We start from the raw sequence: 230,686 nt of genomic DNA on the forward strand, positions 1-230,686 counted from the left end.
AATTTGAGTGGCGCTTTTTTATCTAGAGAAACGAGAAACGAGAAACGAGAAACGAGAAACGAGAAACGAAATAGAAGATAGAAGAGGGAGGTTATTTCACTCGCATCAAGCGATGTTTGACTGCACCTAAATCAAACTCAATGATTTGCGAACGCTTCATTGATTCAACTTTGGTAAGCATCGCCTCTTTATACCCTTTCTTTTTCATCCATTGTAATGGCTCAGAAAAACTGTCTTCATTGACCACATAAGACTCGCCTTTATGTTCACCCGCATAGACGTTGACAACCCACACTCGGGCCTGAAAATCCAACACTTCACCAATAGATTGCTTGAGCTTGTTTAAAATGTTCTTCATAACTTAGGCTTTTCTAACTCATTAATAGCCATACACCCACACCCATCATCAAGGTGCCAGCGATTCGGTTCATTAAGCGTACGTTTTTTGATTGCCCCAGTAAACGCTTCAATCCTTTGCCGCCTGTTGCGTAAAGAGACATACAAATGAACTCGAACATCAAAATAATAGAAACCAGTATGACAAGCTGAGGTGCAAGAGCAGCACTCTGATCGATAAAAGGAGGCAGAAGAGAAATCATAAACGCCCAGCCCTTCGGGTTCGCGATAGCGGTAACAAAGCCCTGCAAGACCAAATCCCAGTTGCCGCTGGTAGGGACATCAACGTTCTCAACATTGATCGCGAGTTTGCCTCTTGAGCGCCACATTTCGATACCCAAGTAGAGTAGGTAACCACCACCAATCAATTTAAGTGCGGTAAATAACCAAGGGTAGTTAAGCATAATGGCTGCGATACCGAGTACTGCTGCGACAGAAACGAGAGCAACACCAACTAATTCGCCTGCCATCATCCATAGGGTTCGTCGATATCCGACACTCATCCCTAGTGTTAGAGCAAGCGTCATGCACATCCCAGGCGTAATAGAGACAAAAAAGAAGGTGGGGATGAACATGGTTAACAAGGCTGTATTCATGAATATTGATGATTGTATAAGTAAACAACTAGGCCACAAAGATAGTGCAAAAGGAGAAGAGATGCCACCTCTAAACAATCTTGAATGCGCCAGTATAGAGTTAACATTCAATTATTTAATAAAACTTAAATAGTAATTAAATGCATGCGACATATTAGTGCGACATTGCACCAAAGAATGACATTTATAAATAAATGTGGCTGATTGGAATTAAGCTTAAAAGAATGTTTACTTGATATTTAATATTTTTCCAATAAACAAATTTATCACCAAGTGAGGTTTGTTTTAATAAATTAAATACTCAATAAAATGCTAACCAAATGATATATTTCATATTTATTAGTAAGTCGGTTAGAAGTATTGCTCCAATGATTTAATCGCAATTTATTACTTGATTGAAGAAGGATGATCTTAAACTCTTAGTCAATGTAACGCACATAAAAATGCGTTCAACTTACTGAATAAGCAGCGTTTTTTAAATTTAATAATGATATTGTAGTTAAGGTTTTTTCTTTTAAAACATGACCTTATGTTAAGTTAACGTTTTTATAACATTTCATTGCGAGTGAGATCTAAATCAATCTTATGCAAATGAATGAGTTTTTTATTTGAAATGTAATATTTCTAGGTTAACTTAAAATAAAAGGCAGCAGAGGATTTGTTGCCACAAGAATAAATTAACACGTCAGTTGGCGATACATTTCGCCAGTGTCTTAATTCGCTTTTTTAATGCCGTTAAGAATGGAGTCTTCAATGAAGAAAGTCGCTTTGATCACTGGATCAAAAGGCGGAATTGGTTCTGCTATTTCCTCTCAATTAGTGAATGATGGTTATCGAGTAATAGCTACTTATTATACTGGTAATTATGAATGTGCTTTGGAATGGTTTAATGAAAAAGGGTTTACGAAAGATCAGGTACGCCTTTTTGAATTGGATGTAACCAATACAGCGCAATGTGCTGAAAAATTAGCACTTTTGCTTGAGGAAGAAGGAACCGTTGATGTCGTGATCAACAATGCAGGTATCACACGTGATGGCGTGTTTAAAAAGATGACTGCACAAGCTTGGAACGATGTAATCAACACCAACCTCAACAGCTTATTCAATGTCACACAGCCTTTATTCGCAACGATGTGCGAAAAGGGTGGTGGTCGTATCATTAACATCTCTTCTGTAAATGGCCTTAAAGGTCAGTTCGGTCAAGCAAACTACTCAGCGGCTAAGGCTGGCATGATTGGTTTCTCTAAAGCATTGGCATACGAAGGTGCTCGTTCTGGTGTAACCGTGAACGTGATTGCTCCGGGATACACAGGCACGCCAATGGTTGAACAGATGAAGCCGGAAGTGCTTGAGTCTATTACCAACCAAATTCCAATGAAGCGTTTAGCTACGCCTGAAGAAATTGCAGCATCAGTAAGCTTCTTAGTGAGTGATGCCGGCGCGTACATCACTGGCGAGACATTGTCAGTGAATGGCGGCCTATACATGAGCTAAGGAGTGGGATGATGGAAAAAGTATTTATCGTTGCAGCGAAACGCACACCTATTGGTGCGTTTGGCGGAAGCTTAAAAAACACATCAGCAGGCGATCTAGCTGCGGTTGCGATCAAAGGTGCTCTTGAGGCCGCATCACTATCTGGCGAGAAAGTTGATGAGGTTATCGTTGGTAACGTGATTGCTGCAGGGCAAGGCATGGGGGTTGGGCGTCAAGCGGCATTGTTTGCTGGCATTCCAGAGTCTGTCCCTGCATACGGCGTCAACATGGTTTGCGGCAGTGGTATGAAAACCGTCATGGATGGCGTTTCTCATATTCGCAGTGGCGACGCAGAAATCGTTGTGGCCGCTGGTGTAGAAGTGATGTCACAAATCCCGTTCATTGTGCCTAGCGTTGTACGTGATGGTAATAAGATGGGCAACATGGAGTTGAAAGATCTCCTCATAGCTGACGGTTTGACGGACGTTTACAACCAATACCACATGGGCGTAACCGCAGAAAATGTGGCTAAGGAAGTGGGCTTATCGCGTCAACAACAAGACGAATATGCACTTTCAAGCCAGCAGAAAGCCGTGGCTGCGATTGAAGCGGGCAAGTTCAAAGATGAAATTGTCCCAGTAGAAGTCAAGCAGCGCCGCGAAACTGTGGTATTTGATACAGATGAATACCCAAAAGCGAACGCAACGTTAGAAGGTTTGAGCAAGCTACGTTCTGCGTTTGACCGTGAAGGTACAGTAACCGCAGGTAACGCTTCAGGTATCAACGACGGTGCAAGTGCCATCATTTTAGCTTCAGAAAGCGCGGTTCAAGCGCATGGTCTGACGCCAATTGCTGAAGTGGTGAGTTACGCTCAATCCGGTTTGGATCCTAAGATTATGGGTCTTGGTCCTGTGGAATCAGTGAACAAGGCGCTGCAAAAAGCCGAGCTGAAAACCAGCGACATTGATGTTTATGAACTGAATGAAGCCTTTGCTGCGCAAGCACTAGGTGTGATTCATAAACTGGCAGAAACCAACCAAGTACCAGTGAGCTCAATTCAAGATAAAGCCAACTTTAATGGTGGTGCTATCGCATTGGGCCACCCACTCGGTGCATCGGGTAACCGCATTCTGGTTACGCTAGTACACGAACTTCACAAACAAGACGGTCAGTACGGTGTTGCTTCACTTTGTGTAGGCGGCGGTATGGGCACGGCTGTGGTTGTAAAAGCAGTTAAGTAGTTATTTAAACGGACATTTTTAATTCTTTCTCTAGGAGATAAACCATGTACACTGATTTCTTCAAAACTTTTAGCGATCAAACTGAAAAGAATCTAGAACCATACTTGAAGTTCAACAAGCTAGTGACAAAGAACGTGGAAGTTCTTACAGAGCTTCAACTGAACGCAATCCGCACTTACAGTGAAGTTGGCCTAAACCAAATGAAAGCAGCGTCTGAAATCAAAGACGTGACTTCTCTAACCGCTTTCAACAGCCAACAGCTGGCTGTTCTTACTAAGCTTTCTCAGCAAATGATGGACGACAGCAACAAGCTGCAATCTATCGCGAAAGAATTCAAAGAAGACGTTGAGCAAATGACTTCGGAAAACCTAAAGACTGTTACTCCTGCGTAATACGTCCGCTTATCGCCGCCCGAGATCTTGGGCGGCGTTGTTTTTTCCGAATACAGGAGTAAGACTATGTTTCAACACTTCTTTTCGGACTATCTTGTAAAGCTTCAGGAAACCAATCATCAGTGGTGGCATGATTTCGAAGTGAACAAGGCAGTCGTGAATTCTCCTTTGAATAAGGCCATGCAAGAAGTGAACTTCGAAGATACTGCCAAACTGTTCGAGCAAGCGGCAAACCAGCCAGCGGCGATTTTAAAGTTACAAGCCGAATGGTGGGAGCAACAGCTTCAAATATGGCAGAACGTGGCACTGGCGGGCAACCAAACACAAATCATCGAAGCAGAGAAGGGCGACAAGCGTTTCTCAAACGATGCTTGGCAACAAGAAGCCATGTACAGCTTCATCAAACAATCCTACTTATTGTTCAGCAAGACATACCTCGACACGCTTGATTCTATCGAAGGTCTTGATGAGAAGACGAAAGAGCGTATTACCTTCTTTTCTCGCCAAGCTATCAATGCACTCTCTCCATCTAACTTCATTGCGACTAACCCAGAACTGTTTAAACTCACTCTTGAGCAAAATGGTGAAAACCTGCTGACGGGGCTGGAAAAGCTTAAGGAAGATGTTGAGTCGAGTGCCGATATTCTCAAAGTGCGCATGACCAACAATAATGCCTTCCGTGTGGGGGATGATGTTGCGACAACGCCGGGTGACGTGGTTTTCCAAAACGAACTGTTTGAGTTGATTCAATATCGTCCTTTGACAGAAAAAGTGAATGCAACACCACTGCTGATCGTCCCGCCGTTTATCAATAAATACTACATCCTTGACCTAACGGCGAAGAACTCTATGGTTCGCTGGTTGCTAGAGCAAGGTCACAGCGTATTTATGATGTCTTGGCGCAATCCGGGTAAAGAGCAGGCTCACGTTGAGTTTGGCGATTACGTAACGGAAGGCGTAGCGAAAGCGGTCACGGCGATTGAGGACATCACGGGCCAAGAGCAGATCAACGCAGCGGGTTATTGCATCGGTGGTACGGTTCTGGCGAGCACGGTCGCTTACTATGCGGCGAAGCGTATGAAGAAGCGCATTAAGTCGGCAACCTTCTTTACCACGCTACTAGACTTCTCTCAGCCGGGTGAAGTAGGGGCGTACATCAACGATACCATCATCAGTGCAATTGAAACGCAAAACAACGCGAAAGGTTACATGGATGGTCGCTCTCTTAGCGTGACGTTCAGTTTGCTGCGTGAGAACAGCTTGTATTGGAACTACTACGTTGATAACTACCTCAAAGGCAACAGTCCTGTAGACTTCGACCTTCTTTACTGGAATAGCGATAGCACCAATGTGAGTGCAGCTTCCCACAACTTCTTATTGCGTGAACTCTATCTAGAGAACAAGCTTGTTCAAGACAAGGGCGTGAAGATCGGTGGCGTGTGGATCGACCTGAATAAGATTAAGATCCCAAGCTATTTTGTATCGACCAAAGAAGACCATATCGCATTGTGGCAAGGAACCTATCGTGGTGCACTCAATACTGGCGGCAACAAGACCTTTGTGTTGGGCGAGTCTGGTCATATCGCGGGCATTGTTAACCATCCTGCTAAAAACAAGTATGGCTACTGGTTGAACGACAACCTTGATGACTCTGCTGATGAATGGTTTAACAATGCCAACCATCAGGAAGGCTCTTGGTGGACGCATTGGCATCAATGGCTGTTACAATTCAACCCAGAAGAGCAAGTTGAGCCGTTCCCTGTGGGTTCAGAGCAGAATCCTGTGATTGAAGACGCTCCGGGTCAGTACGTAAGACAAGTATTGCCAATCAAAGAGTCCTAAGCTGCTCCTCACAGCAGTCTCATTTGGCGGCCTACCATGGTCGCCTTTTTTGTTTCTGGCGTACCTTAAGGAAGCTGAAGAGGCTTAGTGAAGGAGTGAAGCACGGAAGCTTGAGTTGTGGTAATGAGAGCTTGAGTCGGTGGGGGATTGAAAACAGAACTTCTTAGCTCGTTTTCAGCGCAATTGAATTGTCAGAACCACAAAGAAAAAACGCCAAGCAATTGCTTGGCGTTTTCCGTCAACAAAATAGGCAAAAATGTCGACTGCTTCGAGGCAGATTAAACCTCTTTATCCTTACCTAGTGAGAGTAGCCATAGAGAGACTGCTGCTACTCCGACAAAGCCGGAAAGAATAATGACTGGCATTGCACTGTACCCAAGGAAATGCCAGATAAAGGATTCAAGATTACTCATTGTCTTTGTTTCTCCTTATTGCCAGCCTTCAACGCCGTGCATGTCAGGCAGTTTGTGTGCGATACCTTTGTGACAGTCTACACACGTTTTCTCGCCTGAAGCCAGAGCGGTTGAGTGTTGTTCAGCGGCACGTTTACCCTGTTGAGAGTAATCCATGAAGTCGAACTCGTGACAGTTACGACACTCAAGTGAGTCGTTTTTCTTCATTCGTGCCCATTCGCGTTCTGCTAAGTGCTCACGACGTGCTTGGAACTTCTCCGGTGTGTCGATCGTCTTCGTTACGAAGTGCGCAAATAGCTCTTTAGATGCCTGAACTTTACGAACGATTTTATCTGTCCATTCGTGTGGTACGTGACAGTCTGAACAGATTGCACGAACACCAGAGCGGTTCGAGTAGTGAATCGTTTCTTGAATTTCAGCAACGATTGGAGCGTGACAGCCAGAACAGAACTCTTCTGTGTTGGTCGCTTCCATACCCGTGTTGAACGCGCCCCAAAATAGAAGACCACCAGTAAAGCCTAAGAATAAAACGATACCAGCGGCAGCTTTACTCGGGCTCGACAGTCTCTTCCAAAACGCTTTAAGTATTTTCATAAGTAACCTCTTAGTACTCGCGTTTCAATTACTGAAGCGAATCGACTGCCTTAAACTCGTTTTCCACTAGTGGAGTAGCACTTGTTTGTGGAACGTGACATTGCAAACAGAAGTAACGACGTGGCGACATATCTGCCAGTACCGCGTCTTCACGGTTAACGTAGTGCGTTACACTGATTTTGGTAGCGCCTGCGTCTTTAGCATTTTTCCAGCTGTGACATGCTAGACATTTGTTTGCGTTCAAAGACACTTCGTAGTTACGGATGCTATGTGGGATCAGTGGCGGCTGATATACAAAGCTGTCTGCAACGATTTGGTCTTTTGGAAAGTCTTTGAAATCATCTGCAGGACGCGTGTCTTCAAGTTGTGCAGTACCACGTAGCGAGTCTAGACCGCCTGTGCCACCTGGATTGTCCAGCTCAGCTTGTGCAACGCCTGTCAACAAAGCACCTACAGATAAAAGTGCGATAAGGTATTTTTTCATCATTTCATCTCCGCCTTATGGCTTAAATTCTTTTTAGGCCGCCGAGTTGACGGCCCTTGCATTCGTTATTTGACGGTTAAGCGACTTTGGTGATTTTGACTGGACACTTCTTAAAGTCTGTCTGTTTTGACAGTGGGTCAGTCGCATCAAGGATCAACTTGTTAATCAAAATACGGGCATCAAAGAACGGTACGAATACCAAGCCTTCAGGTGGACGGTTACGGCCGCGAGTTTCAACGCGAACGCGTACTTCACCACGTTTGTTTGCAATTAGAACTTCTTCACCGCGACGAACGTTACGTTTCTTCGCATCCGCAGGGTGCATGTAAACCACTGCGTCAGGAACCGCTTTGTAAAGCTCTGGTACACGACGAGTCATAGTACCTGTGTGCCAGTGCTCAAGAACACGGCCAGTACATAGCCATAGGTCAAACTCTTCGTTTGGCACTTCTGGTGGCGCTTCGTATGGTGCAGAGATGATTTTCGCTTTACCATCAGCATTGCCGTAGAAGTCCCAACCTGAACCAGCTTTCGCGTACGGGTCAGAGCCTTCTTTAAAGCGCCATTGTGTTTCTTTGCCATCAACAACCGGCCAACGTAGACCACGTACTGTGTGGTAAACATCGTATGGTGCTAAGTCGTGACCGTGACCACGACCAAACGTCGCGTACTCTTCGAACAAACCTTTCTGTACGTAGTAGCCGAAGTGGTGAGCGTCATCGTTCATCTCACGCGCTTCTTCGATAGGGAACTTGTCGACTTGACCGTTCTTGAACAGCATGTCGTACATTGTCTTACCGCGGTATTCTGGTGCTTTTGCAAGTAGCTCTTCTGGCCACACTTCTTCCATCTTGAAGCGTTTTGCAAATTCCATTACCTGCCATAGGTCAGACTTCGCATCGCCAATAGTCTCAACTTGTTGGTACCAAGCCTGAGTACGACGCTCTGCGTTACCGTAAGCACCTTCTTTCTCGATCCACATTGCTGTAGGAAGGATAAGGTCAGCTGCCTGTGCTGTTGCTGTTGGGTATGGGTCAGATACAACGATGAAGTTTTCTGGGTTACGGTAACCAGGAAGACGTTCAGTGTTGATGTTCGGACCTGCTTGCATGTTGTTGTTACATTGAACCCAGTAACAGTTCAGAACGCCGTCATGCAACATACGGTCTTGTAGTACTGCGTGGAAGCCAGGTTTTGGTGGAATAGTACCTTCTGGTAGTTTCCAGATGTCTTCTGCGATCTTACGGTGTTTAGGGTTAGCAACCACCATGTCTGCTGGTAGACGGTGAGCAAACGTACCAACCTCACGAGCCGTACCACACGCTGATGGCTGACCTGTTAGTGAGAACGGGCTGTTACCCGGAGTTGCAATCTTACCGGTTAGTAGGTGGATGTTGTAAACCAAGTTGTTCATCCATACACCGCGAGTATGTTGGTTCATACCCATCGTCCATAGAGACATTACTTTCGTGTTTGGATCCGCGTATTGCTTCGCAAGCTCAATCAGTTTTTCTTTCTCTACACCAGAGATTTCAGATGCTTTCTCTACTGTGTATGGTGCAACTGACTTCTTGTACTCTTCGAAAGAGATAGAAGTTAGCTTGCCAGAGTTCGGGTTCTTCGCTGCTTTTTGTAGTGGATCATCGTCACGTAGACCGTAACCGATGTCAGTGTCTGCTTGAGTGAAGTTCGTGTGCTTGTTCACGAAGTCCCAGTTTACTGCATCGTTTTCGATGATGTAGTTTGCGATGAAGTTAGCAATCGCAAGGTCAGACTGAGGATTGAAAATGTAGCCGTGGTCTGCCAACTCAAATGAACGGTGGTAGTAAGTAGAAAGCACGTTCACTTTAACGTGAGGGTGGCTTAGGCGACGGTCAGTAATACGAGTCCAAAGAACTGGGTGCATTTCTGCCATGTTTGAACCCCAAAGAACGAAGGCATCTGCGTTCTCGAAGTCATCGTAACAACCCATTGGCTCATCGATACCAAATGCACGCATGAAGCCGACTACTGCAGACGCCATACAGTGACGTGCGTTCGGGTCGATGTTGTTAGAACGGAAACCCGCCTTCATCATTTTAGCGGCAGCGTAACCTTCCATTACGGTCCATTGACCAGAACCAAACATACCGATGCTTGTTGGGCCTTTCTTCTCTAGAGACGCTTTCCATTTTTCAGCCATGATGTCGAAAGCTGCGTCCCAAGATACAGGAGTGAAGTCGCCGTCTTTGTTGTACTTGCCATCTTTCATTCGAAGAAGCGGCTGAGTCAGACGGTCTTGACCGTACATGATCTTAGAAAGGAAGTAACCTTTGATACAGTTTAGGCCTTTGTTTACTGGTGCTTCAGGGTCACCCTGAGTTGCTACCACTTTGCCGTTTTGTGTACCAACAAGAACAGAACAGCCTGTACCACAGAAACGACAAGGCGCTTTGTCCCATGTGATTTTAGTTTGATCAGAGCTTGCAATCAGATTGGTTGCAGAAGCCGGTAGTGTAATACCTGCGACAGCAGCAGCTGATGCAGCCGCGTTTGCTTTCACAAACGCACGTCTTGTCATTTTCATACTTCACCCTCGATTTGGGAATGTTGTGTTCCAGTGTCTTTTTCTTCCGTTTCTTCAAGCCCAGTTTCGATTTGGTGATAAACCAGTACTGTGCTCAAGACATTCGGTAAATTATTAATCGCATCGATAGTGTCGGTGATGAAACCTTGGTTCTCAGTTTCTAGCACCACCACGATTTTGCCTTCTGGGCTGTCACCGTAGATTTCCGCGTTTTCGTACGCTTCAATCTGGGTTTTGACCTCAGCCAGATGTTCAGGCAGAACATGGACTACCAGACTCGAAATGTGCACTTCGTTTAGTGACATACATCTCTCTCGTTTTATCGCCTTTCGCGCCGACCACTAACGGCTAGGCTGTTATATTGCTCACATTGATGGATGAAGTAGGGCACACTGAAACACAGGCGCCGCAGCCGTTACACTCATCAAGGTCTAAATTTGGTTGTGCTACTTTGCCAAGTTCTAACTTGAACTGGATTGCCATCGGGTCGCACATGTCCCCACAGCTTCGGCATTCGACATTTTGTTTTGCTAAACAGCTTTCGTTGATGCTTGCTTTTGCGTGCCATGGTTGTTCAGCTTCTGCTAAGAATAGCGGCTCTGGACAAGCTTCAGCGCACTGGTAACAAAACGTGCATTCATCAATCGAAAAATCGACCGCAGGAAATCCGCCGTCGCTTTTAGTTATAATCTTAGTTTCACAAGCCTCGATGCATTTACCGCAGCGAGTGCAATCGTCTGTGAATTGAGTCGGCTTAGCTAACCAAGGAAGACGTACCGAATTATCTGGCTGCGCTTTACGTGCAAAAAGTCTTCTTCTAGAAAGGTCTACCACTTAGTCACCTCGGAAATTGAAACCCAAACTAAGCATAGTCCACAATTTCATTAATAAACTGTCATTTAAGTACACGAAATTGTAGTTTTTGACATATATCTATAAATACCTCTTAGGGGGTAATTAGGACGCAATATTGTTTTGGATCAATAAATTCCGTCGCAGGTGATCACATATTGATAAAGTTGAAAGATAATACGTGTTGTATAAAGACAAACATGGTTATCAAATGAGCGGAGTTCAGAGTTGTTTAAAAATGTGAAAAAGTCAGTAACGCGCACGATTGCGTCTGCCATGATGTTGATTTTGCTTCTTTCTGTCGCAACCACTGGCTTTGCTATTTTCACTCTCGCGTCGAGCTTAAATGATGCAGAGGCCGTCAACGTTTCTGGCTCTATGCGAATGCAGAGCTATCGCTTAGCTCATGATATTCAAAGCGAATCTGTCGATTATTCTTCACATATTGATTTATTTGAGCAGTCCATTTATTCCCACTCGATGCTCGCACTGCAACATTGGTCGGTCCCAGAAGATATTACAAAAGATTACTATCGATTGATTCTTCGCTGGCACGAGCTGAAAACCGTATTAAAGAGCCAAGACAGAGATCAGTATTTGGTGTTAGTGGCTGGTTTTGTTCAACAAATTGACGGTTTCGTGTTTAAGCTACAGAACTATTCTGAACAAAAACTGATTAACTTAGCGTGGATTGGTGGATTAGGGCTCGGCGGGATCTTGTGCGTGAGCATGTTTGTTGTGCACTTTGTGAGGCTAGAAGTCGTAAGACCATTACGCGCACTAGTGTTTGCCAGTGAGCAGATCCAGAACCGTTCTTTTGACGTTTCGCTGAATGTGTCGAGTGACAATGAAATGGGCATTTTAACTCGAACTTTCAATCGGATGGCGACTGATTTAGGGAAGCTATATCGAGGGCTGGAGTTGGCGGTGGATGAGAAAACTCGCAAGCTTCAACATGCAAACCAAACACTCCAAGTGCTGTATGATTCATCAAAAGAGTTGACCGCTTCTCGTATTCATCAAGAAAATTTCCAAGCGATTTTACAACATATTGCAAGTTTGGAAGGAATTCGTGCTGTTAAGCTCGAAATTGATCAAATTGGGGAACCAAATTGGATTCTTACTGAAGGGGAAGAGTGTCGTCATGAGTGCGACAGTGAATGCCACAGTAAGCCACTCACTTTAGATGGCGAGCATCTTGGCTACTTGCACTGGAAAGTAGGGCTACCGTGTCCAAATGAATCTCTTATTGATAACTTTGTTCAAATCTTATCTCGTGCGGTATATTACAACCGAGCGCAACGACAAGCCGAACAATTATTGCTGATGGAAGAGCGTGCCACCATTGCTCGCGAGCTTCATGATTCATTGGCTCAAGCCTTGTCTTATCTGAAGATTCAAGTGTCGCTCTTAAAACGCAGTGTGAAGAACATTCCTGATGAGAAAGCGATCGCGCAAACTAATCAAGTGATTGCTGAATTAGATACCGGGCTTTCAGCGGCCTACACCCAGTTACGTGAATTGCTGACTACATTCCGTCTAACGATAAAAGAGGGCAGTTTTGGTCAGGCACTTCAAGAGATGGTTTCGACGCTAGACGATCAAACCGCGGCTGAAATCTCTCTCAATAACAAGCTCTCTTCAACAGAATTAGATGCGCACCAACAGGTACATCTACTACAGTTGATCAGAGAAGCGACAATTAATGCGATCAAGCACGCTCAAGCTAAAAATATTGATATTCAATGTCTTGATTCTGAAGGGACAGTCACAGTGACGGTCACCGATGATGGTATAGGCTTTGAGCAACAAGATGAAAAATTAAATCATTACGGTATGAGCATCATGCAAGAGCGTGCGGCAAGGTTGCACGCCGACCTCAGAATAGAGGCAGCGAAGAATAGTGGCTGTATCGTAAGACTAGAATTCCAACATAGTAAGGAAGTAAACATTGACAGTGTGTAAAGTAATGCTGGTGGATGATCACCCACTCATGAGACGTGGTATTCATCAGCTTCTCAGTTTCGAGCCAGAGTTTGAAGTGGTTGCAGAGGCGAGCAGCGGCGCAGATGCGGTTGCTAAAGCTCACGAACTAGAACTGGATTTGGTACTTCTTGATCTGAACATGAAGGGTATGTCGGGCTTAGATACATTGAAAGCGCTGCGCGCAGACGGTTGTGAAGCTCGTATCGTTATCCTAACGGTATCGGATAGCCCTGCGGACATCGAAGCGATCGTGCGAAGTGGTGCAGATGGTTACTTGTTGAAAGATACCGAGCCAGATGAGTTGGTTGAGTTGCTAAAACAAGCACACGAGGGTGACAAGGCATACAGCCAAGCCGTGGCTAAGTACCTGAACGAACGTGAAGGGCAAGAAGACGTGTTTGACACGCTTACTGACCGAGAAACGCAGATCTTGCAAGAGGTCGCACGTGGCTTCCGTAATAAGCAAATTGCAGATCGTTTGTTTATCTCTGAGTCAACGGTGAAAGTGCACATGAAGAGCCTGTTGAAAAAGCTCAAAGTGCCTTCTCGTACCGCCGCGACTGTGCTTTACCTAGAGCGTTTTGGCGAAATCAAATAACCGCTCAAAGCTAAACGCATCTTAAGCACAAAAAAACCGCCAATCACTGGCGGTTTTTTTATTTGTCTGGGCGAATCGAATACAAATCACTGTTATGCTTGCCGCACTCCAAGTAGTAATGATGTGCCGCGTTTTTATCTTCCGCGACGACTCTCATACTGTGCATTTTCCCCTGTTCAAAGTAACGAATCTCGTACTCTACACTCGTATCAAGTTGCTCAGCAGCAGCCATGCTACGCCTCCATAAACTATCCTGATGTTATTGATGCAAATTATATGCCATATAAGGAACGCCGTTTCGTTCAAGTTTTGGTCGATAATTGCGCACTAACTCACTTTTTTGCGAATAGTTGTGATAAAAAAGTTAATTTCAAACTCTATATACTACATGAGTGGCAATGTCACTTTGCCATACTGACGAAAGTTTGCCGCAATAATAAGTGATTAAGATTGAGTATAGAACTTAATCAATGGAAAAGGGAATATGGATCGGTGATGAAATTAAAAAGTTTATCTAATAACGCGGTTCGATACGGATGTATTTTGATATCTATTCTGGTACTCGCTGGCTGCGCGAAAAAGTTCTTATACAGCAATATTGATTGGGTCGTGATTGAATATTTGGATGACTACGTCTCATTAGATGGTGAGCAAGAAGCTCTGTTGGAAGAACGTATCTTATTATTGGCGGATTGGCATAAAGAAGAGGAATTACCCTTATATATCGATCACTTAAAACAATTAGAGTCACTGAATAAAGACAGTGTGACACTTGAGTCATTGCAAGCTAACCGAGATCAAATGCGAGACCATTATCAACGTCTTGTCTCGAAAGCCGCGCCAGACCTGTTTTCATTGAGTATGCAGTTAGACAGTAAGCAAGAATCGGAGTTCGTCGATAGCGTAAAAGAGCGTTACAAAGAACGAGATGAAAAATATGCAGGGAAAACGGAACAAGAGCTGAGAGAAATTGTCTTAGAGAATACAGAAGAGTGGATGGAAGAATGGTTAGGTAAATTATCTAACAAGCAAAAAGCACGTGCCAAACAGCTTTCTCAAGATGTGATAATTAATAGCCCACTATGGCGTGATTATCGTTCCTCTATAATTCAGGAATTAGAGTATCTTTTCGAAAATAAAAACAATAGCGTGGTTTACCAGCAGGTATTCATGAAGCTCCTGTTTGAGCCGGAAAGTTATTATAGTGATCAACTGACCAAGAATATTGATCATAATATCGCTCTGACGGATCAATTCACCCTAGATATTTCACAAACAATGAGTGATAAACAGTGGCGACATTTCCACGGAAAAATCCGCGAATGGCGTGAACTTGCTGAAGACTTATTGAATTAATTCTCGATAAAACAATCCCTTAATGTGAGTGCTGATGTGGCGTGTCAGCACTTTCTGATGAAAAACTGATTCAAAGCAAATTCTTATTGTGGCATGAGCGTAACATGGCTTGTCGAACCATGTTGGATAGGATCCTCGTACACCTTGCATCCCTGTGCGTGGCATCCTTCGCTCAAAACAATGAGAATAATTATGAAGCATTTAGTTGAAAGATTTCTTCGCTACGTCACGTTCGATACTCAATCTAATCCCCACGAATCAGCTTGCCCAAGCAGCGGCGGGCAACTTGTATTTGCTCAGCAGCTTAAAAAAGAAATGATTGAACTTGGTTTAAGCAATGTGACCTTGAGTGACAATGGCTACCTAATGGCTAAACTGCCATCTAACGTTGATTATGATGTACCGGCGATTGGTTTTATCGCACACATGGACACGGCTCCTGATGCTTCAGGTAAGAACGTAAAACCACAATTTATTGAAGATTACCAAGGTGGCGATATCGCACTTGGCCTTGGTGATGAAGTGCTTTCTCCAGTGCAGTATCCAGATTTGCACGAGCTTCATGGCCACAACCTGATTACCACAGATGGCACAACGCTTCTTGGTGCGGACAACAAAGCGGGTATTGCAGAGATTCTTTCTGCGGTCGCGATGTTGATTGAAAACCCAGAAATCCCACATGGTGACATCTGTATTGGTTTTACTCCTGACGAAGAAATTGGCCGCGGTGCTGACTTGTTTGATGTTGAGAAGTTTGGTGCTGAGTGGGCTTACACCATTGATGGTGGCCCGCAAGGTGAGTTGGAATACGAAAACTTCAACGCAACCAGTGCAGACGTTATTTTCCATGGCGTGAGCGTTCACCCAGGCACAGCAAAAGGGAAATTGGTTAATGCAATGAACTTGGCGGCTAAATTCCAAGTGCAGATGCCAGAAGATCAAACGCCAGAAACCACAGAAGGCTATGAAGGCTTCTTCCACCTAAAATCTGGTGAGCTTGGTGTCGCTCGCAGTGAGCTAGGTTACATCATCCGTGACTTCGACCGTGAAGGTCTGGAAAACCGTAAAGCCTTTATGCAGAAGCTCGTTGATGACATGAACGCAGGCTTGAAACACGGTTCGGTTGAGTTGAAGTTAACTGACAGCTATTACAACATGCGTGAAATGGTTGAGCCATACCCTCACATCATCGACTTAGCGAAGCAAGCGATGGAAGCGTGCGATGTTGAACCTCTGATTAAGCCAATTCGCGGTGGTACAGATGGCGCGCGTTTATCGTTCATGGGCTTGCCTTGTCCAAACATCTTCACTGGAGGTTACAACTTCCATGGTATCCATGAGTTTATCTCTGTGGAGATGATGGAGAAGTCGGTACAAGTGATCGTCAAGATTGCAGAACTAACGGCGAAGAAACACGGTTAATCTTACAGCTGGTTAACCTCACCATTTAGATAAACAAAAGCCCAGACGAGTGTCTGGGCTTTTTCATTTGTCTTTCGAGCTATGGTTGCCTGAGTGCTCAAACAAAAGCTCAGTGATAACTTAGCGAACGCTTTTCTCTTCGATTTCGCTGATTGGTAGCCAGTTTACTTCCACACCTGCTTGGTCGAACATGTCTTGGCTCACTTGGATCTTGTCGCCCCAGCGAGATAAGAAATCTTCAGATTGTTCAGGGCAACTTACGCGTGCAATACCTGTTTGAATGATTTTCGCAGCGCAGTTCGGGCAAGGGAAGTGGGTAACCCAAATATCACAACCGTCTAAATCGCGTTTAGAGAACAAAATCGCGTTCTCTTCAGCGTGCAACGTTTTTAGATACTTCAGTTCACGTTCATCTGTATCCACACTGTCGGAAACACCGTGTGGGTAGCCGTTAAAGCCAACAGAGACAATGCGGTTGTTTTTAGTGATTACCGCGCCAACTTGTGTTGATGGATCTTTACTCCAAGACGCCACAAGCTCAGCCATTTGGTAAAAACGTTTCTCCCATTTAGAAATCATAGTAATCCTCTCGGTCGAAAGCTTTGAATTACTTGCATGATAACGCATTTTGTTTAAAAAAATAGTCAAATCATACGCTGCGCTTACGAAGTTTTCGTTTTACTAGGTTATCGGCCTATCATTGTGCAAATAATCTCCGTTCTCTGACCCACAACATTTACACGACTTTCATTGCGATTCGAGCACAGGATCGCAACAAATATAGCCTGCTAATTACGATGTTTGCGAGTCGTTTCATTGGCTTACACTTTGATACACTTTCCCCGGTTTCCTTTAAAGTTTTCGGACAAAGCACCCTGTAAGGTTAGGGTATTGTCAAACGAATCCTGTTCTATAAAGACGGTATATACATGCAAAAGAAACCACTCGTCGCATTAATGGCGGCAACAGCTATCCTCGCAGGATGCGGAGAAGCAAACAATGCCCAGAAGGGGGGCCAAGCTCCTCTTGTTGTGACTCAAGATGTCACAATTATCGACTACCAGCCGAGCAAATCTTACATCGGCCGCATTGAAGCAGTAGAAGATACAAATATCACGGCACAAGTCTCTGGCTATCTTGAAGCTCGCCATTTTGATGAAGGTCAAATGGTCGAGAAAGGACAACTGCTTTACTCCATCGAGCCTTCTTCTTTTGAAGCGCAAGTGGCGAGTGCAAAAGCGGCCTTGGCTCAAGCTAAAGCTGCTTTGAAGAAAGCGGAACTTGACCACGAACGAGGTAAGAACTTGTTGCCACGTGGCAGTATTTCTCAATCTGAATTTGATGCGCTAACGGCAACTCTTCTTGGCGCGCGTGCTGAGCTAGAAGCAGCAAACGCTCAGCTCAAGCTTGCAGAAGTAAACCTTTCTTACACGCAAATTCGTGCGCCATTTAGCGGCCGCATCAGCGACAGTAAAGTAAGTACGGGTGACCTGCTTTCTCCTTCTTCTGGCATTCTGACAACGCTTGTTAGCTTAGACCCAGTACATACTTCATTTAGCGTTAGTGAACGTGAGCGTTTAACGCTTGGTATGGACCGCATCAAGGGTGACGGCAGTGATGAGTCGAGTGGTGTAGAAGTTCAACTTGAACTGGAAAACGGTGAGTACTTTGAGCACCTAGGTCAGTTAGACTTCTTGGGCAACCGTATCAACACCCAAACCGGTACGATTGCGATGCGCGCATTGGTACCAAACCCAGAACAACAACTGCTTCCTGGTCAGCACATTAAAGTGAATCTCCGTGATAAAAACGCGAAAGACGTTATCGTGATTCCTCGTCGTGCGGTACAAACTGACCTAGAGGGCGATTTCGCAATGGTGATGACTGAAGGCAATGTTGCAGAGCGTCGCAACGTAAAACTTGGTCCTCAAGTAGAGCAGGGCATCATCATTAGTGAAGGTTTGGAACAAGACGACACTGTGATTACACAGGGTCTGCAACGTGTACGTAACGGTGTAGAAGTGCGCATTCAATCTCCTGCTGAAGACAAGCAGTAGGAGGCGCAATGTTAAGTCGTTTCTTTATTCAAAGACCAAAATTCGCACTGGTTATTTCGATCATATTGACGTTGGCAGGTGCCATCTCTTTAGCGATCTTGCCAGTTGCTGAATATCCAAAAATCAGCCCGCCATCGGTGAGCGTGACTGCATTCTACACGGGAGCAAGTGCAGAGGTTGTGGAACAGGCAATAGCCGACCCGATAGAAACCTCCGTAAACGGTGTAGAAGACATGATTTACATGTCGTCTAAGAGTGCGAACGATGGCTCTTATAGCCTAAACGTCACCTTCGATGTGGGCACTGACCCAGACATGGCGCAGGTTAACGTGCAAAACCGTGTATCACAGATTGAGTCCAAACTGCCTCAAGAAGTGCGCATGGTAGGCGTAACGGTGAAAAAGCGTTCTCCTGACTTGTTGATGGTTTTGAACTTCTACTCACCTGACGGTAAGTACGATGACAAGTTCCTTATCAACTACATCAACCTGAACGTAAAAGACCAGCTGGCGCGTGTTAAAGGCATCAGTGAAGTTAACGTTATCGGTGGTGGTGAATACGCGATGCGTGTTTGGTTAGACCCAGAAAAGATGGCTAACCTGAACCTCACGACAACTGACGTTTACTCGGCATTGGCAGAACAGAACGTTCAGGTAGCGGCAGGTCGTATCGGTGCAGCGCCGTACAATAACCCTCAAGAAGTTCAGTTCAACTTAGTGACCAAAGGTCGTCTTGAGAGCGTGAGCGAGTTTGAGGATGTAGTACTTCGCGCAAACCCAGATGGCTCTACGGTATACCTAAAAGACGTAGCTCGTGTTGAGCTTGGTAAGAAGTTCTACGATGGTAACGGTAAGTTCCGTGGTCAAGACGCGTCGATTGTTGCTCTGTCACTGCAGTCAGACGCAAACGCACTGGAAAGTGGCCAAGCGGTTATGGACTTGCTTGAGCGCTTAAGCACGAACTTCCCTGAAGGCATGGCTTACGAGACCAGTTACGATACGACTGTATTCGTTGCTGAGTCGATCAAGGGCGTAGTGAAAACGCTGATTGAAGCTATCTTGCTGGTAATCGCAGTAACCTACCTGTTCCTTGGTAGTGCGCGTGCAACCTTGATTCCGGTTGTAGCGATTCCTGTATCCCTTATCGGTACATTCGCCATCATGCAGGCGACGGGCTTTACCATCAATACGGTAACCCTATTCGGTTTGATCCTCGCCATCGGTATCGTGGTAGATGACGCGATTCTGGTTATCGAAAACGTGGATACCACCATGGCGAAAGACCCAACTATTTCACCGCGTAAAGCAACGTTGCTGGCGATGAAAGAAGTTACGGGTCCAATCATTACCTCGACCTTGGTTCTATTGGCGGTATTCCTACCAGTAGCCATGCTTCCGGGTATTACTGGCATCATGTATCGTCAGTTCGCATTGACGATCTGTATCTCGGTAGTGATCTCGTCTATTAACGCACTAACGCTGTCTCCAGCATTATGTTCGTTGGTACTGAAGCAGGGTGGTGGCAACACAGCAAACTGGTTCCAAGCGTTCAACCGTGGTCTAGAGCGTGTAACAGCGCGTTACGGTCAAATTGCGGGCTTCTTGGTTAAGAAGTCTATGTTGCTGATTGCTTTCTTCTTCGTGGCGGTTGCGGCAGTAACGTTCTTCGCGAAAACAACCTCAACGGCGTTTGTTCCTCAAGAAGACAAAGGCATCTTGTTGGTGAACGTTCAGCTTCCGGATTCGGCGTCGCTTTCTCGTACCGAGGAAGTAACTAATGAATTGATGAAGATGGTTGAGCAAGAGCCGGGTGTAGATGGCGTAACCGTTGCGAATGGTTACTCATTCATGACGGGTGCAGCAGCATCAAACGGTGCGTCTCTGTTTATCAAACTGCATGATTGGGACACGCGAAACTCGCTTGACGGTGAACACGCTGCTAACGCAATTGCAAACCGCATCAACGGCCGTGCTGCGATGGAACTTCCTCAAGCGGTGGTATTCGCAATGGGGCCTCCTGCAGTACCGGGTATGGGCGCAGCGTCTGGCTTCGAGTTTGTACTGGAAGACACGCTAGGTCGTAGCCGTACTGATTTGTCGATGGTAATGGGTGAGATGATTCAGGCGGCTAACCAAGCACCAGAAATCGCTTATACCTTTAGTACTTTCCGTGCGAACGTACCGCATTACTATGTGGATATTGACCGTGAAAAAGCACAGCAGTTGGGTATTCCACTATCGTCAATTTTCCAAACACTGCAAGGTAACCTTGGTTCGTTGTACGTGAATGACTTCACCATGTTTGGTAAGAACTTCCGCGTAACCATGCAAGCAGACAGTGAGCATCGTAGCAGCATGGACGATCTGGAGCGTTTCCACGTTCGTTCTTCAAGTGGCGATATGGTGCCGCTGAGCACGCTAGTAAGTTACGAGCAGGTGTTTGAGCCAGATGTTGCATGGCGTTACAACATGTACCGTAGTGCGATCATTCAAGGCCAACCAGCACCGGGCTATTCAAGTGGTGATGCGATCGCAGCGATGGAGCGTGTCGCAGCTGAAGTGCTGCCACAAGGTTACACTTATGAATGGACGGGTATGGCTTACCAAGAAGTATTGGCAGGCAACCAAGCAATCTACGCGTTTGCGTTGGCATTGATCTTTATCTACTTGTTCATGGTAGCTCAGTACGAGAGTTGGAGTATCCCTCTGGCGATCATCCTTGTGGTACCTGTGGCAACGTTAGGTTCGTTCCTCGCATTGAACCTAACCGGAACGCCACTCAACTTGTACGCTCAGATAGGTCTCGTCTTGCTCATAGCGCTCGCGGCGAAGAACGCAATCCTGATTGTGGAATTCGCCAAGCAAGAGCGTGAAGAGAAAGACGTGGATCTTGATAATGCGGCAGTAGAAGGTGGTAAGCTTCGTTTCCGTGCGGTGAACATGACATCTTGGTCGTTCATCTTGGGTATCTTCCCACTGATCTTCGCAGCAGGTGCGGGTCACGTGAGCCAAAACTCGTTGGGTATTTCCCTAATCGGTGGTCTGTTGTGTGTACTTCTAGCTGGTACCTTCCTGATCCCAGGCTTCTACGCTCTGGTACAGAGAAAGCGTGAGAAGATCCACGGTGGTAGCACTAAGCTTGTTCCTCTTGATGACGAATAAGCACTGAGTTTCCTCAGATAGAAAAAGCCCGAAGCATGAGCGTGCTTCGGGCTTTTTGTTTATCTGGCAATAATGATTGCGAGGGAAGGTAGATTACACGCTGCGTGTTTTGAATTCAGCGACAGCATCATCCATTTCATGGGCCTGAGCCGAAACAGAGTTCACCTCATGCAAACATTCTTGCGCTGATTGCATGTTGTTCTCTGAAATCACGTTTAGCTCAGTAATCGAATCGCTCACCTGATTCATCACGATGCCTTGCTCTTCAATGGCTGATGCAATGCGCTCGGAGTTGCCTTGAATTGCATGCATGTCAGCGATGATTTGTTGCAGACTTGAATCGAGCTTCTCTGAAGCTTGCAGCGTTTGCTGGCCTTGGTCGTTACACTGGTCGATATCGGATACCACCATCGACATTTGTGATTGGATGTCTGACACCACGCGGGTGATTTCTTCTGTCGATTGATGAGTACGACTTGCCAGTGCACGTACTTCATCCGCCACAACAGCAAAGCCGCGACCTTGCTCGCCGGCACGTGCAGCTTCAATCGCTGCGTTAAGTGCGAGTAGGTTAGTTTGTTCAGCGATATCTTGGATGATATTTACTGCGCCGCCAATCTTCGCCACGTGCTCGTTGAGAGAGCCAATGGACTGCTGACTGTTTGAAAGAATACCGGTCAACTGGCCTACGTTTGATACTGTCGTCTCGACAACAGTGCGGCCTTGTTCAGCATTGTTTGCTGCTTGGTGAACGCCTTCAACTGCCACAGAGGTGCTTTCAGAGATTTCACCAATGGTTGCGACCATTTGCTGAACGGCTGTTGCCATCGACGAAGTATGATCGGCTTGGGCATGAAATTGTTCCATTACGCCTTCCAGCTCACGGTGCATGTTGTCTGTACTTGCCGATAGCTGCGCTGACTTCTCTTGTGTCCCGTGGATAAGATGTTCAAGTTTGTCTAACAGGTCGTTTAAGTGATGGCTGATGTTCGCCAGTTCATCTTTCCCCGCAAGTTCAGAGCGTAGACCCATATTATTGCTTTCACTGATGTTTTTAATAGTGGTAAGCAAGCTGCTAACGCGAGTATTGATCGAACGTGAGATTTGGAAGATCAAGGCAAAGATGATGACGAGCACAACCGCTGTGATGACTTGTTTCATCAAGTTGTTTTGGCTATCACGAGCTTGTGCTGCGTCGCTCAGGGCCGATGAAAAGGTTTTGAACTGCTGTTCTACCGCGTGTGATAGAGCACGAGTATCACCCAATAAACCTTTATTGTAAGCCACGCCGATAGTTTGCTTTTGCGCAGCAAGCTGACGTGCACTTTCAATCAAAGCAGGTACGTATAGGCCTTGTAGAAGGCTTTTGTCCATTTCACCGGCTTTAACAAGTGCTGAGAATTTAGTCAGAGCCATGATTTGTTGATGATCAGCATTTTGCTCTGCAGCAGAAAGCTCTCGCTCAAAACTTGCCCATAAACCGCTTTCCGCATCTAGACCGTAGCGTCCGTAAGCAGAAACTAAAGTCTGGAAACCTTTTTGATAGGCTAATAAGTCTTGTTTGAATTGGTGGCTAGAAGGGAGGTCATAACGGTTAAGGATGCCAGCCAATTCTTGTTCAATCACCAAGAACTTATCGACGTTACCATCGAACTTATCAAGGTACTTGATGTTACTACGCAGCAAGAAGTCTTTTTCATTACGGCGTAAGTTAAGGAGACGAATCTCTAAATCACCAACGAGCTTAACAGCATGGCCGAGCTCTTGGCTTTGGTTAGCGAAGTGTGACGAGGTACCCAGCAGGGTCATAATGCCCAGAATGGCGATCACTCCTAAGGAGTAGAGCTTGTGCCTAATAGTCATAAAGTTTGTCCTGAATAGTTGACTAAAGTAAGGAGCCCAAAAAGGTTCCCAATGGCTAGCTCTGACGTTTGTTAGTACAGCACTCTTTGGCGTTGCTGTTTTTTTGTCGCTTGCTTGTTTTTGCTATCAAGTCTACGACGTTGCGAAGCGCGAGTTGGTTTGGTTTTAAGACGCTTCTTTTCTTGTCGGCTTGCAGATTGTATTAACGCTTGTAATCGATTTAGTGCGTCTTCTTTGTTCTGCTCTTGCGTCCGAAACTGTTGTGCTTTGATGATGATGACGCCATCTTTGGATATTCGGCTGTCAGAAAGGGCAAGTAATCGCTCTTTATAGAATTCCGGCAGCGTGGAATGACGTACGTCAAAGCGCAAATGTATCGCGGACGATACCTTATTAACGTTTTGCCCACCACTTCCTTGAGCCCTGATGGGAGATAATTGGATTTCCCAATCTTGAATTGTGACGGAGTTCGAAATTTTGAGCATGTTTACTAAATGCCAATAAGGAATGTTGTAATGGCTGATAAATTACCATCAGAGATGTACAAATAGAAGAATTGACATGAATACGATAGATTTAAGCCCCTATAAAGGGTTGATTTTCGATATGGACGGCACCTTAATCGACACAATGCCTGCGCATCTAGCGGCGTGGCAAGCGACGGCAGACCGTTTCGATTTCCCTTTCAACCAAGATTGGTTGCATAGTTTAGGTGGCATGCCAAGCTTCAAAATCGTTGGTGAAGTGAACCGTCAACACGGTTTGTCTCTCGACCCTAAAACCGTATCTCGATTCAAAATGGACACGTTCGCAGAGATGGAACAACACGGAGAAATCATCTCGTGTACCAACATCGTATTGGATGAACATCTAGGCAATAAGAAAATCGCAGTTGGAACCGGTAGCCAACGAGACAGTGCACTGCGTCTATTGGCGAAAGCAGGCATCTTGAAGAAGCTCAATGCAGTGGTCACAGCGACGGACGTCGAAAACCACAAACCCTTCCCAGATACATTCCTTATGGCCGCAGAACAGCTTGGCTTAAACGCACAAGACTGTGTGGTGTTTGAAGATACCGAGTTAGGCAAGAAAGCCGCTCACGCAGCAGGTATGGATTGTGTAATGGTGGAAGGGGATAAGTTAGTCTTTTATCCAAAAGCTTAATTCGCCATTGCTCAGAAGAGCTCATTCAATAAAAAACGCCGCAATTGATGCGGCGTTTTTTGTTCTTCCTGAGGATTATTGGATGTCCAATAGCTCCACATCAAAGATCAGTACACTTGCTGGTGGGATAGGACCCGTACCGCTTTTACCGTAACCAAGTGTGCTTGGTACGAACAGGCGGATTTTCTCACCCACAACCATGTATTGCAGACCTTCTTGCCAGCCTTTAATCACTTGGTTTAGGCCGAATGTGATTGGCTCGCCGCGCTCTACAGAGCTATCGAAAACCGTGCCGTCGATCAGTGTGCCGTGGTAGTGCACCTTCACTTTGCTAGTCGCAGTTGGGTGAACGTCACCAGTACCTTTTTCAAGTACTAGGTATTGCAGGCCACTCTCTGTGGTAATTACACCTTCTTTCTTGCTGTTCTCAAGCAGGAATTCTTGGCCTTTAGCAAAGTTCTCGTCAGCCACTTTGTGGTTGGTCCAAGTGCGGTAGATAAAGAATGCCGCTAGGACGAAAATAATAAGAGGAAACAGAAATTTAGACACAGTAGCTCCTTGTCTTATTTTGGTTGTTTTAGCAGATAGTTGATAGTGTCAGCCATGGCTTCAACGGTTTCGTGACCGCCAGTGATCACTTGGTATTTACCGTTTACGATAAACGCTGGAACTGAGTTAATTTGACCACGAGTTGTGATCTCTTCTGCTTTGGTGATGTATTCAAACAGTTTTGCTTGTTGCGCGTCGTCTAGTTGGTATGGGCTTACTAGGTTGCGAGACTCAAAAGCTTTCTCAACTGCTGCTTGGCGCTCATCCGCTGTTGCATCTGCACCCATTTGAACTGCCGCAAACAGCTCTTCCATAAATGCTTTGTCTGGTGTGCCGTTAACTTGCATTGCTGCTGTGTAGAAGATGATCGCGCTGATCTGTGCACTCTCGTTAAAGGTAACGTGCATCTTCTCAACTTTTTGTTCTGTCAACGATTCAATCTGAGGAACGAACTGTTCCATCGTACGACAGTGGCCGCAAGTTAGAGAGAAAACTTCAGTAACTGGCGCTAGGTTGTATTCAGCAAGAGAAACAGGTAGCTCTTCGTACTGCTTGCCTTGTTGTGGCTGACTATTGCCGTTATCACAAGCTGTAAGGGCAAATACTGCCGCAAAAAGTGCAGCGCCTTTAGAAATAGTTTTAAACATGGGTCAGGCTCTAAATAGTAAAATTGTTGCTAGTTTATCGGTTAACGGTATCGACGAAAACCATTAATACGGCTTGTTACACTAAAGTGAGACAATCGGAGAAAGTTTAGACAAAACATGGCTATGACGAGCCAATTAACGGCTTCAATGCTTGAAAAATCGAAGATTTCAACCGTTACAAAGATCGCTCTTGATAAGTGCAACATTGGTATTCTGCCAATCATCATTGATGACGTTAGACAAATGAGAAGTGAAGTCATAACGTTGGCACGATAGGTGCTTGGTAAATGGGATGAAATGGTAAAAAGCACTAAAGTTTGGACGATTTGAGCCGACACAGTGAACAGGAATTCATTCTACGTTGGTAACGGTATGAAGCATTGGTTTTTAGTGGCATGCGGCCTTTTAGCTGGATGTGGCAGCATTAATTCAGATATGGTTCCGGGCGGTAATATGTTGGATACCGCTCCTCGAACTAACTCAGAACTTAGACACCCAGAGTGGGGTTATGCGAAGTCTTACGCATCAACACCTCGCTATGTGGCTCAAGCACCGAGCACAATGGGAAAAAAGTCACAGGGCGTGACGTCACTGGAGATGTTTTTAAATAGGCATCAAATCGCCCACGAAACCATCAGTGGCGACCACCTTATGGTGCGTTTGAAAGAACAGGTACACTTCCAGACGGGCTCTGCGAGATTATCATCGCAGTCAGAAGACTGGCTACGTAATCTAGGGCATTATCTTGCCGGACGAACAGACGTTGATGTGGTCATTGATGGCCATGCGGACAGCACAGGCGCAGCTACCTTTAATGATTCACTGTCAGAGAAACGCGCTCGTGAAGTTGAAAAGCAATTGTTAGCCACAAGCTTGCCGCGCCAACGAGTCTTCTCACGTGGTTTTGGTGAGTATGTACCCCAGTGCAGCAATGCAACGGCAAGTGGTAAGGCGTGTAACCGCCGCGTGGAATTGATGTTGATTGTCGATCAGTAAATTCCCAATCTATTGAATTGAAATAAAAGAAAAGAGGCACCGTATGGTGCCTCTTTTGCATCCGCCAATGTTCTTAGGGGGAACTAGGCAAATTCTTTTTCAATGTAAGCGACGATGTCAGAAGATTCGTAAAGCCACTGCGTTTCGCCATCTTTTTCAATGCGAAGACAAGGTACTTTCACGCGACCGCCACCTTGCTCAAGTGCTTCACGATGTACTGGGTCGTTTTTCGCATCACGTAATTCAATGTTTACGGATTGACGCTTCATGGCACGGCGAACTTTTACACAGAAAGGACAAGCTTCAAATTGGTATAGCGCGTAGTTCTTCGCTTTGTCATCAACGCTTTTTTGTGCCTCTGCTGAGCGTCTAACGCCACGAGGGGAGAATACAGCGTTGAGAAGTAAGATGATTTTTCCCAAAATCCAACGGATAAACTTCATAATGATCCCTTGATGTTCAGTGGATGAGTGTCCTTGAATGTCATGCAACGAGCTATAAATAACAGGCCATGTGTAACAAACAGCCAAAGCAAGCCGTTGCATGAAAGGAAGTAGTCTATCAGGTGTTTGGTTTTGACAAAACCATGTTTTTTATGAGGAAAATAGGCGCTTTATCCAGCTAATTAGCCCGCTAGCTTTTGCTGGGTTTGCTTCTTTACCGAGGTAAAAACTCTGCATTAAGTCGGTACGGAAAGCATCGAGATCCATACGTTTGATCACTAACTCGTGTTGCAGAATGTTTTGCGTTTGCTCAGCATGGTCGTGCGCAAGGCTAAAGTCCATGTTGAGATAACCTTGAGTATACAACCACAAATGTGTCACTAGAACGAGGTCTTCAGCGGACTGATTAGTGAACTTTTCTGCGTGCTCATCACCTAGCGTGTCACTCAAGACTTGCTGCATGTGATGAGTCGACGTGGCGTGCTGCTCATAGAGGGCACTGGCTTCGATGTGAGATTTGGTTAAAAGCCCAAGTAGATGCAGCGCAGGGGCTGTCTCAGGCTTATTTTCACATACTCTAATGAACAATGGGGCTTGTTCCTTTGTCCAACGTCGCCTTGCTGCTTTGTGCTCGTTAACGAAGGGAATGTTTGTGAACCCCATTTGTTGGATCAGTTCATTAAGAGGCGTCATTACTTTGCAATTCCTTCACCGTCACTTCGACGTGTTGTTCGTTAATATCAACGAAAATAGAGGTGCCGGTAATCATAACAGATAGACTAGTGCCGCGGTCAAGGTGCTGTGAAATCAAGTCGATAGCGTCGTAATCTAGACTTGCCACATCCACTGGAAGCATGCCAAATTTACCTGCCATTTTATCCCACCAAACCGATGCTTTCGTGTTGTACGTGTACACCTTCACATGCTTAGCAAGGCGTGATGCTTTCTTGATGCGGTCTGGTTCTGGCTCACCGATTTCAATCCAATGTGTAATGGATTGGTCATCTTCAACGCGCCACAAGTCCGGTTCTTCTGTCGTAGAAAGGCCCTTAGTAAACTCAAGTTCTTTTTGGGCATTCAAACAGTAAGCCAAAATGCGCGCTAACATGCGCTGTGGTTTTTCTGAAGGGTGTAGGGCAATGGTCAGGTTTTTTGAATCGTAGTAATCGTTGTTCATATCGGAGATCGCGATACGAAACTTGTATATCGTCGGTTTAAGAGCCATAAGAGTGATCAATAATTTGAGGGCAAAAAAATAGCCAGCTAAAAAGCTGGCTACCATATCAAAATCTTAAAAGGATTAAACTAGAGTGATTTTCTCAGCTTGTGGACCTTTTTGACCTTGAGTGATTTCGAATTCTACTTTCTGGCCTTCAACAAGAGTACGGAAGCCGTCACCTTGGATTGCAGAGAAGTGTGCGAAAACGTCAGGACCGTTTTCTTGTTGGATGAAGCCGAAGCCTTTAGTTTCGTTGAACCACTTAACTGTACCAGTAGCTTTGTTAGACATGTTTATTTCCTAAATATCTAATTTTATGTAAATCTTCGCCTAATCGGCGCTTATAGCGTGGAAAAATAAATTGCTATTGCGTACCACAGGACGGGGGAATTACGAGTAATCCAACGAAATGTGAAAACAAAGAACTTTCTTTCTAGCCGTGTTCGAGTCTAGGTTAATTACGGGTATAGTCAACATTTATTGCTCTATCAAAGGCAAATATTTGTATCTAGTCACTTTTTATACAGTGTTTTTTTGATGAAATTTCAAATAAATGACGTTGATGTGAAGTTTTTGAAGAATAAAATGAAAATAATTCTACAAATTTGACTATTTTATCTAATTATTGTCCAATCTGGTTCGACCATTACGGAGGATCTATGGGAAAGAAAAAACTTAATCCTCAGCCAAATGAATTGAATCAAGATACCGAGTTTGGCCGAGGGGAAATCAAAGACAACGCACTTAAAGCGGTCGTCACTAGTCAATTGTTTAGAACGCGAGTTGTGAAAGCCAAAAAAGGCAAAGGCAGCTTCAATCGGAAAGCGAAGCATAGAGGCAAAGAGCCCTATTCAAAGTTCTCACTAACGTGGATTTTGAATAGGGCTTTTTTCTTGTCTGAAGGTAATGGTGAAGCGGTGTTCTAGCGTTCTATTTTTGGCGAGTAAATCGAGTAGGCTGTAATTTGCCCAGCAACGATGGCAGAAAACATAAACAGTGCTGAGAGACCAATACTCGGAATCGGAAGGATCGATTGCTCAAATACCGACTGACTCGCACTGACCAAGACGCGACTGCCCGGAACCAGAATAATGATGCCTTGAACAATGTAGATGGAACCGGTCAGCTCCATCTTTTTTGCAATCCATGTGCCGTAAAGTGTAATCAGAACAGTCGTTACCCAAGTTCCAACCACCCAGCCACTTTCGAAGCCGAGATAGAATGGCCCCCACATCCCCAGCATCGCGACAGGAAGTCCAAGCAGTATATCGATAGGGCGGGCGTTAAAAATCACACCAAGACATGCTGAAATTAAGAACAAGCCACTAATGTGCATCCAAATCGGAATTTCATTGGTGTAAGCAATAGACTGAGCTTGTCCCCAAATCGCTTCGCCAATGTTCAGCCCCATGGTGATACCAACAAACAGTTTGATCAGCGTGAGAGCGCATTGCCCCAATAAGCTAGTGCCCGAAACCAAATCATTAAACGCCAAACATTCGAGTGAGTTAGCGATGGAGAGGCCGGGCACGAATAAGACAATCGTCGCGATACATAGCGCCCAAACAGGGATCGGAAATCCAGTGCTAGATAGATAAGCGACGATAATGCCAGTGAACAACGCAGCGATAAACTCAACCGCAATTGCACGTCTCGCTCGGCAAACTTGCTGGCATCCCCAGACCATAAAACCGAGAATAAAAGCAAAGCCGACCGCCTCTAAGGTGCTGCCAACCAACATCAAGTACGCGGGTGGAATGCCCATGTTTGCCAATGCGATTACCCAAGAAGGATAACCAGCAGGTTCTGGAACGGGTTCGCTACTCGGTTGGTTGATACGGATGATGGTATTCGCGAGCAAGCTGAGGTTAATTGATGCCGGTTTGAGGCGCTTGAGCACGACAGCGTTGTTGTCATCAGGAAACTGATAGTTGATCGCGGTAGGTGTAGCTTGAATCATCACATCCACGCCATGTTTTTGCGCGTAGTGTTGAGTGTATTTCTCTACTTTGTAAGGCGCACAGCCACTACGATGCAGCGTATCGCCAATTTCGACGATTTTGTTAATTCTATATTGAGAGGGCATGGCGAAAGCGAAAATTTCGGGTCACAAAAAAATTGCGCGTAAGTTAACAAAGTGATTCTTATCGAGCGAATAATCATTACTTTTTTTATGTGATTTTGTGGGCTGTGTCAGGTGTTTTTACGCGCAATGATAAAACCTAAGAAAGCAGAATGTATTTATCGCACTTTTATCCATATAAATTTCATAATAATTCACGATGGATTAATAAAATATTATGGTAATAAAGTACCGTTTTGCAGCACAAAGGTACTAATTTAGATTCATATCAATAAGAGTCACTTCCCATCATTAAAAGCTCTGCTATACCTTTAGTTCGAATTAAGTCTTAGATAATACTTTCGGATAGGTTGGCGAGAAGTAGGTATGGCTCTCATACGTTATAGTACTTATGGTTGGAAAAGCGCAACATTTGGCATCGCTCTGATGATCGTGAGTGTGTTTTACAGCGCCGCATCCCAAAGTCATGAGACCAAACAAGGTACCTTGATTGTTGCCAATTCCAAAGCCTGGAAACCATTCTCTTATCTTACTCCAGACGGCGAGCCACAGGGCATTTTGATTGATTTTTGGCGTGAGTACTCTGTTCGTAATGATGTTCACGTTAAATTCCTTCTGCTTGATTGGGAAGAGTCTTTACTCGCAGTGAAGGAGGGGCGTGCAGACGTTCATGCGGGGCTAATATATTCCGAAGCACGAAGCCAGTACTTGAATTTTGGTACGGTGATCATGCCCATTGATACACAGCTTTACGTGAATAAAGATGTGTTCGGTTTGGACATCAACTCAGTGCTTGAAGGCGAATCTGCGATGGAAATTGGCGTAGTTCGTGGTGGATTTGAAGAGCATTTTATTCGAAAACGTTACCCAAACGCGGCGGTAAAGCTCTATTCGAATAATGATGCAATGTTAGATGCGGTGGCAAAAAAGAAAGTCTTCCTCTTTGTTGCTGACACTCAAGTGTCGAACTTTTACATGGCCACGACACCCGAGCCTGTGGCTTTTTTACCTGCCGTTCACCTTTACAGCAAAAACTTACGAATTGCCTCGGGAGAGGGTAGCCCTAAATCGATTGATGAGATCTCCAGAAACTTCGAGAGAGTGATGGAAGCGGATAAAGATCGCATACTCAGTCGTTGGATTCATATCAAAACCGTTTATCCGGCCTATCTGGCGCCCTTGGCCGTGTTCGCTTTGATTATTGCCGCCATGTTCCATATCTTTTCACTCAAAAGAACAGTGGCGTTGCGAACTCGACAGTTAACACTGGCCAACCAACAGTTGTTTGAGTTGACCCTTACAGACCCACTTACCAAGCTTTATAACCGACGTCATTTGATTGAACAGTTAGCGACGTTAAGCACAGTAAAAAGAGACCTGACGGTGATGGTGTTTGATATTGATGACTTCAAATCCATCAATGATCAGTTTGGTCATTTGGCTGGAGATCAAGCCATCGTTGCTGTTGCGAATGCCGCGAAATCGGTGACCGATGAAAAGGTGACATTAGCTCGAGTTGGCGGCGAGGAATTTGCGTTGGTGAGTGTGTCACTATCGGCAGAAGAGGCCCAAACGCTGGCGTGTGAAATCTGTACTCACGTTAATCAAATGCCAATCCCATTAGATGGTCAGAACATTCATGTGAGCATCAGTCTTGGTTGCGCGTATTATCCTAAGTTTGATGAGACGCCAAGCCTGCAAGATGCTGATCAACTTATGTATCGTGGGAAAGCCAGCGGCAAGAACCGTGCGGTGTTCCAAATCATCAACAGAAACAGAGTAGAACCATTACTTCGTAAAGCTCAGTAAAACTTTGAGCGAGCTCTCGCTGACCTTCATCCTCTCCTTGCTATACTGATTTGAACTCTCTGTTTTTATTGTCATTTCTGACGCGAATAGTGTTGGACTTCAGTGTCGAGGACGGTTATGCGTACTGCTTTGTTATCTCTATTGTGTTGGTCCATTTCATTTACTGCTGTGGCTGAAAGCGCTTTTGATATCGTGCAAAAGTCAGATCAAGCAATGCGCGGTGATTCCAGTTATACCGAATCTACAATGGAGATCATTCGTCCTGATTGGACTCGGTCGATGACCATGAAGAGTTGGACAAAAGGGACGGATTTGTCTTTGGTGTTGGTTACGGCGCCAGCCAAAGATAAGGGCAGCGCTTCTCTAAAACGACAGAGAGAAATGTGGAATTGGGTGCCGAGTATTGAACGCGTCATCAAAATTGCGCCATCTATGTTGAGCCAATCGTGGATGGGCTCTGACTTCACCAATGATGACTTGATAAACCAGTCCTCTATCGTGGTCGATTATCAACATGAATTGAAAGGCGAAGATGTGTTTGATGGCGACAAGGTTTGGGTGATAGACGCCGTTGCTAAGCCCGATGCTCCTGTGGTTTGGAGCAAAGTAACGTTGTGGATTTCCAAATCGACCTACCTACAGCGTAAAGTAGAATTCTACGATGAGTTTGATGAGCGAGTGAACGTGATGACGACTTATGACGTGGAAGAACTCGGTGGGAGGAAATTAGCGACCAGAATGGAAATGCAGCCGCTTGATAAGCCAGAGAACAAAACCGTACTCATCACCCACCAAGCACAGTTTGATTTCGATCTCGATGACAGTTTTTTCTCTCAGCAACAGATGAAATCGCTACGCGACTAAGTTTGGGTAAATGAACGGCTAAAAGAAGAAACGGATAATCACACATCAACGGAAGGAAGCGAATCAATGCTTGTGAAACTGGCTTGGCGAAACCTCTGGCGACAAAAGCGCAGGACACTACTGACGGCGTCTGCGTTGGCATTAGTGCTGTTTCTTTCGCTTATTACGCGAGCGTTTCAAGAAGGGAGTTATACGTCCAATATCAAAAATGCCGCCAAGTTTTATACCGGGTTGATTCAACTGCAAAACCCCGAGTTTGGTGATTCTTCCAGCATTGATGATGTCTTGCCACAAACCGCTTCTTTCATTTCCGCGGCGAAAAACAATCCCAATATTGATGTCGTATTACCTCGGGTGGAATCTTTTGCTTTAGCCGCAAAAGATGAACGCTCAAAAGGCGTTATGGTACTAAGCGTTGAGCCTGAAGCTGAAGATCAGTACTCCAATATCAGCGACAAATTGATTGAGGGAAGCTACATCCAATCAGGGCAAAAATCAGTGCTAGTTGGTGGTGGTTTGGCGAATTATTTGCAACTCAAGGTTGGCGATGAATTGGTGCTTTACGGTGTCGGTTATAGGGGACAGACTGCGGCAGGTTTGTATCAAATCTCGGGCATTCTTCATTTTCCTTTGCAGCAGCTTGATTCTCAGCTGGTTTACATGCCGCTCGATACTGCGCAAAGCCTGTATTCATTGGATGACCAAGTCACCGCATGGGTTTTAAATACGGAGAGTTTAAGAGCCTTACCTAATACCGTTGAACGGCTTAAAGCCGAGTATGGCAAAAATGTCGCCGTGAAAGATTGGAAGGAGCTGTCGCCAGAGATGGCACAACAAATCGCCTTGGATAAAGCGGGCGGTATTTTCTTGATTTACATTCTCTACGGTATTGTTGGTTTTGGCTTGTTCGCGACAATCTTGATGACGACATTGGAACGCCAGCGCGAGTTCGCCGTCATGCTGGCAACCGGAATGCTGCGCTCCAAGCTTGTCCTTCTGCTCACGATAGAGTCTCTGTTTATGTCCGTCATTGGCATCATTATTGGGCTTATCGTGAGTGCCCCTGTGTTGGGGTATTTCTACTTTAATCCAATCGAAATTACCGGCGATGCTGCCAAGCTCATGCGCGAAAGTGGTTTTGAACCTATTGTGCCTGTTTCGCTCGACCCACACTTACTGCTCAATCAAATCGCCGTCGTGCTGTTTATTCTTTTGTTGTGTTTGCTTTACCCAATGGTTCGCATGCTTCGAATGCCCATTGCGGCTGGGTTAAAAGGAGGTGCTCATGCTGGTTAAGTTCGCGTGGCGTAACTTGTGGCGCAACAAGCTGAGAACCTCAATCATGCTCGGTGCCATGGTATTTGGTTTGATGGGCGTAGTTGCCATGATGGGATTCATGAATGGCTTGGTTGATAGCATGATTAAGAACGCCATCTCTTGGCAAACCAGTCACTTTCAGATCCAGCAAAAGTCCTACTTAGTCAATCCAGAGCTAAAAGATGTGATTCCCGATGCGGAAAAGATAAGCAAAGTGTTGGCGAGTAACCGAGAAGTGAAAGCCATTTCTGAGCGATTTCTAGCAGATGGCATGATAGCGTCGGCGCGCAGCACTCGTGGTATTCGCATCAACGGCGTTAATATCGATCAAGAGCAAAACATCACGCCACTCTCGAAACATATTGTCGACGGAGAATGGCTGAGCGAAGAAGGCAGAAATCCGATTCTAGTATCGAGCAAGATAGCTGAGCGATTAAAGCTGCGTGTCGGCTCCAAAGTGGTACTCACTCTGTCTGATGTCAATGGGGAGGTCGCCGGTGCAGCATTTCGTGTTCGAGGTATATTCAAAACACCATCGACAGGGTTTGATGACGGTAATGTTTACGTCCGAAAAGTGGATCTTGAAAAGGTAGCGGGGCTGAGTGGCACGCACGAAATCGCGATACTCCTTACTTCTAATAACGATGCTGAGCTCAAGCAGTTACTGGCGTTCACTCACTCTATTTTGCCGCCGGAAAGTCAAGATTTGCTTAGTGTGAGACCTTGGCAGGAGATCCAACCTTTGCTCTCGACCATGATGAGCACAATGGATGTTTCCAACCAGGTGATGCTGGTGGTGTTTGTGCTGGCGATGACCCTTGGCATCATCAATATCATGCTGATGTCGGTGTTTGAACGCACACGAGAGTTCGGTGTGTTAATGGCTGTCGGCATGCAAAAACACAAGATACGCTTGTTGATTGTTTTTGAAACCTTGTTCCTCGGATTAAGCGGTTGTGCGCTTGGGTTGCTCGGGAGTGCAATTATGCTCAAGGTGCTGAGTATTACCGGATTGTCGCTGGCTGGCATGGCAGAAGGGCTAGGGGCTTATGGCGTGGATACCTTGCTTTATCCACGGGTATCGATAGCGGAATATCAAATGATCATTGTCGCGATTTTTGTTGCCAGCTTTATCGCAGCCCTGTATCCCGCACGACAAATTTTGAAGCATCGACCTGTGGATGCCATGGCGGAGAAAAGCTAATGACCATCAAACTACAAAACCTAACTAAGATTTACAACGCCGATGGTGATTACCCTGTGCACGCAGTGCAGTCGGTAGACTTGGAGATTAAGCAGGGTGAATTTGTTGCGATCATGGGACCATCTGGTTCGGGAAAAACGACGTTGCTGAACATGATTGGCGGTATTGATGCCCCAAGCTCTGGCAAGGTGGAAATCGATGGTTGCATGATTTCATCGATGTCAGAAAAAGAACTGATTGCCTATCGTCGCGATAATATAGGCTTCATCTTCCAAGACTATAGTTTGTTACCTGTGTTAACCGCGCTTGAGAATGTGGAATTCGTCATGCAGCTGCAAGGTAAAACCGAGCGAGAGTGTCGTGAACGTGCGACGTCCTTACTTGAGCAAGTGGGATTGGCGGAACAGATGAATAAGGTGCCAGGTAAGATGTCCGGCGGGCAGCAGCAGCGTGTTGCGGTTGCTCGTGCTTTAGCGCCAAAGCCTCGTTTTGTCATGGCGGACGAACCTACTGCCAATCTAGACGCCAAAAGCACCGCGGAGTTGCTCGACATTATGGAGCAACTTAGCGAACAAGAGGGGACGACGTTTATCTTCTCGACCCACGATCCGCGAGTGATAAAACGTGCTCACCGAATTATCGTGTTTGAAGACGGTCGTTTGGCGCGTGATTTCAGCAATATTGATAATCGCGCAGAGAGGTCGCATGCATAGAGCTGTTTCCCATTTGTCTGCGACTTGCACTAAAGCTATCCGATTGAATACTTACTTGCCCAGAACAAAAGTAAATGCAATGTTTATTAAGGCGTTAAGCCTTTCATTGCTTAGTCTTCAGGCTGGTTCTGCCTTGTCTGCTGTTCCCGGATTAGAGCCTCAAAAGTCATGGGATTTGGATGGTTACATCAAATACATGGCAACCTACAGTATTCCTGATGGCACTGATAATACGTTCGATAACCTGATACACAATCGACTTAACTTTGAATACCGTTTTTCCTCTAGCTGGCGTGTGAATGTTGGGCTACGAAATCGAGCACTTTGGGGTGATTCTACCGACTTTCCTAGCTATGCCGATTTGGTTGCGTTGGATTCTGGTTACATGGATTTAAGCAAAAACTGGCATGAAGATGATGTGGTCATTAACAGTCAGCTTGATCGTCTATATCTCACTTGGCAGCAAGATGACTGGGGAGCGCAACTAGGGCGCTTTCGTATCAATTGGTCGATGAATACGATATGGAATCCAAACGATATCTACAATGCGTATTCGATTTACGATTTTGACTATGAAGAGCGGGCAGGCACGGATGCGGTCATGTTGAGCAGAAAATTAGGTTTTGCCGATGGGGTAGATTTGGTGTTTTCACCAGCTCGTCAGTCAGGACAAGACAGTGCCTCACTGCGTTATTTCGCCAATCAATCGGGATGGGATTATCAGTTTATTGCAGGACGAGCTCGGATGGATTACGTACTCGGCGCTGGTTTTGCAACGGATGTGTTTGATGCGGGTTTTCGTGGAGAGCTCACGTGGTTTGATCCCATTGATCCAGAATTTGAGGGTGAGCCGACCAAAAAGACCACGGTTGCCAGTATTGAATCGGATTACAGCTTTGGCGGCAAACGCAGCTGGATGGGGCGTGCAGCGTGGTTATTTATCTCTGAACCTCAAGACGCATCAAGCGCATTGGCGTATTTGAATCTTCCTCTCGATGCAAAAACGTTGAGCTTTACACGAAATACATGGTACGCCGATGTGAGCTTTGACTTAACGCCTTTAAATCGCGTCACACTCTCAAGCAGTTACTACGACGATCATTCCTATTTCCTTGGGATATCGAGTAACTACTCCCTCGCTAATGACTGGCAATTGCTCACGGTAATCCAAAGCTTTAACGGTAGCAGTGGCAGCTTGTTTGGCGCAGTACCTGCGACTTTGTTGTTTGCTAATGTAAAGTACAGTTTTTAAATATATGTTTTAAAAGTGAATTTATTTAACTGTTAGTAAGTGAAACTCTTCTATCAACTCTGATGTAAATACGATACTGAATGTTGCTCCATAAATCCCAACCCGCTCACGCTTTGACAGTTGAGTGCAGGGTTGATATGAAATTAAATGCAATTTCTTGGTAAAGCTAAAAAGCCTTGTCTACACTCAACGTAAAACGAATGTTATTCGTTGGGTGGCATATTAATTGAGCCACGGAGAAAAGTAGCCAAAGAGCTACACCAGTAAAGTTGGCTGATAAGGACGGGGAAATGAACAACGAGTGTTTTGCTAGGTCCCGAGGTGTCACGGATGAGATGCCAATGAAAGAAACGTTTTCTGCAGGTAAAGATCCTTATGCACATTACCTAAAAGACATCGTGGGGATTGATTTACTCTCTCGAGAAGATGAACTGCATTATGCCAAACTCAATCTAGCGGGGGATAAAGAAGCGCGCGAGGTGATGATCGAATCTAATTTGCGTTTAGTGGTGAAGATTGCCAAAAGCTACTTAAAACGTACTGGTAATAACTTCACGCTGCTTGATTTGATTGAAGAAGGTAACATCGGCTTGATCAAAGCCATCGACAAGTATGATCCTGAGCCGGGTTATCGCTTTTCAACTTACGCGGTGTGGTGGATTCGCGAAAACATTGAAGCGGCATTAATGAACAACGGACGCACGGTACGTTTACCTGCTCACGTATGTAAAGAGATAAATAGCCTTGCGTCGAAAAAGCATGATGCGAGCAAAACCATGAGCAAAGACATTTCGATTTCAGAGTTGTCCCATTGTTCAGGCGTAAAAGTAGAGCGTGTTGATGAGTTAGTCGCGTTGAGCGGCTTTATCGATGTTTCAACGACTGTTGACCTTAATCATGCACCATTTGTGCTCGAACAGTGTGAAAGCGAATACACAACAGATCCACAGCAAGATTGCGAAGACCATTGCTTTACTCAAGCACTGGAACACGTCGTTAACACATTGCCTGTGAAGTTGCAGCAAGTGCTCATTCATCGCTTCGGCTTATTTGAACATAACGTGAAAACATTAGCTGAAGTTGGGGACTTACTAAATATCTCTAACGAACGCGTGAGACAAATGCAGAAAGAGGCAGTAGAGCGAATACAGAAACGTCTTCAGTTTGATGGATGGGTTTGATACCGATAAATAGCTTCTAAAAAGCCAGCGTCATTGCTGGCTTTTTTCTATCTGCGTGTTGCTCAGTTGGTCTTTGCTTGTTCTTCGGCAAAAAGCAGTAACTCAAGTTGTGCTTTTGCGGAGGGTTCGAGTGTCCAGACACTCAACATGCGGTTAAGGGCAGCTCGATACACTCTGCTCTTGAGTAAGAAAGCCAGAGTGCTCGTGTAGTTGTTCACCACTTGAGTTTGTGTTGCCACTAACTCCGCTTTGTTTGCGATGTCGATTTGTTCGAGATTGAAATCAGGCAAAAATGCACATTCGTACCACACCTCGACAATCTCGCGGATTTCGAGTTCTTCTTCAGGCACATCAAAGTCCTGCAATGCGTGGTTTTCCGGTATCGCTGATAAATAAACCACATCCAATTTGTCAGCAACAAATGTATACATCTGAATCCTAAATACCTCTAAATCTCGGTCGAATCATCTCTCTGGTTTATATCTTTGTCAATTGTATCTGTCTGATTAAAGAGTTAATTGTGAATAAGCGCCACAGTATTAACTTAAGCTGTTTAAGTATTTGTCTGTTAAGCCAAAATATTTCAAGTTGCCGTCCGGCTCTAATACCAAACTCATGTTCGAAGTGGCGATCAAGCCCGGATCATTGGTAGAGAACACCACGGTTTTGTTTAGCAATTTATCGGTGAACAAGCGGTTAAAGTACTGGGCATTTTCTTGCTCAGCGCCATTAAATGGCTCATCAATGATGATCAGTGATTGTTCACAGCTTCCAAGCCCCAGCGCGAGGCGCAATTTCTGTTGAATACCGTTAGGTAAATTCTTGCATTTATCTACGCTTAGCTGAGTGTCCAATCCTTCTGGCAACCACGCATCGAGTTCGAAAAAGCTCACCATCTGTTGCATCTTTTCTGTAGGGATGAGTCCATTATGCAAGATGAAGTTAGTCTCTAGAGAGCCCTCAAAAATATGCAAATTAAACGGGATGTAGTTAATCGAGGTTCGGTAGCGATAGCTGTTGAACTGTTTGATGTTGTAGCCGTCTACCGACACTGCGCCTTGGTATCTATCTTCTAAACCCGCAAGAATGGAAATTAGCGTGGTTTTGCCGCAACCTGTCGGTCCACAAATCACCACCTTCGCCCCTGGGGCAATTTTAAATCCGAGATTGGTTAAGCCCGTTGCTGCGCCAGTGTAGCGATGGCTCACACCGCTGCCGACAATGCTGCCTTGGAAGAGGCGAATAGGGGGGCTTTTCTCCAACGTTAGCTTGTCGTCATTCATCGCCATAAGGTTGTTGATTTGCGCAGAAGACGCCTTAATCGATTGGAATTTAGATATGGAATTGTAGATACCCATTATCGGACCTAACGCCTTCCAGACTAAAATCACGGTTGCAAGCATGGCGCCGGCGTCAGACGTTCCATCCATTACACCAATAACCGCGGTCACGATACTTGCGGTACCAATCACCTGAATCAAACTGCCACCTGCGGCTTGGACCTTGCTGTTGGTGACGGCTACGTTCTCTGCATCGTTGGTGCTTTGCATGTGTGAAGCGCTGAAGCGAGATTGAATAACGCGCAACAGTGGTAAGCCTTGGATGGTTTTTATGCCGCGAAGAATCTCATTCCATTGGTAAGAAACCATGGCGTTCGCGCGAGAGCTCTTAGACGTGGCTTGTGAATAGATGTAACGAGAATAAACACAGAACACCAACATCAGAATCAAACCCGCCATGACGACCAATGCAGCGGTTCCTGACATGATGGCAATCGCGACAATGAACACGATAACAAACGGCATGTCGAAGTAGCTCAAGGTTGACTCGGCCGTTACCAATCGGCGGAAGGTGTCGATGTCTTTTAAACGCGCCAACTGAGAAGACACGCCAGCGGTGGATGTCATCGCATAAGGGAGCCACAACAGCTTGGATATAACCGCTTGAGAAATGTGCACCGCCAAATCCTTACCTGACGTGGCAATGATGTTGACCCGCATTTTCTTAAAAAAGTATTCCGAGAACCCCACAATCACGGCAAACAACGTGAGCCAATAGAGCGTGGCTTGGGAGCTAGACGTCAAGGCGAAGTTGTACACGCTCATAATAAAGAAGGGTTGGAGCGCGCCCAAGATACTGATGACAAAGCTCAGAATAATCAAGCTTTTGAGTTCATTGTTGTAGCGATAAAACGCGTATTTAATCCAGTTACTGCGGTCTTGAGATTCTGGTGGCGGCTCTCGGAACAAGCGTGAGTATTCGCTGATCGAGACCAACAAACATGGCTTTTTGCAGAGCGGGTATTCAATGGTGTTGTTATTGGTGTAATCAAACAGAATCAGTTTGCCGTCTTTGGTACCTAAGAAAATCGCAGTGAGGTTTTCTATCTCGATAAAACAAGGGTGAGGGTGTCCCTCGATGTGCTCCAGTGTTTTTAATTTGGTGACGTCGCAACGGTAACCAAGGCGTTCAATGGTGGCGATAAAACTGTCGCTGTCTTTTGGTTTAGGGATAAAAGCGTCACTAAGGATAGAAGGTGTGCCTTCCCATTCAAGCGCAATGAGGGTGTAAGCTAAACCACGAATCAAAGGTGACTGATTGTATCGCTCGTCATAGCTGCGAGCCTCAAAGTCCAACAAGCGCTGAGGGACATTATTAAAATCAACCAGAATACTCATTGGTCACCTCCGGTAAGTTTGACGCGTTTGAGGCGATGATTGAGTTTGTCCATCTTATTGCTGACGATGATGAGGATTTTGTCGTTGGCACGATAGGCGGTACTGGTCAAAACCAATCGAGCAAAGTCGTCGTCATAAACACAGTCGATGTCATCGAAGATCAACACACGTTTGTTTGCAAGCAAGGCACGCACCAGCAGCAAGGCATAAGCAACTTGGCGCGAGAATGGGTTGCGTAAATGTCCTTTTAGCTCGGTGTAAAAACCTGCGGGAAGGGCATCAATTTGTGCTTTGATGTTCATGGTTTCGCAAAGCGCAAATGCGGTGTTGTTTAAGCTCGGGCGGAAACAAGTCAAGTTGTCGATGATGGTCCCTTCGACGAACGAGCTGGTTTTGTCGACCATCAGCACGCTATTACGCCAGACGTTGTAGTTGATGTCATCCAGTGGTGTCTCGTTGATTTGGATATCGAGCTTGATGTCGGTGTTTTGCCGCGTAATGCAATTGGCGAGGTGGGTTTTGCCCGCTCCGCTTTTCCCCGTCAGCAAGTAAGCCTGACCGCGTTCAAACTCGATGCGTTGTTTTTCCGAATACTTCACCGAGATGCGCTCGACTTCTGTCGTGTCATTTTGTTGTTCTACAGATGCAGCAAGCTCCAGCAGCTCGGCGATTCGTTGAATATGAAGCTTGTTCAACTCCCAGCGGCTCACCGTGCGCATCACTTGCTGGTATGGGGCGAAGTAGCGGTTGGTAAGCATGATGATGGCTGCCATGATGCCTTGGCTCGATTGCATGTTGATAACGGCAGTTGCCAAAACTACCACCACACAAGCGATGGAGAGCTGTTGTATGAGCGACAAGATAAGGCTGAAGTTTGATTCGATCTGCTCGTATTTGATGTTCTCGACTTCACGCTCTTCCACCATTTGTGTCATCAAGCTCTCAACGCGATATTCCATATTGCGCGCTTTGATATCGAGTGGGCTAGAGATGATCTCGATGATTTTTGAGGTGGTTAAGCCCTCGATGTCGGATTTGTTTTCTAGGCTGTTGATTTTTTGCTTAGACAGGCTCAGTGCGAACACCGCCAAAATGATGGAGGCGAGCAAGATAGTCACTCCCGCCCAAATGTTGATCAGACCGATAATCAAAATGGTCAGTATGCTGACGGCAAGGTTGATCAATGCCCGTACAGATTCTCCGCCAAAGAAGGATTTAATCTCTGGAATGGTGGCAATACGCTCTAAGTATTCACCGGGTTCTAGGCGACGAAACTTCGATATCTCAGCCAAACAGATGGATTGAAACACCTTGTTGGTTAGGTTGGTTTCAAACTGCTTCATGATCACCGACGAAATCTTCTCTTCCTGATTTTTTAAGTGATAGTCGAGGAAGATGGTGATCAAGATAATGGCAAACAGAAGAAACAGTGTGTCTTTGGCTTGGTTAGGTAAAACTCGGTCAAAGATAATCAGAATCGAAAAGGGCAGTACCAAACCAAACAGCGTTGAGATGACCGTTGAGAAAGTCAGGTAACACTTGTCAGCAAAGTTAATCTTCTGGGAAAAATGCTCAGTTTGCATTGCGACCTCCTTTCTTAATCGATGGTTTGGAGAGAAGGTGTTTTGGAACTAAGTCTTGATTGCTTCTGCCTTCGATATCGCTCATCAATTGCATGATGCTTTCGATGGATTGCACCGACAACATACCTTTGATTTGCTCAAGATTGATCGATTCAATGATGTAGTCATAACGCGCGCTCTCGTAATCACGTAGCGCGCTAAACAGTTTACTTTCTGCTGCCAGTAAGTCGGTAATGGTTCGCGTACCAAGCTGGTAAGCGCGTTGAATGCCTCTATAGGAAGCGTAGTTGGCTCGGATAATATTCTCGTAGCTGCTAATCGCTCGGGAGAAGTCATTAATGTTGAGTACCGAGGTGTTAACGCTATTGCGCGTCGTGAACAACGAATCTTGGTACAGTAGCTCCGTTCGCTCGATGGCAGTCGACGATTTTTGATAACCGTAGTAATCCGAACCGCCGGAGAAAATCGGCACATTCAAGTTCAAACCGACGCTGGTGGAGTTACTGTCCCCTGTTGCGGTTGGGTCGGTTCGGTCATAGTTGTTCGCATCGTCATAACGGTAACTGGCAGAGAGCGATACAGTCGGCACAAAGTTTGAACCGCTTTCTTTCAAGCCTCTTCGGCTGCGTTCTACGGTTTTCTTCGCAACCAATAAATCGTTATTGAGCTTCAAAGCTTGTTCAAGAATCGCACGTTGTTCGGACTCGCTGATTTCTGCCAAGGGCACGCTTTCGTAGATGTCCTGCGATGGGGTGACCGGGTATTGAACTTGAATCTCTAAACCATTCAAAATCACACGTCGGTCTTTCTCTAAGGTTCTTAAGCGATTGGCAATGCCTTCTTTCTGAGCAATCACCTCATACAACTCGCTCGCCGCAGTGTTGCCAAGCTCCACGTTGCGACGCATTTGGCGCTCACGTGTTTCAGAAGATTTAAGCTCGACTTTGGTGGCTTTGATTTGCGCGTTGTTTTTCAGGTACTCGAAATATTGCGTCGCGATTTCAGAAATGGTGCTCTGGATTTTGTTCTCGTGTTTGATTTCTTCAATGTTGAAATCAAGTTTCGCGGTGCCGTATTTGAAGATGTCGTCAAGGTTAAACACTGATTGAGATAAAGACACGCTGTAGCTGTTTGAGTTGTAGCTAGAACGCGTATCCGGTGTTCCCGTTAATATGGTCTCGTTTTCATTCCATGTGGTATCAGCAGCACCGTTTAAAGAGGGTAGGAACTTAGAGCGGCTAATGTCGATGTTGTATTCGTTTTCTTCCACGCCTTTGTCACTAGCGCGCAGAGATAAGTTGTTTTCCAAGCCGAGTTTGACCGCCTCAAGCAAGGTGGTCGCCATTGCCGAAGGAGCATTGCTCAATGTAAGCGCTGCCAAGACGCAGCTAGTTAAGTTTCTGTACCGCCACATACTTGTTGATCACCTTGATGATTTCGTCGTTTTTATAAGGTTTGCTGATCACGTAATCCATTCCAGCTTCGATACAAGCTTGGTGTTCATTACTGCTGGTCAATGCTGTCGCACCTATGATAGTGCAAGGGTTTTGTCCGCTTTCTTGTTCGTATTGTCGAATGCGTTTGGTTGCTTCAATACCGCCCATGCCTGGCATGATGCAGTCCATAAAAATGATATCCGAGCGCTGGTTCATGAAGTGCTGAACGGCGTCTGCGCCATCGCCAACGGTATCGGCTTCGTATTCTTGCTTGCTCAAAATACGTTTGAGTAGAATCTGTTGAACACGGTCATCTTCCACAATCAGGAATGAGCTGTTCTCCATCTGATCTTCTGAGGCTTCCGCTTCCATGATTGCCAATAGGTTAGGGATGAACTCATACGGAATCGCAGGGGAGTTCAGAATCTTGTCGACAAAGGTATGGCTCTCTTGTGCTTGCTGAGTGCTAGTGACTGAGAGCAACAACTTGGTGTTCGGGTGATTGCGCAGTTGCGATTTCACCGTTTTGCTCAGTGAGGGCAGCTTGTTTGGCTCGAACGTGTCAGTCAGCATGATGGCGTCGTATTCGCCAAAGGTTTTTGCAGCAGAGAAGAGCTCATTCGGCGTTCGAATTGGCGTGATCTCTAAGCCCAAGTTGACCAACATTTTGTTCATTACATCAATGCGCAGCTGAGAGTTGGCACATAGCAACAAACGTTTATTGTCGAAGCGAGTTTTCTCGGTGTGGAAGCTTTTGGCTTTCAAATCGAGCTGAATTTGAAAACGTTCCTGGTTGCCCGATTGATACCAATGGCTCTCGTAATAGCCATAATCTTTCAACACGCTTTTCGCCAAATCGTCTTTGGTTGCGGTGTGCTGTTTATGGTCGCTCCAGTGTAGGGTATTGAGCTTGGCAAACGGCACATCCAGTGTGGTTAAGAAGTTTAGATTGATGGTCAAGCGGGTGTTTTCAATGTCTGACGCTGCGCCTGACTCAATGGTGACAAACAGTTTCTTATCGGCTTTGAGTTGGATGGCATTCGATAGCTGTAGGAACAACACCCAGAATAAGCTGGTGGATTGCCCTTCAACACGGTTTGGTAGGTTATCCGAGATAAAGCAGTCTAGCTCACCTTCATTTCGCTGCACTTTGGAACTGATGTGAATCATCAATTCAGACAGCACATTAAGCAGTGAAAACTCTTTCGATTTGCTCTCAGTTCCTTGTGAAATGAGTCGGTTGTAGTTCTCTGCCAATTCAGACAGGGTATTGGCAGCCGAGGTTATATCTTGCGCCATCAACACGCCGCTCTCATCGGTCTCTTGTACGAGATATTGCACTCCACCGTTAATGGTGTTGGTGATGCCACGAATCTCGTAACCAATCAGAGCATAGAGCTGTTTGTAGAGATCGTTATTGCGTTTTTGCTCTTCGAGTTTGCTGAAAATCAGTTTTAGGTGAGAGTAGATCTGACGCTGCTTCGGATTGATGCTCACTTCGTTCAGCAACTCTTCCAGCCTTTGTAAATCCAGTTGTTTGAGCTCTTGATAAAGCCCATCGAACTCTTGGTCAATGTCTCGCTCATTCGAACTGGATTTTTTCAGTTTTAGGATTGCCACTAAATTCGATAGAACGGCGATACCAACCAGCACGACAACAACCATAAACAACCATATGAAGAACTCGTTTTTCTCCATCATTAGGTCGCTCGCATGGTTGTTAAACATAGTGCGATAGTTGTCATCCATTTGTAGGTAGTTATTGGTGAGCGAGAGATACAGTGCCAACACATCGTCACGTGTTTTTGAGCTGTCCGAGAAGCGATTAATCGCCAATTCAAGTTGCGTATATTCGGTCGCGCCCACCAAGCTAAACTCGGTTTTGTTGAGTGACGCGAGAGATTTAAACTGGTCAATTTCGTTCTTCAGAACCTCAAAATCGAGCTCTGTTGTACTGCAATAACGTGCGGCTAAACAGCGTTGAAGCGTTTGGATATCAAGTTCGATGGTTTGGTTGAGTTGTTGAGCTTGAACCAATAGAGGCGCGTTTTGCACTTGCTCCACTGAATCCACTTTTTCCCAAGAAACATACAAATAAAAGGCGAGGGCAGCCAGCACCAAGCTGAAAGCAATACTTAGGCGCATAACAGGAACGGAGATATTGTAGGAAGGTTTGTTACTCATCCATTACCTCTCATCGAACGCGTCTTCGATAGCCGACATAACCGGCTTCGCAGCGTATTCGATAACCCGACGTGACCCTGTTTTCACGTCGGCGGTAAACTCCATGTAAGGGGACAGTCTGTATTGTGTGCCTCCACGTTCTAGATAGTTTTGGCTGATTTGGATTTCAGCGAGGTAGAATTCTGCGTCCTCTTCTTCATAAGACGAACGGCTGATCGACGCGATTCGACCTTCCAAAAATCCGTATTTGGCAAAGTTGTAGGTGTCCATCTTCACTTTGACTGCCTGTCCGATTTCAACAAAGCCCATGTCTTTACGTGGAATCTTCGCTTCGCCATGAAGGGAGTTATTAATCGGCGCAATGTCCGCGATACTTTCCCCCGGCGGTATCACGGCAGAGCGGAAGTTGAAGTGCACTTTATCCACCACGCCATCAATAGGAGCGTAGACCACGAGGCGATCCACTTTGTCAGAGTGTTGAGGACGAAGAATGCGTTTTAGCTTAAGATCTTTCTTCGCTTGAATGATTTGCGCTTGGTATTCGGAGTTGCGATTTTCTACCAAGTCACGGTACTGTTTCTCTAGCTTGTCGAGTTGGAAACGTTCATTCATGACCGACTCATCGAGGTTTTCAATCTCACGTACCATGTTTGACTCTTGAACCTGCATATTCAGAACATCGACATAAGACGCCATTTCTTCTTTGTACAAGGTGTTCTTGATATTGAGCTGCTTGCGAATCAAAGAAAGCTGGTTCTCGGAGCTTTTGCGGCGCTTAAGCATAGAATCAATCAACGAGTTCTTGTGATTGATGTCGTGGGTGATCAACTCTTCATTCGAGCGGTTTTTGGAAAACTCTTGCTGCCAGGTATTCATATTTACCTGAACCAATTCTGGGTATTTTTCGATGTAGGCAGAGAAATCGGGCTCCACCATATCGCGCAAGCTTTCATAACGGAGTTTGTCTAACTCGAGCTGAATGATTTCTGTGTTTACCGTATCGAGTTGAGTGTTTCTATCCAAAGAGCGAATGCGCGCAATGGGTTGACCTTCGTATACCACTTCGCCTTTGCGCACTAACATTTCTTCGAGAATACCGCCTTCAAGGTGTTGCACTTTTTCTACGTCAGATTCCAGCAATAGCTCACCGCGCACCGACACCACAATGTCGATACGAGCTTGAGACGCCACGGCGATCGCCACCATTGAAAGCAAAAAGATAACCAGCAATGTTTTGTGTACGCTGGTCATTGCACTGGCTAGCACGATCGTATCGTCTGCAGTCACCTTCGAAGACTCGTTGTTGGAAACGAGTGCCTTTCTGAGGTGGTGTTCGATCTGCTTGTTACTCATGATCCACCTCGGTTATTCATCATCAGTGTTGTCATCGATAGAGTTTTCGATATCTAACAGCTGGCTTATTTGTTTGTTCACGTTATTGAGCTCAGTTTTGATGTCCTCAATCAATTCATTAGGTGCGGGAAAGTGGTGCTTACTCAAATGTTCCAGCTTTGCCATTTTGGGTGGTAAATCATCATCACAAAGCAATACGAGAATGGTTTTCAGCTTTTTTGAGTAGCCGCTCAGTTCTTCAAAACGGTTTTGTTTATGCAGCATTTCGATGTTGATCGCCGCGCTGCTGAAATCCTTGTAAAAATCTCCCAATAGCAATTGCAGCCCTTTGTGGCTGTTGTCGACTGAACGCAACAGATTCGTCATGTTTATCATTGTTCCACCGCCCTAATTGCTTTAATGACAATAACTAAGGATCTTTAAATTGCGTTTTCAAATTTTTTTTACCTCTTTCTGGTTAAACAACATGAGTATGAAAAAAGTTTGATAAAAAAGTTGGTTTTCCAGAATGGTGTCCTTTACTGCCTCTAAACACGATCAGTTAGCTAATGGCAACGGAGGCTGTAATGGCAGGTGACAACAACCAAAATAACCAAAACAAAGACCTAAATGACGCGGTAGAACAAACGGAAACCAATGACGCGGGTACGCCCTCCCAGCAGCAGAATCAGCAAAATCAACAGAATACGATTGCTTCGACCGTAGCGACGGGGGCTGAAAATACCGATGCAGCAGACGAAGCCAATCAGGCGATGGAAGACAACCCAAGTGGTGCCGGAGCAGAGGAAGAAGCCTCTGCGTCCGGTGGTGCGGTACAAGAAGACTCGCCAGAGAGTAGCGGTGGTTCGGATGCCGCTCAATCGAACGTGGTAGACAGCGTGGCATCAGATGGTGGGTCTGGTGAAGAAGCGTCTGGCAGCGGCGGTGCGGCTTCCGGTGCGGGTGCACAAGCTGTTGGTGGCGGTGATGCCTCTGGCTCTGAAGGTGGTTCGGACGCAGAAGGCAATGAGGCACAAGGACAAGCTGTACAAACTTCGGCTGCGCCAAGTGCCTCTTCATCCGATTCTGAAGGTTCACAAGGTGGTGATAACCTAGATTCAGAAACCACAGAAGAAACCTTTGCGGTGGACGTTCAAGACACCAGTGAAGAGACCACGACGCAAGTAGAAGATGATTTCGACTCTGAAACCACGAGCGAAACGTTCCAAATTAAAGTCGAAGGTGAAAACGATGCGCCAGAGGTAGAACAAGATCTGGCTTACATCATGGATGAAGACGGCACGATTACCTTCACGCAAGAACAATTACTCGAATACGCAAGTGATGTTGATGGCGACGACCTTGTTGCGTCTAACGTCCAAGTAGGTGCGAATGCATCGGTTCAAGACAATGGTGACGGCACGTTCACCGTGGTTCCGGACGCTGATTTCAATGGTGAACTCGACTTAACGTTTGATATCAGTGATGGTCAAGAAACCGTTTCAAGCTCTATCGATTTAACCGTTCGTCCAATCAATGACGCACCAGTGCCTGAAGATAAAACCTTTGAGGTGGAAGAGGACGGAACTCTGATCTTCACCGATGCTGACCTGCTTGCTGGCGCAACGGATATTGAAGGCGACAACCTAACAGTTGAAGGCGTGAGCTACGATGGTGGCGACGGCATCCTGACCGACAACGGCAATGGGACTTACACTTTTGCGCCAAATGAAAACTTCAACGGCGATGTGAACTTCAGCTTTGATGTGTCCGACGGCACAGATACGGTTTCTGCCAACATTGATGTCAGTGTTACGCCTGTCGATGACGCACCAGTATCTGGCAATCTTGCTTACTCGGTGGATGAAGATGGCTCGATTCGTTTGAGCCAAGAGCAGTTGTTGTCGCAAGCTTCTGATGTGGAAGGCGACGCACTGACGGCATCAAATCTTTCGGTAGATGGCAATGCGACGGTGACTCAAAATGACGATGGTAGCTTCACCATCACGCCGGACGCAGATTTTAATGGTGATATCGACATCAGCTTCGATATCTCAGATGGCACGAACACCGTTCAAGCAACCGCTGATCTAACCGTTAACCCAATTAACGATTTGCCGGTTCCTCAAGACCAGCAGTTCAGCGTGGAAGAAGATGGCACGCTGATCTTTACGGACGCTGACCTGCTTACTGGCGCAACGGATATTGAAGGCGATAACCTAACGGTTGAGGGCGTAAGCTACGACGGTGGTGACGGCATCCTGACCGACAACGGTAATGGGACTTACACTTTTGCACCAAATGAAAACTTCAATGGTGATGTGAACTTCAGCTTTGATGTATCCGATGGCACAGATACGGTTTCTGCCAACATTGATGTAAGCGTCACACCAGTCGATGATGCGCCAGTGTCTGGCAATCTTGCTTACTCGGTGGACGAAGATGGCTCGATTCGTTTGAGCCAAGAGCAGTTGTTGTCGCAAGCTTCCGATGTGGAAGGCGATGCACTGACGGCTTCTAACCTTTCGGTAGATGGCAACGCGACGGTGACTCAAAATGACGATGGTAGCTTCACCATCACGCCGGACGCAGATTTCAACGGTGATATCGACATCAGCTTCGATATCTCAGATGGCACGAACACCGTGCAAGCAACCGCTGACCTAACCGTTAATCCAATCAACGATCTGCCTGTGCCTCAAGACCAACAATTCAGTGTGGAAGAGGACGGCACACTGCAATTTACTGATGCGGATCTGCTTGCAGGTGCTACCGACATTGAAGGCGATGACCTTTCTGTAACGGGAATCAGCTATGAAGGCACCGACGGCGTTCTAACTGACAATGGCGATGGCACGTATAGCTTTGCGCCAAATGAGAACTTCAATGGCGATGTAAACTTCAGCTTCGACGTATCTGATGGCACAGATACGGTTTCAGCGAATGTAGATGTGAGCGTCACGCCGGTGAATGATCCTCCGGTCGCTGGTTCAACGTCTTACACAGTTCACGAAGACAACTCTATTACCATTTCTGACGCGCAACTGTTGGCAAACTCTTCGGATTTAGAAGGGGATGTCTCGATTGATAGCGTGAGCTACTCTGGCAGCGATGGTGTGTTGCAAATCAATGGTGACGGTACGTACACCTTCTCTCCAAATGAAAACTTTAATGGTGAAGTGACGCTTGATGTCGTCGTCGCTGATGATGAAGGCGCAACGGATGCCACCACCGCTGGTATTACGGTGCTGGAAGTGAACGATCCACCAGTCGCTGGACCAACTTCTTACACTATTGATGAAGATTCAGTTCTGACGTTTAGTGAGTCGCAAGTGCTGTTGAATGCCTCTGATGTGGAAGGTGATGTAGAGCTTGTTGGCATTAGTTACGATGGTCCGGATGGCATTTTCACCGTTAACGATGATGGCACGTGCAGCTTCGCGCCAAACGAGAACTTTAACGGGCAAGTTCAACTTGATGTGACCATTCGAGATGAAGATGGAGCAGAAGTTGATACCGTCATCAATGTGAATGTATTGCCAATCAATGATGCGCCAGTATCGGGTGATTTGGCTTACAGCGTTGATGAAGACGGTGCGATTACACTCAGTCAAGAGCAGCTTCTTTCTCAAGCGTCTGATATTGAGGGCGATGACCTGACTGCTAGCGATTTGACTGTCGATGGAAACGCAACCGTTACAGCGAACGATGATGGCAGCTTCACGATTACACCAGATGCGGACTTTAATGGTGACATTGATATCCAATTCAACATTACGGACGGTACAGACACTATCCAAGCAAAGGCGGATCTAACGGTTAATCCGGTTAACGATCTTCCTGTTCCTCAAGACCAGCAGTTCAGTGTTGAAGAAGATGGCACGCTTCAGTTTACCGATGCAGACTTGCTTGCCGGCGCGACCGACATCGATGGCGATAACTTAACGGTTGATGGCATTAGCTACACAGGCAGCGATGGTGTGCTAACTGACCACGGTGATGGTACTTACACCTTTGCACCAAACGAAAACTTCAACGGTGATGTCAGCTTTAGCTTTGGTGTTTCTGACGGTACTGAAACCGTACCTGCAAATGTGGACGTGAGCGTCACTCCAGTGAACGATCCTCCGGTTGCGGGTTCAACGTCTTACACGGTTGATGAAGATAATGCGATTACGATTTCCGACGAGCAGCTTCTGGCTAACTCTTCGGATGTGGAAGGCGCGGTGTCCATCGATAGCGTGACCTATTCAGGCACCGATGGCGTATTCCAAGACAACGGTGACGGTACTTACACCTTCATGCCGAATGAGAACTTCAGTGGTGATATCAGCCTTGATGTGATTGTGGCGGATGAGCAAGGTGCGATTGACGAAACGACCGCAGGCATTACTGTCATTGAAGTGAATGACCCTCCAGTTGCCGGTCCAACGTCTTACACGGTTGACGAAGATTCAGTACTGACATTTAGTGAGTCACAAATTCTTGCCAACGCATCTGATATCGAGGGTGATGTAGAGCTTGTTGGCATCAGCTATGAAGGCTCGGATGGTATCTTTACCGTCAATGGCGATGGTACTTGTAGCTTTGCGCCAAACGAGAACTTCAATGGTCAAGTTCAGTTGGATGTGACCATTCAAGATGAGAATGGGGCAACCGTTGATACGCACATCAATGTCGACGTATTGCCAATCAACGATCCACCAGTATCGGGTGATTTGGCTTACACCATCAACGAAGACAGCTCAATTACGCTAAGCCAAGAGCAGTTGCTTGCCAAAGCGGGCGATATTGATAGCGAGAACCTTGAAGCCATCAATCTATCGACAGATGACAACGCGACAATTCAATACAACGATGATGGCAGTTACACCATCACACCGGATGAAAACTACAACGGCGATCTAGACCTGACCTTCGATATCATTGATAACGATGGTGGCTCGGTACAAGTTGGTCTGGATATTACGGTTAATCCTGTGAATGACTTGCCACAAGCGCAAGATCAACAGTTCACGGTAGAAGAAGATGGCACCTTGCTGTTCACGGATGCAGACCTATTGGAAGGCGCATCGGATATTGATGGCGATGATCTGTCTATCGAAAACGTACTCTACACAGGTGCGGATGGTGTGCTTACCGACAATGGCGATGGCACATACAGCTTCGCGCCGAATGAAAACTTCAACGGTGATGTTCAGTTCACATTCGATGTGTCTGACGGCACAGGTTCAACACCAGCATTCATTGATGTCAGCGTGACACCAGTGAACGATCCACCGGTTGCAGGTTCAACGTCGTACACGGTTCAAGAAGACGGTCAAGTCACCATTAGTGACGAGCAGTTGTTAGCCAACTCTTCTGATGTGGAAGGCGATGTAGCCTTGGCGAATGTTAGCTACTCCGGTAACGACGGTAGCTTCGTGGACAATGGCGACGGCACATATACCTTTACGCCAAATGAGAACTTTGACGGTAACATTTCGCTCGACGTTACGGTCATCGACCAAGATGGTGCAACAGATACGACAACCGCAGGCATCGATGTTATCGCGGTGAACGACGCACCTGAAACGTCAGGCATTCAAGCTGAAGTGGATGAAGATAACGCCATCACCATCACGCAAGAACAATTGCTTGCGAATGCGACAGACATTGAAGGTGATGACCTTGTTGCTAGCAATCTACAAACCAATGACCCAGATGCGACGATCGTAGCCAACGACGATGGTTCGTTCACCATTACGCATACGGAAAACTTTAACGGTGAGTTGGACTTCACTTATAACATCAGCGATGGCGAAAATGATGTTCTTACCACGCTGGATCTGACCGTTAATCCTGTCAACGATGCGCCAGAAGCGGGCGACGAGATCTTTATTCAAGCGGAAGAAGACCAAACAGTGGGTGTTTCTCTGCGTGAAGAGCCTGCGTTACGTCTCGATCAAGCCCCTGAAAACGGCATCATTGAAGCCAATCTAAATGACGAATGGGTACAGCTAGAAGTCGGGCAGGAGGTGCCTGCAGATACGGAAGTGCGCTTCATTCCAAACGATGACGCATTGGCAAACGGTACACATACGAGTCAAATTGGTACCTTTGATGACAATGCGAGCCTTGATGATTGGGGTACGGCTGTTGACCCTTACACACGTGAGTTTGTCGATGGCGATTTGAAAGTTACTGTTCAAAGTAATGATGACCCACTCGGTGCGTGGAATGGTAAAACACACATCGGTCACGGTATTGGCGATACTGACCGCCAAGGCTTGAGTGGTGATGAAAAACTGACTGTGACCGTTGAAGGTCAAGACATCAACGAAATCAGCTTCCACCTAGATGGTCTAGGCGGCTGGTTTATGGAAGAGTCTCGCCACTTTACCGAAGTCGAAATTCGTGCATTCAACTCCGATGGTGACTTGATCGACTCGATGACTTACCACAAAGAAGATCGTGGTAGCTATGAGACGGATTACACCCTAACGGTGAACGAGCCAGTGTCTTACTTTGAGCTAGGAACAATTCAAGGTAACGGTACTTACGTGGTTCAAAACATGACGGTATCGCAAACTTGTCATGATGAAGCGGTGTTCACATCTATTGGCGTGGACGGCACGGAAATCACGGAGACGGTAGAACTGAATATCCGAGAAGGTGACAGTGAAATCGAACTGACCGCTGACTTGCCAAATGTGACCATCGATACCGAAGGTTCTACGCAGTTTGCCTCTGTGGTAATTACAGAAGAGCAGCTTTTAGCGCAAGCGAGTGATATCGATAGTGATGTCCTTGATATTCAAAACCTAGAGCTGGTGGGGGATAACGCGGAGCACGCTACGTTAACCGACAACGGCGATGGTACATGGACAGTCACACCGGATGAGAACTTCTATGGTGAGATTGAGCTTGGTTACCAAGTTACGGATGGTGAGCTAACCGACGACAACATCATCAACATCAACTTCGAAGCAGTAAACGATGCGCCAATCGTTTCTGGTCCGATTGTGTTGTCGACTGATGAGGATGTGGGCATTACGTTTAGCGCGGACGATCTGCTTGCGAATGCAAGTGATGTGGAAGGCGATGCGCTGTCTATCTCTGATATCTCTTACAGCGGTGATAACGGTGAGCTTGTCGACAATGGCGACGGCACTTACACCTTTATGCCGAATGAAAACTTCAATGGTGAAGTCGACATCGATTACAAAGTCTTTGATGGCACCGATGAAGTCGATACCCATCTAGATCTGACCGTTATTCCAGTCAACGATGTGCCAGTTCCTGGTGCGCCGCTGCATACTCAAATGCTAGAAAACGGCACCATCATCATCGAAGCAAAAGACCTGTTATCAGGTGCGACTGATGTGGATGGCGACATTCTGCATATCGAGAATCTGCTGCTTGTTGACCAGTCACAAGGTACGTTGACAGACAACGGCGACAACACCTTTACCTTCGAGCCAACTTCGAACTTCTACGGTGAAGTGAACTTGACCTTCGACATCAGCGATGGTCAAGCAAGTGCACCAAGCACTGCGAAGATCGATGTTGAGATCGTCAACGAAGGTCCAGAGGTCAGCGGTCCTGTTGATGCGGTCGTCGATGAAGATGGCTCAATTACCATCACTCAAGAAGACTTGTTGGCGAACGCGACGGACGTGGATGGTGACAACCTTGAAGCGGTGAACCTGTCGACCAACGATCCTAATGCAACCATCGTTGAGAACGCTGATGGTAGCTTCACGATTACACCGAGCGAAAACTTCTTTGGTGAAATCGAATTTACTTATGACGTAACTGACGCGATCGAAACCGTCGCCGCGGATCTAAACCTCACCGTTAACCCAGTGAACGACCTGCCAGATGTGCCTGATTTGTCCTTCACCACAGAAGACGGCGAAGCTATCACGATTACTGAAGCAGAGCTGCTGGCTCAAGCAACGGACATCGAAGGCGATGACTTATCTGTTGTGAACGTGACGAGCTTAAGCGATACGGTTCAAGTAACAGACAATGGCGATGGCACTTACACGTTAACGCCAGAGCAAGGCTTCTTTGGTAATGTTGACCTCACGTTTGATGTGAGCGATGGCACCGATGTGGTGGCGGCAAACATCGACTTGAAAGTTGAGTTCGTCAACGATGCACCAGAAGCAGCGCCAATCGTGGCAGACGTGGACGAGGATGGCTCTATCCTCGTGACACAAGAAATGCTGCTTGAAAACGCCAGCGATCAAGATGGTGATGACCTATACGCAACGGCACTAGAAACCAATGATCCGAATGCCTCTATCGTGGACAACGGCGACGGCACCTTTACCGTTACGCCTTCACAGCACTTCAACGGAGACATCGAGTTTACTTATGAAGTGAGCGACGGTGAATTGAGTGTTCCCAATGAAATGACATTGACGGTGAACCCAGTCAATGACATTCCAATTGTTGCGCCTGGCATGTACCACATTGAAGAGGATGGTAGCATCCTGTTCACGCAAGAAGATCTTCTAAGTGGCGCGATTGATATTGATGGTGATGACCTCACTGTTACCAGCATTAACTACTCGGGTGATGAAGGTACTGTAACGGACAACGGCGACGGTACATTTAGCTTCGTTCCAGAAGAGCACTTCAGTGGTGACTTGCAGTTCAGCTTTACGGTTTCTGACGGTACAGATGAAGTTGAGCAGGACATTAATGTCCACATCGAAGCCGTGGCAGATGCGCCAGACCTAGTCATCACTGATGGCGACGGTCGAAACGTGGATGACCAAGCGATCTTGGTTGAGCCAGGCGGTATTGTTGAAGTGAACATCGCCGCAGCATTGGTTGACCAAGACTTGTCAGAAACGCTGACTGTGACCGTGGATGGTGTTCCAGAAGGTTCGGTGATCAGCTACGACAACGAAGGGGTACTTAACGATCAAGACAACGGTATCACCAGTTTCAACGATACTGAAATCACGGTTACGTTTGAAGGTGAAACCGCGGGTTACCAAAACACAGCGGGTTACTACAAAGTCGATGAAGATGGCAACATCACTGGCGTTGAAGTGGTGTACGAAAACGCTTCTCAAGTTGGCGGTGGCGGTGACCTCGTACCGGGACAAGATCAGTTCAGCTTCCAAATCTCGGAAGGGGAAAGCTTCAACCTATTCTTGATTCCTAACGGTCATAACTTCAATGACTTTGCATCCATGCAAGATGGTCAGTACGAGTTCCGTGCAGCAGATGGCTCTCCTGCGAACATGGATACAGTTGACCCGCAACTCGTGTTTGTTGGCTCTGATGGTTCTGAAACCGTGATTCAAAGTCAATTCGGTGATGCAGTCTTCCATGGTGGTTCAAGCTCAGAGCTCAACCAAGATGGTATTGAACATACCCGAACTACTGTGAACGAAGACGGTGAACTGGTTTACGGCTTTGAAGACCTCTACGGTGGCGGCGATGCCGATTACACCGACTTCAACTTCACCATTGATGTCGGTGAAGTGAACAGCCAGATCTACAGCGGTGAAGTGACAGTCGGTCCAGATGGTTCTGTAACGCTTCCAACCACAGCAATTGAACAAGAGCTACAGATTCAATTGCCAGAAGACTTTAACCAACAGCTAGAAATCAATGTAACGGCAACGGCAACAGAGCTATCAAATAATGATTCTGAAACCGTTTCTCAAACCATCTACGTCAATGCAACAGGTGCCCACATTGAACATGCGCCTGAAGCATTGCCTGTTTCAGCGATGGTTGAAGAAGATGGTTCAATTCTAATTACGCAAGAAGATTTACTCGCTAATGCGCGTGACTTGGATGGAGACCAACTGACAGCGCTGAATTTGGCTACGGATGATGAAAACATCACCATCACAGACAATGGCGACGGTACTTACACCTTAACGCCAGATGCGGACTTTAATGGTGATATTACCTTTACGTTCGATGTGTCTGACGGCGATGATGTTGTCTCAACCAACCTTGAGTTATTGGTGTCACCAGTTAACGATACGCCTGAACCACAAGATCAAGCGTTCACCGTTGGTGAAGATGGTGTGCTGACCTTTACCGATGCGGACCTGCTAACAGGTGCTACCGACATTGAAGGGGATGATCTATCTGTTGAGGGCGTCACTTACACAGGCGCAGACGGTGTTCTTACTGACAATGGTGATGGCACCTACAGCTTCGCACCAAACGAGAACTTCAATGGCGACGTGAACTTCACTTTCGATGTTTCCGATGGCACGGATACCGTGACGGCAAATATCGATGTAACAGTGACGCCAGAGAACGATCCACCGGTTGCAGGCAGCACGGCTTACACCGTTCATGAAGACAATTCGATTACCATCAGTGACGAACAGCTATTAGCGAACTCATCGGATATTGAAGGCGATGTGTTGATTGATAGCGTGAGCTACAGCGGTAACGATGGTGTGTTAGAAATCAACGGTGATGGTACTTACACCTTCTCACCAAACGAGAACTTCAGCGGCGAGGTGAGCTTAGATGTTGTCGTTGTCGATGAAGAGGGTGCAACGGATTCTACCACTGCTGGCATTACTGTGATTGAGGTTAATGACCCACCAATCGCAGGTCCTACTGCATACACTATCGATGAAGACCAAGTTCTGACCTTTAGTGAGTCGCAAGTGCTACTGAATGCTTCGGATGTTGAAGGGGATGTCGAGCTAGTAGGCATCAGCTACGACGGTCCAGATGGCATCTTCTCAGTAAATGGCGATGGTACTTGTAGCTTTGCACCGAATGAAAACTTCAACGGTCAAGTGCAGTTGGATGTAACCATTCGCGATGAAGACGGCGCAGAGGTCGATACTTACATCACGGTCGATGTCTTACCAATCAATGATGCACCAGTATCAGGTAACTTGGCTTACAGCGTCGACGAAGACAACTCAATCACGCTAAGCCAAGAGCAGCTTCTTGCTCAAGCATCGGATGTAGAAGGTGATGCGCTGAGTGCGTCTAACCTAGTGGTTGACGGTGATGCAACGGTTACGGCAAACGACGATGGTAGCTTCACTATCACGCCAGATGCGAACTTCAATGGCGACATTGACATCACGTTCGATATCAACGACGGCAGCGACACTATTGTTGCAACGGCGGACCTAACGGTTAACCCAGTTAATGACTTACCGCAGCCAGAAGATCAAGCGTTCACCATTGGTGAAGATGGCGTGTTGACCTTCACTGATCAAGACCTGCTTGATGGTGCAACGGACATTGATGGCGATGACTTATCTGTTGAAGGCGTCACTTACACAGGTGCGGACGGTGTCCTAACTGACAATGGTGATGGCACATACAGCTTCGCTCCAAACGAAAACTTCAATGGCGACGTGAACTTCACCTTCGATGTTTCTGATGGCACGGATACTGTGACCGCGAATATCGATGTGACAGTCACTCCAGAGAACGATCCACCGGTGGCAGGCAGCACCTCTTACACAGTGCATGAAGACAATTCGATCACCATCAGTGACGAGCAGTTATTGGCAAATTCATCAGACGTCGAAGGAGATGTCGCGATTGATAGCGTCAGCTACAGCGGCACAGATGGTGTGTTCCAAGACAATGGTGACGGTACGTACACCTTCTCGCCAAACGAGAACTTCAATGGCGAAGTGAGCCTTGATGTTGTCGTGGTAGATGAAGATGGTGCGACGGATTCAACTACCGCAGGTATTACAGTACTTGAGGTGAACGATCCACCAATTGCAGGTGCGACTAGCTACTCAGTGAACGAAGACGAAGTTATCACCATTAGCTCTGAACAGCTGTTGGCGAACGCTTCTGACGTTGAAGGTGAAGTTGCGATTGATAGCGTGAGCTACAGCGGTTCCGACGGTATCTTTACCGATAACGGTGACGGTACATTCAGCTTCGCACCAAACGCAAACTTCGATGGCGATGTGAGCCTAGATGTTGTGGTTGTTGATGAAGACGGTGCAACTGCGTCAACTAATGCAAACATCGATGTATTGCCAATAAACGATGCGCCAGTATCGGGCAACTTGGCTTACAGTGTCGATGAAGACAATTCAATTACGCTTAGCCAAGAGCAGCTTCTTGCTCAAGCATCGGATGTAGAAGGGGACGCGCTAACCGCGACTAACCTAGTGGTTGACGGTGATGCAACGGTTACGGCAAACGACGATGGCAGCTTCACCATCACGCCTGATGCGAACTTCAATGGTGACATTGATATCACGTTTGATATCAGTGATGGTTCTGACACCTTGGTCGCAACAGCAGATCTAACGGTTAATCCAGTTAACGACCTACCACAACCAGAAGATCAAGCGTTCACCATTGGCGAAGATGGCGTCTTGCTGTTCACTGATGAAGATCTGCTTGATGGCGCAACAGATATCGATGGCGATGACCTATCGGTTGAAGGTGTGTCTTACACAGGTGCTGACGGTGTCCTAACTGACAATGGTGATGGCACTTACAGCTTCGCTCCAAACGAAAACTTCAATGGCGATGTGAACTTTACCTTCGATGTTTCTGATGGCACGGATACCGTGACCGCAAATATCGATGTAAGTGTTACGCCAGAGAACGATCCACCGGTGGCAGGTAGCACGTCTTACACCGTGCATGAAGATAACTCAATCACCATCAGTGATGAGCAGTTACTAGCGAACTCGTCAGATATTGAAGGCGATGTTTCGGTTGATAGCGTGAGCTACAGCGGCGCAGATGGCGTGTTCCAAGACAATGGTGATGGTACTTACACCTTCTCGCCAAACGAGAACTTCAATGGTGAAGTCAGCCTAGATGTTGTTGTGGTAGACGAAGACGGTGCAACGGATTCCACCACCGCGGGTATTACAGTACTTGAGGTAAACGATCCACCAATTGCCGGCGCGACTAGCTACTCAGTCAACGAAGACGAAGTCATCATCATCAGCTCTGAGCAGCTATTGGCGAATGCTTCTGACGTTGAAGGTGACGTCGCGATTGATAGCGTTAGCTACAGCGGCTCTGACGGTATCTTTACTGACAACGGCGACGGTACATTCAGCTTCGCACCAAACGAAAACTTCAACGGTGATGTCAGCCTAGATGTTGTCGTGACCGATGAAGATGGTGCAACGGTAGCAACCAATGCAAACATTGATGTATTGCCAGTCAATGATGCTCCAGTATCAGGTGATTTGGCTTACAGCGTGGATGAAGATGGTTCTATCACTCTCAGCCAAGAGCAGCTTCTTGCTCAAGCCGGCGACGTGGATGGCGATGACCTAACCGCATCCAACCTGACTGTTGACGGCAATGCGACCGTTGTTGCGAACGACGATGGCAGCTTCACTATCACACCGGATGCGGACTTCAATGGCGACATTGATCTGAGCTTCGACATTACGGACGGTGATGCAACCATTCAAGCGACTGCCGATCTGACTGTGAACCCAGTAAACGACTTGCCAACGGTTGGTCAGCCACAGTTCGTCACGCAAGAAGACACCAGCTTCACCTTTACCGAAGAGCAATTGCTGCAAAATGCAGGTGATATCGATGGTGATAACCTAACCGTAGAAAACGTTGCTTCTGACAGCGGTACTTTGGTTGATAACGGTGACGGCACGTACACCTTCGCACCGAATGAAAACTTCGACGGCAACGTGAACGTAACGTTTGATGTCAACGATGGCACTGCAACCGTACCAGCAGAAGCGAACATTGATGTTCAATCTGTGGTTGATATGCCAGAGTTGTCGATTGCTTCGGACTTGGTAATTGCCTCTGATAACTTCGAGTCTGGTTCGAACGGTTGGAACGCGAACACTGAAAGCTCTCAAGGCTTCGAAACGGGCGATATGCTGGGTCGTATTGGTGGCACTGGCGGTGATGAAGCGGTCAGCAAAACCTACGAGATCCCAAGCGATGTCAATGAAGTGAATATCTCATTTAGCTTCTACGAAATCGATTCATGGGATGGCGAGTCGTTCCAAATCTTTGTCGGCGGTGAACAGCTAACCACCTTGGAAAACTCCGCGTTCCGTACTCAAGATGGCACGACAACGCTTTACGACTCAGATGGTAATGAAGTGGGTGAAGTGATCCACGGAGCTTCTCAACGTGAAGGCTTCAGTGGCTGGAATGACCAAGCTCACCAAATCAATCTGACGGTTCCTGTCGAGGATGGCGAACTGCAACTTGGCTTCGGTTCAACCTTGAATCAGTCAACTTGGGATGAATCGTTTGGTATCGACAACATCGAAATCACGGTAGCAGACGCGGATTATCAAATCATTGGTACCGAAGATACGCCAGTGCCGCTTGATATCGATGCGGCGTTAACCGATACCGATGGCTCAGAAAACCTCGCTATCTTGATTGAAGATGTGCCAGAAGGCAGCTCGCTATCAGCGGGTGTTGATAACGGGGACGGCACTTGGTCACTACAACCAGGTGAGCTAGAAGGACTAGAGTTTATCCCTTCTGCGGACTTCAATGGCGATGTGACGCTAACCGTGAATGCAACCTCTACGGATGTAGATACCGGAACCACGGCGACAGCGACGCAAGATGTGACGATTCATATCTCGCCAACCAATGATGCACCAGAAGTGACGGGTGATATCACGGCGGTAACTGCCGAAGACAACAGCATTACGCTGACTCAAGAGCAGTTACTTGAGCATGCCGTTGATATCGATGGTGACGACCTAAGCGCAATCAACCTGAGCACCAATGATGAAAATGCAACGGTTGAAATGAACGAGGATGGCAGCTTCACCATTACTCCAAGCGAGAACTTCTACGGTGATATCGAATTCACCTACGATGTGACTGACGGGGAAGAAGTGGTCGCGGCTGGTCTCGACCTAACGGTAACGCCAGTCAATGACGCACCAGAGCCACAAGATCAAGCGTTCACCGTGGGTGAGGACGGTCTTCTTACCTTTACAGATGCAGACCTATTAACAGGCGCGACGGATGTAGAAGGTGACAACCTAACAGTTGAAGGTGTGACTTACACTGGCACGGACGGTGTCCTAACCGACAATGGCGATGGCACGTACAGCTTCGCGCCGAACGAGAACTTCAATGGCGATGTGAACTTTACGTTCGATGTGTCAGACGGTACGGATACGACCTCTGCCAACATTGATGTGAGTGTGACGCCAGAGAACGATCCACCAGTTGCGGGCAGCACGTCTTACACGGTACATGAAGACAACTCGATCACCATCAGTGATGAGCAACTACTGGCTAATTCGTCTGATATCGAGGGTGATGTTGCGATCAGTAGCGTGAGTTACAGTGGCAACGACGGTGTGCTAGAAATTAATGGCGATGGTACTTACACCTTCTCACCAAACGAAAACTTTACAGGCGATGTTAGCCTAGATGTTGTCGTGGTTGACGAGGACGGCGCGGTTGATACAACAACAGCGGGTATTACCGTTCTTGAGGTGAATGATCCACCAATCGCAGGCACAACCAGTTACACCATTGATGAAGATGAAGTTATCACCATCAGTGCAGAACAGTTGTTGGCAAACTCTTCCGATATTGAAGGTGAGGTAGCACTAGATAGCGTGAGCTACAGTGGCAGCGAAGGTATCTTTACCGACAATGGTGATGGTACGTTCAGTTTTGCACCAAACCAAAACTTCAATGGTGAAGTGAATCTTGATGTTGTAGTCGTGGACGAAGATGGTGCGACCGCTTCGACGACGGCAAACATTGATGTTCTGCCAATCAATGATGCTCCAGTATCGGGTGACTTGGCTTACAGCGTCGATGAAGACAACTCAATCACGCTAAGCCAAGAACAATTGTTGGCACAAGCAACGGATGTAGAAGGTGATGCACTAACCGCTTCTAACCTAGTGGTTGACGGTGATGCGACGGTTACGGCTAATGACGATGGTAGCTTTACCATTACGCCTGACGCGAACTTCAATGGCGACATTGATATCACGTTCGATATCAACGATGGCAGCGATACTATCGTTGCAACGGCGGACCTAACGGTTAACCCAGTTAATGACTTGCCGCAGCCAGAAGACCAAGCGTTCACCATTGGTGAAGATGGCGTGTTGACCTTCACTGATCAAGACCTGCTTGATGGTGCAACCGATATCGATGGCGATGACCTATCGGTAGAAGGTGTCACATACACTGGCGCGGACGGTGTCCTAACTGACAATGGCGATGGCACATACAGCTTCGCTCCAAACGAAAACTTCAATGGCGACGTAAACTTTACCTTCGATGTTTCTGATGGCACGGACACCGTGACCGCGAATATCGATGTGAGTGTGACGCCAGAGAACGATCCACCGGTTGCGGGCAGCACGTCTTACACAGTGCATGAAGACAACTCGATCACCATCAGTGATGAACAGTTACTAGCGAACTCATCGGATATTGAAGGTGATGTATCGATTGATAGCGTGAGCTACAGCGGTAACGATGGTGTGCTAGAAATCAACGGAGATGGCACGTACACCTTCTCGCCAAACGAGAACTTCAATGGCGAAGTGAGCCTAGATGTTGTTGTAATCGACGAAGATGGCGCGACGGATTCAACTACCGCAGGTATCACGGTACTTGAGGTGAACGATCCGCCAATCGCAGGTCCAACGGCGTACACCATCGATGAAGACCAAGTTCTAACGTTCAGTGAATCACAAGTGCTTCTGAATGCTTCGGATGTCGAAGGGGATGTTGAGCTTGTAAGCATCAGCTACGACGGTCCAGATGGCATCTTCTCAGTAAATGGCGATGGCACTTGTAGCTTCGCACCGAATGAGAACTTCAATGGTCAAGTTTCGTTGGACGTGACTATTCGTGATGAAGATGGCGCAGAAGTCGACACCTATATCACTGTGGATGTATTGCCAATCAACGACGCACCAGTATCGGGTAACTTGGCTTACAACGTAGATGAAGATAACACCATTACATTGAGCCAAGAGCAATTGTTGTCTCAAGCGAGCGATGTGGACGGCGATGACCTTGTTGCTGAAAACTTGCTTGTAGATGGTAATGCGACAGTGACTGCTAACGACGATGGCAGCTTCACCATCACACCAGATGCGAACTTCAATGGTGACATTGATATCACGTTTGATATTAGTGATGGTTCTGACACCTTGGTCGCGACGGCAGATCTGACGGTTAATCCAATTAACGACCTACCACAACCAGAAGATCAAGCGTTCACCATTGGCGAAGATGGCGTCTTGTTGTTCACTGATGAAGATCTGCTTGATGGCGCAACGGATATCGATGGCGATGACCTATCGGTAGAAGGTGTGACCTACACAGGTGCTGATGGTGTCCTAACCGACAATGGTGACGGCACTTACAGCTTCGCGCCAAACGAGAACTTCAATGGCGACGTGAACTTTACCTTCGATGTTTCCGATGGCACGGATACCGTGACCGCAAATATTGATGTAAGCGTGACGCCAGAGAACGATCCACCGGTGGCAGGTAGCACGTCTTACACGGTGCATGAAGACAACTCAATTACCATCAGCGATGAGCAATTACTAGCGAACTCATCGGATATTGAAGGCGATGTTTCGGTTGATAGCGTGAGTTACAGTGGCGCAGATGGCGTGTTCCAAGACAATGGTGACGGTACTTACACCTTCTCGCCAAACGAGAACTTCAATGGCGAGGTCAGCCTAGACGTTGTAGTTGTCGATGAAGAGGGTGCAACGGATTCAACCACCGCGGGTATTACAGTACTTGAGGTAAACGATCCACCAATTGCCGGCGCAACTAGCTACTCAGTCAACGAAGACGAAGTGATCACCATTAGCTCTGAGCAGTTATTGGCGAATGCTTCTGATGTTGAAGGTGATGTCGCGATTGACAGCGTAAGTTACAGCGGCTCCGATGGTATCTTTACCGATAACGGCGACGGTACATTCAGCTTCGCACCAAACGAAAACTTCAACGGTGATGTCAGCCTAGATGTTGTCGTGACCGATGAAGATGGTGCAACGGTAGCAACCAATGCAAACATTGATGTATTGCCAGTCAACGATGCTCCAGTATCAGGTGATTTGGCTTACAGCGTGGATGAAGATGGTTCTATCACTCTCAGCCAAGAGCAACTTCTTGCTCAAGCCGGCGACGTGGATGGCGATGACCTAACCGCATCCAACCTGACAGTTGATGGCAATGCGACCGTTGTTGCGAACGATGACGGCAGCTTCACAATCACCCCGGATGCAGACTTCAATGGCGACATTGATCTGAGCTTCAACATTACGGACGGCGATGCCACCATTCAAGCCACTGCCGATCTGACTGTGAATCCAGTAAACGACCTACCAACGGTTGGTCAGCCACAGTTCGTCACGCAAGAAGACACCAGCTTCACCTTTACCGAAGAGCAACTGCTGCAAAATGCAGGTGATATCGATGGTGATAACCTAACGGTTGAAAATGTTGCTTCTGACAGCGGTACTTTGGTTGATAACGGTGACGGCACGTACACCTTCGCTCCGAATGAAAACTTCGACGGCAACGTGAACGTAACGTTTGATGTCAACGATGGCACCGCAACCGTGCCAGCAGAAGCGAACATTGATGTTCAATCTGTGGTCGATATGCCAGAGCTGTCGATTGCTTCAGACTTGGTGATTGCATCTGATAACTTCGAGTCTGGCTCGAACGGTTGGAACGCGAACACTGAAAGTTCACAAGGCTTCGAAACGGGCGACATGCTGGGTCGTATTGGTGGCACTGGCGGTGATGAAGCGGTCAGCAAAACCTACGAGATCCCAAGCGATGTCAATGAAGTGAATATATCGTTTAGCTTCTACGAAATTGATTCTTGGGATGGCGAGTCGTTCCAAATCTTTGTCGGCGGTGAACAGCTAACCACCTTGGAAAACTCCGCGTTCCGTACTCAAGATGGTACGACAACGCTTTACGACTCTGACGGTAACGAAGTAGGTGAAGTGATCCACGGAGCCTCTCAACGTGAAGGCTTCAGTGGTTGGAACGACCAAGCTCACCAAATCAATCTGACGGTTCCTGTCGAGGATGGTGAATTGCAACTTGGCTTCGGTTCAACCTTGAATCAAGACGTTTGGGATGAGTCGTTTGGTATCGACAACATCGAAATCACGGTAGCGGACGCGGATTACCAAATCATTGGTACCGAAGATACGCCAGTGCCGCTTGATATCGATGCCGCGTTAACAGATACCGATGGTTCAGAAAACCTCGCTATCTTGATTGAAGATGTGCCAGAAGGCAGCTCGCTATCAGCAGGTGTTGATAATGGCGACGGCACTTGGTCACTACAACCAGGCGAGCTAGAAGGACTAGAGTTTATCCCTTCTGCGGACTTCAACGGAGATGTGACGCTAACCGTGAACGCAACCTCTACAGATGTGGATACAGGTACAACGGCGACAGCGACGCAAGATGTGACGATTCATATCTCGCCAACCAATGATGCACCAGAAGTGACGGGTGATATCACTGCAGTCACTGCCGAAGACAACAGCATCACGCTGACTCAAGAGCAGTTACTTGAGCATGCCGTTGATATCGATGGTGACGACCTAAGCGCAATCAACCTGAGCACCAATGATGAAAATGCAACGGTTGAAATGAACGAGGATGGCAGCTTCACCATTACTCCGAGCGAGAACTTCTACGGTGACATCGAGTTTAGTTACGATGTCACGGATGGCGAAGAAGTGGTTGCGGCTGGTCTCGACTTAACAGTAACACCAGTCAATGATGCGCCAGAGCCACAAGATCAAGCGTTCACCGTGGGTGAGGACGGTCTTCTTACCTTCACCGATGCTGACCTATTAACAGGCGCGACGGATGTAGAAGGTGACAACCTAACAGTTGAAGGCGTGACCTACACAGGTGCGGACGGTGTCCTAACCGACAATGGCGATGGCACTTACAGCTTTGCACCGAACGAGAACTTCAACGGTGACGTGAACTTCACGTTTGATGTATCAGACGGTACGGATACAACCTCTGCCAACATTGATGTGAGTGTGACGCCGGAGAACGATCCACCTGTGGCGGGCAGCACGTCTTACACCGTACATGAAGACAACTCGATCACCATCAGTGACGAGCAACTACTGGCTAATTCGTCGGATATTGAAGGCGACGTAGACATCAGTAGTGTGACTTACAGTGGCAACGATGGCGTCTTCCAAGACAATGGCGATGGTACGTACACCTTCTCTCCAAACGAGAACTTCAATGGCGAGGTTAGCCTAGACGTTGTAGTTGTCGATGAAGAGGGTGCGACAGACTCAACCACTGCGGGTATTACCGTTCTTGAGGTGAACGATCCACCAATCGCAGGTGCGACAAGTTACTCTGTCAATGAAGACGAAGTCATTATCTTCACGGAAGAGCAACTGCTAGCGCAATCAAGCGATGTGGAAGGTGACGTGAGCCTAGAAAGCGTCTCTTACAGTGGTAGCGATGGCATTCTAACGGCGAATGACGATGGCACTTATAGCTTCGCGCCAAATGAAAACTTCAATGGTGGCGTAAGCCTAGACGTAGTAGTGGCTGATGAAGACGGTGCAACTGCGACAACCAACGCGAACATCGATGTATTGCCAGTCAACGATGCTCCGGTATCTGGCGACTTGGCTTACAGTGTCGATGAAGACGGTTCAATCACATTGAGTCAAGAGCAGTTACTGGCTCAAGCGGGTGACGTCGACAGCGATAATCTAGAAGCGGTGAACTTAACCGCGGTAGCCAATGCGACCGTTGTTGAGAACCAAGATGGTAGCTTCACGATTACGCCTGATGCGAACTTCAATGGCGATATCGACCTAAGTTTCGACTTGATTGATAACGATGGTGCGAGCGTGGAAGTGGGCGTCGACCTAACGGTGAACCCAATTAACGATGCGCCGCAATCAACGCCAGTGAATATTGCTGGCACCGAAGATACCACCATTCTTATTACGCAGGACATGTTGCTTGCTAACGCGACAGACATCGACAACACCTACGATGAACTGTCTGCTGTCGACCTAGTGATTGATGAGCAATACGGTGACTTGCTAGACAACGGCGATGGCACTTGGTCATTCACTCCAGCTGAGAACTTCAACGGCGATGTGCCAATGTCGTTCGGCGTCAGCGATGGTGATTTAGTGACGCCGGTTGAAGGCAATCTAAACATCGAAGCGGTTAATGATGCACCAGAAGCGCCAACCATCCAGATGCAAGGCGAAGAAGATGTGGTCATGGTGATTGACCCAGCTTACATCGCTGATCAAGTTACGGATCTTGATGGTGACGAAATCAGCGTAGAAAGCATCACGGTTCGTGCGCCTGCAAACGCGACATTAACCCAGCAACCAGATGGTATGTACCACTTGGTAACCACTCAAGACTTCAATGGTTTGGTGGAACTGGGCTACACCGCGACGGATGGTGAAGAAGTGGTTGAAGGCTCGTTGAATGTGGATGTTATTCCAGTCAACGATGCTCCATTCAATGTGGGTAATGCCTTTATGGCAACCGACGAGGATGGCGCATTCACCTTCGACGCGGGCGACCTGATGAACTTGTTCGGCGATATCGACACTGAAAACCTAGTCGTATCACGCATTATCACCGCAGAAGGTGAAGATGGTGGTGAGGTAACAGACAACGGTGACGGTACTTGGACATTCACACCGACTGGCGATTTTGCAGGGGTTTCTGACTTGCAAGTTGTGGTAAGTGACGGTGAGTTTGAGACGGTACTTGACGTACCAGTGTTTGTTCGCCCTGTTGCCGATGGCGCAGTCATCACAACCGACCATGATGGTCCGTTAGTGTTCGGTGAGGACGAAACAGGTCACCTAGGCTTGAATGTCGGTCTAATCGACGATTCAGAAACGCTAAGTAACCTAGTGATGACTGGTTTCCCTGTTGGCTTCGAAGTTACGGATGGTGTGAACACCATTACCATCACGGAGCCGGGTCAATACATCGACTTGAACGAGTGGGATATTTCAGACCTGCAAATGACGCCTCCGGCTGACTTTAATGGCGAGTTCTTCGTAACCGTGACCGCAACCACGGTGGATTACGGTGACGAGCCAGAAGAGTTCGAAGATGGCATCGATTCAGGTGACTTCGAAACCCTAGCGGGTGAACCCGTTATCCTAACCGCTGATGACCTAATCGGATTGGCAGAAAACGTAGACGCTGACGCGGGTGATGAAGTGAAATTCGTTCACCTAGCTGACCGCAGCCAAGGTGAGATTGTCGATAACGGTGATGGCACATGGACATTCAATCCAGCACCAGGCTTTACTGGTGAAGCGGATATCGCATACGTGATTGATAAAGACGGTGTGCTTCATGATGAGCAAACAGGTGTGGTCGTGAAAGAAGAAGCGCCACAAGAGAATGCTTCTCCAGAAATCGACAGCATTTCTACCACAGAAATGGCAGCGGATGGCACCTTGTCGTTCACCAATGACGACATGCTATCGACCTTGAGCGATGCAGAAGGCGACAGCTTGAGCATTGAGTCAGTGAGCCTAATGGAAGGTCAAGGTGTGATAGAGACCGATAACCAAGGTAACTACCAATTCACACCAGCAGAAGGCTACACCGGAGATGTTCAAGTTGGCTTCATTGCAACTGACGGTGAAAACCGCATTGAGAGCTTCTTCAATGTCGACATCCAAGGTGAAGGTGAAACCACAACCAGCGAAGGCTACGCACTGGCTGATGATGGTTCACTAACACTAACGGAAGCGCAGTTGATTGATGAGCTTGGCATTAGCCCTTCTGCAGAAGTGTTGGATGTCGCCGATGCAAACGATGCTGGTTTCTTTGCGAAATCAGGTGATGAAGAGTGGACATACTGGCCGAACGATGACTTCGATGGCAATTTGGCTATGGATGTTCAGGTCAACGACAACGGTGAAGTATCGACTCAGAATCTGAGCATCCAAGTTGCGGACGACTCAGCGCAAAGCGACGAGCCACAAATCCAAACTGCTCAAGCATCATCAGAGCAGCAAGTCGGCGAAGCGCAACAGCCTGAAGAGCAAGCAGCAAACGGTGCAGACAGTGAAGAGGAGAGCGCAGCTGATGTGACTGCAGCACCAGGCGATACCATTTCTATCTCGGTTCCAGATGAGGTCAGTGGTAACGAATCGGTGGATTATGCAGAAATGTCCGGTCTACCTGATGGTGCATCAGTAAGCAACGCACTGGATAATGGCGATGGTAGCTTCACATTAAGTGGCAACCTGAACCAACCAGTATCGGTTGACCTACCAGAAGGTTACGAAGGTACGAGCGAAATCCAATTCCAAGGTTACGATGAATTGGGCAGCGCAGTAGAAGGTGCGAGTGGCACAGTTGAAGTTGAAGTCGATGATCAATACACCATGCAAGGTTCTGCTCAAGATCAGCAACCAGACATGGCGGGTATGGAATCTGGCGGCAGCGACTGGACAAGTGCGGGAGGTCAAGATCAAGGTGTTGACTTCACGGATGACTCTGGCAGCTTCGACTCGGATACTCAAACGGGTACTGACCAAGGCAACGATTTCGATCAAAGCTCAATGTAACCAGTCCTAGACAAGGGCAGTGTCATTGCTGCCCGAACCAAAGCCATGCAGAGCCTACTTTGCATGGCTTTTTTGTTGGGCTTCTTTCTATGAGCTGTAGAAAAAAACTTGGAAATTGAAAAAAGTATTCTTAGCTAGTTAAAGAGTGAGTTACAAGGAGGAGCGACATGTACCGTTATGTCAGTTCGCCAAAAGCATCGAAGTACATAGTGCCACCACCACAGCATCGTGAGTTGTCGAGTATCGATGTGCCGGAGTCGGAACTAGAGATGCGTGAAATTCTGAACAATTGGTTTGCAGATGGATTGGCGCCCATCATTCAGAATGAAGACAATTACATCTCTGCTAATGAGCAACAGCGCTTTGAGCAGCTCAGCCGTACGGTGGGCGTGCTACTGCGTAATAAAGATTACTACTTTGCCACCAAGCGGATTCTTTCATTGTGGGAGCAAGACTGCTTAGAAACGACTTACGTTAATTATCTGATTTTACGTAGTGAGCGCATACCATACTTCGAATAAGTCCCATTTCTTGGCTTGAAATAGTGGTTTACATGGTTTTCTTAGTAACTTTTGATACCTGTATTTAACATTTTTGTAAACATCGTTATATTTAAGGCTCATCGTTGTCAGGAGTTTATGGATGAACCTTACGATATCAGGGAAGTTGCAGCTCAGTTTTGTGCTGCTAGCCGTACTTTTTATGGCATCAGCGGTATTCACGTATCGCAACGTCACCACCGTAGAGCAATACGCCTCTTCGTTACTTAAATCTGATCTACCAACCGTCGACACCAGTCGCGGTATCCAACAGTCCGTTCAAGCGTCGCTGTCTTCTATTCGAGCCTACATGTTGCTAGGTGGCGATGAAGAGGCGAGTGCACGTCTAAGTGAGGACGTACGCAATATCATGGCATCTACAGACGAGTCGCTTCCAACGTTGCAGGCTTTGATCTCTGAACAGGATTTTCAAGCGATTCAAACCCAGTGGGATGCGGTAAAAGTTTCTCTAAACAAGCTGATTGAACTTAGCCACAGTGATGAGAACTTACCCGCACACAACCTCTTTATTAACGAAGCGGCACCCATTGCAGAAGTTGCACTTGACCAGCTTCAAAGCTTAATCAATGAAGAGTCGGGAAATCCATTTGGTGGAGACAGAAAGCGTCTGTTTAAAGTCTACGCCGACAGTTATACCTCGCTCGCCAATGCTCTGTCTGCTTTGCGAGATTTCCTGTTGTACGGGCAGCAAGATCATTTGGACAAATACCACGACTTGATTAAGTACCACAATCAGTCCGTGGCGGAAATCGACAGTAAACTCGACAGACTGACTGATAACGACCAATCATTGTGGTCACTGTTTAAGGAAATGCAGCAACTGTACTTTCCTTTAGCAGAGCAGGTAATTGCATTGCGTCAGTCACCAGAGTGGAACGAATCAAACTTGCTGATGGCGAACGAACTGTTGCCAGCAGCGGATGCCCTAGACCAAAGTTTAGAAACGATCGTATTGGCTCAGCAAAGTCGTGCTGATCAAAGCGGGCAGGGCATTAATCAGTCAATCAAGAACGTACTCACCACCATGTTGATTGCAGCGGCATTGGTTTTGTTTGCCGCAGTAGCGATTTCAAAATACATGGGCAATACCATTGGTCGCCGAGTGAAAAACTTATCGGAACGTGCAAAGACGATCGCTTCAGGGGACGTTTCTCAGCCTCCGCTCACCGTTGTTGGGAAAGATGAATTGGCAGACCTTACCGATTCGATTAACCGCATGAACCAATCGTTAGCGAGCATCGTGGCAGGGGTGAGTGAGAAAGCGCACCAAGTGGATACCAGCATGGGGGCTTTATTGGAATCGGCGCAAGTCACCTCATCGAATGTTGAACAGCAACAGACCAGCATTGTTGAAATGGGAAGCCAATTGGATGAAATCGCTTTAGCCGCGCGTAACACCCTAGATCAAGCCAATCAATCGGTGCAGAAGCTTTCTGATTCAAAAGGCGAGATTGAACAAGGTCGCGATGCACTAGAGCAAAACAAAGTCACCATGGAAAGCTTACATGGCAGCATTGAAACCGCGAGCACGCAAGTGACACAGCTAAGCAAAGAGAGCGAAGCCATTGGTCGAGTGACGGAAGTGATTGAAGGCTTAGCAGAACAAACTAACTTACTGGCATTGAATGCCGCGATAGAAGCAGCGCGTGCGGGTGACCAAGGACGAGGCTTTGCGGTTGTGGCGGACGAAGTACGCATGTTAGCGACGCGCACTACTCAATCGACGACGGAAATCAACGGCATTATCAACGCGATTCAACGCTCGACCAATTCGGTGGTTGAGGAGATTGAACACAGCCAATCACTTGCGGAGCAGGGCGCTGAGCACATTGAAAAAGCGGTAACTCGTTTGCTTGTCACGACCGAGCAAATTGGTTCTTTGAATGAACAAATGGCAGAACTTGCGGCAGCGGCAGAGCAGCAATCTCATGCGACCAATTCGATCACTGGATTGATGTCCGGTATTACTCAATCAGTGGATGAGGTTTCGAATAACAGCCAACGTGCATCAGAGACATCATTGCAAGTAAAAGAGCAAGTTACCGAGCTGAATCAACAGATGGCAACTTTTAAAACGGCGTAGATAAGGTTTACGTCTGTTCATCAACTTTTGAATGTTAACCAAATAGTAAAAAAGCCCCAATTCTTTTTACACAAAAAGGGTTGGGGCTTTTTGTTGGATGATACGCCGATATTCGTCTACTTGCTCATTGGATTTGGCTATTTAAATCATAGCTAAAACCAAATTTTCTTCACCGAGTCAGAGTCGTAATATGACTCCATCGGCAGCAAATACTGCAAAAGAATTTTTAAACTTTATACCAATCCCGGTAAGAGAATCGTTCGTTACTACGATTGGTATCATCCTTCTAGGAGCAAGATTATGAACAAACAAGTAAGCCTAATTGGTCTAGACAGCGAACAATCAGCACAACTAGCTCAACAGCTAAATCAACTGCTAGCGCATTACCAAGTGTTGTACATGAACTCTCGCGGTTACCACTGGAACATTAAAGGTGCCCAATTCTTCGAACTGCACGTAAAATTTGAAGAGATCTACACTGATCTACAAACAAAAATCGATGAGCTTGCAGAGCGTATTCTAACTTTGGGTCACACGCCAGCGCACGCATTCAGCAACTACTTGGAAGCAAGTGAAATTAAAGAACATCAAAACGCGACTTCTGGTGAGGAGTGTGTACAAGGTCTGGTTCAAGGCTTTAGCGTTCTACTTCTAAAACAGCGTGAGATTCTACAAAACGCGGGTGAAGCAGATGACGAAGGTACAGCGGCATTGATGGGTGACTACATCCGTGAGCAAGAAAAATTAATGTGGATGCTTAACGCTTACCTACAAGGCTAAGCAGCGCATCACCCAAGCAATCCTTGGGAACGCATGAAACAATCGGGAATAAGTCACAAGGGGCACGTTGGTGCCCCTTTTTTTGTTTGCGTATTTTTTGTGTGTGCTTTATTTGCGTGGTAAGGATTCGAAATGGCTCAATAAATCACTGAGCTCATTAAGCGCCAACGAGGCTGAGTCATTGAAGGTTTCTTGATTACCATGATGCACAAGACAAGAGGGCATCTGAGCGTTATACGCTGCCTGTAAGTCGTAAAGGTAATCGCCGACATAAAGCACTTCATCAGGCATCAAACGCCACTCTTTCGCCAACACCTGCAAAGACAATGGGTCTGGCTTGGGCGGGAAGCATTCACGAGTGATGACTCGTTCCACTGAGATTTGGTTGTGTTCTAGTTTGCGCTGCGTGGCGATTTGACAGTTGCGCGTCACGATAGCGGTTTTGATTTCATTTTGATGCAAGTGGGCGAGCAACTCATGGCAGCCAATCATTGGCGCAGACTGCTCAGCATCAGAAATCTCGTAATCAAATATCACGTTATGAGCGTGCTCTCGATGATGAGGATGCTCAAGTGCGTCGACAAAATCCAATAGATCTTCACTCTGCGGACAACCTAGCTGTTGTCGCAATTCGCCGAAGTTCATATCAGAACTCACCAAGGTGTTGTCTAAATCAAACACCACGGCTTTAATTTTATCGAGCTGTAAAGGGAATGGAATCATAATGACCTCGTACAACTTAACCGAACTATCGTTTTAAAAAACAAAAGGTTATTGTTAAGTTTAGATTCTTCTGCTTAGATTGTACGAAAATAAATCAACCATGTATCACAAAACAAGGACGCGCATGATCATTCCTAAACCATTACAAAAAGGCGACACCATCGGCTTTTTCTCGCCATCCTCTCCAGCCACGGTGTTCGCACCTGCGCGTTTTGAACGTGCCAAAGCGTATGTGGAATCCCATGGTTACCAGCTAAAAGCAGGTAGCTTAACGGGCAAAACTGACCAATATCGCTCGGGTTCGATTCAAGAGCGAGTAGAAGAATTGAATGCGCTGATTCGTGACCCTGAAGTGCGCTGTATTATGTCGACCATAGGTGGTTCCAACAGTAACTCATTGCTGCCTTACATTGATTTCGAGGCATTGAAGAAGGATCCCAAGATAATTGTTGGCTATTCGGATGTGACAGCTTTGCTTATGGGCATTTACGCACAAACCGGCATCGTTACTTTTTATGGTCCTGCTTTGGTGGCGTCACTGGGTGAATTCCCGCCATTGGTGGACGAGACCTTCGCTTCGTTCGAATCGATAGTGAATACATTAGTCGGCTTGGATCATCAATACACAATGCCTCAAGGGTGGACAGATGAATGGATAGAGTGGGGCGGGCAAGACCGCGCGAAACAGACCTTGCAAAACCAGTGGCACTTCAAAGGTGAAGGCAAGATCACAGGGCGTTTGATTGGTGGCAACCTCAATACCATGACGGGTATTTGGGCAAGTAAGTTTATGCCGAGTATCGAACAAGGCGATATTTTGCTAGTGGAAGATTGTTTGCAGGGCATTGAAACGGTCGAACGTTCTTTTGCGCTGCTCAAACTATCCGGTGTGTTTGAAAAAGTTGGTGCGGTTGTGCTCGGGAAGCATGAAAAGTTCAAAGATAAAGGCACAGGGCGAGCACCTATAGACGTGTTATTAGAAGTACTTAACGGTCAACCACTGCCGATTTTGTATGACTTTGACAGCTGTCATACCCACCCAATGCTCACCGTTCCATTGGGCTCGACCATGACGCTCGATTTTGACAATGAAACGGTGGCAGTGAGTTTAAAGAGCTAGCTTTGTCTGACTAGCTCTTAAGAGAAAACTATTTCTCCTCAAGACGAAATATTTTGCCGCTGTCGGTAGAAAAGTAGATATAACCATCGGGGCTGATGGTTATATCTCTTACTCGCTCACCAAGATTCTCCATCAATCTTTTTGATTCGGTGAGCTTGCCATTCTCAATAGAAACCACGTTGATGTGCGCCAGCTTCAATGCACCGGCGAGGATTTTTCCGTCCAACTCCGGGTATTTATCGCCACGGTACAAGATCATATTGCTGGGTGCGATAGAAGGAATGTATACCAACTTTGGATCTTCCATTCCCGGCAACGACTTAGCTTCTCCGACGTCCAACGGTCCCCAATATTCTTTGCCATGAGATACTTTTGCCCAGCCGTAGTTTGCGCCTTTCTTGATTAGATTAATTTCATCGCCGCCGCGTGGTCCATGTTCAATAGACCACAGCTGTTTTGTTGCTTCGTCGTAGAACATGCCTTGTGGGTTGCGGTGCCCGTAACTCCATATCTCAGGACGAGCTTCGGAAGGTTTGAATGGGTTGTCTTGCGGAACCGAACCATCAAGATTAAGGCGTAGAATACTGCCAGCATGGGTTTGAGTGTCTTGCCCATTATCACGTTCACCACGGTCACCGATTGAGAAGTAAACTTTGTCGTCTACAAATGAAATTCGACTGCCGTAGTGGCGACCCGTGTCGGTGATGGCATCAGCAACAAAGAGATCTTTCCAGCCCACAAGTTGACTGTTTTGCAATTGCGCCGTCGCTAACGCCACCGTATTGCCCTTGCTCGTACGTTTGCTGTAGGTAAAGAAGAGTTGCGGGTTTTGCTTATCGGCATTCGGTGCGAGCGCAACATCCAATAAGCCGGCTTGTCCACTGGTGTTCACATCGGGAACGTTAAACAGCTTTTGAGGTTTGCCTGTGGTGATATCCAGCAACGAAACCGTACCGTTCTTTTCATTGACGATAACGCGTTGGCTATCTAAGAACTCGATCCCCCAAGGGATCTGAAATCCATTCGCCACTTCGTTAGCGCGGTATTCGGCAGCGTTGGCAGAAAAGGATAAACAAGCGAGTAGGGCAGCAGCAATCGTTCTCATGGTTCCTTCCAATATGAATCGTATTAATGCTTAAAAGCTAACACTAAAAGAGAACGTTTTGCAGAGCATGGATTGTATAAGAATGTAAAAAATCCCCGATACGAGATCGGGGATTGAATTAAGGCTAGAGAATTGTTTATGTAGCGAGATTACATCGCTTCTTCGAAGATCTTAGAGATTTCTTCGTGAGTTGCTTGTTTAGGGTTAGTGAAACCACAAGCGTCTTTCAGTGCGTTGTCTGCTAGTGTTGGGATGTCTTCTAGTTTCGCACCAAGCTCTTTAATACCTGCTGGGATACCCACATCTTTCGCTAGAGTAACGATAGCGTCGATTGCTGCCGCTGCACCTGCTTCAGCAGACATGCCTTCTACGTTTACGCCCATTGCTTTCGCTACATCACGTAGACGCTCAGGACATACTTGCGCGTTGTAGCGCTGTACGTGAGGTAGAAGAATCGCGTTACAAACACCGTGTGGAAGGTCGTAGAAACCACCAAGTTGGTGTGCCATTGCGTGTACGTAACCTAGAGACGCGTTGTTGAACGCCATACCCGCCATGAACTGTGCATATGCCATTTGTTCACGAGCTTCTAGATCTTCACCGTTTTTCACGGCTGTGCGTAGGTAAGCTTGGATAAGCTCAATCGCTTTGATTGCTACCGCATCAGTGATTGGTGTTGCCGCGATAGATACGTAAGCTTCAATCGCGTGAGTTAGCGCATCCATACCTGTTGCTGCAGTTAGCGAAGCAGGTTTAGCTAGCATTAGCTCTGGATCGTTTACAGAGATAAGCGGTGTTGTGTGCTTATCAACGATAGCCATCTTGATGTGACGCTCTTCGTCAGTGATGATGCAGAAACGCGTCATTTCAGATGCAGTACCCGCAGTCGTGTTGATCGCGATAAGTGGCATCATTGGTTTTGCAGATTGGTCTACGCCTTCGTAATCTGCGATTTTGCCGCCGTTAGAAGCAACAAGCGCGATACCTTTCGCACAGTCGTGTGGTGAACCGCCACCTAGAGAGATAACGAAGTCACATTCGTTATCTGTAAGAAGTGCCAAGCCGTCGTTAACGTTGCTGATAGTAGGGTTTGGTTGAGTGCCATCGAACACAACAGTTGCTACGTCGCGTTCTGTTAGTAGATCTTGAACCTGCTTTACTACACCGATTTGGTTAAGAATCTTATCCGTAACAATCAAACCTTTTTTAAAGCCTTGAGATTGGATGCTGTCTGCTGCGTCTTTCAGACAACCAGCGCCCATTAGGTTTACGGTAGGGATAAAAAATGCACTTGTCATATTGGATTGCTCCGTCGTTATTTTTAATAATCTTTCTTAATCTGTCATTTACTCTTGCATACCCCGTTCTTGATTTAGATTGATCTAGGACAAGTTTAACCCCTTAGGGGTATCTTGAGGGCTGAAAGTGTGATGACAGTCTTGTTGCACAGTGAGATGGTGCAACACCTACTTAACGTAGCTGAAATATCTCATTTATCACGCAAACGATTGGCAAAAATAACAAGATTCGTACGGTTTATCTCTCAATTCGACTAAAGTATAAAAAATCCCCATTAATATGTAGTCTATCAATGGGGATTCGTATGGTATGTTTTAAGCAAACGTTTTCGATTTAGGCGATTTTAACTAACTTATCTACTAGTTTTTCAATGCCTGATGCGGCTTGGGAGATATTCTCCGCTAACATATAAGCTGGTGTTGAAAGCACGTTGTGTTTTTCATCGAAATGGATTTCATCCACCTGACAATTGACGTGCTCACCCCCCATATGACCGAATGCTGCTGCAGTGGCTTCATCGTTACCAATGGTGCCTTTCACACCTTGATCGTAAATCATCGGGATAATAGTTGGTGCGATGCATAAATACCCTGCAGGTTTGCCCGCTTGAGCGAATGCACGACACGCTTGGGCGACGTGAGTATTAATCGAACACTCTGCGCCTGAGACTGCGAAGTCGGTTAAGTTTTTCGCGGCACCAAATCCACCGGGAAGCAGTAGGGCATCGTATTCATCAACGTTAAGTTTGGCGACATCGTCAATGTTACCGCGAGCGATACGAGCTGATTCGATCAAGACGTTGCGTGTTTCATCCATTTCGTCACCAGTTAGGTGATTGATGACGTGGAGTTGGTCAATGTTAGGTGCAAAGCAGTGCCAAGTTGCACCTGCTTTCTCGATGGCGTAGAGCGCCAATACTGCTTCGTGGATCTCAGAGCCGTCGTAAACGCCTGAACCACTTAAAATGACTGCGACTTTTTTCATGATTGGATTCCTTTACTCTGAACGTTCCTTAGATTGTTCTTCACTATCTAGACCATGCGTTTCCGAATGTGTTTCAACGTTTTCACTTTCGTCGTCTTCCTCATAGTAGCGCACAACAAACGGTGTCAGCATGACACTCGAAGGCAGAAAATGTTTCATATCGACTCCAACCGCGTAATAGAGTGGTTTTTATACCGATTTTGGAAAAAGAGTACGTTGAAGCGGATCATTTTTGAGTTAAGCTGCAGTTTCCTTTGGCATTCATGAGCAGTAGGTCACATAGATAACATGCAATCCTATCAGTTTCGTTTCACCCTTTATGGTTGTATCGCCATTCTCTCTTGGAGCTGTTTGCTAGGCATCGCAAGATTGGTGACAGAAAGTTTAGGGCCCGTGGGTGGATCAGCCATGCTGTATTCTCTGAGCTCGATTTTTCTGTTGATTGTGGTTGGCATCCCAAAACTGTCGTATTTCTCACCCAAGTATTTGATTCTCGGTGGGGCGATGTTTGTCTGCTACGAGATCTTCCTTGCGCTGGCGTTGGGCTACTCCAATTCTCGTTCTCAGGCGATTGAAGTTTCCATCGTCAATTATCTATGGCCTGCACTAACCGTGTTGTTTGCGGTATTGGGCGGTAACAAAAAGCCGAACTGGTTACTGTACCCGGCAGTTATGTTGGCATTCATTGGTGTCGCTTGGACGGTCAGTGGTGATAGCGGCTTATCACCGACGCAGTTAATGGCGAACATCAGCAGCAATCCGATTGTTTACTTCATGGCATTTGCAGGCGCAGTCATCTGGGCGGTGTATTGCAATCTGACTCAAAGACAACAATCGAAGCACAACGCGATTACTTTGTTCTTTATCGCGACAGCCATCTCTTTGTGGATCAAATACGCCTTTACTGATGAGCCGCCAATGGCATTCAGTTGGCAAGCGATGGGGTACTTAGTGGCGTCTGCGGCTTTAATGGCGGGTGGTTACGGATTGTGGAACATCGCGATTGTTGGCGGCAATATGGTGTTTCTCGCAACCTTGTCTTACTTTACGCCGATTTTCTCTGCTTTGTTTTCTTCTATTATTCTAGGCGTCACTCTAAGTCACAGCTTCTGGCAAGGGGTCGTAATGGTAACGGTTGGTTCGCTGATGTGTTGGCTGGTCACTAAAGAGAAGCGCGAAGCCGCTGGATAAGTTTTCTGTAGGAGAGGGCAAGTTTACAAGCCACAGTTCAATGTACCAACCCCTCCTTACCTCCCCTTGTATTTGGCACCTAAGTTCTCAATATCCCTGAGTTAAAGGGGAGGGACTGTTCCTGCATCCGAGAATAAATCAATTGCTCACTATGAGCATTCTCTGGAGCAGTAGAAGAGCGGCTAGCTGAAGTTAGCAAAGAATAGCTCTCCCCCTTGAACACCGTATTCAAATGCGAAGCAACGTAAGTCAATAAAAGGGGGAGTAGGAGGGGGTTGTAAGTGCATCAATCGAAGAAATAAAAAAGCTCCCGAGATTGGGAGCTTTTCTTTTGAGTTCTAATGATTCTTGGTGGCGCTCTAATACGCGACGTTCAATTGTAATTGAAGCTTGAATCTGTGCTTCGATAGTCGCTTAGTAAGTTGCTTACGAGTGTGTTCTAGCGTATCAAGCTCTAGTGTGTCGTCATCAACATGTACGTCCACATTCACTCGCAATTCTTGACCAACTTTAGTTACGCCAGCCAGTTTCAATTGGTGCTCAGTTACCTTTTCAATCTCAAGAACGTCTTTACCAACGCTCTGACACAGCTCTTTACTAGGTGTCATCATTAGCAGTTCACGTAGGGCACCAACTAGCATATCAAACGGTACTTTAAGGAAGTAGAAGCCCATCAACACCATCATCATAGGGTCTGCATAGACCGCGTAGTGTGCATACGGTGTTAGTGATACTAACCATGCAGCGATAAAACCAAGAGTTACTGCAACACTAAGTAGCGTGTCCATTTGCCATTGTTTTTTCTCGGCTTCGATTAACCCTGATGAAAAACGACGGCTTTTCTTCGCCATAAACCACCAAGCGTAACCACAACCAACGACGTTAACGACACCGAATATGGTTGCGATGGAAGCGTCTACCTCACGACCACCTGTCATCAACGCAGTTACCGCAGAGAATAATGAGAAAGCAACAACAACTAAAATAACGGCTGCTTTGATAGCGATAACGATAGGTTCAAGTACAGCTTTGCCGAAAGGAAAAATAGATTTTGATGGCTTGCTGATGTAGTAAGAAGCTGCCAGTGACAATAAAGTTAACAGCAGACTGACTAGAGAATAAACACCGTCAAATACGATGACGATCGACCCAACAAGCAAGCCAAGTACCATCCCTCCGACTGCAAACCCAGATGCTAAAAGGGCTGAGAAGGTTAAGATACGGTTTTCGTTTTTGCTTGTCCTGTCACACATAAAAGATGCCTTAAATTATTACACCCTTACATTCTTCTCCTTAGGGTAAATTTAAGCAAATGAAAACTGTGTGACATTTAAACGATGAAATGAGGGTTTTTATTTATTTTATTATATATCAATGGTTTATGTTGAAATCTCGCTGTCAATTTAATTGACGCTCACTGCAATATGTTTAGAAGTCGAATAAATACTCGCTTAACTTATCGGCCAACCAACTCATTGCTGGGTGTTCTGTTTGTCCATTTGGAACGAACATACAGTAGTCTTCCTGAGTCAAACCATAAGTGTGTTTTATTACCGCAAGTTTCTGATGTCGCAAGTAATGTCGGATCAGTGGCTCTGGCAATACGCCCCACGCATCTTCTTCCAAAATGGTGTTCAGCATGTAATCAAAACTGGAGAAGCCAATGTATCGAGTAGAAAAGGGTTGCAGCTCTGGGTTGTCTTTTTCGTTCAAATACACCATCAACGCTTGCATCTGGTTACGCAAATCTTCGTCTGTGACACGGCGCATCTTACTTAAGCGATGTTCGAAACTGCATACTGACATCATGCGAATTTTGCCTAGAGGATTGTAGACAATATGAGGATCGTCGACACGTTCGTAGTCTACGCCAAATGCAAAGTCGACTTGTTGTGTACTGACTAAATTTGAAAGGTCACCACTGGACGCCAATATTAAGTTGAAGGTTGTCGACGGGAAGCGATTGTTTAGAGTATGAGATAGCTCTTGCCACAGTTCGTCTGGCAGCGAGTCATCACGCGCCACCCAGACCTCAGCATTGAAGCCGTCAGAAACTTGAGCGCAGGTCTTTTTGATTCGCTGTGCGGTTACAAGCAGGTTTTCACAGTCTTTAAAAATCGCTTTCCCTGCTTCCGAGAGTGTTAGCTGATTGCCAGTACGAGTGAATAACTCGACGTCTAGGTCTTTCTCAAGCGCCTTAATTGCCATACTCAGCTTAGTACGATTGCAATCGAGTTGACGCGCAGCCTCCGAGACGGAGCCATACTCGGCAATGGTACAAAAGGCTTCAACTTGCGATAAGTTCATGATTAAAAAAGACCTAAACTGAAATGAAGAGAATCGATAGCGTAGACGAATGAACGTACTGACGCCTAGAAAGATTATCGAAAAAAACACGGATTCGCCAGATAAGTCTATGGTGTTTTGGCGTTTTTGCGGTAATCTATGGGGGTTACAAGAAGTGAACATGGAGGCCACGATGGCACAAGATTGGGACGGCTTAGCAAAGAATTGGGAATCTAACCCAGCAACAGATCAATTTGCTCAGTCGGTGTTTGCACAGTTACAACAGCTTACTCAGCTTGATGGCATTAAAGTATTGGATTTTGGATGTGGGACAGGGCAGTTAAGCCAACTATTGTCGCCATCCGCAAAAGAGATTGTGGCGCTGGATGCATCTGAAGCCATGATTGAAGAGCTTGATAAGAAAGAGCTAGAGAATGTAGAACCGGTTGTTGACGCATTGACGCGTGGTCTAGTCGCTCAGCACCCAGCATTCCGTGGTCAGTTTGACTTAGTCGTTGCTTCTTCAGTGCTGGCTTTTATCGAAGACTACGAAACGTCTCTAGAGATTGCTCACTCGTTACTCAACGCTGGTGGTCACTTCGTACATTTTGACTGGATCGCAGATTCAGCAAAAGAAGGCTTCACGCTAGCGAAATCAGAAAACGCACTTATCAAAGCCGGCTTTACTGAGGTAGAAACGAAGAAGGTCTTCGAAATCACATCAGACGGTCACACAATGTCAGTATTAATGGGTGTAGGTCGCCGTTAATCTCCGACAAAGAACATAAGAAAAGCGAGCTGTTTAGCTCGCTTTTTTGTTTCCAAACTGCCGTTACTTTTGGATGATAACGGTATGAGAAATGCCATTAACAGTTACATCACCAACAATATTTAGCTTGCCGTCTTTATCATAAAAGACAAACTTAGGAACAGTGGTATAGCTAGAACCATTAACGGTTGTACTTGGAAGGCTGAATGTCTCCATTTCAGTTAGGTACAAAGAGTTCAAAATGGCGACTCTATTTTGTGCTCCCGCCAGTGCAATTGCGACCTCTTTACCGTTATGGGATTCATCTAGAGACTGAATTGTCTCAATATAAGGCCAAGTATAGTCATTATCTGGTAACGTGATCTTACCTGCATAAGTCATGTCAAATGCTGCATCACCTGACGCATTTAGCCTAACTCCACATTCTGTGTAAATGTATGTGCCTGCATGATTAAACCAGAAGTTACGGCAGAACTCATAGTCACCATGGTATGGTGAATCAATTGGATCACTCGGGTTTGCTGCGTCCGTAATGTCGGTTCTCGAAATATCTCCAGGGCTTACTGTTGTGGATAGACTATATAAAGCACTTCCTGACGGGGCCATTTTAAGCACTGATTGAGTATAGTAATTCCAGCCACCTGTTGACGTTACAGCTCCAGTTCCTAGATCAATGATCTGCAACCCCGCCCATTGGTCGTCTGTGGGCAATGTCCATACGAAGTTACCATTAGTAGATAGGTCATAAATGTTTTGTGATGTGAATACATTTGACGCGACAGTACTCAGCGGCGAAGTGGCGTTGTAATCAAATGTTGTGATCATCGCATCATGTCCAACGACAAAACGATTTGTCCCATTTATGTTATCTACGTCTACTGAAGATGGGTACTTGCCAAGTTCAAATTCATATGACTTAGAGTCGTTGAGATCATAAAAATAAATTGCATTCTTAGGTGAATTTGAAACAACGGCGATGACATTTAAAGCGTCAGAGTATGTAGAGTCGACCACGTTATGACGAGATGCACCATCAAAGGTTACCTCGGTTCCTGCCGCAGGAGTATCAGGCAAACCTTCGTCAGGGCCTGGTGTCGAGTAATCTGTGATCGTGTAACTAACCGGGACAGTTAGAGGGCTACCTTCAATAGGGTAGTAACAGCTATCATCAAAGCACGCATTTACACTTATTTCGGTATCAAACGTTCCCGTACCAAGGAAGATAGGTTCTTCCATTTGCATGTACAGGCTTATGTTAGTATTCGAAATGGCCGGTGAAACGTATGAAATTACATTGCTACTTTCGTCAGCCTTTATATTCAGATCGTAGAGATTGGAGCCAGAAAGAGCGATGACATCTGAAACATCTTTGGAGACAAAACTTTCGCTGTAATCAGCCGAAACATCAATCTTCGGAACGACAAGCTCAATTTTCTGATCAAGGGTAACCTCGTTCGTCAAAGTCACTTCTATTGGAGATCCAGAATAGTGTTTGTCACAGTTTATGTCATGACATAGAGCAAACTGCGCAGTTGTCGATTTTGCGCCGTTCCCTATTTCATAACCTTTTTTGAATGTGACCGATGCGTAACCACTTCCATCTTCATTGAAGTAGAAGATCACATCAGACAATAAGTTGCCGGTATCGGTTAATATGCCGTAGTAAAGGTCATCACCTTCCACATAATTGACGCGGAAAGGGACATCGACATAAGCTGAATAGTAAGCGCTTGATTCCGTCTTGAAGCTGGTTTCAGCCATGGAGATGGAGCTTGAAGCTTTTGAACTGCCACTGTCACCGCCTCCGCCACAACCAGTTAGCGCCACAAGCGCCAAGCCCGACATCATGCAATAAATATCTCGCCTGATCATATAATTACATCCATTTTATATAGTTTGTTGAATAGACGAGCGAATGTAATCATATGGTTGCAAAGCCTTGCAATGCATACGCGCTGTAAATTGGTTTCGTTTCACACTTCTTGTTGAGTGTATGGCTAAATATTCGGCATAACGCTAACTTTGGAATGAATGTCTCTTTATTTCCTCCAAGACTTTCGGATTTGCAATCGCACCTAAGTTCTCAACTTCCTTACCATTTATGACTTGTTTGACAGCAAGTTCTACCAACTTTCCCGAGCGTGTTTTAGGAATGTCGCTGATGGCGAAGATTTGGCTTGGCACGTGCCTTGGCGAGCAGGACGTTTTGAGACGCGACTTAATCTCTGCTACTAACCTGTCATCTAACGTGACACCTGAAACGGTCTGAACAAACAGCCAAATTTGTTCGTTTCGCTCGATCTCTTTACCAACGGCAATGGAATCGACGATACCGTCAATAGCGTTTACTTGCTGATAAATCTCCGCTGTGCCGATGCGCACACCGCCAGGATTCAACAATGCATCGCTACGACCGTAGAAAACAAACCCACCTTTGGCACTGCGTTCGACATCGTCACCGTGATGCCATATATCATCGAACTTGTCCCAGTACGCGTTGTGGTAGCGTTCCCCTGTATCGTTCCAAAAGCCGACAGGGAAGTTAGGCATAGAGTTGGTGCAGACGAGTTCACCGCGCTGTCCATTCACACTTTGACCTTGCGAGTCGAACACTTGAACATCAATCCCCAAGCCAGCGTACTGGCATTCACCACGATAAACAGGCGAGATAGGGTTGCCTAATACAAAGCAGCCACAGATGTCTGTTCCGCCTGAAATAGAAGCCAAGTGCAAATCTTGCTTGATGTGTTGATACACGTAGTCAAACTGCTCTGGATAAAGCACTGAGCCCGTAGAGCACAAAGTTCTTAAAGCAGGGAGAGAGTAATCTTGGATTGGCGACAGTCCGGCTTTTTCTACCGCCTCTAGGTACTTGGCGGCAGTACCAAAGAGACTCACCTCGGCGCGCTGAGCTAAATCCCACAACACATTGGGTGTTGGGTAAACTGGGCTACCATCGAAAATCACCAAGCACGCGCCACTCGCTAGAGCAGACACGTGCCAGTTCCACATCATCCAACCACAAGTTGTGTAGTAAAAGACGCGGTCTTTAGGCTGAATATCTGAATGAAGTTGATGTTCTTTAAGATGATTAAGAATCGTACCGCCAACAGAATGCACGATGCACTTAGGCTTGCCCGTCGTGCCAGAGGAATAAAGCACAAACAGCGGGCTATTGAACTCCACGCGAGTGTAATGCAACGGAGCAGGGGAATACTGATTAATGATGTTTTGCCAATCGTGAGTACAAACATCGCATTCGAACACATGCGGTTTGAGGTAACCGATCTGGCACACTTGTTTCAGTCCATCAAGATGATCCGCGATGTGATGGTTCTTCTCCAACATATCGAAAGTTTTGCCGTTGAAGGTATAACCATCGCAGGTAAAGAGAACCTTTGGCTTCACTTGCCCGAAGCGCTCAATAACGCTTTCTACCCCAAAATCAGGGGAGGTAGACGTCCAAGTCGCGCCTAAGCTGGTGGTAGCAAGCATTGCAATAACGGTTTGTGGCATATGTGGTAAATAACCTGCAACTACATCGCCGTACTTGATGCCACATTCGACTAACCATCGCTGAACGCTCGAGACCTCATCACAAAGCTGTTTCCATGTGTAAGTCTGTTTATCCCCGCGTTCGTTTTCAAACCAAATCGCCAGCTCATCCGCTTGCTGCTCTGCCAAACTGAGCAGGTTCTCTGCATAGTTAACTTGAGCTTGAGGGAACCACACGGCATCTCGATTTTGCATTGGTGATTGCCAGCGGCTTTCACCTTGCGTTTTAACGGTATCGCCTTGCGTGCCAATTAGGTCGCAAAACTGCCAAACCTCTTTCCAGAAATGCTCGTTATGCTCCAAAGACCATTGGTGCAAATCAGAGTAGTTTTTGAGCTCGAAACCCTGCCGATTAATGTGCTCGATAAACTGCGTGATATTGGCTTGCTCGATTCGATCTTTCGTCGGCTGCCAGACTTTGTTGCTCTCGCGCATAGCTCCCTCTATAACAAAGTTTTAACGTTTTCAGTCTGAGGTGAACAAGAAATAAAGTCAAACTCGTTGGAGAAACTAGCTCCTTATGTATATCAATGTGTTAGGGGGTGGTGTAAAGAAAATGTTACACCTAAATTTTGAGTGGAAAATGGTCAGGGGATTGGAAGGACAAAAGAGTGTAGATAGGCTTGATGTAAAGGATTTGTTAATGGAGATGTGCGATGACTCAGTATCATTCAAAACCCGTCGATCAGGATGGAAGGGTAGAATGGAGCCATGTAGAGGATGCCATTTGGCGCGACTTGGTAACAAGACAAATGAGCGTGATTCAAGACCGTGCATGCAACGCGTATCTGCATGGACTCAAGCTGCTCGACTTACCTCATGATCGCGTGCCACAACTGCCCGAAATCAATCGTGTTTTGATGGAAACAACGGGCTGGAAAGTGGAGCCAGTACCTGCGTTGATCGACTTTGATCGTTTCTTCAATTTGCTTGGCAATAAACGCTTCCCAGTCGCGACGTTTTTGAGAACACGAGAAGAGTTTGATTACCTACAAGAGCCAGATTTCTTCCATGAGATCTTCGGTCATTGTGCCATGCTCACCAACCCTGATTTTGCCGCCTTTACCGAGCATTACGGACAGCTCGGACAAGCCGCGACACCAAAGCAGCGAGGGTACCTTGCGCGTCTATATTGGTTTACAGTCGAGTTCGGCTTGGTTCAAGAGGGTAACAAAACCAAGATCTACGGTGGCGGCATCCTTTCATCTCCGGGAGAAACCATCTATTCATTGGAAAGCGACATCGCGATTAGAGACGAGTTTGACCTGCAAACTGTGCTAAGAACCCCTTACCGCATCGATATCATGCAGCCGAAATACTACGTGATTGAAGATTTGTCCCAGCTTTTCCAAATTAGCCAACTGAATTTATTGAAACAAGCCGATCTAGCGATTGAAGCCGGATTGCTTCCACCACTTTTTGAACCAAAGGAACCTGCTCATGTTGAATGAACAAAAATGCGAAGCTTGTAGTATCGATGCCATTGCACTTAGTAAAGAGGAACAACAGTCTTTGCTGCTGCAATTATCAGATTGGCAGATCATTGAGAGAGATGAGATTCCTCAACTTGAGAAGGTCTACAAGTTTAAGAACTTCAAACAAGCGTGGGCGTTTAGCAACAAGATTGCCGAGCTTGCAGAAGATGAATTCCACCACCCATCTATCTTGCTGGAGTGGGGCAAAGTGACCATCACTTGGTGGAGCCATTCTATTAAAGGTTTGCATAAGAACGACTTTATCTGTGCTTCGAAGTGCGACGCATTGGCTATTGACGAGTAAAGCCGAGTGATTAAAGAGAGATTCCGGACATCTCGTTCCTCGATTCCGGAATGACGTTGGTTGTGATGGTACTACTTGGAGCTGGAAGAGAGCTTTTCCACTTTGTAGGCTAGTATCGTTCTGAACTGCTAAGCTAGTTTCCGTCATTCTCGAGAGCGACGAAGGAGCGAGTCGGGAATCTCACTCTCAAACAATGCTCATTCACTATAAACAAAAACGCCCGGACTGAAGTTCGGGCGCTTTACTTTTAATTTTGTTCTCTTGAAGAGTGGGTATTAAAGCTCGATTCGAAACACAGATGTCGTACCTGACACTTCATTACCAACCGCGATAAAGTGTTGTCCGTTACGAGCAAAGTAGTTGATTGACTCCGGCGCCAAATCACCTGCTTTTGGATTGTAAGTGTCGTTCGCGCATTCGCCATCTTCCACTTCTGTACAAACTGGTTGGCTGTAATCACGACGGTTTACGTAATGCAAGAACTGCGCTTGCTTCGGGTCTGTGATGTCATAAATCATGATGCCGCCTTGACGTTCCAAGCCGATAAACGCGTAGTGACGACCATTGATTTGTGCTACTTCAATCGCTTCTGGCTCAATGCCTTTGTCGTCGCTGCGGTCATCGCCACTGTCATTGCTATCGTTGGTGCTGTTGAAGTTCTTACCTTCATTCATTAATGCGATGGTCGCGAAATCGTCACCACTATCGAAAACCAACTCACCGTTTTCATCCCAAATAGAGAACGAACGGGCACCAAAGGCTTGAACATTGTCTTGTGCAGAAAGCGTGTGCTCAGGCTTAATCACTTTTAGACGCGCGAGTTGCATGTTATCTTTTAGCGCCTCTGCCAGCGGGTGATCTGCTGCGACTTTTAGCTTCTTACCGCGCACCTCATCAACATGGCTTAAACAGGTGCCTTGTTCAGAAGTATATTCATCTGTACCTAGGTAATCGTCTTCATCCCACTTAAAGCCCGCTTGGTCACATAGAGCTTGTGTTGTTTTGAAGCCATATTCACGACCGTCACCTTCGTTGGCAGAGAGTATGTACGTTTTACCGTTTACCGAGTAGCTGTCGAGGGTATCTGGCATGTACAGACCAACCAGTTGAGGGTAGCTCTTAAAGTTGCCAATGATTTTGTCTTTGTTCGAAGCATCCAGTTTTGAATCAGACCAAGATTTCTCGCCCAGACCTACAATCTTCTCTACCGATTTGTTTTCTGGGTTTACGATTGCCATCGCGTTGTTTTCTTGCAGTGCAACGTAGATTTTTCCATTGTCAGCAAAGGTGAGGTATTCCGGTTCTAGATCTTGCGCCACCGTTGCATTTGGACCAGAGATTCGAACATCTGCAGGTAACTCAGACTTACGTGCACCATCAAACTCATTGAAACCAATTTGCGTGACTTCTGCTTGGTTTATACCTTGGCTCAAGTCGATCAATGTGATGCTGCCCTCTGGATCGATACTGTAGTCACCATTTGGCTCACCTTCGTTGGCTGTCGCAATGTATCTGCCATCTTTTGAGAAGCCAACCATGTCTGGCAATGCGCCAGTAGGGAAGGTGGTGATAAGTGACAAATCATCCGAGCGGTACAAGCCAACAATGCCATTCGCCTGCTTATTGCTGTTTTCAATCGCTACAGCGACTAAACCATTAAAGACAGCAACGCTGTTTGCCGCACCAATTTCAACGCCTGCCGCTTCGCCCGCGCTGTTGAGGTCGATGAATGCAGTTTGCGTTGGTGCGCCGTTGTCGTCCATAGAAAGCACATCGACACGCTTTGCTTGAGCGTTGACCACGTATAGCTTGTCAGTACACGCATCATATTGAACGATTTCTGCTGCCGATGTATCGAATGGTGCGTCAGCGATAGACGTTCCCATAAAGGTCAACCCTTGGATGGATGTCTCTCCAGCAACAGGTGCTACTGGTGCTTTACATTGGGCTGCAAACGCAGAGAGAGAATCGTCAGGTTGAGATGAACATGCGATGGCAAGTGAAGATAATGCCAATACGCCTATTGCCTTAAATGGGGTGGTCATGATATTTCCTTATTAAGCAGATACAATGTCGCTCAATGCACCTAAATTAGATATCTATTCATTCACTGCAACAGTGAGGAATAGTGCATTGATTGATGTGTTATTAAATAAGGCTCTGAATATATTTATGATTTATGACTCTTATATTGGCTTTTGATGAAACAAATGTGTCAGTTTTAATCTGAACGTATGTCGAACACCTAAGATGAAAAGACACTAGGAAATAGAAATAATGGAACTTAAAGTATTTTTGGATGCGCTAGCGGCATCACCTGAGACAGTAGAATTTGAAACGACAATGGCAGCCATTGAGGCAAACTACGCTTTTACGCCAGCGGCTTTTGTGAATGGTGAAACGCAGAATAATGCAGGTGAGAACAACGGCTCGTGCAAGATCTTCGCATTTGGTCAACTGAACAACTTAAGCAAAGAAGCAACGTTGGCGTGTTTTGGTCGCTTCTACCGTGAAGACGTATTGGCACATCCAGAGAACAACGACCATCAAAACATTCGTAACTTTATGGTGACAGGTTGGGATGGTGTGAAGTTTGAATCCCAAGCGTTAGCGCAGAAATAGTTCGCAGACCTCACCTTCATTTCAATGATAGCCAGTCCGATACGTCCTATATCCGATAGGCTAGGCGACTGGCTTTTTCTCCAAACATTTACGACACAAACAAAGCTGCCCCGCATCTGGTTTTGGTAAATCTCTGGTCTCAATATCAAAGCACCAGCACGTCTCTTTCCCCGCAGCAATATCGCAGTGCGCGTTCGTGCCACACTCAGGGCAAGAGTGGGTTGAGTCATTTCCAACCAATTGCTCGATGATCGCGTCTCGTTGAGTATCGGACTTATCTTTCCACTGCACGATTTCTTCCATGGTTCGGTGACAGCCAGAACAGATCCCGCCATTGTTTTTACAGGCCGCGCGGCAAGGTGACTTCATTATTTTTCTCGTTATGCTTTCCAGTAAGCGGCGTACTTTAACATGAAATTGTGCAGCGGGAAGCTCAATACTTGATTCAACAAAATATCCATTGAGTGAATAAATACTGGTCAAATTTATATGGAATAGTAAACTGTATATTCAATTTTAGGAGGCGTCATGTTTAAACCGTATTTTAAGTGCATCACCTTGTCTGTTTTTATCGTCCTTTTGGCTGGTTGCGCCAGAGGTCCACAAGTCGATGAGACGAAATTTACTTCGTATGAGGACTTTCGACCGGGTCCTGAAGGCAGAGTCGATTTAGTGTGGGCAAGAGATGACATTAAAGATACGCAAACATTAAAAGCCGTTCTAGATAAATACGATAGCGTACTGATGGATCGTGTTTTTGTGGTGGTGAAAGATGCTGAGTTGGATGATGAGAGCATTAATGAACTGTCTGACTACATGGTGATGAGGCTCAAAGAGAAGATCTCGACCAATAAACGCATTGTGGATGAGCCAAGTGACTCAACACTTCGTTTGAGTATCGCGATCAGTAATGTGGAAACGCCCAATCCGATCTTAGCGGTAACAAGCTCTGTGCTGCCTTTTGGTATTGGTGTTTCTACAATATCCAAGCTAACAACGGGCGAGCACACCAATGTGGGAGAGGCGACCATTGAACTGCTGGTAAGCGACTCCAAAACGGCGGAACCAATCTTTGCGGTGATAGACCGACATGTTGGCGATAAAGATTTGGATAACATTGTTGACGGGTTAAGTGGAGCGAAAGACGCAATCGACTGGTGGGTTAATCGATTATTTGTTACTTTCGACAACCAAGTTACCCAAATCTAGGTCGTTAGACAAAACGCCATGTTAGAAAAAGAAAATTTAATCAAACTCGCTCGAATGCAAATGCCGTTTGGCAAATACGCAGGGCGAGTACTGATTGATCTTCCAGAAGAATACCTACTCTGGTTTGATAAAAAAGGCTTTCCTGAAGGGGAGCTAGGTGAACTGCTAAAACTCTGCCTAGCACTTAAAATTGAAGGCTTAGATAGTGTTGTTAAGCCTTTAAAGCGCATGTAACCTGCCACAGAAACTCCCTATTTTTGATTTAAAGAATTACCATGAATTTTGATATTAATGCACTAAAACACCACCAACTGGTCGAAGATGGTCAACTAGAAGGGTGCTACCTTCATCAACCTGCAAAGGGCAGTCAGCAAGATGACAAAGCGGTTTTAGCAGAACGCCAAGCGCTGGAAAAGATGGGGTACAAGGTGATACAGGTTCAAGCTAAAGGCGGGACCACAACGTTTGCTGAAGCGATGCAGGAGTTTGCAAAGAAGACTGGTCTCCAGCCTCAATAATAAGCGGATTCAACCGATTCAACTGCCTTCAACCTTTCTCGCAATACCCTCAGTTTTATACAAAAGAGTCAGACTATCAGGCTGACTCTTTTTTACCCCTCGATTGCAAGTAATACTGCTCGCCAGTTAACCGCAGCATTGCCCTTCTCATGGAATAATTTTCAGTTCATTCGGGTTATAAACGTCTGCTCATCATCCACAAAAGCAACAAATCCGCCGTGATAGATAAACACTCGCCCGCGTCCCTCGACTAAGCATGCTAGCTGTGGGTTTAAATCTTCTTCGTTAGCTTGGCTTTCAAACGTGCCGGTATCCGTGATTACACCGTCGAGTGCAGGCAAATATCCATAAGTCCGTTTGGCTTGATCAATCAGGCTCAATTCACTGTCGATAGAGAAGCAAGAGGGGATCGCACCAGCGTCTTCGATGAATATAGGTTTCAGTTCTTCAAAGGCTGTAATCACCAGCCAGTCGATGCCGTTAACATGATGGATAAACATAGAGTTGCTCGATAATTTTGATGCGGGGATTCTATCATTATCAGTTGCAGAGCGTCGGAGAAATTTAGTTGTTAAAGGCGATAATTCTGCGCCATTTACTGACATTTAGCCAGCCAACTGGAAATACGCTTGCGTCCGACAGTAAGTTGCAACAACAAGTAGGTGGATGCGTCTAAAAAAGCCCCGTTTAGTCCAAGGCTGTCAAGCGGGCTAAACGGGGCAAACAGAGCAACTAGGATAACTGCTCTGCGATGGTGTCCGGAAACGAAAATTAGCATCGCTTCCGAGATAAATTTTAGGAGTTTCTAGTGTGGTTTTGTCAGCAAAATGTCACGACTCGATGTCATGCTGACAAGCTTATTTTTTATTTTTGAACAATAGCTTATAAAGCAGGCGAGCATTGTAGGAATGCGCTTAATACACTTACAAATGACATAAAAAAACTCGCTATTTAAGCGAGCTTTTTAACTAAAAATATCAACCCATATCAGGACAGGTCAGAAACGCGAATTAATGTTTGCGTTGTGGGCCGTTACGAACGATGTCTTTACCGTTGTCGTAAACGTGCTGAGAAACCCAGCGACCCATGATGAGTTGGTGTTGGTCACCTAATACAGCGACAAAAGGGCGGCCGTCGGTGTTGGTTGTAGCCAATGCGACACCTGTTACGCCTTCAAGACCCAGTGCGCCACTTTCAATTAGGTGTAGGAAAGCTTCTAGCTCTTCCAATGTTTCGATTACGTGATTATCAATGTTCATCGTCTTCAATCTCTTCGAATTGTCGATATTCAATGGTCGCGTACTCTACCTAAGTTGCTGGCAGAAACCAAGGAAGGATTTGCATACAATAATGCTTGGCGTTATCACGCTAAATTGTTGTAAATTCGAATTCCAATCATACATCGAACAAAAATTACAAAGAGTCACATTGATGAAGAAAGTGTTAATCACCGGTTTTGAGCCATTTGGTGGCGAGTCAGTTAACCCTGCATTAGAAGCGGTAAAACGATTAGAAGGCAAAAAGCTCAACGGTGGTGAAGTGGTGATTTGCCAAGTGCCAGTAACCCGTTATGAATCCATTGACACCGTGGTTAATGCTATCGAGCAATACCAACCAGACATTGTCATCACAGTAGGGCAGGCTGCGGGACGAGCTGCGATTACACCAGAACGTGTGGCAATCAATGTAGACGACTTCCGTATTCCTGATAATGGCAGTCATCAACCAATCGATGAACCAGTAGTTCAAAATGGTCCAGACGCTTACTTTACAACGCTGCCCATCAAGGCGATGACAAACGCTTTACAGAACGCGAGCATTCCATGCCAAGTATCAAATACGGCAGGGACGTTTGTATGCAATCACCTGTTTTATGGTATCCAGCATTACTTGCGTGATAAATCGGTACGTCATGGTTTTGTGCATATTCCCCTTTTGCCAGAACAAGATGCTTCAGGCAACCAGCCAACCATGTCGTTAGATGTCATTGTCGAAGGGTTAGCGCTCTTGGCTCAAGCAGCGATTGACAATGAATCTGACATTGCGGTCACCGCTGGCCAAATTTGTTGATACACAAGCAAAATTCAAATCCTTACATGAACACCGAGCACCATCAAGCTCGGTGTTTTTGTATCTGTTAAGTCGCTCAAATTTTGTGTGTTATGAAAGGAGTAGCATCGAGTTATAAAGTGAAAAGTCACACGTATTCACTTTGAACTCTCGTTCAATAAAAAAGGCGAACTATCATGAAAAGCAATAGAAGTAAGATCATTGCCCTTTCCTCTGCGGTTGTTTTCGCTTTGGCTATTGCCGCTCTAAAATTCGAAAACACCCTCGGACTACTACCGATCCTCGTTGCGATTGTCGCATTCTTTACCTGCGTGATTCATACCAGCATGCACCTCTCTGGGGTTAAAAATGCGGACGCATTCGGTTATTACCAACAATCACAACAAACCAAAGCGAAAGCACTGCATAAAGGCTTAGACCCTCGCGATAAAAAGCGTTGAAGCATGTCACATTCTCCGTATACTTTGGCAAAGCATTTAAAGTACAAGCTTGTCGGAGAAAAGCATGTCACATCGAGTACCTACCAACATACTGACGGGATTTCTAGGCGTCGGTAAAACCACAACTATTCTGAACTTACTGAAAAACAAACCAGAAAACGAAAACTGGGCTGTATTAGTGAATGAGTTTGGTGAGATAGGTATCGATGGGGCGATGATGACTGACCAAGGAGCGATGATTAAAGAAGTTCCGGGTGGTTGCATGTGCTGTACTGCGGGCGTTCCTATGTCTGTCGGTATCACTGCTTTGCTACGTCAAAATCCAGATCGTCTTCTTATCGAGCCAACGGGGTTGGGACACCCAAAGCAAGTGGTTGCGACATTAACGTCTGAGCAATATCTGCCTTATGTTGATCTTAAAGCAACGATCGCGCTGGTGGATCCACGTAACCTAAGTGACGAAAAGTATCTTTCAAACAAGAACTTCGTTGATCAATTAGACAGCGCCGATGTGGTTATTGGTAGTAAGGTTGACCTGTGTACCAGCCATGACATCGACGTATTCAACGACTGGGTAACCGATCAAACGCCTTCTAAAGTGTTCAGCAAACTGATTCATGATGGTGACCTACCAATTGAAGTGTTGGACATCGAACGCGTACACGGCAGTGCATCTTCCCACATTGAAGCTCATCATCACGACCATGCGCATCAAGAGCCACAATTCCAATTACCTCCAGGTGAAGCCTTTATCCGTAAAGAGAACAAAGGGCAGGGCTACTTTAGCTGTGGTTGGTTGTTCGGTGCAGAATACACCTTCAACTTCGATCAACTGTTCTCAATGCTGTCTGACCTTACGGCAGAACGTATCAAAGCCGTAATGAATACAGACCAAGGCTGCTACGCATTCAATGTTGCGAACGGCATCGTATCTGTAAATCAGATGAGCCTAGAAGGGTTTGAATCTCGCATCGAAGTGATTGACTCACAATTGATGCCTTGGGATCAGTTGGAAGCGATCCTACTCAAACTTTGTGGCATTGCTGAATAAGCACGAATGAATATCAAACAAGGCCCGAGCAGATGCTTGGGTCTTTTTCTATAAATTTTCATTGTTGAGACGATAGAAAACTATCATCGTGTCAAATCTATATATATGTGATTTGTATCACTATAATCGCCGGCTTTTCTCATACAACAAGAAACCGGAGACCACTTGAATCCTGCCTTTACTTTCTCTGAATTGAAGTTCTTTTGTTTGCGTTTTGTCGCGATTTTCTTTCTGCTTGTCACCGTATTTGGTGCCATTATCCATTACGATAAATCCGCGTCAGAAGAAGCAGAGAAGAGCAATATTCGTGTTCAACAAAAAGCGCTTCTAGAGGGCAAGAAACAATATATTGAGTGGGTGATGGGCTCTGTTGTAAGAGAAACCGCTTTGCTCTCCGACATTATGGAAGCAAGACAAGTGTACAACATGGTTGAGCTGCTTCCTGAAGCTAAAAGGGATGTCGAACTGGCGCGATTGAGCACAATCTTGGAGGCCGTTAGTCAAAGAAAAGAAGTGTATGACCAACTTCGTTACTTGGACTTGGAAGGCAATGAAGTGGTTCGTATCAACTTTAATGACGGACATTCTCAGGTTGTACCCGAAGAGCAGCTACAAAATAAACGTCATCGCTATTACTTCAATAAAGCATTGCAGCTAGGTTGTCGAAAAATATACGTATCGCCTTTAGACCTAAACGTCGAGCATGGTCAGATTGAAGTACCGCTTAAGCCTATGATTCGTCTGGCCACACCTGTTTTTGACGAGGAGGGGAAAAAGCGCGGGATCGTTATGGTTAACTATCTTGCGAAGTACCTTATGGAAGGTATGGCGCTGTTTAATCTTGATATGGGCACCAACTACATGCTGCTCAATAAAGACGGCTACTTCTTGTTTAACAAAGAACATCGCGATACTGAATTTGCGTTTATGTACGATCATCGAAGTGATGAGACGATCTACAATAGATTTCCAGATTTGGCGGAACAAATTCGTAATACGCTGTCAGGGCAGATTGAAACTGATAAAGGCATTATGACGATTGAGTCTGTTGGCGCCGTAGACCGCATAAATCCATACTGCTTTCAGGATTATCACGTCAGCGAGAACAGCTCGACAGCGTGGAAGTTGGTTTCTTACGTCGATTTCAGTGAAAGGAAAGAAATCGCCAGTTCGCAATACGAGCGAAAATGGCTAATGCAAGTTGGCGTGGTTATGAGCATTATTCTGGCTTACTTTATTGCGCGTTTTCAGCTTCGCGCATTTGTAGACAACCAACGCATTCATCATTTGGCTCATCATGACAGTCTAACGGGGCTTTTGAACCGAGCAGCGTTTCAAACTGGTGCGACAGAAACCATATCGCAGAGTGTTAAAACCGGGAAGAAGGTTTGTTTGGTCTATCTTGATCTTGATGGTTTCAAGTTCATCAATGATGAATATGGGCATGCCGCAGGGGATAAAACCTTAGAACATGTCGCATCTGTCATGAATCGTATATTTGGAAGCAAAGCGTTACTAGCACGCTTGGGTGGTGATGAGTTCGCTATCTTGTTGAGCTCTCAAGAGCATATGCAAAATCCAGAGCACTATGCGGCGTCTTTAATTCAATTGATTCAAGATCCAATTGAAGTGTTGCCTGACATCTTCCATCAAGTGACAACCTCGATTGGCGGCTGTTACACAAAAGGGCAAGATTGCACCTTAGAAGAGTTAATGCATCAAGCAGACATGGCAATGTACGAGGCGAAGAAGGCGGGTAAAAATCAATACTTTTTTATTTGAAGCCCGAATGAGAAGGCGTATGAAGGATGGGAAAGCCTTATACGCCTTCGGTGTTCGGCATAGACTCTGTGTTGATGTTTAAAGTGCCAGAGATAACATCGGTACCATTGATTCGAAGACGATCAGCTGATCTTTCTCCATTGATTTTGGATTATTTAGTTCCAAGTTTTCTCGGACATGACTTTGGTCGAGGTCATAATCAACATAACCAGATTTAACTTCAACGTTAGTAGGGGATGTAGCAACCGACTTAACTTGTCCCGACCAGTTTAGTGCTATACCTGCAGCACCCACATTCATTGAAAGGCTCATTAGCACTGCGGCTAAAAGTTTTTTGTTCATGATAACTCTCCTTGTTTGTCTTACGATTCTACATCGACCGAAAACAAAAATCCTTAAGTGATAAATTTGATATCAGTTAGAGGTGTATAGTTGGTAATGGGCGTGTGTATTTGAGGCGACAGGGAGCGAGAAAAAGTTAAAGACTTATGCGTTAATTGTCGGATAGATGCGAGTAGTAGAAGGGAAAGTAGCCAATCCTTGGCAGAAAATTATAGATCTAGTGATAACGTCGGAATGCCTAACTCCATAACTATAATCTGTTCCTTATCGAAATTTTTTGCTGATAATTCAACGTGTTCGTTATACAGAACAAAGTTCACCTTATCTTTTTGTAATTCAACATTAGCCGGGGCTTGTCCAATTGAAGGCACAACGCCAGACCAAGTTAGTGGAACGGTTGCACTGTAAGTATTCAATGAAAAAACAGCGAGAGCTAATAGATAATATTTCATGGTTTCTTTCTCTTGAGATATATGAGTTAGTGATTAAATCGTGCGCAGTGTATGTCTTTAAATGTACAACTAGTTTGATATTTATCAAGTGGTAGGCATTATGAAAAAAGATTTTATAAAATGCTAATTTATGAATAACAGATGAGCTATTGATTAATTTAGAAGTTCAAAAGAAGTGAATATCTAAAGGATATGAAGCAGAAAAAGTGAGATAAATCACTCGAATTCGGGTATAGTGCACGGCTAAATTTTCAAAGCTATCTAGTGGTTTGTTTAAGGAATACGCTCAATGTCATTTTCATCTCAAGGTTTTGCGCCAGAAGTGGTTAAAGCACTGGCAGAATGCGGTTATGAGAAGTTAACGCCAATCCAACAGAAGGCGATTCCAATGGCTCGTCGAGGTCATGATATTTTCGCTACTGCACAAACAGGTACGGGTAAAACCGCGGCCTTCTCTTTGCCGATGATTCAACGTTTGTTGGACAGTGGTCGTAATGCTTCTCGCAAGACAGCGCGTGCACTTATCATGGCTCCGACTCGTGAATTAGCAGAACAAATCGCAGATAACATCAAAGCATACACTAAGTACACGAACCTCTCTGTTGCGGCGATCTTTGGTGGTCGTAAAATGTCTTCTCAGATTTCTGCTCTTGAGAACGGTGTAGATATTCTGGTTGCAACACCAGGGCGTCTAGAAGAGCACATTGAACAAGGTAACGTTTCAGTAGCAAACATCGAATTTCTTGTATTTGATGAAGCTGACCGAATCTTGGATATGGGCTTTATTAATGCCGTTCGTAAAATCATGTTAGATGTGGATACCGATCCTCAGATCATGATGTTCTCTGCAACAACTTCTACCCAACTGAATGTACTAGCAAGAGATATTCTACGTAAGCCAAAGCGTATCGAAGTAGAGCGCGCGAACACAACAGCACAAACCGTAGCTCACGTACTTTACCCAGTTGATCAAGAGCGTAAAACAGAGCTGCTATCTGAACTTATTGGTCGTAAAAACTGGAAACAGGTACTGGTGTTTGTGAACTACAAAGAAACCGCAAACGACGTAGTAAAAGAGTTGAAACTCGATGGTATTAAAGCGGTCGTGTGTCACGGTGACCGTGCGCAAAGTGCTCGCCGTCGTGCTCTTGAAGAGTTCAAAACAGGTAAAGTACGCGTGATGGTGGCAACAGACGTCGCGGCGCGTGGCTTGGATATAGAAGACCTACCGCACGTAGTGAACTACGACATGCCATTCCTTGCAGAAGACTATGTTCACCGTATTGGTCGTACGGGCCGTGCTGGTAAACAAGGTCATGCCGTTTCTTTTGTTAACCGCGAAGAAGAACTAACGGTAGTGCAGGTTGAAAACCTAATTCAACAACACATCCGTCGTATTGAGCTAGCGGGCTATGAGCCAAAGCAGCGTGAATCTTACATTGAGAAGCTAAACTCTAAACCAGCATTCAAAAACCGCCAAGGCCGCCGTAACAACCCGAACCAATCGGCAACAGATCAAGGTTCAGCGGAGCGTCGCCTAGCTATGGTTAAACGCTTGAAAGCGCGTCGTTCAACTAAGTAACGAATAAATTATAAAAACGCCCCTCACGAGAGGGGCGTTTTTGTTTGTGTTGGTAAGCTTTTAGTTCATCCCAATGAAGTTGGGTTCTCCACGATAAATAATGCGGTCATTCCCACGATGAATTCCGAACGTGACTACTGTCGGTGGGTTATCTTCGTCTGCGTCACTCTTATCCCAATTGTACTTGAGCCAAGGTAAGTTATTGCCTGCACTGCTCAAGTCTAAATGGAAGCGAACTTGCTCTCGTGCTGAATCTACTTGGCTGGCTACGATATCGTAGGTTCTGCCAGCCAGCATGGTGCCTTCACCGGATAGCTTAGTGTTGTCTGGAGCAGAGTTAGACCAAATTGGCGTGCGCGTATGATGCTGCCCATTGGCCGTAGTTGCGCTGTCCTCAAAGTGGGTCACGAAGCGACCGTCTTGCCATACTTCGACGTCCAGTGGAACCTTGATTGTCATGCCTTGGTTGCCACCAACGTCTTTAAAGTTGAGTCTGCCAAAACGGACATCTGGTTGCTGCTCTAAGATATGGAGATCATCAAAGAAGTGTATTTCGTCGACGACATTTGTGTGAATTAGGCCGATTTCACTCTGTGTTGATTTCGAATCTTTGTTGAATGGACCATCAGGGTATTTTCCGTCTGTTTTATCTTTTTCCCAGCAAGGGCTATTGTCGCAATTCGGATTACCTGTTGCTTTTTCGATAGTGAAACTGCCGACGCTAGCGTCACCGACCAAGTTCCATTCGACTGAGTGAGCAGCTGGTGGAATAAAGCGATTGACGTAGTCACTTAGTTCACCTAAATGAAAATGTTCACGAAGGCTGGCATTGAAATGCACGTAGTTCTGAATATCTTCTTTTTTGGCATTAAGAGCGATGACGTCATAACTTACGCGCTCAAATGGTTGATTCATGTAAATGAAGTCTTGCTTTGTTGGGTATGTCCATTTGGCTTCACGCGCCTTGAAGTACTTAGCGTAAAAGCGGCCAACATTTCGATAGCCTGTGTTGACGGTCATATCTAAATATTGACTGTCTAATTTCGCTTTAATCTTCAAGCTACCAACTTCTTCCCAGTACAAGCCGGAGAAGGTGTATTGGGAGTTCTCGTTTTCGGTATGGTTACGAGTGAGTGATGAACTACTCTCCAATAACTTCCTCGTCTGACTTGCGGTTTCAGTGGGAGTTTTTTGCTTACTGCTTAAAACGATACTGGCTGCTGGCGCATCTTCCAACATGAAGTTATGGGTGACGTCAGCACTGCAGTAGCTTGTTGTATTAACTTCTCCGCTCAATGAGCCGCCATTCTGCCAGACGATCGGTTTCACTGTGAGAGAGAAATGTTCGCCAGCAGCAATAAAGCCCGGTCCACTGTCGGAAGTGCCGGAGGCCAGTGCTGTTGAACCATCACAGATGGCTAGCGTCCAAGGTCGTGATTTCACATTAAATGTACCTACAACCTCTACCGAACCTTCATCTGGACACTCCTGAAACCCTGTACATTTGAAAGTATCAAAGAGCCTGACGGAGAACAGACCTGTTTCATTGGTAATTAAACCATGACTAGAGAGGCCGTCTTTGAACTCCGCAGAGTAACTGAAGCTTCCTTCACTGCCGCCTACAGGTTTGATGAGAGGATGAGTGACTTGGGGCGTTCCGTCGTAATTTGTCGCAATAATCTGTTCACCCGCTGCAGTACAAGCCAATAAACGTGTGTGCACGGTTTTTGATTTACCAGCAACAACATGGATTTCATCAAGTGAGCTCAGATCTTCTGCATAAGCTTCGAACATGTATGGCGTAAACATAAACTGCACCGTCTGCGTCTTGTTCATGTCATCAACCATTGTAAAACTGAGGGTATAATTTGAATCGAGAGCGATAGCGTCGATATCGTTAGGTATGACTTTGACGACTAACGTACCGTCATCTTTTGAGATGAAATTGGAATCATCAATCTTCTGTTTGCCTTCAACCATCTCAAGTGTGAATAAGTCTGGGTGAGAGAGGGAAGCTAACACCTGAGCACTGGTGACTTCACCATTGTTGGTTGTGGTTACAGTAAACTGAGGTAGTTCATCACCGCACATTAGCGCCATGTCTTCTGTTGGTGTGACAACGAGATCGAAGTCATCTTCAGTCGGCCTTTCAATTGTACAATTAGGAATAATATCGGGCACAGGGCATGCTCTCGAAGGTGTAACGTATGAACAATTAGGTTCTGAGATGCCGCAATAACGGTCAACGTTTCGAATGTTTTCTTCGTGGGCGTTTATGGTGCCGCAGATAGTACCATTTTGAATACTGGTTGCATGAAATGAACTGATGGCTTCTTTTTTCGCAAAGATTGAGCTTGAACCTAAATCAAATAATCCACTTTCACCTTGAGAATTAATTGTTCCGTAAACATCAGCTCCAGATAGTTCAATAGTACTGTGTGAGTTAATGTTGCCAACGATAAAGTTTGAACTCGCATTGATTGAGATTTCATGCCCTATGGATTCGACATCACCACAGACGTTTGTGTTGTTTAGTGTGACAGTACTGCTACCTGATACTTTACCGTTTATTACGTTATAGTCACCAACAGTAGTTACCATGCCCCCAACAGAATCGACCATTCCGTCAATGAGAGTGTTTTCCAGAACAACCGAATATTGCGAGTCTACACTTCCGTAGATTAGTGAATACTCGGCGTTATCCCCAAGGTTATTCTGAGAATTAACACCTACAGATAAAGATCGTAGATTGATATTTTTTTCTGGGCTGCCAATTGTGTTGTTACCTAATAGAGTAATGCTGCTGAAGGACTTCAATATCGAATGAGAAGCGCCGGGTAATGACGACACGATGCTTGAACCATGAGGTAACAATATACTGGTGGGGCAGTAAAGTGTTCGGCCTGTTTTAGTAAATGAGCTCTGATAGCAAATCTCATTTAAGCTTGTGATGTCAGCCAGGTCGTAAACTTTTGCCTGACCATAAACTGGGAAGAGAAGTGCTGTACCTAAAAGGCTAATAAAGCGCATCATCAAGTATCCTAAATCTAGTGGAACTTAATGGCACCAAGCGAGAGTGAGTAAAGTACTCACAGAAAAGGCATAAGCGTTCTTATTTTGATTTTATGTGTCGCTTACTTATTGAACTTCGGTGTTTTTTTATTCGTATGTCATACCAAGTTCATATGTCAGGTATTAAAGCTTGAATGTGATCTTAGTTCAAGCTTTGAGGCTGAAGTGTGTCGCACTTTTGAGGGAATAAATTGTTAGAAAATAATAAGAAAGGGTGATTTAGAGGTGATAGCTAAAGGTTAGAGATAAAGCCAAATCGGACTATGGCTCTATCTCTTTAAAAACGAACTAAGCGGCGTGGTCAATCAATGGCGCCATTTGGTACAACTCTTCAAGAATTGCTTTGGTTTGCTTCGAGTAAATCAGGCGATCTCGATCACCGACTAACTGAATCGCTTTTATCTTTCCTGATACCAAACACAGACGAATGGTACGAAGTACCATCTGAATATCCAACGCAGGCGTGCCGTCTAAATTGTTTTTCGTTAATAGTGACGCTAAATCAATCGACATGACGATTTGATCGCAATGATCAAGATAGTTGCCCACATGCTGCTTAAGATGATTGCGGTAGCGGAAAGTAAACTCTCGGTCTGTTACCCAATCACAACCTTGGTCTTCGGCATATTCCCATGCTTCTTGCTTGGTTTCTTGTTCGCTCACACCAGCGAAAAATAGACGGACGTTTTGGTAACGAGACAAGGCAAAGTGAAAGGCTGAGCCAATTCGCGGCTCCAGTGTCGCGTTGAGGTTTATTTTATGGCCAATATTGATGATACCTATTTCATCGTTATCACAAACAACGACCGGTAACATCGACAGAATAGCTTCTGTGCAATTTGATAGAACGACCGGAATAGAATGGCGTGACAAAGATAAGCTCAGGGCTTCTTGAAAGTCACCACTATCGATTTGATGATGAGAAAAATGGCCAAGGTTAGCGGCAGAGACCTGATTATGTTGTTGGTAAAGCCAATCACTGGCATTTTCTAAACTTTGGTCAGCTAATTCAAACGTTCCATGGCTCATCGGGGCTAAATGCTCACATACCGTCATAAAAGAAAAAGGGTAGTGGTGGATAGGTTTATTAGCTCGATGAAGTTTGTAACGTTTGAAAAAGCTCAACATGGTGAATTACCTTTCTGGCGGCAACGCCCTCGCTGCCTGCAACACATGCAAAATGATACGCTGCTTATCCTTTTCGACTCGGTGGGCCGGAGCCATCACAGAGACTGCACCAATCAACTTACTTCCTTTCATGACTGGTGCGCTGATACCAGATACACCAGGATCAATTTCTGATGTACTAACAGCGTATCCGTTCTTACGGATGGTGCTGAGCTCTTGTTCCCACTCGCTGAGACGATGATCTTGCCCAAAATGACGCAAGATTTTCTCGCAACGGCTTTGAGGCATGAAAGCCAGCATCACCTTAGATGAGGCGCCACGAAGCAATGGTTGACTTTGACCCTGGACGTAGCTGCATCGAAGCGCCTGCATACTCTCTTTTTGTCTGACACAAAGCGCACGATAACCAGATGGCACCATATAAGCCGCCATTTCACCCGTTTGTTGAACCAAGCGAGCAAGGATGGTTTCCACCATATCCAAACCGTGCTGAGCGGTTTCATAGCTGTGCATTAACAGCAGGGCGGCAGGGCCAACTACAAATGTTTTGTCGTGTACGCTTTCTTCAATCAGGTTCCACTCTTTGAGTAGCTTCAAGTGTCGATAAAGACTGCTCAAAGGTACATTCAGTTGTTCACTGAGCGTTTTCGCAGAGACTGGGAACTGACTAACTGCGACTTGCATTAGCAATTGCAGCGCCTTTTCGTTTACCTGATTAGCGTTGGCTTTGTTTGTCGTCATGAGCGTGTTGTAACGTGATAATGGGTAGGCAACAACTATAATTCTTAATAGCTGAGAAAAGGAAAATAATTAGAAATAGATATTCTCATACAGTGAGAAAATAGCCTATTAATGTTTTCTTTGCTTGAGTTGGGTGCCAACGGGAATCTGACTGACAAGGTATCCATGCCTCTATGAACGACTTGGGAAGAAAGGAGATAGGCAAATTTTGTGTGAATTTCTCTTCACTCATCTCTGTGAAAGCAAGAATGTTGATACACTCTGTCTCTGAAATGAGCCATGTATCAATAACTCATTGTTATGTTTGCACCTTTGTAGCTTGTTAACCATACTCAATCTGTAGCGCTGATTAGTGCCTCTGCTTACTCTGGAGTGTTTTAAGTGGTTGATGAGTAAGTGTTAATGGCTTTCTTCTTCCTTGTTCTTAAAGATAAGAGATCACTTCTAGATGATAAATAAAGAGCTTTTTAAAAAAGCCATCATATACTTGCTCCCGTTACCTCTTATCGTCGCGGAGGTGTTCTATTTAGCGCATCAAAGCGTCCAGCGAAATCTAGACCATATTCTTGATAAGAACCTCCAAGTTGCGGATGAAATTCTGTTTCAAATAGAGACAGAGAATCGGACCGCTCTGATTAATCCCGAACGTTGTGAAGCGATACAACAAAATTTGATGTTTGAAAGGCACATCGACGAGACTCTGATTGTAAAAGATGGTCAGATTATTTGTTCCTCGAAGTTGGGAGCAATGGAGCGTCCGATGGACAACTATGTCCAGTTATATCGTAAAGGAGAGCTCACTTTAGGCCATATCACAGGCTACCCTGACCAAGTCTTATTTCTGATCACACCAAAAGAGGATGCTCCGGAATACCAAGCCGTTACTATCGTTGATAGAGACTACTTTGGCGCGACTATTGGCTATCGTAGTGATGTACGTTTAAAGCGTTCGGCCATGTTTGTTGGTAAGGATTCTGCACCTAAAGATGCTTCTATGAAGGGCGAAAATGCCGTGTCGCTTGGCTCCTCAAAGCTGTTTGATTATAAGGCATTAGTGGAAGCCAGTGACTTTTACGTTGAGCAAAAACGCTTTTCTTATATCGTTTCTGCCATTCCTATTTTGCTCGCGTTTTACCTTTTGATCTTCATAATTAATCGCTTTATCGATCCTCAGCGAAGTCTTGTCTCCGAACTTAAAAAAGCACTCAAGAAGCGTGAGCTCGTGTTGTATTACCAACCTCAAGTGGATACCAGTACGGGAGAGACGTTTGGTTATGAAGCCTTGATCCGCTGGCCGCATAAACTGCGTGGTTTTATCTCTCCTGATGAATTTGTACCTGCGGCAGAAGAGAGCGGCTTAGTTGAATTGCTTACCGACTTTGTATTGGATAGAGCTTGTGAGGATTTCTCAAAGGAAAAGTTTGATCATCCGATTCATCTTGGTGTGAATGTCCCACCGGGCTATTTCACGGGTTCTCATATAATAAGAAAAATTGAAACGATTCATCGCAAGTTGAAAGCGTACAACGTTGACCTGAGCATTGAAATTACCGAAAGGCAATTGATTGATGGCAACGCACGCAATCATATTACAGCGTTAAGGTTACATGGTATTCAGGTGCTCATTGATGACTTTGGTACAGGGCAGACTGCACTGGCGGTGCTTCAACACATGAAGGTCGATTACCTGAAAATAGATAAATGCTTCATAGACACAATTGGCATTGAGAGCGTGAATTCTACGGTATTAAATGCGATTGTGCGTCTAGCAGGGGATTTGCGAGTCGATTTGATTGCCGAAGGTGTAGAAACCCGAGAGCAGGCGGCACATTTAAAAATGCTTGGCGTGAAACTGCATCAAGGGTATTTATACGCCAAACCACTCCCATACGCGGAAGTGGTCGGCAGTAAATAGGGTTTTAATCGATGTAACCCTTATAGCACTGAGTTTGATCATCGAACTTAAACTCAAGATAGTTCTGAATGCTATCCAAGCCATCTTCTTGATAGTGGGAAACATAAAGAAGTTGGCTTAGGTTCTCTTTGGCAATCAGCTCTAGCGTGTTTTTCACCAGCACTCGTCCCAAGTAGTCCAAGCCTTGGTATGGCTCATCCAAAATCAACAGCGTCGGTTGTTTTACAATCGCTCGTGCAATCAGTAGTAAACGTTGTTGCCCGTATTCTAGTTGCTTAAAAGAGGTTTTCTCGTACTGCTCCATGTGGAGAATCGTCAGCCATTCTTTGGCGACGTTGATTTCCCTTTTACTTGGTTGGGAATACAGACCAATTGAGTCATAAAATCCAGATAAGATCACCTCTAAGGCGCTGCAATTGACGCGATATTGGAGGTGTAATGCCGAAGAAACCATACCAATATGTTGTTTGATTTCCCAAATGGTCTCGCCAGTGCCGCGTTTTTTACCAAAGATATGGATGTCGTTGCTGTAACACTGTGGATGATCGCCAAATATCAGTCCTAACAACGTGCTTTTCCCGCAACCATTTGGTCCTTTCACTTGCCAGTGTTGACCTTTATCGATACGCCAGTTTAGGTCGGTGAAAATAGTCTTCTCGGTGTATTCTACCTTACCATTCTTTAGCTCAAAGATAGGATTATCGAAGTGCGTTGAATGTTGATGCTGACGAATCAACGTCATCATCTCTTCGCTTTGTTTTTCAGACTGGGATTTGATCTGTGCGATGATAGGGTGCTTATCCCAACTCTGTTTGTCCATAGTACTATCGAGTTTGCCACCATTAAACAGCGCAATGCGCTCTAACCAGTCAGGCATGTCAGATTCACGAGAGAAGGTAATCAGCATTTGTACTGATTGAGAGAGTGTTTGAAGGTAAGTTGCCAATGACGCGCGGTGAGCGATATCTAAACCAGTGAACGGGTTATCTAGTAGGACGAGGTCAGGTTTAGCCGCAAGCGCTCGGGCAAGCATAACGCGTCGTGTTTCGCCCGTTGAAAGCACTCGAAAGCCGCTTTCAGTTAAGTGTGAAAGGTCGAGATCTTCAATCAGAGTCTGTGTGAAGACTTCATCTTGGCAGACTTCAAAAATTAATTGGTAAACGGAACTGCCTTGGTCAATACGGTCAAGAAAGTCGGTATCGTCCTTTTCTATCTCCAGTTCCAACAATCGCTGTTGCTCGGAAAGAGAGACCTGAGCAATATGGCAACCCTCGATGTTTAGTTGACCGGATTCAGGCTTGATTTCTCCACACAGTAAGTCCCCAAGCATCGAGCCAATATCGCCCTCAGAGCTAAAAATCCCCCAAGATTGCCCGGCTTCAATCTGCCAATCGTCGATAGAGAGAGTAGAAGTGTTTTCCTTTGCTGTAAGCTGATGAAATTGAATCGGCATTGTGTCTGTCTTCCATGATTTATTATCTTTTGTTGTGCTTAACGATAAGTCGCAACCGCTTTTGTCCTGATATCTTATACCTAATCATACCTGGATTACATGCGCCTAATCCTAGAAGAAAGCGGGTTTGATTGCACTGTTGTCTGTCATTTACCTTTCTTGCCTCTTAAGGTGACCATTAGAAAATTAGTTTGATTTTATTAATTCTAATGGCATATCGAAATTGCATTGTTTTGCTCAGTACATACAAATCCAAAAAAATCACCGAAATTTGATAATAAAATGAGGAAATATTGATCTAGAGACTAAGTGCTCAGTACATACTTTTTTTTAGAAATCACCTAATACTTGCATAATTGTGATACCACGATAAGTTTAATTAAATTGTTCATCAATAATGATTAATCCGTATAGCGAGTCTTAAAAACTTCTGCTTTTATATAGAGCAGACCGTTATGACGTTAATAATGTTTCCTAATTGATTCGACTCCCACAACGAAGGGAGCACACGACCATTATTTATAAACAGGTCTTTCTTGCTTGCTATATAAGGACTTATATCATGTCTAAAATAAATCAATATTCTCATGTTTCTAGTAATGTGCGTTTACGTAATACAACTGCAATGATCTTGGCTGGTGGAAAGGGAACTAGACTACAAGAACTAACCTCTATGGTGGCAAAGCCGGCAGTTTCTTTTGGTGGTAAATTTAAGATCATAGACTTTGCTCTTTCTAACTGTATTAACTCAGGAATAAGAAAGATCGGAGTGTTGACGCAATATATGGCCCAAGACTTAATTAGCCATATTCAAGCTGGTTGGCAATCTTCTTATTCTGCACTAGGAGAGGGGGTTAATATTATTCCAGCACAGCAAAGAGTTGGCGAGAACTGGTACCGTGGAACCGCAGATGCAATATATCAAAACTTAGACTTGATTAAGCGTAGTGATGAGACAGAGCGAATACTCATATTAGGTGGGGATCATATTTATAAAATGGATTATTCTCGCATGATTAACTTCCATGTTGAGAGCCGCGCTGATGTCACCGTAGCTTGTATCGAAAAGCCAATTGAACAAGCAAGCTCTTTTGGCGTGATGGAGGTGAATGAAAAAGGTGACATTATAAATTTTGTCGAAAAGCCTGAACACCCAACACCATTATCTTATGATGAGACTCAAGCACTCGTCTCCATGGGTATTTATATCTTCAACGTCAATGTACTGGATGAAGAACTACGCCTAGCGTTAAGCACACCAGATTACAAACATGATTTTGGTTATAACATCATTCCATCTTTAATCGGAAGGAAAGCAATAAAAGGATACGTGTTTTCAGAACAAGGGCATCCTGGCTTTACTAATTATTGGAGGGATGTTGGTAACATCGATGAGTATTATGCCGCGTCGATGGATCTGTTAGCTCCTTTGCCAGAATTCGATATTTATGACAAGAGCTGGCCCATCATGACGAATCAAGTCCAGCGACCAGGGGCTAAATTCCTATTTAACGACCCAAACCGCAAAGGCTATGCGGTAGATTCTGTTGTTTCTGCGGGCTCTATCATTTCTGGGGCTCATGTGGTGCATTCATTAGTGTCATATGACGTTCGAATAGAAGATTTTTCGGAAGTGGTTGATTGCATTCTGTTACCTAACTCGTCGGTTGGTCTAAATTGTAAGTTAACCAAAGTTATAGTCGGTGAGGACTGCCATATCCCTAATAGAACTGTAATCGGTGATAATTTGGAACATGATAGGCTGCGCTTCACAGTCACTGACACTGGTGTTGTTCTTATCACGAAAGAGATGATAAAGAGGCTCGCAGCTGAAACTGACACGGCTGATGCAATGCAAGAACCTATACCAATATAAAGAGCCATAAAAAGGTTGTTGTAATAAATTAAGCTATTAAAAGCGCCAGATATTAAATATCTGGCGCTTTTTGTTTTTTGTCTCAAAAACAATACAGGGATAGAATTGACAAGCTTAATTATGAAGACCATTAAAAATATTTATCAATTTGCATTTATATAATAATTTCATTTTAAATATCATTTATTATCTCTATCAGCTATTAAGCTTATTTAAAAAGATAAAATAACAGGGAATCATCACGATGTCTTTTTGTGATTATTATTTACTATTTATTATAATATTTATTCTTTTTTTTATTGGCTATATTCAGATTTGGAATATAACTAATATTGGTTGTTTTGTCATTAAAAGTTATTGATTGTGCTAGAGGAAATTATTAACAGTAAGTTAATAGTTTTGATTGTTGAAAAAATGTTATTTTATTTTTGTTTTTAAGTTTTTTAAATTAATTGTCTATTTAATAATTGAGTTTAAACTTGGAATAGAAGTCACGTAGAGATGACTTCCAAACGATTTTCAATTAATCACATTTATTAAGGATGACATTATGTTTACTGAATTCTATGTAAAAACAAAACTAGCGTTAGAAAGCTATAAAAATGATGAACGTGGTGTGACAGCTATCGAGTATGGCTTGATTGCTGCTGCTATTGCAGTTGTTATTCTAGGAGCAGTTAACCAAGTGGGAAAAGACTTGGTTGAGTTGTTTGGCGATATATCAAGTGCATTAACAGATAGAACTACAGCTGGCCAAGATGTAGAATAAAACGATGTATCAATGACTAATTGTAATTTTACTTTTAATTTAGGGTGGTTAGTGTTAACCACCTTATCTTCTCTGACTATTTACTACGACATCAAAGAAAGAACTATAAATAACTATTTCTGCTTTCTCGTTTTATTAACATGCAGTGTCATTTTTTTCTCATCTTATCTATCTATACAATTCGTTTCTCCGCTAATGGTTTTTGGTGTGGGTGTTGTATTGAGTACGACAGGATGGCTTGGAGGAGGAGATACAAAACTGTTTGCTGCTTATTCCACGGCAATATTACCGGAGAACCTCTTCATTACAGTCTTATTGATTCTGATTATTGGTGGCGTGGTGAGTTTGTGCTGCTTAATTAAGAATAAATGGACAAAAAGCGCCGACCGAGGCGTTCCTTATGGAGTTGCCATCGTGATTGGCAGCTTGTTTGGCATTTGGATGTCGTTATAAGGGATTAAGATGAAAAAACTACTATTAATCGGGATTGGTGGCCTTGCTATTTTATTGGGTTTGTATGGGCTGGCGACCAGTTTAAGTCAACCAGCAAACACGCCAAAACAAGTAAAAGTCGAACAAGGTCCTCAACTTATCGTTTGGCGCTTAAAGACGGATGTTAATGCTGGGCAAAAAGTCGCTAGGGAACACTTTGAGCTTGAGCGTATACCGGAGGATAAAGCGCACAGTCTTGGTGTTGATAAGGACATGGTACTTGAGTTCACTCCTGGCGCTATTTATCCAAATAATATAAAAGCAGGGGAATTGGCATTTGATGAGCGAATTATCGATCCAGATGAGGATGGATATGTCGATTTGGTGCTCGCTGATAACCGCGTTCCTTATGCGATAAAAGTGCGTCCAGAATCGATTATCGGTGGCGTAATTAGCCACGACACGCTTATTGATGTCCTATCACTTTCTCTTCCTACTGAATTTTCGATAGAAACTGCAGATACGGAAGCTTCGCGCAAACGCAATATGTTTGTGACGCCAATTTTAACAGGCATAAAGGTATTGCAGGTCAAGACATTCACCGTCGAAGGCGCGCGTAATCAAGCGCCGAAGACAGAAGTCAATGTGATCTTAGAACTGACGCGGAAACAAGTGGCAACCATTACCGTTGCGCGACGTATTTCAGAGCTTGAAGTACATAAATCCATTGGTGAATACGAGAAATCAGATCTACATGCTGATGCTGGCGACGTGCTTTCTAACTTCAAGTCAGTCGTCGAGTTTCGTTCTAATACGGTCAATATTAATTGAGGCACCCATGAACACTTTAATGAAATCACTTTGCGTGTTGTCTCTTTCCATGTTTGCGATGGTTGTACTGGCTCAAACAAGGACTTTCCTTGCCGAGGGAGAGATGGAAATCATCGCAGTGAATGATGAGATTGAATCGGTATTTATAGCTAACCCTGCTATTGCAGATTATCAAGTAGTTGATAAACAAAAAATCGCGTTATTCGGTAAAAAAATTGGCACGACGGGTTTTGCTGTGTTTGGTGCTGAGGGTAAAACCATAGTCACACGACAGGTGCAAGTTAGTGCCTCGCTAGCTGAGTTGAAACAAAAGGTTCACCTGCTTTATCCCAATACCCGTATAGACATTACTCATATCGGTGATAGCGTCGTTTTAACTGGCAGTGTGCCCAATGAAAGAATCAAAGATACGATCAATCAGATGGTTGGTGAGTTTCTTGATCATGAAAGGGAAGAGATCGAATTTGAATGGGATGGGGAAGACATAGACTTCGACCAAGAAGTTGAGTTTATGAAACGTATTAGTTACGCCAAAGTCATCAACAACATCGAAGTGGCGACTCAAAAGCAAGTTAACGTAAAACTGTCTATCGCCGAAGTGTCACACTCATTTTTAGAAGAATTTGGCGTTCAATACGGCAGTGAAGGTGCTGGTACGGGGATCTTTGTCGATCAACTCACATCGTTCAGCGCATCAGACATTATCTCCGTCATCACGGCCATAGGGAATGATACGGTTGGTCAAATCTTGGCTCAGCCTAATCTATCGGTTTTGTCTGGAGAAAGCGCAAGTTTTCTAGTCGGGGGCGAGTTACCGGTTGTGACCGTCTCTGATGGAGGCACCAACGTCGAATACAAAGAGTTTGGTGTGCGTTTGGAACTGATGGCGAAGGTTCTCGATGATGACAACATAAAGCTATCTCTCATTCCAGAGGTAAGCTCCCTAGATACTCAATATTCCAATGAAAGCTATGACTTGCCTGCATTAAAAACACGACGAGCAAGAACAACTGTTCAGCTTGCGGATGGTAAGAGCTTTATTCTTGGTGGCTTGCTAAGCACTGAAGACAAAGAATCGCTCGGTCAAATCCCCTTTGTTGGAGAGGTTCCAATTTTGGGTGCGTTGTTCCGATCAACGGGTACTGAAAGAACCCGCACAGAATTGATCATTGTGGCAACGGTCAATTTAGTGCAGCCAATCGAATCGCAATTAGTCCAACTGCCAAACATGCAGAAAACGACAAGTTTAGAACGCTTCTTTAACGTCGAGCCTGAATCCACACCTAAAGCGGGTGATAGATGGGCAAAAGAAATCTATTCCGTCGGAGGCTTCAAATTATGAGTGCACATAAAACGAAAAATATCGCACGTATGTTAGTCGCATCGGCGTTGCTTGCTATGACCTCCTGTGCGGAAGTGATCACTGAACGTGAAGGTCCACATATTCAGCTCGTCCCGCTGACATACCGTTGGTCTGTTGATTTACAAGGTCAGGATATTAAAGAAAGCCAGCGTGAGTTGTATGCATTAATGGAAAAGGATTGGGCTCTTATCGCTAACAACGGCGTTAAAGTCGATTGGGCGACTAAACACGGGAAAGTTCTGGCGAATAACTTAAAAAGTTACTTGTTAACCAGAGGTTTAGACGAGGGGGATATTCACCTTGAAAAAGCCTGGCTACCTGACTCAAAAGATATTCAAGTTCAGTTTCAATACATGCAAGTGGTTACGGAGCTGTGCAGACAAGCAAAAGTTGGCCATTACGGCGAGCTTACAGGCGGATGTTTCGTTGAAAGTAATCGCTGGCATTCAATGGCGAATCCTGAAAGTGCCGTCATGCTGCAATCCGACATGAGTCTAATAGAGGCTGAGATCACTGACTCAGCGGCGAAGTAGAGGAAGCATTTATGTTTGATTTAGTCGATAAATTACAATCTCAACCGCTTTCTGATTCTGGACAAGCTGAGACATTTGCTTCTGTATTGTTTCATCAGACAAAAGAGTGTGCAGAGTTAGTTAACGAAGCGTTTAAATTCGAAAATATCATGTCGCCTAACGTTTTATTAAACAGCGATGATGAGATTCGAAAACACATTCGCGAAACAGACGTCGAGATAGTGATGGTTGAGTTGACAACGAGCTCAAACGTTACAAAAGACATGGAGCGAATTGGTTATCTATTGCCAAATACCGCATCAGTGATTGTTATTGGGCGAGAGGATGCAATATCAACCATTCGTAACCTCAAAGAGATGGGTTTTTACTACCTATTTTGGCCTGTCAGTAAGCAAGAATTGATCGATTTTGTCAAAAATGTCACTAGTAACCGACAACGTCACTCGGGCTTGGGAAAAGATCGTAGAGCGAAAATTGTTGGAGTATGGGGAACAAAAGGTGGGGTTGGCGCAACCATGCTCACTGCTGAGATCGCTTTTGAACTCTCCAATATAAAGAAATCCACTTGTTTGATAGTGGATCATGACTTTCGCGGTGGAAACTTGGATATTTTCTTGGGTCTTAAAGAGTTTGAGAAAAAGCCAGTTTCATATGCGGCTCTAGCCTCGAATATTGATAGCACCTACGCCTCAAGTATCGTGAGCAAAGTGGATGATATGTTGTCTGTCATCTCCTTAGAGTCAGATGAACTTAACGAAGTCGAGCTTAAAGAATACGTGAGGCTCTTATCTGATCAACTTTCTGGTCAATACAACTTTGTTTTAGAAGATCTTTCTCGCTCAAATAATACAAAACAAGACATTGAATACATTACAAAAGCTTGTGATCTGCTTGTTTTGATTTTTGAGCCCACAGTCTCCAGTGTACGAGAGGCCAAGCGGACCTTGCGCTTGTTAGAACTCGCTCGCTCCAAAGCAAGGTGTCTATTTGTGCTGAATTACACGCTGTGTGAGAAAGCCGCCACCGTAACGCTCTCTGATATCAAAACATTCTTAGGTCGTGAGCCGGATGTGGTTTTCCCAAATGACCTCCGAATTGGTCGCTTAGTTTTAGAAAACAAACACATTTATCAACATGGCGGAGCGATGAGTCACAACCTCCACAAGCTTACTTCATCTTTACTTGGGGAGTCTGAGTTAGCAGAGCGTCACTCTTGGTTTTCGCGTCTTCTTAAACGGGGCTAATCATGAATATTACAAAATCTGCTTATGTTCAGATCCGTAAACAAATTTTTGAGGCACTCGACGCAGAAGCCGTTCAAAGTTTGTCTTCGGAGGCGCTTGCACAGCAGTTATCGAGCGCTGTGGATGTATTGATTGAGAAATTTGGCCTCTCAGTCACAACAATGATTCGAAGAGAGTACGTAAAGAGCCTTTTGGATGAGCTTCAAGGTTTGGGGCCATTACAACCCTTGATGGAAGACGAAGCGATCAGCGACATCATGATCAACGGTTGCGAGAACGTATTTGTAGAACGTCGCGGTCTGGTTGAAAAGGTGAATGTTGCTTTTATTGATGAAGAACAGCTTCTTCATATAGCAAAACGTATCGCCAATCGAGTTGGGCGAAGAGTGGATGATTCGTCGCCAACGTGTGATGCACGCTTACCGGATGGAAGTCGTGTAAACATTGTAATACCACCTATCTCAATTGATGGGACTGCTATCTCTATTCGTAAGTTTAAAAAACACAGCATTAACTTGGGACAACTTGTTGATTTTGGCTCGATGAGCCCTGAAATGGCAAAAGTACTTATGATTGCCGCGCGTTGCAGGTTGAACATTCTCATATCGGGTGGCACAGGATCGGGTAAAACCACAATGCTTAATGCGTTATCTCAGTTTATCTCGGAGAAAGAACGCATTGTCACCATAGAGGACACAGCTGAACTGCAATTGCTACAGCCTCACGTTGTTCGTTTGGAAACACGCACTGCAGGTATAGAAGGTTCCGGAGAGGTCAATCAACGTGACTTAGTTATCAATGCACTTCGGATGCGCCCAGACCGCATCATTGTTGGGGAATGTCGCGGTGGCGAAGCATTTGAGATGTTGCAGGCAATGAACACTGGCCACGATGGGTCTATGTCTACCTTACACGCGAACACGCCTCGTGACGCTCTATCTCGCGTTGAAGCGATGGTCATGATGGCAACAAGCAGCCTCCCTCTAGAGGCGGTGCGCCGTACGATTGTTAGTGCGATTGACCTCGTGGTGCAGATAAGCCGATTACATGATGGTAGTCGAAAGATCATGAGTATTACTGAAGTTGTCGGTATCGAAGGTTCCAATGTCGTATTGGAAGAAATATTCCGCTTTCAACCGCTCTCTTCGGGAATGGATGAAGGGCAAATTCATGGACGCTTCTTAACTGCAGGCTTAATGCAACGCTCAGTTCTTGTTGAGAAGGCGAAGTTTTTTGGCTTAGAACAACAGTTGTCTCAAGCCTTTAGTGTGGGAGAGCCAGGATGATTCATTGGATAGCTTTTATCATTGGTGGTGTCGCATTATTGGTTGCTTTCTGGCCAAGTCGAGAAAGTCAAAGCCGCACCTATTACCTAGAAGAAGCCAACCGAGTGCTTTTTGTTAATGCAATGGAGCAAGCACATCAGGCCGTTGATATTAAAGCACTATCAGATAGGACGCTACTGGATAACATTAAGGCTAACTTTAGTAATGTTAAGTATCAACTTGGAAAGATGGCTGAGCTTAAACTGATACTTTATAGCTTTACACTCATTGGGGCCGCCTTTGTTTTTAATCATAAATACCTACAAACCAACTCATATATTGTCGCCTCTATTTTTCTAATTGTTGGTTGGACATTGGGTTACTTCTGGCTTCAAAAACGTCAACAAGAGGCGTTTGAAAATGCATTCCCTGATGCACTAAATATGTTGTCTAGTGCAGTCAGCTCTGGTGAAAGTATTATGCATGCCATTATTTATGTGGGCAAAACCTTACAAGGAGACGTTGGAGAAGAGTTTAGGCGCATGGGTGAGAAGTTGCGTTTAGGTGAATCTCCGGAAAACGTTTTTCGTAAATCTTGCGAGAGATTCCCATACCCTTCGTTCTATTTCTTCGTCATTACTTTGCGCGCCAATATGCAAAGAGGGGGGCAGTTGAAAGACGTTATCGCAAGGTTGAACCGCTTGATGTTTGATGCGAGAGCAATAGAGAAAAAGAAATATGCGCTGACGGCAGAAGCCAGGATGTCTGTGAAAATTGTCGTAGCAATTCCATTTTCAGTCTTATTTATGTTGCAGTTCATAAGCCCGGATAACTTCGAGTTCTTGATGTTTCACCCTGCAGGAAAGCCGATCTTATATTATCTACTCGCAAGCGAGGGGCTTGGATTGTGGATGGTGTGGATGTTGATGCGAGGAGCGCAAAAATGATGTCGACACAGATAAGCATATTTCTCACTTTGGTTTTGATTACCTTTGGGGTTTCGATTCTTATTTATCAACTTTGGTCGAGTGCAAAGAGAAAAAGGTCGCTTAAAGATTTTGCATTATCTACTCGTCACGTAGAGCAGGGTAATGACTATGATATCGATAGTATGCATCAGGCATTTGCTCAACTGACGGCGTCGTTTACTTCTGATCAAGGTGACATAAAGAAAAAGCTCGAAGATGCAGGTTTCGATAACCAAACTTATGCACGTTACTATATGCATTTTAAATATGGCGTTGCCTTCATTGGTTTAGGTGCTATTTACTTTATTTGCCGTGCTGTACAGGTCGATATCTTGATAATGATGGCGTCGATGCTGACATGGTTTATCGCTTGCATCATTGTTCCTGACTCATATTTAACCTCTAGAAGGAAAAAGAGACAGGAGCGCATATCTAAACAGTTACCTTATCTGCTCGATTTGATGGCCATCTGTGTCCAAACGGGTATGACATTAGAATCAAGTATTAAGTACTTATCCATTGAATTACGTTCTTTTGACAGAGAGCTAGCCAAAGTCCTAAAGCAAGTCGATGACCGTGCCCAAATTCATGGACTAGAAAACGCTTTGAATGAGCTTTATAGAAAACTACCAACGTCAGAGATCCGAAGTTTTGTTATGACGCTTAAGCAAAGTTTGCAATACGGCTCTTCTATCTATGCTGTTTTGACGACACTTGCATCAGACATACGCGATGTAAACATGCTTACCGCTGAAGAGAAGATCGGAAAACTTGCAGCCAAAATGTCGGTTCCTTTGGTTGTTCTCATAATGATGCCAATCGTCGTGGTGATTTTGGCTCCAGCAATAATGAGGGCTATGCATGGACTCTAAAATAATTGTTTTGTTAGTGCTTCTTCTAACAGGGTGCAGTTCATCCAATCAAACTGCTTTGAACTCTATTATTCAACAAAATAAAGAACAAATGTTTGTAGAAACGAATAACCAAGAAAAGCTTATCGAATTCTATAAACAAGAGTTGAGAGAAAATGAGAGTGAAGAAAGTCGAATTAAATTAGCAAAAAGCTATTTGCTATCTAATGACCCTGAGTCTGCAATATTCGTAATCAATCAGCTCGAAAATCATCAGATAAATAAAAACGATGAAGCGCTGCTGATATTGAGCAAGTCTTATTTTCAAACTGGGCAATTAGAGCAGTCAGGGCAATACATAGAGAAAGCTTTATTACTGAATCAAAACAACGGAGAGGCTCACAACATCGCGGGAATACTGGCTGTGGCAGAACAGAGGTTTGGCGTTGCAGAGAAGCACTTTATAGAGGCTCGTAAGCGCTTTTATCAAGATGATGTCATAAAGAACAACCTAGCTGCACTGTACCTTCTAGAAGGGCGATATCGGGATAGTTATAACCTTTTGCTCGCCGTCTACCAAGCCAATCCAGAAGACAGCAAGGCAAAAGCCAATTTGACGGTAGCCTTGATAAAAATAGGAGACCTTCATCAAGCGAAAGCACTACTACAGCAGGACTATGATGCTGAGCAAGTGGATGAAATTGTCACTTCGATTACCAACCAAAAATGGAACATGTCATTTAACAGATAAAGGTAGATGATGATGAAAAGGACGCAAACAGGCGTAGCGTCGATAGAGTTCGGTATTGGCTTTATGGCGTTTTTTCTGATGGTAATGCTTTGGGCTGAATTGGGGTACATCGCTTATGTTTCTTCAGTCAATGATTTGGCAATTGCAGAAGCAGCTCGCAGTGCGAAAACACAAGTTGATGAGAAACAAACGAACGAGTCCGAAAGCGTTTTTATGGCTGAGTTCATAAAAGTTGTCAACGAGCAAGCTAGCGTGATGGGAGGCATTATTGACCCGAAAAAATACAAGTTTAGTGTGCGTTATTTTTCTTCTATTGCTGATATTGGCGGGCATCAGGGTGCCTTATGTGAGGACGAGAACAACCCAATAGAAGCTGAGTGTGGAAACAGTATCAACAGTGCCTTAGCGATATATGCTGTGGACTATCAATATCAACCGATGCTTGCATTTTTCATGGATGGTTCTCGTAGTTTTGAGCGAGAGGTCATTGTGATTCAGGAGTACGAACGTGATCAATTTAAATTCTAAACATCAAGGTACGTTCTCTATTGAATTTGGGTTATTAGTTGCTGTGTTTTCTTTGATGTTAATTTTCACCGCAGACATGGTAGTGAAATTATCGGTACAAGGAAAACTGGATAGACTTTCATATTCTCTGGTGAATGTAATCAAAGAAAGAACTCAACTGTACGGTAAGGATAATTTCTTTATTGATGAAGGTATTGTAAGTGACGTTTATGCAATCGCACTTTCTTCATTAAAAAGAACGATGGGCAGTTTTGAAGAAAATAAAATCGGGGGAGAGTTTGAACTATTACATTTTGCATCAGACGGGGAGGCCGAAGTCACCAAAATAAATATGGGAACAGGTTGTGTGCTTTCAAGTTCAATAGAGCAGCAACAAGATCTATCAATGGTGACATCTTGGGGACGCAGAGCGACGTTATATAAAGTCACTTTGTGTTATGAGACCGACAATTGGTCTGGAAAGTTATTGGACAAAGAATTTTCCACCATTCAATCGTCATCGATCATGATGGGACGCTGATTATGCGAATAAGACAAGGAAAATATAGGACACAGCGTGGGCATGCCGCGTTACTGTTCGCATTACTGATTCCGGTGTTTTGGGGCTTTACGACTTTGGCTATCGATGGCTCATACGCCATACAGACTAAAGCGAGGCTAGGGGATGCGAGTGAGGTTGCGGCGTTAGCATTAACGGCAAAGAACAGTCTCATTAATAGTGAGAATGAAAAGCTAGCGCTTAAATATGTTAGAGCATACGTAGATGATGCTGAAATCACCATTAAAGATGTTAAACGAAAAGAGTGTTCTTCTACTGATAATAACGGGTGTGAAGGTGTAAATCGATACGCACAATACGATTTATCCGTAGCGGCACAGAGAGATTCTTGGATTCCTAACCTAAACAATATTGGTTTTGGCGACAACTATAATGTCTCTCACTCGGCCACGGCAAGAAAATATCAAGGTGACAGCATTGATGTTGTGTTTGTCATGGATTATTCAGGCTCAATGGATGACACATGGCAAAAGAAAGCAAAGTACCGACATGTTGCAGATATTATTAATTCTGTCTTGAAAGAGCTTAAAAAATATCAGTCAATCCAAGAAGTAAACAGCAGAGTTGGTTTGGTACCTTATTCTGAATATACATCCCGCCCCGAAAATCAAATGATTTGTGAGCAGCAAACAGAAGTAGAATGCAATCGGATTTGTGATGAAAATTTAATTGAATGTAAAGATAAGTGTAGAGGAAGAAAATGTGAGAGAAAGTGTGAAAATGCTTATGATGATTGCAAAAAGAATTGTAAAAATACTGAAGTAAAAAAAAGGCGACCTCTTCAATTTGTTGACCAACTGCGTTACGAAGGAAACAACAAAACCGTAGATATTGAATCTACGATTGCTGATGTGTGGGTTGATAAGTCGAATGATCCCGAGGCGGTTTGCGCTTTTGACCGCTACGAAGAAGATTATGAAGACCGATCCTATCCATTTAACAATGAAGGTTTAACAGATAATTTTGACAAGATCGAAAAAGAAATAAAACGATTTGAACCGGAAGGTTGGACTGCTGCTTTACAAGGCATTATCAAAGCTGCTCAAATGTTTGATTCTTTGGATAATCCAACCGTAGGCACTGCTCCGAATGCGAGGCAATTGCTTGTTATTTTAACCGATGGCGTAGATAAAACTGGCAGCAACGATAAACCTTTAGATGGAAAACTACCGCTACCTAAATTAGTTGATGCAGGCATGTGCACGAAGATAAAAGAACACCTTAATAGCAAGTTCACATTGGACAATCGTCCAGTGAGTTTTCAAATGGCGATGATTGGTTTTGATTATGATGTGAGTACAAATAAATCTATTGCGGAGTGTGTTGGTGTCGACAACGTATATGACGCCGCCAACCCAGACGAACTGCTCGATATTATTCTCAACCTTATTTCAGAAGAAATTGGACATTTAAAATGAAAGCAAAAAACAAAGTATTAATGACCGCTGTTGCGCTTTTCTATGCATCATCGATGTATGCCAATGACGATAATTTGGTGTTAGAGAAGGTATGTGGCAATAAAGATCATCATTCCTATGTGGAAGTCTATGTTGGCGAAAGCTTAACAATGATCCCTACATCTGGAAATATGTACCTCATTCAAGCGAAAGGGCAGAGTTTAGATCCTCAGAACCTCGCTGAGTTAATGATGAAGAAATTTGATGTCTCACGTGATTGCGCAGAATTACTGCTAGTGAATAGTCATATGGCGAATTCGAGTGATTCAAATCTATTGGCTAGTATCAAGTTTGATTTCGATCGCTCTCTGTTAACACCATTGTCAAAACAGATACTGGATCGCATCGTTGGTATAGCAAAGGAATCAAAAGACGAGTTCGTCCTAACAGGGCATACCGATAGTATAGGTACAAACGAATACAACTTTACGTTAGGAGTTCAGAGGGCGGAAAGTGTAAATCGCTATTTGAATGCGAGAGGCATCTCTAATACGGCAGTGGTTTCTAAAGGAGAAACACAACCTGTTGCAACCAATGAGACTTCTCAAGGTCGAGCTCAAAACCGTCGAGTAGATGTGACAGCACTGTAGCCTTACCTTGTGAGAGCGGTAGAGCAGTCGCTTAAAGCACTGAAATACGAAAAAGCCCGCTAATCTCTTAGCGGGCTCTTTACTGGGATGTGGCGGAGTGCTGGGGTCGCACACGACTAGGGATTTAGAAATCCCGCAATTTTCCAAATGCTAAAACGACGAAAGCCCGTTGATTTCTCAACGGGCTTTCTAAATGTGGCGGAGAGATAGGGATTTGAACCCTAGATACGCTATTAACGTATGCCGGTTTTCAAGACCGGTGCTTTCAACCACTCAGCCATCTCTCCGTTGCGGGACGTATAATAGGGTGAGGTAGAAACGTTGTAAAGCATTGTTTTAATGAAAAAGAACTGTTTGCTTGTTTTATGGTCACATCCATAGAGAGGATTAGTGCGAAAGGGCACCAAAAAGTATAGTTGTTACAGTATTTTGTAGAGTATTTACTTTATGTTGTGGTTACTTAATAAAATAGTGTTTTATTGCTATCTTTATGAAAATTAAGAAGTAAATGACTTTGAGTATACATGTGTTCGCCCGAAAGTATTTGCAACATAGTGTGAGTTAATTCAAAATTAACTGGTATAGCCAGTTGTGCTTGAATTTATCGAAGGGTTTTTATGAAAGTCACGAATCTATTTAAAGACAAAGTTGGTGCGATTTCCGCTCACCAATCAGAGTTTATGAATTGGATGTCTCCAACGCTACGCGATTATTGGGGTGACTTTTTAGGTCGAGCACAAAGCAGCTTTCTTTTTTCTAAAGTACGTGATCACCAACAGCCAGCTGTAAATGAGGAAGTCATTTCTCAACCAGATCCAATTGTCCTAAAACCAGAAGCGCAAGTTCTATTTGATGAGCTAAGCGAGAAAGTGGGCGAAGTGATCCATGTGGGTGATTGGGTTCATGTATCTCAAGAGCGTATCAACCAATTTGGTTCGGTAACTGAAGATATGCAATGGATTCATACTGATCCAGAGCGTGCTTCAACAGAGTCTCCATTTAAGACTACGATTGCTCATGGTTTCCTTACGTTGGCGCTTCTGCCTAAGTTGACCGATTCTGTTGATCCAGAAAATCCAATGTTCCCAACAGCGAAATTGGTGGTGAACCTAGGTCTGAACCAAGTACGTTTCCCGTACCCAGTGAAAGCAGGCAACAATGTACGTGCATCGAGCACACTAACTAAAATCACTCCAATCAAGAAAGGTCTTGAGATTGAGCGTGAAATCAAAGTAGAAATTGAAGGCATTCGTCGTCCAGGCGCTGTGGTTGTTTCAGTGATTCAATTGCACTTCTAATTGCATTCTAAGATTCAAACAAAAAAGAGAGCCGAATTTGGCTCTCTTTTTTTACGTCTGCGGTTTATTGATTAAAGCTTTTTACTGGTGTGTAGCCATAATCTGCAATCGCTTTTTGGCCTTGTTCCGATTTCAGGAACTTCACGAAGTCTTTACCGGCTTTATCTAAACCATCGACCTTGTACAGAACCAAGAATGGACGCGCCAATTTGTACTTGTGGTTAGCGATGTTGCTTGCAGTTGGTTCAGTGCCTTCAAACTGAATGGCTTTTATTGATCGATCAACAGAACCAACCGAGATAAAGCCAATCGCATGTGGGTTATGGTTAACAATGGTCTTCACCATGCTGTTGCTGTTTACCACAAGGTTGTTTGGGTTAATGTCTGAAACCAAACGGTTGTTGATGATCTTGGTAAGACCTAGCAAACTTTCAAAGCTGTAACGAGAGCCAGAAGAAGCTTCACGTGTTACCACGGCGATAGGTTGATCGTTGCCGCCAACTTGTTTCCAGTTGTCGACTTTACCTTTGTAGATATCAAACAGTTGTTGTTCCGAAAGGTTGGCTACAGAGTTAGTGCGGTTAACAACAACGGCAAGACCATCATAAGCGATAGGGAATACGTTGAGATCTTCGCCTTTCTCGCTTTCCGTTAGGTAGCGCGAGCTCATGCCAATCTCAACCACGCCTTTGTTCACCATCGTGATGCCTGCGCTTGAGCCAATACCCTGAACGGCAATGTAATCATCAGGGTGCGTTTTATTATACTCTTCAGCCAATACATCCATTACGCGTGCAACAGAGGTAGAACCCGAAATATTGACTTCTTTTGCCATAGCAGAAGGAAGGGACAGAGCCATGGCCAGTAAGGTCGCCACAGAAAGACGTAACATATTTAACTCCATATACGGTATATAGCAGCGCTCATCATATTTCGTTCAGGTTACACTTTTGTGAATGCAGATTGATATCCATAGCGAATGATCGATTGCGCTCGCTTTATGTTGATAACTATAAATAATATTGGGTGGGTGGGTTTTACTGATTTGAAGCGAAAGAGGTGACGCAGTTAGCTTTTCGGCATCAAATGGGATGCTATTCTAGGTTTGAGCGGGCGCATGCCCCGATGGTGATTTCTGCCTCTCTCAGGCACTTGGGTATATACTAAGAACAACATATTAGGAGTACGCTCATGTCCGTGTCTCAAATGGCGACCAGTCGCTTGCACAAGTTGGTTCAAACGCTCTGCGCTAGGCGCAATGTCAATTTGCCAGTCGAAGCGCTAGGGAAGTGCTTATACGAGCCTATAGAGAACGGTGTCGAGCTTTATCATGCGCACTTCTTACTTGATTCACAACACAGTGAATACACGTCTCCCATCGCTAAAATTCTATTTGATGCTAAAACTCAGCTTTGGTGCTTTTATGTGCCGATCTATCGTGAAGAAGAATTGGTCTGGGTACCTTATGAAAAGCTACCGAGTAGTGAAACGCTTGAGGTGCTTCTCGCCGAATTAGAAAGCGACCCTCAAGCGTGTTTCTGGGATTAACAGATTTCTCTACCTGCTAACGCTTAGCGTGCCAAGCGTCACTTTGCTATTTGGCTACGAAACTCTTTTGGCGTAATGCTGTAAATCGATTTAAATGCTGTACTAAAGTGGGCGGCACTCTTAAAGCCTGATTCAAATGCAATTTGGGTGATCGACTTCTGTGATACGCGCAGTTGTGTCGCAGCGTGGTTAATACGTTTCACCTTTAAAATGTGCGAGAACGAGAGGTTTTCCGCTGCTAATCTACGTTTTAATGTCGCGATAGACATGCTCATGTGCGTGGCTAAGGCTTCTAGGGTGATGTCTTTCTCGATGTTCTTTTCGATGTACTTAATTGCCTTCTGAGAGGCGGTTAGGCTGCTTGCATCATCAATGATTGACAGAATGTCCGGCTGCACTTCGACCATCAATGAGAGTAGGGCAAGGGCAATATGACCTTGAGCGTACTGGGGCGCTTTATTGTCCGCTAACTCAATTAACGTGTCTTTAAGCTGTGAAATTGACGATTGGTTTTCAGAAGAGAAAGGGTAGAAGCGGCGTTCTTCAGTCTCTGCCTGCACATTAGGATGCACAGATTTAAACTCACTAAACAAACCAATATCAAAGACGAGTGCAAGTGCTTTGAAATTGCCTGGTTTGGCTTCAGCACTGCGCAAATCTGCGGAGTTATAAAGCGTAAAGTCTCCTGCGTTTAGTTCAATTTGTTCACCACTAGGCTGATTAATAACGAGTGAGCCTTCTTCAACAACGTATAGGCCGTTGTGTGTAGCGGTGTAGCGTTCACTTTTGCGAGCAGTGAAGTGATTAAAGCGAATGATCTCAATGTTCGGCATATTCGTTCTTATCTTTCTTGTATGACATACAAAAAAGGCGCTCATTTGAGCGCCTTTAAACTTCAATCGGTATTATTCACTCACAGTTTCTTCTGTTTGTGGTGCTGGTTTATCAGCGAATACCTGGGTCGGCTTTGCAACGATGCTGCGGTTCTCTTGGTTCACGTCTGCTAGAACGATTTCCAATGTGTCACCTAACTTGTATACCACTTCTTTGTCGATAGAAATGGTACCGTTGTCGCCGTTACACTCAATTCTTTCTTTATTATCAAGAATCAAGCTACCAGGAATAAAGGCTGCTGCGCCATTTTCGAGAAGTCGGACACGTGCACCAGCACGATTAATATCGAAAATCTCACCTGTGAAACACGTTTTCTTGTTTGGCTCGTCCGCTAGAGTGCGTGCATATAGCCAATCAGACACGTTTCGCTCGGCAATTTTGTGGTGTTTGCGGTGCAGAGCCAGCTCTTCGCCCACTTCATCATCTGGCTTTTGAACTGGTTCTTTGTTCAAAATAACTGCCTTCAGCATGCGGTGGTTGATCATGTCGCCGTATTTACGAATTGGTGAAGTCCAAGTCGCGTAGATATCAAGACCCATAGCGTAATGAGGAAGAGGTTGATTACCTACTTCACTGTACGTTTGGAACTTACGAATACGGTTGTCTAAGTATGAGGTCTCTTGCTCACCTAACCAGCGGCGAAGTGCTGCAAAGCCTTCTAGTGTTGCGATAGATTCAGCAGTGAATTCTAGTGTGCCTTCTGGGTTAACCAGTTCAACCACTTCTTCAATCTTCTCTGCTTTTAGGCCTGCATGTGTGTTAAATACGCCAGTGTCGAACTTTTCACGTAGCGTACGGCCAGCACAGATGTTTGCCGTGATCATCGACTCTTCAACAAGACGGTTTGCGCTACGACGCATGTCAGCGTGGATCGCTACCACATCGTTGTCTTCGCTTAGTTCGAAACGGTAGTCAGGACGATCTGGGAATACAACTGCGTTCTTCTCACGCCATTCAGCACGAGCGCGAGAGAAATCGAATAGGTCGCGTACAATCGTCGCAATCTCTTCAGATGGTTGCCATTTCTCTGAGCTGCCGTTTTCTAGCCAGTCAGATACGTTGTCGTATGCTAGACGAGCGTGTGATTTGATGTTTGCTGCAAAGAAGTTGATGTCATCACCAATCACGCCATCTTTACTTACTGTTACTGTACAGCAGATAGCAGGGCGTACTTCGCCTTCAATCAGAGAACATAGGTTATCTGCTAGATCGCGAGGCAGCATTGGGATGTTACGACCCGGTAGGTAGATAGTGTAGCCACGTTCGCGAGCCACTTTATCCATATCGTCTTCAGGTGTGATGTACGCTGTTGGGTCTGCGATTGCGATAGTCAGCTCGAAATCGCCGGATTCTGTTTTCTTCGCATACAGTGCATCGTCCATATCTTTGGTTGATTCACCATCGATAGTCACGAAAGGAACGTGAGTCATGTCTACACGTTCTAGATCCGCGTCGTCTTTCAGTTCCCAGTTCTCGATACCTGCTGGCTCAGAGTTTGGTAGATCATTTTGAGCAAGCGTTACCCACCAAGGAGCAATCTTGTCGTTTGAATCGGTAATCTTCTCTAAAATTTCTACAAAGAAAGAGTTATCGCCTTTAAGTGGGTGGCGAATAAGATGCGCGACAACCCAGTCACCTTCAGCAAATTCATCAGGTTTTAGACCTTTCTTTAATTTCGCTTTAAGAGAAAGCTTTTTCAGCTGTGGGTGATCTGGCGCTACGTTTAGCTTGCCTTTGAACATTTTTACTCGGCCAATAAAGCGAGTTACGGCTTGTTCTAGCAGCTCTTGTGGTTCTGCGACTTCGCGTTCGTTTTCAGTGCGGATGATGGCAACCACTTTGTCGCCGTGCATGCACTTTTTCATGTACGCTGGTGGGATGAAGAAGCTGGTTTTACTGTCCACTTCCAGGAAGCCAAAGCCTTTATCAGTTGCTTTGATTGAGCCTTCTTTTTTAGGCAGGTTTTCTTGGATTTGCTGCTTAAGCTGAGCTAATAGCGGATTATCTTGAAACATCTTTTTTTTAACTTACCAATGGAATTGGGCACACTATAATCATTGCGCACTATTATTACTACCTAAAGCACACAAATTCGCTGTGAATTATTGATGAATTGAACAGCTTGTTGGTGCTTTTCTCTCCGGAGAATCGGGGGAGAGGTGGAAATTTATGCGAATAATACCATTAGTGAGAATAAATTGTGATGTAATTCAATTTTTTCTAGCTTTTTTTATGCATTTAAGGAATAATCCGCCTCCCTTAGTCGTCCCTAATGGCTTATCGCGGTTGTGTACTGTGCTAATTCCTGTCTGAATGGATTTAGTAACTGGATGGATCAGTATCGAATTGGAAGAGCATATGGGACTGTTTTTTTGTTTAATTAAGTAGGATCCCAATGCAAGATTCTGTTATTCAATTCAGCGATTTATCTCTGAATGATTCTATCCTTTCTGCTCTAGACGGAATGGGTTTCGTGTCACCAACTCCAATTCAGGCTGCGGCAATCCCACACCTATTGGAAGGTGCTGACGCGCTGGGCAAGGCACAAACGGGTACAGGTAAAACGGCAGCATTCTCTCTGCCTCTTCTAAACAAGCTAGATCTTGATCAACGTAAACCACAAGCAATCGTTCTTGCTCCAACTCGTGAGCTAGCGATCCAGGTTGCGGCTGAAATGAAAAACCTTGGTAAAAACATCAAGGGTCTTAAAGTTCTAGAAATCTACGGTGGTGCATCTATCGTTGATCAAATGCGTGCTCTTAAAAACGGTGCACACGTTGTTGTTGGTACTCCTGGCCGTGTTCAAGACCTTATCAACCGTGAACGTCTACATCTTGACGAAGTAAATACTTTCGTACTTGATGAAGCGGACGAAATGCTAAACATGGGTTTCGTGGACGACGTAACTGCGATCATGGAGCACGCTCCTGAATCAGCTCAACGCGTTCTATTCTCTGCAACTATGCCTCCAATGCTGAAAAACATTGTTGAGCGCTTCCTACGTGAGCCTGTAACAGTTGACGTTGCTGGTAAGAACCACACTGTAGACAAAGTTCAACAGCAGTTCTGGGTAGTGAAGGGCGTAGAGAAAGATGAAGCGATGTCTCGTCTTCTTGAAACTGAAGAAACTGACGCGTCAATCGTATTCGTACGTACTCGTCAAGACACTGAGCGTCTAGCTGATTGGCTATCTGCACGTGGCTTTAAAGCGGCTGCACTGCACGGCGATATTCCTCAGTCTCTACGTGAGCGTACTGTTGATCACATCAAACAAGGTGTTATCGACATCCTAGTTGCAACTGACGTTGTTGCACGTGGTCTAGACGTTCCACGTATTACTCACGTATTTAACTACGACATCCCATTCGATGTTGAGTCTTACATCCACCGTATCGGTCGTACTGGCCGTGCTGGACGTAAAGGTAAAGCGATCCTTCTTGTTCGCACTAACCAAATCCGCATGCTTCGCACTATCGAGCGCGTAACTAAGTCATCTATGGAAGAAATCCAACTTCCTCTACGTGACCAAGTTGCTGAAGCTCGTCTAAGCAAGCTAGCTGCTGAACTGGAAGCTGAGAAAGAGCACAAGTCACTAGACAAATTCGCTGAGCTAGTAGAGAAACTACAAACTTCTCTAGAGATCGACCCAGCGATGCTTGCTGCAATGCTTCTTAAGCGTCAGCAAGGTAAACGTCCTCTATTCTACATTGGCGAAGACCCAATGGTTGAAGCGATTGAGCGTGATAAGCAACGTCGTAAAGAGCGCCGTGAAGGTGGTCGTGAAGGCGGCCGTAGCTTCAACACTCAAGATTGGGATACTTACCAGCTTCAAGTTGGTCGTGAGCAAGGTGTTCAAGTTAAAGACATCGTTGGCGCTCTAGCAAACGAACTGGGTCTTGGTAAAGGTTCTATCGGTGCGATCAAGCTAGCGCAAGGTCACACATTCGTTCAGCTACCTAAAGCAATGACTTCAGATGCTGCGAACAAGCTAAGCAAGCTACGTATCCGTCAACAAGATGTTGGTGCTGTAGTATGTGACTTCGATGACTTCCGCGAGTCTCGTGGTGGTCGTCGCGATGGCGGTCGTCGTGATGGCGGTCGTCGTGATGGCGGCGGTTACCGTGGTAACCGTGATGGCAACCGCGAAGGTGGTCGTCGTGAAGGCGGTCGTCGCGAAGGTGGCTTCCGTGGTAACCGTGACGGCAACCGCGATGGTAACCGTGAAGGTGGCGAACGTCGTTTCGACCGCAACCGTGGTGGTGATCACCGTGGTGCACACCGTGGTGAACGTGGTCACGGCCGTGGTCGTCGCACGCAAGACGCATAATATCTGCACTCTATTGCATTAAAAAATAGTTGAATTTGAAAGCCGAGCATTTAGCTCGGCTTTTTTGTCTCCGCTCTTCTATACTCTACTCATTCAAAAAAATTCGTAATATTTTTGCTTTATTCTTCATTTATTGATGTTTTTAAGTGTCTGATTCCACTTTAGTTGAGTGAGGCGATATATTTCACGGTTCAAATAAATTTTAAACTTGCGATAGATCAACAAAAATTACGCAAACGAACAACTAACGCTAAAAGATAGTTGAAAGATTAAAAAATTATTGAATAATAGAATGCACAAACAAGAAGTACGCAGCGCGGAAGCGCAATTACAACCTCTGCTCCACAACAGGAAACTATTTCATGTCTAATTCGTTTGTACTGGTGATCAACTCTGGTAGCTCATCACTAAAATTTGCAGTAATCGACTCTCAATCTGGCGATGCTGTGCTAAGTGGTCTGGGCGAATGCTTTGGTCTATCAGACGCTCGTATGAGCTGGAAATTCAACGGTGAGAAAAAGGAAGTCGCAATCGAAGGCGACGATAGCCATCACAAGATCGCTATTGGTAAGCTGGTAGGTTTAACCGAAGAGTTAGGTCTGGCTCAAGACATCGTGGCTGTAGGTCACCGTATCGTTCACGGTGGTGAGAAGTTCACACAAACTGTTCGCATTACTGAAGAAGTAACGGCTGAAATCGAAAAACTTGCAGATCTTGCTCCACTACATAACCCTGCAGGTGCTATCGGTATTCGCGCTGCTATCGAAGCGTTTCCAAGCCTTCCTCAGTTTGCTGTATTTGACACCGCATTCCACCAAACAATGCCTCAACGCGCATTCACTGGTGCTATCGCGAAAGAACTTTACACTGATTTCGGCGTACGTCGTTACGGTTTCCACGGCACTAGCCACTACTTCGTAAGCCGCGAAGCTGCGAAGATGATTAACAAGCCAGTGGAAGAATCTAGCTTCATTTCTGTTCACTTAGGTAATGGTGCTTCTGTTTGTGCAATTAACAACGGCGAGTCTGTTGATACGTCAATGGGCTTCACGCCTCTGTCTGGCCTAATGATGGGCACACGTTGTGGCGACCTTGACCCAGGCATCATTGAGTACCTTCTTAAGAAAGGTTGGTCTCAAGAGAAAGTGTTCAACTCTTTGAACAAAGCTTCTGGCTTCTTAGGCGTTTCTGGCCTAACAAGCGATGCACGCGGTATTTTGGAAGCGATGGAAGAGGGTCACGAAGGTGCAACTCTAGCATTCCAAGTATTTACTTACCGTGTGTCTAAATACATTGCGTCTTACCTTGCTGCTCTTGATTCATTCGACGGCATCATCTTCACAGGCGGCATCGGCGAAAACTCAATGCCAATCCGTAGTGAAATCCTGAAGAACCTTAAACTTCTAGGTTTCGTTGAAGATGTGAAAGGTAACGAAGACGCTCGATTTGGTAACGCAGGTGTTGTTGCTACATCTGAGTTGCTTGGTGCGAAAGCGCTAGTTATTCCTACCAATGAAGAGTGGGTTATCGCTCAACAGTCGGTGGAACTGCTGTAAAACGGCAAAAATTTTGGGAACTAAGTCAAAGCCCTTTCCGGTTGGAAAGGGCTTTTTTTATGTTTAACGAAACAACACGTTCTTTCGGTGCTGTGTTACTTGATGTGTATGTTATTGTCGCGTCTGTCGTACATTTCCGGTGTGGTGTGTAGACCGCCTGCGTAACCCGCTTCCTCCAAAGTTTCCCTCACATCACGAACATCAGCAGCTGTGACTGGTGTTTGCTGGTCACCAAGGTGTTTACGCACAAAGGTAATCAACTCTGCCAATCGAGCGTCAGAGAGGATGTCCTCAAAACTTGCCATTGGCATGAAGTTGCGCTCTGGGTCGATGTAAGTTGGCTGTAGGCCACGTACGGTTACCGCAATAGTGTTGAACGGGTCACTGTGCATGATGATGCCGTTGTTCAGGAGCGTTGGTGCTATTGGATCTCGCCCTTTACCATCGTTACCATGGCATGCTCCACATGTTTTCTTGTAGGTGGCATAGATTGGCTCTTGATAAGCCGCTTCATCAAACCCTTTAGGCTCCAAAGGAACAGCATCTGCGGCAATGAAGTTGTTTACATCACCATTGAGCAGATAGTAGGACATGGATTCAACATCTTCACGAGTCATTAAGCTCAAACTGTTCTTGACCACGTCAGCCATCCCAGCGAAAGCAGTGCCTTTGTCTGAATGACCTGTGTGCAAGAAGTCGGTGAGTGTCTTTTCATCCCAACCGCCCACGTACAGCTCCGTAGACGTAATGTCAGGTGCATTCCAGCCGTCTATCAAGTTACCTTGGAAGATGCGCTCAGGAATCAATGCTTGCGCAATATTACGCGGCGTATGGCACTCTGAGCAGTGTCCTAAGCCTGCAACCCAGTATTTGCCTTTCTGCCACTTCTCTACGTCATCCACCGTACCCTCAAGCTCTGAAGGTAGGCTGTAGTCGATAGGATCGGTGTCCATAAAGACAATGTTCCAGCCAAGGAGACCAAGACGAATGTTCGATGGGAACATCATGTGGTTTTCATCGTTACGACGGGCCACGGCAGGGATAGACTGCATGTACTCCCACAAATCCGTCATATCCTGTTCCGTGAGGTATTGATAAGAGGTGTAAGGCATCGCAGGGTACAAGTAACCATGTTTGCCTTTACCGTGTACCAGAGCATCACGAAAGTTGTCGTAATCGTATTCACCAATCCCTTCACTGGCGTGAGGAGTAATATTGGTCGAATAGATGGTGCCAAATGGTGTGACAAACGGTAGACCGCCGGCAAAAGGTTCACCACCTTCTGCACTGTGACAAGCCACACAATCCCCCGCGTGCGCGAGATATTCACCACGCTCGACAGATTGAGCGTTAAGTGCTGCGAGTTTCTGCTCTTCCTCTTCGCCAGCCTTGCGGATGTAGGCACCAATCGCCAGGATTTCGTGTTCTGAGAGTTGGTTTTCAAACGCTGGCATCAAGTTATTTAAACCGTAATTGATGGTGTGTTGAATCTCTTCAATACTGCCACCATGAAGCCATACACTGTCTGATAAATCTGGAACACCAGTTTGTTGATTGGCAAGTGAGCCATCGCCGTGACAAGAAGAACAGTATTGAGCGAATAGGTTTTTACCCAATTCGATCTTCACTTCAGGCACGTTGCTGTGGCGTTGATTGAGCGACGCAAGATAGTAAGAAATCTTGTCCACTTCATCTTTTCTCATCACCTCAACCCAGCCGGGCATCGCACCGTTACGGCCTTTCGCGATGGAATGAATGATGGCCTCATCATCTCCGCCGTACATCCATTCTTTGTCGATAAGGTTAGGGAAGTGTTTTTGCCCTTGTGCGTTATCTCTATGGCAGGCTGCGCAATGGGTTTGAAATAACATACGACCGCTACGGACAATATCGGCATCTTGTGCAAGTGCCGCCAAAGAGGTGTCGGTTACTTGGCTAAATTGCTGGTCGAGTGTGGTTGATGGCGAGCTAAGTTTGTCGTCCGCTTGGTCATAATTCGCCAAGCCTTTCCATTCACCAAGTCCCGGATACAGAACCAAATAGCCTGCGGAGAGCAAAAACGCGACAGCGTAACTAACGAAGAGTAGCTTAGGTGGTGGTGCGTCCTTTTCATCTATCCCATCAAAAGAGGCTATGGTGTGGTCTTGGTCCGCTTTGTGGTTGCTACGCCAATACTTGACGATAACGCCCACCATTAGGACAAAGAAGATTATAGTGCAGGCAACGGCCCACCAGTTCCAGAATGTGCTCATGGTGCCACCTCCTGTGCTGTATCTTGACCAAGGCTTTGGAGATAACGGATCAGCGCTTCGCCTTTGGTTTTACCGCGAACTTGTAAGCGCGCGTCGGAAATTTCTTGGTCTGTGTATGGAACACCTAATGTGCGTAATGTTTCCATCTTGTCGCCAATTGCATCGCCCGAGAGTGTTTGTTCGAACAGCCAAGGGTAGGCCGGCATTATGGACGTTGGAATGACCTGACGAGGATCGATGAGATGCAATACATGCCATTGGTCAGAGTATTTACGGCCAAGGTTAGTTAAGTCCGGACCTGTACGTTTTGAACCCCATAGGTTAGGGAATTCATAAATGTCATCTGACTCTTTGTTTGCACGACCGTTGCGTTTGGTTTCAGGCTCTAGAGGACGAACCATCTGCGTGTGACAGACATGACACCCTTCACTGATGTAGATATCGCGACCAGCAAGCTCAATGGCGGTTAAAGGCTTGGCTAAACTGCCTTTGGCGATATCGTCGGTGCGAAGAATATTCGGCACAACCCAAACCGCGAGTGAGAAGGAGGCCACAACCACCGTAGTGATGATCAAGATGACCACTGAGTGAGTAAAGTCTTTGCTCATCTTATGCCTCCTTTGCCACTAACACCGATGGAGAACGCACGGTTTTGTACAAGTTGAATGCCATCAGGAATAAGCCAAGTACAAAGAGTGCTCCCCCAAAGAACCGTAGGAACAACCATGGTGCTTTGAAGTTCATGGCTTCAATAAAGCTGTAAACCAGTTCGCCATTCTCGTTCTGAGTTAGCCACATGTAGCCTTCGCCAATGCCAGCAACCCATAGCGCGATGGCGTATATCGCAACACCAGCATGAGCGAGCCAGAAGTGCCACTTGATCAAACGCTTCGACCACAACTCGGTTTTGTTCCATAAACGAGGGATGAAGTAGTAGAACACCGCAATGCCAGACATGCCTACCCAACCTAATGCGCCGGAATGAACGTGGCCGATTACCCACTCAGTGTTGTGCGCGAGCATATTGAACCAGCGAATTGCCAGTAGAGGCCCTTCAAATGTAGCCAAGCAGTAGTAAAGAATGGCCGAGAAGAAGAACAAGCAAATGTAATCAGACTTGAGCTTCTCTTTGTTTTGAAGCAGCGTCATCGCACTGTTGAAAGCGCCAGCCCAAGATGGGAGCCAAAGGATGAGTGACATGATGATGCCGATGTTTTGCACCCAAATAGGTACCGATGAATAAACTAAATGGTGGGTACCTGCCCAAGTGTAAAAGCCAACCAACCCCCAAAAGTGGATGACAGACAAACGGTAAGAGTAAATAGGGCGGTCTGCGGCTTTTGGTATGAAGTAATAGTTCATACCAATCACACCAGCAGTCAGTAGGAAGCCCACTGCGTTGTGACCCCACCACCATTGCACAATGGCGTCTTGCGCTCCGGCAAAGACGGAATAGGACTTCATCAAAGAGACGGGCATAGCCAGATTGTTCACGATAAAGATCATCGCTATCACTATGATAAAGGCGGCGAAGAACCAGTTGGCGACGAAGATATGGTCAACTTTCCGCTTTGCAATCGTGCCAAAGAACAACACGGCGTAAAGCACCCAGACTAAGACGATCAATAGGTCGATTGGCCACTCTAGCTCAGCGTACTCTTTTGATGTGGTGTAGCCTGCGGGCAAACTGATTAACGCCAAAAAGAGTACCAGTTGCCAACCCCAGAAAACCATCCAAGACAAGCTTTGGTTAAAGAGATTACAGCGTCCGGTGCGTTGAGCGATGTAGAGAGAGGTACCCATCAAAATGTTGACTACAAAGCCGTAGATCACTCCGGAAGTGTGTAGCGGTCTGAGTCGACCGAATTGGAAGTATTGAGAATCGAAGTTAAGTACTGGCCAATACAACTGTGCCGCGAGGATCACACCAATGATCATCCCGACGATAGCCCAAACTAACGATGCCAACACAAAATACTTCACAACTTTGGTGTTGTATTGAGTTGCTGCTTGTTCCATAAGAACGCTCCTCGTTTAAGGTTGAGCTTCTTTGCCTAGCTGAGAGTAATAGTGGGCAATGTCTTCAATGTCTTGATCAGAAAGGGCGTCGGCCTGCTGTTGCATCAGCACCGCGAGACCACTGGTTCGCTCCCTTGCTTTGTAATCCTTGAGGGAAGAAATCAAATAGGTTTTATTCTGGCCGCGTAAGTTTGGGTATGCATCAATGGTCGATATGCCATCGACACCATGGCAAGTCATACAAACTTTCGCTTTTTCTTTGCCGACTTCGAATTGCTCATCACCTTCTACAGCAAAGGTGAGGGGAGAGAAGCACACAGCGGCAACGAGAGCCGTCCTCAAAGCTGCGCTCATGTTTTGGGTGTTCTTTAATCTCATCACTGGTTCCCTAGTAATTTGAATGCGTGTTTCACTAACTTGGGCACTGATATTCCAGATTTTCACTGTTATTGGTGGCGTGAATGCACTGGCGTATTTTTTATAGTTGTAGGTTAAAGAGTAAGCAGGTACTGGCGATATCGCTACGTATGAGCCGATTTAGTTGTGAATTTAATTACTAATACGTGTGAGGCTTGTGGATTGGACAAAATCAATCTCAATAAAACTAATGTGAAAAGAATCGCTTAGCGATACACATGTGGAAAGTGGTGAGTTTTATTGAATTAGAAGCGTTAAGCGGCGGTTTTGGAAAGAAGGCGTGAAATTGAAAACCGCTCATGATTTGAGGCAAGAGCGGTTGTGAAAGAGAGAGTTATAAAAACAAACTAACGTCCGCGGTACATCATCATGTCGTAGATATGAGTGACGGAAATTGGGTCCGCCTCGATGCTTCCGATGCGTAATGAAGAGACAAGATTAAACAACGAACCAAGCACCATTGGCGCGAGAATAAGTAGGGCGATCAGAATGAAAAAGAGTACGGTTGAGTGTCTCATAAAGCACCTCCTGTCGTCTGTTCTACTGTGTTTCGATTTTAGCATTTTGAACACCAACAGATGATGAGATTATTCCGTATATTATTTGAGCTAAAACCTGATTGTGAGCGCTTTCGTTAACCACATTAACCACAAAAATAATGAAGGGATTTCACAGCAATTTACTCGATGAGAAGCATGTCACAATGTATACTGTGAGCGTTTCGCAAACGTTAACTTCCTCCAATCTAATTACACATCCTGTCAGCATTTGCGATGCAAATATAACTAGCTATCACGCATTAAAATCAATGATAAATAAACCCCTGACGAATCCCTCGTAGGGTCTTTTTTTGTGAGTAATTATGCTTAACTCAGAACGCAAAGCTGCATTCGTGCTCGTCGCTACTACGATGATCGCGGCATTAGGGTGGATCTTCTCCAAAGAAACCATTCAAGGTCTCCCACCATTCGGATTTATCGGTCTGCGATTCACCATCGCGTCATTGTGTTTGTTGCCTCTGTGCATCAAACCGCTTCGTGCTGCCAATAAGAAAGATATTTTTGCCGCGGCAGGCGTGGGAGTGCTTTTGGGTGGCGCATTGATGTGTTGGATCTACGCGATTTCAATCAGTGACACGCTAGGTGAGGGTGCATTCATCATGAGCCTATCGATGCTGTTCGTGCCCATTGTCGCGTGGATTATGTTTCGTCAAAGACCTCAACGAATTTTTTGGGTGTCACTGCCGATCGCGATTCTTGGCCTAGGATGTTTGTCTTTGGCTGGTGGTTGGCAACAGTCTAGCAGCCAGCTTTGGTTCTTGGGCGCGGCTTTGATGCTCGCTCTGCACTTCAACGTAAACAGCAAGTATTCGCAAAAATTGCCTGTGTTGTTGCTAACGTGTATCCAACTGTTCGTCACGGGTTTGATTGGTTTGCTGATTTCATCGTTGGTGGAAACGGTGCCGGCAGAGGTAAGCACATCAATTTGGATTTGGTTTGCGTTGAGCACGCTTTTGGCAACCAGTTTGCGTTACGTGATGCAAACCATGGGGCAAAAGTTTGTCCAAGCGGGTAACGCTGCACTGATTATGATCCTTGAACCCGTGTGGACTGTAATTCTAAGTGTGATTTGGTATGGCGAAGTGCTGACCTCTAATAAACTTGTCGGCTGCGCACTTATCTTATTCTCTTTGGTGATCTACCGAACTGGCGGTAAACTCCGCTTTCCAAAACGGGCGTAATACAGTTTATAGAGCCAACGATTTCACCCTCGTTGGCTTTTTGTTCCTTTTCATTTCTAGGCAGGATGCTTTCCATGGCAAACACAGAACATCGAGAGACGCTGGATTCACTCGATAAAATCAGCGTGTGCTTGTATCGCTTTGGTATTACTTTGTTTGCTATGGCGCTGCTTGTTTTTTCGGTTCTTATCTCTGGTGCGATTTCTAGTTCACCATTGGTTTACCAAACCTCAGTCATTGCGCTTTGTGTGGCTGGTGCGTTATCTGCCGCGAACGTACATGTTTACAGTAAACACGTACGAGCCGTGATCAGTTGGGCGTCTTGGATTGGCTTGGTATTGATGGTGAGTGACTTGGAGTTTCAGCGCACTTGGTTAGGGCTTGGCTTTATCTTTGTGACCTTTTCGGGTATTGCGCTTAAAGAGTCTTTTTGCTTTAAAGTGCCAGGCTTGAAGATGGTGCCCGCGTTTCTCGCTGTAGCAACGTTTGCATTATGGTTTAACCTTCCAATCCTTGCTGCCATTACTATGTTGTTGGCTGGATTAGTCATGGGCTTCCTGTCTTTTGCTAAATGGCGTATGCCGCTGCATTTCGATATCGGTATCAAAGCGAATTACGAGATCTAACGCTGCTTTAACGCCAGCGAGACTTTTGAGGTAGACTGGCGGTTTAACTCTTCGCTGATCATCCATCCTGCTTTGGCAAGCAACTCCAAATCTACTCCGGTCTCGATTCCTAAGCCTTGGCAAAGGTAGAGCACATCTTCGGTAGCAACATTACCTGACGCGCCATGAGCATAAGGGCAGCCACCAAGCCCAGCCACACTGCTATCGATGGTATTGATGCCCATCGTTAAGGCTTGGTAGATATTCGCCAATGCTTGTCCCCATGTGTCGTGAAAATGCACCGCAAGCTTGTCGGTTGGGACTTTTACTTGCACAGCTTCTAACATTTTAGCGATGCGTATCGGCGTGCCTGTACCTATGGTGTCTCCAAGTGAAACCTCGTAGCAGCCTAATTCCATTAGCAGGTTAGCAACCCTTGCGACTTGTTCGGGTTTGGTTATTCCGTCGTAAGGGCAGTCTGCAACGCAAGATAAGTAACCCCGAACGGGAATGTTATGCTTTGCTGCCAATTCCATTACAGGTTCAAAGCGGGTAAGACTAGCTGCAATCGAGCAATTGATGTTGTGTTGGCAAAAGCCCTCCGATGAGGAGGTGAAGATCGCGACTTGGGTAGCGCCGGCTTCTAGTGCCTTTTCAAAGCCTTGCACATTAGGCGTTAGTGCTGAGTAGATGACGTTGTGGCGGCGGGTGATTTTCCTCATCACATCGAGTGAATCCGCCATTTGAGGTACCCATTTAGGCGACACAAAAGATCCTGCCTCAATATGGGTGAGTCCTGTATCCGAGAGCAGGTCGATTAAGCGGATCTTGGCTTGCGTGGACACCGGTGATTCGTTTTGCAGACCGTCTCTCGCACCTACTTCGACAATGTTTACCTTGTTTGGCAAATTCATTTCTTGCCCTTAGCTGGTTTGTTTATCCAACCCGGTTCTCGTTTCTCCAGAAAGGCTTGTAAGCCATCTTGTCCTTGCGGCGATACGCGAATGTCGGCGATAAGTTGGCTCGTGTATTGGATAAGCTGACCATCAATCGGATTTTGGTGACATTGATGGCACAAGGCTTTGGCTTTTCGCATCGCATCTGGGCTATTGAGCAGCAAAGAATCAATCAAGCTTTCTACTACGGCTTCGATTTTATCCAGCTTATGAACCTCATGCACAATGCCAAACTTTTCTGCTTTGTCAGCGTTAATTACTTCGGCGCTGAGTATGTAACGACGAGCTTGACGGTTACCCATTGCTCGCATGACATAAGGAGAGATGGTTGCGGGAACCAGCCCCAGTTTGACTTCACTCAAGCAGAAGTTCGCATTCTCCGCTGCGATGGCGATATCACAACAACAGATCAAGCCCAATGCGCCACCAAAAGCGGAACCTTGCACAACAGCAATAGTAGGCTGAGGGAAAGCGTCCAGTGTATGCATCAGGCGTGCAAGGTTCTGCGCGTCTTCTAGGTTTTGTTTTCTGGTGCTACTTGCCATGGATTTCATCCAATTCAAATCAGCCCCAGAGGAGAAATGTTTGCCGTTTCCTCGAAGCACCAAGCATCTAACATCGGTGCGCAGAGCGAGGTAATCCAGCCTGTGGATCAGCAAGTCAATCATGCAGGCATCAAACGCATTGTGCTTCTCTGTGCGATTGAGCGTAAGCGTTGCCACGCCGAATTCATCGACGTTCCAAAGTACTTCATCTTGTCGTTGGGTATTGGGGATGATGCTCGGTTGATGATCCTGCATGTGACGTCCTTTCTTCTATACATTTCTACATTCTGAATATGCCAAAGTTGCTGTCAGGAATTGGCGCATTGAGCGCGGCTTTTAAGGCTTGAGCCAATACTTGACGTGTCTCTTTCGGGTCGATGATTCCGTCATCCCATAAACGTGCGCTGGCGTAGTAGGGATGCCCCTGAGACTCATACAAGTCTACGATAGAATCTCGGAATGCACTTTCTTCTGGTTCTGGCCAGTCTTCACCTTGGCGCTTTTTCACTTCTCGCCGTACTTGAGTGAGCACGCCCGCGGCTTGTTCTCCGCCCATTACCGAGATTCGCGCGTTCGGCCACATCCACATCATGGTTGGGTCATAAGCACGACCGCACATGCCGTAGTTGCCTGCGCCGTAAGAGCCGCCAATAATCACGGTGAACTTGGGTACGTCCGCACAGGCGACTGCCATCACCAGTTTCGCGCCGTGTTTGGCAATGCCTTCCGCTTCAAGCTTTTTGCCCACCATAAAACCAGTGATGTTTTGCAAAAAGAGTAGGGGAATTTTGCGTTTGGCACACAGCTCAATAAAGTGTGCGCCTTTCTGTGAGGACTCTGAAAACAAGATGCCGTTGTTTGCCACAATGCCAATCAAATTGCCGTGGATTCGAGCGAAACCACACACTAAAGTCTTGCCATAAAGTGCCTTGAATTCATCGAAGTCTGAGTCGTCGACCACGCGAGCGATGATCTCTCGAACATCAAAAGACAAGCGAAGGTTTGCATTGACGATGCCGTAAATCTCTTCGGCGTCGTAACGCGGTGGCAAGACGGTTTTGTCGCTTTGGGAGGGGAGTGATTGATTGGTATTTGAGATGGCTTCGCGCGCCAGCTGCAATGCGTGCTGGTCATTTTCTGCATAGTAATCGGCAACGCCAGACTTGCGACAGTGCACATCGGCACCGCCTAGCTCTTCATCGGTGACAATTTCACCCGTTGCGGCTTTTACCAGCGGGGGACCTGCTAAGAAGATGGTGCCTTGCTCTTTGACCATGATGGAAACGTCTGCCATCGCAGGTACATAAGCGCCGCCTGCGGTACACAGCCCCATTACAACCGCGACTTGAGGAATGCCTTGCGCCGACATTCTGGCTTGGTTGAAGAAGATACGCCCAAAGTGCTCTTTATCAGGAAAGACTTCGGCTTGATGAGGAAGGTTCGCGCCACCAGAGTCCACCAGATAGACGCAAGGTAGCTGGCAACGTTGAGCGATCTCTTGCGCACGCAGATGCTTTTTAACCGTGAGTGGATAGTAGGTGCCGCCTTTGACGGAAGGATCGTTGGCGATCACCATGCATTGAATGCCTTTAATGGTGCCAATGCCCGCGACGACACCTGCGCATGGAATTGATTCTTCGTAGACGTTCCACGCGGCGAATTGTCCGACTTCAAGAAACTCGCTGCCTTCATCCAAAAGGTTCATAACACGTTCACGAACGGGCAGTTTTCCTTTCAGGCGTTGGCGATCAATGGCTTTCTGTCCGCCACCTTGTTTGATGGCTTTGATATTGGCATTGAGGTTGTTCACCAACTCGGTCATGACCGCTTTATTCGACAAAAATAGCTCGTCGGTTGGCTTGGTTTTACTTTTAATGATTGCCATGTTGACTTCCTCGTCGGTGGGTTAGCGAGACTCTTCGAACAACTCTCGTCCAATCAGCATGCGGCGAATTTCAGAAGTGCCAGCGCCAATCTCATACAGTTTGGCGTCGCGTAGTAAACGTCCGGTCGCGTATTCGTTGATGTAGCCATTGCCGCCTAAAAGTTGAATAGCATCGAGCGACATTTGTGTGGCAAGTTCGGCGCTGTAAAGGATCACGCCAGCGGCATCTTTACGCGTGCATTCACCTCGGTCACAGGCGGAAGCGACCGTATAAACATAAGCTTTGGCAGCGTTCATTCGTGAATACATGTCAGCGAGCTTTCCTTGCACTAGTTGGAATTCACCGATGGATTTGCCGAACTGTTTGCGGTCATGAACATACGGAACCACTTCGTCCATACAGGCTTGCATGATGCCAAGTGGACCGGCTGCTAATACCACGCGTTCGTAATCCAAACCGCTCATCAACACTTCGACACCACGGTTTAACTCGCCTAACACATTCTCTTTTGGCACGACACAATCTTGGAACACCAATTCACAGGTGTTGGAGCCGCGCATACCAAGTTTGTCGAGCTTTTGCGCATGGCTAAAGCCTTCAAAATCCCGCTCAATAATGAAAGCGGTGATGCCGCGAGACCCGCCACTGGGATCGGTCTTTGCGTAAACTACTAAGGTATCGGCATCAGGTCCGTTGGTGATCCACATTTTGTTGCCGTTCATCAGAAAGTAGTCACCTTTGTCTTCAGCTCGTAGCTGCATACTAACCACATCAGAACCTGAGTTCGGCTCACTCATGGCCAATGCACCGACGTGAGAACCATCAATGAGCTTAGGTAGGTACTTTTCTCGTTGAGCAGGGGAGCCATTGCGAAAGATTTGGTTAACACAAAGGTTGGAATGTGCGCCGTAACTGAGTGCGACAGACGCCGAAGCTCGGCTGATCTCTTCCATCGCAACAACATGAGCAAGATAGCCCATGCCTGCACCGCCAAACTCTTCGTCGACGGTTACGCCAAGCAAGCCCATTTCACCGAACTTGGACCACAGATGATTGGGGAATTGGTTATCTCGGTCGATATCTGCGGCGATGGGGGCGATATGCTCGGTGGCAAACGCGTTGACGTGGTCTCGGAGCATATCGATGGTTTCACCAAGCCCAAAGTTGAGTGGGGTGTAGCTGCTTTTCATAACATTTCCCTGTTGAAAGTACTGCGGTTGTTAGTACGGATAAGGTTCGAGTTACACTGCTTGGGCTTGGAAATTATGGTTATTCTTGTTTTAGTCGTTATAAGTTTGTAGTTATTGGCTGTTAGCTTTATTGTCGCTTAGCGCTTGCTTGCATCGCTCTTTGGCGGTTTCTAGCTCGTTCATTACAACGCTAATATCATCCAGTTGCTGCTGTAAGTGCGCTTGTTTTTCATCAATGATGGTTAGCATTTTAAGCAGCTGTCCATCGCTTTGTTGGGTATCGTATAGCTCGAACAATTCTCGAATTTCTGCAAGTGAAAAGCCCAATCGCTTGCCACGTAAAATCAGCTTGAGGCGGATCTTATCTCTGCGTTGGTATACGCGAATGTTGCCTTTTCGTTCCGGCTCTATCAGCCCGACATCCTCATAAAAACGAATGCTTCGGGTCGTGATGTCGAACTCTTTGGCGAGGTCACTTATCTTGAATTTATCCACTCGGTTTTTCCCTCTAATGAATAGTTTTGGCTTCTTAAAATCCCTTCAAGCCTTGAACTAAACGGGCTAGCTAAAAGCATGAGAGTAAATTTGTGTTGTTATTAATGTGTTTCTTTACGTTAACGTAAATGTTAGTGCTATGCTTACGTAAACGTCAAGAAATCACAGTGCGAAAATTCATCGTTTTATGAGAGGCTGGAGTGACACCACATTCTGTGTGAAAGCTCCGTGGTAGCAGGTGTGAGGGATGAGTTCGTGAACTGTGAATTATCGTCAGAAGGGACGAGATCATGGGAAACGACATCTGGATTGTCAGTGCAAAGCGAACGCCAATTGGGCGCTTTCAAGGTCAGCTACAAGGTTATTCAGCGCCTCAATTAGGGGCATTTGCTATCAAAGCGGCAATGGATGCGAGCGGCGTTAGCGAAGTCGACGAAGTCTATATGGGCTGCGTATTACCTGCGGGGTGCGGACAAGCACCAGCCAGACAAGCAGCGCTAGGTGCAGATCTTCCACTGACGACAGGCTGTACCACCATCAACAAAGTGTGTGGCTCTGGCATGAAAAGCGTCATGTTAGCTCACGATCTTATCAAAGCGGGCAGCATTCGCAGTGTCATTGCTGGTGGTATGGAAAGCATGACTAATGCGCCGTACCTGCTTAAAGAAGCACGTAACGGCATGCGAATGGGTCACCAATCTACTCACGACCATATGTTTCTCGACGGTCTTCAAGATGCGTATGAAGGGCATTTGATGGGAGTTTACGCGCAGCAAACGGCTGACCGTTCTGAGTTTACCCGTGAACAAATGGATGAATGGGCGATCCTATCCGCGACAAGAGCATTGGAAGCGCAAGAGCAGCGTCTGTTTGACGATGAAATCTCGCCGATAGAAATCACGACTCGTTATAGCACTTCAACATTGGATTATGACGAGCATCCACGCTCCATCAAGCTCGACAAGATCCCTCAACTCAAACCTGCTTTTGATAAAAACGGCTCGGTGACAGCTGCAAACTCAAGTGCGATATCCGATGGCGCAGCTGCCCTAGTGTTAATGGACTCGCAGGTAGCACAGCATCAAGGCTTAGCGCCATTGGCAATCATCAAAGGGCACTCAACCCACGCCAGAAAGCCCGCCGAATTTACCCTCGCGCCAGTATTTGCAATAGAGCAGTTGTTATCTCAACTCGATTGGTCAGTAGACGAGGTCGATCTTTGGGAGATCAATGAAGCGTTCGCCGTTGTCACGCAAATCGCGGTACGCCAGTTAGGCATCGATAAAGACAAAGTAAACATCAAAGGCGGTGCGTGTGCGCTTGGGCATCCAATTGGCGCAAGTGGAGCTCGTATTTTAGTGACCCTCATTCATAGCCTGCGCCAACTGCAATCGCTTGGTGTAGATGGCGACAACAACAATAAAAAGGTGATGCGAGGTGTTGCATCACTGTGTATCGGTGGTGGTGAAGCCACTGCTATTGGTATCGAGATACCGCTTTAATTCCAATTACGACAAACGTTAACAAAGGACTAGATTATGACTCGCACGGTTCCCTTATTCATCGATGGTGAGTTTCGTGAATCTCAAGCAACGGATTGGGTAGAAGTGACAAACCCTGCCACCAATGACGTGATTGCGCGCTTGCCATGCGCAACGGATGAAGAGATGCACGCGGCCATTGAGAGTGCAAAAGCCACCTTTACCTGTTGGAAAGATGTCGCTGTTTCGGAGCGTGCGCGTTTAATGCTGCGCTACCAACACCTACTGAAAGAACATCATGATGAATTGGCGACGCTGCTGTCTCACGAGACGGGCAAGATCTTTGCGGATGCAAAAGGGGATGTGTGGCGTGGTATCGAAGTGGTTGAGCAAGCTGCCAATATCGCCAGCAACATGATGGGAGAAACCGTCGAGAACGTTGCGACCGATATCGACAGCTACTCGCTGATTCAACCGCTTGGGGTGTGCTGCGGTATTACGCCATTTAATTTCCCCGCCATGATCCCTTTGTGGATGTTCCCAATCGCGATTGCGAGCGGAAATACCTTTGTCCTTAAACCTTCTGAGCAAGTGCCTCTCACGTCCATTCGCTTGGCTGAGTTGTTCGAAGAAGCGGGTGCGCCAAAAGGTGTGCTGCAAATCGTGCACGGTCGTAAAGAGCAAGTCGACTTGTTGCTGAAACATCCCGATATCCAAGCCGTTTCTTTCGTTGGTTCTGTACCTGTAGCGCAATACATTTACACCACAGGCACACAGAACTTCAAACGTGTTCAAGCCTTTGCTGGCGCGAAAAACCACATGGTAGTGATGCCAGATGCGAACAAAAACCAAGTGGTGAACAACCTAGTTGGCTCTTCGATTGGTGCGGCAGGACAACGTTGCATGGCGATATCTGTCGCTGTGTTTGTAGGCAGTTCGAAAGAGTGGATTGCCGATTTAAAACAAGAAATGGCGAGAGTGCATCCTGGTGCCTGGGATGACGAGAATGCAGCGTATGGTCCTTTGATCAGCGCACAAGCAAAACAGCGTGTGCTCGGTTTGATTGAAGAAGGCAAACAACAAGGTGCGGTGTGTGAACTTGATGGTAGCCAATGCAAAGTGGAAGGCTTCCCAGAGGGTAACTGGGTTGGTCCAACCTTATTCAGTGGCGTCACCACCGAGATGTCGATTTACACCCAAGAAATCTTCGGACCTGTTTTGGTGTGTATTGAGGTCGACACGTTACAAGAAGCGATAGATCTGGTGAATCGCAACCCATACGGAAATGGCACCTCTATCTTCACTGCAAATGGTGCGGCGGCGAGAAAGTATCAACATGAGATTCAAGTCGGTCAGGTAGGTGTAAACGTGCCGATTCCCGTGCCTTTGCCATTCTTCTCGTTTACTGGGTGGCGCGGCAGCTTCTACGGAGATTTGCACGCCTACGGCAAACAAGCGGTGCGCTTCTACACCGAGACCAAAACTGTGACGGCTCGTTGGTTTGATGACGATATCCCAACCGGTCCAAACCTCACCATTAACTTGCGCTAACGAAGTAAGGAGCTCATATGGATTTTGAACTCAACGAAGATCAACGTATGTTTGCCGACACGGCTCAGCAGTTTGCGGCAGAACGTTTAGCGCCAATGGCAGCAGAGTGGGATGAAAAACAAATCTTCCCCAAAGACATCCTACGAGAGGCAGGAGAACTCGGTTTCTTAAGCCTCTACACCCCAGAAGAACAAGGCGGTTTGGGCTTAAGCCGGTTAGATGCGTCTATCATTTTCGAGCAACTTTCTATGGGGTGCACATCGACCACCGCATTTATGACCATTCACAACATGGTGACTTGGATGATCGCGAGCTTTGCGACCGATGAAGTAAAAGACGCATTCTGCCCAAAACTCATTACGGGTGAATTTCTCGGATCTTATTGCTTAACTGAACCAAACGCAGGTTCGGACGCCGCGTCTCTAACGACTTCTGCGACTAAGCAAGGTGATAACTACATACTCAATGGTGGCAAAACCTTTATTTCTGGCGCAGGCGATACCGACGTTTTAGTCGTGATGGCGAGAACGGGCGATGCAGGTGCGAAAGGTGTATCCGCGTTTGTTGTCCCCGCCGATGCAGACGGCATTAGCTACGGACGTAAAGAGCCGAAAATGGGCTGGAATAGTCAGCCAACACGCGCGGTGACTTTCGACAATGTTTCTATTCCCGCATCACATCTGCTCGGGGAGGAAGGACAAGGGTTTGTGTTCGCCATGAAAGGTTTAGATGGTGGACGCATCAACATTGCGACCTGTTCGGTCGGCACGGCTCAGCAAGCGTTGAATCAAGCGGCGCAGTACATGCAAGAACGTAAACAGTTCGGCAAATCATTAGCTCAATTCCAAGCATTGCAATTCAAACTGGCAGACATGGCAACCGAGCTTGTCGCTGCTCGCCAACTGGTACGTTACGCCGCTAGCAAGTTAGACCGAGGTGACCCAGACGCCACGACTTATTGTGCCATGGCAAAACGCTTTGCAACCGATGTCGGCTTTCAAGTCTGTGACCAAGCGCTGCAACTTTACGGTGGCTACGGTTACATCAAAGAATACCCAATGGAGCGCTATTTCCGTGATGTTCGAGTACACCAAATTTTGGAAGGTACTAACGAGATCATGCGGTTGATCATCGCGCGTCGATTGCTCGCAGAAGAGTCCGCATTGCTATAAGTGCAGCCGACAAGCTCTGCTTTTATTCATAAAACTCAGGTCATTTTCATCAGAAAGGATTCAGAGATATGTCACTAACAGAACAACAAGCGATTCAACATACCATCAGCAATCATGTTGCGGTGGTGACCATGAACAACCCGCCCGCCAATACTTGGACGTCACAAAGCTTAACCGCGTTGAAAGAGTTAGTGCTGGCGTTAAACGACAATAAAGACGTTTACGCTCTAGTGCTCACAGGGAATGGAGAGAAGTTTTTCTCGGCGGGAGCAGACCTCAAGTTGTTTGCCGATGGCGATAAAGCGGTTGCGTTAGAAATGGCGCGTATCTTTGGTGAAGCCTTTGAAACGCTCTCTGCATTTCGAGGGGTTTCTATCGCTGCCATCAACGGCTACGCCATGGGAGGCGGATTAGAAGTCGCATTGGCGTGTGATATTCGTGTGGTAGAAGAGCAAGCCGTACTGGCACTGCCAGAGGCGAAAGTGGGCTTACTGCCTTGTGCTGGTGGTACGCAAAACCTAACCGCGTTGGTCGGTGAAGGTTGGGCGAAACGCATCATATTGTGCGGTGAACAAGTCGGTGCCGCGCAAGCGCGAGAACTCGGGTTAGCAGAAGAAGTGGTGGCAAAAGGTGGAGCGCTTAATAAAGCCATTGAGCTTGCAGAATCGGTTGCCAATCAATCGCCGTCTTCGGTAACCGCATGTAAAGCGCTTATCCAAAACATGCGCTCAGCGCCACTCAAACATGGTCTGATAAAAGAGCGAGAACTGTTTCTAAACTTATTCGATACCGAAGATCAAACCGAGGGGGTTCGTGCCTTCTTAGAAAAACGTAAACCCAACTGGAAGAATCAATAGGAGGTCGCATGACAGGGAAAGTAACCATTAGCGAAATAGATTGCTTAGACGGCGTGCACCGAATTGGTATCGCGACGTTAGACAACACGGCTTCTTTGAACGCGTTGACTTACGATATGTTGGCAGAGCTCAACGACCAACTTATCGAATGGCAAGATGACCCTGATTTGGTGTGTGTCATCCTCAATGGCGCGGGTGAAAAAGCGTTTTGTGCAGGGGGCGATGTACGAACCATGTACCACGTCATGCACGAGAAAAGCAAAGAAGAGACCGCAGAGTTCTGTTCTAATTACTTCTCGCTTGAGTACGAATGCGATTACCTGATTCATACCTACCAAAAGCCAATCATTGGTTGGGGAGAGGGCATTGTGATGGGCGGCGGCATGGGCTTGTTTATGGGCACCAGCCACAGGGTCGTCACCCCTAAATCTCGTCTCGCGATGCCAGAGATCAATATCGGGCTTTACCCAGACGTGGGTGGCACTTGGTTCTTAAGCCAAATCGACCCAGAGGTAGGTTTGTTCCTTGGTCTAACTGGTGCAATGGTGAATTCAAGTGACGCTGTCACTATAGGGTTGGCGGAATGGTTGCTGCTGGAAGAGCAATATCCGGAACTGTTAGAAGAACTGAAACAAGTCGATTGGAGCTCTGCCGATGCCAAAGCGCTTGTCAGTGCGTTACTTCAATTGATGGAAGATCAAGTCATCGACAGTAAGCCGACAACTCAGATTTGCCCTTATCTCGACCAAATTAAAGAAGCCTGCAAAGGCTATGACTTAAATCAGATTGCCCAACGTATTCAAGCAATGGAAGGCGACACCCAATGGCTTGAGAACGCACAAAAATCGTTTGTTGCGGGCAGTCCAATCACCGCACATATCTGTTTTAGACAAGTCAAAGAGTACCACCGTTTGTCGTTGGCGGATTGTTTCCGTCTAGAGCTTACCTTGTCAGTTCGCAGCGCATTACTCGGTGAGTTTGAAGAGGGCGTGCGCTCTCGATTAGTTGATAAAGATGGCAATCCAAAATGGATGTTTAACAGCGTCAGTGAAGTCGATGAAAGCGTCATCGATACCTTGTTCACTTCTCTTTGGTCAGAAGAGGAACATCCACTTGCACAGCTAGGAAAATAAGGAGAAACAACATGAGTACCATTGCATTTATTGGCTTGGGCAACATGGGCAGTCCAATGGCACAAAACCTATTGGCGTCAGGGTTTCACGTGCAAGTGTTCGATGTGGATGTGAACGCGGCGAAGCAACTTGAACCGTTTGGCGCGGTGGTTGCCAGTACGTTAGAAGAAGCCGTAGATGGCGCTGGAACCGTCATCACCATGCTACCAGCAGGTGCACACGTGCGCGCGGTGTACTTGGGGGATTTGCACGGTGGTGTCGGTCTGCTCAACATTGTGCAGGACAACGCATTGCTGATTGACTGTTCGACCATCGATCCAGATTCTGCTCGCTTAGTGGCGAACGAAGCTCAGAACAAACGATTGTTGTTTGTCGATTCTCCTGTCTCTGGTGGTGTAGCAGGCGCAAAAGCAGCAACGCTGACCTTTATTGTTGGAGGCTCGGATGAAGCATTCTCCAAAGCCAATGCGATCTTGCAATACATGGGCAAGAACGTGTTCCACGCTGGTAAAGCGGGCGACGGTCAGATGGCAAAAATCTGTAATAACCTGATGTTGGGTATCTTGATGTCAGGAACCTGTGAGGCACTCAATCTCGGTATTGACCATGGTCTCGACCCGAAAGTCTTATCCAATATCATGCTGCAAAGCTCTGGTCGAAACTGGGCGTTAGAGCTCTATAATCCATGCCCCGGTGTAATGGATTCTGCGCCCGCGAGCAATCAATACAATCCCGGCTTTATGAGCAAGTTGATGCTAAAAGATCTTGGCTTAGGCTTGGATGCGGCGTTGCAAACCAACTCTTCTGTTCCGATGGGCTCTTTGGCTCGTAACCTTTATGCATTCCATAACGCAGCAGGTCATGCAGAACTCGACTTTTCAAGCTTGTTTGAATTCTATAAGAACCAGAAGGGCTAAAAGCGAGATTCCCTATCAGGCGTTTAAGCATGGAAGTTATCCAGTAATGGAGTACAGATATGGATTTAAAAAACAGTGTCATTGCAATCACAGGTGCGGGGCAAGGGTTAGGGCAGATGATGGCAGTCAGCCTTGCTCAAGCGGGCGCGGATTTAGCATTGCTTGATGTTAACGAAACGGGACTGCTGAATACCCAAGAACAATGCCGGATGCTCAGTGCCAAAGCATTGATCTATCGACTTGATGTCACCAATGAATCTGAAGTGGAGGATACCTTTAATGAGATTCTTCAAGACTTTGGGCAGCTAAATGGCTTAGTTAATAACGCTGGCGTCTTGCGAGATGGGTTATTAGTCAAAGCCAAAGACGGTGAGATCACTAAGATGTCGCTTGAGCAGTTCAACCTAGTGATGAACGTGAATGTCACGGGCACGTTTTTGTGTGGTCGAGAAGCGGCAGTCAAAATGATCGAGAGTGGCTCGAAAGGCGCCATCATTAACATATCTAGCGTGGCGAGAGCGGGCAATATTGGACAAACCAATTACTCTGCATCGAAAGCTGCGGTCGCAACCATGGCAACAACATGGGCAAGAGAACTCGCCAGATATGGCATTCGCTCTGCGGCTATTGCGCCCGGTGTCGTCAAAACGGCAATGGCAGATCAAATGAAACCAGAAGCCATAGATCGACTGCAAAAGATGATACCCGTCGGTAGGATGGGGGAGACGGGCGAGATCGCTCATGCTGTGAAATACATTCTTGAAAACGACTACTTCACAGGGCGAGTGCTCGAAGTGGATGGCGGAATGAGAATGTGAAGAAAGAGCCGATTACGGCTCTTTCTTGTTTTTGAGTGTCTCAATTTTGTGTGTGTAATAAGCATTTTGGAAGAATGCCATTCCGAACACGAAATAAAACAAACCAGTTTTAATCGAGTCGTCTGCGTCAGACCAGAGCCACACTGTGAAAGAAAAAATGATGACGTAATAGAACGTTAGAATAAGAAGTTTGGACATGACCGTAATGCCTGATTTTTCACCGTAATCAAACAATAAACTCATCGTAAGCCCAACAAAGACTGTTAGCTTCCTAGCCTCGAATGAACTCACGAATTTAAATGTACAGAATGAAATGTTCTCAAGCTAAAGACGTCGCTACTTAGTGTTAAAGTGAGTTAACAGTGCAGTGGGCAGTTTCCCCGTTATTCGTCAAAATATAAAAGCTATGAATGAAAGGTTGTTCGTGATGATTGAAATTCGAAATGCCATGTAAATAGTATGTGAATTCATAACTATGATACTGGTCACGCTTTCCTTAATTCGCACTTCCTAATGTAGCTCACACTCTCGTGCCGAATACGCAACTGATTACTCTTCTCGTTTACATTGCTTAAGTTACTGTAAAGAAAAGAATATGCGCTGTAGTACGTTAATGTTGTGCACCTGTTTTGCTATTCCTATCTCAATATAAGCTTTCATAAATGGAACGTTAGTTTCCATCTGTGGCTAATGAGCTTTCCTTTTTCCCTCCGCATAATGCGCTCGAATGTAACAATGTATTTCAAAGTGTAACAATAAACTCACGTTGTGAGTGTGGTTTTAACCATCAAGCAACTTGATACCTCCCACCAAGAAGTCCATTGCTGCACAAGCTCAACACAAAAATATTCTAATGACCAAGACAACCAATCGCAGGGCTTGCTCTGTTGTTGGCTAACCATCGAGAAAGTTAATGGAAGCTTCAAGATACAAACGCATCTTAGCGAGGATAAGTTTGGCAGGAACCATTCTTATGCTTTCAGGGTGTAACTCTGCTCTACTTGACCCGAAAGGTAGTATTGGCGTTCAGGAAAAAGAACTGATCATTACAGCGCTTTTACTGATGCTGATTGTCGTGATCCCCGTGATTTTAATGACAATCTATTTTGCTTACCGCTACCGAGAGTCGAACACTGGCGAGGAATACGCTCCAGAGTGGGCGCACTCGACCAAGATTGAAGTGGTGGTGTGGACGATTCCAATCATCATCATCGCGATTCTGGCAACCATCACTTGGCGTTCTACTCACGAGTTAGAGCCATCCAAGCCCATCGCAAGTGACGTCAAACCCATCACCATTGAGGTGGTGTCACTCGACTGGAAATGGCTGTTCATCTATCCAGAAGAGAACATTGCGACAGTGAACTACGTGGCGTTTCCGAAAGATGTTCCGGTTCAGTTCAAACTGACCTCAGACAACATCATGAACGCGTTCTTTATCCCGCGTCTCGGTACTCAGATCTACGCGATGCCAGGCATGGTGACCAAGTTGAATCTGATTGCGAACCACACAGGGGATTACAAAGGCTTTGCTTCTAACTACAGCGGTAAGGGTTTCTCGCAGATGAAATTTACCGCAGCAGCAATGGAAGATCGCACTGCATTCCTGAATTGGGTTCAGCAAGTGAAAGCCAGCCCTGATCGAATCGAAGACTGGGAGCAATTCCGTGCGCTTGCATCACCAACGGTGGCGGAGCCTGTGAAGATGTTCTCTAGTATTCCACCATTTTTGTTCACCGACGTCGTGACCCAGCATCCGGGTTCAATGAACTGTTTGCCGGAAAATCTAGGATAATCGCAATGTTTGGAAGATTAACACTTGAATCAATCCCTTATCACGAGCCGATTATTGTCGTCACTCTAGCAGTGATCGCGATCGTTGGTTTGGCTGTCGTTGCGGCGATAACCAAAGCGGGTAAGTGGCAATACTTATGGAATGAATGGTTTACTTCGGTAGACCACAAAAAACTAGGCTTTATGTACATCGCTGTGGCAATGGTGATGTTGATTCGTGGCTTTGCTGACGCGGTCATGATGCGTAGCCAACAACTGCTTTCTGCGGCAGGCGAGAGCGGTTATTTACCACCACATCACTACGATCAAATCTTTACTGCCCATGGCGTAATCATGATTTTCTTCGTGGCGATGCCGTTGGTGATTGGTTTGATGAACATCATTGTACCGCTGCAAATTGGTGCGCGTGATGTGGCATTCCCTTACCTAAACAACCTAAGTTTCTGGCTGTTTGTTGTGGGCGTGATCCTCACTAACATGTCACTTGGCTTGGGTGAGTTTGGTCGTACTGGTTGGTTGGCATATCCGCCGCTGTCTGGTATTGAGGCAAGCCCCGGAGTTGGGGTGGATTATTGGATATGGGCGCTGCAAATATCCGGTGTCGGCACCACGCTGACGGGCGTGAACTTCTTTGCAACTATTTTGCGCATGCGTACGCCGTCTATGCCAATGATGAAGATGCCAGTGTTCACGTGGGCGTCCCTGTGTGCCAACATTCTAATCATCATTTCATTCCCAATCCTAACGGTAACCATCGCGCTACTGACGTTGGATCGCTACATCGGTACGCACTTCTTCACCAATGACCTTGGCGGCAACGTGATGATGTACGTCAACCTGATTTGGGCATGGGGTCACCCAGAAGTGTACATCCTGATCTTGCCTATTTTTGGTGTGTTCTCTGAGGTAACGGCAACCTTCTCACGCAAGAAGCTGTTCGGTTACACCTCGCTAGTATGGGCAACCATCGTAATTACGATTTTGGCGTTCGTCGTTTGGCTGCATCACTTCTTCACCATGGGCTCAGGTGCAAATGTGAATGCATTCTTCGGCATCGCCACCATGATTATCTCTATCCCTACCGGGGTGAAGATCTTCAACTGGCTATTCACCATGTACAAAGGGCGAATCCGCTTTACCACGCCGATGATGTGGACAGTTGGCTTCCTGATTACCTTCTCTGTAGGTGGTATGACGGGCGTACTAATGGCAGTACCAGGCGCAGACTTTGTTCTGCACAACTCAGTGTTCCTGATTGCGCACTTCCATAACGTAATCATCGGTGGTGTGGTATTCGGTTGTTTCGCAGCAATCACATACTGGTTCCCGAAAGCAACTGGCTTCACCATGAACGAAACATGGGGCAAACGTGCATTCATTTGCTGGATTGTCGGTTTCCTAATGGCGTTCTTACCGCTTTATGCACTGGGCTTTATGGGTATGACGCGTCGTCTAAGCCAAGATCTGAACCCAGAGTACTTCCCACTGTTGGCAGTTGCCGCAGCTGGTACGGCAGTGATTGCGCTTGGCGTGGTTTGTCAGTTCATCCAAATCTACGTGAGTGTTCGTGACCGCGAGCAAAACCGTGACCTAACGGGTGACCCATGGGGCGGTCGTACCTTTGAGTGGGCGACGTCTTCACCACCGCCGTTCTACAACTTTGCACACCTACCAAAAGGCGATGAGCTAGACGCGTTCTGGTACCAAAAGCAGAGTGGCGAATTCGATCCAACCAAAGAAGTGGAATACGAACGCATCCACATGCCGAAGAACACACCAACAGGTATCTATGTGTCTGCATGGGCATTGGTATTTGGCTTCGCGATGATTTGGTACATCTGGTGGCTAGCAGCAGCAAGCTTTGTTGGCATCATCGTGACGTGTATCCAACACAGCTACAACGACGACGTGGATTACTACGTTGAAGTAGAAGAAATCAAAGCGATTGAGGCGGAGCGTCGAGCTCAACTTGAAGAAGCGAAGAAAAACGAAGTGACAGACAACGATAAGAAAGACGATCTGGAGGTGACCTATGCAAGCTAATGTTGCGGTTCACGACCACGATCATCACCATGATTCTGCAGGCATTAAGCAGTTTGGTTTCTGGATTTACCTAATGAGTGACTGTGTATTGTTTGCGACTTTGTTCGCGACTTACGCAGTACTAGAAAGCGGATCTATTGCGGGTCCAACCGGTAAAGACATTTTCGAACTACCGTTCGTGTTTGTAGAAACCATGTTGCTGCTGTTCAGCAGTATCACGTTTGGCTTCGGCATGATTGCGATGAAGCGCAAAGACGTTGCAGGTTTAAAACGTTGGTTAAAAGTGACCTTCTTACTTGGCGCTGGCTTTATCGGGATGGAAGTGTACGAGTTCCATCACCTGATTGTTGAAGGCTACGGTCCACAAGAAAGTGCATTCCTATCTGCGTTCTTCACTTTGGTTGGAACACACGGTCTGCACGTAACCTTTGGTTTGATCTGGCTAGCTGTGTGCTACCACCAACTGTCCACCAAAGGCTTGAACGATAACATGTCGATGCGATTCCAGTGCTTGAGCTTGTTCTGGCACTTCCTAGACATCGTTTGGATTTGTGTATTCACCATCGTTTACTTATTGGGGGTTATGTAATGGAACAACATCTAGATACAGGTGCCTCTGATTACGTAAAAGGCTTTATTGCGTCTCTGATCCTGACCGTGATTCCTTTCTACTGTGTGTGGGCGCAAGTGCTGCCAGATACCGCGACTTATGCTGTGTTATTTGGTTGTGCGATTGTGCAGATCTTCGTGCACTTTAAGTACTTCCTGCACATGGAAGTGAAAACGTCAGAAGGTCAGTGGAACGTGGTGTCACTGATGTTTACCGCCATTGTTGTGTTGATTCTGATCGCTGGCTCGATCTGGATCATCTACAACATGAACGTCAACATGAAGTTGTAGGCAAGGGTATGCTGAAAAGTTATTTGTCTATTACCAAACCGGGCATCATTTTCGGCAACCTGATTTCTGTTGCGGCGGGGTTCTTCCTCGCCGCAAAATCAGAACCCGCTAACTTTCTGTTGTTGCTGACAACGTTAGTTGGCGTGGGGCTTGTGATTGCATCAGGATGCGTGGTGAACAACATCTTCGACCGCGATATCGACCAAAAAATGAAGCGCACGCAAAACCGTGAATTGGTGATGGGAAACATCAACATCGATGCGGCGTTTGTTTACGCTTTGGTGTTGCTGTTGAATGGCACAGCGTTACTGTTTCAACTAGTGAATCCGCTCTCGGCTGTGGTTGTACTCTTGGGTTACGTGTTTTACGTCTTCTTCTACACCATGTGGTACAAGCGAAATTCGGTCTACGGCACCTTAGTCGGCAGCATTTCTGGCGCGGTTCCTCCGCTAGTGGGCTACCTTGCTGTGACGAACTACATCAGCTTAGAAGCGATTTTACTGTTCATCATGTTTTGTCTTTGGCAGATGCCGCACTCTTACGCGATTGCGATGTTCCGCATGCAAGATTACCGCGATGCAGGCATTCCTGTTCTTCCCGTTAAAGAGGGCATTACCAAAGCGCATCAACATATGAAGGCGTACGTGGTTGCTTTTGGTGTGGTTGCTATCGGGTTGTTTATGTTGGGTGAAGCTGGGTACGAGTATTTAGCAGTCTCGGCAGCAGTGTGCTTTATGTGGACGCGGGTGACATTCCAAAAAGTGAATTACAACAACTATATCCAATGGTCCAAAGCGGTGTTTAAGGTGTCGTTATTGGTCGTAATGAGCATCAGTGGCGTGCTTGGTTTAGAGTTGATTCCACTGCCATTTATTCATTAGAGGAAAGTAAATCTGAGTTAACGATTGATGCCATCAGTAGTAGTGGTGATAACAAAACCAATGAATGCGGAATCGGTGATCTATCTCACCAAACCTTAATCCAGATTAAAGTTTTGCCGCAGTTTCGGCGGTAAGGTTCGCGTCGCTCATCGCACTGAACAGAAATTCAGAGAAGGAACAGCCATGCTTTGTGTATCGCTGTTCCTTTTTCGTTCCTGCTCGGTAGTGATGCATCTAAAAAGACAGATTTTAAGAGGACTGGACTTGAGCATTTTGTTTTCAGAAGCCCGCATTGGCAACATGACACTAAAGAACCGCTTTGTACGAAGTGCAACGTGGGAAAATATGGCGACAGAAGACGGTCATATGACCGAGAAGTTGTACGACATTTATGAAGAACTTGCCAAAGGTGAAGTGGGTCTGATCGTTACTGGTTATGCGAACATCGTAGAAGAAGAGAAACCGAACGCAGGCATGATGGGGATCTACAACGACTCTTTCATCGATGAATACAAAAAGCTGACTGACCTTGCCCACGAACATGACGCTAAGATCGTTATGCAGATCGCTTACGGCGGCACAAAAACAACATTCAACGTTGGCGAGCGTGTGATTTTTGCTCCAAGTGAAGTGCCAGAGCGCGGCACCAAAACGGAAGGCAAAGCGATGACTCAAGATGAGATTGACTACATCGTTAAAGCATTTGCGCTAGCGAGCAAGCGTGCGCAAGATTCTGGCTTTGATGGTGTAGAAATCCACGCGGCGCACACGTACTTGATCAACCAGTTCTTAAGCCCATACTACAACCGTCGTGAAGACCAATATGGCGGCAGTCTTGAGAACCGCATGCGTTTCCTTATGGAGATCTATGCCGAAACACGCAAGCTAGTTGGTGACGATTTCCCGATTCTAGTGAAGCTGACAGCAACAGAATTCTTCGATGGCGGTTTGACGTTCGATGAAACGCGCATTGTTTGTAAGAAGCTAGAAGAAGTGGGCGTGGATGCGATCATTGTATCGGGTAACATTCACGGCAACGCAAGCACCATGGTAGGTGAATCGTTCGACGGTTACACGCTACAAGAAGAAGGCTACTTCCACGAGTACGGCCAAGTGATCAGCCAAGATGTGAACGTACCGGTGATTACCGTAGGTGGCTTAAATGACTTCTGTGCGATCGAAGACTTGGCTGAAAACACCAAGATTCAGTTCTTCGCGCTTTCTCGTCCGTTATTGGCAGAGCCACAATTGATCAAGCGCTGGAAAGACGGCAACCGTGCTGAAGTGGACTGCGAACGCTGCTCTAAGTGTCGTACCAAGCGTGGCAACTTCTGTGTGGTTTACAAGCGCAGAAAGTAACGTGTTCTGACTCATGAAATTTCAAAAAGCCCCTGATGCTTAACGTGTCAGGGGCTTTTTAGTTGTGAGTTATGCTTATGCAGTTTCGACTTCTTCTTGGTAGTTCAAGTAGTGAATGCATAAATCATGAAACGCTTTTGCCTGAGGGGAGATGGTTCTATCCGTCAGAGTAAAGATGCCAACTTGCCTTTCCAAAGGCGGATCGATCAGCGGAATCCAAACCAGTCGAGTTTCGTTGGTCGGGAACGCTAATTTTGGCAAGGTGGTGACACCAATACCGAGCTCAAGAACGGAGAACAAAGATGTGATGTTCTCAACGGAATATAAAGCCTGTTCACTTAGCGCGCGTGCAGGCGTGGGATCGAGTAGGGTGCAAGTTCCGTTTCGAATAAAAGGTTGTTCTAAAAGCGTTTGCCACTCGATTCCTTCTGGATGCTGAGCGATAGGGTTATCCTTCAAACACACCACGCCAATGGGGTCAGAGATTAACGGGGTAAACTCGATACCGCCTTCGTCTAAATGTGATGGGTTACCCAGCGCTAAATCGACTTCGCCTGATAACAAACGCGCTTCAACCCCAGCGGCATTATCATCAATCAAACTGACTTCTACGTTTGGGTGCTGTTCGCAGAATGCGCCGAGCACGCTAGGAATCAACTTGGCTGCAACAGAAGGGACGCTGGCGATGCGCACTCGACCTTGTTGCCCTGCGGCGGCGGCTTTTAGATCGTTATCTAGAGCGTTATAGATGTTGAGAAACTGAATGATCTTAGGCAGGCAGATTTCACCGAATGGAGTGAGTTTGGATTTATTGCCCGGCTCAAATAGGGTTTGACCGAGTATTTTTTCCAGTTCTTTGATTGACGTTGACAGCGCTGCCTGAGAACGGTTCGCTCGATGTGACGCTGCTCTAAAACCACCTTCCTCGACCACCATCACAAAATGCTTTAATTGTTGAAGCTTGATACTCATAGCGAAACCTCTGCAATCCCTTTATTTACCTTAGTTTTAATAAAGTGATAGATTTTTCTTATCAAATGTAAAAAATTTACCGTTCGATTTATCGCCTGTCAATGTGCAGTATTTAACCATCTTGAAACAAGGTTGTTACAAAGGTTGAAAGGCACGTGAATACTTCTACGAAAAAATACCCAGTCAAAACCGCATTGTTTGCCTCTAAAGCGCCGCTGGAATGGGCAATTGTCAACAATGGCACGTTATACACCGCGCAAATCCCGATTGATGATACCGGAGCTGTCGTGGAAGGCGGTATCGAAGCCCAGACTCGTCAAACCTTTAATAATCTCGTTCACACGTTGGAGTGTGCAGGGGAGTCTTTAGATTCTGTTCTGCAGGTGCTGATTTATGTGACGGATCGTGAGTACTTAAAAACGGTTAACCAAGTCTACGCTGAGTATTTTGAGGCGCCTTATCCTAATCGCGCCGCTATGGTCGTGGCGGGACTAGCGCGTGAAGAGATGTTAGTGGAGTTTGTGGTGTACGCATCAGCGAGTCAGCCAGAGTAAAGAATAATAATCAAAGCCTCATTACCGGGCTTTGTCAGTGAGAATTAGTGAGCTGGTGGCGAGCACCAGACGTCAGGAAGAATAAGGACAGAGCAATGACTTTTATCAATAATGTTCAAGCAGAGAAATCTCTCTACATTGCAGGCGAATGGCAATCTGGCATTGATACGATTGCGAACATTAACCCTTCAGACATCAGTGAGAATTTAGGCGATTTTGCTCAGGCGAGTGAAGGTCAAGTAGAGCAAGCCATTCAAGCAGCCAAAGTTGCGCAGCCAGAGTGGGAAAAAACGCCGATTGAGCGCAAACAAGCGGTTTTGCAGGCGATTGGTGATGAGCTAATTGCTCGTTGTGATGAGCTTGGCACGCTGCTTTCACGTGAAGAAGGTAAACCGTTTGCTGAAGGTCGTGGTGAAATCTACCGCGCCGGTCAATTCTTCCAATATTTCGCGGCGGAAGTGCTGCGTCAAATTGGCGATAACGCAGCTTCTATCCGTCCAGGCGTTTCCGTTGAGGTCACTCGTGAAGCCGTCGGCGTTATCGCCATTATCTCTCCTTGGAATTTCCCAACCGCTACGGCTGCATGGAAAATCGCGCCAGCGCTTGCGTTCGGTAACAGCGTAGTATGGAAGCCCGCCAATCTAACGCCAGCAAGTGCGGTTGCACTGACGGATATTATTCATCGTCAAGGATTACCAGCAGGCACGTTCAACCTTGTGTTGGGCAGTGGCTCTCAAGTGGGTAACACGCTTATCAACTCGAAAGACGTAAATGGTGTGAGCTTTACTGGCTCTGTTGATACCGGACGCAAAGTAGCGGCAGCAACGGCACCGAATTTTGTGCGCTGTCAGTTAGAGATGGGCAGTAAGAATGCACTTGTGGTTGCCGATGATGCAGACATTCAAATCGCAGTTGAAGCGACCATTGCAGGCTCTTTCTCTGGAGCAGGTCAGAAGTGTACCGCGTCTTCTCGCCTTGTCGTCATGGATGGTATTCACGATGCCTACGTGGAAGCACTGGTCAAACGTATGAGCGAACTTAAAGTAGGTCACGCTTTAGAAGACGGTGTGTTCATGGGGCCTGTTGTGGATGGAAACCAATTGAATGCGAACTTCGAATGGATTGAGAAAGCTCGTCAGAGTGGTGCGGAGTTAGCATTCGGTGGCGAGCGTTTGAACTTGAAACATGACGGTTTCTACATGTCGCCAACTCTTTTCCTCAATACGCAAAACAGTTGGGAAGTGAACCAAGAAGAAGTGTTTGCGCCAATGGCAAGTGTGATTCGAGTTTCTGACTTGGACGAAGCCATTGCAGTAGTAAACGATACTCGCTTTGGCTTGACTGGCGGCATCATCACGCAAAGCCTTCGTAATAGCGCCATCTTCAAACAGCAAGCTCAAACTGGCTGTGTCATGGTCAACCTACCAACCGCGGGTACGGATTACCACGTGCCGTTTGGTGGTCGTAAAGAGTCGAGCTTTGGTCCACGCGAGCAAGGTCAATACGCAAAAGAATTCTACACCGTGGTGAAAACCGCTTATCAACGTCCTTACTAAGTGAAATAGGGCAGCGAGGATTCCGCTGCCCAACCTTAAAGGCTCATTAACGTTTAAGGAGTGGTTATGTACCAACAACGGATTGTGATTGATGGATTGCAGTACTGCAATTGGGATCGAGAATACTTCCAAATGCTGAAGGCGAGCGGTATTACGGCTGTGCATGCAACGATTGTTTATCACGAGAATGCACGTGAGACCTTAACTCGCTTTGCCGAATGGAACCTGAGATTCGAACAAAATGCAGATCTGATTATGCCTATTTACTCGATGGCTGACGTCGAGAAAGCAAAAGCAGAGGGAAAGGTTGGCGTCTTTTTTGGTGCACAGAATTGCTCCCCAATTGACGATGAAATCGGCTTAATAGAAGTCATGCGTCGTCAAGGTTTGCTGATTATGCAGCTGACCTATAACAACCAGAGCTTGCTGGCGACAGGGTGCTATGAGCAGAACGACTCTGGTGTCACGCGTTTTGGTAAACAAGCCATCGAAGAGATGAACCGTGTCGGGATGATCATCGATATGTCCCACAGTGCAGAGCGCTCAACGTTGGAAGCGATTGACCTTTCTTCACGTCCCATTTGTATTAGTCACGCGAACCCAACGTTTGCTCATGATGCTCTGCGTAATAAATCGAACAACGTCATTAAAGCGCTCACCGAACGTGGCGGCTTGATTGGCTTTAGTCTTTACCCATTCCATCTTCCAAACGGAAGCCAATGCACGCTAGAAGATTTCTGCCAAATGGTCGCGAAAACAGCTGACCTGTTCGGTGTGGATCATTTGGGTATCGGTAGTGATCTTTGTTTAAACCAACCACAGCAAGTGCTTGAGTGGATGCGCAACGGTCGTTGGTCGAAAGCGATGGATTATGGCGAAGGCTCAGCAAACAACGCTGGTTGGCCTGATGCGTTGCCTTGGTTTAGTGGCAGTAAAGGGATGGAGAACATTTACAACGGCTTAATGCGTCATGGATTCAGTGAATCCGAGGCAGGAAAAATCCTGGGTGAGAACTGGTTTAACTTCCTTAAAGAAGGGCTGGAGGCGAGCTAGGTCGTAACCCAAATAAACATGGAATAGCTCGCTCAAAAAATAATAACAAGGCGAGTGTTAAAGTCACTTTTTGTAGCCGTTATGGCAGCTGCAATAAACCTCTGGAGTCAGAGTATGTCTGATCTAACCAATAGCATGAAAGCTTCAACGATGAGCGTGTCATCAAAGAAGCACCAAGCAAAACACAACGACACTTCAGCAACGGAAAATTCACCGGATAAGTTAGGGTTAAGTAACCCGGCACTTTGGTATAGCGGCGGCTTTATTGCCTTATTCGTCGCTATCGCGCTTTACGATGGAGAGTTGCTATCAACGTTAGTTAATACGGGCTTTGCGTGGTCAGTAAAAGTCTTCGGTCCGTACTGGCAGATACTGCTTCTTCTCACTTTTCTTATTGGTCTTGGCTTGGCTGCAGGGCGAACAGGCAAGGTGATTTTAGGTGGAACAACGAAGCCGGAAATGGACGGTTTTCGTTGGATGGCAATCATCTTCTGTACGCTTTTAGCTGGCGGTGGCGTATTTTGGGCGGCGGCAGAGCCTATCGCGCACTACGTGAGTCCTCCACCTTTGTATGGTCCGCAAGACAATCCACAGCAAGGTGCAGTGAACGCACTATCGCAATCTTTCATGCACTGGGGTTTTCTAGCGTGGGCGATCGTTGGCAGCTTAACGTCTATCGTGGTCATGCATTTACACTACGATAAAGGCTTGCCGTTAAAACCTCGCATCTTGCTTTATCCAGTGTTGGGTGAGCGAGCGCTAAAAGGTCAAACAGGCGCATTGATTGACGCATGTTGCATCATCGCTGTAGCGGCAGGAACCATTGGACCGATTGGTTTCCTAGGTTTACAGGTTAGCTACGCGTTAAATGCGCTGTTTGATATCCCAGATGGCTTTACCACACAGTTGATCATCATCTTATTTGCGATTGTGTTGTACACCGTCTCTGCGCTGAGTGGCTTAAACCGCGGGATGCAAATGCTGAGTCGCTACAACGTGATTCTTGCGCTGGTATTGATGGCTTACATCCTTCTCTTTGGCCCGACAGACTTTATCTTCAATGGTTACATTCAAGGGGTAGGCAGCATGTTGGATAACTTCATCCCAATGGCGACCTATCGTGGTGATGAAGGTTGGCTGAGTTGGTGGACAGTATTCTTCTGGGGCTGGTTCTTGGGCTACGGACCGATGATGGCAATCTTCATTGCTCGTATCTCTCGCGGTCGCAGTATTCGTCAAATCATCTCGACGATCAGCATTGTTGCTCCGCTTACCACGTGTTTTTGGTTCACCATTGTTGGTGGCTCTGGCCTAGCGTTTGAAATCGCCAATCCGGGCAGTGTGAGCGCGGCATTTGAAGGCTTCAACTTACCGGGCGCGTTACTCGCAGTGACTCAACAACTGCCGATGCCAATGTTGGTTTCCATCTTGTTCTTGATTTTGACCACCATCTTCATCGTTACCACCGGTGACTCAATGACGTACACCATCAGTGTTGTGATCAGTGGTGAGACAGAACCAAATGCGATTATTCGTACCTTCTGGGGCGTGGCTATGGGTATCACGGCGTTGATTCTCATCTCACTTGGCTCTGGCGGTATATCAGCCCTGCAATCCTTCATCGTGATTACAGCCGTTCCAGTGTCATTAATACTGTTACCGTCACTTTGGAATGCGCCGCAGATCGCTATGAAGATGGCAAAAGAGCAAGGGCTATAACAACGGTTATAACAAAAAGAGCAAACCCAATAACGTGGCGCTTGTGTGGGTGATTCCTCCCCACACCCGCACAAGCCCTTATTCTTACAATAAAAAATAAGTGGTGAGCAAAATGGATGCACATCGTTCTACTTACACTGAAACAACACTTCGCAACGCTGCAATTGTGATGGCACCAGACAGGCTAGGGGCTATGCACCAAAATCGAATCAGCTTTGTGCGAAGTTTGATCCGAAAAATGGCGAGTCAGGAATGGCAAGTGAGCAAACATGAGTGGCAATTGTGTCCACGCGGTTTTGGTCATGTGATTTACAAATTAGCGACGCCGGAACACGTTTATCACTTGGTTGTGTTTTGCGATGAAATTGCTGATGAAGAGCGTAACGACCGAGTCATTGCTGAGAAATGGGACGTAACCTTTGCGTTGGTCAAAGGCGAGGTTAATGTTGAACTGTTAGAGCAACTTCGAGCCAATGTACCTTTGCAAGAAGCGGGGCGCAATCCAAACAACGTGCTTGTTCTTGCTCGTGCGAATAAAAGCGTTCGTGTGTTTGAGCACATTGTGAATGCACTTTCTAAAGGTGAGCAGCCAGAGCCTTCGGAACTGGCAGAAGTGGGTTACATCCTAAGAACCACCGCCGTTTATGGTAACGGTAAATTTGGCATTGCCGATTTTAAACTGCTAGAGAACAACCCTGATTTCAACCAGTCCTTCAGTGCACAGATGTGTGCCGTATATATGCTGCGTGAATTCAGCTTAGATTGGGTTCATTACCTTGCTGCGCAAAAGGGGGGAGAGAACGCCATCGCACTTCACAAAGGTTTGCAGCGCTATCTTGGTGTGGGGAATGCAACTGGCTTGGGTATGGCGCCATATTTAATCAATCATCCATGCATCGTCGACCAATGGATGACATCACGTGAGCGTGCGATTGCCAGCGTGCTTGCTATGCCATGTGAACCTAGCGAGCTAGAGCAACCATTAAAAGCCTTGCTTAAAAAAGCGCAGCGACACTTAGAGCAAGTAATAACAATCAATGAACATCAAGATCAGCTTAACCATCAAGCCATTGCTGATCTCCAAGCGCTACAAATCAACTTAAATGCTTTGATGGCAGAGCACTCGAATTGGGCAAGCTTGAGCAAACAAACCACAACTATGAGTTTGGAAGCCCAAGAAATCCTAACTTCATGTTTGATCGAGCTTTACCCGTCTTTGGTTGATGAATTTGAAAACCAAATGAACACCGACGAATCACTCTCTATTCCAGGCGGAAAAATCGTTCAAGATGTGTTGCAAATACTAGAGAGCAAATACCGTTGGTCAATCGATGCCGACTACACGTTACCGGAAAACAACTATTGGTTCTGGTATCGTTCGCAAGACAAAGAAGAACCAAGGCTAGGCGTTCGTGGAGAAGAAATCGGTGAAGAACGCGAGCTACCACTCGATATAGGTCGACAAGTAAACCACCTCTATCATGCGCTGCAAACGTGTCAGCCAGAAACATCGTTGGCGGAGTTCTTACTGCAGCATCCACAGTATCGTGCCATCACTCGTCGTGTATGGACGCTCGGCAACCGAGAAATGGGTGATATCCAGATGAACGTGCTACGTGAAGACGCACTACCAATGCATCTACTGCGTTGTAAGTTGGCTATCTTTGGGGCGACCAAGTTCGATCCACGTTCAGACCGATGGGTGCGTGTGACCTTCTTCCAGTGCGCACCTTTGCTTGATGAGATTCAGGACCCGCGTTTCAGCGATACGTGGATTTTCCCAACCATGCCAGAGCGTGAAGAAATCGCGCAAAGCGACAATCAAAAAATCAGTGGAGGTTTTGCATTATGATCGTCTCGCATAACGAGCTGGTAGCAGCAGTAAACAAAGCTTTTCTTGGTATGCGCCGTCATTGCGGTGAAGCCGATGTGATTGCCAATATGGTTGCGGATCTGCAAATGGTGGGTTTGCACGGAGTGCGTCACTTCAACAACGCCAGCCTGTTTCTCAACTTAGATTCAGATTGCGCGGTCAGCATTACGAGTAACACCGACTCTCATATCGAAGTCGAGTTACACAATGGCAGTATCGCCTGTCATTTACCGGCGGTGTTGGATTTTGCGCTTGAGAAAATGGTCAACAGCAAGAGCGTCACTATCACACTGAAACAATGCCACAATCGCTGGCTAGCATTTAGTGAGTTAGTTAGGCTCTCTGCCAAAGGCATTGCATGCCGTGCTCAGTGGGTTAATGGCACTAGTCCTAAGCGAACCTTGTATGTGTTAAATCGTGGGCGGATAGCACCAGAGGTATTCTTTTCTGACCAGATTGAAGATTACAGTACCGACTATCACAGTATGACGATAGAGCTTGCAGTAACGGATTTTGATATCGAAGCGAGCTCTCAAGGTTACGCAATTCATATTGATGGTGAAGAGCTGAGCCATGCGCAGAAAACATCATGGGAAGAGGGCATCTTTGTCGAGGACGCAGAATGGAACGCGCTTAAACAAACTGCCACGGTTTTTCTTGTTGAGAACAGTGAACGTTCTCAACAAGGTGCTGGCGAATTAGCCTGATATTGATACATTAATGAATAAAAGTGTGAGGCTGCCCAAGGGTAGCCTTTTTTATTTTCCTAACCTTGCTCTCTGGTTTATGTGTATCTCACCTCGTTTATAATATTAAATATAACGTTTTTTGACTCACTATTATTACATTCGATTTGTTTGTTTTTGTTCTAACCAATATATATGAGCGTTGTTTTCATTAGTCTCACTAAATTTATTCTTTTACCTATTGTTTAAAACGTTGTTTATTATCATCTCATTTGTAATTTATCTATTCATAATTAATGCCTTTATATTCTGTTCGCTGCTGTTCTAGGAAAATATACTTTATTTAAATGTGGGATTAGGTGGTTGGTGTAAACTTTAGTATTACTTAGTCCTTTGAATTAAATAGGCTCCAGTGCTGTTAAAACCCTTGCTTTATAGGCGTTCATTCAATTGGGATGGCATTCATTCTAAGTTCAAATGCAATATTTGAATTTTGATTGTTATATTTGAAATCATAAAGTTAATTGTGCTAAATTCCCCCTCCAGCCTAGGGTTTCTCCTCATTGTATTCATCTAATCATTTAGTCGTAGTAGTATTGTTTGTTTATAATTAGATAAAATAAACAATATTTTTAAACAAAAATATCTAGTGATAAAAATAGCATTTCTTGATTTTATAAATGAGATCTTCTTTCCTAAAAAAGGTCATTGGAATAAATTTGTAATTTTCATTTTTACCAGTTTCATGAATTTATTTAATTGATGTATCACAACTATTTTATTGATCTTAATTATCGACTCCGGTGTATTTTTTTCTGATAGATTCGACGCGAACACATCAAGGAGATAGATAAATGAAAATCAAGAAACGTCTGATAGCTATCGCTGTTGCAGGTGTCATGACGATGTCAGTCCATGCCGGTGAATCAGTGACATTGAATAAGCCAGTCAACTTTACCAACTTCTCTGGGCTTAATTCACAATTGGGTGTTAATAATGCATCGAGCTTTAAACAGGTTAAGAGCATTCACCTTAAAAAGCGCGGTGTTTATAAGGTAAAGATTCAGCAAAATGTCTGGGGTATTCCTGTTTGGGGACATTCACTGAACGCGACCCAAAGCTTTAAAGGCGGCGCTTTAAAGGCCGTGCAAGGCAATTACTTGCGCGTAAACGACTTAGATCGAAGCTTTGTAAAACCTAAGTTGAACCGAGCAGAAGCGCTAAAGGTTGCGTCAAAGAACCTGGAGAATAAAGGCATCGCAGGCAAGTTTCTAAGAAATGTCGAAGATGAGTTATTCATTTATCAAGATGGCAAACAAACACGATTGGTTTACGTGGTTTCTTATCTGCTAGCAAACAGCCTTCAACCTTCTCGCCCATTTACCATGTTAGATGCGCACAGTGGTGAAGTTATCGACCGTTGGGAAGGGATTGCTCATGCGCAAATCGGTACTGGTCCTGGTGGTAATGAAAAAACAGGCATGTATGAATACGGCACTGACTACCATTACCTCGACGTACAAGAAGATGGCAACAATTGTGTGATGGAGTCGGAGAACGTCATCACGGTTAACCTAAATGGTGCCACTGAAGGTTCTACACCTTACAGCTACGAGTGTCCTCGTAATGAATTTCAAGAAATTAACGGCGCTTACTCTCCACTGAACGATGCTCATTACTTTGGCAATATCGTATTCGACATGTACAAAAACTGGTTCGATACTGCGCCGCTCACTTTCAAATTGATGATGCGTGTTCACTACGGCACGGGTTATGAAAACGCCTTCTGGGATGGCCAAGCGATGACGTTTGGTGACGGTGAGAGTTATTTCTACCCATTGGTCAGTCTGGATGTTTCAGCGCACGAAGTGAGCCACGGCTTTACTGAGCAAAACTCGGGGCTAGTGTATGCAAACCAATCTGGTGGTATGAACGAAGCTTTCTCTGATATTGCAGGTGAAGCCGCAGAGTTCTACATGAAAGGTGAGAATGACTGGATGGTTGGTAAAGACATCTTCAAAGAGGAAGGGGCATTGCGTTACATGGATGATCCTTCACGAGATGGTTCTTCTATCAACCATGCACAAGACTACTATGATGGTTTAAATGTGCATTACAGCTCGGGTGTTTTCAACAAAGCCTTCTATCACTTAGCAACGACATCCGGTTGGGATACCAAAAAGGCGTTTGAACTGTTTGTGCTCGCGAACCAAATTTACTGGTCACAAGACAGTGATTTTTGGCAAGGCGCATGTGGTGTGAAGAACGCAGCCAACGACCTAGGATATGACGCCTCTGCGGTTGTGGATGCATTTGCAGTTGTCGGTGTTGAGCCATGTGCAGAGCCACCGCTGCCGCCAGAGCCAGAATATCAGCGTCTTGAAAACGGCCAATCAGTCACAGTAAATGGCGCTACTGGGTCGAAAACCTATTTTGATATCGAAGTCCCAGAAGGCCAACCGCAGCTTACAATCAATCTAACCGTGCCAAATGGTGATCCAGATATTTACGTAGGCTTCGATTACGCGCCTTCTTCAACTGAAAATATTTGTTCTAGCTTGTCCGTTAGCGATGAAGTGTGTGTGATTGAGAACCCAGAGCAGGGGCGCTACACGGTGAACGTATTTGGTTACGCTGAGTATGACAGTGCGGAACTCACGGCAACGTATGACGATAGCAGTGCAAACCTTCCTCCAGTAGCGTCGTTTGATCAGTCTGTTTCTGGTAAAACAGTGACACTTCGCAGCACCAGTAGCGATAGCGACGGCAGCATTGTTTCTTACCAATGGAACCTAGGTGACGGCAGTTCGCAAACTGGCGAAATGGTGACGCACACTTACGCCGCAGCGGGTGATTATGCGGTGACATTAACCGTAACGGACGATGCAGGCTCTGCGACATCAACCACACAAACGGTAACGATTGAAGAAGGCCAAACAGATGCGTTCCCGCTGAAACTCAACTTCGGTAACAAGTTCCCGAATGGTAAGGCTCGCGTGAAGTTGTCTTGGAAGTACGACACCAACGATTACTTCATTGTTAAACGTAACGGTAAGAACGTTGGTGCAACAGACTTTAAGTCTTACGTCGACCAATTTGAGCACAATGGCACTATCGACGTGGAGTACCAAGTGTGTACTTCGGGCAACGTATGTTCTGAAACCAAGCGTTACCGATTCATCAAACCAAACAAATAACAACACAATAGCAAAGGGCTCCAGACGGAGCCCTTTTTTCGTCAGTAAGGTTAGTAAAGGAAAATACCAATATGAAAAAGAGTCTTTTAGCATTGGCACTGTTGAGCAGTACGTTGAGCAGCAGTGTTGTAGCCAATGAATTGACCGAGCAAGAACAAGTTTGGATCACCACCGATGCGGATGCGTTGGATCTTATTACCAAACACGGAGCCACGGTTTATTCTGATTTCTTTGGTGCTCGTCCCGCTGTGGTCGCGAAAATATCGCCAGATCAGTTAGCGACGCTATCCAGTCACATGCATCATGAAAAGCATCGCTGCGGTGGGTATATGGTGCACCCGGACAAAGCCAGTGCATTGAAAGCCGCAACCATGCCAACTACATTGAAGACGTTTAACAAACCGATGATCAGCCATCATGACACGGTTGAGGCTCTCATCAATCAAGTAGAGCCGACGAACTTGGTGAAGACCATAGAAGGCATGACGTCATTTACCAATCGTTTCTATACCACCGCTACGGGTGTTGAAGCCTCTGATTGGTTACTGGCGCGTTGGAACCAAGAGATTGAAGGAGTCTCTTATGCTTCTGCGGAGCAAATTTCCCATCGCGGCTACCCACAAAAGTCGGTAGAAGTGACGTTGCTGGGTGCGAAATACCCTGAAGAAATTGTTGTCGTGGGTGGGCACCTAGACTCTACAGCTGGCGCATGGACAGAAGAGGGAACCATTTCTCCGGGCGCCGATGACGATGCTTCGGGTATTGCAACGGTGACAGAGTCACTTCGCTTAATGATTGCCAGCGGTATCCAGCCAGACAGAACCATCAAATTCTATGGCTATGCCGCAGAAGAAGTTGGGCTGAGAGGCTCGCAAGACATCGTTGAAATGCTGAAAGACGAAAACGCCAACGTGTTATCCGTGTTGCAATTAGACATGACCAATTACAGCGGTTCTGCGCATGATATTACGTTTATCACCGATTATACCGATAGCCACTTGACGGCATTTTTGTCTGAGTTGATTGATGTGTACACGCCTGAAATTACCTACCAGTTTGATCGCTGCGGCTATGCTTGTTCTGACCATGCCTCCTGGCACAATGCTGGTTATCCGGCAGCCATGCCATTCGAAAGTATGTTTGAAGACTACAACCCGAATATTCATACCCAATTTGATACGTTGGAAAATTCAGACCCGACCGCCTCGCATGCCAGTAACTTTGCCAAGCTTGCTATCGCCTATTTGATTGAATCAAGCATGGACAGCACGACTGGCGTGACCCCCTTACAAGATGGTGAGCCCGTTGAGAATTTACGAGCAGGCTATGGAGAGGAACAGTTCTTTAGTTTTGAAACTCAAGAGGAGGGGAAGGTGACCATTTCCTTGTCTGGGCCAAGAAGTGGCGATGCGGATCTCTTTGTGAAATACAACGATCAAGTGTCAGTCAGTAACTTTGATTGTCGTCCATTCCAAAATGGGAGCAATGAACAATGTGTTCTAAATAAACCCGCAGGAACGTTCAGCATTATGGTGCGAGGTTATCGCAATTTCGACCAAACCAGCCTTGTTGCGAGATTTGAAAAAACGACCAACTGATCATAAAGATTACTTCTCATCAAACTCTAAATGCCGTATGACACAGTGCGGCATTTTTGTTTATTCGTTACGAGGGAGATGCTCCGCGCTTTAATTCTCGACTACGCTTTGTAGACGATCGCGAGTTGAATAGGAGAAACCCATGAGCACCTTGCAAATCGACATTGAAGAGAACAAACGTAATGCCATTGCTTTCTATGAGATGGCATATCGAGGAAACCCAAGAAAAGCGGTCGAGCTTTACGTAGGGGACGAGTATATTCAACACAACCCGTTAGTGGGTAATGGTCCTGATCCTTTTATCGCTTACTTCGAGAGAATGCAGGAAGAGTACCCAGAAAAAGACATTGCATTTGTTCGCGCAGTCGCAGAGGGCAATTTAGTGGCGCTGCATACGCACCAAACGTGGCCTGATGACGTGGAATACGTAACGATGGATTTCTTCCGCTTTGATTTAAACGGCAAGATTGTCGAGCATTGGGATGCCTTGCAAGAAATCCCGAAAGAGTCTGCAAACGGGAACACCATGTACTAAGTTAACGTGCTTTGCCATGCAATTTAGCAATGTGACAATGGAAGCAAGGCAAAGCACTATAAATCGCGTAAAGCTTGTTAGCGTTGGTTGTCTAACCACTCACGTGTCACTGCGTCTAACTCTCGTCCTTCACGACTGATTTTGTAATCCAATTCCGCAATGATGTCGTTTGAGAAACGTAGCGCGTCCAGTCTATTCAACTCTTCTTGAGTAAATTTATCTGATTTGTCTTGGCGCAATAGCAAAACGGCTTTATCGACAATACCCAGCAAACCTTTTGGTTCTGCGATTTCTCGAATCGCGTACTTATAGTGGAGAAATTGAGGCTTCCAAAGTGGCACGATAACCCATTGTTTGTTCTCTACCGCCTTCTCAAATGCAGTAAAGCAGTCTTCTTCCGTCCCCGTATGGAAACGGTAACCCGCTTCGGTCAGCGAGTATTCGTCCATCATCTTAATCGAAAAACGTGTAATGCCCGCTCCAGGGTTGATGCCTTGAATATCAGATTTCATCTTCGTCACGACTTCTGGTTTTGTCAGGTCGCTTACTTCTGATACCAGTTCTTCAGGCACGTAATCGGGCACACCCCAAAGCGCGTATGGTTCGTAGTGTAAGCCCAGTTCTAGCAAGGGTTGTACTTCCTCTACCGATGCTTTGTAAATGCCGTGGCTTGATGGTAACCAAGCCGAAGAAAGCATATCGATTTCACCGGACTTGAGTTTTGAAAAGTTCTCTTCATGCGGAGAGTAAACACGCTCAACCTCAAAGCCCATATCATTGAGCACGTGGCTAACAAGAGAAGCGGTAACGCGGTGGAAAGAAAGGTTAGTGACACCAAGTTTTATCGTTTTTGACGCGTGAGTACCAGTCATACTGAAATCCTTATTATGGAGCCGTGCGAAGGGGAGTCATGCACTGCTTTGTGACGGAAATAGTAGGCTTGTGGTGAAGAGGGATAAACAGCGCTGTCTTTGAGTCACTGTCAAAAATGATTTGATAATGACGCACAGGGAAAGCGCTGATTGCTCAGGAATTGACTTGGTGTTTATTCGATTGTGCCGCGTTTAGAGCATTCACTAACGAAGCTTGAATCAATTTCCCCAACTGGCTCGCAGCAAATTGATTTGAGTAAAAAAGACCAATCTTCATGGATGGAAGATAGCTGTTCATATCGAATTTTGTGTTGATCGTCGTGTGTTCTGTCGATGCTTTTTGGGCAAACAAATGATTAACGGGCATTAACGCATCGGAATGCTTGAGCGTTGTCAGGCAGAGGTTGGCGTTGTCGCTGCGCAGAATAATGTTCGAGCTAAGTTTGAACTTACGAAGCGTGTGCTCAATTTTACTGTTCTTGGCCGTGAAGTTAGGAATGATGGATACCACGAGTGGATACTGGGAGATTTCCTCCAGAGTGACAGACTTATCGCAAAGAGGGTGAGATTTTCGAGCGATCAAACGAAAGTCGGCAGGCAAAACAGACTGGTGAACTAAGTCCTTAGAAACATCTATCGGATAATAATTGATGCCAACCTGAATTTTGGTGTTGAGTAATTGTTGTTCCGTGGATTCCGACCAATTGATCAATCGAACCGTGGCATTGGGAAAGTCCTGTTTAAGTTGCAAATACACATCATCGGCAAGGGCATAGTACATTGCTGAGCTTATCGCGATGCTGATTTCCCCCGAATACGCCTGCGTTGATACTTGGTTGGAATCAGCATAAATGCTTTCTAGCTCAAGTAGCAACGGGGTGACTCGTGAGACCAATTCATCGCATTTCTCTGTTGGTATAAAGCCTTCTCTCGTGCGAACAAACAGTGGGTCATTGAGCTGCTCACGAAGCTTCTTCAATCCTTTACTCACGGCCGACTGGGTGACGAACAAACGCTCTGCGGTTCTTGCTGTACTTTGCTCTTCGTGGAGCGTAACTAACAACAGCAATAAGTTTAAGTCTTTATGAATAAACAATTTTTCGTCGAGCATCTCGATTCTCTTTTGGAATTGGCGAGGTGAAAATAAGTCCCTTATGGAATGTTATTGCTTAGGTTAAGGTTGGTCAACAGATAAACATTGGAACCTTAATACTCCTACCTAAAGCACTTAACATGAGTACGCTCTCCATGAAAAAGAAACTATTAACGCTTTCACTCTCCACGCTTGCCTTAACGGGTGCAAGCCATGTATTGGCTGAAACACTTGTCCCTGTTACTGAGAAAAAGTACGAGTTTGCGGAATCTGATCTCGCGTTCAAAAACATCACTAAATTGGTTGGTTCTAACAAGTGGTTTCACTTTCCAGGCCTGACGCCTTTGGATAACCAAACGGTTGTTCGTATGAATCGCGATACCATTTACTCGGGTTATGTGGCTGATTTGTCGAAGGGAGGGAGTATTACCATTCCAGACACAGGCGAGCGTTACATCTCGGTGATGGTGGTGCAAAACGATCACTACATCGACCAAGTTTTCTCGACGCCGGGAACGCATAACATTGAGAGCCAAACTGACTTTGCGATGATTGTTGCTCGTGTGCAGATAGACCCAAACGACCCTGCTGATTTGCTTCGAGTAAAAGCCATACAGAATAAACTCAAAGTGACGACAGGTTCGCATCAAGAGCACATCATGCCGAACTACGATATGACTCAACTTGTCTCTGTCCGTGATGCGTTGACAAAAGAAGGCGCCAAACTAGGCAATCAAAAGAACATGCAAGGCGCTCATGGTGAGGTGGATCCTCGCATGCATATGTACGGCACCGCCATTGGTTGGGGAATGTTGCCTGATGCCGAAGCGCAATACTTTTCTTACTACAGTTCTGGCGAGGTCGCTAATCCAGATAACTGCTCTCAAGCGACTTATCAAGCACCAAAAGTAAAGGGGAATGGCTTCTACTCTCTGACCTTGTACAACCACCAAGGTTACATCGCCTTCGATAAAGCGGTATTGAATAAAAACAACATCGAGTACAACCAAGATGGCTCATTCACGGTGAACTACGGCCGCTGTCCTAAAGGCGCTAAAAATGCCATGCCAGTGGCGAAAGGGTGGGATGTCATGATGCGAATCTACAAACCAGATCTTACTCAAACGGAATCCTACCAGTTACCAGAACCGAAAGTGGTTTCTCAATAGCCCATCACACCCTCAGATTTAGGAGTCACCATTATGAACAAAACGATACTTGCGCTATCGACCCTTACTTTGATGTTTACGACTGGGTTACAAGCGAAAGAAGCAACTTTGGACAATGTCGTCACTGATTTTGCCGATCAACCAACGAAAGAAACAGATTGGTATATGACGCGTTTGCAAAAAGAAGTGCCAGTTAATACCTATAAGCACAATCGCATCCCATCGAGCAAAGATCACCAGTTCGTGATTCGTGAAAACGAAGACACGATGTACAGCCATGCAATACTGGACGTCACCAAATCGGCAACCATTACCATGCCTGACTACGATGAATATGCGATTGTTCAGGTGATCGATGAGAACCACTTTACGATTGCAGAAGTCTATCCGGGTCAGACACTGCGTTTGACGCCAGATATGCTGAGCTCTGGTACTCATGTATTCCTAAATACGCGAGTAGCGGCTGCGGATAACCACGACCTGAAGGCCTTGAAGAGGGCGCATGATTACCAAAACGCGATTAAGTTGTCTGCTGAAACTCGCCACCCTTACGTCTCAAAAGGGTTTGATGAAAAAGAAGTATTGGCTGCGCGAGCGACGGTGCAAAAGTTACGACCGTTTATCCCTAAACCATTCGATATTTTTGGCAACAAAGGTCAAGTTGACCCAACCTCGTTTGTGATTGCGTCTTCTGCAGGATGGGCGGGTTTACCGTCAGATGCTGCGGTGTACTTGCCACAAATTCCGGGAAACAAAGGGGAAACGCAATGCAGTTCTTTGACCATTAACCCGCCACCGCTTCAGTACGATCGTCACGCGTTTTTCAGCATGACGGTATACGACAAAGATGGTTGGATTGCAGATGATGATTTTGCGATTTCGAACAAGCGTATGACGCCAAATGAAAACGGTACTTACACATTACGCTTTAACTGTGAAGGACAAGCTAACAACTTAACCGTCAGAGAAGGTTGGAGCGGGTTATTAAGGATGTACTTGCCAACATCTAAGCAAGCGATTCAAAACTATGTGGTGAACGACTACTTGAAGCATTCTCGCTTGGTGAAAGGGGCGGGTGAGCAGTAGTTCTGTCTCTTGCTACCAATAGCCGGTAACCAATTAGCAATAACCAACGAATAATGAGTCACTGTTTATGGCAGTGGCTCGCTTTCGTTTAATTCAATACACGCGAAGCAAATGCTCATGCCTAAGCCCATTGATTTGAACCTAATCAACACCTTTCTCGTCGTAACGGAGAGTCAATCTTACACTAAAGCGGCTGAGCAACTTGGTGTCACGCAACCTGCCGTCAGTGCATCGATTCGGCGATTGGAACAGGCCTCCAATAAAAAGCTATTTGTAAAAAGCGGGAGAAGTATTGAGCTGACGCATACGGCACGAGAGCTACTACCACAACTGAGACAAGCGCTGAGTATCATTGATAATGCGATGACGAAACCGCAATTATTCAAAGCTTATTGCTGTGACTTGCCTTTATTGGGGCTAAGCCCTATCGACAATGTGATCTTTCATGAATCCACACAAGATGCTGGTGAGCTGTGTGATTTCCTATACCACCGAAAAGCCGACATCATTATTGGCAGCATTGGCAATAAACCCACTTCAATCATTGTGGAAGATCTTCATCAAGAACCGTTTGTAATTATTGGTCGAGCGAATCATCCAAGGCTTGGTAAAAGGCTTGATATCGATGCGTTTCACAACGAAAAGCATTGTGTTCTCTCATCCACTTGGAGTGTGGAAACGGAGCATGAAGCGGCGTTAAACGTGACGATTAAAGCAAATCAAATCGAAGTGGTGACATCATCTTATCTTGGTGTGTTGACTAACGTAGCTCAGAGAGATTGTTTGGGTGTTGTGCCTTTGTCGGTGGCGAAAAAGTGGGGAGGTGCTCTCAACATTCGTTACTTTCAAAGTCCGTTTCCAAGTGGCCAATTTACGTTTCAGATCGCTTATCACAAACGACACGCGGACTGTGCAGAGCATCGGGCAATGCGGCGAGTGCTAAAAGAGAGGCTAAGTCTCCCCCTGTCATCACAGCATTATTCTTGAGCCGTTAACAAGGGGAGTGAGTAAAGAGTTAAATCGCTTTTTCTACCTTCGCAGCCACGTCTTCCGATACCCATGTTTTCCATAGTTCAGGATAGGTTTCGAAGAAGTAGTACATCGCTTCTTCTGCGTCTGCTTGGTTATCTTCCATCCACGCAAGTAGTTGGCTCATCTGTTGATTGGTGAACCCGCGTTTTTGCAAGTAGGCGTGAGCTTGTGGCTCTTTATTGGCAAAGGCTTCGGTTGTAACGGTATGAACCGGTGAAGGTGGGTACATGGTCACTTTTGGAGATTCACACTCAGGTTGCGTTGTACAGTTGCGGTATTCTTCCACATCTGTGCCGCTGCCGAAGTCGACTTTCACCATGTCATACTTGCCTAATACTGGCGTCGGTGACCAGTAATACCCGAACCAAGGTTTCTCACGTTCATAAGCTTTCGCGATAGTGCCAGCCAGCGCAGCGCCCGAACCCGGGTCAATCATATCGAAGCCGTGTTTCTCGAGGCCAATGGCATCAAACAGGTGACCAGAGGTGATTTGGCATGTCCAACCAGCAGGGCAGCTGTAGAAGGCGAATTTCTCATCATCTTCTGGGTGTTCAAACAACTTGGCGTGTTTAATCACACCTTCAATGGTTGCTAATTCCGGATACTGCTTTACCAGATAAGAAGGAACCCAAAAGCCTTCCTCGCCACCATTGACCAAAGATTCTCCAGCGATACGCAAGCGCTTATCCGCAATGCCTTTGTCTAACGCTTCTTTAATTCCGTTGGTCCATAGCTCAGGAGCAACATCAGGTTGGCCTTTCTCAATCATCGAGGTGCCAGTCGGTACGCTATCACCCGGGATGAGTTCTGCATCGCATTGGTAGCCTTCATTAAGAATGAACTGGTCGATGTGTGCCATCAAACTCGCCGAGTTCCAGTTCATATCCGCTATGGTGATTTCACCACATTCACTAGCATAAGATTGAGCAGAAAAAGCGGATAGCAGCAAAACGGAAAGAACGGACGGTGTTGTCTTCATGTGACTGAATTCCCTTATCATTGTCATTTGATTCAGTATATACACAAGGTTTATGAAGATTCAGAGAATAGGGCGTTATCTGTGAAGTTGAAAACGAAGAGAATCGGAAGATCAAAACGTTAAACCCACGCTCTCCCGTTTACGCTGAAATCAGCAATTTGGATTGAGAGAGAGTGGAAGCAAGCGCTATGTTTGGTAAGCCTCATCAGTACAACAAGAATAGACCTTCGTAACCACCGATTTCGATTTGCGAAACGTAGTCACCAATGTTGCCGTCCTTGTCTACGGGTCTCATCGGCTCGTCTAGCGTGATGGTGATTTTAGGCGCAGTGAAATAGTCCACGTTTTTGCCGAAAAAGTCGGTGCGGTACAACACTCTGCCTTTGCTAAACTCGCGTGCTAACACCATCTCTGCAGGGCCTTGAGCCACCACATTGTTCTCAGAGTGATACGCAAAGTAGGTGAACGTGGGAGAAACGTAAGTAATGCCATCGGGTAGATCTGCATGTACCACTTCGTTCATCGACGAATCACCAATAATCGTGTAATCCGCTGGATAAGGTGTGCTGGTGGACATCATCAGTGGGATGGGCTCTGCGTCCTCGGGGAGCTGATTGGCAGGCTCTCCCAAATCAACAGCAAGTAAGGTACTTGGTTGATAGGCAATATTCTTTGGTATGCCTGCCTTCCAGAAGTTATCACCTGTAGTGTTATTACTTCCATAAAGGTAACCATTGTTCCACTGATTAAAGTAGCTGCGATCAGGGTGATGATTCAAGTAGAACGCTGCCAGTGCAGAGTATTGGTCTTGCTTCCAGTTATCTTCAGTGTTGCCAAAGTATTGAACTCGACCATAACGCGTGGTCGCTTGATAAATCACTTTCTGGCCCGCTTTGGCGAGTGCAGAGTTATCCCAAAACTTAGCTAAGCCAGCATAGCCACTAAAGCCAGTAGAAGGGAAAAGGTAATGCTCGCGTAAGTACAGAGAACCAGCTTCAACTAAGTGGTTCTGTCCATTACGGCCGAATAAGTTTGCTGTGCCTATGTTGAGGCCAATTAACGCATCCGCATCCAGCGTCGCCAGTTTGTTTAAGAACGCTGAGAATTGCGCTTTGTAAGCATCGTCAGCAGCTTGGCTACCCGCCACCAAACCAAGTTCATCCACCGTACCACCGGAATAAACGTAGAACTGATTTGCTCCGAGTAACTTATTCGTATCGTCGTTGTACGCACCGTTTAAACCTTGCTTCGCCCATTCAGCTTGGTAATAGTGGTGCATTGCGTTGGCAAAGTCGGGGTTGCCGAGATTGGTTAACGCCCAAGAAGAGGTTTGGTTCCACATACGACCAAATGGAATAACGCGTGACTCCCAACGAAATCGTGCTGTTGCATTCTTATTCGAACGGTTTTTGTATTCATTCCAAGAAAGATAATTGTCTTGGTTGAGATCCGCAGATTTGTCGAAGCCACGAATCTTACGCCAGCGTTGAATGGTTTGACCTTCAGGTGTTGCCGTTGGTGCGTCGGTCAACTTAACGGTTTGGAAGCTGTTTTTGAGCTTTACTTCTTTTAGACGAGGGCGATTCTCGATGTTTTCGTCATGCCAAGTAATTTTCGCAACGTAAAGACGGCCGCCATCACGTAAAAAGGTAGAGCCAAAGTACTGACCACCACCATAGGTTTGTCCGCTGCCATCGTGTGTTGTAGCGCGAACCCAATCCGAAGGAACAGACCAGTTTACCGTCTGGTTTTTGGTCATGTTCTCAGTTTTGTCTTTTTTAATCGCGAAGCTTTTCCATTCTGTTACCTGACCAAAAGAGTCGATGGCAGAAGGGTATTCAATCGTGAAGCTGCCGCCTTGAGCAAACTGAGAGAACTTAAAGGTTAAGCGGTCGAACTTCTCTGAATGATAAACATAGAGCGCACCACCATTATTTGCCTGACCAAATACGTCAGCATCCCATGGTGGCTGTTGATATAGCCAAAAACCGGCGTGGTCAGCACTGGCGGTATAACCAACGATCATCGGTTTTCGATTGAGTAAGGTATTTTCACCATGGCTAGAGTCTATCTCTGCGATGATGGTGTCTTCGGCAAAATGGAGAAAGTAATCCTCGTAATCAATCCCGTTCAGCTCTGCCTCGTTGCGAATATCGTTTTCTACCCAACTCGCATTGAGCTCAAGCTTTTGGTTGTACATATAACCGATGGCTTGGACACGCTCGTTGTCAGCCTTGTTTGGGTAAGCACCAAACACAATATCGGCGTTGTTAATTTCCCAATCGATCACATCATCGGCAGAGAGCGGGGCGTCTTGTAAATCGACACCTTGCTCATGCAATCCCGGTAAAACGACAGCAGTACCAGCCCAAGTAGTAGGCGAAAATAGGTTCAAAGAACCAAGCGCAAGCAGCGCAAAACGATATGGCTTCATTATTGAGTTGTCCCAATCAAAAAACTTCGATTACTCAAATTGCGAGTCAAATTACGAGGAAGTATTAGCGATCGGTCAGACCAATTCAAGAAAGTACTAGAACATCTCTCTTTTGATAAATTCTTTATAAGATGAATACGCTAAGCAAATCAGCTTTTTACAAAATGAGTCCTGTTTGTCTCAATTTTGAGCCTTGAAGAAGTGAAGAAAAGCTACGCGAGATTTTTCTCAAAATGAGAGGGGGAAATGCTTATACAACCAGTTACTGTCTCTCGGAATGATGCTCTCAATTAATGGCGCTGCAGAGCATTGGCTTAAGTATCCAATGGAATTCTAAGCTAGCGAAATTGTGGGCTTTTTTGATCAACAAATACCGTTAAAACCTCACTCATTGCACCAGTCATATACTCTGCTGGACTGGTTGTTTCTTATACAAAAAATTAACAATATAAATTTTTATACATTTTTATTGCATAAAATCTCTTTCTTGCTAGTATAAGCTCCAGATGACAATTAATGCAGTATGGCAGCATGAGTATTCAAGTTAAAAGTATCAATAAGTCTTACGGCGATACCCAAGTTCTACACGATGTCAGTTTTAATTGTGAAAGCGGTGAAACGTTGGTGTTACTCGGTCCAAGTGGTGCAGGGAAGAGCTCTCTACTACGTGTTCTTAACCTTCTTGAAGGGGCGGATAACGGCCAGTTAAACATCGCTAATGACGCATTCGACTTTTCAACTGAAATCAAAGAGAAGCAAGGTTTAGCGCTTCGTCGTAAAGTGGGCATGGTGTTCCAACAGTACAACCTATGGCCACACATGACAGTGATGGAGAACCTGATTGAGGCTCCGGTAAAAGTCTCTGGCATGGATAAAGAAGAAGCGAAGAAGCAGGCAATGCAAATTCTCGCGACGCTGCATTTGGCAGACAAAGCGGATGCATGGCCGATGCAACTTTCTGGCGGTCAGCAGCAACGTGTGGCGATTGCCCGAGCCCTGATGATGAAACCAGAAGTCTTGCTTTTTGATGAGCCTACCGCGGCGCTTGACCCTGAAATCACGAACCAAGTGGTCAAAATCATTAATGATTTAAGCGAAACCGGAATTACACAAGTAGTTGTGACCCACGAGGTGGATTTCGCCAAGAAAATCGCTAGCCATGTTCTATACCTAGAGCAAGGACACATCGTAGAACACGGCACGCACGACGCATTTGTTAATCCGCAAACCACTCAGTTTGCCGATTACCTAAATCACTAAATTACGTTTTTAAAGTTCAGTCTATTTAACAGATAAGCTCGGCTGTCATTGCGAGTGTCAGCCCACTAAGTACACACGGAGTATTGCAATGAAAAAGATTTTACTAGCTTCACTAATCGGTCTTGTCTCAGCAAATGCAGCAGCACAAGAAGAGATCAAATTCGCGATGGAAGCAACTTACGCACCGTTCGAATACATGGATGAAAACAACCAAATCCAAGGTTTTGATGTGGATCTGGCGAACGCACTATGTAAAGAAATGGAAGCAAAATGTACCTTCCACAACCAATCTTTTGACAGCCTGATCCCTGCATTAAAATTCAAGCGTTACGATGCGGCTATTTCTGCAATGGATATTACTGATGCGCGTTTGGAGCAAGTGAACTTTTCTGACCCTTACTACGACAACTCAGCAGCGTTTGTTTCTATCAAAGAAAAAGTGGCTGATCAAAAAGCACTAGAAGGTAAGCGTGTTGGTGTTCAAAACGGTTCAACACACCAAAGTTACCTAATTGAGCAAATGCCAGGTGTAACAGCGGTTCCTTACTCAAGCTACCAAGACGCATTCATCGATATGAAGAATGGCCGTATTGATTCTGTATTCGGTGACACAGCAGTCGTAGCAGAATGGTTCAAGAAAGAAGATAACCTAGCGTACGTTGGTGAGCACGTTACTAACCCTAAATACTTCGGTAACGGTTTCGGTATCGCAGTAAACAAAGGTAACGACGAGCTAGTGAACAAGCTGAACACGGCACTGAAAACAGTGAAAGCGAACGGCGAATACGACGTAATCTACAACAAGTACTTCGGTAAGTAATATGGCACTAACGGGTTACTCTTTATCGCTTGTTCAAGCTAGTTGGATGACTGTCCAGCTGGCCTTCACAAGCCTTTTAGTCGGTTTGATTCTGGCAGTGGTATTCGCCAGTGGTGAAATGTCTCGCCGCGTTTTCGTTAAATGGCCAATGACGGCGTTTGTGACGATTGTACGTGGTTTGCCAGAAATCCTTGTCGTGTTGTTTATCTATTTTGGTTCGACGCAGGTTCTGTTTTTAATCACCGGCGACTTTATTGAAGTTAGCCCGTTCTTGTCTGGCGTGGTGGCGTTGTCATTGATCTTCGCTTCTTATGCTTCTCAAACTCTACGTGGCGCATTAAAAGCCGTTGGAAGAGGGCAGAGAGAAGCAGCAAGTGCACTCGGCATCAGTCAAGCACACGCTTTCGTTCGCATTGTTTTGCCACAAGCAGTAAGACACGCGCTACCAGGCTTAACGAACCAATGGTTGGTTTTGCTGAAAGATACCGCGCTTGTATCACTGATTGGTGTAACGGATTTGTTGAAGCAAGCGCAGCTAACATCTGCAGCGACGCATGAAGCGTTTACATGGTACGCAACCGCTGCGGCGATTTACCTAGGCATTACTTTGATTACACAACGTGCCGTCAAACTGATTGATAAGAAGTTCTCAATTCAAGGCATGAGCATGGGACAGGAGGCAACTGCATGAACGAACAACACGTTTGGCAAATGCTGGATGGCTTAGGCACTAGCCTTCAATTGACCGCCGCTTCCTTGGTTGTCGGCTGTCTCTTAGCTCTGATGATGACGCTGACTCTGATCCTACGTACTCCGGGTTTGCATTGGGTAAGTCGTGGCATCATCACCTTGTTCACAGGTACGCCTTTGTTGGTACAGATCTTCTTGGTGTACTACGGTCCGGGTCAGTTTGATGCCGTAAGAGAAAGTGTATTCTGGACATGGTTAAGCCAACCTTGGTTCTGTGCGATGTTGGCGTTAGCGTTGAATACCGCGGCGTACAGTACTCAGTTGTTCAAAGGGGCATTCAACGCGATTCCTTCCGGTCAATGGCAAGCGTGTCGTGCATTAGGCATGAACAAAACTGCAACGCTGAAAGTGCTGCTGCCATACGCCATTCGCCGTGCTGTTCCGGCTTACTCGAACGAAGTGATTTTGGTCTTCAAAGGCACGTCACTAGCAAGCACGATTACGATCATGGATCTAATGGGTTACGCGCAGCGCATTAACGCACAAACCTACGACACGTTGACGGTATTTGGTATTGCGGGCGCATTTTATTTAACGGTAAATGGTGTGCTGACTCTCATTTTCCGTCAGGTAGAGAAGAAAGCATTGGCGTTCGAAGCCGCATAAACCTTCAATCAACACTCCTCATTTAGTTCCACAGTGCCTCTGCAAATGACTCTCTTGCAGGGGCATTTTTTTATTCGTCATGGCAAATTCCTCAAGTTTCCCCAAACTTAATTCAACGCAATTGTATTGGTGGCACCATGGAAAGAAGACACTTTTTAGCGCTGTGGACATTGTTGTTCGCACCCTCTTTAAAAGCGAAAACACCAATGCGGCCAACGCCAGCACAAACAGAAGGGCCATTTTATCCAGTAGTGGACATTCCTCTACGTCAAAACTTGATTCTGCAATCAGAAGGATTGGTCGGTGAACCTATCGTGTTGCAAGGCAGAGTAGTAGATAGATCGGGAAACCCTGTCTCAGGCATCAAAGTAGAAATCTGGCAATGCGATGGACAGGGGATTTACGATCATCCTAAGCAGCCAAATAATGATAAGTTTGATGCTCACTTTGCAGGCTTTGGCGCAGTCGAAACTCAATCGGATGGTCGTTACTTGTTCCAGACTTTGTATCCTGTGCCTTATGCTTCTCGTCCGCCGCACATTCACGTTAAGTTGTGGCGGGATAACCAAGAGCTTCTGACCACTCAGTTGTACTTAAAAGGCAATACTGGTGATGAATGGTGGGGTGGCAAAGCCCGTGATTATCTGCAGTTTGAAACTATGCGAATCGACGGGCGGTTAACGGGAGAATTTAACTTTGTGATTGGCTAGCGAATCCGGTTAAGCTATTAACTCAACCAATTGCGCCAAGCATTCTTTGTCCAGTATTGGATGAGGCTCAACACCCGTGACCAGCACTATATCCACGGAAGGCAGTGATGGCATATCGTCTAAGATCTTGAGATCCTCGCTAACGCTAATACTGCCCATCGCACCGATAGCCATGCCTGAACGTACAATCGCTCGTTGTGCAGAGGCCGTATTGCAACACGCCAGTAGTTGATAAGGAGTACCACGTTTGGTTAATCCGTCTACTGCTGCCGCATGGTATTTACAGTCGGTTTGGAATAGGGCGAGAGGGAGAGGTTGGGCTTGCTCGATGTCAAAGTCAGGGTGAGCAATCCACACACCTTTGTCGCTTGCTAGCCAGTAACCTTCTTCACTGTCCGGTGCTCTAGTCACAATAGCGGCGTCTAGCTTTCCTTCATCGAGTTTTTCTCTCAAGGTGATGCTTGGCTCACTGAAGACTTGAATAGAACATGTTGGCTCAGATTGCTGCAATACGCGAATGACTTTAGGCAGAATATTGTCGTTGTAATCTTCTGGGCAACCTAAGCGAAGAGGGCGCTTGTTTTCATAACGTTTCACCTGTTTCAGCGCTTGATTGTGTAAGCTAACCAATTGCTCTGCGTGAGAGCGTAGTGCCAGTCCCGCTTCACTCAATACGAGGTTACGGCCTTCTTTTTCAAACAAGCTGACGCTGAGTTCGTCTTCTAGCTTACGCATTTGTGCACTGAACGCGGATTGGGTGCGATTGATCTGCTTGGCTGCACGAGTGAAACTTCCCGTTTCGACAAAAGCCAGAAAGCTGCGTAACGCATCGATATCCATATCTAAAACTCATCCATCGTTTTTGTTGAAGTGTTCCATCAAAACTATCCGTTAGTCCCCTTAAATACAATCAGATATTGTGAATGGGTACTCAAAACACGAACCGCATGGAGGCGTCATGAAACTGTTTATTGCTAATCAAAACTACTCAAGCTGGTCACTTCGCGCATGGCTGATCTTTTCTCAATTCAAACTGGATGTGAAAGTCACCAAGCTCAAATTATTCACGGAAGATTTTTATAAGACCTTGGAAGGTATTACACCAACCGCGAAAGTACCGACCTTGGTGGATGGTGACGCAACCGTGTGGGATTCATTAGCGATTTTGGAATACGTTAACGAGCAATACTTGCAAGGTAGAGCATGGCCAAGTAAGTCTGCAGAACGAGCTAAAGCACGCGCTATTGCATCAGAAATGCATTCGGGTTTCTTTGACTTAAGAAACGAACTCCCAATGAACATCCGCGCACGCAGAAAAGTCGATCTAACGGATGGCGCGCGTAAGAATATTGCGCGTATTGATGCTATTTGGGCAGAGCAAGCAGAACTGCATCCCAACGGTTGGTTATTTGGAGAATGGTCTATCGCAGATGCCATGTTCGCACCTGTGGCATTGCGTTTCCAAACATACGGCATCGAGCTATCGGGAGGTGCAAAAGCTTACCAGCAGAAGGTGCTAGCAAGTGAATCTCTAAAGCAATGGTTGGAAGAGGCGAGCCAAGAAACGGATATCGTACAAGAAGATGAAGCAGGGGTAGAAATTTAAACATAAAAATACGGAGTACAGATACCAGCGATAATATCCGTACTCCATAGGCTTAATGCTTTTTAAGTGGAGCAAATGTAGTTAAGTTCGTATTGACTAATTCCGTTGCGGCTGTGTCATAGCATCAACCACTTGTTCGATACTCAAAGAGCTGCCTTTTGTCGCTGGGAACTCTTTAAAGGTTTCGAGGAATTTGCGAACGATCGCTTGAGCTGGCACAAACATCCACATTTGATCTGCGTAGAAGTGACGAACATACAGTGCAGAGTCTGGGCCTACTTCAAATGGGTCCATACGCAGGTTAACAATCAATGGCCAGCTAGGCGTTTTACGGTAAGCTTCGTTAATCGCACCTTCCATAATCGTAAAGTGGATTTTCCAATCCTTGTAACGCAGTGCATTTAAGTTACCGCCGGCATCGAAGTAGAAGATCTCGTTACGTGCGCCCGTTTCAGCTTTACCAGTAAGTAGATCCAACTGGTTGTAACCATCTAGGTGCGCTTTAAACGTCTTGTTGTTTGCCTTATGGCCTTTTAGCAGTTTCTCTTTGATATCTGGCTCACCAACGGCAGCAAGCAGTGTTGGCATCCAGTCTTCTTGAGAGAAGATATCGTTGATCACCGTGCCCGGTTTGATTTGACCCGGCCAGCGAACCATCATAGGAACACGGAAACCACCTTCCCAAGTCGTACCTTTCTCGCCTTTAAATGGTGTTGTACCACCATCTGGCCAAGTGAACTTCTCCGCACCGTTGTCGGTACTGAAAATTACGATGGTGTTGTCAGCGACGCCAAGTTCGTCGAGCTTTTTCAGCATCACGCCAACTTGGTCATCCAAATCCATCATGCCATCTGCATATAGGCCATAACCGGATTTGCCTTTGTATTCGTCGCTTAGGTGAGTCCAAACGTGCATACGAGTTGAGTTGTGCCAGATAAAGAAAGGTTTGTCTTCTTTTACGGCTTTTTCCATAAAGGCAAGGCTGGCTTCAATAAACTCACGGTCTACGTTTTCCATTCGTTTGCGAGTCAGTGGACCTGTATCTTCGATCTTGCCATCTGCCGTCGATTTGAGAACGCCACGAGGGCCGAATTTTTTACGGAATTCAGGATCTTTAGGGTAGAACTCTGATTCAGGCTCTTCTTCTGCATTCAAGTGGTAAAGGTTACCGAAGAACTCGTCAAAACCGTGGTTAGTCGGTAAGTGTTCGTCTTGGTCACCCAAATGGTTTTTACCAAACTGACCCGCGACATAACCGTGGTTCTTCAGCAGTTCGGCGATGGTTGGATCTTTAGCTTGAATCCCTTCCTTTGCGCCTGGCATGCCAATGGTAAGAAGACCGGTTCGGAATGGGTGCTGACCAAGAATGAAGGATGCACGACCCGCAGTACAGCTTTGTTGCGCGTAGGCATCAGTGAAAATGGCACCTTCCTTTGCGATGGTATCGATGTTTGGTGTACGACCACCCATCATGCCGTTGTGGTAAGCGCTAATGTTGTAAACACCCACATCGTCGCCCCAAAATACCAAAATGTTGGGTTTATCTGCTGCTAGCAAACTGACAGGCGCGACCGCGCTCACCAATACAAGAAACTGTCTCAATATCCTGTTCATCGAGTCCTCCTGGACAATAAATAGAGTTCATTTCTTTTGGAGTAAGAGAATGCGAATTAACCGTAAAGCTGATCAGTGAATTGCCAAGTAAGCATAGTACACCTGATTGATTTTTCGGCTTTGGATACGCTTTTCTTATGGATAGCAAGAGGAAGAAAAGTAGAGTAATCACAATGAAACTTCGGTGGGCAAAGGATTTGGAGCGTTAAATAGCGTTAAAAATCATTTTTTATTTTGTTGGAAGTCGGTGTTTTTATGAGTCTCTGTACTTTTCTTTGTCTATCGAATGTGATGACAGGCACTTCTATTTTCAAACTATTTCTTCGCAAGCCCGAAGCTTCCATTACCTATTAAATTCTCGATTAGAAAAGGCTTAACGCCTAACTAAACATTAAGGCGTCGCACTTCATCTCCTGCCTTTTTTACCATTCAAATCAAACCACTTAGCCTTTAATTAATGCGTATCAATCATAGCTAAAATGCAAAGTATTCATTTTACTCATACGGTCAAATCAATATTATTTTTGTGGTTATCGAGTGAGGACGTTGGTTTTCATATCAAAAACACTTGTGGTGCGCTGGCCGAACTGGAGGTGCCTTTGATATGAGAATTAATCTGTTAAAGGAAACTATTTATGGCTCAGTTAGTCGATGAAATTGTATTTCAATCAGGGGTCAAACTGCATAATCGTATCGTAATGGCACCGATGACGATTCAGTCTGCATTCTTTGATGGCGGCGTAACGCAAGAGATGATCAACTACTACGCGGCTCGTTCTGGTGATGCAGGGGCAATCATTGTCGAGAGTGCGTTTGTAGAGAATTACGGTCGTGCTTTCCCTGGTGCGCTTGGTATTGATACCGACAGCAAAATCGCAGGTTTAACCAAGCTTGCCGATGCGATTAAAGCAAAAGGCTCCAAAGCCATCCTGCAGATTTACCATGCGGGTCGTATGGCAAACCCTGAGTTCAATGGCGGACACCAACCGATTTCTGCAAGCCCTGTCGCTGCGCTACGTGACAACGCTGAAACACCACTTGAGATGACCAAAGAGCAAATCGAAGAGATGATCGAGCGCTTTGGTGATGCAGTAAACCGTGCAATCCTTGCTGGCTTTGATGGCGTAGAAATTCACGGTGCAAACACATACCTGATTCAGCAATTTTTCTCACCACACTCAAACCGTCGTAACGATAAATGGGGTGGCAACATTGAAAGACGTACTTCCTTCCCACTGGCTGTACTTGCAAAAACTAAGCAAGTGGCTGAGCAACATAACAAATCTGACTTCATCATCGGTTACCGCTTCTCTCCTGAAGAGATTGAACAGCCGGGCATCCGTTTTGATGACACCATGTTCCTACTAGACAAGCTTGCGACTCACGGCTTGGATTACTTCCATTTCTCAATGGGTAGTTGGTTACGTAACTCAATCGTTACGCCTGAGGATCAAGAGCCACTTATCGAAAAATACCGTAAGCTTCAGTCTGAAAGTGTTGCGAAAGTACCAGTGATCGGTGTTGGTGGTATTGCTCAACGCAAAGATGCAGAAAATGCACTAGAGCAAGGTTACGACATGGTCAGTGTCGGTAAAGGTTATTTGGTTGAACCTACTTGGGCAAACAAAGCGCTTAACGATGAAACTTGCGCCGAATTCGCGGACATCGCGCAACAAGAAGCGCTGCAAATCCCAACACCACTTTGGGAAATCATGGATTACATGATTGTGGACAGTGCAGCAGAAGCATTGAAGCACCAACGCATCAAAGAACTGCAGAACGTTCCAATCAAATTTAACTCAGGTGAATACACGGCGTATGGTCGTGGTCACAATGGTGATTTACCTGTTACCGTCACTTTCTCTGAAGATAAGATCCTCGACATTGTGGTGGACTCTTCAAAAGAATCGGACGGCATCGCAAACCCAGCATTTGAACGTATTCCTCAACAAATTCTTGATGGTCAAACACTGAATATCGACGTGATTTCAGGTGCGACAGTCAGCAGCCAAGCAGTACTGGACGGCGTATCGAACGCGGTTGATCTGGCGGGCGGTAACTCAGAAGCACTGCGCTGCAAAGCCAAAGAAGCGGTGGCATGGTCATCGAAAACCATCGAAGAAACCGTGGATATCGTGGTTGTTGGTGGCGGCGGTGCCGGCTTGAGTGCAACGTTAACGGCGCTAGATAAAGGCAAGTCGGTTATTTTGCTTGAGAAGTTCCCAGCAATCGGTGGTAACACGGTGCGTACTGGCGGTTGGGTGAACGCGGCAGAACCAAAATGGCAAGGTGATTTCCCAGCACTTCCTGGCGAAAAAGAAACCTTGATGCTGCTAGCGAAAACAGCGGAATCCGAGTTTGCGGGTGAGTACTTAGAAGACTTCAAAGTACTTAAAGCACAACTAGACGGTTACTTTACAGATCTTGAGAACGGCAAGCAGTACTTGTTTGATTCTGTCGAATTACACCGCATTCAAACCTACCTTGGCGGTAAACGTACCGACCTGAACGGTGAATCGATTTATGGTCAATACGATTTGGTTGAAACCCTAACATCTCGCTCTATGGAATCTATTGATTGGTTGAGTGAAAAGGGCATTGATTTTGACCGTAGCGTCGTTGAAATCCCAGTTGGTGCCTTGTGGCGTCGTGCACACAAACCGAAACGTCCAAAAGGCGTAGAGTTTGTCGACAAACTATCAAAACGCATTCAAGAGCAAAACGGTCGCATCATTACAGATACACGTGCAACGGATTTGATGGTTGATAACGGTAAAGTGGTGGGCATCAAAGCGGTTCAAGCGGACGGTACCGAGCTTATCCTTCATGTGAATCATGGTGTGGTACTGGCTTCTGGTGGTTTCGGCGCAAACACTCAGATGATCAAAAAGTACAACACATACTGGAAAGAAATCGCGGACGACATCAAGACCACAAACTCACCAGCATTGGTTGGTGACGGCATCGAAATTGGTGAGAAAGCGGGCGCAGAATTAGTTGGTATGGGCTTTGTGCAATTAATGCCAGTTGGTGACCCTAAATCAGGTGCGCTGTTAACTGGTCTGATTGTGCCACCAGAGAACTTTGTATTCGTGAACAAGCAAGGTAAGCGCTTTGTTGATGAGTGTGGTAGCCGTGACGTGCTCTCTGAGGCGTTCTTCGATAACGGTGGTCTGATTTACATGATTGCGGACGAGAACATTCGTCAAACCGCAGCGAATACATCAGATGAAACCATCGAACGCGAAATCAAAGAAGGCATCATTATTCAAGCTGACACGCTAGAAGAGTTGGCAGAGAAAATTGGCGTTCCGACGCAAGAGCTAACGAACACCATCGCACAATACAACGCTTGTGTGGATGCAGGACAGGATCCTGAATTCCATAAGAGTGCCTTCGGTTTGAAAGTGGAAAAAGCACCGTTCTACGCAACGCCACGTCAGCCTTCGGTTCACCATACAATGGGTGGCTTGAAGATTGATACTAAGGCGCGAGTGATTGGTAAAGATGGCGAAGTTATTCAAGGTCTTTACGCAGCAGGCGAGGTTACGGGTGGTATCCACGCGGGCAACCGCCTCGGAGGTAACGCGCTGATCGATATCTTCACTTATGGTCGCATCGCTGGTGAGAGTGCATCTGATCTTGTTTAAGCACTCGTTCAAGAGCGAAACAGAGCAAGATAAGTAATCAATAAGAGGGGAGTGATGCTTCCCTCTTTTTCCGTATTTAGTTTTTGGAGAAATCGATGAGCACCAATAAATACAGCGCCAGATTTCAGATGATGGGCACCTTTATCGATGTGGTGGTGTATCACTCGAACGGTGAGCAACTGATAAGAGAAGCCTACGCGCAACTCGCCGATTACGCAGAGCGATTTACGGTCAATCAATCCGACTCTGAGCTGATGTGCATCAACCAAAATGCGGGCATTGCGCCTGTGGTGGTAGCGCAGGATCTATTTGACCTGATTAAGCTTGCTAAACAGCACAGTGAAGACACAAGAAACCCGTTTAACGTTGCAGTTGGTCCGCTTGTAAAAGCTTGGCGAATTGGTTTTAAGGATGCCAAAGTGCCGTCTCATGATGTGATTACCGACAAGTTATCCTTGGTCGATCCGACCAAGATCATTTTGAACGAAGATGACCACTCGGTGTTCTTAGCTCAAAGGGGGATGGAGATAGACTTAGGTGCGATTGCTAAAGGCTACTTTGCCGATCAGGTAAAGAACAAACTGGTTGAAGCAGGCGTGCAAAGCGGGTTTATCAGTTTGGGTGGGAATGTGCTGACCATCGGTCATTCGCCAGATAACAGCAACAAAGCATGGAATGTGGGCATTCAGAACCCATTATCTGAGCGTGGTGACGTCGTTCGCGTCGTACCTTTACAAGGCATGTCGATGGTGACATCGGGTATCAATGAGCGATTTTTTGAATCCAATGGGCAGCGCTATCATCACTTGTTGGATGCCAAGACGGGGATGCCAATCTCAACCGATATCGCCAGTTTGACTATTATCTCTAGGCTGTCTGTCGATGGTGAAATTTGGAGTACCGCCGGCTTTTTACCAAGCGTAGAAGAATCGATGTCGTACCTAAATCAGCAACAGGGTATCGAGGCAGTGGTTGTTTCAAAACAAGGTGAAGTGCACGTCACACAAGGGCTGATGGATTATAAAGGCTGTATTTTATTGCGCGAAGAGTCAGTTCTGGAAGAGTAAGATGAGGCAGAGATTCAAACCTGCCTCATATCATTAACTTATCGCGTTAGCGTTAATCGTCCGCACCGCATTTAGCGCACTCTTCGTACGTGCGTTCGCCTTCACTGATCACAACATAACTACCCACACATTGGTCACATAGCGCCAGTTTTGGGTAGGCAATTTTCTCTTTCTTAGACGTCGTGTCGCCTTCAGTTACGTAGTATTTTCGCATTGTCATGATTCATCAGCTGGAACAAGGGCGGCATTATATCCGGAATTGATGAGGAATGGCGATAATATCGCATTACGCCACCGACTCTATCTCACTCGGATATTGGTTGTTCAGCCAAGCTAGAGTATCCAACCAGAGATCGTCTTCATGTTTCGTACGGAAGAAGCCAAAGTGTCCAACTTTGGTGCCCAGTTGTTTTGTTTTCACTATCTCTATTTCGACGTTCGCGTTGCTGTAAAAGCTGGCAAGCTGATGGACGGATTTCGGCGGTGCAAAGTCCATATCATCATCAATCAGTTTGAACTTAATATCACAGGTCATTTGTTCGAAATTTTCGCGGATTGGTGTGCCGTTTTCATCAATGATGTAGTTCGGATCGCGTCCCCAGTATGCCCATTGTTTGGCAATGCATTCTGGCAGAGCTTCGCCACCAAGAAAGACTCCGGGAACTTTGCCAAAGAGCGTTGATAACACTGGAACGGCGAAATACCACATGGCAAACATGCGCGGTTTAGCAATGCCTTCCCAATTTGCCCAATATCCGCTTTGAGAGGAAACACAGTAAACACTTTTAAATATCGTGTTGTTTGCCGCTAAACCTAAGATCTGACCGCCAACGCTGTGCCCAATACAGTGCCAATCGAGTGCAGGGTGATGGGTTGTCGCCCAATCAATGACGGTAGCCAAGTCCTTTTCTCCCCATGCTTGCATTGTTAAGCGGGGATCGCGCGTATCTTGAATGGCGGATTGACCAATACCGCGATAGTCATAAGTCACCACCAAATAACCATTTTGCGCGAGGAATTGAGCAAAACGTTGATAATAACTTTGCTTAACTGCGGTAGCTGCGTTGATGATGATGCCGGCTTTTACCTCGCTTTCTGGACGGAAAACTCTGGCATGGATGGAGAGCGCATCAGGCGTTTTCAGTACTAATTCATTATTCATTGTCGTCCTGACTTGTTGTTATTGAATTGTTAACTTACCTTGATTCAATCTTTGGTGAGTTTCAATGAATCAAAGAAATACAAGCGGATGAGTTTGAAGTAACTCAAGTTTTGCGAGGCATCACTCGTTATTGTATTGGGAAGGGGCGAGGGAACTGGACGGTCTTGGCTGAATAGTGAAATAGGTGACAAACAAAAAGGAAAGCGGCATGAATGCGGCTTTCCTTTGTTCTTCGTGGGCAGAGTGTCTAGGGACTAGCTCAATAGATCCACGATTGCTTTACCTACGCCGTGTGCGCTCGTTGGGTTTTGACCTGTGATGACTCGGTCGTCCACAATCACAAGCTCTTGCCATGGCTGCACTTTAGAGTAGCGCGCTGCGCCACGAGCAAGAGACTCTTCCAATAGGAATGGGATGTCGTTGATAGTGCCGAAGTCGATTTCTTCTTCGCGAGTGAAGCCTGTTACTGATTTAGACGCAAGTAGCTTCTCGCCATTGTTAAGCGTGATAGGGAGAAGAGCGCCTGGACCATGACAAACTGCTGCCACAATACCGCCATCTTCATAGTGTTTTGCAGAAATCTTGGCAAAATCTTCGTTGCTCGCTAGGTCTGAAAGAAGACCAAAACCACCCGGATAGAAGATCGCATCGTAGTTGTCACCGTTGATTTGTGACACTGGAATCGTGTTGTTGATGCGGTTCTGGAAATCATCATCCGCCAAGATTTTCTCGTTCACTGCGTCGCCTTCGATGTCGGTTCCGTACAGTGGTGCTTGTCCACCTTTGATAGAGGCAATGTCGTAATCGAAGCCAGCACCCAGTAGTTCGCTAAGCGCATGAGTGAGCTCTGGCGCGTAAGTTCCGTTTGCTTGGTCAGTTTCACCTAGGGTCGCATGGTTCGTCACAATGATGAGTACTTTCTTCATGATGGTTTCCTTTTTGGCTTACGTGTATTTGTTGAACACCTTCATACTAATTGCTAAACAAATAAGTGATAATACGATTAATTGGCAAAACATTATTGCTATATAGCAAAGGTAAGTATGGACAGTTTTGAAGGTATCAATGAGTTTGTTACGGTTGCTGAGAGCTTGGGGTTTTCTGCAGCGGCAAAACAATTAGGTTGCAGTACCAGTCATGTCAGTCGCCAAGTCACAAGACTAGAAGAGCGATTAGGTGTCGCCTTGTTAGCACGTTCGACAAGAATGGTGAGTCTAACGGAAGCGGGGCAAGCGTATTATCAACAGTGTAAAGAGTTGGTGATTGGGCTTCAGCAAGCCAATGAGCAACTCACCACGCAGCAAACTCAATTGAGTGGTACGTTACGCGTGAGCGCCGCTGGTGCGTTTTCTGAAAACCATGTAGCGCCTGCCTTGATGGCGTTTGCCAAGCAACATCCTAATCTCACGGTAGAGATCAACTTCAATACCAGCATGGTCAACTTTATTGAAGATGGCTTCGATTTTGCTATTCGTTACGGTAGGTTGAGCGATTCAGGCTTGGTTGCGAGAAAGTTGGTGGATCGTCCTATGGCAGCGGCAGCCAGTCAGCGTTATCTCGATGAACATGGTTTACCAACGCACCCCGAGCAACTCAAACGTCATAGCTGCATTATTGCCAACAAAGACGTTTGGTTGTTTGAAAAAGACGGCAAGCCTTTAGATGGCGTAAAAGTGCAGGGCAGATGGAAGAGCAATAACGCACACACGGTTTTGCAAGCCTGTGCAGAAGGATTAGGCGTGGCGTACTTACCTAAGAGCAGTTTCAACGATGCTATTTCGTCTGGTCGTTTGGTGCCAATCCTAGAGCCCTATTGGGGAAGTGGTAACAGCAGCTGGATTGTTTATCAGAATCGTCACTTTCTGCCACTACGAGCTCGATTAGCTATCGATTTTTTACTTGATCATTTTGCCGATTGGCAGGAGTAATAAGGCTCTGCCAATCGGTTTGTTTATCCATTTGTTAGACCGTCAACATACTAACGTATCTACATGTTTTGATAGCTTGGTCCGCCGCCACCCTCAGGTGCATTCCATGTGATGTTCTGCGAAGGATCTTTGATGTCACAGGTTTTGCAATGCACACAGTTTGCGGCATTAATTTGAAATGTTCGCTCGCCTTCGACTTCTACGACTTCATACACGCCAGCAGGGCAGTAACGTTGGCTCGGCTCATCAAACTTCTTCAAATGGACTTGAATCGGAATATGAGGATAGGCGAGCTGCAAGTGGCAAGGCTGATTTTCTTCGTGCTGTGTACCAGACAAAAATACTGATGAGGGTTTATCGAAGCTGATTACACCATCTGGCTTCGAGTACTGAATAGGTTGGCACTCATCAATTGGTTTCAGCTGTTCATGATCGTGCGAAGGATCTGTGATTGTCCACGGTATTGGTTTCTTAACCAGAGGCTGCCACAGATTGTGTTCGAAGGTGGAAAGTGCGCCGCCGAGTACGCTGCCAAATTTGTGAATGTTCGCACCAAAGTTGCGTGTGTCACTAAGTTCTTCATACAACCATGAATCTTCAAACTTGGTTTGGTAATCCGGTTCAGAATTGGATTGTGTGATTGCTTCAGCAATCGCCTCTGCGGCTAACAAACCGGATTTCATCGCAGTATGGCTGCCTTTGATCTTAGCGACGTTTAAGGTGCCCGCACCACAACCAATCAATAAACCGCCGGGGAACTGCTGTCTCGGTAGAGAAGACAACCCACCTTTCGCAATGGCTCTTGCACCGTAAGCGATGCGTTGAGCGCCTTTCAAATGTTGTTCGATAGCTGGGTGGTGCTTAAAGCGTTGAAATTCGTCAAACGGACTCAAGTAAGGATTGCTGTAATTCAAGTCGACAATAAGCCCAACGGCGATTTGGTTGTTTTCCATGTGATAGAGAAAACCGCCCCCCGTGGTGTTGGATTCACTCAGTGGATACCCTGCAGAATGAATCACGCTGCCTGATTGATCTTTGGCATCGGCAGGTAACTCCCAAATCTCTTTGAGCCCGAGTGCATAATGTTGCGGTTGTTTATCATCGTCTAAACCAAATCGTTGGATGAGCTCTTTACCTAAATGACCTCGGCACCCCTCGGCGAATACGGTGTATTTGGCTTTTAGCTCAATACCGGCTTCAAAGTTGGGTTTGGCTTCTCCGTTCTTGTCCAAGCCCATATCGCTGGTGTTTACCCCTGTAACTGCACCAAATGCATCGTAGTTAATTGTGGATGCGGCGAAACCGGGATAGACCTCAACACCAAGTGATTCTGCTTGTTCTGCTAACCAACGACACAAGTTCGCCAAGCTGATGACGTAGTTGTTTTCGTCATTGTGCATTGGGTTGGGAGTAAGAAAGTGGGGAACACGAACGTGATTAAGTTCTGTGGTTAGGTACAAGAAGGCATCGTTTTTTACAGCGGCGGAAAGCGGTGCGCCCATGCTTTGCCAATCAGGAAAGAGTTCGTCTAATGCACGTGTTTCGAATACCGCACCAGATAAGATATGTGCGCCAACTTCTGAGCCTTTTTCTACCACACAAATAGACAGCGGCTCACCCTCACGTTCTTGGTTGAGTTGCGCTAAGCGGCATGCTGCACTCAAACCTGCAGGTCCGGCGCCAACAATCACCACATCAAATTCCATGCATTCTCTTTCCATCTTCTTGCTTCCTTTATGCGAAACCTTTCTTTGTGTTTCAGGTGCTTCTTCTATTACGCAGTGCTCGTATAAAGAACTATAGTCCAGTTGACGTAAACGTAAACTAAACTAAGCTCAAATGGTAACGTCATAGGGCGTGATAAAGATTTTGAGTGACAATGTCACAATGCATTTTTTGTTAGCAAGGTAATGAAAAAGCTGAGCTTTAACACCAATCTTTGTCACGCATGACCCAATTGCTAGGACGCGTATCGCTTTGCGATCTGCTAGGAGGGAATGTGAAAGTACTGGTTGCGATTAAACGTGTAATTGACCCTTACGTTAAAGTAAGAGTGAAATCTGATGGTTCCGGTGTGGAAACCAACAACGTGAAAATGACGATGAACCCATTCTGTGAAATTGCGGTGGAAGAGGCAGTACGCCTTAAAGAAGCTGGGGTAGCAGAGGAGGTGTTGGTGGTGTCGATTGGTGACACCAGTTGTCAGGAACAATTGCGCTCAGCGCTCGCATTAGGTGCGGATCGTGCGATTCATATTGATGTTGAACAGTCACCAGAACCGCTTGCGGTCGCGAAGTTACTCAAAGCTGTGATGGAGCAAGAACAGGCTCAACTGGTGTTGTTGGGTAAACAGTCAATCGATACGGATAACAACCAAGTCGCGCAAATGATGGCAGCACTGACGAATCGTCCACAAGGGACATTTGCATCGGAAGTGAAAGTAGAAGGGGAAACGGTTCTAGTTACTCGAGAAATCGACGGTGGCTTAGAAACGCTCAAACTGGATCTGCCTGCGATCATCAGTACGGATTTGCGTTTGAATGAACCGCGTTACGCCTCGCTACCGAATATCATGAAAGCGAAGAAGAAGCCGCTATCAGTTATGACGCCAGACTTTTTTGGTGTGAGTGTCGAACGCTCTCAGCAAGTGCTGGAAGTCATGACGCCGCCTGCCCGTAAAGCTGGTGAGATGGTTGGCAGTGTGAACGAGTTAGTCGACAAGCTCAAAAATGAAGCGAAAGTGATTTAGGAGGCATAACCATGGAAAATAAACCGTTAGCAACCTTGGTCGTTGTAGAACACGATAACCAATCACTTTCAGCAGATACGCTACGAGCGTTGAGTGCAGCTTCTCAAATTCAACAAGACGGTGTCTCTTTGCCTGTTACCGCCTTGTTAGTCGGACACCAATGTAGCTCAGTATTGAATGAGTTGAAGTGTGTGCAAGGTATCTCGCAGATCATCGCTATTGATGCTGCTGAATATCAGCATGCATTGGCAGAAAACTTGTCTACCTTGATTGCCGAAGTTGGTCGGGACTATTCGCATATCCTTGCCCCTGCGAGTACTTTCGGTAAGAACTTGATGCCTCGTGTTGCAGCCCTACTGGATGTTGGGCAACTGTCAGATGTGATTGCAATTGAATCGCTCGATACGGTTGTTCGCCCTATCTATGCCGGTAATGCGTTAGCCAGAGTTCGTTCGGACGATACAACCAAAGTAATGACGATTCGAAGCTCAGCGTTTGACGCAATTGCGGTGTCTGACTCACCAGTAGTCGAGAATGTCGTGACGTTAGAAACGGTCATTAAGGGTGAGCACAGCGAGTTTGTTTCACAGCAAAAAGCAGAAAGCGAAAGACCAGAGCTACCAGCAGCAAACGTTGTTGTCTCTGGTGGTCGTGGGTTAGGCAGCAAAGAGAATTTCGCGCTGGTGGAACAACTGGCCGATAAGCTTGGTGGTGCAATTGGTGCATCACGCGCTGCGGTAGACGCAGGCTTTGTTTCTAACGATTTGCAAGTTGGGCAAACGGGTAAGATTGTCGCGCCTCAACTGTACATTGCCGTGGGTATTTCCGGAGCCATTCAGCATTTGGCAGGGATGAAAGATTCCAAGGTAATTGTGGCGATCAACAGTGATCCAGAAGCACCAATCTTCCAAGTCGCAGACTATGGTTTGGTTGGCGATTTGTTTGAGATTATGCCGGAGTTGTTGGAGAAGGTTTAATTTCGGTATTTGTAGGGCGCCGTTCCCTAGAGCGAAGAATGAGCGAGTAGGGAATTTTATTCTTGCTCACTATTTTAAGTCGTCATTCTGAACAGCGAGGAACGAGCGTGATTCAGAATCTATTGTCAAAGTGCACGGTTGGTTTGTTGCTATAAAGGTGCTTCAGCTTTCGTTGTCATTAGATTCCTAGTCGCGCCTAGGCTTGCAGGAATGACGCGCTAGATTTTCCTTATGAAAATCAGATTCTTGAGGTGATTCTTGTTGAGTGCAAACCAAACAGCGTAATTCCTTAGAATGGAGAATGAACGGGCAGAAAATCTCTTTCTTGCTTACTACTTTAAGTCGTCATTCTGAACAGCGAGGAACGAGTGTGATTCAGAATCTATTGTCAAAGTGCACGGTTGGAATATCGCCATGAAAGCCCTCCAGTGCACTTTGCCATAAGATTCCTAGTCGCGCTTGGGCTTGCTGGAATGACACGCTAGAGTTTCTTACAAAGAATCAGATTTTTAGGACGCTTTTGTGGAGTGAAAACCAAACAGCGTCATTCCCTAGAGCGAAGAATGAACGAGTAGGGAATCTCTCTTTAAATTCACTCTCAAAACAAAAGGGCTTCCAATCGGAAGCCCTTTATTATTCATGCCAAACGTTGCCTAAACACTTGGTTTTCTCAAGTGCTCTGCCAGTACTTTTGTGAACCTTGCTGCTTCACCGCCGGTACATGCTCGGTGGTCAAACGTAATCGAAAGTGGCATGGCTTTCACTGCCACAGCTTGTCCGTCTCGAATTACGACTTTCTCAATGATTCGACCTGCACCGACAATGGCGACTTGTGGCGGCGTAACTACAGGCGTTGCGTAAATACCGGCAATTGCGCCAAAGTTCGAAAGCGTAATGGTGGCGTGCTGTAACTGCTCACGACCAATCTTACGCTCACGTATGCCTTGCACGGTTTGGTCCAACCAACGACGTACGTCTTGAGGCTCGTATTCATCAGCGTGTCTTAGAACTGGCACGTATAAACCGTGTCGGCTGTCTACGGCAATACCAATATTCACCGTGCTGTGGACACAACGCGTCATGGTTTCGGCATCGAACCACGCATTCATGGCCGGCTCTTCCTGACACGCATGCACAATGGCTTGGACCAGACGAATACTGATGTCTTCACCTTCCTTCCAGCCTTCCAAGACGGCTTCTTCAGTAATGGTGACCGCTGCGACATTGTGATGAGATTCCGCCATGGTCGACACCATGGTTCGGCGCGCGCCTTTGAGTACTTCTGTACCGGGGCGTTGTTTGCCTGCTTCGTCGTAGATATCGGCATCGACGATCAAACCATCCGGACCGCTGCCTTTGACCAAGTCTAAATCAACACCCAGTTTCTTCGCTAATAGGCGAGCAGAAGGAAGTGCAGTGATGAGGTTATCTGGCGATGGATTGTGTTCGCCGCCAATCCAGAAATCGTCCACATTTACGCTGTGCGCATGTTGGGATACATTACCGACCACGGTTGCTGCATCGGCAGTTTGTTTCTGCTCTGAGACGGTTTGCTCTGCTCCCGTTTCATCGATTTCCAGAAGTAGAGCACCAATGTTGATTACATCGCCTTCTTCGCCATGACGACTCACGATACGGCCGCCATAAGGAGCAGGAACGTCCACGGTTGCTTTTGCGGTTTCGACGGTAAGCACCACTTGATCGAGCTTGACCATATCGCCGACACTGATATGCCATTTCACAATTTCTGACTCAGCGAGACCTTCGCCGAGATCGGGTAAGTTAAATGTCTTCATTTCCAATCCTCCACGAGTTCGCGCGCGGCGAGCACAATGTCTTCTTCCTGAATCATGTAATAATCTTCGTTGCGGTAGTACGGCATGATGGTATCCATGCCTGTGACACGTTTTGGTGGCGCTTTGAGTAGGCACATGGCATGTTCTGCGGTTCTGGCTACCAGTTCTGAGCCGACACCACAGGTTTTGCTGGCTTCATGTACCACCAAGAGGCGTCCGGTTTTCTCAAGTGAACGGAAGATGGTCGCGGTATCAATGGGTTTGATGCTGGCTAAATCAATCACCTCAACTTCGATACCTTGATTGGACAGCGTTTGAGCCGCTTGCAGTGATTCGACAACACACGCTCCCCAAGTCACTAACGTAATGTCGCGACCTTTGCGTAGGGTAAAGCATGTGTCGAGAGGTAGCGCTTCGCCGTTATCCACCACTTCAGATTTCACTGTGCGATAGATACGTTTTGGCTCAAAGAACATTACCGGATCGTTGCTTCGAATGGCTGCTAGGAGCAAACCATAAGCGCGTTGCGGTGATGAAGGAATCACAACCCTAAAACCTGCGGTGTGAGCAAACAATGCTTCGACACTTTCGGAGTGGTGCTCTGGTGCATGAATACCGCCACCAAACGGTGCACGGAACACTGCAGGGCAGGTGAGTCGACCACGAGTACGGTTTCGCATTCGCGCCGCGTGACACATTAAATGCTCCAGTGCAGGGAAGACAAAGCCTTGGAATTGAAACTCTGCCACAGGTCTTAAACCTTGCGTTGCCATACCGACAGTGACACCGCCAATGAGTGCTTCGGCTAATGGTGTATCGATAACGCGCTTAAGACCGTATTTTTGCTTGAGCCCGACAGTGGCGCGGAATACACCGCCGTTATCACCCACGTCTTCGCCAAGGACGATGACATTCGGATCGTGTTCCATTTCATGGTGCAGCGCGAGGTTCACTGCTTCAACTAACGTGAGTTCAGCCATGTTTCCCTCCCTGCATTCGCATTGCTTTGTTGATTAGCTCATCCCTTTGCGCATGAAGCTCTTGGGGTAGGGATTCATAAAGGAAATCGAAGCCCGTTTCAGGTGCTTGATTTGGCATGTTGAGATAACGTTCAACGGCGAGTTCTACTTGTTCTTTACAGTGGGCTTGCCACTCTTGTTCTTTCTCGTTACTCCAAACGCCTTGATTGGTGAGAAAGGCTTTAAGTCGACGAACGGGTTCATATTGCCAAGCCGTTTGAACCTCATCCTCGTTACGATAACGGGTCGCGTCGTCGGCGGTGGTGTGATCGCTCAGGCGGTAACTTATTGCTTCAATTAACGTTGCGCCTTTGCCTTTTCTGGCTCGTTCGAGGGCAGTCATTGTTGCATCAAACACCGCGACGACATCGTTGCCATCCACCGTAATACCGGGGATGCCAGCACCTTTCGCTTTTTCTGAGAGAAATTCCGCAGCACATTGCAAACTGCGCGGTACGGAGATCGCCCATTGGTTATTGTTCACCACAAAGACTAATGGGATGTTCCATGCGCCCGCACAGTTAATGGATTCAAGGAAGTCGCCTTTGGAAGTGCCGCCATCGCCGCACATCACCAAAGCCGCATCGTGATTGCCTTGGATTTTCAGTGCTGCCGCAACACCAACGGCATGGGTACACTGAGTTGCGATTGGGACACAGAAGGGGAGGTCTTTGCTGGGGAAAGGGCTGTCTTCAGGAGCGAAGTCGCTGCCGCGCTCATCGCCTCCCCAGTATTGCAGGTTCTTTTCCATTCCTATACCACGACACCACATGGCTGGCATATCGCGATAATAAGGAACAAACACATCACTGGCTTTCAGCGCTCTGCCTACCGCTATCCCAACGGCTTCCGAGCCAAGGTGTGATGGGTAGGTGCCTAATTTACCAGTGCGTTGCAGGGCAACGGCTTTGTTATCGTAGGTGCGAGTTAATACCATGTCTTGGTAAAACCCGACCAAGGTTTCGAGATCAGCCCAGTTGGGTAGTTGGCTGACGAGGTTCCCATCATGGTCGATAAACCGATGCATGGGTAATGCCTGAACGTTCATCTCAAGCTCCTTTTGACGCTGCGGGTCTTTTGGACTGCAGCTGCTCATGGTTTCGATCTCAGCCTGTATGGGTACTCAGGCTTTGATATCAGCGCAAAAGGTCATACCTAGGATTGCAGTTGTTTTGATAGTTATCGACGCTTTTGGTGCTCGTCTCTCTAACAAAAGTGTGTTCTGGTAAAACACAAGGCGTCATTTATTACTGCTGTTTACACCGCCTAATCCAGTGATGAATCTTGGTATAACCAGATACAGTAAGTGTAAACAAATTGTTAAATTATGCTTTAATTTGAGTTGTAACCCACAGTAAAGTTTCGCTTACACCGTACTTTTCTAGGATAAAACACTGCTTTTTTGAATTGTACGTTTTCGAAGTTGAAGGGAATCACTGAGTTTGACAGGAAATTTGTAATAAAATTATGCTGTAAAATTCGACAGGTTGAGTGATTTATCAACCATATTCGCGCAGATCCAGTAACACGTTAATCTCTCCGTCACGCTTTGACGATAGATTTGAATTTGTCGCTTCCCTCGATAGTTGAATGCAGGTAGTGTGGCGACTAATGAAAGTCAGTGATACGCATGGAGAAGTTATGTACCACATTCATGTTTACTTCCCGCTTCAGCAGCAGGATAAAGCTCAAGCCTTGAATGAGATCATTCGTCAAGAACGCCAAGATGTCTTGCGCGTTTTCCCTTTAGTGTGCAAGTTGGTTGGTCCACATAAGATGCCGATGTTTGAGCTGCATGTTGAATCGATAAGTGATGAGTTTATCGCATGGCTTGATACCATTCGTGGCGGTTTTTCGGTTCTGATTCATCCAGTCAGTGACAACGAGCTGCGTGATCATACCGAGCGTGCGATTTGGTTAGGTCGTGAGCTTGGCGTGTTTGAAGAAAAGCTCGAAGCATAATTCGTTTGGGTAGACCGTTTCTTTCCCTCCTGTTTGGTCTATCCAGATTCAGCAATTCCGTCCATCGTGTGCTAAACCTTAATAACGGTAGTGATAAAGTAGTCACTGCCGTTTTAAGTACATTTATGATGTTTAACAATGCATTAAAACAAGATTAAGCACAAAAACAGGGAAGTGCAGTTTACGACCCCAACGCCACTGGCAGTGGAAAAGGACATTTCTGGAGGGGAAAGGGTATGCTTACAATACTCTTAGTCGCACTTGCGCTGTATATTTTCTGGTTGTTGTTTCGTAACGGTCCTGCGTTTGCAGAGCGAGTGCCGAACAAAAAACGTAACTGGGTTGGACCGACGTCCAATCAAAAAGAATGGCAGGGCTATTGCTCCGAAGTCTTTCAGCCATTCAGCTCTCAAACTACCTTTTATGCCATCGCGTATTTCGCCAATTTTGTCGCTGCGGCAAACGCCATTTCCTGGTCGATAGTGTACGAGGGCGATTATTCCGTCATCATCAGTCGCTTTGGCAGCTACTTCATTCTCAACACGCACGATGCCTTGGTAATATCTGGGTTCGTCGCACTGGCGTGTTTCATCATTAACTGGCAAATGGCGGTGCACTGCGCGGGGATCATGAGCCAGTATTTGGTGCGAATCTTAATCATCAATCGTACGCGCTTCGTTGCGATTAGTTTGGTGTTCTGTAGTTACTTTGCTTACTTGCTGACTGTCGGCATTTTCTGGTTGTTCCACGACGGATACTCCATTTGGCACGGGCTTACGCTCACTCCGGTATTTCTGCTTTTGGCTTTGTTGCTCGCGGTTGTGTTGCCATCAATGAAGAAAGAACCTACCGAGAAAGAGTAAGCGCCACTTATTTCATTGAGTTGCGGTAGTAATTCCACTGAGGTTGAGGTAGGATTGCCGACCTTTTTTTCGTCAGTGGGAGGACTTATGTATATCGGCTTTGACTACGGCACCGCGAACTGTTCGGTGGCGAAAATGGAACAAGGTGAACCGCAACTTTTAAACCTTGAAGGGAATAGCCCTTACATTCCTTCCACCCTTGCTGCACCAACGCGTGAATCGGTGTCTGAACACTTGTTCCGACATCGCAGCATCAAACCTTTCGATCAGGTTGGTGAGCAGGTTTTGCGTCGCGCGATCAACCTTAATCGTGAAGAAAGTATTGAACTTGAGCCAGAAGACATGGCGTTTGGTCAAGCGGCATTGAATCGCTACTTGGAAGATCCTCGCGATATCTATTACGTGAAGTCACCAAAGTCTTTCCTCGGTGCTTCTGGTCTGCGTGATGTTCAGCTGAGTTTCTTTGAAGATCTGGTTTGCGCCATGATGGACAACATCAAAGTGCAAGCAGAGAACAGTGCGCAGCAAATTATCACTGATGCGGTGATTGGTCGTCCGATCAACTTCCACGGTCGTGGCGGTGAGACGGCGAACATTCAAGCGGAAGGCATTCTTTTTAGAGCAGCAAAACGTGCTGGTTTTCAGAACATCGAATTCCAATTTGAACCGGTAGCCGCAGGTCTGGAATACGAAGCGACGCTAACCGAAGATAAAACCATACTAGTGGTCGATATCGGTGGTGGTACGACAGACTGTTCTTTGATTCAAATGGGACCATCTTGGCGAGGTAAAGCCGACCGTACCGCAAGTCTGCTGGCGCACAGTGGTCAGCGTATTGGTGGTAACGATTTGGATATCGCCTTGGCGTTCAAACAACTGATGTTCCCATTCGGTATGGAGAGCAAGATGGAATCGGGCATCATGATGCCAACCACGCAGTTCTGGAACCCAATTGCGATCAACAATGTGGAAGCGCAAAGCGATTTCTACTCACGTGAAAACTTATCGGCGTTGAAACTGCTGCACAAGCAAGCGCAAGAGCCTGAGAAACTGGCTCGTTTGTTAGAGGTTTACCATGAGTCGCTAGGCTACAACATCGTGCGTCGCGCAGAAGAAGCCAAAGTCGCGTTGTCTGACCAAGCGACTTACCGTGCGGGCATTAACTTGTTGTCTGAGCTGATTGAAGTGGATGTTCAACGTGACGAGATGATTGAAGCGATTGAGTCACCTAAGAATAAGATGACAGCTTTGGTTACTGAAGCGGTAGAGCAAGCGGGCGTGAAACCGGATGCGATCTTTATGACGGGCGGTTCGGCACGTTCGCCTATTTTGCGTGATGCAGTGCAGACAGTATTGCCAAACATTCCTGTGGTGAGTGGCAACTACTTTGGTTCGGTCACTGCTGGCCTAGCGCGCTGGGCAGAGGTTTGCTTTAAGTAAGACTGAGCGAGGAATGAGCGAGTAGGGAATCTCTCAAGTACACATAATTAAAGTCTTAAGTACCAAAATCAAAAGAGCCCGCTGAAGTAGCGGGCTCTTTTCGTTTAAGCGATTAATGGTGGTGCGTGTGCTTTTCCATGTGGTCTTTCTTCTCAACCGCCATTTCTACTTCCACTTTACCTGCTTTTTTGAACGTCAGAGTCACAGGGAAACGGTCGCCTTCTTTTAGCGTTTGGGTTGGGTTGAAGATCATGAGATGGAAGCTGCCTGGCTTGAATTCCACTTTTTGCTGAGGCTCTACCACAACTTCATCAATCTTAATCATCTTCATCATGCCGTCTTCTTTCGTGTGAGTATGAATCTCCACACGGTCAGCAATCGGTGTTGAAGCCGCAATCAGCGCGTCATCGGCGTCACCTAGGTTACTTAGCTGGAAGAAACCGCCAATCACAGGGGCATTTGGTGGCGCTTCACGGCTCCAAGGATGATCGATGTGAATCTTGCCTGCTTCGTATTCGTGAGCAAGGCTGAGTGGGCTTGCCAATAAAGCGACAAGAGCGATGGCTGTGGTTTTCATCAGTTTGATCATTTGTGTTTTCCTTTTTAAATCTGGCTGTTCTCTATCGGTTCTTCGATAGGATTAATACGTTATGTTTATTTACCGACTACTTCGTTGAGTATTTAGGTGTGGAAAACACAAGGCGGAGATTGCTTGGGCGCTACGTATTTGTAAACTTTTCTTCCGCAAGCTGCGAAATGATAGGGAGTGAAAACGTGCTTGGTGCGTCGTAACCAAGAGAGCGTGGTCAGATACAGACCGAACGCGATAGCGATAAAGAATTGCGCCGCTTGCAATAATGGACATTCAAACTGAAACCCATCGTGCAGGTTAAGATCTTGAACAAATTCAGAATTGGGCAGTGCGTTGGCTTCAATCAGTTCGTTAATATCCACCCATTTAAAGCCATCAGCGGTACAAAGCAACACCTTTTCATCTTGAACTTGGTTTAGCCAGTTTTCGCTGTGGATTTGCGTAGGGTTCAGTGCCGCAGTCGACGTTAGGTACAGCTGAAACAGCACAGCGATGATGATCATGACTGCGCTTATTGCTTTCTTTCCATGCTGTGTTCTGAGTGTGTCCATACGACTTTTTATTATGAAGCGGAGATACGCTAATTGGCTGTAAGACTATGTTTCGGCGCAGGATAGTAACAAACGAACATCAAATTGTAATCGCGAGTTTATAAAAAGGTGATGTGAGTGTGTTTTATTTGTTTTGCGGTTTTTTATTCTGAGAACACATATCGCAAAGACTTATCGTTCGGAAAGCTTTCAAACCTATTGGTGCGCTGAATGTCGCAAATTGAGCTGGTGATTTTGCGTGCTAGAATCGCACTGATTCAATTCAAACTGATTATCTATTCCTCACTTGTTTTCCATTAACGGAATTATGACAGTAATTTAATAAAGGATACGGTATTCTCCGCACCTTTGTAGTTGCTTGAAGCGCCCGTCATATAAGGGCTGCGGAATCTTAAGAAATTTCTCCAATGAAATACGAACAACAGATCGGATATCGATACCCTAAAGGTCGATTTGCTATGGTGAGCGTATACGCGTTTACCGGTGCTGCGATTTTAGCATCGACTATTTTTTCTCTTTTACTGTTTTTGTCGATTGACGAAAATCCAATGATGCAGGCGCTATTTGGCGGTCTGGCCATCATCTTTGAAGCAGGCAAGTTTTACGCTTGGTATGAATACGGTGAGCGTCGCGCACACAGAAACTACACTGGAGCCCTCACGGCGTTAGTGTTCTATTTGGTGCTTGCCGCTATCTCTATTGGCGGCAGTATCGGTGGCATCAACAGTGCGACCAACAGCGCCCAAAGTCATATCTCTGTAGAACAAGCGAAAGTGGAAGCGTACAACCGTCAGATCGCGTCAATCGATAAGCAGATTGAACTGAACAACATGGCGGCGCAAAAGTACATCGAGATGGAGCGTATCGCGACTGGCGTAACGCGCATTCAAGAGCAGAACAAAAAGCTACGTGAAGAGCAGCAACGTTTGGCAACAGAGAGAGATAGCTTACCGCCAGTGGCTCAAGGCTCGGTGATTGGCCTGATCGACAGCTTAGCGAAAGCATTTGGAACGACTTCTTCTCAAGCGCAGTTGGGCTTGGTGGTGTTCTTATCTATCTTGTTGGATTTCTTTGCTGCTTTCTTTGTGGGTTTGATTGGTGAAGAGAACCGCTTCCGCCATTTCTTCCGTCGTAACGATGGTATAACGCTAGCAAACGTTCGAGATATTGATCCAGAGCCAGCGGGATACTTGCCTCATATCAAAGAGGAAGCTGAGCCTGAAACGCAACAAGAGCTTGAACCAGAAGAGCCAAAAACGTTATTAGAGCAGGTGAGTGATGCGTTAAAAGGTCACCAAATTACTTGCACCAAAAAAGCAGTGGCGAAGCAGTTCAGGCTCTCGGCAGAAGAAGTCGACAAAGTATTTGAAGAGCTGGCCGAACTTGGTTTAGTCGGTAAGAAAGCCAACCACCATTACCACTGGATTGGTCAGGCCGAAACGGCCTAAGTATCGCGAACGAAAAACAAAAGAGCGTCCACATGGACGCTCTTTTTATTTACTTTAAACTAATGGCCACTTTAAACAAATAGCCACTTTGTACCGATAGTCACTTCAAACCAATAGACACAAATCGATTCACATCAGACTGAGATTAATCTGTGATGATCTTCTTGGTCGTGTTTTTAATTGGTTTTTTTTCTTTCTCTGGCATGGCCGCATCAACGGCTTTCCCAGCAAGCCCTTCGTCTGGCAGTGCTTCTTTACCAGCTTCTACCGTCGTGTCTTTTAAGGCTTCTTTTGGTGTGCATCGACCACCGACACCCACAACCGCTTTAGTGGCTGTTGCTTTAGCTGCTTTTTCTGCATCACAGTCTGGATCCAACACACCTGCGTGCGCAGAGGTTGCGCCGAATAGGAGAACAAGTAGGGCAAGGTTACGTTTGTTCATTACAGTTACCGTCTTCGTGTAAACATGAATTAAGTGTAACTGAGTGATGTGAGTTTGCAGGAAAAGAAAAGTGCCGCCGAAGCGACACTTGCGAGTTTCTGTTGTAATTTCGGAACTTTAGTCGTTCGCGAGTTCAATTTCTCTTGCGATATTTTGATCGTTAATTACTACGCCATCGACTTCGATCGTCGCACCATCTAATTGTGCTTCTTGCACGCCATCGAGCTGGGTATTGGTATCAATCACCACCGTTTTGGTTTGGAATTCTGGCCCATGATCGTTTTGGCAGGCCAGCACGAAAGTTCGGGAGTTTGCGTCGTAACTGTTTACTAAGCCTGTGCACTCAAAAGACTCCAATCGCTCTGGTGTGTTGTCGCTGTTTGTCGCCGCGAAACTGCTTGCTGAAGCACAAGCACCGAAAAGCATAATTAGAGGCAGTGTCATTTTACGCATTGTTAATCCCTCATTTGGTTGTACGTATTTAAAAAGGATAATAGAGATAGCATCAATGCGTACAAACGAAAAAAGCACCACGCGGGTGGTGCTTTGATAGGGATAAATACTAGTCGTCGAGCTCTACTTCGCGAGCAATGTTTTGACCATTAATGATAATACCTTCAACTTCAACTGGAGTGCCGTTGATGTTCTTCTTATCAATATGCTCGAATCGAGTTTGTGTATCGACGATAACTTCATTGTTTGCAATCATTTGTTCTGAATCATTTTCACAGCGAGAGACTTTAAAAGATACGAGCTCGTTGGTTTTTTCGTTGTAAATAGCGTTAGAAACGCGGCCGTCACACTCAAATGCTTTGCCTTTCCAGTTACCTTGGTTGTCATCCCAATCAGGTTGGTCAAATTCAACGATAGACGCAATACGTTGACCTGATACGTTTTTAGAAGTCACCTCAACTTCAACACCTTGTTTTAGGTTTGTTTTCAGGCTTGAATCACAGCTGTAACTGTCATCTAAGCGGTAACATGTTGATGAATCAGTAGCGAATGAGCCACGGTAGTTTAGAGTGAAACTTGGCATACTTGTATGCAAGTCCTCAACTGAAGTGATAATACCCTCGATATCGCTGTCATCAAATGCATTATCGATGTCATAACTGTCTAGCTCAATTTCTGTCGCAGCAAAGTGATCCCCTGCGTTATGGCCTTCAACTTCTACCCATTGGCCAACCTTTAAACCATCCATTGGTAGACGTGCGTTACCGTAATTAACATGAATATCTGAACCTAAGACAAACATTTCTTCGTTAGTGTTGATACTCGCAATTCGACCTTCAATTTCGTAGTGATCTTTTAGAAACGGATACTCACCGTCTACATCTATCACAACAACAGAAAGGACCTTATAACCTGCGTCCGCTGTTGGTAGAGAAGACACAAAGACCCAATCACCAACGCCGATATCACTTGGTAGATCTGCATACTTAAGAGTTATACCATTTACAGCAAATGAAGTGCCGTTGCGGTAAGTAACAAGACCTGCCATTGTTGGCTCTAGTGTCACAGTTGCTGAGCTTGCTTTTTGTGCCGTATTCACTTGAACCATCATATTGGTCATATTCGGTGTGAAAGTGAAGTTTGGTAGAGTCGTGTTATTGAACTTCACACTTTCAACGGTGAATGGACGACCGTTCACCGTAATTTCGTTTCCGTTAACCTTTTCAATAGAGCCCGTAACTGATGCAATCGATGGCTCTGTTACTGGTGGAGTTACAGAACCACCAGTGTTGTCGCCACCGCCGTCACCAGACCCACCACAACCAGATAATGCCAAACCCACTGCCGCTACAAGCGCTAATTTTTTCATGATATCGACCTATTTTTGAAAGCTTATTTATGAATTTGGTTGTATCTTATGACGCGTATCGTGAAGTGATCGTGAAGAAACGTGAGCCTATGAAAATATTAATTGTCGACGATAATCACAATGTTTCAGAAACCATTGCCGATTATCTAGAACTCGAAGGAATGACCATTGATTGCGCTTACCACGGAGAGGCTGCGCTAAATTTAATTCAAGAAAATCATTACGATGTCATCATCATGGACATCATGATGCCAAAACTCGATGGCATCAGTACGGTTGAGAAACTTCGCCAAGAACTTCTTTGTGGTACCCCAATTTTGTTCTTAACCGCCAAAGATACCTTAGATGACAAAGTGGCTGCCTTTAACGCGGGTGGCGATGATTATCTGATGAAGCCTTTTGCCATGCAGGAGCTGAGCTTGAGAGTTCATGCTCTGGCCAATCGAGGCCCAAGACAAGACATTGGTACATTGAAGTTTGCCGACATTAGTTTGGATGCTCGCACTGATGAAGTGACGCGCATGGGCAAACACATCAAGCTGAGTCGTATTCAAACCAAAATTCTCAAGTTGTTATTGAAGCGTGCACCGTCTGCGGTTTCTCGTACTGAAGTTATTGAGAACGTGTGGGGCGATGAACCGCCGGGCAGCGATGCATTAAGAAGCCACATTTATGGTTTAAGAACGGCACTCGACAAGGGTTTTGATGATTCCAGATTAGAGACGATTCATGGACAAGGCTACCGACTCAAAGCATAAAGAATACCCGAGTATATATCGCAAGATCCGCTGGGGTTTTGGCTTGATGACCTTTGCGATGTTCACCTTATTTTGGTCGTTGATCTACGTTGCTGAGAATAAACTCGAAGTATTGAGCTTGCACCACTGGCTTGATACCGAAGTGGCACTATACAAAGAAAACTACCAACAGATGGGGTGGGATGCGCCATTGCCAAATGTGATGGAGTTTGACTCGTATTGGAGCGAAGCGCCAACGCCAGATTGGTTATTGTCGTTCAAGTTTCCTGGCTTCTACGAATACTTATTAGGTGAAGAAGATAAGCACTTCGTGGTGTTCGAGCATCCGTCCGGAAAAGGGCTAATGTACATCGTCTTCCAAGATGATTCCGATGACTACTTGGACGAATACGAAAGCTCGCTGCATCAATTTACTTTCTTCTTGGGTGGCTTGTTCTCCATCATCATGGTGGGCTATGGCGTTTACATGGTGCGTATTCTGTCTCGACCGTTAGCGAAGATCGAAGACAAGATTGGCAGAATGCCGCCGGACCAACCAACGTTTGAGGTTGATACCAAGTTCAGTGAAACACGCCATATCGAACAGACGCTATTAGACAGCAAGAACGAGATCGCGGGCTACTTCAAACGGGAACAAGAGTTCAGCCGCTTTGCGTCACACGAGCTACGCACGCCAATCATGGTGATCAAAGGGTCTACCGACATTCTGAGCCGCGTGCCAGAGCAACTGCCTATCGCACAAAAGGCAATTACCCGTATGCAGTCGGCATGTGAAGAGATGCGAGTGTTAACGGAGGCTTTTTTGCTATTGGGTAAAGAGAAGGTGGAACCGCAACATTACGCTGATCATGCGTTATTGCGTTGTTTGAATGAGCAACTAGACGAACTCGCGCCGTTATTTGCCAAGCAAGGTGCGGAGTACAAGTTGGAAGAGACCAACAGTGGTATGGTACATGCACCGGAAAGCTTCGTAACGATTGTCATCAATAACCTGATAAAAAACGCTTTCAGCTACAGTGTGGGTGATATAGAAATTGCTCTCAATGAGACGCAGCTTACTATTATGAATCGCCACGATGGCAACGAAACCTACAACGCTGGCTATGGATGTGGCTTGGTGATTGTTGAGCGCATCTGTGAGCGAATGAGTTGGCCATTTGAACTGGACGATGATGGCGTCAGGTTTACTGCAAAAATCGATTTTCGCTCTTAAACGCCCGCAAATTATTAAAAGCCAGAGAACGTACTCTGGCTTTTTAGTATCTAACTGCCAGTGAAACAAGAAAAAAATTCGATATCGATTAGACTCAAAAGAGTCAAAGTGAATTGCAAGGAGTGGCTATGCTCTCGTATCAGGTCAATCGAAGCATCGAAATTGAAAAGACACAAAGTGACATCATCGAGTACTTGAAAGACTTTACTCATTGGCCAGAGTGGTCGCCGTGGATCATTATGGAGCCAGAATGCGAACTCACCTACAGTGATGAACAAGGTGTGGTTGGTTCTGGGTATCAGTGGAATGGTCATCGCATCGGGACAGGGGCGATGGTACTTGAGAGCACACAGGAACACCGCCTAGATATGGAACTTCACTTCTTCCGGCCATTCAAAAGTCACGCAAAAGTGACGTTTTTAGTGACGCCGTCACAGAATGGCTGCACGGTTGAATGGTTGATGCAATCGCGAGTTCCTTGGTTTTTGTTCTTCTTGAAAAACATGTTTAAGTCAATGATTGGTATGGATTATGACCGCGGACTTCGCATGCTGAAAAGTCAGATGGAAACGGGCCAAGTGCTGTCTCAGCTTACCGACGTCGGTTCCCGCAAACAAAATGAAATTAACTACATTGGCTTAATGGGGGCCGGAACCATTCCAGAATTGGGACCCGTCATGCAAGATCATGTGGCGCGACTGTACGAGATGGCAGAGCGAGAAAGCTTACCAGTGACAGGGGAGTTATTCTGTTACTACCTTTCTATGGACATGAAGCAAGGTTACTTCGAATTCATCACTTGCTTGCCAGTGAAAGCAGGCGTCGCAGCTACTGGCGATTTTGTGGCTGGGACGATCCCTGAGTGTGAAACTTATGTGGTTGAACACAAAGGTGAATACTGGTTCTTAGGGAATGCTTGGTCGTTTGTCATGAATCTTACTCGACAAAACGGTATCAAAGTCAAAACCAAGCCATTGGGTATCGAGCGTTACCTGAACAATCCAAATGAAACCGATAAAGCAGATTTGTTGACGGAAGTGATTGTCTTCAAGAAATGATGTGCGTTGTAAAACTATGAAGCAACGCCATGTTTCATCTCAACTGCATGATAGTATTCGTTTATAAATTAGAACGATACACAAGTTGATGCGTGCCCTTGTGGCACCATCGTATTATGTCATGGATGAGATATGAAGCTTAAATACCCCCTAATTACTGCCTGCCTTTTTGCCACGCCTACCTTTGCAGATGATGCACCAAAGAACATTATATTTATGATCGGTGATGGCATGGGCCCTGCGTTTACTACCGCTTATCGTTATTACCACGATGATCCAAAAACCGAAGAGGTTGAACCGACCATCTTCGATTCCATTTTGGTTGGTATGGCTAAAACATACCCTGATGATGTCACTTATGTTACCGACAGTGCGGCGAGCGCAACGGCTCTTAGTACGGGTGTGAAAAGTTACAATGGTGCGATTGCGGTGGATACCGATAAGCAGCCAATCAAAACCATGTTAGAGATGGCAAAAGAAGAAGGGATGACGACAGGCTTAGTGGCAACCTCGCAAATTAACCATGCGACACCAGCAAGTTTTGCCGCGCACAATGAATCCCGCCGAAACTACGATGCCATCGCCAATGACTACATCGACAACAAAGTGGATGACCAACTGCCAGTGGACTTACTGCTGGGTGGCGGTGTGCGCTATTTCGAGCGTGATGATCGCAACCTTGTTGATGAGTTCAAGCAGCAAGGTTATCAGTACATCACGGACTTCAAACAACTGCCTGCGCTGCAAACCTTACCTGCATTAGGTTTGTTTGCAGATAAGGCCTTTCCGTTTGCACTTGATGAAAATCCAACACGATTAGAACAGATGACCAATAAAGCCTTGTCACTACTGCAGCGTCAGGACAATGGTTTCTTTGTCATGATTGAGGGGAGTCAGATCGACTGGTGTGGTCATGCGAATGATATAGCATGTGCAATGGCAGAGATGAGCGACTTTGCCAAGTCCGTAGAGTTAGCGAAAGCCTATGTGGATGGTCATCCCGATACTTTACTGGTGGTCACGGCAGATCACTCTACTGGCGGTTTAACCCTTGGCGCGAATGGACAGTATCAGTGGGATACTGAAGTGATCAAAGGTGTCCATAAAACCGCATGGCCTTTAGCTATGTCTCTTGCGCAGTCGAATGACATGATCGCGACATGGAATGAGTCTGTTGATTGGCCTTTGTCCAAAGAGCAAGGTAGAAAACTGGCGTACGCGAAATTGAGTGAAGAGCCAGCAAAAACGCTCTACAAGGAAGTGAAAGCCATCATCAACGAGAAGAGCTACACCGGCTGGACAACAAAGGGGCACACTGCGGTTGACGTTCAAGTATTCGCCTATGGCAAAGGTTCTGAGCAGTTTGTCGGTTCACAAAATAACACTGACATTGCCAAGAAGTTGATTTCATTCATCCAAGATTAACAGGATAGATTGTCACGTGAACTTGTCGCCTAGATCACCGTTCTATGGATAATTTTGCATGACAAATAGAGCGAATTAGCATAGCTTAGTTTTTGTGCAACATGCAGTGCGGAATCTTTGATGTGATGCGTATAGAGAATAAAACAAACCCTTATGTAACCAGTAGCCAGCTCGATTTGAAAAACGCCAGTCGTTATATGAATCTGGCGTTTAAAGCGAATCGAATTGATGTGAGTGCAGAGTTGAGTACCCAAACTGGAAAACCAACTATGGTGATCAAGAATGAGGATGGGGCGGTTGTGCGTCGTATTGATGGTCAAAAGATCATTAATAAAATGAACCACGTCGATACTTACGTCTGATTTGACACTTCAAAGTGAAAATGAACCAAATAAAAAATGCCTCAGCAATTGCTGAGGCATTACTTTTATCGCCCTATAACGATAACTCAAGTGTTACGTCATAGTGCTCAGAGCCAACTTCTCTTTGCTAGAGAATTATTGTGCACGGAATTTACCGCTGTTTAGTTCAATTTTAGACGCTTTTACGCGACTGTCAGCATTGAGGTAATCGCTGATACCAAGCAGGTCTTGGCCCTCAGACGCTTTGAATACTGCAGACTCACCTTGTGCAAATACAACGTCAAGCTTGAGTTCTTTAGCCACGGCTTTCGCATCCGCTGGATTTTTCACGGTAACGAAAATCAGGCCAGTGGCTTTCGATACGTTGCTAAACGCGTTCTTAAACACTTCATCGCCTGCATGCAGTTCCGCGGCTTCTGAAAGGTTATCGACAGAAAGTTTGCGGTAATCTTGGCCGTTAATCTCGACGGCATCTGATGCCACAAACAGCTCAGGCGCTGGTTGTTCTGCTAGTTGTTGCTCTGCATGGACAGCGGTTGCCATAGTCGAAAGAGCCAGAATAGAAAATGTCATAAGTTTCATGTGAATGACTCCTTAGTGACCGAAGATACGCATAGACCAGTTTTTAATAACACCAGGTTTTGCGTTGTTTGCCATCGGTACATCATAGATAGCTGAAGAGTTGAAATATGCAATGAATGAGAACACTTCATCACCGTTTGTATCGATCGCGCGTAGCGTCCACTCGCCTTTTGCGTCCTCACCGTAGAACTGGTTAGAAAGCAGAAGTTGATTCTCATAGCCTGTCACGTTTGGATCGAGCGATTGACCAACAAGGCCGTTACGCGGCGTTTGTAGAACAGACCGTGTGCCTGAAGGGGAAATCAGTTCGATTGCTAAATCAGGTAGACGTGAATGCTCAAGTGTTAGTTTCACCTGTACCGATTCAACCGTAATGTCATCGGTCACTGCGATTGCTGAAGAGCCACCCACCAAGCTTGCATCTGGAACGCTGATTTCTGTCGCATTGCTTGCCCATGGAGTAATGATCTGTGCAGGCAGAACATTGTTTGTCATGCGAGCACGTTTCATTGCTTCATCAAGGTTAACCGCACCAAAGCCATAGAAGGTGTGGAAGTCGACGCCCGCTGCGTTTTTCTGCCATGGTGAGATTGCTTCGTAGCTCACCAGTTCACCTTGGTTGTTTACGAACTCAAGCTGAACGCCAGGGTGATCTTTGTCAGTCACGCTAGCGGTTTCCGCGAGCAGCGCACGCACGTCACGAGCGGTTAGCGCATGGTTTGTCGACATAATTGCCGCTATCGCACCTGAAGTGTTTGGCGCAGCAGAAGAGGTACCATTCATCGTGCTGGTGTAGTTACAGCTCGGATCTTGTTCTGTACCACCGTGTAGGCCGTTAATACCAAGATCAGCGCTGGTGTTTTGACCTTCTTCACAGCCCATCAAGTCGGTTGTGACCATAGCTGGGAAATCTTGACCATATTCGCCGGCTGGTGCAGCAACCCAAACGTTAGCACCAACGGAAGAGTAACTCGCACGAGTACCGTCGGCGCGAAGCGCACTAGTGACTAGGTTGTAATAACTTGAGTTATCGTAAGATTGTGCCGAGTTGTGCATTGGTAGCCCTTGGTTTCCGCCGCCTGCGAAGAAATCACTTGGAAGCACAAAGAAACGACCAGTGTTGAAGTAGCGGTATCCATTACCTGCAGACTTCACGAAGACCGCACCACGGCCCCAAGCATTACTTTCGCTGACGTCCTTCATCACATCCATTTCAAGTTTGAACTGTGGGTCGTTCTCATCGAAAGGAATTGGTGTGATAGGGCTAAAGCCATAACTTTGGTTGAATACGCGGACATCGCTAGTGGACGCGTCTGCACCGTGTGAAATCAACCAACCTTCAAGAGTTTGGTTAGCGAGCCAGTTAAAGCCCATTAGAGATGAGCGAGAAGCAACGCCGCGAACACCTTCACCGTTGTTACCAACCGCACTGATTAGGCCAGCAACGGCAGTGCCGTGGCCATTTGCGTCTACTGGGTAATCGGCTGGGAATGGTGAATCTTCAACGAAGTTTCTGCTACCTGTGACTACGTTACCCGCAAGGTCTGGGTGGTCGATCTGTACACCAGAGTCAATGACTGCAACTTTTACGCCTACACCTGCAATACCCATTGCTTGTGTCAGTTTGGTATTTAAGTCGTTACCCGCAACAGCAGGGTTAGCTGCAAATGCAGTTTGGCCTGTGTTATCTAGGTGCCATTGCTCTGAGTAGAGCGGATCGTAAGCCGAGACGGCAGGTGAAATGCCTACTGCTAACATCGCAGCGAATAGGCGATTAATGCGTGTTTCCATTTGTGACCTCATGTCTTTGTTTGGAATTTTTGTCCCTGTTCGATACTCCTTTAAACAGGTCTAAACAAAGCTAGCGGGTAAGAATGGAGACGAAAACTGTTTACATCTTATTTACTTTTGTTTTTCGACGCACGACATTATCTTGACGTTAAATGCTTGAAGTCACGGAAGATTCTAGATATTTGGAGAAAAGATTGCGTGTTTAAAAAGCAGGAAAATTAGAGTAATTTCCTGCTTTTTATGGAATGGGGTGATTTATATGGCAGGTTGTATGGTTGGCTCAGGTTCTGTAGGGGCTTGTTCTTTACGAGACAGCAACCCGTCAACCACTTTTTCTACATAGAACTTCTTGTATTCTTGATCGCACCAACGTTTGTTTAAGCCTCTGCGATTAAACTCGGCGCCAATGGCAACACGAGTTTGGTTGGATGCTCGATTGTAATACAGGGTTTCACATAGCTGTATGTTGCTCATTTGTTGAGCGTATACATTCACACTGCTGCTTCTCATTCCCAATTGTGCGGCTTGTTGATTGCTGCATGCGGCCAAAATGAATGGCGATAGGGCAGCAATAATCCATGTTTTCTTCATTGTGCTTTCTATGACGTCGAGTGAATTTTGAACTGGTTTCGTCCAGCTTGTTTGGCATCATACAGAGCTTGGTCAGCAGCGAAAAACCATTGATCCCACTCTTGTTTGATGGATTGCGCGCTTAACTCGTTAACCGCGCCGAGAGAGATTGTCGCGCCTAGAGAGTCTGAGTCAACCTCTAGGTTGTTGTTTTCAACTGCAAGTCTCAAACGGTCTAAGGTTTTTGCGCAGTCGTCGGCGTGGCGGATTTCAAATAATAAGACGAACTCTTCACCACCCCAGCGTACCAGTAAGTCTCCGGAGCGAGTTGCTTCATCAAGGATACGCGCGACATGAGTCAGCATCTTGTCACCCAAGTCATGCCCGTATTGGTCGTTGAACGTTTTAAAGTGGTCAATATCAATCACGGCCAAAGCAAATTTACGCCCCGGGCTGCGTTTCGCCATGTTATCTAACCAATTTGGCAGATAACGTCGGTTATGTATCTTAGTCAACGGGTCGGTGGTGTTTTGCTGAGTGAGCTCTTCGTTGATTTTGTTCATCTGACGAATGTAGCGGAATAGCCAGAAGCCAATCGCGGCCACAATGAGAAAATAAAAGATTTCGCGATAGCGCTGCGACTCAAGTTCCGATGCTTGCAGGGCATTTTTCGCTTCAAGCAATGTCAGTTCTTTTTGAGCAAGTTTGGCTTCTAAATCGAGCTTGATGTTAATCATCTCGTCGCCATGAACATGATTGTCGAAGCTTTTCTCTAAGTTACGTAGACGGCCCAAGTTGTCGAACGCTTTTTCAAAGTTCTTCAACTCCTGATGAGCACGAACCAAGACCAAGTACAGATCCATTTGTTGTTTGGTTTCTGCACTTGCTGTTTCACTTAGGCCTTCTAGCGCGAGTTTTGCACTTTCAATGGCTTGTTCGTATTTGCCATCTTTCAGATAAGCTTCGGCAAATGCCTCGTGACAAGCGGCTTTCATGCCTTTTAGTTTTTGTGGGTTAGGGAGGTCTAAGCAAGCTTGAGCTAACTTATAAGACTCTTCCATTTTACCGAGCGTGCTAAGCAGCTGTGATAAGTTAGAAACGGAGTTGTGTTTTATTCTTACTGAGCCCGTATCCATAGAGAGCTTTGCCGCACGCTCAAAGTAATGTTCCGATTCTTCGTATTTGCCCATTCCGTAGTTAATGACACTCAAGTTCGCATACATAATTGCAAGGAACAGGCTGTTGTCGTATTTCTCGTTGCTATTGAGATAACCACTGATGGCTTGGTCAAGATAGGCTTTAGCGCGATCCCAATCAGACAGCTCCATATAGAGCGATGCAATGTTATTAAGAGTCATCGCAGTCTGGATTTCAAATTCAGAGTCTTCAAGTAAATCGTAAGCGGTTCGGTAGTGTTTTAAACCAGTTTGTACTTGCGCTCGTTGTACTTCCGCATTACCAAGCCAACGGTAAGCTCGACCTTGTAGCGAGTTGTAACCGATTTGGCGTGAAATGTTGATGACGTCATGCAGCAGCAATTCGCCTTGCCAAACGTCGTCTGCTTCTACCAATTCGACGGCTTGGTTTAATTTGGCTTCAGCGATGACCCAAGGTAACTCGTGCTTTTTGCCAAACGCCACAAGATCCGGAATCTCGGGTAGGGGAACCCCTTCATAACGTTCTAGATAAATACGCGCAAAATAGTACAAGGCTTCTGAATTTGGTGAAGCATCAGTGGGAAGCGTTAAATCACTTGATTTGATAGAACGAGGCTTGCCGATGGAGTCAAAGTAGAACTCAAGCATCGGATAATCTTTTATGGTGAGATGGTGTCTGAGATAGCTTTCTTTATTCGCGTTATCTGCCGCAATGCTATTTGTCGAGCACAAAGCGCCAAACACAATCGGAAATAGGTATCGTAACGTTTTAAACGGGAAAAGCTTTAGGCTGTTGATAAAAGCTAACTCTATAAATTGAAACACCCTAAAAGTTTATCACTTCTTATCAGTGAACACCCACAGATTTATCTATTTTATCTGTTTGAAAAAGTTAGTTATTAGATGAATGTAATTAGGCATATGAAATATGGGCGTTTTTAAAAAGACCTACTTAAAAACGAATGCCTTGATAGAGTGGCTAATGTTGGTTTGCTTGTGTTTGCTGCAATGACAAAAAGCTTGAAATACTTTAGCGCGCAATGGTTGAAGAAGGGAAATGAGTCTTAAAAAATCGTTCGATCTCTAAAATTTCATCAGACTGTCATAAATATTTAATATTGGTATGTCTTGTGAAAAAAGGTGTTTTTAGACATAGTGTTATTAAGCCATGAAAAATTGGCTGTTCTAACAAAAAAGGAGATTGCCTATGCACAACGAAATGATTCAACCTTCCCGCTTCGGTATTATCGGCCGTACTTGCATCGCGTCAGTACTAATGATCGCAGGCGTTTTCACTCTCATGTAATGAGACAGTAATTTTTCATTACTGATTAGAAAACCATAGCAAAATTCAGGGAATTACCTTAATAAAAAATAAGGTATTCCCCTGAAAATCCCACCTAAGTCTCTTTTCTTAACTCAACAAGCTAAAAACCAACGCACTTACTGCAACAATACCCGTCATCAGTACAAAGTATGTCGACACTTTTCCACGATATTTGTGCAGTGCTTTCACTTTGTATACCGACAACATCGGCATAATGAACAAGATCATCGCGATAACTGGTCCAGATAGTGCCTCCATCATACCCAAAATGCTTGGGTTCATGATTGCCGCAATCCAAATAGACACGAAAAGCACCATAACACTGATGTGATCAACACGGCGTTTCGGCATATCTGAATGCTTAGTGATCAAACCATTTAGGCTTTCACGTGCACCCAAAAAGTGGCCAAGGAAAGAAGAGGTGATCGCGACAAATGCCACAAGCGGACCAAGTGTTGCGATAAATGGGTTGTCCGTAGCGTTAGCTAAGTAAGAAAGTACAGATACGTTCTGTGACTTTGCCTCTGCCAGTTGTTCTGGAGAAAGCGCTAATACACAAGAAAACACAAACAGAAGAACAAATGCGATCAGCATGACGCTAGTACGGCGCAAGATAAGCTCTGATTTTACGTCCGCACCTTCTCCATAATGGCGACGCTGTACATTTGCAAAGCTAGAGATTGCGGCCGCGTGGCTGAACGAGAAGATCACCACGGGAATCGCTAACCACATTGTGCTTGCAAAAGACGACATTTCTGGTGCATCCATCACTGGCATGCTCCAGTTTGGCATTAGATAAAATGAAAGAAACGCCAGAATCGCCACCAATGGGTAAACCATGATGGCAAACGCACGTAGCATCACCTTTTCACCCGCCATCATGATGGCAATTAAGCTAAACACCAATACGCCAGACAGTAGGGCACGCGGTAATGGCTCCATACCTGCTTGGTTGACCATGAAGCTGTCAACGGTGTTGGTAATACCGACGCCATAGATAAGAAGAATCGGGAAGATAGAAAGAAAATACAGCAGCGAAATGGAACGGCCTGCTTTCGCGCCAAAGTGTTCTTCTACAACATCGGTAAAGTCTGCGTTTTTGATCTTTGATGACAGTACGAAACGAGCGAGGCCACGGTGCGCTAGGTAAGTCATTGGGTATGCAAGAATCGCCATGACAACCAGCGGCCAGAAACCACCAATACCAAGGTTTATTGGTAAGAACAGAATGCCAGCACCTACGGCAGTACCAAACAAGCTTAATACCCAATGAGTATCGTGTTTTGTCCAAGTATTTGTTGTGTTTAATTCACTAAAATTTAACGTATCTCGAGATTCTTTCACTTAAAACTCGCCTTTATAAAAATAATAATCGCGCGGATGTTATATGTTTTAGTGATTGTTATCACATTGGCCAAGTGGTGAATCGTGCTAGTGAAAAGGCAGGGCAGTAAACTATCGAACCATGAAAATTTGAAAAAAGCGATATATAGTTCCAGTTTGGTATGTTTGAATTGAAACTATATCGCGAAATATTACGATTTTATGGTTTTAGATGTTGTGGTTAAGCTTTGTTCGATAACATTGTAAGGTGTTCCGAAAGCGGCAGTGGTCTTGCGACCCCAAACCCTTGAGCAAACTGGATATTTAGCGCTTTCAGTGTATCGATATGATTTTCTGATTCGACAAACTCGGCAACCGTAACCAACTGCATGCTGCAGGCGACTTGGCTGATGGCTTGGACGATTATTCGGTCATTTTCACTGTCGACAATGTTTTTCACGAATGAGCCGTCCACTTTCAACACGTCAAGGGGAAGGCGACGCAAATAATCGAAGCTCGCATAACCGGTACCAAAATCATCCAGTGCGATGGTGGAACCTGCTTCTCGAAGTCTGTTTAAGTTTTGAATTGCAATTGGTTCATTACGAAGTGCGTCCGATTCCGTGATTTCAAAACACAGTTTGTTCATCGGGATCTGGTGTAGATCCGCTTCGGTTTGAATGTCTTCCGCTAAGCCCTGTGAATTCAGCGCTTTGGCGGTCAGATTGATGGCGCATCGCCCGATCGAGTCCCAATCTTTAATATGGTTTTTTAGCGCTTTGAAAGTGTGTTCGATTACCCATTTATCTAGCTCTCTTTCTAAACCGAACTCATTGATTAAAGGGAAGAACTCGGCCGGAGACATAAGTTCACCCTGTTTGGGCTTAAGGCGCAGCAAAATCTCAAAGTGGGCATTTTGAGTGTTATCCGATAACGCTCGATACGGCTGACAATAGAGCTCAAATTCGTTTTCGCGAAAGCACTGTTGGATGAAGCTCAATTGGTTAAGTGTCTTATTTTCTTCTTGATTGTGTGTTACCCAGTTCACGCATGCGGTGTCGCGACCTTGTTGCTCGCACAGTTTGGAGATCAAAGGATCAAGATTGTGGTTTCCGTAAATGGAAGCACACTGGATGGTACGTTTTACAAGGCTTACCGCGCTGTCGTCGAAGTAAAAATAGAATCGATCTAAAAGCCCAATCAGTTTGGTTAATTCGCTTTCCATCTCAGGCAGTTTTGGGGCGAAACAGAGTAACCCACTGGCAAAAGGTGGCAGATAGGCGCGTTTTAAATGCTCGGTATTGGCAGCCAAATATTGGCTTAACTGTTTCATAAGTTGCGCGCGGCCTTGGTGACCAAGCCCGTTGAGCTTAGAAAGGGTGGGTTCAAGGTCAATGTAGATCAGTGTCGCGTGAGTTTGCGTTGCGACATCTTCTTTTAATTGCGCGAGATTGTATAACCCCGTAAAGCTATCGATGCGTTCTTTTCGAATCGCATTACGTGTAGTGACATAGTTTTTTATTGTATGAGCACCAAGCATAAAAGTGAGCATGGTCAGTACAAACAAGACCAGCAACATCGCATAAACTTGTTCACGTGATATGAAATCCAAGTTGTAGCGGCTGATGATGTTCTCGACACAAACGAGCAATGTTGCAGCGCCAATCAGCATTGGACGAAGCAAGCCAAACTTTCCGAGCCCCATGCCGACCAAACACAGCAGCATTAAGCTAAGTGTATTCAAAGTTAACGGGTTTTGTGCCGAGATTCCGGCCACTAAAAACAGCGCGCACACCATCAGCCACAGTCGATAATGCAAAGGGTTGGAGTAGGCTGCCATCATGGCACGATCGAGTTTTATGTAAGGCGCGTTTTCTCCATCAAGTACATAGCTAAGGCCAAGGCTTAGCAGTGGGGTAAGTACCATTTGAGTCAGGATTGCGCTTAACACTGAGTAAGCGACAAACTCGAAAGAAAAGTCAGAGGATCCACCTAGCATTACACTGATCAACATGAGCAATGCGGTGTTTGCAATTGGATAGAGTATTCCGATAAACGCAGCGTAGTAGCCAAGTTTAACCGTGAAGTTATACGCAGCAACGCGTTTTAAGGCTGCACGATACAATTGGCAAAACAACAAAGGCAGTGCGGGGAGCAATACAGAAAACAGCACCGTCATTTCCCATGGACGCTTGGAAAAGAATCCATAGTAAAACAGCAGCCCTGCCACGATAGTCGGGAGGACTCGCCAACTGTATCGTAGCGTTACGGTAACAACGAAAGCAGCCGTAAAAGAGAGTACGTGAACGCGATCTTGCGCAATCACATAGAAATTGGAGAGGCTATAGCTAACTTGTATTGCGCAAAAGATTAGGATTTGTATGCCTAAAAACTGCCACCACTTTTTATTTTTATAATCGAGCAAAGGGCTGATTTGCTCGAACCCAGACACCGACATTATCCACTCTAATTCTGACAACTAAATCGAAGCGCTGACGTAAACGCGAGTTCTTCATTTCCATGATGATTCGCCTAGCAAAATGAGCGTTGTTGCTCATGTTGGACGGTGTTCGTCCGTATTGTTTTTATTATTTTTGTATATAAGAGCGGCGATTATTCAACAAAAAAGCGCTAACAATCAAATAAAAACTGGTACGACGTTCCGTTTATATGAAAGAGCTCTCATGGAAAGTCGCGCAGAATACTTCAATTTAGAGGTACGACTATCAATAAAATCGAAAGAAGTTCATGAAATCGTTAGGTTCCGTCTCATTTCGCCACTATATTTCGTTCGTCATGCCGTAAAAAGAAGAGACCACAATGAAGATCATCTCAGCAGAAAAACAAGATTTAGTTGTACTATACGAGCTCGAACACAAGCTGTTTGGGCATCATGCATATCCAAGATTCTTCTTCAGACAAGCATTTGATTGCTGGCAACAGGGATTGGTGGTTTCCAAACAAAACGAGCAAGTCACAGGCTATGTTTTGATGGCACAAAGTGATGAACAAAACACCCATTGGATCTTGTCACTTGCGGTAGATAGTCAGCATCGAGGAAAGGGGATTGCACGTTCGCTTGTGGAGAATGTAATCGCAAAAGCAAGTTCCGGTTCTGTCATTAAGTTAACTGTCGATCCAAACAATGCGCCGGCTTACAAGTTGTACACTTCGTTAGGCTTTAAGGTTCTAGAAAAAGAAGAAGATTATTTCGGTGATGGAGAGCCTAGACTGGTCATGGCACTAGCCCGTTAATCTTGCACTTCTGTGATTCAAACTCGCACCTAATCAGTGCATTGCCAATTTTAAAGTGAAAGTGGATTTTGTTAAGTTGTTGAAATGTAATGTAATATAAAATTGGCATCGGGTTTGCAATTTAGATTATGTTCATCGTTAACTCGATGCGCCGCTTTCCCTTAGCAGGCGGTTAAGCGGATAGGGTATTACTTTTTTGAGCTTTTATAGGCAATGCAGCCTCTCTCGTTTCGGGAGAGGTTTTTTTTCGCTTGTAGCTCGTCATTCTAAGGAAAGAATCAGGGGGCGGAATGTCGCAAGGATGCAAAAAAACCACTTGTCCCTACTGTGGTGTTGGATGTGGTGTCGAGGTCAATGCGAAAGGAATCGTTGGGGATACGTGTCATCCTGCAAATGCGGGATCACTGTGCGTAAAGGGCGTCGCGCTGGCAGAGAGCTTGAATATGCCTTCGCGCTTGCTGTATCCAAAGCTTGTCACCAAGCAGCGACCTCAAGGGCAAGAAATGCAATGGCAACAAGCCACAGATCTAATTGCAGAAAAGATTCATAAAGCGAAAGCGGAGTTTGGACCGGATTCCGTCGCGATGTACGTGTCAGGCCAGTTGTTAACGGAAGACTATTACGTCGCCAACAAACTCATGAAAGGCTATGTTGGCAGCGCAAACATCGATACGAACTCCCGTTTGTGTATGTCTTCGGCGGTTGCGGCTCATGTACGAGCATTTGGTGAAGATGTCGTTCCCGTCAATTACGACGATATTGATAAGACTGAGCTATTGATAATTTGCGGTGCTAATACCGCTTGGACGCATCCTGTTTTATTCCGACGTATTCAACAAGCGAGAGAAAACAATCCTAACCTCAAGCTGGTGGTCATTGACCCGCGTAAAACGGTCACTGCGCAGCAAGCGGATTTGCATCTACCGATTAAAAACGATGGTGATGTGTCACTCTTCAATGGGCTGCTGAAGTTTCTTATTGAGCAGCAATGCATTGATTCTGAATACATAAATTCCTATACCGACGGGTTTGATGCGCTTGCAGAAGAAGTCTCTGACTTGCGTTACGATGTCACTAATCTAACGTCTTCCATTGGGATTTCAGAAGAAAAACTCACGACATTCTTCCAATGGTTTGCACAAAGCCCAGCCGCAATCACGTTGTTTTGCCAAGGGGTTAACCAAGCCGAAAATGGTGTCGATAAAGGCAATGCCATTATTAATGCACATTTGGCGTCAGGTAAAATTGCCAAGTCAGGTTGCGGGCCATTTTCTATTACAGGTCAACCGAATGCGATGGGTGGACGAGAAGTGGGTGGTTTGGCAAATCAATTAGCGGTTCATCGTGCTTTTGACGCAGAGTCTATCAAGCAAGTGCAGACGTTCTGGGATTCACCAGAAATTGCCACTCAGCCCGGTTTAAAAGCCGTTGAACTGTTTGAGGCGGTAGAACGTGGTGAGATTAAAGTTCTGTGGATCATGGCAACCAATCCCGTTGTCTCTTTGCCAGATAACCAATTGGTAAAACGTGCACTAGAGATTTGTCCGTTTGTGATTGTTTCCGATATCACAGCGGATTCGGATGTGGCGCATTACGCGGATCTGTTGCTGCCCGCCGCTGGTTGGGGTGAGAAGCAAGGCATGGTGACCAACTCTGAGCGTCGACTTTCTAGGCAGCGCCAGTTTCAAACGCCTCCCGGTGAAGCAAAATCAGATTGGTGGGCGATAAGTCAAGTTGGACAAGCTCTGTGTGCATTGGAAAAGACACAAAATGGCTTTGCGTTTACTTCTGAGCGGGCGGTATTCCGGGAATATGCGGCGATGACAGGC

Annotated in this window: 191 protein-coding genes and 1 tRNA gene (1 of these 192 cut by a window edge); 107 read left to right on the forward strand and 85 right to left on the reverse strand. The window is 45.9% G+C overall.

Annotated elements, in window-relative coordinates; all coding sequences use genetic code 11:
- Positions 1 to 91: 91 nt before the first annotated feature.
- The gene (locus tag KIT90_RS18760; protein ID WP_005435281.1) at positions 92 to 358 is read right to left on the reverse strand and encodes a hypothetical protein; all 267 of its coding nucleotides are present in this window, start codon (positions 356 to 358) and stop codon (positions 92 to 94) included.
- Between the two features lie 13 nt (positions 359 to 371).
- Positions 372 to 992, reverse strand: a complete 621-nt coding sequence (locus KIT90_RS18765) for a LysE family translocator (RefSeq protein ID WP_033005057.1) — start codon at positions 990 to 992, stop codon at positions 372 to 374.
- A 753-nt stretch (positions 993 to 1,745) separates the two neighbouring features.
- Here KIT90_RS18765 and KIT90_RS18770 point away from each other — a divergent pair.
- From KIT90_RS18770 to phaC, 4 genes are all read left to right on the forward strand, one after another.
- Entirely contained in the window at positions 1,746 to 2,486 is a 741-nt protein-coding gene (locus KIT90_RS18770) for an SDR family oxidoreductase (protein ID WP_005435287.1), read from the forward strand.
- Between the two features lie 11 nt (positions 2,487 to 2,497).
- A complete protein-coding gene (locus KIT90_RS18775; protein WP_285378298.1) occupies positions 2,498 to 3,706 on the forward strand; it encodes an acetyl-CoA C-acetyltransferase in 1,209 nt (402 codons plus the stop codon).
- Positions 3,707 to 3,750: 44 nt separating this feature from the next.
- On the forward strand, positions 3,751 to 4,098 hold the full coding sequence (locus KIT90_RS18780; protein WP_005435289.1) for a phasin family protein: 348 nt from the start codon (positions 3,751 to 3,753) through the stop codon (positions 4,096 to 4,098).
- A 66-nt stretch (positions 4,099 to 4,164) separates the two neighbouring features.
- Positions 4,165 to 5,940 (forward strand): class I poly(R)-hydroxyalkanoic acid synthase, encoded by a 1,776-nt coding sequence (phaC, locus tag KIT90_RS18785; RefSeq protein ID WP_285377997.1) that lies wholly within the window; start codon positions 4,165 to 4,167, stop codon positions 5,938 to 5,940.
- A 278-nt stretch (positions 5,941 to 6,218) separates the two neighbouring features.
- On the opposite strand, the gene KIT90_RS18790 is transcribed toward phaC, so the two are convergent.
- The 6 genes from KIT90_RS18790 to napF form a co-directional block, all read right to left on the reverse strand.
- Positions 6,219 to 6,353 carry a TIGR02808 family protein gene (locus tag KIT90_RS18790; protein WP_009704753.1) on the reverse strand — a complete coding sequence of 45 codons (135 nt, stop codon included), beginning with the start codon at positions 6,351 to 6,353 and terminating at the stop codon, positions 6,219 to 6,221.
- Positions 6,354 to 6,368: 15 nt separating this feature from the next.
- On the reverse strand, positions 6,369 to 6,947 hold the full coding sequence (locus KIT90_RS18795) for a NapC/NirT family cytochrome c (RefSeq protein WP_005435291.1): 579 nt from the start codon (positions 6,945 to 6,947) through the stop codon (positions 6,369 to 6,371).
- Positions 6,948 to 6,975: 28 nt separating this feature from the next.
- The gene (locus KIT90_RS18800; protein WP_033005082.1) at positions 6,976 to 7,431 is read right to left on the reverse strand and encodes a nitrate reductase cytochrome c-type subunit; all 456 of its coding nucleotides are present in this window, start codon (positions 7,429 to 7,431) and stop codon (positions 6,976 to 6,978) included.
- Between the two features lie 76 nt (positions 7,432 to 7,507).
- Positions 7,508 to 9,997, reverse strand: a complete 2,490-nt coding sequence (gene napA / locus KIT90_RS18805) for a periplasmic nitrate reductase subunit alpha (protein WP_009704751.1) — start codon at positions 9,995 to 9,997, stop codon at positions 7,508 to 7,510.
- Positions 9,994 to 10,302, reverse strand: coding sequence for a chaperone NapD (locus tag KIT90_RS18810; protein WP_005433349.1), 309 nt, complete (start codon positions 10,300 to 10,302; stop codon positions 9,994 to 9,996). Before KIT90_RS18810 ends, napA begins: the two co-directional genes overlap by 4 nt.
- Before the next feature lie 43 nt (positions 10,303 to 10,345).
- Complete coding sequence (napF, locus tag KIT90_RS18815; RefSeq protein ID WP_009704750.1) at positions 10,346 to 10,831, reverse strand: ferredoxin-type protein NapF; 486 nt, start codon at positions 10,829 to 10,831, stop codon at positions 10,346 to 10,348.
- A gap of 246 nt (positions 10,832 to 11,077) precedes the next feature.
- Here napF and narQ point away from each other — a divergent pair, with 246 nt between their 5' ends.
- Positions 11,078 to 12,814, forward strand: coding sequence for a nitrate/nitrite two-component system sensor histidine kinase NarQ (narQ, locus tag KIT90_RS18820; protein WP_285378000.1), 1,737 nt, complete (start codon positions 11,078 to 11,080; stop codon positions 12,812 to 12,814).
- Positions 12,801 to 13,433: a response regulator gene (locus KIT90_RS18825; RefSeq protein WP_009704748.1), complete on the forward strand. Its 633-nt coding sequence runs from the start codon at positions 12,801 to 12,803 to the stop codon at positions 13,431 to 13,433. Before narQ ends, KIT90_RS18825 begins: the two co-directional genes overlap by 14 nt.
- Positions 13,434 to 13,491: 58 nt before the next feature.
- Here the strand turns inward: KIT90_RS18825 and KIT90_RS18830 are convergent, their stop codons facing one another.
- Positions 13,492 to 13,665: a hypothetical protein gene (locus KIT90_RS18830; protein ID WP_009704747.1), complete on the reverse strand. Its 174-nt coding sequence runs from the start codon at positions 13,663 to 13,665 to the stop codon at positions 13,492 to 13,494.
- A gap of 263 nt (positions 13,666 to 13,928) precedes the next feature.
- On the opposite strand from KIT90_RS18830, the gene KIT90_RS18835 reads away from it, so the two are divergent.
- Together KIT90_RS18835 and pepT are read left to right on the forward strand one after the other, a co-directional pair.
- Positions 13,929 to 14,789, forward strand: a complete 861-nt coding sequence (locus KIT90_RS18835; RefSeq protein ID WP_285378004.1) for a DUF6279 family lipoprotein — start codon at positions 13,929 to 13,931, stop codon at positions 14,787 to 14,789.
- 192 nt (positions 14,790 to 14,981) lie between these two features.
- Positions 14,982 to 16,211 (forward strand): peptidase T, encoded by a 1,230-nt coding sequence (pepT, locus tag KIT90_RS18840; protein WP_009704745.1) that lies wholly within the window; start codon positions 14,982 to 14,984, stop codon positions 16,209 to 16,211.
- Between the two features lie 120 nt (positions 16,212 to 16,331).
- Here pepT and KIT90_RS18845 read toward each other — a convergent pair whose 3' ends face one another.
- Entirely contained in the window at positions 16,332 to 16,790 is a 459-nt protein-coding gene (locus tag KIT90_RS18845; protein WP_005435882.1) for a dCMP deaminase family protein, read from the reverse strand.
- Between the two features lie 350 nt (positions 16,791 to 17,140).
- Here KIT90_RS18845 and vmeY point away from each other — a divergent pair, with 350 nt between their 5' ends.
- The gene (vmeY, locus tag KIT90_RS18850; RefSeq protein WP_285378006.1) at positions 17,141 to 18,268 is read left to right on the forward strand and encodes a multidrug efflux RND transporter periplasmic adaptor subunit VmeY; all 1,128 of its coding nucleotides are present in this window, start codon (positions 17,141 to 17,143) and stop codon (positions 18,266 to 18,268) included.
- A gap of 8 nt (positions 18,269 to 18,276) precedes the next feature.
- On the forward strand, positions 18,277 to 21,429 hold the full coding sequence (gene vmeZ, locus KIT90_RS18855) for a multidrug efflux RND transporter permease subunit VmeZ (RefSeq protein ID WP_285378008.1): 3,153 nt from the start codon (positions 18,277 to 18,279) through the stop codon (positions 21,427 to 21,429).
- A 93-nt stretch (positions 21,430 to 21,522) separates the two neighbouring features.
- Here the strand turns inward: vmeZ and KIT90_RS18860 are convergent, their stop codons facing one another.
- Both KIT90_RS18860 and arfB read right to left on the reverse strand, forming a co-directional pair.
- Positions 21,523 to 23,292, reverse strand: a complete 1,770-nt coding sequence (locus KIT90_RS18860) for a methyl-accepting chemotaxis protein (RefSeq protein WP_285378010.1) — start codon at positions 23,290 to 23,292, stop codon at positions 21,523 to 21,525.
- 71 nt (positions 23,293 to 23,363) lie between these two features.
- Positions 23,364 to 23,777: an alternative ribosome rescue aminoacyl-tRNA hydrolase ArfB gene (arfB, locus tag KIT90_RS18865; protein ID WP_285378011.1), complete on the reverse strand. Its 414-nt coding sequence runs from the start codon at positions 23,775 to 23,777 to the stop codon at positions 23,364 to 23,366.
- Positions 23,778 to 23,853: 76 nt separating this feature from the next.
- Between arfB and KIT90_RS18870 the strand changes: the two genes are divergently transcribed.
- The gene (locus tag KIT90_RS18870) at positions 23,854 to 24,456 is read left to right on the forward strand and encodes a beta-phosphoglucomutase family hydrolase (RefSeq protein ID WP_032802100.1); all 603 of its coding nucleotides are present in this window, start codon (positions 23,854 to 23,856) and stop codon (positions 24,454 to 24,456) included.
- Positions 24,457 to 24,531: 75 nt separating this feature from the next.
- Here KIT90_RS18870 and KIT90_RS18875 read toward each other — a convergent pair whose 3' ends face one another.
- Together KIT90_RS18875 and KIT90_RS18880 are read right to left on the reverse strand one after the other, a co-directional pair.
- Positions 24,532 to 25,005, reverse strand: a complete 474-nt coding sequence (locus tag KIT90_RS18875) for an FKBP-type peptidyl-prolyl cis-trans isomerase (RefSeq protein WP_005442656.1) — start codon at positions 25,003 to 25,005, stop codon at positions 24,532 to 24,534.
- A gap of 14 nt (positions 25,006 to 25,019) precedes the next feature.
- The gene (locus tag KIT90_RS18880) at positions 25,020 to 25,652 is read right to left on the reverse strand and encodes a thiol:disulfide interchange protein DsbA/DsbL (protein WP_009704740.1); all 633 of its coding nucleotides are present in this window, start codon (positions 25,650 to 25,652) and stop codon (positions 25,020 to 25,022) included.
- Between the two features lie 372 nt (positions 25,653 to 26,024).
- Here KIT90_RS18880 and KIT90_RS18885 point away from each other — a divergent pair, with 372 nt between their 5' ends.
- Complete coding sequence (locus tag KIT90_RS18885) at positions 26,025 to 26,648, forward strand: OmpA family protein (RefSeq protein WP_032802098.1); 624 nt, start codon at positions 26,025 to 26,027, stop codon at positions 26,646 to 26,648.
- A gap of 83 nt (positions 26,649 to 26,731) precedes the next feature.
- Here KIT90_RS18885 and KIT90_RS18890 read toward each other — a convergent pair whose 3' ends face one another.
- From KIT90_RS18890 to KIT90_RS18905, 4 genes are all read right to left on the reverse strand, one after another.
- Positions 26,732 to 27,091 (reverse strand): glutaredoxin, encoded by a 360-nt coding sequence (locus KIT90_RS18890; RefSeq protein ID WP_285378015.1) that lies wholly within the window; start codon positions 27,089 to 27,091, stop codon positions 26,732 to 26,734.
- A gap of 150 nt (positions 27,092 to 27,241) precedes the next feature.
- Positions 27,242 to 27,784, reverse strand: coding sequence for a hypothetical protein (locus tag KIT90_RS18895; RefSeq protein WP_039988619.1), 543 nt, complete (start codon positions 27,782 to 27,784; stop codon positions 27,242 to 27,244).
- A complete protein-coding gene (locus KIT90_RS18900; RefSeq protein WP_009704736.1) occupies positions 27,771 to 28,316 on the reverse strand; it encodes a YaeQ family protein in 546 nt (181 codons plus the stop codon). Before KIT90_RS18900 ends, KIT90_RS18895 begins: the two co-directional genes overlap by 14 nt.
- 75 nt (positions 28,317 to 28,391) lie before the next feature.
- A complete protein-coding gene (locus KIT90_RS18905) occupies positions 28,392 to 28,601 on the reverse strand; it encodes a cold-shock protein (protein ID WP_005433440.1) in 210 nt (69 codons plus the stop codon).
- A 368-nt stretch (positions 28,602 to 28,969) separates the two neighbouring features.
- Between KIT90_RS18905 and KIT90_RS18910 the strand changes: the two genes are divergently transcribed.
- The gene (locus tag KIT90_RS18910) at positions 28,970 to 29,236 is read left to right on the forward strand and encodes an alternative ribosome-rescue factor A (RefSeq protein WP_039988618.1); all 267 of its coding nucleotides are present in this window, start codon (positions 28,970 to 28,972) and stop codon (positions 29,234 to 29,236) included.
- On the opposite strand, the gene KIT90_RS18915 is transcribed toward KIT90_RS18910, so the two are convergent.
- Positions 29,233 to 30,396 carry a threonine/serine exporter family protein gene (locus KIT90_RS18915; RefSeq protein ID WP_285378018.1) on the reverse strand — a complete coding sequence of 388 codons (1,164 nt, stop codon included), beginning with the start codon at positions 30,394 to 30,396 and terminating at the stop codon, positions 29,233 to 29,235. The genes KIT90_RS18910 and KIT90_RS18915 overlap by 4 nt on opposite strands.
- A 363-nt stretch (positions 30,397 to 30,759) precedes the next feature.
- On the opposite strand from KIT90_RS18915, the gene KIT90_RS18920 reads away from it, so the two are divergent.
- The 7 genes from KIT90_RS18920 to KIT90_RS18950 all read left to right on the forward strand — a co-directional run bounded on the left by KIT90_RS18920 (position 30,760) and on the right by KIT90_RS18950 (position 38,733).
- Complete coding sequence (locus tag KIT90_RS18920) at positions 30,760 to 32,202, forward strand: sensor domain-containing diguanylate cyclase (RefSeq protein ID WP_285378020.1); 1,443 nt, start codon at positions 30,760 to 30,762, stop codon at positions 32,200 to 32,202.
- Between the two features lie 117 nt (positions 32,203 to 32,319).
- Positions 32,320 to 33,066, forward strand: coding sequence for an outer membrane lipoprotein-sorting protein (locus KIT90_RS18925; RefSeq protein ID WP_285378022.1), 747 nt, complete (start codon positions 32,320 to 32,322; stop codon positions 33,064 to 33,066).
- 66 nt (positions 33,067 to 33,132) lie between these two features.
- On the forward strand, positions 33,133 to 34,362 hold the full coding sequence (locus KIT90_RS18930; protein WP_285378024.1) for an FtsX-like permease family protein: 1,230 nt from the start codon (positions 33,133 to 33,135) through the stop codon (positions 34,360 to 34,362).
- A complete protein-coding gene (locus KIT90_RS18935) occupies positions 34,352 to 35,587 on the forward strand; it encodes an FtsX-like permease family protein (RefSeq protein ID WP_285378026.1) in 1,236 nt (411 codons plus the stop codon). Before KIT90_RS18930 ends, KIT90_RS18935 begins: the two co-directional genes overlap by 11 nt.
- Positions 35,587 to 36,300 (forward strand): ABC transporter ATP-binding protein, encoded by a 714-nt coding sequence (locus KIT90_RS18940; RefSeq protein ID WP_009699547.1) that lies wholly within the window; start codon positions 35,587 to 35,589, stop codon positions 36,298 to 36,300. The genes KIT90_RS18935 and KIT90_RS18940 overlap by 1 nt, the downstream gene beginning before the upstream one ends.
- Before the next feature lie 79 nt (positions 36,301 to 36,379).
- Positions 36,380 to 37,552 (forward strand): hypothetical protein, encoded by a 1,173-nt coding sequence (locus KIT90_RS18945; RefSeq protein WP_285378029.1) that lies wholly within the window; start codon positions 36,380 to 36,382, stop codon positions 37,550 to 37,552.
- Positions 37,553 to 37,842: 290 nt separating this feature from the next.
- Positions 37,843 to 38,733 carry an RNA polymerase sigma factor RpoD/SigA gene (locus KIT90_RS18950; RefSeq protein WP_285378030.1) on the forward strand — a complete coding sequence of 297 codons (891 nt, stop codon included), beginning with the start codon at positions 37,843 to 37,845 and terminating at the stop codon, positions 38,731 to 38,733.
- A 62-nt stretch (positions 38,734 to 38,795) separates the two neighbouring features.
- Here the strand turns inward: KIT90_RS18950 and KIT90_RS18955 are convergent, their stop codons facing one another.
- From KIT90_RS18955 to KIT90_RS18985, 7 genes are all read right to left on the reverse strand, one after another.
- Entirely contained in the window at positions 38,796 to 39,164 is a 369-nt protein-coding gene (locus tag KIT90_RS18955) for a hypothetical protein (protein ID WP_005442633.1), read from the reverse strand.
- 108 nt (positions 39,165 to 39,272) lie between these two features.
- A complete protein-coding gene (locus KIT90_RS18960; protein WP_285378032.1) occupies positions 39,273 to 41,411 on the reverse strand; it encodes an ATP-binding cassette domain-containing protein in 2,139 nt (712 codons plus the stop codon).
- A complete protein-coding gene (locus tag KIT90_RS18965) occupies positions 41,408 to 42,994 on the reverse strand; it encodes an ATP-binding cassette domain-containing protein (RefSeq protein ID WP_285378034.1) in 1,587 nt (528 codons plus the stop codon). Before KIT90_RS18965 ends, KIT90_RS18960 begins: the two co-directional genes overlap by 4 nt.
- Entirely contained in the window at positions 42,984 to 44,408 is a 1,425-nt protein-coding gene (locus tag KIT90_RS18970) for a TolC family protein (protein WP_285378036.1), read from the reverse strand. The genes KIT90_RS18965 and KIT90_RS18970 overlap by 11 nt, the downstream gene beginning before the upstream one ends.
- Positions 44,383 to 46,614: a response regulator gene (locus KIT90_RS18975; RefSeq protein ID WP_199437920.1), complete on the reverse strand. Its 2,232-nt coding sequence runs from the start codon at positions 46,612 to 46,614 to the stop codon at positions 44,383 to 44,385. The genes KIT90_RS18970 and KIT90_RS18975 overlap by 26 nt, the downstream gene beginning before the upstream one ends.
- Positions 46,615 to 46,617: 3 nt before the next feature.
- A complete protein-coding gene (locus KIT90_RS18980; protein WP_285378039.1) occupies positions 46,618 to 47,967 on the reverse strand; it encodes an HlyD family type I secretion periplasmic adaptor subunit in 1,350 nt (449 codons plus the stop codon).
- 12 nt (positions 47,968 to 47,979) lie between these two features.
- Positions 47,980 to 48,333, reverse strand: a complete 354-nt coding sequence (locus KIT90_RS18985) for a hypothetical protein (RefSeq protein WP_017819226.1) — start codon at positions 48,331 to 48,333, stop codon at positions 47,980 to 47,982.
- A gap of 842 nt (positions 48,334 to 49,175) precedes the next feature.
- On the opposite strand from KIT90_RS18985, the gene KIT90_RS18990 reads away from it, so the two are divergent.
- The 4 genes from KIT90_RS18990 (at position 49,176) to KIT90_RS19005 (ending at position 74,954) form a co-directional block, all read left to right on the forward strand.
- Positions 49,176 to 71,531 (forward strand): tandem-95 repeat protein, encoded by a 22,356-nt coding sequence (locus tag KIT90_RS18990; RefSeq protein ID WP_373417703.1) that lies wholly within the window; start codon positions 49,176 to 49,178, stop codon positions 71,529 to 71,531.
- A gap of 167 nt (positions 71,532 to 71,698) precedes the next feature.
- A complete protein-coding gene (locus KIT90_RS18995) occupies positions 71,699 to 72,052 on the forward strand; it encodes a hypothetical protein (RefSeq protein ID WP_005375589.1) in 354 nt (117 codons plus the stop codon).
- Between the two features lie 121 nt (positions 72,053 to 72,173).
- Positions 72,174 to 74,174, forward strand: coding sequence for a methyl-accepting chemotaxis protein (locus tag KIT90_RS19000; RefSeq protein ID WP_151515434.1), 2,001 nt, complete (start codon positions 72,174 to 72,176; stop codon positions 74,172 to 74,174).
- Positions 74,175 to 74,474: 300 nt separating this feature from the next.
- On the forward strand, positions 74,475 to 74,954 hold the full coding sequence (locus KIT90_RS19005) for a Dps family protein (RefSeq protein ID WP_005388254.1): 480 nt from the start codon (positions 74,475 to 74,477) through the stop codon (positions 74,952 to 74,954).
- Between the two features lie 108 nt (positions 74,955 to 75,062).
- Here KIT90_RS19005 and KIT90_RS19010 read toward each other — a convergent pair whose 3' ends face one another.
- Positions 75,063 to 75,677: an HAD family hydrolase gene (locus tag KIT90_RS19010; RefSeq protein ID WP_005442617.1), complete on the reverse strand. Its 615-nt coding sequence runs from the start codon at positions 75,675 to 75,677 to the stop codon at positions 75,063 to 75,065.
- A 124-nt stretch (positions 75,678 to 75,801) separates the two neighbouring features.
- Between KIT90_RS19010 and KIT90_RS19015 the strand changes: the two genes are divergently transcribed.
- On the forward strand, positions 75,802 to 76,797 hold the full coding sequence (locus tag KIT90_RS19015; RefSeq protein ID WP_285378044.1) for a S66 peptidase family protein: 996 nt from the start codon (positions 75,802 to 75,804) through the stop codon (positions 76,795 to 76,797).
- A gap of 28 nt (positions 76,798 to 76,825) precedes the next feature.
- On the opposite strand, the gene KIT90_RS19020 is transcribed toward KIT90_RS19015, so the two are convergent.
- From KIT90_RS19020 to KIT90_RS19035, 4 genes are all read right to left on the reverse strand, one after another.
- Positions 76,826 to 77,902 carry a PQQ-dependent sugar dehydrogenase gene (locus tag KIT90_RS19020; RefSeq protein ID WP_285378045.1) on the reverse strand — a complete coding sequence of 359 codons (1,077 nt, stop codon included), beginning with the start codon at positions 77,900 to 77,902 and terminating at the stop codon, positions 76,826 to 76,828.
- Between the two features lie 149 nt (positions 77,903 to 78,051).
- Positions 78,052 to 79,200 carry an L-threonine dehydrogenase gene (gene yiaY, locus KIT90_RS19025; RefSeq protein WP_005442614.1) on the reverse strand — a complete coding sequence of 383 codons (1,149 nt, stop codon included), beginning with the start codon at positions 79,198 to 79,200 and terminating at the stop codon, positions 78,052 to 78,054.
- A 334-nt stretch (positions 79,201 to 79,534) separates the two neighbouring features.
- A complete protein-coding gene (gene elbB / locus KIT90_RS19030; protein WP_005442612.1) occupies positions 79,535 to 80,185 on the reverse strand; it encodes an isoprenoid biosynthesis glyoxalase ElbB in 651 nt (216 codons plus the stop codon).
- Between the two features lie 12 nt (positions 80,186 to 80,197).
- Positions 80,198 to 80,344, reverse strand: a complete 147-nt coding sequence (locus tag KIT90_RS19035; RefSeq protein ID WP_005453721.1) for a hypothetical protein — start codon at positions 80,342 to 80,344, stop codon at positions 80,198 to 80,200.
- 129 nt (positions 80,345 to 80,473) lie between these two features.
- Between KIT90_RS19035 and yddG the strand changes: the two genes are divergently transcribed.
- Positions 80,474 to 81,376 (forward strand): aromatic amino acid DMT transporter YddG, encoded by a 903-nt coding sequence (yddG, locus tag KIT90_RS19040; RefSeq protein ID WP_285378048.1) that lies wholly within the window; start codon positions 80,474 to 80,476, stop codon positions 81,374 to 81,376.
- Between the two features lie 359 nt (positions 81,377 to 81,735).
- Here yddG and KIT90_RS19045 read toward each other — a convergent pair whose 3' ends face one another.
- Together KIT90_RS19045 and KIT90_RS19050 are read right to left on the reverse strand one after the other, a co-directional pair.
- The gene (locus tag KIT90_RS19045; RefSeq protein WP_009704718.1) at positions 81,736 to 82,629 is read right to left on the reverse strand and encodes a cation diffusion facilitator family transporter; all 894 of its coding nucleotides are present in this window, start codon (positions 82,627 to 82,629) and stop codon (positions 81,736 to 81,738) included.
- Between the two features lie 175 nt (positions 82,630 to 82,804).
- On the reverse strand, positions 82,805 to 83,683 hold the full coding sequence (locus tag KIT90_RS19050; RefSeq protein ID WP_009704717.1) for a LysR family transcriptional regulator: 879 nt from the start codon (positions 83,681 to 83,683) through the stop codon (positions 82,805 to 82,807).
- A 49-nt stretch (positions 83,684 to 83,732) separates the two neighbouring features.
- Between KIT90_RS19050 and KIT90_RS19055 the strand changes: the two genes are divergently transcribed.
- The gene (locus KIT90_RS19055; protein ID WP_038882285.1) at positions 83,733 to 84,431 is read left to right on the forward strand and encodes a class I SAM-dependent methyltransferase; all 699 of its coding nucleotides are present in this window, start codon (positions 83,733 to 83,735) and stop codon (positions 84,429 to 84,431) included.
- A gap of 63 nt (positions 84,432 to 84,494) precedes the next feature.
- Here the strand turns inward: KIT90_RS19055 and KIT90_RS19060 are convergent, their stop codons facing one another.
- Complete coding sequence (locus KIT90_RS19060; RefSeq protein ID WP_285378051.1) at positions 84,495 to 86,303, reverse strand: hypothetical protein; 1,809 nt, start codon at positions 86,301 to 86,303, stop codon at positions 84,495 to 84,497.
- Between the two features lie 144 nt (positions 86,304 to 86,447).
- Positions 86,448 to 88,421, reverse strand: a complete 1,974-nt coding sequence (locus tag KIT90_RS19065; RefSeq protein ID WP_285378052.1) for an acetoacetate--CoA ligase — start codon at positions 88,419 to 88,421, stop codon at positions 86,448 to 86,450.
- Between the two features lie 221 nt (positions 88,422 to 88,642).
- Here KIT90_RS19065 and phhA point away from each other — a divergent pair, with 221 nt between their 5' ends.
- On the forward strand, positions 88,643 to 89,437 hold the full coding sequence (phhA, locus tag KIT90_RS19070; RefSeq protein ID WP_285378053.1) for a phenylalanine 4-monooxygenase: 795 nt from the start codon (positions 88,643 to 88,645) through the stop codon (positions 89,435 to 89,437).
- Entirely contained in the window at positions 89,427 to 89,765 is a 339-nt protein-coding gene (locus KIT90_RS19075) for a 4a-hydroxytetrahydrobiopterin dehydratase (protein WP_005442595.1), read from the forward strand. The genes phhA and KIT90_RS19075 overlap by 11 nt, the downstream gene beginning before the upstream one ends.
- 275 nt (positions 89,766 to 90,040) lie before the next feature.
- Here KIT90_RS19075 and KIT90_RS19080 read toward each other — a convergent pair whose 3' ends face one another.
- Positions 90,041 to 91,810, reverse strand: a complete 1,770-nt coding sequence (locus KIT90_RS19080) for a choice-of-anchor I family protein (RefSeq protein WP_285378055.1) — start codon at positions 91,808 to 91,810, stop codon at positions 90,041 to 90,043.
- A gap of 232 nt (positions 91,811 to 92,042) precedes the next feature.
- On the opposite strand from KIT90_RS19080, the gene KIT90_RS19085 reads away from it, so the two are divergent.
- A complete protein-coding gene (locus KIT90_RS19085; RefSeq protein ID WP_110414892.1) occupies positions 92,043 to 92,387 on the forward strand; it encodes a HopJ type III effector protein in 345 nt (114 codons plus the stop codon).
- Positions 92,388 to 92,447: 60 nt separating this feature from the next.
- Here KIT90_RS19085 and KIT90_RS19090 read toward each other — a convergent pair whose 3' ends face one another.
- Entirely contained in the window at positions 92,448 to 92,756 is a 309-nt protein-coding gene (locus KIT90_RS19090; RefSeq protein WP_029789925.1) for a cysteine-rich CWC family protein, read from the reverse strand.
- Between the two features lie 159 nt (positions 92,757 to 92,915).
- Here KIT90_RS19090 and KIT90_RS19095 point away from each other — a divergent pair, with 159 nt between their 5' ends.
- From KIT90_RS19095 to KIT90_RS19105, 3 genes are read left to right on the forward strand one after another with little or no spacing between them, the layout of a single operon-like run.
- Positions 92,916 to 93,596: a DUF3313 domain-containing protein gene (locus tag KIT90_RS19095; RefSeq protein WP_285378059.1), complete on the forward strand. Its 681-nt coding sequence runs from the start codon at positions 92,916 to 92,918 to the stop codon at positions 93,594 to 93,596.
- Between the two features lie 18 nt (positions 93,597 to 93,614).
- Positions 93,615 to 93,830, forward strand: a complete 216-nt coding sequence (locus tag KIT90_RS19100; protein ID WP_005433583.1) for a DUF3820 family protein — start codon at positions 93,615 to 93,617, stop codon at positions 93,828 to 93,830.
- Positions 93,831 to 93,871: 41 nt separating this feature from the next.
- On the forward strand, positions 93,872 to 94,114 hold the full coding sequence (locus tag KIT90_RS19105; RefSeq protein WP_285378061.1) for a hypothetical protein: 243 nt from the start codon (positions 93,872 to 93,874) through the stop codon (positions 94,112 to 94,114).
- 161 nt (positions 94,115 to 94,275) lie between these two features.
- On the opposite strand, the gene KIT90_RS19110 is transcribed toward KIT90_RS19105, so the two are convergent.
- Both KIT90_RS19110 and KIT90_RS19115 read right to left on the reverse strand, forming a co-directional pair.
- A complete protein-coding gene (locus tag KIT90_RS19110; RefSeq protein ID WP_005442578.1) occupies positions 94,276 to 94,614 on the reverse strand; it encodes a hypothetical protein in 339 nt (112 codons plus the stop codon).
- A gap of 510 nt (positions 94,615 to 95,124) precedes the next feature.
- Positions 95,125 to 95,373: a hypothetical protein gene (locus KIT90_RS19115; protein ID WP_005442576.1), complete on the reverse strand. Its 249-nt coding sequence runs from the start codon at positions 95,371 to 95,373 to the stop codon at positions 95,125 to 95,127.
- 172 nt (positions 95,374 to 95,545) lie between these two features.
- On the opposite strand from KIT90_RS19115, the gene pcp reads away from it, so the two are divergent.
- The 4 genes from pcp (at position 95,546) to KIT90_RS19135 (ending at position 99,457) form a co-directional block, all read left to right on the forward strand.
- Positions 95,546 to 96,184 carry a pyroglutamyl-peptidase I gene (pcp, locus tag KIT90_RS19120; RefSeq protein WP_045418227.1) on the forward strand — a complete coding sequence of 213 codons (639 nt, stop codon included), beginning with the start codon at positions 95,546 to 95,548 and terminating at the stop codon, positions 96,182 to 96,184.
- Between the two features lie 176 nt (positions 96,185 to 96,360).
- The gene (locus KIT90_RS19125; RefSeq protein ID WP_009704690.1) at positions 96,361 to 96,624 is read left to right on the forward strand and encodes a hypothetical protein; all 264 of its coding nucleotides are present in this window, start codon (positions 96,361 to 96,363) and stop codon (positions 96,622 to 96,624) included.
- 64 nt (positions 96,625 to 96,688) lie between these two features.
- Positions 96,689 to 97,675, forward strand: a complete 987-nt coding sequence (locus tag KIT90_RS19130) for a GTP-binding protein (RefSeq protein WP_009704689.1) — start codon at positions 96,689 to 96,691, stop codon at positions 97,673 to 97,675.
- A 165-nt stretch (positions 97,676 to 97,840) separates the two neighbouring features.
- A complete protein-coding gene (locus KIT90_RS19135) occupies positions 97,841 to 99,457 on the forward strand; it encodes a sensor domain-containing diguanylate cyclase (protein ID WP_285378065.1) in 1,617 nt (538 codons plus the stop codon).
- A gap of 78 nt (positions 99,458 to 99,535) precedes the next feature.
- Here KIT90_RS19135 and KIT90_RS19140 read toward each other — a convergent pair whose 3' ends face one another.
- Together KIT90_RS19140 and KIT90_RS19145 are read right to left on the reverse strand one after the other, a co-directional pair.
- A complete protein-coding gene (locus KIT90_RS19140) occupies positions 99,536 to 99,799 on the reverse strand; it encodes a hypothetical protein (protein ID WP_285378067.1) in 264 nt (87 codons plus the stop codon).
- Between the two features lie 209 nt (positions 99,800 to 100,008).
- A complete protein-coding gene (locus KIT90_RS19145) occupies positions 100,009 to 100,251 on the reverse strand; it encodes a hypothetical protein (RefSeq protein ID WP_285378069.1) in 243 nt (80 codons plus the stop codon).
- Positions 100,252 to 100,540: 289 nt separating this feature from the next.
- Between KIT90_RS19145 and KIT90_RS19150 the strand changes: the two genes are divergently transcribed.
- Complete coding sequence (locus tag KIT90_RS19150) at positions 100,541 to 101,833, forward strand: DEAD/DEAH box helicase (protein ID WP_009704686.1); 1,293 nt, start codon at positions 100,541 to 100,543, stop codon at positions 101,831 to 101,833.
- Positions 101,834 to 101,893: 60 nt separating this feature from the next.
- Here KIT90_RS19150 and KIT90_RS19155 read toward each other — a convergent pair whose 3' ends face one another.
- The 3 genes from KIT90_RS19155 to KIT90_RS19165 form a co-directional block, all read right to left on the reverse strand.
- A complete protein-coding gene (locus KIT90_RS19155) occupies positions 101,894 to 104,866 on the reverse strand; it encodes a DUF6701 domain-containing protein (RefSeq protein ID WP_285378071.1) in 2,973 nt (990 codons plus the stop codon).
- A gap of 327 nt (positions 104,867 to 105,193) precedes the next feature.
- Positions 105,194 to 106,033, reverse strand: a complete 840-nt coding sequence (locus tag KIT90_RS19160) for an arginase (RefSeq protein WP_285378073.1) — start codon at positions 106,031 to 106,033, stop codon at positions 105,194 to 105,196.
- Positions 106,034 to 106,039: 6 nt separating this feature from the next.
- Positions 106,040 to 106,774: an IclR family transcriptional regulator gene (locus KIT90_RS19165; protein ID WP_005442559.1), complete on the reverse strand. Its 735-nt coding sequence runs from the start codon at positions 106,772 to 106,774 to the stop codon at positions 106,040 to 106,042.
- A gap of 448 nt (positions 106,775 to 107,222) precedes the next feature.
- On the opposite strand from KIT90_RS19165, the gene KIT90_RS19170 reads away from it, so the two are divergent.
- The gene (locus tag KIT90_RS19170) at positions 107,223 to 108,689 is read left to right on the forward strand and encodes an EAL domain-containing protein (protein ID WP_285378074.1); all 1,467 of its coding nucleotides are present in this window, start codon (positions 107,223 to 107,225) and stop codon (positions 108,687 to 108,689) included.
- A gap of 4 nt (positions 108,690 to 108,693) precedes the next feature.
- On the opposite strand, the gene modF is transcribed toward KIT90_RS19170, so the two are convergent.
- Positions 108,694 to 110,142 carry a molybdate ABC transporter ATP-binding protein ModF gene (modF, locus tag KIT90_RS19175; RefSeq protein WP_285378076.1) on the reverse strand — a complete coding sequence of 483 codons (1,449 nt, stop codon included), beginning with the start codon at positions 110,140 to 110,142 and terminating at the stop codon, positions 108,694 to 108,696.
- Positions 110,143 to 110,704: 562 nt separating this feature from the next.
- Here modF and glgC point away from each other — a divergent pair.
- The 15 genes from glgC (at position 110,705) to KIT90_RS19250 (ending at position 124,159) form a co-directional block, all read left to right on the forward strand.
- Positions 110,705 to 112,018, forward strand: coding sequence for a glucose-1-phosphate adenylyltransferase (gene glgC / locus KIT90_RS19180; RefSeq protein ID WP_285378078.1), 1,314 nt, complete (start codon positions 110,705 to 110,707; stop codon positions 112,016 to 112,018).
- 550 nt (positions 112,019 to 112,568) lie between these two features.
- Entirely contained in the window at positions 112,569 to 112,787 is a 219-nt protein-coding gene (locus tag KIT90_RS19185) for a Flp family type IVb pilin (RefSeq protein ID WP_285378080.1), read from the forward strand.
- A gap of 12 nt (positions 112,788 to 112,799) precedes the next feature.
- On the forward strand, positions 112,800 to 113,240 hold the full coding sequence (locus KIT90_RS19190) for a prepilin peptidase (protein ID WP_285378082.1): 441 nt from the start codon (positions 112,800 to 112,802) through the stop codon (positions 113,238 to 113,240).
- A 9-nt stretch (positions 113,241 to 113,249) separates the two neighbouring features.
- On the forward strand, positions 113,250 to 114,050 hold the full coding sequence (gene cpaB, locus KIT90_RS19195; protein ID WP_285378083.1) for a Flp pilus assembly protein CpaB: 801 nt from the start codon (positions 113,250 to 113,252) through the stop codon (positions 114,048 to 114,050).
- Between the two features lie 7 nt (positions 114,051 to 114,057).
- Entirely contained in the window at positions 114,058 to 115,392 is a 1,335-nt protein-coding gene (locus KIT90_RS19200) for a type II and III secretion system protein family protein (RefSeq protein WP_285378084.1), read from the forward strand.
- Positions 115,389 to 115,946 (forward strand): hypothetical protein, encoded by a 558-nt coding sequence (locus KIT90_RS19205; protein ID WP_285378085.1) that lies wholly within the window; start codon positions 115,389 to 115,391, stop codon positions 115,944 to 115,946. Before KIT90_RS19200 ends, KIT90_RS19205 begins: the two co-directional genes overlap by 4 nt.
- A gap of 11 nt (positions 115,947 to 115,957) precedes the next feature.
- Positions 115,958 to 117,190 (forward strand): chromosome partitioning protein ParA, encoded by a 1,233-nt coding sequence (locus KIT90_RS19210; RefSeq protein WP_285378086.1) that lies wholly within the window; start codon positions 115,958 to 115,960, stop codon positions 117,188 to 117,190.
- Positions 117,191 to 117,192: 2 nt separating this feature from the next.
- A complete protein-coding gene (locus KIT90_RS19215) occupies positions 117,193 to 118,476 on the forward strand; it encodes a CpaF family protein (RefSeq protein ID WP_045477620.1) in 1,284 nt (427 codons plus the stop codon).
- Entirely contained in the window at positions 118,473 to 119,402 is a 930-nt protein-coding gene (locus tag KIT90_RS19220) for a type II secretion system F family protein (RefSeq protein WP_285378087.1), read from the forward strand. The genes KIT90_RS19215 and KIT90_RS19220 overlap by 4 nt, the downstream gene beginning before the upstream one ends.
- Entirely contained in the window at positions 119,399 to 120,295 is an 897-nt protein-coding gene (locus KIT90_RS19225; protein WP_285378088.1) for a type II secretion system F family protein, read from the forward strand. The genes KIT90_RS19220 and KIT90_RS19225 overlap by 4 nt, the downstream gene beginning before the upstream one ends.
- Entirely contained in the window at positions 120,285 to 121,025 is a 741-nt protein-coding gene (locus tag KIT90_RS19230) for a lipopolysaccharide assembly protein LapB (protein WP_285378090.1), read from the forward strand. Before KIT90_RS19225 ends, KIT90_RS19230 begins: the two co-directional genes overlap by 11 nt.
- A 63-nt stretch (positions 121,026 to 121,088) precedes the next feature.
- The gene (locus KIT90_RS19235; protein WP_373417702.1) at positions 121,089 to 121,553 is read left to right on the forward strand and encodes a pilus assembly protein; all 465 of its coding nucleotides are present in this window, start codon (positions 121,089 to 121,091) and stop codon (positions 121,551 to 121,553) included.
- Positions 121,534 to 122,073 (forward strand): tight adherence pilus pseudopilin TadF, encoded by a 540-nt coding sequence (tadF, locus tag KIT90_RS19240; RefSeq protein WP_285378092.1) that lies wholly within the window; start codon positions 121,534 to 121,536, stop codon positions 122,071 to 122,073. The genes KIT90_RS19235 and tadF overlap by 20 nt, the downstream gene beginning before the upstream one ends.
- A 2-nt stretch (positions 122,074 to 122,075) precedes the next feature.
- On the forward strand, positions 122,076 to 123,530 hold the full coding sequence (locus KIT90_RS19245; RefSeq protein ID WP_285378094.1) for a TadE/TadG family type IV pilus assembly protein: 1,455 nt from the start codon (positions 122,076 to 122,078) through the stop codon (positions 123,528 to 123,530).
- Positions 123,527 to 124,159, forward strand: a complete 633-nt coding sequence (locus KIT90_RS19250; protein ID WP_285378096.1) for an OmpA family protein — start codon at positions 123,527 to 123,529, stop codon at positions 124,157 to 124,159. The genes KIT90_RS19245 and KIT90_RS19250 overlap by 4 nt, the downstream gene beginning before the upstream one ends.
- Before the next feature lie 196 nt (positions 124,160 to 124,355).
- On the opposite strand, the gene KIT90_RS19255 is transcribed toward KIT90_RS19250, so the two are convergent.
- A tRNA-Ser gene (locus tag KIT90_RS19255) sits at positions 124,356 to 124,446 on the reverse strand.
- A 330-nt stretch (positions 124,447 to 124,776) separates the two neighbouring features.
- Between KIT90_RS19255 and KIT90_RS19260 the strand changes: the two genes are divergently transcribed.
- Positions 124,777 to 125,457, forward strand: a complete 681-nt coding sequence (locus KIT90_RS19260) for a MaoC family dehydratase (protein WP_005440645.1) — start codon at positions 124,777 to 124,779, stop codon at positions 125,455 to 125,457.
- A 64-nt stretch (positions 125,458 to 125,521) separates the two neighbouring features.
- Here the strand turns inward: KIT90_RS19260 and KIT90_RS19265 are convergent, their stop codons facing one another.
- Positions 125,522 to 126,349 carry a phosphate ABC transporter substrate-binding protein gene (locus KIT90_RS19265; protein WP_009704673.1) on the reverse strand — a complete coding sequence of 276 codons (828 nt, stop codon included), beginning with the start codon at positions 126,347 to 126,349 and terminating at the stop codon, positions 125,522 to 125,524.
- 299 nt (positions 126,350 to 126,648) lie between these two features.
- Between KIT90_RS19265 and KIT90_RS19270 the strand changes: the two genes are divergently transcribed.
- Entirely contained in the window at positions 126,649 to 127,005 is a 357-nt protein-coding gene (locus KIT90_RS19270; RefSeq protein ID WP_009704672.1) for a DUF3024 domain-containing protein, read from the forward strand.
- A gap of 38 nt (positions 127,006 to 127,043) precedes the next feature.
- Here KIT90_RS19270 and KIT90_RS19275 read toward each other — a convergent pair whose 3' ends face one another.
- Both KIT90_RS19275 and rnb read right to left on the reverse strand, forming a co-directional pair.
- Positions 127,044 to 127,838 carry an AraC family transcriptional regulator gene (locus tag KIT90_RS19275; protein ID WP_285378099.1) on the reverse strand — a complete coding sequence of 265 codons (795 nt, stop codon included), beginning with the start codon at positions 127,836 to 127,838 and terminating at the stop codon, positions 127,044 to 127,046.
- Between the two features lie 72 nt (positions 127,839 to 127,910).
- The gene (gene rnb, locus KIT90_RS19280; protein WP_285378100.1) at positions 127,911 to 129,914 is read right to left on the reverse strand and encodes an exoribonuclease II; all 2,004 of its coding nucleotides are present in this window, start codon (positions 129,912 to 129,914) and stop codon (positions 127,911 to 127,913) included.
- Between the two features lie 380 nt (positions 129,915 to 130,294).
- Here rnb and KIT90_RS19285 point away from each other — a divergent pair, with 380 nt between their 5' ends.
- On the forward strand, positions 130,295 to 132,226 hold the full coding sequence (locus tag KIT90_RS19285; RefSeq protein WP_041053367.1) for a DEAD/DEAH box helicase: 1,932 nt from the start codon (positions 130,295 to 130,297) through the stop codon (positions 132,224 to 132,226).
- 362 nt (positions 132,227 to 132,588) lie between these two features.
- Positions 132,589 to 133,782, forward strand: a complete 1,194-nt coding sequence (locus KIT90_RS19290) for an acetate/propionate family kinase (RefSeq protein WP_005440661.1) — start codon at positions 132,589 to 132,591, stop codon at positions 133,780 to 133,782.
- Positions 133,783 to 133,877: 95 nt separating this feature from the next.
- Here the strand turns inward: KIT90_RS19290 and KIT90_RS19295 are convergent, their stop codons facing one another.
- From KIT90_RS19295 to KIT90_RS19315, 5 genes are all read right to left on the reverse strand, one after another.
- Positions 133,878 to 136,034, reverse strand: a complete 2,157-nt coding sequence (locus KIT90_RS19295; RefSeq protein WP_285378103.1) for a c-type cytochrome — start codon at positions 136,032 to 136,034, stop codon at positions 133,878 to 133,880.
- Positions 136,031 to 136,642, reverse strand: a complete 612-nt coding sequence (locus KIT90_RS19300; protein WP_005440665.1) for a cbb3-type cytochrome c oxidase subunit II — start codon at positions 136,640 to 136,642, stop codon at positions 136,031 to 136,033. The genes KIT90_RS19295 and KIT90_RS19300 overlap by 4 nt, the downstream gene beginning before the upstream one ends.
- Position 136,643: 1 nt before the next feature.
- A complete protein-coding gene (gene ccoN / locus KIT90_RS19305) occupies positions 136,644 to 138,053 on the reverse strand; it encodes a cytochrome-c oxidase, cbb3-type subunit I (protein ID WP_005440667.1) in 1,410 nt (469 codons plus the stop codon).
- Between the two features lie 15 nt (positions 138,054 to 138,068).
- The gene (locus tag KIT90_RS19310) at positions 138,069 to 138,431 is read right to left on the reverse strand and encodes a cytochrome c (protein WP_264406371.1); all 363 of its coding nucleotides are present in this window, start codon (positions 138,429 to 138,431) and stop codon (positions 138,069 to 138,071) included.
- Between the two features lie 386 nt (positions 138,432 to 138,817).
- Entirely contained in the window at positions 138,818 to 138,988 is a 171-nt protein-coding gene (locus KIT90_RS19315; RefSeq protein ID WP_199458545.1) for a hypothetical protein, read from the reverse strand.
- 344 nt (positions 138,989 to 139,332) lie between these two features.
- On the opposite strand from KIT90_RS19315, the gene KIT90_RS19320 reads away from it, so the two are divergent.
- Both KIT90_RS19320 and KIT90_RS19325 read left to right on the forward strand, forming a co-directional pair.
- Entirely contained in the window at positions 139,333 to 140,211 is an 879-nt protein-coding gene (locus KIT90_RS19320) for a DMT family transporter (protein ID WP_039839619.1), read from the forward strand.
- Positions 140,212 to 140,285: 74 nt separating this feature from the next.
- Entirely contained in the window at positions 140,286 to 140,837 is a 552-nt protein-coding gene (locus KIT90_RS19325; RefSeq protein ID WP_285378109.1) for a DUF2301 domain-containing membrane protein, read from the forward strand.
- Here the strand turns inward: KIT90_RS19325 and KIT90_RS19330 are convergent.
- From KIT90_RS19330 to KIT90_RS19350, 5 genes are all read right to left on the reverse strand, one after another.
- Positions 140,834 to 141,730, reverse strand: coding sequence for a hydroxymethylglutaryl-CoA lyase (locus KIT90_RS19330; protein WP_285378111.1), 897 nt, complete (start codon positions 141,728 to 141,730; stop codon positions 140,834 to 140,836). The two genes, KIT90_RS19325 and KIT90_RS19330, sit on opposite strands and share 4 nt — an antisense overlap.
- Complete coding sequence (locus KIT90_RS19335; protein WP_009704661.1) at positions 141,727 to 142,572, reverse strand: enoyl-CoA hydratase-related protein; 846 nt, start codon at positions 142,570 to 142,572, stop codon at positions 141,727 to 141,729. Before KIT90_RS19335 ends, KIT90_RS19330 begins: the two co-directional genes overlap by 4 nt.
- Before the next feature lie 25 nt (positions 142,573 to 142,597).
- Positions 142,598 to 144,202: a carboxyl transferase domain-containing protein gene (locus tag KIT90_RS19340; protein ID WP_285378112.1), complete on the reverse strand. Its 1,605-nt coding sequence runs from the start codon at positions 144,200 to 144,202 to the stop codon at positions 142,598 to 142,600.
- A gap of 21 nt (positions 144,203 to 144,223) precedes the next feature.
- The gene (locus tag KIT90_RS19345; protein WP_285378113.1) at positions 144,224 to 145,393 is read right to left on the reverse strand and encodes an isovaleryl-CoA dehydrogenase; all 1,170 of its coding nucleotides are present in this window, start codon (positions 145,391 to 145,393) and stop codon (positions 144,224 to 144,226) included.
- A 111-nt stretch (positions 145,394 to 145,504) separates the two neighbouring features.
- Positions 145,505 to 145,888, reverse strand: coding sequence for a MerR family DNA-binding transcriptional regulator (locus KIT90_RS19350; protein WP_005440681.1), 384 nt, complete (start codon positions 145,886 to 145,888; stop codon positions 145,505 to 145,507).
- 290 nt (positions 145,889 to 146,178) lie between these two features.
- On the opposite strand from KIT90_RS19350, the gene KIT90_RS19355 reads away from it, so the two are divergent.
- The 7 genes from KIT90_RS19355 (at position 146,179) to KIT90_RS19385 (ending at position 153,817) form a co-directional block, all read left to right on the forward strand.
- Positions 146,179 to 147,390, forward strand: a complete 1,212-nt coding sequence (locus tag KIT90_RS19355) for a thiolase family protein (protein WP_285378114.1) — start codon at positions 146,179 to 146,181, stop codon at positions 147,388 to 147,390.
- 36 nt (positions 147,391 to 147,426) lie between these two features.
- Positions 147,427 to 148,920 carry a CoA-acylating methylmalonate-semialdehyde dehydrogenase gene (locus KIT90_RS19360; RefSeq protein WP_285378116.1) on the forward strand — a complete coding sequence of 498 codons (1,494 nt, stop codon included), beginning with the start codon at positions 147,427 to 147,429 and terminating at the stop codon, positions 148,918 to 148,920.
- Positions 148,921 to 148,937: 17 nt separating this feature from the next.
- Positions 148,938 to 150,092, forward strand: a complete 1,155-nt coding sequence (locus KIT90_RS19365) for an acyl-CoA dehydrogenase family protein (RefSeq protein WP_285378117.1) — start codon at positions 148,938 to 148,940, stop codon at positions 150,090 to 150,092.
- Positions 150,093 to 150,160: 68 nt separating this feature from the next.
- Entirely contained in the window at positions 150,161 to 150,949 is a 789-nt protein-coding gene (locus tag KIT90_RS19370) for an enoyl-CoA hydratase (RefSeq protein WP_009701914.1), read from the forward strand.
- Positions 150,950 to 150,957: 8 nt separating this feature from the next.
- On the forward strand, positions 150,958 to 152,082 hold the full coding sequence (locus KIT90_RS19375; protein WP_074051548.1) for an enoyl-CoA hydratase/isomerase family protein: 1,125 nt from the start codon (positions 150,958 to 150,960) through the stop codon (positions 152,080 to 152,082).
- An 11-nt stretch (positions 152,083 to 152,093) separates the two neighbouring features.
- Complete coding sequence (mmsB, locus tag KIT90_RS19380; RefSeq protein ID WP_005451602.1) at positions 152,094 to 152,999, forward strand: 3-hydroxyisobutyrate dehydrogenase; 906 nt, start codon at positions 152,094 to 152,096, stop codon at positions 152,997 to 152,999.
- A gap of 59 nt (positions 153,000 to 153,058) precedes the next feature.
- Positions 153,059 to 153,817: an SDR family oxidoreductase gene (locus tag KIT90_RS19385; RefSeq protein WP_009696178.1), complete on the forward strand. Its 759-nt coding sequence runs from the start codon at positions 153,059 to 153,061 to the stop codon at positions 153,815 to 153,817.
- A gap of 12 nt (positions 153,818 to 153,829) precedes the next feature.
- Here KIT90_RS19385 and KIT90_RS19390 read toward each other — a convergent pair whose 3' ends face one another.
- Positions 153,830 to 154,060 carry a hypothetical protein gene (locus KIT90_RS19390; RefSeq protein ID WP_041053329.1) on the reverse strand — a complete coding sequence of 77 codons (231 nt, stop codon included), beginning with the start codon at positions 154,058 to 154,060 and terminating at the stop codon, positions 153,830 to 153,832.
- 670 nt (positions 154,061 to 154,730) lie between these two features.
- Here KIT90_RS19390 and cyoA point away from each other — a divergent pair.
- From cyoA to KIT90_RS19420, 6 genes are all read left to right on the forward strand, one after another.
- Positions 154,731 to 155,612: a ubiquinol oxidase subunit II gene (gene cyoA, locus KIT90_RS19395; RefSeq protein ID WP_078609229.1), complete on the forward strand. Its 882-nt coding sequence runs from the start codon at positions 154,731 to 154,733 to the stop codon at positions 155,610 to 155,612.
- A 5-nt stretch (positions 155,613 to 155,617) separates the two neighbouring features.
- Complete coding sequence (gene cyoB / locus KIT90_RS19400; RefSeq protein WP_285378122.1) at positions 155,618 to 157,654, forward strand: cytochrome o ubiquinol oxidase subunit I; 2,037 nt, start codon at positions 155,618 to 155,620, stop codon at positions 157,652 to 157,654.
- On the forward strand, positions 157,644 to 158,243 hold the full coding sequence (gene cyoC, locus KIT90_RS19405) for a cytochrome o ubiquinol oxidase subunit III (RefSeq protein WP_285378124.1): 600 nt from the start codon (positions 157,644 to 157,646) through the stop codon (positions 158,241 to 158,243). Before cyoB ends, cyoC begins: the two co-directional genes overlap by 11 nt.
- On the forward strand, positions 158,243 to 158,554 hold the full coding sequence (gene cyoD, locus KIT90_RS19410; protein ID WP_005443825.1) for a cytochrome o ubiquinol oxidase subunit IV: 312 nt from the start codon (positions 158,243 to 158,245) through the stop codon (positions 158,552 to 158,554). Before cyoC ends, cyoD begins: the two co-directional genes overlap by 1 nt.
- An 8-nt stretch (positions 158,555 to 158,562) precedes the next feature.
- Positions 158,563 to 159,435: a heme o synthase gene (gene cyoE / locus KIT90_RS19415; RefSeq protein ID WP_005451612.1), complete on the forward strand. Its 873-nt coding sequence runs from the start codon at positions 158,563 to 158,565 to the stop codon at positions 159,433 to 159,435.
- A 264-nt stretch (positions 159,436 to 159,699) separates the two neighbouring features.
- A complete protein-coding gene (locus tag KIT90_RS19420) occupies positions 159,700 to 160,794 on the forward strand; it encodes an NADH:flavin oxidoreductase (RefSeq protein WP_285378127.1) in 1,095 nt (364 codons plus the stop codon).
- 75 nt (positions 160,795 to 160,869) lie between these two features.
- On the opposite strand, the gene KIT90_RS19425 is transcribed toward KIT90_RS19420, so the two are convergent.
- Positions 160,870 to 161,766 (reverse strand): LysR family transcriptional regulator, encoded by an 897-nt coding sequence (locus KIT90_RS19425; protein ID WP_009704647.1) that lies wholly within the window; start codon positions 161,764 to 161,766, stop codon positions 160,870 to 160,872.
- Positions 161,767 to 161,921: 155 nt separating this feature from the next.
- Between KIT90_RS19425 and KIT90_RS19430 the strand changes: the two genes are divergently transcribed.
- The 9 genes from KIT90_RS19430 to KIT90_RS19470 all read left to right on the forward strand — a co-directional run bounded on the left by KIT90_RS19430 (position 161,922) and on the right by KIT90_RS19470 (position 174,537).
- Positions 161,922 to 162,320, forward strand: coding sequence for a RidA family protein (locus KIT90_RS19430; RefSeq protein ID WP_009704646.1), 399 nt, complete (start codon positions 161,922 to 161,924; stop codon positions 162,318 to 162,320).
- 95 nt (positions 162,321 to 162,415) lie between these two features.
- Positions 162,416 to 163,876: an aldehyde dehydrogenase family protein gene (locus KIT90_RS19435; protein ID WP_285378130.1), complete on the forward strand. Its 1,461-nt coding sequence runs from the start codon at positions 162,416 to 162,418 to the stop codon at positions 163,874 to 163,876.
- 66 nt (positions 163,877 to 163,942) lie between these two features.
- On the forward strand, positions 163,943 to 164,929 hold the full coding sequence (locus tag KIT90_RS19440; protein ID WP_285378132.1) for a membrane dipeptidase: 987 nt from the start codon (positions 163,943 to 163,945) through the stop codon (positions 164,927 to 164,929).
- 150 nt (positions 164,930 to 165,079) lie between these two features.
- Positions 165,080 to 166,648, forward strand: a complete 1,569-nt coding sequence (locus KIT90_RS19445; protein WP_373417704.1) for a BCCT family transporter — start codon at positions 165,080 to 165,082, stop codon at positions 166,646 to 166,648.
- Positions 166,649 to 166,760: 112 nt separating this feature from the next.
- Positions 166,761 to 168,500 (forward strand): hypothetical protein, encoded by a 1,740-nt coding sequence (locus KIT90_RS19450; RefSeq protein WP_285378134.1) that lies wholly within the window; start codon positions 166,761 to 166,763, stop codon positions 168,498 to 168,500.
- Complete coding sequence (locus KIT90_RS19455; RefSeq protein WP_285378135.1) at positions 168,497 to 169,228, forward strand: DUF3726 domain-containing protein; 732 nt, start codon at positions 168,497 to 168,499, stop codon at positions 169,226 to 169,228. The genes KIT90_RS19450 and KIT90_RS19455 overlap by 4 nt, the downstream gene beginning before the upstream one ends.
- Positions 169,229 to 170,061: 833 nt before the next feature.
- Positions 170,062 to 172,404 carry a M4 family metallopeptidase gene (locus KIT90_RS19460; RefSeq protein ID WP_285378137.1) on the forward strand — a complete coding sequence of 781 codons (2,343 nt, stop codon included), beginning with the start codon at positions 170,062 to 170,064 and terminating at the stop codon, positions 172,402 to 172,404.
- A 71-nt stretch (positions 172,405 to 172,475) separates the two neighbouring features.
- Entirely contained in the window at positions 172,476 to 174,002 is a 1,527-nt protein-coding gene (locus KIT90_RS19465; protein ID WP_285378139.1) for a M28 family metallopeptidase, read from the forward strand.
- A gap of 142 nt (positions 174,003 to 174,144) precedes the next feature.
- Positions 174,145 to 174,537 carry a nuclear transport factor 2 family protein gene (locus tag KIT90_RS19470; protein ID WP_080764979.1) on the forward strand — a complete coding sequence of 131 codons (393 nt, stop codon included), beginning with the start codon at positions 174,145 to 174,147 and terminating at the stop codon, positions 174,535 to 174,537.
- Between the two features lie 77 nt (positions 174,538 to 174,614).
- Here KIT90_RS19470 and KIT90_RS19475 read toward each other — a convergent pair whose 3' ends face one another.
- Positions 174,615 to 175,409 (reverse strand): glycine betaine ABC transporter substrate-binding protein, encoded by a 795-nt coding sequence (locus KIT90_RS19475; RefSeq protein ID WP_285378141.1) that lies wholly within the window; start codon positions 175,407 to 175,409, stop codon positions 174,615 to 174,617.
- Positions 175,410 to 175,563: 154 nt separating this feature from the next.
- Positions 175,564 to 176,520 carry a LysR family transcriptional regulator gene (locus tag KIT90_RS19480; RefSeq protein ID WP_285378143.1) on the reverse strand — a complete coding sequence of 319 codons (957 nt, stop codon included), beginning with the start codon at positions 176,518 to 176,520 and terminating at the stop codon, positions 175,564 to 175,566.
- Between the two features lie 137 nt (positions 176,521 to 176,657).
- Between KIT90_RS19480 and KIT90_RS19485 the strand changes: the two genes are divergently transcribed.
- The 3 genes from KIT90_RS19485 to KIT90_RS19495 all read left to right on the forward strand — a co-directional run bounded on the left by KIT90_RS19485 (position 176,658) and on the right by KIT90_RS19495 (position 179,744).
- Entirely contained in the window at positions 176,658 to 177,671 is a 1,014-nt protein-coding gene (locus tag KIT90_RS19485) for a DUF1254 domain-containing protein (protein WP_285378145.1), read from the forward strand.
- Between the two features lie 33 nt (positions 177,672 to 177,704).
- On the forward strand, positions 177,705 to 178,757 hold the full coding sequence (locus KIT90_RS19490) for a DUF1254 domain-containing protein (RefSeq protein WP_285378147.1): 1,053 nt from the start codon (positions 177,705 to 177,707) through the stop codon (positions 178,755 to 178,757).
- 117 nt (positions 178,758 to 178,874) lie between these two features.
- Positions 178,875 to 179,744 (forward strand): LysR family transcriptional regulator, encoded by an 870-nt coding sequence (locus KIT90_RS19495; RefSeq protein WP_285378149.1) that lies wholly within the window; start codon positions 178,875 to 178,877, stop codon positions 179,742 to 179,744.
- A gap of 28 nt (positions 179,745 to 179,772) precedes the next feature.
- Here the strand turns inward: KIT90_RS19495 and KIT90_RS19500 are convergent, their stop codons facing one another.
- Together KIT90_RS19500 and KIT90_RS19505 are read right to left on the reverse strand one after the other, a co-directional pair.
- Entirely contained in the window at positions 179,773 to 180,768 is a 996-nt protein-coding gene (locus tag KIT90_RS19500; RefSeq protein ID WP_285378151.1) for an ABC transporter substrate-binding protein, read from the reverse strand.
- Between the two features lie 205 nt (positions 180,769 to 180,973).
- Positions 180,974 to 183,202, reverse strand: coding sequence for a hypothetical protein (locus KIT90_RS19505; RefSeq protein ID WP_285378153.1), 2,229 nt, complete (start codon positions 183,200 to 183,202; stop codon positions 180,974 to 180,976).
- Positions 183,203 to 183,733: 531 nt separating this feature from the next.
- On the opposite strand from KIT90_RS19505, the gene artP reads away from it, so the two are divergent.
- The 5 genes from artP (at position 183,734) to KIT90_RS19530 (ending at position 187,348) form a co-directional block, all read left to right on the forward strand.
- Positions 183,734 to 184,462, forward strand: a complete 729-nt coding sequence (gene artP / locus KIT90_RS19510; protein ID WP_009704632.1) for an arginine ABC transporter ATP-binding protein ArtP — start codon at positions 183,734 to 183,736, stop codon at positions 184,460 to 184,462.
- 88 nt (positions 184,463 to 184,550) lie between these two features.
- Positions 184,551 to 185,282: an arginine ABC transporter substrate-binding protein gene (locus tag KIT90_RS19515; protein ID WP_005443853.1), complete on the forward strand. Its 732-nt coding sequence runs from the start codon at positions 184,551 to 184,553 to the stop codon at positions 185,280 to 185,282.
- Between the two features lies 1 nt (position 185,283).
- Complete coding sequence (gene artQ, locus KIT90_RS19520; protein ID WP_005388570.1) at positions 185,284 to 185,973, forward strand: arginine ABC transporter permease ArtQ; 690 nt, start codon at positions 185,284 to 185,286, stop codon at positions 185,971 to 185,973.
- Positions 185,970 to 186,638 carry an arginine ABC transporter permease ArtM gene (gene artM / locus KIT90_RS19525; RefSeq protein ID WP_005388569.1) on the forward strand — a complete coding sequence of 223 codons (669 nt, stop codon included), beginning with the start codon at positions 185,970 to 185,972 and terminating at the stop codon, positions 186,636 to 186,638. The genes artQ and artM overlap by 4 nt, the downstream gene beginning before the upstream one ends.
- A gap of 137 nt (positions 186,639 to 186,775) precedes the next feature.
- Positions 186,776 to 187,348 (forward strand): protocatechuate 3,4-dioxygenase, encoded by a 573-nt coding sequence (locus KIT90_RS19530; protein WP_285378157.1) that lies wholly within the window; start codon positions 186,776 to 186,778, stop codon positions 187,346 to 187,348.
- A gap of 9 nt (positions 187,349 to 187,357) precedes the next feature.
- Here the strand turns inward: KIT90_RS19530 and KIT90_RS19535 are convergent, their stop codons facing one another.
- Positions 187,358 to 188,188 (reverse strand): LysR family transcriptional regulator, encoded by an 831-nt coding sequence (locus KIT90_RS19535; protein ID WP_285378159.1) that lies wholly within the window; start codon positions 188,186 to 188,188, stop codon positions 187,358 to 187,360.
- Between the two features lie 118 nt (positions 188,189 to 188,306).
- Between KIT90_RS19535 and KIT90_RS19540 the strand changes: the two genes are divergently transcribed.
- Entirely contained in the window at positions 188,307 to 188,954 is a 648-nt protein-coding gene (locus KIT90_RS19540) for a glutathione S-transferase family protein (protein WP_285378160.1), read from the forward strand.
- 96 nt (positions 188,955 to 189,050) lie between these two features.
- Here KIT90_RS19540 and KIT90_RS19545 read toward each other — a convergent pair whose 3' ends face one another.
- Positions 189,051 to 190,568, reverse strand: coding sequence for an arylsulfatase (locus tag KIT90_RS19545; protein WP_285378161.1), 1,518 nt, complete (start codon positions 190,566 to 190,568; stop codon positions 189,051 to 189,053).
- Between the two features lie 635 nt (positions 190,569 to 191,203).
- On the opposite strand from KIT90_RS19545, the gene KIT90_RS19550 reads away from it, so the two are divergent.
- On the forward strand, positions 191,204 to 194,218 hold the full coding sequence (locus KIT90_RS19550) for a flavocytochrome c (protein ID WP_285378162.1): 3,015 nt from the start codon (positions 191,204 to 191,206) through the stop codon (positions 194,216 to 194,218).
- A 95-nt stretch (positions 194,219 to 194,313) separates the two neighbouring features.
- On the forward strand, positions 194,314 to 195,285 hold the full coding sequence (locus tag KIT90_RS19555; protein WP_285378164.1) for an FAD:protein FMN transferase: 972 nt from the start codon (positions 194,314 to 194,316) through the stop codon (positions 195,283 to 195,285).
- A 52-nt stretch (positions 195,286 to 195,337) separates the two neighbouring features.
- Here the strand turns inward: KIT90_RS19555 and KIT90_RS19560 are convergent, their stop codons facing one another.
- The 3 genes from KIT90_RS19560 to KIT90_RS19570 form a co-directional block, all read right to left on the reverse strand.
- A complete protein-coding gene (locus tag KIT90_RS19560) occupies positions 195,338 to 195,505 on the reverse strand; it encodes a hypothetical protein (RefSeq protein ID WP_153303268.1) in 168 nt (55 codons plus the stop codon).
- A 66-nt stretch (positions 195,506 to 195,571) separates the two neighbouring features.
- The gene (locus KIT90_RS19565; RefSeq protein ID WP_285378166.1) at positions 195,572 to 196,447 is read right to left on the reverse strand and encodes an alpha/beta fold hydrolase; all 876 of its coding nucleotides are present in this window, start codon (positions 196,445 to 196,447) and stop codon (positions 195,572 to 195,574) included.
- 254 nt (positions 196,448 to 196,701) lie between these two features.
- Positions 196,702 to 197,373 carry a type 1 glutamine amidotransferase domain-containing protein gene (locus KIT90_RS19570; RefSeq protein ID WP_285378168.1) on the reverse strand — a complete coding sequence of 224 codons (672 nt, stop codon included), beginning with the start codon at positions 197,371 to 197,373 and terminating at the stop codon, positions 196,702 to 196,704.
- A 117-nt stretch (positions 197,374 to 197,490) separates the two neighbouring features.
- On the opposite strand from KIT90_RS19570, the gene KIT90_RS19575 reads away from it, so the two are divergent.
- Positions 197,491 to 198,375, forward strand: a complete 885-nt coding sequence (locus KIT90_RS19575) for a LysR family transcriptional regulator (protein WP_005388553.1) — start codon at positions 197,491 to 197,493, stop codon at positions 198,373 to 198,375.
- 59 nt (positions 198,376 to 198,434) lie between these two features.
- Here KIT90_RS19575 and KIT90_RS19580 read toward each other — a convergent pair whose 3' ends face one another.
- Complete coding sequence (locus KIT90_RS19580) at positions 198,435 to 200,096, reverse strand: electron transfer flavoprotein-ubiquinone oxidoreductase (RefSeq protein WP_285378170.1); 1,662 nt, start codon at positions 200,094 to 200,096, stop codon at positions 198,435 to 198,437.
- 278 nt (positions 200,097 to 200,374) lie between these two features.
- Here KIT90_RS19580 and KIT90_RS19585 point away from each other — a divergent pair, with 278 nt between their 5' ends.
- On the forward strand, positions 200,375 to 201,124 hold the full coding sequence (locus KIT90_RS19585) for an electron transfer flavoprotein subunit beta/FixA family protein (RefSeq protein ID WP_285378171.1): 750 nt from the start codon (positions 200,375 to 200,377) through the stop codon (positions 201,122 to 201,124).
- An 11-nt stretch (positions 201,125 to 201,135) separates the two neighbouring features.
- A complete protein-coding gene (locus KIT90_RS19590) occupies positions 201,136 to 202,101 on the forward strand; it encodes an electron transfer flavoprotein subunit alpha/FixB family protein (protein ID WP_285378172.1) in 966 nt (321 codons plus the stop codon).
- Between the two features lie 653 nt (positions 202,102 to 202,754).
- Here the strand turns inward: KIT90_RS19590 and KIT90_RS19595 are convergent.
- From KIT90_RS19595 to pdhA, 3 genes are read right to left on the reverse strand one after another with little or no spacing between them, the layout of a single operon-like run.
- A complete protein-coding gene (locus tag KIT90_RS19595; RefSeq protein WP_285378174.1) occupies positions 202,755 to 203,897 on the reverse strand; it encodes a dihydrolipoamide acetyltransferase family protein in 1,143 nt (380 codons plus the stop codon).
- A complete protein-coding gene (locus KIT90_RS19600; protein WP_285378176.1) occupies positions 203,894 to 204,877 on the reverse strand; it encodes an alpha-ketoacid dehydrogenase subunit beta in 984 nt (327 codons plus the stop codon). Before KIT90_RS19600 ends, KIT90_RS19595 begins: the two co-directional genes overlap by 4 nt.
- Positions 204,870 to 205,964, reverse strand: a complete 1,095-nt coding sequence (gene pdhA / locus KIT90_RS19605) for a pyruvate dehydrogenase (acetyl-transferring) E1 component subunit alpha (protein WP_285378178.1) — start codon at positions 205,962 to 205,964, stop codon at positions 204,870 to 204,872. Before pdhA ends, KIT90_RS19600 begins: the two co-directional genes overlap by 8 nt.
- 593 nt (positions 205,965 to 206,557) lie before the next feature.
- On the opposite strand from pdhA, the gene KIT90_RS19610 reads away from it, so the two are divergent.
- The 3 genes from KIT90_RS19610 to yegD all read left to right on the forward strand — a co-directional run bounded on the left by KIT90_RS19610 (position 206,558) and on the right by yegD (position 209,181).
- Positions 206,558 to 206,878: a DOPA 4,5-dioxygenase family protein gene (locus KIT90_RS19610; protein ID WP_005450131.1), complete on the forward strand. Its 321-nt coding sequence runs from the start codon at positions 206,558 to 206,560 to the stop codon at positions 206,876 to 206,878.
- A gap of 236 nt (positions 206,879 to 207,114) precedes the next feature.
- Positions 207,115 to 207,741: a hypothetical protein gene (locus tag KIT90_RS19615; RefSeq protein WP_005439321.1), complete on the forward strand. Its 627-nt coding sequence runs from the start codon at positions 207,115 to 207,117 to the stop codon at positions 207,739 to 207,741.
- An 87-nt stretch (positions 207,742 to 207,828) separates the two neighbouring features.
- The gene (gene yegD / locus KIT90_RS19620) at positions 207,829 to 209,181 is read left to right on the forward strand and encodes a molecular chaperone (protein ID WP_017818724.1); all 1,353 of its coding nucleotides are present in this window, start codon (positions 207,829 to 207,831) and stop codon (positions 209,179 to 209,181) included.
- A 112-nt stretch (positions 209,182 to 209,293) separates the two neighbouring features.
- Here yegD and KIT90_RS19625 read toward each other — a convergent pair whose 3' ends face one another.
- Both KIT90_RS19625 and KIT90_RS19630 read right to left on the reverse strand, forming a co-directional pair.
- Positions 209,294 to 209,770, reverse strand: a complete 477-nt coding sequence (locus KIT90_RS19625; RefSeq protein WP_009702614.1) for a copper chaperone PCu(A)C — start codon at positions 209,768 to 209,770, stop codon at positions 209,294 to 209,296.
- Between the two features lie 92 nt (positions 209,771 to 209,862).
- Positions 209,863 to 210,324, reverse strand: a complete 462-nt coding sequence (locus KIT90_RS19630; RefSeq protein ID WP_039985069.1) for a hypothetical protein — start codon at positions 210,322 to 210,324, stop codon at positions 209,863 to 209,865.
- A 407-nt stretch (positions 210,325 to 210,731) separates the two neighbouring features.
- On the opposite strand from KIT90_RS19630, the gene KIT90_RS19635 reads away from it, so the two are divergent.
- Positions 210,732 to 211,772, forward strand: coding sequence for a Preprotein translocase subunit SecY (locus KIT90_RS19635; protein ID WP_285378183.1), 1,041 nt, complete (start codon positions 210,732 to 210,734; stop codon positions 211,770 to 211,772).
- A 145-nt stretch (positions 211,773 to 211,917) separates the two neighbouring features.
- On the opposite strand, the gene KIT90_RS19640 is transcribed toward KIT90_RS19635, so the two are convergent.
- From KIT90_RS19640 to KIT90_RS19650, 3 genes are all read right to left on the reverse strand, one after another.
- Positions 211,918 to 212,214: a hypothetical protein gene (locus KIT90_RS19640; protein ID WP_285378185.1), complete on the reverse strand. Its 297-nt coding sequence runs from the start codon at positions 212,212 to 212,214 to the stop codon at positions 211,918 to 211,920.
- A gap of 117 nt (positions 212,215 to 212,331) precedes the next feature.
- Positions 212,332 to 212,667 (reverse strand): hypothetical protein, encoded by a 336-nt coding sequence (locus KIT90_RS19645; RefSeq protein WP_009704615.1) that lies wholly within the window; start codon positions 212,665 to 212,667, stop codon positions 212,332 to 212,334.
- Between the two features lie 109 nt (positions 212,668 to 212,776).
- A complete protein-coding gene (locus KIT90_RS19650; RefSeq protein ID WP_285378187.1) occupies positions 212,777 to 214,036 on the reverse strand; it encodes a DUF5666 domain-containing protein in 1,260 nt (419 codons plus the stop codon).
- Positions 214,037 to 214,125: 89 nt separating this feature from the next.
- Here KIT90_RS19650 and KIT90_RS19655 point away from each other — a divergent pair, with 89 nt between their 5' ends.
- The 5 genes from KIT90_RS19655 (at position 214,126) to KIT90_RS19675 (ending at position 218,852) form a co-directional block, all read left to right on the forward strand.
- Entirely contained in the window at positions 214,126 to 214,794 is a 669-nt protein-coding gene (locus KIT90_RS19655) for a response regulator transcription factor (protein WP_009704613.1), read from the forward strand.
- Complete coding sequence (locus KIT90_RS19660) at positions 214,766 to 216,007, forward strand: HAMP domain-containing sensor histidine kinase (RefSeq protein WP_045477730.1); 1,242 nt, start codon at positions 214,766 to 214,768, stop codon at positions 216,005 to 216,007. Before KIT90_RS19655 ends, KIT90_RS19660 begins: the two co-directional genes overlap by 29 nt.
- Positions 216,008 to 216,135: 128 nt before the next feature.
- A complete protein-coding gene (locus KIT90_RS19665; RefSeq protein ID WP_045477731.1) occupies positions 216,136 to 217,065 on the forward strand; it encodes an SRPBCC family protein in 930 nt (309 codons plus the stop codon).
- A gap of 132 nt (positions 217,066 to 217,197) precedes the next feature.
- The gene (locus KIT90_RS19670; RefSeq protein WP_285378191.1) at positions 217,198 to 218,490 is read left to right on the forward strand and encodes an alkaline phosphatase; all 1,293 of its coding nucleotides are present in this window, start codon (positions 217,198 to 217,200) and stop codon (positions 218,488 to 218,490) included.
- Between the two features lie 101 nt (positions 218,491 to 218,591).
- Positions 218,592 to 218,852 (forward strand): hypothetical protein, encoded by a 261-nt coding sequence (locus tag KIT90_RS19675; protein WP_285378193.1) that lies wholly within the window; start codon positions 218,592 to 218,594, stop codon positions 218,850 to 218,852.
- 135 nt (positions 218,853 to 218,987) lie between these two features.
- On the opposite strand, the gene KIT90_RS19680 is transcribed toward KIT90_RS19675, so the two are convergent.
- The 6 genes from KIT90_RS19680 to KIT90_RS19705 all read right to left on the reverse strand — a co-directional run bounded on the left by KIT90_RS19680 (position 218,988) and on the right by KIT90_RS19705 (position 228,060).
- Positions 218,988 to 219,434 carry a hypothetical protein gene (locus KIT90_RS19680; protein ID WP_285378195.1) on the reverse strand — a complete coding sequence of 149 codons (447 nt, stop codon included), beginning with the start codon at positions 219,432 to 219,434 and terminating at the stop codon, positions 218,988 to 218,990.
- Positions 219,435 to 219,446: 12 nt separating this feature from the next.
- Positions 219,447 to 221,225 (reverse strand): S8 family peptidase, encoded by a 1,779-nt coding sequence (locus KIT90_RS19685; RefSeq protein ID WP_285378197.1) that lies wholly within the window; start codon positions 221,223 to 221,225, stop codon positions 219,447 to 219,449.
- A gap of 255 nt (positions 221,226 to 221,480) precedes the next feature.
- On the reverse strand, positions 221,481 to 221,816 hold the full coding sequence (locus KIT90_RS19690) for a hypothetical protein (RefSeq protein WP_005439286.1): 336 nt from the start codon (positions 221,814 to 221,816) through the stop codon (positions 221,481 to 221,483).
- 8 nt (positions 221,817 to 221,824) lie between these two features.
- Positions 221,825 to 223,600 carry a diguanylate cyclase gene (locus tag KIT90_RS19695; protein ID WP_285378199.1) on the reverse strand — a complete coding sequence of 592 codons (1,776 nt, stop codon included), beginning with the start codon at positions 223,598 to 223,600 and terminating at the stop codon, positions 221,825 to 221,827.
- A 766-nt stretch (positions 223,601 to 224,366) separates the two neighbouring features.
- Positions 224,367 to 225,623, reverse strand: a complete 1,257-nt coding sequence (locus tag KIT90_RS19700) for an aromatic amino acid transport family protein (protein ID WP_285378200.1) — start codon at positions 225,621 to 225,623, stop codon at positions 224,367 to 224,369.
- A 220-nt stretch (positions 225,624 to 225,843) separates the two neighbouring features.
- Complete coding sequence (locus tag KIT90_RS19705) at positions 225,844 to 228,060, reverse strand: EAL domain-containing protein (RefSeq protein ID WP_285378202.1); 2,217 nt, start codon at positions 228,058 to 228,060, stop codon at positions 225,844 to 225,846.
- Positions 228,061 to 228,422: 362 nt separating this feature from the next.
- Here KIT90_RS19705 and KIT90_RS19710 point away from each other — a divergent pair, with 362 nt between their 5' ends.
- Entirely contained in the window at positions 228,423 to 228,857 is a 435-nt protein-coding gene (locus KIT90_RS19710; protein ID WP_104037390.1) for an N-acetyltransferase, read from the forward strand.
- Positions 228,858 to 229,147: 290 nt separating this feature from the next.
- Positions 229,148 to 230,686 carry the 5' portion of a nitrate reductase gene (locus KIT90_RS19715; protein WP_285378204.1) on the forward strand. 1,125 nt of this gene lie beyond the right edge of the window, so 1,539 of the gene's 2,664 nt are visible here — the first part of the coding sequence; it begins with the start codon at positions 229,148 to 229,150; its stop codon lies beyond the right edge, outside the window.

The organism is Vibrio sp. B172a (assembly GCF_030248355.1).
In the GTDB taxonomy this organism is placed as follows: domain Bacteria; phylum Pseudomonadota; class Gammaproteobacteria; order Enterobacterales; family Vibrionaceae; genus Vibrio; species Vibrio owensii.

Coding starts and splice junctions, on each gene's coding strand:
- KIT90_RS18760 (WP_005435281.1), bottom strand. CDS start 358: ATGAAGAACATTTTAAACAAGCTCAAGCAATCTATTGGTGAAGTGTTG.
- KIT90_RS18765 (WP_033005057.1), bottom strand. CDS start 992: ATGAATACAGCCTTGTTAACCATGTTCATCCCCACCTTCTTTTTTGTC.
- KIT90_RS18770 (WP_005435287.1), top strand. CDS start 1,746: ATGAAGAAAGTCGCTTTGATCACTGGATCAAAAGGCGGAATTGGTTCT.
- KIT90_RS18775 (WP_285378298.1), top strand. CDS start 2,498: ATGGAAAAAGTATTTATCGTTGCAGCGAAACGCACACCTATTGGTGCG.
- KIT90_RS18780 (WP_005435289.1), top strand. CDS start 3,751: ATGTACACTGATTTCTTCAAAACTTTTAGCGATCAAACTGAAAAGAAT.
- phaC (WP_285377997.1), top strand. CDS start 4,165: ATGTTTCAACACTTCTTTTCGGACTATCTTGTAAAGCTTCAGGAAACC.
- KIT90_RS18790 (WP_009704753.1), bottom strand. CDS start 6,353: ATGAGTAATCTTGAATCCTTTATCTGGCATTTCCTTGGGTACAGTGCA.
- KIT90_RS18795 (WP_005435291.1), bottom strand. CDS start 6,947: ATGAAAATACTTAAAGCGTTTTGGAAGAGACTGTCGAGCCCGAGTAAA.
- KIT90_RS18800 (WP_033005082.1), bottom strand. CDS start 7,431: ATGAAAAAATACCTTATCGCACTTTTATCTGTAGGTGCTTTGTTGACA.
- napA (WP_009704751.1), bottom strand. CDS start 9,997: ATGAAAATGACAAGACGTGCGTTTGTGAAAGCAAACGCGGCTGCATCA.
- KIT90_RS18810 (WP_005433349.1), bottom strand. CDS start 10,302: ATGTCACTAAACGAAGTGCACATTTCGAGTCTGGTAGTCCATGTTCTG.
- KIT90_RS18830 (WP_009704747.1), bottom strand. CDS start 13,665: ATGGCTGCTGCTGAGCAACTTGATACGAGTGTAGAGTACGAGATTCGT.
- KIT90_RS18835 (WP_285378004.1), top strand. CDS start 13,929: ATGAAATTAAAAAGTTTATCTAATAACGCGGTTCGATACGGATGTATT.
- pepT (WP_009704745.1), top strand. CDS start 14,982: ATGAAGCATTTAGTTGAAAGATTTCTTCGCTACGTCACGTTCGATACT.
- KIT90_RS18845 (WP_005435882.1), bottom strand. CDS start 16,790: ATGATTTCTAAATGGGAGAAACGTTTTTACCAAATGGCTGAGCTTGTG.
- vmeY (WP_285378006.1), top strand. CDS start 17,141: ATGCAAAAGAAACCACTCGTCGCATTAATGGCGGCAACAGCTATCCTC.
- vmeZ (WP_285378008.1), top strand. CDS start 18,277: ATGTTAAGTCGTTTCTTTATTCAAAGACCAAAATTCGCACTGGTTATT.
- KIT90_RS18860 (WP_285378010.1), bottom strand. CDS start 23,292: ATGACTATTAGGCACAAGCTCTACTCCTTAGGAGTGATCGCCATTCTG.
- arfB (WP_285378011.1), bottom strand. CDS start 23,777: ATGCTCAAAATTTCGAACTCCGTCACAATTCAAGATTGGGAAATCCAA.
- KIT90_RS18870 (WP_032802100.1), top strand. CDS start 23,854: ATGAATACGATAGATTTAAGCCCCTATAAAGGGTTGATTTTCGATATG.
- KIT90_RS18880 (WP_009704740.1), bottom strand. CDS start 25,652: ATGTTTAAAACTATTTCTAAAGGCGCTGCACTTTTTGCGGCAGTATTT.
- KIT90_RS18885 (WP_032802098.1), top strand. CDS start 26,025: ATGAAGCATTGGTTTTTAGTGGCATGCGGCCTTTTAGCTGGATGTGGC.
- KIT90_RS18890 (WP_285378015.1), bottom strand. CDS start 27,091: ATGAAGTTTATCCGTTGGATTTTGGGAAAAATCATCTTACTTCTCAAC.
- KIT90_RS18895 (WP_039988619.1), bottom strand. CDS start 27,784: ATGACGCCTCTTAATGAACTGATCCAACAAATGGGGTTCACAAACATT.
- KIT90_RS18900 (WP_009704736.1), bottom strand. CDS start 28,316: ATGGCTCTTAAACCGACGATATACAAGTTTCGTATCGCGATCTCCGAT.
- KIT90_RS18905 (WP_005433440.1), bottom strand. CDS start 28,601: ATGTCTAACAAAGCTACTGGTACAGTTAAGTGGTTCAACGAAACTAAA.
- KIT90_RS18910 (WP_039988618.1), top strand. CDS start 28,970: ATGGGAAAGAAAAAACTTAATCCTCAGCCAAATGAATTGAATCAAGAT.
- KIT90_RS18915 (WP_285378018.1), bottom strand. CDS start 30,396: ATGCCCTCTCAATATAGAATTAACAAAATCGTCGAAATTGGCGATACG.
- KIT90_RS18920 (WP_285378020.1), top strand. CDS start 30,760: ATGGCTCTCATACGTTATAGTACTTATGGTTGGAAAAGCGCAACATTT.
- KIT90_RS18925 (WP_285378022.1), top strand. CDS start 32,320: ATGCGTACTGCTTTGTTATCTCTATTGTGTTGGTCCATTTCATTTACT.
- KIT90_RS18930 (WP_285378024.1), top strand. CDS start 33,133: ATGCTTGTGAAACTGGCTTGGCGAAACCTCTGGCGACAAAAGCGCAGG.
- KIT90_RS18935 (WP_285378026.1), top strand. CDS start 34,352: ATGCTGGTTAAGTTCGCGTGGCGTAACTTGTGGCGCAACAAGCTGAGA.
- KIT90_RS18940 (WP_009699547.1), top strand. CDS start 35,587: ATGACCATCAAACTACAAAACCTAACTAAGATTTACAACGCCGATGGT.
- KIT90_RS18945 (WP_285378029.1), top strand. CDS start 36,380: ATGTTTATTAAGGCGTTAAGCCTTTCATTGCTTAGTCTTCAGGCTGGT.
- KIT90_RS18950 (WP_285378030.1), top strand. CDS start 37,843: ATGAACAACGAGTGTTTTGCTAGGTCCCGAGGTGTCACGGATGAGATG.
- KIT90_RS18955 (WP_005442633.1), bottom strand. CDS start 39,164: ATGTATACATTTGTTGCTGACAAATTGGATGTGGTTTATTTATCAGCG.
- KIT90_RS18960 (WP_285378032.1), bottom strand. CDS start 41,411: ATGAGTATTCTGGTTGATTTTAATAATGTCCCTCAGCGCTTGTTGGAC.
- KIT90_RS18965 (WP_285378034.1), bottom strand. CDS start 42,994: ATGCAAACTGAGCATTTTTCCCAGAAGATTAACTTTGCTGACAAGTGT.
- KIT90_RS18970 (WP_285378036.1), bottom strand. CDS start 44,408: ATGTGGCGGTACAGAAACTTAACTAGCTGCGTCTTGGCAGCGCTTACA.
- KIT90_RS18975 (WP_199437920.1), bottom strand. CDS start 46,614: ATGAGTAACAAACCTTCCTACAATATCTCCGTTCCTGTTATGCGCCTA.
- KIT90_RS18980 (WP_285378039.1), bottom strand. CDS start 47,967: ATGAGTAACAAGCAGATCGAACACCACCTCAGAAAGGCACTCGTTTCC.
- KIT90_RS18985 (WP_017819226.1), bottom strand. CDS start 48,333: ATGACGAATCTGTTGCGTTCAGTCGACAACAGCCACAAAGGGCTGCAA.
- KIT90_RS18995 (WP_005375589.1), top strand. CDS start 71,699: ATGTACCGTTATGTCAGTTCGCCAAAAGCATCGAAGTACATAGTGCCA.
- KIT90_RS19000 (WP_151515434.1), top strand. CDS start 72,174: ATGAACCTTACGATATCAGGGAAGTTGCAGCTCAGTTTTGTGCTGCTA.
- KIT90_RS19005 (WP_005388254.1), top strand. CDS start 74,475: ATGAACAAACAAGTAAGCCTAATTGGTCTAGACAGCGAACAATCAGCA.
- KIT90_RS19010 (WP_005442617.1), bottom strand. CDS start 75,677: ATGATTCCATTCCCTTTACAGCTCGATAAAATTAAAGCCGTGGTGTTT.
- KIT90_RS19015 (WP_285378044.1), top strand. CDS start 75,802: ATGATCATTCCTAAACCATTACAAAAAGGCGACACCATCGGCTTTTTC.
- KIT90_RS19020 (WP_285378045.1), bottom strand. CDS start 77,902: ATGAGAACGATTGCTGCTGCCCTACTCGCTTGTTTATCCTTTTCTGCC.
- yiaY (WP_005442614.1), bottom strand. CDS start 79,200: ATGACAAGTGCATTTTTTATCCCTACCGTAAACCTAATGGGCGCTGGT.
- elbB (WP_005442612.1), bottom strand. CDS start 80,185: ATGAAAAAAGTCGCAGTCATTTTAAGTGGTTCAGGCGTTTACGACGGC.
- KIT90_RS19035 (WP_005453721.1), bottom strand. CDS start 80,344: ATGAAACATTTTCTGCCTTCGAGTGTCATGCTGACACCGTTTGTTGTG.
- yddG (WP_285378048.1), top strand. CDS start 80,474: ATGCAATCCTATCAGTTTCGTTTCACCCTTTATGGTTGTATCGCCATT.
- KIT90_RS19045 (WP_009704718.1), bottom strand. CDS start 82,629: ATGTGTGACAGGACAAGCAAAAACGAAAACCGTATCTTAACCTTCTCA.
- KIT90_RS19050 (WP_009704717.1), bottom strand. CDS start 83,683: ATGAACTTATCGCAAGTTGAAGCCTTTTGTACCATTGCCGAGTATGGC.
- KIT90_RS19055 (WP_038882285.1), top strand. CDS start 83,733: ATGAACGTACTGACGCCTAGAAAGATTATCGAAAAAAACACGGATTCG.
- KIT90_RS19060 (WP_285378051.1), bottom strand. CDS start 86,303: ATGATCAGGCGAGATATTTATTGCATGATGTCGGGCTTGGCGCTTGTG.
- KIT90_RS19065 (WP_285378052.1), bottom strand. CDS start 88,421: ATGCGCGAGAGCAACAAAGTCTGGCAGCCGACGAAAGATCGAATCGAG.
- phhA (WP_285378053.1), top strand. CDS start 88,643: ATGACTCAGTATCATTCAAAACCCGTCGATCAGGATGGAAGGGTAGAA.
- KIT90_RS19075 (WP_005442595.1), top strand. CDS start 89,427: ATGTTGAATGAACAAAAATGCGAAGCTTGTAGTATCGATGCCATTGCA.
- KIT90_RS19080 (WP_285378055.1), bottom strand. CDS start 91,810: ATGACCACCCCATTTAAGGCAATAGGCGTATTGGCATTATCTTCACTT.
- KIT90_RS19085 (WP_110414892.1), top strand. CDS start 92,043: ATGGAACTTAAAGTATTTTTGGATGCGCTAGCGGCATCACCTGAGACA.
- KIT90_RS19090 (WP_029789925.1), bottom strand. CDS start 92,756: ATGAAGTCACCTTGCCGCGCGGCCTGTAAAAACAATGGCGGGATCTGT.
- KIT90_RS19095 (WP_285378059.1), top strand. CDS start 92,916: ATGTTTAAACCGTATTTTAAGTGCATCACCTTGTCTGTTTTTATCGTC.
- KIT90_RS19100 (WP_005433583.1), top strand. CDS start 93,615: ATGTTAGAAAAAGAAAATTTAATCAAACTCGCTCGAATGCAAATGCCG.
- KIT90_RS19105 (WP_285378061.1), top strand. CDS start 93,872: ATGAATTTTGATATTAATGCACTAAAACACCACCAACTGGTCGAAGAT.
- KIT90_RS19110 (WP_005442578.1), bottom strand. CDS start 94,614: ATGTTTATCCATCATGTTAACGGCATCGACTGGCTGGTGATTACAGCC.
- KIT90_RS19115 (WP_005442576.1), bottom strand. CDS start 95,373: ATGAACATTGATAATCACGTAATCGAAACATTGGAAGAGCTAGAAGCT.
- pcp (WP_045418227.1), top strand. CDS start 95,546: ATGAAGAAAGTGTTAATCACCGGTTTTGAGCCATTTGGTGGCGAGTCA.
- KIT90_RS19125 (WP_009704690.1), top strand. CDS start 96,361: ATGAAAAGCAATAGAAGTAAGATCATTGCCCTTTCCTCTGCGGTTGTT.
- KIT90_RS19130 (WP_009704689.1), top strand. CDS start 96,689: ATGTCACATCGAGTACCTACCAACATACTGACGGGATTTCTAGGCGTC.
- KIT90_RS19140 (WP_285378067.1), bottom strand. CDS start 99,799: ATGAACAAAAAACTTTTAGCCGCAGTGCTAATGAGCCTTTCAATGAAT.
- KIT90_RS19145 (WP_285378069.1), bottom strand. CDS start 100,251: ATGAAATATTATCTATTAGCTCTCGCTGTTTTTTCATTGAATACTTAC.
- KIT90_RS19150 (WP_009704686.1), top strand. CDS start 100,541: ATGTCATTTTCATCTCAAGGTTTTGCGCCAGAAGTGGTTAAAGCACTG.
- KIT90_RS19155 (WP_285378071.1), bottom strand. CDS start 104,866: ATGATGCGCTTTATTAGCCTTTTAGGTACAGCACTTCTCTTCCCAGTT.
- KIT90_RS19160 (WP_285378073.1), bottom strand. CDS start 106,033: ATGTTGAGCTTTTTCAAACGTTACAAACTTCATCGAGCTAATAAACCT.
- KIT90_RS19165 (WP_005442559.1), bottom strand. CDS start 106,774: ATGACGACAAACAAAGCCAACGCTAATCAGGTAAACGAAAAGGCGCTG.
- KIT90_RS19170 (WP_285378074.1), top strand. CDS start 107,223: ATGATAAATAAAGAGCTTTTTAAAAAAGCCATCATATACTTGCTCCCG.
- modF (WP_285378076.1), bottom strand. CDS start 110,142: ATGCCGATTCAATTTCATCAGCTTACAGCAAAGGAAAACACTTCTACT.
- glgC (WP_285378078.1), top strand. CDS start 110,705: ATGTCTAAAATAAATCAATATTCTCATGTTTCTAGTAATGTGCGTTTA.
- KIT90_RS19185 (WP_285378080.1), top strand. CDS start 112,569: ATGTTTACTGAATTCTATGTAAAAACAAAACTAGCGTTAGAAAGCTAT.
- KIT90_RS19190 (WP_285378082.1), top strand. CDS start 112,800: ATGACTAATTGTAATTTTACTTTTAATTTAGGGTGGTTAGTGTTAACC.
- cpaB (WP_285378083.1), top strand. CDS start 113,250: ATGAAAAAACTACTATTAATCGGGATTGGTGGCCTTGCTATTTTATTG.
- KIT90_RS19200 (WP_285378084.1), top strand. CDS start 114,058: ATGAACACTTTAATGAAATCACTTTGCGTGTTGTCTCTTTCCATGTTT.
- KIT90_RS19205 (WP_285378085.1), top strand. CDS start 115,389: ATGAGTGCACATAAAACGAAAAATATCGCACGTATGTTAGTCGCATCG.
- KIT90_RS19210 (WP_285378086.1), top strand. CDS start 115,958: ATGTTTGATTTAGTCGATAAATTACAATCTCAACCGCTTTCTGATTCT.
- KIT90_RS19215 (WP_045477620.1), top strand. CDS start 117,193: ATGAATATTACAAAATCTGCTTATGTTCAGATCCGTAAACAAATTTTT.
- KIT90_RS19220 (WP_285378087.1), top strand. CDS start 118,473: ATGATTCATTGGATAGCTTTTATCATTGGTGGTGTCGCATTATTGGTT.
- KIT90_RS19225 (WP_285378088.1), top strand. CDS start 119,399: ATGATGTCGACACAGATAAGCATATTTCTCACTTTGGTTTTGATTACC.
- KIT90_RS19230 (WP_285378090.1), top strand. CDS start 120,285: ATGGACTCTAAAATAATTGTTTTGTTAGTGCTTCTTCTAACAGGGTGC.
- KIT90_RS19235 (WP_373417702.1), top strand. CDS start 121,089: ATGGCGTTTTTTCTGATGGTAATGCTTTGGGCTGAATTGGGGTACATC.
- KIT90_RS19245 (WP_285378094.1), top strand. CDS start 122,076: ATGCGAATAAGACAAGGAAAATATAGGACACAGCGTGGGCATGCCGCG.
- KIT90_RS19250 (WP_285378096.1), top strand. CDS start 123,527: ATGAAAGCAAAAAACAAAGTATTAATGACCGCTGTTGCGCTTTTCTAT.
- KIT90_RS19260 (WP_005440645.1), top strand. CDS start 124,777: ATGAAAGTCACGAATCTATTTAAAGACAAAGTTGGTGCGATTTCCGCT.
- KIT90_RS19265 (WP_009704673.1), bottom strand. CDS start 126,349: ATGTTACGTCTTTCTGTGGCGACCTTACTGGCCATGGCTCTGTCCCTT.
- KIT90_RS19270 (WP_009704672.1), top strand. CDS start 126,649: ATGTCCGTGTCTCAAATGGCGACCAGTCGCTTGCACAAGTTGGTTCAA.
- KIT90_RS19275 (WP_285378099.1), bottom strand. CDS start 127,838: ATGCCGAACATTGAGATCATTCGCTTTAATCACTTCACTGCTCGCAAA.
- rnb (WP_285378100.1), bottom strand. CDS start 129,914: ATGTTTCAAGATAATCCGCTATTAGCTCAGCTTAAGCAGCAAATCCAA.
- KIT90_RS19285 (WP_041053367.1), top strand. CDS start 130,295: ATGCAAGATTCTGTTATTCAATTCAGCGATTTATCTCTGAATGATTCT.
- KIT90_RS19290 (WP_005440661.1), top strand. CDS start 132,589: ATGTCTAATTCGTTTGTACTGGTGATCAACTCTGGTAGCTCATCACTA.
- KIT90_RS19295 (WP_285378103.1), bottom strand. CDS start 136,034: ATGAGCACATTCTGGAACTGGTGGGCCGTTGCCTGCACTATAATCTTC.
- KIT90_RS19300 (WP_005440665.1), bottom strand. CDS start 136,642: ATGAGCAAAGACTTTACTCACTCAGTGGTCATCTTGATCATCACTACG.
- ccoN (WP_005440667.1), bottom strand. CDS start 138,053: ATGGAACAAGCAGCAACTCAATACAACACCAAAGTTGTGAAGTATTTT.
- KIT90_RS19310 (WP_264406371.1), bottom strand. CDS start 138,431: ATGAGATTAAAGAACACCCAAAACATGAGCGCAGCTTTGAGGACGGCT.
- KIT90_RS19315 (WP_199458545.1), bottom strand. CDS start 138,988: ATGAGACACTCAACCGTACTCTTTTTCATTCTGATCGCCCTACTTATT.
- KIT90_RS19320 (WP_039839619.1), top strand. CDS start 139,333: ATGCTTAACTCAGAACGCAAAGCTGCATTCGTGCTCGTCGCTACTACG.
- KIT90_RS19325 (WP_285378109.1), top strand. CDS start 140,286: ATGGCAAACACAGAACATCGAGAGACGCTGGATTCACTCGATAAAATC.
- KIT90_RS19330 (WP_285378111.1), bottom strand. CDS start 141,730: ATGAATTTGCCAAACAAGGTAAACATTGTCGAAGTAGGTGCGAGAGAC.
- KIT90_RS19335 (WP_009704661.1), bottom strand. CDS start 142,572: ATGCAGGATCATCAACCGAGCATCATCCCCAATACCCAACGACAAGAT.
- KIT90_RS19340 (WP_285378112.1), bottom strand. CDS start 144,202: ATGGCAATCATTAAAAGTAAAACCAAGCCAACCGACGAGCTATTTTTG.
- KIT90_RS19345 (WP_285378113.1), bottom strand. CDS start 145,393: ATGAAAAGCAGCTACACCCCACTCAACTTTGGGCTTGGTGAAACCATC.
- KIT90_RS19355 (WP_285378114.1), top strand. CDS start 146,179: ATGGGAAACGACATCTGGATTGTCAGTGCAAAGCGAACGCCAATTGGG.
- KIT90_RS19360 (WP_285378116.1), top strand. CDS start 147,427: ATGACTCGCACGGTTCCCTTATTCATCGATGGTGAGTTTCGTGAATCT.
- KIT90_RS19365 (WP_285378117.1), top strand. CDS start 148,938: ATGGATTTTGAACTCAACGAAGATCAACGTATGTTTGCCGACACGGCT.
- KIT90_RS19370 (WP_009701914.1), top strand. CDS start 150,161: ATGTCACTAACAGAACAACAAGCGATTCAACATACCATCAGCAATCAT.
- KIT90_RS19375 (WP_074051548.1), top strand. CDS start 150,958: ATGACAGGGAAAGTAACCATTAGCGAAATAGATTGCTTAGACGGCGTG.
- mmsB (WP_005451602.1), top strand. CDS start 152,094: ATGAGTACCATTGCATTTATTGGCTTGGGCAACATGGGCAGTCCAATG.
- KIT90_RS19385 (WP_009696178.1), top strand. CDS start 153,059: ATGGATTTAAAAAACAGTGTCATTGCAATCACAGGTGCGGGGCAAGGG.
- KIT90_RS19390 (WP_041053329.1), bottom strand. CDS start 154,060: ATGAGTTTATTGTTTGATTACGGTGAAAAATCAGGCATTACGGTCATG.
- cyoA (WP_078609229.1), top strand. CDS start 154,731: ATGGAAGCTTCAAGATACAAACGCATCTTAGCGAGGATAAGTTTGGCA.
- cyoB (WP_285378122.1), top strand. CDS start 155,618: ATGTTTGGAAGATTAACACTTGAATCAATCCCTTATCACGAGCCGATT.
- cyoC (WP_285378124.1), top strand. CDS start 157,644: ATGCAAGCTAATGTTGCGGTTCACGACCACGATCATCACCATGATTCT.
- cyoD (WP_005443825.1), top strand. CDS start 158,243: ATGGAACAACATCTAGATACAGGTGCCTCTGATTACGTAAAAGGCTTT.
- cyoE (WP_005451612.1), top strand. CDS start 158,563: ATGCTGAAAAGTTATTTGTCTATTACCAAACCGGGCATCATTTTCGGC.
- KIT90_RS19425 (WP_009704647.1), bottom strand. CDS start 161,766: ATGAGTATCAAGCTTCAACAATTAAAGCATTTTGTGATGGTGGTCGAG.
- KIT90_RS19435 (WP_285378130.1), top strand. CDS start 162,416: ATGACTTTTATCAATAATGTTCAAGCAGAGAAATCTCTCTACATTGCA.
- KIT90_RS19440 (WP_285378132.1), top strand. CDS start 163,943: ATGTACCAACAACGGATTGTGATTGATGGATTGCAGTACTGCAATTGG.
- KIT90_RS19445 (WP_373417704.1), top strand. CDS start 165,080: ATGAGCGTGTCATCAAAGAAGCACCAAGCAAAACACAACGACACTTCA.
- KIT90_RS19450 (WP_285378134.1), top strand. CDS start 166,761: ATGGATGCACATCGTTCTACTTACACTGAAACAACACTTCGCAACGCT.
- KIT90_RS19455 (WP_285378135.1), top strand. CDS start 168,497: ATGATCGTCTCGCATAACGAGCTGGTAGCAGCAGTAAACAAAGCTTTT.
- KIT90_RS19460 (WP_285378137.1), top strand. CDS start 170,062: ATGAAAATCAAGAAACGTCTGATAGCTATCGCTGTTGCAGGTGTCATG.
- KIT90_RS19465 (WP_285378139.1), top strand. CDS start 172,476: ATGAAAAAGAGTCTTTTAGCATTGGCACTGTTGAGCAGTACGTTGAGC.
- KIT90_RS19470 (WP_080764979.1), top strand. CDS start 174,145: ATGAGCACCTTGCAAATCGACATTGAAGAGAACAAACGTAATGCCATT.
- KIT90_RS19475 (WP_285378141.1), bottom strand. CDS start 175,409: ATGACTGGTACTCACGCGTCAAAAACGATAAAACTTGGTGTCACTAAC.
- KIT90_RS19480 (WP_285378143.1), bottom strand. CDS start 176,520: ATGCTCGACGAAAAATTGTTTATTCATAAAGACTTAAACTTATTGCTG.
- KIT90_RS19485 (WP_285378145.1), top strand. CDS start 176,658: ATGAAAAAGAAACTATTAACGCTTTCACTCTCCACGCTTGCCTTAACG.
- KIT90_RS19490 (WP_285378147.1), top strand. CDS start 177,705: ATGAACAAAACGATACTTGCGCTATCGACCCTTACTTTGATGTTTACG.
- KIT90_RS19495 (WP_285378149.1), top strand. CDS start 178,875: ATGCCTAAGCCCATTGATTTGAACCTAATCAACACCTTTCTCGTCGTA.
- KIT90_RS19500 (WP_285378151.1), bottom strand. CDS start 180,768: ATGAAGACAACACCGTCCGTTCTTTCCGTTTTGCTGCTATCCGCTTTT.
- KIT90_RS19505 (WP_285378153.1), bottom strand. CDS start 183,202: ATGAAGCCATATCGTTTTGCGCTGCTTGCGCTTGGTTCTTTGAACCTA.
- artP (WP_009704632.1), top strand. CDS start 183,734: ATGAGTATTCAAGTTAAAAGTATCAATAAGTCTTACGGCGATACCCAA.
- KIT90_RS19515 (WP_005443853.1), top strand. CDS start 184,551: ATGAAAAAGATTTTACTAGCTTCACTAATCGGTCTTGTCTCAGCAAAT.
- artQ (WP_005388570.1), top strand. CDS start 185,284: ATGGCACTAACGGGTTACTCTTTATCGCTTGTTCAAGCTAGTTGGATG.
- artM (WP_005388569.1), top strand. CDS start 185,970: ATGAACGAACAACACGTTTGGCAAATGCTGGATGGCTTAGGCACTAGC.
- KIT90_RS19530 (WP_285378157.1), top strand. CDS start 186,776: ATGGAAAGAAGACACTTTTTAGCGCTGTGGACATTGTTGTTCGCACCC.
- KIT90_RS19535 (WP_285378159.1), bottom strand. CDS start 188,188: ATGGATATCGATGCGTTACGCAGCTTTCTGGCTTTTGTCGAAACGGGA.
- KIT90_RS19540 (WP_285378160.1), top strand. CDS start 188,307: ATGAAACTGTTTATTGCTAATCAAAACTACTCAAGCTGGTCACTTCGC.
- KIT90_RS19545 (WP_285378161.1), bottom strand. CDS start 190,568: ATGAACAGGATATTGAGACAGTTTCTTGTATTGGTGAGCGCGGTCGCG.
- KIT90_RS19550 (WP_285378162.1), top strand. CDS start 191,204: ATGGCTCAGTTAGTCGATGAAATTGTATTTCAATCAGGGGTCAAACTG.
- KIT90_RS19555 (WP_285378164.1), top strand. CDS start 194,314: ATGAGCACCAATAAATACAGCGCCAGATTTCAGATGATGGGCACCTTT.
- KIT90_RS19560 (WP_153303268.1), bottom strand. CDS start 195,505: ATGACAATGCGAAAATACTACGTAACTGAAGGCGACACGACGTCTAAG.
- KIT90_RS19565 (WP_285378166.1), bottom strand. CDS start 196,447: ATGAATAATGAATTAGTACTGAAAACGCCTGATGCGCTCTCCATCCAT.
- KIT90_RS19570 (WP_285378168.1), bottom strand. CDS start 197,373: ATGAAGAAAGTACTCATCATTGTGACGAACCATGCGACCCTAGGTGAA.
- KIT90_RS19575 (WP_005388553.1), top strand. CDS start 197,491: ATGGACAGTTTTGAAGGTATCAATGAGTTTGTTACGGTTGCTGAGAGC.
- KIT90_RS19580 (WP_285378170.1), bottom strand. CDS start 200,096: ATGGAAAGAGAATGCATGGAATTTGATGTGGTGATTGTTGGCGCCGGA.
- KIT90_RS19590 (WP_285378172.1), top strand. CDS start 201,136: ATGGAAAATAAACCGTTAGCAACCTTGGTCGTTGTAGAACACGATAAC.
- KIT90_RS19595 (WP_285378174.1), bottom strand. CDS start 203,897: ATGAAGACATTTAACTTACCCGATCTCGGCGAAGGTCTCGCTGAGTCA.
- KIT90_RS19600 (WP_285378176.1), bottom strand. CDS start 204,877: ATGGCTGAACTCACGTTAGTTGAAGCAGTGAACCTCGCGCTGCACCAT.
- pdhA (WP_285378178.1), bottom strand. CDS start 205,964: ATGAACGTTCAGGCATTACCCATGCATCGGTTTATCGACCATGATGGG.
- KIT90_RS19610 (WP_005450131.1), top strand. CDS start 206,558: ATGTACCACATTCATGTTTACTTCCCGCTTCAGCAGCAGGATAAAGCT.
- KIT90_RS19615 (WP_005439321.1), top strand. CDS start 207,115: ATGCTTACAATACTCTTAGTCGCACTTGCGCTGTATATTTTCTGGTTG.
- yegD (WP_017818724.1), top strand. CDS start 207,829: ATGTATATCGGCTTTGACTACGGCACCGCGAACTGTTCGGTGGCGAAA.
- KIT90_RS19625 (WP_009702614.1), bottom strand. CDS start 209,770: ATGATCAAACTGATGAAAACCACAGCCATCGCTCTTGTCGCTTTATTG.
- KIT90_RS19630 (WP_039985069.1), bottom strand. CDS start 210,324: ATGGACACACTCAGAACACAGCATGGAAAGAAAGCAATAAGCGCAGTC.
- KIT90_RS19635 (WP_285378183.1), top strand. CDS start 210,732: ATGAAATACGAACAACAGATCGGATATCGATACCCTAAAGGTCGATTT.
- KIT90_RS19640 (WP_285378185.1), bottom strand. CDS start 212,214: ATGAACAAACGTAACCTTGCCCTACTTGTTCTCCTATTCGGCGCAACC.
- KIT90_RS19645 (WP_009704615.1), bottom strand. CDS start 212,667: ATGCGTAAAATGACACTGCCTCTAATTATGCTTTTCGGTGCTTGTGCT.
- KIT90_RS19650 (WP_285378187.1), bottom strand. CDS start 214,036: ATGAAAAAATTAGCGCTTGTAGCGGCAGTGGGTTTGGCATTATCTGGT.
- KIT90_RS19655 (WP_009704613.1), top strand. CDS start 214,126: ATGAAAATATTAATTGTCGACGATAATCACAATGTTTCAGAAACCATT.
- KIT90_RS19660 (WP_045477730.1), top strand. CDS start 214,766: ATGGACAAGGCTACCGACTCAAAGCATAAAGAATACCCGAGTATATAT.
- KIT90_RS19665 (WP_045477731.1), top strand. CDS start 216,136: ATGCTCTCGTATCAGGTCAATCGAAGCATCGAAATTGAAAAGACACAA.
- KIT90_RS19670 (WP_285378191.1), top strand. CDS start 217,198: ATGAAGCTTAAATACCCCCTAATTACTGCCTGCCTTTTTGCCACGCCT.
- KIT90_RS19675 (WP_285378193.1), top strand. CDS start 218,592: ATGCAGTGCGGAATCTTTGATGTGATGCGTATAGAGAATAAAACAAAC.
- KIT90_RS19680 (WP_285378195.1), bottom strand. CDS start 219,434: ATGAAACTTATGACATTTTCTATTCTGGCTCTTTCGACTATGGCAACC.
- KIT90_RS19685 (WP_285378197.1), bottom strand. CDS start 221,225: ATGGAAACACGCATTAATCGCCTATTCGCTGCGATGTTAGCAGTAGGC.
- KIT90_RS19690 (WP_005439286.1), bottom strand. CDS start 221,816: ATGAAGAAAACATGGATTATTGCTGCCCTATCGCCATTCATTTTGGCC.
- KIT90_RS19695 (WP_285378199.1), bottom strand. CDS start 223,600: ATGCTTGAGTTCTACTTTGACTCCATCGGCAAGCCTCGTTCTATCAAA.
- KIT90_RS19705 (WP_285378202.1), bottom strand. CDS start 228,060: ATGTCGGTGTCTGGGTTCGAGCAAATCAGCCCTTTGCTCGATTATAAA.
- KIT90_RS19710 (WP_104037390.1), top strand. CDS start 228,423: ATGAAGATCATCTCAGCAGAAAAACAAGATTTAGTTGTACTATACGAG.